The sequence below is a fragment of the Paraburkholderia sp. FT54 genome (assembly GCF_031585635.1).
Taxonomy (GTDB): domain Bacteria; phylum Pseudomonadota; class Gammaproteobacteria; order Burkholderiales; family Burkholderiaceae; genus Paraburkholderia.
On sequence record NZ_CP134196.1, the window covers coordinates 740236 to 968653 of the forward strand.

The window sequence follows — 228418 nt, forward strand, 5'->3', positions numbered from 1 at the left end:
CTTCGGATTGACCCATTGGAAGGCAATTGCTTCGTAGAACTTCATGGGCCGGCGCTCGCCTTTTTTTACCTTCAACTCGCCCGAGGTGCCGATCTTCCACGCGAGATAGAGCAGATAAGCGACGCTCGCGACCTCGAGCACCGTGTACAGCACGGGGAAATGCACGAAGGCTTCGCCCAGACCGATCCCGACCGACAGCATCAACAGCACGACACCGGCGCTGATGCCGGACAGATGCGGCAACGTGCGGCGAAACCCGAAGTTGACTCCCGAGGCCAGCAGCATCGTGTTGTTCGGACCGGGCGTGATGGTGGTGACGAGCGCGAACAGGATGCCGGCGGGCAGCGCGCTGAGACTGAGATAAGACATGGGGAGCTCCGGTGTCATCGAAGGGACATTGGAGCATTCTAGCGAGCGTTTCCAGTACAGCACCGGTACGGTTTGTGAGATGGTGTCCGGTACGGGGTGACGGTGGATTGCGTGCGTGCCGTGGGTGCGGACCGCGAGACGTTGGACCGCCGATAAAGATCACGACCTCGTCGCCCCCATCACGGAACCGGCAAGAGGCTTGCCGCTTTGGCGGCAAGCCAGGCTTCAGCCAATGAGATCGGCACCTGTCGTAAGGACAATCTTTCCAAAGTGTGTGCCGGAATCGATCAGCTCGTGAGCGCCACGAGCGTCGGCAAGCGCAAAGGTCTTGTAGACGACCGGCTTGACCTTGCCGCTCTCGATGTGCGGCCACACCTGCCGCTCCAGTTCGTCGATGATCGCCGCCTTGTCCGCGGATGTACGCGATCGCAATGTCGAGCCCATATGCGTCAGACGTTTCGTCAACATCGGCAAGACGTTGAGGTCCTTCGCCGGCCCCTTGATCACGCCCACCTGGAGGATCCGTCCGTCCATCGCCGCCGCGTCATAGTTTCTGGCCACGTAGTCGCCGGCAATGATGTCGAGGATCACGTCGACGCCTCTTCCATCGGTAAAACGCTTTGTTTCGGCGACGAAATCCTGCTCGCGGTAATCTATCGCGAGGTCTGCGCCCAACGCGAGGCTGGCCTCCCGATGCGCCGGCGAGCCAACTGTCGTGATGATTTTCGCAGCGCCGAACGCCTTCGCCAGCATGGTCGCCGTGGTACCGATACCTGACGCGCCGCCATGGATCAACACCGATTCGCCGGCAGCTAGCTTGCCGCGCTGGAACAGGTTCAGCCAAACCGTCATCAGCGTTTCAGGCATGGCACCGGCTTCCACCAACGTCAGGCCTTTGGGGATATGCATCGTGTTGCAGGCGTGCGCAACGGCATATTCCGCGTAGCCGCCGCCGGGAATCAATGCACACACCAGTTCACCGATCCGGAATTGCGACACGTCGGCGCCGACGGCAACCACTTGACCCGCCACTTCCAGGCCCGGAATGTCCGACGCGCCGGGGGGCGGATCATACAGCCCTTTGCGCTGGAAAACGTCTGGACCGTTCACGGCGGCCGCGTGGATGCGGATCAGAACCTGATCGGCGGCCGGCATCGGCACCGGGCGCGTAGTCGGCACGAGGACCTCCGGACCGCCGGGCTGTTTGATCTCAATGGCCGTCATGGACGACGGCACACGATAAGTTGAAGCAGACATGGATACCACTCCTTCTATAGATGAGGCTCGATTGATCCGGGCGGATCGTTGAACGAGGAACTCTTGCGTTCAGTATAGGCATCGACATTGATGAATAAGTGCAGCAATATTCACGACGTGGCATGCAAATTTGCATCAGGAGGGCCGCACGATGAACTGGGATGACGCACGAGTGTTTCTCGCGGTGGAGCGCGAAAAAACGCTCCGTGGAGCGGCCAGGACGCTCAATCTCGATCAGGCGACGGTCGGCAGACGGATTGCGGCACTGGAGCACGCGCTGCGTGCAACGCTCTTCCTGCGAACCTCCGAGGGTTACGCGTTGACCGCAGCAGGCGAGGCCGCGCTGAGATCAGCGGAGAAAATGGAGCACTCCGCGCACGAACTCGTCAGACGAACTCAAGGCACGGATACACGGCTGGCGGGGGACGTAAGAGTCACCAGCACCGACTCGATCGCGCTCGAATTCCTGCTTCCCGCCATTGAACGCCTGCATGCCGTGCATCCCGAAGTGCGCGTCCTGCTGGACACGTCGACGCGCATGCTGAATCTGGCAAAGCGTGAAGCGGATATCGCGGTCCGCTCAGTCAGGCCGGACAATCCCGATCTCGTGGCGCGGCGTCTGGTTCGCTGGCCCATGGCGCTCTTTGCTTCGAATGCTTATCTCGAGCAGCACGGCAAGCCCGCCGCTGGCTCCGCATTCGCGGGCCACGATCTTGTCGTCTATCAGGGAAACTGGACCGGTAATCGATCACCGACTCTTGCGGGCGAACCGATACACGCGGGGCGCATCGTATCGACCTTCAATTCCAGCCTCATGTTGCGTACCGCCGTGAAGGCCGGCATCGGCATCGGTGAGCTTCCGATACATCTGGCTGAACACGACGGCCTCGTGCAGATATGGCCGGAACCCGCACGTGGGGCGGTCTACGAAGTCTGGCTCGTCACGCATCAAGATCTTCGGCATACCGCGCGTATCGCGGCAATGATTGACGGCATCGTCGCCGCGTTCGAAGATCACACCACCCACACAAAATAGGCACGCACGACTGGCTGCACTTGCTGCTTGTTGCGTTACATCCCCGAGCGGCCGGTCTATGCCGATTTGGGGCTGTTCGACGCCTGCCGCGATCCTCAGGACTGTGAACATTTGGGCGTGTGCCGGCAGGCGTCAAGCAAGCCTGAATGGGAGTGCAGTAGCGATGGAAAGCATCGAGACTCTCGTGATCGGCGCGGGCCAGGCTGGCCTTGCCCTGAGCTGGCATCTGAGCCAGCGCCGCCGCGAACACCTGGTGCTCGAGCGAGCGCGCATCGCCGAGCGCTGGCACTCGCAGCGCTGGGATTCGCTGTACTTCCAGTTCCCGAACTGGAGCATCGAGCTGCCGGGCCACCCACCGTATGCAGGCGGTCCGCCCGACGCCTTCGCGCACCGCAGCGAGGTTTGGGGATTTCTCGAAAGCTACGCGGCAGCGATTCGCGCGCCGATACGTTACAACACGGAGGTCACGGCACTGCGTCGAACCGGTGCGCCACTGGCGAGATTCCGGCTGGTCACGCCGCAGGGCGAGCTGCGGGCGCGCAACGTGGTCGTGGCCACGGGCCCATATCAACGTGGGCGCGTCCCGCTTCTGCACCGGGGCCTGCCCTCCGGGGTCATGCAGATCCACTCCGGCGACTATCGCAATCCACACCAGCTGCCCGAAGGCGCCGTGCTCGTGATCGGCTCGCGCGCGTCGGGATGCCAGATCGCCGACGAACTGATCGAGGCTGGACGGCGCACCTACCTCAGTGTTGGCCGGCACCAACGCGCACCGCGGCGTTATCGGGGCCGCGATGCCTTATGGTGGCGTCGCGAGCTTGGCCTGCTCGACCAGACCGCTGCCGAGGTGCCCCCCGAACACCGCCTGCCTCCACCGTTGGTGACCGGGGTGCACGGCGGATACGACGTGGACCTGCGCCAGTCCGCCGCGCGTGGTTTGTCTCTTCTCGGGCATCTCCAGGACGTCAGTGATGGCCGGTTGCATTTCGGCGACGACCTGGAAGCCACTCTGCGCGGCGGCGATCGAAGCCTGGAAGAGTTCGTGACGAGGATCGACGCGCATGTCGCGCGAACTGGCGGCCTCGACGTTGAGCCAGCCCCCGAGAAGTCCTATGTCCCTGCCCGGACGATCGCTCATTCGCCGACGCTGCTCGATGCGCGCGCGGATCGAATTGGCAGCGTGATCTGGGCGACTGGCTACAGCTTCGACTTCGGTTGGATCGAGCTGCCCGAGGTGTTCGACTCGGCCGGCGCGCCAATCCACAGCCGCGGCATCACTGAAATACCGGGGTTGTACTTTCTTGGCCTGCCGTGGCTGCACAAACGCAAATCGAGTTTCCTCTTCGGCGTCGGGGAGGATGCCGCACATATTGCCGCGGCCATCTCGGACGAGACGATCTAACGATGGCCGGGTGATGCGTCGCCGCCGGGTGGGCCGGCGACGACGGTGCGCGAACGACCATCTACGCGTAAACCCGATTAGGGAATTTGCATAAAATTAAAATATTGACGTTAAATTAACGACGGACTACCTTTACCTCTAATGCGACGGAATACCCGGGGCGCAGCAATCGCGACGAGAGAGTTGCCATGTCACACACCCTGTTTCGACGTTTCCGAGGATTGGTCACTTGCGCCCTGACGGCGGCAGCACTAGTCATGTCAGCGCCCGTCTTTTCGGCTGGCGACACTCTGAGAGTGGCAACCGAGGGCACGTATCCGCCGTGGAGCTTCAAGGATGCGTCCGGCCAGCTTCAGGGCTTCGACGTGGACATTGCGAATGCCCTTTGCGCACAGATGAAGATGAAATGCCAAATCGTTGCGCAGGCATGGGACGGCATCATTCCCGGACTTCAGGCGAATCGATATGACGCAATCGTTGCGTCGATGTCGACGACGCCCGCACGACGCAAGCAGGTTCTGTTCACCAACAAGTACAAGGACACCACGTCCAGCTTTATCGCGGCAAAAGACAGTGGAATAAAGGACGTCTCGCCTGCGGGCCTGAAAGGCAAACGCATCGGCGTTCAACGCGGCGCATCCCAGCACCAGTGGCTGGTGGCCAACGGTTACGACAAGACGGCGTCACTCGTGCTGTATGACGACACCCGTCAGCCGGAACTGGACCTCGTCGCAGGTCGCGTGGACCTCATCATCGGTAACAAAGCGACGTTCTATTCCGACTTCTTCAAGCGACCTGACTCGAAGGACTTCGCCTTCATTGGACCTGAATTCAAAGGCGGCGTACTCGGAGATGGGAACGCAATCGCAGTTCGTCTCGACGACACTGAGCTCTGCAATCGTATTAACGCAGCGCTGGCCGCAATCATGGTGAACGGCACCTACGACCAGATCAGAAAGAAGTATTTCCCTTTCTCTCTGATGTAATGCGGGGACCAGCATGGCTAGCTTCACTCTGAATGGTTATGGCGGACTCATTCTGCTTGGGGCCCTGATGACTCTGCTGGTCGCACTCGCGGCCACAGCGATCGGCTCGGTAATCGGAATTCTGATGGCGGCCGCCAAACTGTCTCCTGTGCGGATTCTCAGGCAGTTCGCCGGCGTGTACACGACCACGATACGAGGCGTGCCGGACCTGCTGGTCATCTTCCTTGTGTACTACGGCGGCAGCGCCACCCTTTCTCATCTCCTGGCGCGGCCGATTGAAATCAATGCGTTCGGCGCGGGTGCCGTGTCGCTCGGGCTGGTGTTTGGCGCCTATGCAACGGAAATCTTCCGCGGCGCAATCCTGGAAGTTCCGCGCGGCCAATTTGAAGCCTCCGCGGCGCTGGGGTTGACGGGCGCCAGGAGCTTTGTCCACGTCATTGCACCTCAAGCGTGGCGCCTCGCGGTACCGGCTTTCGGGAACCAGTTGACTGTCCTGCTGAAAGAGACTGCGCTTGTCTCGCTGGTTGGCCTGGAAGACCTGATGCGACGAACAGGCTTCGCCGTCGAGGCGACAAATCGCCCCTTTTTCTTCTACCTTGTCGCCGGCGTGCTGTACTTTGTCCTCAGCTTCGCCCTGACAAACGTTTTTAGCACGGTGCGTCGCAAGACGTCGACCGCATTGGCGAGGTGAGGCATGTTTGACTTCTCTTTGCTCATTTCGAGTGTTCCGCGTCTGCTAGCGGCCTTGCCCGTCACGCTTGAGTTGTTCGTCGCCATCGTGGCCGTTGGTCTTATTGTGGGTGTGCCCACAGCGCTGGTGGGCTTGAGCTCGTCCAAGGTTCTCAGCGCTAGCGTCAAGTTTTATATCGGCGCATTCCGCGGCACGCCGGCTCTCGTGCAATTGTTCTTTATCTACTACGGATTCGGACAGTTCTCTTTTATTCGACACTCCGTAGTCTGGCCGCTCTTGCGCGACCCGTTTATCTGTGCGGTCATTGCCTTGGGGCTGAATTCGGGCGCGTACACGGCGCGCATTCTGATGGGGGCGCTGTCCGCCGTACCCAAGGGCATCGTGGAAGCTGCCGAGGCACTGGGATTGAGTCGGGTCTCCATACTCAGCCGCGTCAAAGCGCCGATTGCCATTCGTATTGCAATCCCCGCGTACGCGAACGAAACGATTCTGAACCTGAAGGCGACGTCTCTCGCATCGACGGTGACCATCATGGAATTGACGGGAACGTCCAAGCTGCTGGTTAGCGAGACGTATGCGCCCTATGAGATTTTCGTCGGCGCGGGAATGATCTATCTCGCGATGACGTTTTTCCTATCGCACGCGTTCCGGATTCTCGAGGTGAACATTGCACGCAGAACAGGCAAGGACGTCAACGCCGTCAACCCTCGACAGCCTGAACAACCCGCGATGCCGAAGTCTTCGGATTCTGGAGACGCTCACGCAGCCTGATCCTCTCACGACTCATTTTTATAGGTGCGCTCATGCGCCTGAGTCCCTCACGCCAAGTTAATGGAGAAACGCAAATTGCTTCGGTTTCTGACACTCGGACCAAGCGGTAGCAATCACGAGTTTGTGACTGCCCGATACATTCAACATCACGGCCTGGAAGGGCGAGCGTCGATGGCGCTGGTTTTGAGCTTTGACGAAGCAGCACGAATGGTGATTGACGGCGAGGCCGACTATATCGTTCAGGTTGCAGTACATCCTTCGACGGCTGACATTGTCGCGAAGTACCGCAAACAGCTTTTCGTCATCGACGCATTCGTCTCTTCCAGCAAAGACATGGCGGTAGTGACGCGTGTCGACGTCGACACACCCCGAACGCTCGCACTCCAGCCCGCCACGCGCGACTATGTCAACACAGATGGACTCACCCTCATTCCGGAGACGTCGACGGCATCGGTTGCGAATGGACTCCTCTCGGGCAAATACGAGAGCGGTCTGACGTACTCGTCCCTTGCCACCGAAAACCCCACCCGGTTCAGGATCGACGAGCGGATCGGCACAGTCGACGACCCCTGGATCGTCTATGGCAGCGAACGGCTGTCCGACGGGCAGGTTGTGGCCTGGAAGGAAAGCCCGGCGGCTCTGACATTCCACGCCCAGACACTCACGCGGCTCGACACCTGAACCGCACGAAACGCGCAGGATTTTCGCTATGAATACGATACCGAACAACGAACTCGCGATATCTATCAAGGGACTCTCAAAGAGTTTCGGCGAGTTCAATGCACTCAATTCTATTTCGCTAAATGTCCGGCGAGGTGAAAAGATTGTTCTGTGCGGTCCGTCCGGCTCCGGAAAATCGACACTGATTCGCTGCGTGAACCGACTTGAGAGGCATGATTCGGGAGACGTTCAGGTCGACGGAATCGAGCTCACCGACAATGTGAGACACGTACGCAGGGTACGCGCCGATGTCGGCATGGTGTTTCAGCATTTCAATCTGTTCCCGCACATGACCGTGCTGGAAAACTGCACATTGGCTCCCATGCATGTTCGTGGTCTGAAGCGGAAGGAGGCCGAAGTACGAGCGCTTGAAATGCTTGAACGCGTGCGCGTGGCGAGCCATTCCGGGAAATACCCCTCTCAGCTTTCTGGTGGCCAGCAGCAGCGGGTTGCTATCGCAAGAGCGCTTTGCATGTCGCCCACCATCATGCTTCTCGATGAACCGACGTCGGCGCTTGACCCGGAAATGGTGAGGGAGGTTCTCGACACGCTTACGCTACTCGCGCAAGACGGCATGACCATGCTTTGCGTCACCCACGAAATGGGATTTGCAAGAGCGGTGGCCGACCGCATTCTGTTCATGGACCAGGGAGAAATCGTGGAAGACAACGAGCCTGCTCGTTTCTTTGACGCGCCGAGGACTGAGCGAGCGAGACGATTCCTCAGCCAGATGATTCAGAAATGAATACGTCATGTTGACGAGGCGTCAACTCGAACTCCTCGATGGGGTAGAGGCGCTTCGCCCACAGTCAACATGTTCCACGGGTTTTCAGGAGTAAAGCATGGCCACAATCAGATTTGGCACCCTCGGTCCGTCCGGGACGAACCACGAGTATGTGACGCGTCGTTACATTGATTTCCACGGGCTTGAAGCTGAGATCAGGCTCTTCGATAATTTCGACGATGCGCTAGCTGCGTTCGACGCGGACGAAATTGACTATCTGATTCAGTGCGCGGTTCATCCGGATACCCCGCGAGTGATGGGCAGTAACTTCCGCGAGCGGTTCGTGGTCGACACTTTCATCTCGCCGAGTCAGACATTGGCGATTCTCACGCGCAGGGACGTGGGCAAGCCGGAAACTATCTCGCTCGTTTCCCCCGCAACCGATGACTACGCAGACCTCGGCTCGTATTCGCGGCTGATTCCGGCGGTTTCGATTCCGGTGGCTTTTGAACGACTGTTGAAGGGAGAATGCGATTCCGCGCTGGTCTATCGATACTATTTCGATTCGCAACCGGAAACGCTGAGAGTGGATGCCACTATCGGTTCACCCGATGACGCCTGGATTGTATACGGCCGGGAGCGCGTTGGAGCGGGAGAGATTGTCGCCAATCGGGAAAGCGCGGTGGCAAGGCAATTTGCAGAACTTCAGCAGTCGCGACGATAAGCCGTTACGTGCAATAAGCGCCGGTGCGTGAGGGTATGGTCTCTATTTGTTAGCTGTATTCGCGGATGTTGAAGAATACTGCGAGAAACTTGACAGGCACGCTTTCGATTTCTTCCGGACCATGCGCCGCATTCGGGTCGAACAGCAAGCTATCGCCGGGTTTCAGATCGTAGAGTCGATTGGCGTATCGGTATTTCATCTTGCCTTCCAGTACGTGAAGGAACTGAATACCCGTTGTCTGGTGGGTCGACCACGGCTGGGACTTTTCGTCGAGCGTAACGACATACGGCTCCACGGAAAGATTTCCTGACAATACGTGGCCAACGAGCCGATAAATGTGGCCGTACGACGAACCCTCCCTGTCGACAGTCACGCCTTGTCCAGCGGGTACGAACGAGCAGTCGTGGCGTTCACTCTGGTCGACGAAAAAGCGCGACACGGGTTTGCCTAGGGCATTGGCAAGCCGTGTGAGAGTTTCTATCGACGGTGTAGCCGTTCCTTTTTCGATTCTGGAGAGCATCGAATGGGAAATGCCGGCCATTTTCGCGAGGGTGCCCGAAGCAATTCCTGCTGACGTTCGGAAGGCATGAATCTGTGCAGCCAGAGCACGGGACACTTTTTCTACTGCGGGGTCCGGCTGCTTCTCTGCTACCTCGATGCCCGGAGAATCTTCAGCGGGCGGCTGACTCTGAGTTTTTGGCATGGTGCCTTCAGTGAAGGAGCAGTTCAAAGATGACGACTTGCTGTCATTATATGAGGCATTGTTGAGGATGAGTGTCAGGGCAACGGTTTTTTGGCTGCGCCACGCGCGATAGTAAGGAGATTGCCTCGATGCTGATTCGCCCTGTTGCACCGGCCGATGCACATTGCGTTGCGCACCTTGTGGAAGATCTTCTGGCGGAGCTTCACCATGGCGAACCTGAACCCGCGGACCGGGTGTCTATCGCTGAAGCCGTTCTGAGCCATACGAGTCGCAGCTTCGGATATCTGGCGCTAGAAGGTGAGAGTCCGGTGGGCGTCCTTCTCATGACAGAAGGAGTGGCAATATACGCGGGAGGGGCCTTCGGGCAGATTACTGAGTTATATGTCCGACCGGAATGCCGGTGTGGTGGATTAGCCGCGACGCTGGTCCGGGAAGCCGCGAGGTTCGGCAAGGAACGCGGATGGAAGCGACTCGACGTTGGCGCTCCTCGTCAGCCCCGTTGGGCCCGCACGCTTGCGTTCTACCTGTCCGTGGGTTTTGTCGAGGTTGGACCACGATTGCGCCTTGACTTGTGATGTTGTCCGTCAAGCAGATTGACCGCACCGAAACACGAACTTCGCCGAGGTAAAAAAATGAGCAAGATTGAGCGCCTGCGATTGCCCGAAAACGATGAAACGTTCGGCGGCAACAAGATTTTCGATCTTTTTCAGTATTCGCCTGCTGTGTCGGCGAACGGTCTGGTCTTCATTGCAGGGCAGGTCGGGTTGCGAGCGGACGGGAGCATTCCCGTGTCGGCTGAAGAGCAAATTGATTGGGCGTTCAGGCGTGCCGAAGTCATTCTTCGGCACCTCGGTCTCGACTTCACCGACCTCGTTGAACTGGTTTCGTATCACGTGGACGTGGCGTCACAACTCAATGATTTCCGGGCCGTCAAGGAGCGTTACATCCGTTCCGACTTCCCCGCATGGACGATTCTCGGGGTGGCGTCGCTGGCGCGTCCCGAGTTGCTAATCGAAATCAAGATGGTCGCGGCGCTGCGGAAATAACTCAATATCCGTTCGAATGCCGACGAGCAATACCGTGGCCCCTTTGAGGTTCTCGATAGGCCGCTCGCCGAACGCCGAACCGAACCGCCGCAATCAGAAACTGACGAACGCCTGCACGAGCCGGTTGAACGCGCCGGCGTTCGACACATTCATGCCGTGCGACGCGCTGGCGATGGTTTGCCGCTCCGCATAGTCGATCCATTCCGCGAGTTTTTCGACGTTGTTGCGGAACATGCGAGGGCTGCGCTGCCCGTCGATCAGCAACGTCCTGCATTTCACGTCGCGTGCCGTTTCACGGGAATAGGCGGGCAACGGATCGCGGAGCTGCTTGGGCAGCGTGCCCGCGTTGTCGATCGCCATGGTGCGGAACGCAAGCGGGCTCTTGCGCCATGAGCCGGGCACGCTCACCGAATCGACGAAAAGCTCCAGACCCGCGTCGATCTGCTGGCTCTCGATGAGTTCAGCGACGCGCGCACGCAGCACATTAGTCGTGGCCGGCAGTGTCGCGTCCGGCATCCCGTCGATCTGCAACGGACCGCCGGGGTCCGCGAGCGTCAGCGTTTTCACGAGCCGCGGATTTTCGCGCGCGACATGAAACGCCACGCAGCCGCCGCGCGAATGCCCAACGAGATGGACAGGCCCAAGGTCGATCGCCTCGATGAACTCGGCCAGCTCGGCGACATGCGTCTGCCAGCCGAACTCGCCCTGGATGCAGGCCTCGCTCGCCGGCCAGTAGTGGCTCAGGCTCACTGAGATGCAGCGGAAATGCTGGGAGAGCGCCGCGGTTTGCGCATTCCAGTAGCGATAGTCGCAAAGCGACCCGTGCACGAACACGAGCGGCTCGCCTTCTCCGCACTCGACGTACGGCACGCAGATGCCCGATGCGATGGTCGCAAACGACAGTTCGGGTACGGCAAGCACTGAGAGGTCGGTACGGGCGTTCATGGACTGGCTCCTTTGCGGCCACTATGCCCGATGTCGCTATTTTAGAAAAACGCGTAATATTGATCGAATCTATCTACTTTTCTGATACCAGCCAATTGAAAGCTCTCGACCTGGACGTGATGACCATGATCGTCGCCGTCGCGGACACCGGCAATATCAGCCGGGCGGCGGAAGTCGTGCATCGTTCGCAATCGGCGGTGAGCATGCAGATCAAGACGCTCGAGACCGCGCTCGGCAAGCCGCTTTTCGTGCGCAAGCCGAGAAGCGTGGTGCCGACGCAGGACGGCGAAGTCCTGCTGACCTACGCTCGCCGCATGCTCGCATTGCGCGACGAGGCGTGGGCGGCGGTGGTTCGGCCAGACGTCACCGGGCGCGTGAGCATCGGCGTGCCGGACGATTACGCGTCGTCGCTGCTGCCGCCGATCCTCAAGAAGTTTTCGGCGACCTACCCGAAGGTGGAGATTCAGGTTGTCGGTTTGCCGAGCGTCGCACTCGCGCCGATGGTGAAAGATGGTTCGGTCGACCTGGTGTGTGCGACGCGAGTCAAGGGCCTGTCGGGCGAGTTCATTCGTCTCGAGCCGATGGAATGGGCGGCGGCGCCGAGTGCCGATGAGATATGGCGCGAACGGCCGTTGCCGATTGCCGTGTTTTTGCCGGGCAGCGTGGCGCGCGAGAACGCGATTCGCAGCCTCGAGCGGGCCAGGATTGCCTACCGCACCTCGTATGAAAGTCCGAGTCTGCTGGGCCTGCTGTCGATGGCCGAAGCGGGCCTGGCAATCGTGCCGCTCGCGCGATGCGCGGTGCCGGCACACTTCACGCTCCTTGGGCGTGCGCACGGATTGCCCGAGATTCCCGCGCTCGAAATGGTGCTGGCGCGCAGCACGGCATCGAATCGTCCGCCGTGCGATTTTCTGGCGGAGAAGATCGTCTCCGAGTTGCGGCGCTAGTCTTTTCTTGCGATCGCTGTGCCGAATGCGGTCGGACGTCATCGCCGCGTTTTATGGATTGCTCGCGGCGCAACCCCGGTTGCAGATCGCGCGTGAAAGCGCAGTAAATGGGCCGGCCCTCGCAAGAGGGCCGGCACGTGCCCGCGATCAGCTCGGATCAGCGTACTTCAGCGTCCAGCTCAACGTGCGATTGCTGCCTGCCGTCAAGGCGAAAGGATGCGTCGTACAAGTGAAGTTCGAATGCAACTGCCCAATCGGCGTGGTGGACAGCGGATTGGTGACGCCGGCCGCCATCTCGAAGTTAGACAGCGCGCAACCGTCGAAACCCGTGGTGCCATAGCTGGTCGCATTGCTGTTCGCGTACTTGACCGAAAACCCATCGCTATTCGCCGTCGTGTTCTGGAAGTCCGCAAACGACGTGAAATCCGTCTCGACCGCAATGTTGCCGGTCAGCGTTGCGGAGCTCAGCGTATCGGACCGGGTCATCGTGCCATGAGCGAACGTCAACACCGTATGGACCTGCAAGTCGATGTCCGTGGCGTACGTTGCGTTCTTGACGGCTTGCCGGAATTTGGCCGTGTCGAACGACACCACAACCTGGCCGTTGTTTTCCTGGACACTCAGATTCTTGTAGTACGTGACCGGAATGTAGGTTTTGCCGTTATAGGTCACCTGCGGAATCAATAACGCGTAGCCCAGATCCGTTGTTCCGTAGATCAGCTTGTCGGAGAACGGGGTCGGGTAATACGGCGTGTACGAGTTGTAGTCGGGCGCCTGGCTCAAGTTGAGATTGATGACGCGCTTGCCGTCTCGCACTGTGACGAGCGCCGCGCTGTACGGATGAGCCGTATCGCCGGGCAAGTTGTACCAGGTCAACGTGTAATGCGCTCTTGCATCCAGCCACGCTTGCAGGTCAGTGTCGGACATGGGCGCCTTGCTGCCGAACCCCAGTTTGTCCCACCACGCATTCACGTACATGTACTGGTGCAGCAGGCTGAAATTCTCACCCATGACACGAGGTTTGCCGCGATACGTATCGGTGCCGCGGCCTTTCACCCACATATTCACTGACGGCGTGGGCAGTGTCGGGTCGTACCAGAACGTGTCGAAGCGGTAAGCCGCCTTGTAGATGAACGAGTAGGCGACCTGCATCTCCTGCGCGGAGAGTACGCCTGCGTTGGCCGCTGCCGTGAGGACTTCCATGAAGGCCGAATCGCCGTATGGGCCGATGGATCGGCCGTAGTTGAAACCCTGGCCGTCGGCATTGAGTTGCGGAAGAATCAGATCGACCGATTTGCGCAGATACGATTTCAGCTCCGGCGTCAGATTGGCCTCATTGCCCATTTCGAACGTTCGCTCGACCACTTCACCGATCAGGAGCGTGCTGTACCGGTCGAAGCGCGCCTGATCATGGTAAGTGGTGTGGGTATTCGAAGCTTCGTCGGAAAAGCCGCCGGAGGAATCGTTTCGAATGTGGTTGGTGAGCGTGTACAGAAGCGCATCGCGCGCGCCCATCGATGCCACGGTCGGATCGGTTTTCGACGAGAAGCCCGGATTGCTCCACCCGAGTTTTTGTCGCAAGCCCGCAATGCCGTAGGAAACCGCATAGTAGTTTTGAGCGGTATTGAGCGATGCGACGTCGATCGGCACGCCGGCGGCCGGGCATGTATTGGTCTTGCCGCTTGCATCCGCGCCGAACATGTCGCAGAAGGTCAGGCGATTTTGCAGCGTGGTCAGCATGGCGTCGCTGAAGACTTCATTGAGCATGCCGTGCGCTTTGAAATTGTTTAACGCAACCAGGTAGTAGTACTCGCCCCAGGATGTATTCGCATATGTGTAGTCGGTGCCGTGCATCTGCGTCATCATCGCGGTCGTAATTTTCTGGTACGTCGCGAGATAGTCCGCGTATTTCGGATCGCCTTTGGCTTTCATGTCGATCAGTATGTACGACAGGCCAAGTGCCAGCTTACCCGGCAGGAATTTATCCCCCGTGTTGGTATCCAGCACATGAACGGGGCTGCCGTCGCCAAGATCCATCACCACTTGCGTGAAATCAGGCGCTTTCTTGATCAGGTCGAAGAGCGCTCTCATCTGTCCCATCATGGTGATGGGAACGCCGGCACCCGACGGGACGCTCGTATCCGGCGCGCCGTAGACAATTCCGTGAAGAGAGACGGCTGCGCTTTGCGACGGATTGTTCGGGGGGGTGGCCGGATTGCCCGGGCTGTCGTTCATGCTGCCACCGCAAGCGGTGACGAGAAGAGCGGTGAGCGTGCTGAGCGCAAACGCAAACGAGGGTTTTCCTGGTGAAAGCATGTTGTCTCCAGTTTTATTTGATCGATGCCTGATTCACATTTTTAGTCATGTATTACTTGTCTTTTCTTCTCCTTCGATAAGTAAAAGCAAATGCATTTTCATGGGTCGCATTCCACGCCGTTCAAAGCGGGCGGAATCAGGGCGAGTTGTCCCGGCAGCCTCGCCGGCACTGGCAACTGATGTGGGTCTTGATAACGGCGTCAGGCTATAGTCATAAGTCGTCAGACAACAATAAACGAGCACGCCATCTATCAGACACCCGTACCCGTGCGGTCTCCGTTGCGCCGGAATTCGGCACTCATACGTCGACGTAAACGGCATATGTGCAGAATCAGGCAACAGTGAGGCACGCCGCGCAGAGCGTGGCAACGAACCAACCTAGCCGTGAAATATTTTGTAAGTGGTAGGAGATCATATCTCTGGCGAGATGGCAAGTGTCATTTGAAAAGTCTGAAAAGCGCGGCGTGGAGCTTGTCGCTGAAGCCAGCGCTGATAGTTGCCCGCAAAAGTTTTTTCGCGGCTTAACGCAATGGCGAAAATCGTCGGTTGAAGGCGAGGACCAATAGCGAGTCGAATTGGAATGTGCGTTGTTTCGGCAAACCGCGGGTTCGCTTCGAGATGTGGCGGACCGCCCGCAGTTCATTCACATTCGAGAACAATCCTCTCCACGGACGGCCCTTATTCTCAAACGCGCACCTTTCTAGACTGTCGTCACTGAATTACGAACAGGGCTGTTCGTAGCAGACCAAGCGAAGTGTGGAGAGTCATCATCATGAAGTCCCTTATTCAAGCCGTTGTGGTTGCCGTTGCCCTTGCAGCGCCGGTTGCCGTGTTCGCTCAATCGAACTCGCCTGTCACCCGTGCGCAAGTGCGTGCCGAGTTGCTCGAACTCGAACAGGCCGGCTATAACCCCGCCCACGGTGAAGACCCGAACTATCCGGCCGATATTCAGGCTGCTGAAGCGCGGGTGGCGGCGCGGCACGCGGCGACGGGTTTTGGCGGCACTGCGAGCGGCTCGTCGGACGCGGGACGTGTGCCGGTCTCCAGTTCGGATTGGAATGCGATGTACAACCATCCGTGATGAGTGGTGCGGGAATGCGCGAGTTCGCGCGGCATACAGCCGGATCACCGTCATGCTGAACGGGCCGCCGCTTTCACCGGCGTGCATAACGGCGCTACGAATATGCCAGGTTTCAGGCGAATGACGATCCGGCTTTGAGCCTTGCGAGCTATACGCCGGTGTGAGCGGTGTTAAGGCGGCGAGGCACCGCGTGCAGTGAGCCGGTGCCCATGCTCCGCCTTCAAGGCGAGCAGCGGCTAGCCATCACGCGGAAGCGTCAACACTGCATCGAGGCCGCCGCCTGTCCGGTTCCGCAGGATCAGCGTGCCGCCATGCGCGGCCGCGATGCTGCGTGCGATTGTCAGTCCAAGGCCGGTGCCGTTCTTTTTTCCACCGGCGGACGCGTCGAGCCGGAAATACGCTTCGAAGACGCGTTCGAGCATACGTTCATCGGCGATGCCTGGGCCGCGGTCGCTGATCACTACTTGCACGTTGTTTGCGGAATCGTCGACCCGTATCGCGGTTTCGCCGCCGTAACGAATGGCGTTCTCGACAAGGTTCTGCAGGCAGCGTTTCAGATTTCGCGGATATCCAGGCAACGGGCGCAGCGTCCGCCCGTCGACCGTCACTTCATGCCCGGCCTCGCGCGCGTCTTCGGCAATGCTGTCGAGCATCGAGTCGAGATCGATCTCGCGGCGCGCTTCGGTGATTTCGACGCCCTGCACGGCATTGAGTGTCGCGCGGACCATCGCTTCCATTTCATCCAGTTCGCCGCGCAGCCGCTCGCGCCAGACCGGATCGGGCAGCATCTCGCTACGCAGGCGCAGCCGTGTCAGCGGCGAGCGCAGATCGTGCGAGACGGCCGTCAGAAAGCGTGTGCGAGCGGCAATGCCCGCGGTGAGCTGCTCCTGCATCGTGTTGAAGGATTGCGCCGCGGTGCGCACTTCGCGCGGTCCAGTTACCGGAAGCGGCGGGCGATAGATGTTGCGCCCCAGCGCCTCGGCGGCTTTCGCCAGTTCCCGCAACGGCCGCACGGCGAAGCGCACCGCGACGAGCGCAAGCAGAAACACAGCCATCAGGCGAACGAAGTAAATCCGCACCAGATAGTCCAGCACCAGCGACCACGGCTGGGTTTGCATGCCGGCTTGCCCTTCGTTCGCCTGCACGTCGAGCCACGGGCCGCTCGGCACCTTCAGTTGCACATGAAAATCGCCGCTCGGCATGCGTGAATCGAACAGGCTGAGGATGCCTTCGTGATGGCCGGACTCGTCGCGCAAGTGGGCGTCGAGCAGGCGCACCTCGACGGGTTCGCCGAGGCGCCGCGCAATCACGCCGGACAGCAGGTTGCTGACTGTGTGCTGCGCGAGTGATCCGGCCGACGGCTTTGGCGGCGAAACGGCAGCGGGAGCGTCGATCGTCTGCAGCCGGTAACGGGCGTCGCCGAGTTGTTCGACGATCGCACGGCGCGCGCTTTCGTCGGGCGCGTGCTGCAACAGCCTGACCGTGTCGGCAAGGCGGCTCGCGAACAGACGCGCGGGAATTTCGAGCGTGCGATTGTCGTGCGCCTCGAACCAGATCGTGCTGGTGAGCAACTGTCCGCCGAACATGCCGACGACCAGAATCAGCACGAGCCGCCCATACAGCGTATCGGGCCACAGCCGCAGCTTCAGCGGGCGGCGCGGTTCACGCTTCGTGGGTGACATCGGCGACCAGCATATAGCCCTCGTTGCGCACGGTGCGAATCAGCGCCGCGCGCCGCGCCGCGTCTTTCAGATGCTGCCGCAGCCGGCTGATGCACACATCGATCGAGCGGTCGAGCGGCGTGCGTTCCTTGCCGAACACCTGATCGAGCAGAAATTCGCGCGACAGCGGCCGGTTCGGATGGTCGAGCAGTGTGCGGAGCGTGCGATAGTCCGAGCCGCCGAGCGAGACGATCACGCCCTCGGGCGAGAGCATCTGCTTCATGCGCGTGTCGAGCCGCCAGCCGGCGAAACTCACGAACGCACTGGCGTCGGCGCGCGGCGCGGCCGGCATGGCGCGCGTGCGCCGCAGCACCACCTTGATTTTCGCCACCAGTTCACGCGGGTCGAAGGGCTTGGGCAGGTAATCGTCCGCGCCCATTTCGAGGCCGAGAATGCGGTCGAGCAATCCGCCGCGCGCGCTCAGAATGATGATCGGCACGCTGTGCTCGCGCCGCAGTTCGCGCGTGAGGTCGAGGCCGTCTTCGCCGTCCAGCATCAGATCCAGTACCACGAGATCCACCTGCGAGGTCCTGATGATCCGCTCCATCTGCGTGCCGCTGCCGGCCGTGCTCGCCTCGTAGCCCATGTCGCGCAGATAGTCGCGCAGCAACTGGCGGATGTTGGGATCGTCATCGACGATCAGTATGTGGTCCATCGTCAAGCTCTTGGTCTTTGCCTGGGTTCGCCGGAGCGCGCCGGTACGGATAGTGGCCGCGCTGCGGGTCGGCGGGGGGGCGTCCGGCGCGGCTAAAACCGCGCCAACACATTCCATTACAAAACAGCGTGTTTTCAACACATCGCCATTACATTGCGCCGCTAAAGTGGCGCCAAATGGCAATCATTCTCATTCAGTAACTATATCATGTCGATTTTCCGGATCTCTTCGAGCCGCCGTCCTGTTGCGCGGCTCGCCAGCGCCCTGGCGGCTGGCGTGATGTTCGCGCTGGGCCTCGCCGGCGCGAGCGCGAGTGCCAGTGTATTCGCGGCGACGCCCACGGGCACGCCGGCCACGCTGACTTCGCCGGCCGCGGGCACGGTCACCGATCTGGCGGGTCGCACGGTCCGGATTCCCGCCGACCCGCATCGCATCCTGCTCGGCGAAAGCCGTCTGCTGATGGCGGTCGCGCTGCTGGAAGGCAAGGCGCCGCTCGCGCGCATCGTCGGCTGGCAGGGCGATCTGCCGGCCATGGACCCGCAGACCTTCGACGCGTACGCGCAAAGCTTCCCCGGCATCCGGCAGATTCCGCTGATCGGCAAGGCGACCGAAGACAGCATCAGCGACGAAAAAGCGCTGGCGCTGAAGCCCGATCTGGCGATCTTCAGCCTCGGCGGCCACGGTCCGAGCCGCTACAACGCGCTCGTCAAGCAACTGGAAGCGACCGGCACGACGGTGGTGTTCGTCGATTTCCGGCTGCATCCAATGCAGAACACGCTGCCGAGTATCAAGCTCCTTGGCGCCGTGATGCATCGCGAGAAGGAAGCTGATGCTTACGCGCAGTTCTACCAGCAGCATCTCGCGCGCGTGCAAAGCGTGATCGGCGCCATTCCCGAGGCGCAACGGCCGAAGGTCTTTCTCGATCTGCTCGCGGGCGTGTGGGACGCGGGCTGCTGCCACACGGCCGGCAACGGCAACTTCGGCGAGTTCGTGACCGCCGCGGGCGGCCGTAATATTGCCGCCGGACTCGTGCCCGGCGTACTCGGCGACATGAGCATGGAACAGGTGATCGCGGCACGCCCGGATGTCTACATCGCGACGGGCAGCCGCTCCAAGCCGGGGCTCGCGTCGCTGCGCGTGGGCGCGCGCACCAGCGACGGGGATGCGCGCGCCAGTCTCGGCACGCTGGTCGCGCGGCCGGGCTTCGACACCATCAAGGCGATCCACGACGGCCGCGTGCATGGCATTTCGCACAACTACTACGACTCGCCGTACAACATCGTCGCGATCGAGGCGTTCGCGAAGTGGTTCTATCCGCAGCAGTTCAAGGACCTCGACGTGCACGCGACCCAGACGGAGTTGTATCGCCGCTTCCTGGCCGTGCCGCCTGACGGCGCGTACTGGGTCGATGGCACTGGCAGCGCCGCGCCGCTCGCCGCGAAATAGGCGATGGGTTCAATGTCCACACTTCAGAATCCCGCGGCATTGCACGGCGCGAGCGTGCGCCAGTACCGGCGTCTGACGCAGCGGCGCGTGGCGTGGCTGGCGGTGGTCGGCTTCATGATCGTCGGCTCGCTGCTGTTCGACTTGCGCTCGGGCCCGTCGGGACTGCCCATCGCGACGTTGTTGCGCACGGTGTTCGACCACGCGTCGGCCGATCCGGCGACGAGCGTGATCGTCTGGCAGATCCGCCTGCCGTATGCGGTGATGGCGCTGATCGTGGGCGCTTCGCTCGGACTGTCGGGCGCGGAGATGCAGACGATCCTCAACAATCCGCTCGCGAGCCCGTACACGCTCGGCGTGTCGGCGGCCGCGGCGTTCGGCGCCTCGCTTGCGATCGTGCTCGACATCGCGATTCCCGGCGTCTCGCAGACCTGGATCGTCTCGGCCAATGCCTTCGTGTTCGCGCTGTTGTGCGCGCTGGTGCTCGACGGCGTGGCGCGCTGGCGCGGCATGAGCACGGCGGGCGTGGTGCTGATGGGCATCGCGCTCGTGTTCGCTTTTCATGCGCTGGTTTCGCTGATGCAGTTCATTGCCTCGGCCGACGCCTTGCAAGGTCTCGTGTTCTGGACGCTCGGTTCGCTCGCGCGCGCCGACTGGCCCAAGATCGGCGTGCTGAGCGCGGCGCTCGCGCTCGCCTTGCCGCTGTCGATGCGCAATGCGTGGACGCTCACCGCGCTGCGTCTCGGCGAGGACCGCGCGGCCAGCTTCGGCATCGACGTGCGGCGCCTGCGTCTCGGCACGTTGCTGCGCGTGTCGGTGCTATCGGCGCTGGCCGTGTCGTTCGTGGGGACGATCGGCTTCGTCGGGCTGATCGCGCCGCATATCGCGCGCACGCTGTTCGGCGAGGATCACCGTTTCTATCTGCCGGGCAGCACGCTGATCGGCGCGCTGATGCTCTCGCTCGCGTCGATTGCGTCGAAGCTGATCATTCCGGGCGTGCTGATTCCGGTGGGCATCGTCACGGCGCTGGTGGGCATTCCGCTGTTTCTCGGCATCGTGGTGCGCTCGCAGGGAGAGCTCGGATGAGCGGCCTGCACATTCACGATCTGAGCGTCAGCTACGCACGCCGCCAGGTGCTGATCTCACTCGACGCCGGGCCACTGCCGCGCGGACACATCACCGCCTTGCTCGGCCCGAACGGCAGCGGCAAGTCGACCTTGCTGCGCACGCTGGCCGGTCTCACGCCGGCGACGAGCGGCTCGCTGTCGCTGGATGGCGAGACGCTCGCGCTCTCGGCGGCCAGTGCGCGTTCGCATAGCGTGGTCTATCTGCCGCAGGCGTTGCCGGCGGGTGTGCGTTTGCAGGTGCTCGAGTCGGTGCTGGTGGCGTGCCGCGCGACGCGTGGCGCTTCGCTGCACGCGCGCGGCCAGAGTCACGCGGACGACATCGGGCACGCCCATGCGGTGCTGCAACGCCTCGGTATCGACGCGCTCGCCGCCCGTTCGCTCGATGAACTGTCCGGCGGCCAGCGGCAACTCGTCGGCATCGCGCAGGCGCTGGTGCGCGACCCGCAGGTGCTGCTACTCGACGAGCCGCTGTCGGCGCTCGATCTGAATCACCAGTTTCACGTGATGCAGGTATTGCGCGACGTGACGCGCGAGCGCGGCATCGTGACGGTGGTCGTGCTGCACGACATCAATGTCGCCATGCGCGCCTGCGACCGCGCGATGTTGCTGCATGACGGCCGTATCGTGCAATTCGGCGCGCCGCCAGCCGTCGTCACGGCGGCGAGTCTTGCACAGGTTTTCGGTGTTCTCGCGCGAATCGAGCCGTGCTCGCGCGGACACCATCAAGTGCTGATCGACGGTCTCGCCGATCGCACGGGCATCGCCAGCCGATAACCACGCGGCCCAGCCAGCCCACTTCAAACGTCGTCGCACGCGCTCGCGGCTGTCTCGATCTATCAACAGACCAGTAAAACAATGAAAAGGGTTTTTGTGCTTGCCGCGTGCGCGGCGGGGCACGCCGTGGGTCATGCGCCCGTGGCGCACGCGCAGTCGAGCGTGGCGCTGTACGGGGTGATCGACGTGGGCTTGTCCTACGCGGACAACCAGGGCGGCCACGGCAACGTGCAGGCCGGCAGCGGCAACGTGACGGGCAGCCACTGGGGCGTCCGTGGCCGTGAAGATCTCGGCGGCGGCACCGCGGCGATATTCCAGCTCGAAAACGGCTTCAGCGTGATGAACGGCACGCTGCGCCAGGGCGGCCGCCTGTTCGGCTACCAGGCGTATGCGGGCCTCGCGAACGACCGCTTCGGCAGCGTGACGCTCGGCCGACAGTACGATTCCGTGGTGGATTATCTGGCGCCGCTCAGCTTCACCGGACGTCATCCCGGCGGCAACAATCTGTCGGCGCATCCGTACGACAACGACAATCTGAACAACACGTTTCGCGTGAACAATGCGCTAAAGTTCGCCAGCAACGACTATTCCGGACTGCGATTCGGCGCGCTGTACGGCTTCTCGAACGAAGCGGGCAGCTTCGACGATAACCGTCTGTATAGCTTCGGCGCTTCGTATAACGCTGGCCCGTTGAGTCTCGGCGCCGGTTACCTGCAGGCGAACAACGGTGGCGGCACGAACACGAATGGCGCGCTCACGCTTACCGACCGCACGTTCATTGCGGCGCGTCAGCGCACCTGCGGCGCGGGCGTCAACTACACGCTTGGCGCCGCAACGCTCGGCTTTGTGTGGACGCGCACGCAACTCGGCGGCCTCGACACGATCGACGGTGCGAACAGTCTGGGTCTCATGGAGAACGGGCAGGGTGCGGCCTTCAGCAACTACGAGGCAAACGCGAGCTATGCATTGACGTCGGCGTTGACCCTCAATGGCGAATACACGTACACGTCCGGCGCGCTGTCGACGTCGAGCGGATCGCATCATCCGAAGTGGCACGAGGTTTCGCTGCAGGCCGACTACCTGTTGTCGAAGCGCACCGATGTCTATCTGCAGGGCAGCTACGAACACATCAGCGCCGACGGCTCGGGTCTGGCCGCCGACATCAGCGGGCAAAGCGCTTCGTCGAGCAATCAGCAGGTGGTGGTTGCCGCGGGCATGCGGCACCGGTTCTAAGGCATCGGCCGTGACGCGCGGGGGCGCGCCCCGCGTTGAGGACATTGCACGCGGCGCGAAAAGCCGGCCATCTCCGCGTCGCGCGCCGATGGCATGCGCGTTGCGTCAGGCTGAGCGCCATCCCGGCGCTCTTCGCCAGTGAGGTCGTCCGCATGCCCGGTGTCGTGACGCCCCTTTCCACGGCTGGTTGGTATGCCGCTTGCTGCCCGCTGATGTTTTTATCGCAAGCTGTCACATACATGCCTCGAACCCCCGCTACTTGCCAAAGGTGGAGCGCCCGTGAGATCCGGGTACTGCATGAAGTACCGCGCGTGCTGGTCGTCGACGACAACGCCGGCGCCGCCGAAGCTCTCGCCACCTACCTCTCCTACGAAGGCGTGGAAGCCCGTGCCGCCAATGGCTGCGATGAGGCGCTGCGCTGTGTGCGGGACTGGGTGCCGGACGTCGTGGTGCTCGACATCATGATGCCGGAGCGCGACGGCTATGAAACCGCGAGCGCGCTACGCAGCTATCTGCCGACGCAGAGTCTGGGCATCGTCGCGTTCACGTCGCTCGATGAGGATCACGTCAGGGAAACCGGCAAAGCACGTCACAATTTCGACGGTTATTGTCAAAAAGGCACGCCGCCGACGGCGCTGCTTGCGCTGATGCGCAAGCTGTGGCGGGAATAGCAGCGCCGGATCGCGGCGCGTTTGAGTGCTGGAATTTTTGCCGGGCGGTGGCTAGGCTCGCTGGCCGGTCCGCGTTGCGCGCGCGCCGCCTGCGCGGTCGTCGCGCCGCGACGTCAGGACGCCGCCGTCAAGCTGGCTCGCTCACCGCCGGTTCTTCGACGATCTGCTTGAGAATCGCCTCCATCAAGCCCGGGAACCGGGTGTCCAGTTCCGCGCGCCGCAGCGAATTCTGATGCACGGTGCCGGCCACGCGCGTGCGCACGAGGCCCGCCTCACGCAGGATCCGGAAGTGATGGGACACGCTCGATTTCGGACGGCCGCCGTCGAGTTCGCCGCAGGTCGCCTCGTCGACCGACGCGAGGCGCCGCACGATCTCCAGGCGGACCGGGTCGCTCAGGGCATGAAAGAGCCGGCCGAGCGCGAAGTCCTCAGCGGGAGGGTGGTTATAAGTGCGCATCCTGCAAATGATAAAGGTTTCTGCGATACTTCGTTATTCGATTTTCATCGAACTACCGTACAAGCAAGTCCAGAGGAGTTTAGCCTGATGTCCGCATTGTTCCAGCCGTACAAGCTCAAAGACGTTTCCCTGCGCAACCGGATCGCCATTCCGCCGATGTGCCAGTACACCGCTGAAGACGGTCTGATCAACGACTGGCACCGCGTTCACCTCGCCGGTCTGGCGCGCGGCGGCGCGGGGCTGGTGATCGTCGAGGCGACGGCCGTGTCGCCCGAAGGCCGCATCACGCCGGGCTGCGCCGGCATCTGGACCGACGAGCAGGCGCAGGCTTTCGCGCCGGTCGTCGCGGCAATCAAGGCCGCCGGCTCGGTGCCCGGCATCCAGATCGGCCATGCGGGCCGCAAAGCCAGCGCCAACCGTCCGTGGGAAGGCGACGACCACATCGCCGCCGACGACAGCCGCGGCTGGCAAACCATCGCGCCGTCCGCGATCGCGTTCGGCGGCGGTCTGCCCAAGGTGCCGAAAGCCATGACGCTCGACGACATTGCGCGCGTTCGCGAAGATTTCGTCGCCGCCGCCAGGCGTGCGCGCGACGCGGGCTTCGAATGGCTCGAACTGCATTTCGCGCACGGCTATCTCGGCCAGAGCTTCTTCTCGACGCACTCCAACCAACGCGACGACGCGTACGGCGGCAGCCTCGACAACCGCAGCCGCTTCCTGCTCGAAACGCTGGCGGCGGTGCGCAAGGTGTGGCCGGAACATCTGCCGTTGACAGCGCGTTTCGGCGTGATCGAGTACGACGGACGTGACGAGGAAACCCTCGCCGAATCGATCGAACTGGCGAAGAATTTCAAGCGCGAAGGCCTGGACATGCTGAGCGTGAGCGTCGGCTTCTCCACGCCGACGGCGGCGATTCCGTGGGCGCCGGCGTTCCTTGCGCCGATCGCCGAGCGCGTGCGCCGCGAGGCCGGCATTCCGGTTTCGTCGGCGTGGGGTATCGATACGCCGGAACTGGCGGACCTTTCGGTGAAGAACGGTCAACTGGATCTGGTGATGGTCGGCCGCGCGCATCTGGCCGATCCGCACTGGCCGTACCATGCGGCGAAGAAGCTCGGCATCGAGCGTCCCTCGTGGACGTTGCCGGCGCCTTACGCGCATTGGCTGGAACGCTACAAGGTCGCCTAAGCGGCTGAAGCCGCGCGTCAAGTTGTTGCTGGCAATCGGCGTCTCATACGTGTTTGGCGGCAAGACCGAGCTCGATCTCGGCAAGGTCGTGCAAACGCTCGCGCGCGAACTTGGCGTGAAGAAGCTGATCGTGGAAGGCGGTTCGCATGTGAGCGGCGCGTTCGTGAACGCCGGTCTCGTCGATGAAGTGAGTGTGCTGATTTTGCCGTTGGTGGATGGCCGCAGTGAACATCCTTCTTCGTTCGAAGTGGCGATGGAAAAGTGGCGGGCGCCGGCGTATCTGAAGCTCACGTCCGTTGAGAAAAAGGAACACGATTCGGTGTGGCTGCGCTACACGAAGGCTTAAAAGACCAACGGCAGAGTGGGATCGGATTCCACTCTGCCGCGTGCTGTTCATGACTCGCCCGGTTCAGCAAACCGGTCGCGAACTATCAACCTTTGGTGTGCTCCGTCGAGAGCCAGCCGCCGCTTACGCCGATCTCTCCGATCTGTTTGGCCACCGAGTCGCCGAGGCGTTTCGCATCCGCTGAAACGCCGGCGCGTTTGGTTTCGGATACGGCATGCAAGCCGCCACCCACCGCCGCCGAGGTTGCGATACTGCCGGCCGCCGCGCCCACGCCCGCGGTCTCGACCATGCCGGGCGCCTTGCCGCTGTCGGCATTGGCGGTGAAGGTTTGCACGAGACGCGGTGCGCCGCCCGCGGGCTTATACAGAATCTGCACCGAGCTGCTGACCTGGCTCTTGCCCGCACCGAGGCCGATCAGCAGACGGCGGCGGCGATTGCCCGAGTCGATCGTATCGAAGCTGCCTTGCACGAGCAGCACGTTCTGGTCGGCGGGCGCGGGGATGTCCGAGCGGATGGCGCGCAGACCCATCGATTGCAATTGATGCACGATTTCGTCGGCGACCTGTTCGCGGACTTCGGCGGCATCGGCGATCTGTTTTTGTGCAGCGGACGAACCTCCGAGTTGCGTCTTCATTTTCTGCATCATGCCGCTGTCCAGTTTGACCTGGTCCGGATTGGCGTCGAAGGTGTAGACGTAAATGTTGTCCGGGCGCACCTGGACCGGCGCGCTCGCCGCGCTTGCGTCCTTGATGCCGCTGCCGGCACAACCGGTCAGCAGCGCGCTGCAGCAGAACATCGCCACGCAGCCCAAACGGGCGGCTTTGTTTTTGAGGAATTTCACTGAAGTCAACATGTTGATCCTGTCGTCGGCACGCGGTGCCGGAATGTTCGAACGGTTCTCTCGATGATCGGGCAACCGTAGGATCGTTGATCATCGGCGAAGCGTCTCGCACGTGAAGCACCCTTGATCTCATGCGTTCTGTTTCGTACGCACCGGCAGCGAAACGAAGTATGGGCGAGCCGCTTTCCGAACTCCATTCAACAATTATTTCGTCCAATGTCACGGCGTGAAGGGGCGTCGCGCGGAGCTTTCGCGTGCCGCGAAAATTAGCGGACGTGGCTGGAAAAGAGAGGATGCGTGGATGTGGATCGACTGCGCCGGCAAGCGGCGTGAGGTCGTGCAAAGGCGCGTGCGGCGTCGTGCGTGCCGGCCATCAGTTCAAGGCAAGCTTGATGATGCAGCCAAGGACAAAAAGCAGCAGGACGGCGGCAACGGCCATGTTCAGCGGGTAGCGCATTCTTCACCACGGCACCAGTATTGCAGTGCTCATATCCTAATCACCTGACGGAAGATGAAAAGTGGTCAGTGAAGCGGCAATGTGGGAAAGCTAACGAAGCATGCTGAATGGTTGGGCAGCCTGTGCGCGGGAGCGCTTTCAATCGGAGACGTCTGCGCGGAAATTGCCACGTGGTTCAGATGCGGCGTCACGGCGAAGCTTGCGCCGCGACGCCATGGCGAGAATTTACTGCGCCTGATGAGCCGGCGGCGGCATCTCGCCCGGCTCGCCATGCGCCGCCTGGTTCGCGGCGGCGAGGTCTTCCGACAGACTGGCGCGCAACGTCGCGATCGCCTGCTCGGGATTGGCGGGCTTCAACTGCTCGCGAGCCAGTGAGTCATGCACGTAATGGCGCAGCATCGGATCTTGCGTCTTGTTCAGCACGTCGTGATATACGGCGATGATTTCGCCTTGATGTCCGCTCATGGCATACAGACGGCGCAACTGTTCCAGATCGTTGATGACCGCGAACCCCGGACCCATCCGGCCCATCCGGCCATGTGGCGGCGGCTCGTCGCCACGTTGTGGATCGCCGTGCGTGTAAGCGGCCGCGGACGGCGGCGTCTGCTGGGCAGAAGCGGCCGTCGCGGCCAAGGTCAGGGCGGCGCTCAGTGCCGCGCTCAGCATTGTCTTTTTCATGATGTCGCTCCCATCGAAACAGCGCCGGCGCGACAGTGCGCCGGCGCATGGCAACGATAATCGACATGCCGTTTCGTCGGGTTACCGAAGCCGCCTTGTAACTTACCGGGCCTTCCATGCCGCCCAAACCTCCCGGCCGATGTCCGGCAACGCCCGTCGACGGCGCGGCGCGAGCCAGGGTGTGCCCGCTGGCGCATTGTGTCCGGATGGCGCATGATTGAGCGATGTGCCGTCCGACCCCAGAACCAGTGTCTGCGGGACGCGCGGCGCACGCGACGCCACCAGTGCATGCGTCACGGAAACATCACGCGGCGATGCACCGCCGGCGAGTATTCAACCGTTAAGGAGGATTTCGCATGGACCGACCTGACGCCGCCAATCCGTTTGGCGATTTCACCAAAATGCTGGAGCAGTTCAAGCTCCCCGGCTTCGACGTACCCGCCATCATGGAAGCGCGACGCAAGGACATGGAAGCACTGGTTCAGGCGAATCAGACGGCCTTCCAGGGGATGCAGTCGCTTGCGCAGAAGCAGGCCGACATGTTGCGCTCGACCCTGAGCGAATTGCAGTCGCTGACGGGCCAGTTGTCGGCCGGCGGTGCCGCGCCTTCAGGCAAGGCCGCCGAGTTGATCCAGCAGAGTCTGCACAAGTCACTTGCCGATATGCAGCAACTGGCGCAAGCGGCTTATCAGACGCAAGCCGAGTCGTACGCGGTGATCGCAAAACGCGTAGAAGAGAACGTGCAGGAGCTTAAATCGCTTTTGCAGCAGCAGAAAAAATAGCGGGCGCCGACGCGTCGAATCGCTCGAATAGAGGAGACGCGTGACGTTCGAATGGCCGATGCCGTCGGTGACTCTCGAGTCATCCGCGGCATTTTTCATTCTGCCAGTCGCGATCACCTCATTGTTTTCTCTTCACACGAAAAGGGCCTTCAGCCCTTTTATTATCAGAAGAAAACCTCCTTGCACGCAATTTTTTAGCGTCCGCTTACATTTACCGCGTACTCGTACGCGCATGAATTTTTTTCTGCGCGGACCTCGGGGCAGTTTGCTTCGCTGTTCGCATCAAACGAGCCGTGACGCAAAAACGTTCGCTCACGCGCCGCCCCTTGGCGATCCGGTCCTGAAATATCAAACAGGCTCGAACGGTGTCGCGCGGACAAAAGGTTCAAATCGTTCTGCAAACCATTGCCGCGCCTCGCTGCGATGCCTAAAGTTTCGCGCCACCACTCCGTAGACGCATTTACGCAGCTCAACCAGTGTGGGTGCAGCCTCGGCCCCACCGACGAAGCGTGCGCCCTTGGTTCCCGTTCGTGATCGGCTCGACGCCCGGTCACGGGCGTTCCACCTCGAGGGAATTCTCTTGAAACCGATGCTTTATTCCCGCATTGCTCGCGAGATGCTCGGGGCAAGCTGCGCGCTGTCGTTTGCCGCGCACGCGACGCTCGGCCAGAACGTCAGCACCGTCGATGGCGATCAGTCCCGCTTGCGCGCGGTGGCTCACACCGCCACTACGCAAAGCGCGTATTCGGTACACCTGATGACGCTGCCGTCCGGCACGCTGGTGCGCGAGTACGTCGCGGCCAATGGCATCGTGTTCGGTGTCGCATGGGAAGGGCCGACGCTGCCGGATCTGAAATCCGTGCTGGGAGCTTCATTCGACGTGTATGTCGCCGCCACCGCGACGCGCCGTGGTACGCCGCTCGCGGTTTCCAGCAGCGACCTGGTCGTGTACTCCGGAGGACATTTGCGCGCGTTCTCGGGGCATGCCTATCTGCCTCAAGTGGTGCCAGCGGGCGTCGATGTCGGTGTCATCCAATGACGGAGCGGCTCATGCGTCATATGTCTTCGTGCAAGACCTTGCTATGCGCGGCCCTGCTCGCGTTGCTCGTCGGTGCCTGCGGCGGCGGGGGCGGCGGATCCGGCGGTTCGAACAGCGCGGCCGGCGCCAGCAGTTCGACCAGTCCCTCGTCCGGTCCCTCCGTGGGCAATACGTCGCCGTCGTCGCAAGCGCTCGCCACGAACGCGGTGCGCGTGACGGTCGACGCCGGCGTGAGCGATGTGCCGAACATGCCGTTCGTCAGTCTCACGATCTGCACGCCGGGCACGACGCAGTGTCAAACCATCGACCACGTGCTGGTCGATACCGGGTCGTGGGGCGTGCGCCTGTTCGCATCCCAGTTGCCCGCTTCGATGACGCTGCCGCAACAGAAAGACGCCTCGGGCAATCTGGTCGCCGAATGCATGCAGTTCTTCGACGGCTACACGTGGGGCGCGGTCAAGCTCGCCGATTTGCAGATTGCCGGCGAAAAAGCCGCTTCGCTGCCGATCCAGTTAATCGACCCGAATTATGCAACGCTACCCGCCGATTGCGCGGCCCTCGGCGCATCGCGCAACACGCCGGCCACGCTGCAGGCGAACGGCATTCTCGGCATCGGTGTGTTCAAGCACGATTGCGGCGCGAATTGCGCGCAGCAGACGCTGGCCGGCACCTACTACGGCTGTAACGGCACGACATGCGCATCGATTCCGCTCGCCGAAGAACTGCAGGTGGCGAATCCGATTCCGTACTTCGCCACCGACAACAACGGCTCGATATTGAGTTTGCCGCAAGTGTCGGGAGCCGCGCAGTCAGTCACCGGGCAACTGGTGTTCGGCATCGGCACGCAGACCAACAATACGTTGGGCGGTGCGCAGGTGATCGGCGTGAGTCCGTCGAACGGCACGTTCACGACCGTGCAGAACGGCACCACGTATTCGCGCAGTATCCTGGACAGCGGTTCGACCGGCCTGTTCTTCCAGACCAATGCGTTGCCGGTATGCGCGAGTCCGAATAATTCGTACTACTGTCCGGTATCGACCGAGCAACTGAGCGCGATGATTCAGGGCGTGGACGGCACTACGAGCGCGGTGAATTTCAGCGTCGGCAATGCCGCGACGATTGCGCAGACGTATAGCGGCGATTCGGCGCTGCCGCTGCTGGCGGGACCGGCTTTCGTCAAATCCGAGATCTTCGACTGGGGGCTGCCGTTCTTCTACGGCCGCAATGTGTACGCCGCCGTCGAGCAGCAGCCGACACCCGGCGGCACGGGACCTTACGTCGCGTATTGAGTCGAGCGACAGCCGACGATCGCCGGATTTGCCGGATGTGAAAACGGGCCGCGACGGAACATCTTCCGTCGCGGCCCGTCAGTTGACTCGGTCGGGTTGCTTACTTTTTGTCGAGGCTGTTCAGCAACTTCAATACACCTTCGCCGAACGCCTCGGGACGTCCCACGAAGATGCGCTCGACCGCTTTCTCGTCGATCAGGCGCCGGCGCAGTGCCTCGCGTTCGTCGTGCTGTTCGGCGAGCCGGGCGGCGGCACGCACGTATTCATCGACCGAGTGAGTGGTCAGCCATGACGGCAAACCCGCGCGCTCGAAGAGGCCGCTGTCGATATGCTCGAATACTTCACGCCCGCACAGGTTGACGCCGGGCAGGCCCATCGTGAACGAATCGACGATGCCGTTGGTATTGCCGAACGGAAACGGGCTCACGAACATGTCCATCTTGTTGAGGACTTTCAGATACGTCGGATAGCTGAGCGAACCGTACACGTCCACGCACGATTCCGGCAACGTCGCATAAATCGACTTTCTGACGTACGCCAGATCGATGCTTTCGCTCCATGCGGTCATGAAATGGAACTTGACCGGCACGCGAGCGGCGTCAACGATCGCCTTGCACGTTTCAAGGAAGTGCGGATTGATCTTCATCGCGCTGGCGGTCACCGCGACGTTGACGACTGCGCCGCATGCCGGCACGGACGGCACGATCTCAGTGAGCAGCCTGGACGGCACATACGGTTGGCCATCCTTGGGTAGACGCAGCATTTTTTCGCTGAAGCATGTCGGGTCGCCGATGAAATCTTCCTCGACGCTCACATAGTCGATCTGCGCCGCGTGCATCGTGGCGGGATGGCCGAGACCCGCGATCTGCAGCGGCGCCACGCGCAGGTTAGACAGAAAGATCGTGTGCGAGAACATGCCGACGCTCGGCATATAGAGGACGTCCGGTTTCTCGCGTGTCGCGAATTCCTGAATCTGGCGAATGCAGTCGCCGATATATTCCGGATGCTCGAATTCGACGAAGCGGTCGAAAATCGCGCGGCCCGCTTCGTCCACATGCTGCGCCTCGCCGAACGCGACGACCTCGAAATGTTTGCGCGCGGCAAGCATTGTGCGCGAATGGGTGCGATAGATCGTGTGGCCGCCCGTGAACCATTCGAGCACTACGAGCATCACCGGCTTGCGTCCTTTGATCCGCGTACGGCCGACGCCGGCCTCATGGTCGAGCAGCCCGAGCGTGCCGAGCTTGTTGCGGACCAGCTTGTTGATGCTGCGCTTGATTGCGTGTCGCTCGGGCGAGGTCGAGTAACTGCAATGCATGTAGGCGCCGCACACGGCGGAGGTCGGCAAGTCGTCGAGGTCTTCGATGGCGTCGAGCGCGCTCGGCAACCATTTGAGCAGCCGTTCGCGTTTTTCATGTGAGGCGGGCGAAATGTGCACGGCCCCGGCGACGATCGACACGCCGAGGCTCGTGGCGAGTACCGGGTCGCATCGGTGGAGGTCGGCGAAATCAAGGTCGTATTGCGAGCTCGGCGTGTAAAGCACGAGTTGCTTGCGGGTCAATGCGTCGCGCGCGGCTGCGTCGTCGCTGCCGGTTGTGGTTTCGAGGAGCTTGCGTACGATGTGATCGGTCGAGCCGTACGACGTCACGGCGAAAATCATGTTGATCCACGGCCGGCCCCAGAACATGAGGTTCATTTTTTCCGGCGGCAGCGTGTACCCGGATGCGGAAAACAGCGCCGTAAAGCCGTCGGCGATACGTTGCAGGGTGCGTCGCGATTCTTCATGGCTGGGCGAGTCCGGATCGCTGCGGGCAAAGCGTTCGCTGCCGAGCGTGCCGCGTTTTTCGGAAAGCGTTTTGAGCAGCGCGGAGAATTCCTCGTGCGCGGCGTCGTAGTCACGGGACTGGATCTGGGATTCGAAACGATCGAGGGAAAATTCGGTGCTCATGGCTTGGGTCGATGGTGAACGGCATACGTTGTTCCGCATGCGCGTTGTGTTCAATGACAAGGAGGCGGGCGGCGGGGCGTTTGCAACCGTGGCGGGTTGTGACGCTTGTTCGAAGCTCGTCGGGCTGACTGAGGGCGATTTGCGCGTGCTGCGGGTGTCGCCGGCTGGATCCGATTGTCAAAGAATTCGACCGGGCTGCATCTAGGAAGAGTCTTATTTTGAGAAAGGTTTTTGAGATCGATCGTGGCGCGAGACAGTGTGGCGTCTCGACATGACCGTTGGGTGGTCTCCGGCGGACAGACAGGTTTCAGGAAGCGGTTGCCCGGCATGGCGCGGACGGACCGAGGCGGTTGTCGCCGTCGCCGTTGCCGTGCATGGATCCGGAGATCGGGTTTCGCCCGCGCAACTGTTCAGGATGCGCGTGTGCGGGTCTGTCGAGTCATGTCGGTTTTGCGCCGGAGAACCCGGCTAGCGCCGCCGAGCAGCCCGCTTCGCCGGGGCGGCCTGGACGGTGGCGGGTTCCTGCTGCAACGGTGGTTCGGATGCCACGGGTTGCAGCGGTAGGGCGGTCGCGTCGATCGGTGCCCCAACCGCCGCCGCATCCACCGTTTGCCCCATTTCGGGCTGCGCCGCTGGTTCAAGCGGCTGCGCCGGCGCAGCCTGGCCCGGCGGCGTCGCCGCTTCGCGCGGCTGCGACTTGTCGCCGGCCCCTTCGATCACGCGATGCACGAAGCGCAGCTTCTCCACGACCGGCGCAGCCAGCGTGAACGGGTAGCCGTCCGGCATGCCGAGACTGCGGTTCAGGCTGTTCAACGCATAAGTGAGCGGAAACCACCGCTTCATCAGATTCTCGAAGCTCGCGTCTTCCACCGGCGTACGGTCGGTCAGCGTCGGCTCGCTAGGGTCGTCGGGCAGCAGCGCTACGCCGTATGAGGTCGACGTATCCAGCACGTCGACGATTAGCATGTAATGCGCCCAGGTTTCGGCCCAATCCTCCCAGGGATGCATGGTGGCATACGCGCTGATGAACGACGCCTGCCATTCAGCCGGCGCGCCGTCGCGATAGTAGGTCTTCAGCGCCTCGCCGTAGTCGGTGCTTTCGTCGCCGAAGAGTTTGCGGAACGGCTCGAGCCAGCGCGGATTGTCCTCCACCAGTTGGCTAAAGTAGTAGTGGCCCGTCTCGTGCCGGAAATGTCCGAGCAGGGTCCGGTAGGGCTCGCCCATCGCGGTGCGCACTTTCTCGCGATAGGCGTCGTCGGCCTCGGCGATGTTCAGCGTGATGAGCCCGTTATCATGGCCAGTCATGACGCGCGAACCGTCGCCGCCGTCCTCGAGGAATTGGAACGCGAGCCCGTGCTCGGGATCGGCCTGGCGCGACTTCACGTCGAGGCCGAGTTCGGCCAGCGTGTACAGCAGACGGCGTTTGGCCATCTCCAGCCGATACCAGTAGAGCCGGTTGTCCGGCGCGCTCAGATTCGGAATCATGAGGGTCAGCTGGCAGGCGCGGCACAGCACGTCCGGCGAGTCGGCGGGGATCATCCAGTTGCAGACGTTTTCGACGGCATAGTTGTGGCATTGGCGGAACAGTGCGCCCTCGGCGCCCGGATGCAGGCTGCGCCAGCGTTCTTCGCCGGCATCTTCGAACGCGCTGATTTCCGCCAGTTCAGGCACATAGCCGAGCAATGACTCGCAACGTTCGCAGCGAACGTTTTCGTAGAACACAAGGTGCGAGCAATGATTGCAGTGGAAGGTTTTCATCGGTCGAGCCTGGGAGATGGGAGGACAGTCATAGGAGAACACCCGCCGCAATCTTCATGCCGCATTTGCCAGACGTCACTGGTTTAACGCACAGTACGTGCATGATCGTGCACGGGCGTTGCGCCGCTTTGGTGCGCGGACCTGGAAATGGCGTGGAAGGGTGCTGTGTTCGGTCGACCGGACGGTCGGTCACGCGTGGCAAACTTCGAAGCAGGCGGTGATCCGGGCAGTACGGGCAGTTCACTCGGTTTTTTGCACCTGTTCAACTTGCGTTCAACAAACGGCATGAAGCTTGCTTTTTGGCGGGCTGCCATCCTTCGTCCAGGAGTCCGGTGTGTCTATACGCGTCGCGTTGCATCATGTCACACATTACCGTTACGACAGGCTGGTTTCACTGTCGGCCCAGGTCGTGCGTCTCCGGCCTGCGCCGCATTGCCGGACGCCGATTCTCTCGTATTCGATGCGAGTCGAGCCGGCCGGACACTTCATCAACTGGCAGCAGGACGCGTTTGCCAACTATCAGGCCCGGCTCGTTTTCCCCGAGAAGACGCGCGAATTCAAGGTGACCGTCGATCTGGTCGCCGAGATGGCCGTCTATAACCCGTTCGACTTCTTTCTCGAACCCTCGGCCGAGCAATTTCCGTTCGACTATTCGCCCGGCCTCGCGTTGGAACTCGCCCCGTACCGCGTCAAGCGGGCGATGACACCGCGCTTCGCCGAGTTTGTCGGGAGTATCGACCGCACGGCCACCAGTACCGCCGACTTTCTCGTCGCCCTGAATCAACGTTTGCAACGCGAGATCCGTTACCTGATCCGCATGGAGCCGGGCGTGCAGACGCCCGAGGAAACACTCGCGAGCGCCGCGGGCTCGTGCCGCGATTCGGGCTGGCTGCTGGTCGAGACCTTACGGCAGCTGGGGCTGGCGGCGCGCTTCGTGTCCGGTTACTTGCTGCAACTCGCGCCCGACGTCAAATCCATCGACGGCCCCAGCGGCACCGAGGTCGACTTCACCGACCTGCACGCGTGGTGCGAAGTCTACCTGCCGGGCGCCGGCTGGATCGGCCTCGATCCGACCTCCGGGCTGCTGGCGGGCGAAGGGCATATCCCCGTCGCCTGCACGCCCGAGCCGGGCAGCGCGGCGCCGATCTCGGGCGCTGTCGACGAGTCCGAGGTCGAGTTCGAACACACGATGTCGATCGAGCGTGTTCTGGAGACGCCGCGCGTCACCAAGCCGTTCAGCGAAGCGGTGTGGGCCGACGTGCTGAACATGGGCGCGCAGGTCGACCGGCAGCTGCAAGACATGGACGTGCGTTTGACGATGGGCGGCGAGCCGACCTTCGTCTCGGTGCGCGATCGCGATGCGGCCGAATGGAACACCGACGCGCTCGGCCCGACCAAACGCGGCTACGCGGTCGCGCTGATGGACAAGCTGCGCTCGCGCTACGGCGCGAACGGCTTCCTGCATATCGGCCAGGGCAAGTGGTATCCGGGCGAGCAATTGCCGCGCTGGGCGATGTCGCTGTACTGGCGCGCCGACGGCGAGCCCTGCTGGCATGACCCATCGCTGTTCGCGGACGAACGCGAGCCCGGCACCTACACCGCCGCCGACGCGCAACGCTTCCTCGCGCATCTCGCGACCAAACTCTCGCTCGACACGGACTGCATCCAGCCCGGTTTCGAGGACGTCTGGTACTACCTGTGGCGCGAGCGCCGTCTGCCGGTCAACGTCGATCCACTCGACGCACGGCTGGACGATGAACTGGAGCGCGTGCGCCTGCGCCGCGTATTCGACGCGGGCCTGGGCGGCGCGACCGGTTTCGTGCTGCCGCTCGCGCGCGAGCGCGAGGTGCCTGACGAGGCGCCGCAATGGGTCAGCGGCCGCTGGTTTTTCCGCGACGAGCGCATGTTCCTGATTCCGGGCGATTCACCGATGGGTTATCGCTTGCCGCTCGATTCGCTGCCGTGGGTGTCGAAGACCGACTATCCGTACCAGCACGCGCACGATCCGTTTGCGCCACCTGTGCCGTTGCGTTCGGCCGCGCAGTTACGCATGCAATACGACGGCGAGCAGCGCACCATGAGCCCCGCCGATGCGCGGCGCGCGGCGGCGTTGTCGTCTTCGGCGGCGGAGTTGCTGAGCGGCATGCCCGGCGGCGGCGCGCTGGCCTATGCGCGGCAACCCGGCGACCAGGCGGCGCCGGCGCGCGGGCAGTCGTCGAAGGAAACGATCCGCACGGCGATTTGCGTCGAAGCACGCGACCCGAAACGGGCGGCCGGCCCGAAGGCAGAAACGGAGGCATTCGGCAGCGGCCGCAGGCTGCTGCATGTGTTCATGCCGCCGCTCACCGAACTCGACGACTATCTCGATCTGCTCGCGGCGGTCGAGGCGACGGCAACCGAGCTACGCATGCAGGTGGTGCTAGAAGGTTACCCGCCGCCGCGCGACGCGCGCCTGAAAGTGCTGCAAGTCACGCCCGACCCTGGCGTGATCGAGGTGAACATTCATCCTGCGGCGAACTGGGAGCAACTGGTCGATCACACGGAGTATCTGTACCAGTCCGCGGCTGAAAGCTATCTCAGCAGCGAGAAGTTCATGACCGACGGCCGGCACACCGGAACCGGCGGCGGCAATCACTTCGTGCTCGGCGGCGCGACGCCCGCCGACAGCCCGTTCCTGCGCCGTCCCGATCTGCTGGCGAGCCTGATCGCGTACTGGCACAACCATCCGTCGCTGTCGTATCTGTTTTCCGGCCTGTTCATCGGGCCGACCAGCCAGGCGCCGCGTATCGACGAAGCACGCAACGACCAGGTCTACGAGCTCGAAGTGGCGTTCCGTGAATTGCAGCGGCAGATCGACATGCTCGGCGGCCGCGACAGCGCGAGCCTGCCGGCGTGGATGATCGACCGCTCGCTGCGCAATATCCTGATCGACGTGACGGGCAACACGCACCGCGCCGAGTTCTGCATCGACAAACTCTATTCGCCCGATGGTCCAACCGGCCGCCTCGGCCTGCTCGAGTTGCGCGGCTTCGAAATGCCGCCGCACGCGCGCATGAGTCTGGTGCAGCAACTGCTGCTGCGCGCGCTGGTGGCGCGCTTCTGGCAGACGCCGTACACGCAGCGGCTCACGCGCTGGGGCACGGAGCTGCACGACCGCTTTCTGCTCGGCACGTTCGTGAAGATGGATTTCGACGACGTGCTCGGCGAACTGAACCGCGCGGGCTTCGCGTTCGACAGCAGCTGGTTCGCGCCGCACTTCGAATTCCGCTTCCCGCTGGTCGGCGAGACGACGGTGAACGGCGTCTCGCTCACCATCCGCAACGCGCTCGAACCGTGGCACGTGATGGGCGAAGAGGGCTCGCCGGGCGGCACGGTGCGTTATGTGGATTCGTCGGTGGAGCGGCTCGAAGTGCGCGTGCTCGGCCTGAACGACAACCGCCATGTGCTGACCGTCAACGGCGTACCCGTGCCGTTGCAGCCGACCGGCCGCGCCAGCGAATATGTGGCCGGCGTGCGCTTTCGCGCGTGGTCGCAGCCGTCGGCGCTGCATCCGACCATCGGCGTGGATGCGCCGCTCACTTTCGACCTGGTCGACACATGGGCCGGCCGCTCCGTGGGCGGATGCCAGTATCATGTCGCTCATCCGGGCGGGCGCAATTACCAGACCTTCCCGGTCAACGCCTACGAGGCGGAAAGCCGGCGGCGCGCGCGCTTCTTCGCGTCGGGACATACGCCGGGGCCGCTCACGGTCGATGCGCCGCACCGCAGTCTGGAATTTCCGTTCACACTGGACCTGCGCTACTGGTGAAACCAGCACACTCTTAAAACGACACGACCTTGGCCTTTCAATCGACTTTTCCTTTCGAAACGTCCGCGGCGCGCGCGGACGCTTCGTCCCTGTTGCGCCTGCTGCCGGCCCACGAGGGACATTGGGACGAGTTGCGCGACGCCGCGGGCGCGCTGCGCGAACCGTGGCGGCAATTCTTCGAGCGGCTCGGCGAAGACGGCATCGCGCGCCTGGACGATCACCTCGCCTCGGTCGCGCAGCAGATCCGCGACAACGACATCAGCTACAACGTCTACGCGGATAACGGCGAGCCGAGGCCATGGGCACTCGACCTGCTGCCGTTCCTGATCAGCGAGGACGAGTGGGCGCATATCGAGCACGGCGTGACGCAGCGCGCGCATCTGCTCAACGCGATCGTCGCCGATATTTATGGGCCGCAGACCTTATTGCAGCGCGGGCAATTGCCGCCCGCGCTGGTCTACGGCCATCCCGGCTATCTGCGCTCGGTGAAGGGATACACGCCGCCAGGCGGCCAGTTCCTGCAAGTGGTCGCGGTCGATCTGGCGCGCACGCCCAACGGCGACTGGACCGTGATGGCGCATCGCACCGAGGCGCCGTCCGGCCTCGGTTACGCGCTGGAAAACCGCCTGATCGTGTCGACGCTGTTCGCCGATCCGTTCCGTGCCATGCGCGTGAGCCGGCTCGCTCCGACCTACTCGCAACTGATCGCAACGCTCGCCCAGTCGGCGCAGGCCACGATGCAGCACGACAGCGAAGGCGCCGAACATTCGCCGCATATTGCCTTGCTCACGCCAGGGCCGTTCAGCGAAACTTATTTCGAGCACGTGTTTCTGGCGCGCTACCTCGGCGTGACGCTGGTCGAGGGCAAAGACCTGACCGTGCGCGACGACAAGCTCTATCTGAAGACCCTCGCCGGTCTCGAACGCGTGCACGTGGTGCTGCGGCGTCTGGACGATGCGTTCTGCGATCCGGTCGAACTGCGCGCCGATTCGAGCATCGGCGTGCCCGGCTTGTTGCAGGTGATGCGCGCCGGCAATGTGATCGTCTCGAACGTGCCGGGTTCGGGCTTCGTCGAATCGCCGGCGTTGCACGGTTTTCTGCCCGGCATCGCCGAAGTGCTGCTCGACGAAGACCTCGTGTTGCCGAGCGTGGCGACGTGGTGGTGCGGCGAAGAGGCGGCGCGCGATCATGCGTTCGCGCGGCTGGACGAAGCGTTCATCGTGCCGACGTGGCCGGTCACCGGACGCGATGCGCCGCCCGGCGTGGAGCAGGGCCGGCAGCGGTTGTCGACGTGGCGCGAGCGGATCGAAACCATGCCCGACACCTACACGATCCAGCAGGCGCAGCGCTTTTCCTGCACGCCGCGTTACGAGGACGGCACCGTCGGCCGCCGTCCGTCGGTGCTGCGCGTCTACGCGATTGCGGACGTCAACGGCGGCTGGCATGTGATGCCGGGCGGCTTCACGCGCATGGCCGCCGCGCGTCAGGCCACGGTGTCCATGCAGTACGGCGGCAGCAGCGTCGACACGTGGGTGCTGTCGAGCCAGCCGACTTCGACCTTCACGCTGCTGCCTTCGCCGATGCAGCCCGCCGACCTCGCGCGCAAGCACCGCACCGTGTCGAGCCGCGCGGCGGAAAACCTGTTCTGGGCCGGGCGTTACGGCGAACGCGCCGAGAACAACGTGCGGCTGTTGCGCCTGATCCTCGGCTCGCTGGAAGGCAACGACGCCGACGCGATGTTCCCGACCCTGGTCGAACTCGCCATGTATTGCGGGCTCGTGCAGTCCCGCGACATGTTCGCGCCGCATTCGCCGCAAGCTTTCGAGCGTGCGCTGGTCGCCAATCTGAGCGAGAGCGCCGGCGCCGCGAGCATCGGCCAGAACCTGACCTCCCAGGCGCGTTCGAACGGCGAAGTGCGCGGACGTTTGTCGAACGATCATTGGCGCACGATTCTCGCGTCGCGCAACGATTTCCGCGACGCATTGCAGACGTTGATGCCGGCTCCGGGTTACGGCGGCGGTTCATCTTCATCACAAGGCAACGGCAATGGCAATGGCGGCGCGAACGGCCGCGGCGAACGCTACGACCGTTACGATCGCGTCACGTTGATGAATGCGCTCGAACATCTGTCAGTGCAGTTGTCCGCGATCAGCGGCGCGCAAGGCGACCGTATGACACGTGACGAAGCATGGCGTCTGCTGTTCGTGGGCCGTCACATTGAACGCGTGTCGGCGATGACCTCGTTCCTGCGCGTGGTTGCCGACAAAGGTCAGCTTTCGACCCCCGCCGGTTTCGATCTGCTGCTGCAATTGTTCGACAGCACGCTGACGTACCGCTCGCTCTATCCGGGCCGCTTCGAAGTGCCGGCCTTGCTCGACCTGCTGGTCATCGAGCCGACCAATCCGCGCGGCATCTACGGCGTGTATGAGCGCCTGCGTAAAAAGCTCGACGAGATCGCCGTGGCGGCGGGCAGCACGCGGCATCGTCCGTTCGCTGAACTGATGCCGCCTGCCGCGTCGTTGCCGACGCTCGAATCGCTGTGCGCCGTCGACGAGGACGGCGCCTACGCCAATCTGATCGCGGTGTGCGATCAGATTGGCGGATTTGTCGGCGCGGCCGCGCATGAAATCAGCGCGCGCTATTTCAGTCACGCCAGCACGGTCGCCTCGCAGGTGTGGTCATGAAGCACGCGCCGACCGTGCTGTCCGTCTCGCATCGCACGACCTATCGCTACTCCACGTATGTGGAGACCGCGCAGCATCTGGCGACGATCCGGCCGATCGCCTGTTCGTGGCAACGCGTGGTCTCGCATAGCGAAAAGATCGAGCCCGAGCCGTCGTATCTGAATAGCCGTATCGACGCATTCGGCAACGACGTGCTGTATTTCGCGCTGGACGCGCCGCACGAGCGCTTGCAACTCGTCAGCGAAACGACCGTGGCGCTCATGCCGCGCTGGACCGACCTCGATCCGGAGGTGACGCCCGCATGGGACGACGTGGCCGATGCGCTGCGTTTTTGCGTCGGCGGCCAGTTCCGGCCCGAGGCGGAGTTCTGTTTCGCGTCGCCGAATATCGTGCCGCGGCCGTCGCTGCGCGACTATGCCTTGCCAAGTTTTCCGCCCGGCATGCCCGTGGCCGCGGGCGCGATCGATCTGATGCACCGCATTCACGAAGACTTCGCCTACAAGCCTTCCGCGACGATGTTCGATACACCCGCCGAACGCGCCTTCGAATTGAAGAGCGGCGTGTGTCAGGACTTCGCGCAGGTGATGATCGGCTGCTTGCGCTCGCTGGGTTTGCCCGCGCGTTACGTGAGCGGCTATCTGCGCAACGATCCGCCGCCGGGGCAGCCGCGGCTGATCGGCGCGGATGCATCCCACGCGTGGGTCTCGGTGTATTGCCCCGGCAGTGGCTGGATCGATCTCGACCCGACCAATGACGTGCTCGCCGATATGGATCATGTAACGCTCGCCATCGGCCGCGATTACAGCGACGTGTCCTTGCTGCGCGGGATGATTCTCGGCGGCGGCGCGCATCGGGTGGAGGTGGGGGTGACGGTGCTTGCGCTTTAGCCTTGCGGCAAGCCCTTCTGACCGGATGAATGCGCTCGACGTGTCGCGCATTCGTCGCGTCACCTTCTTTTCGCCGCGCTCGGGGAAAACCCTTGTCCTCCATTCCCATTCACCGGGAATCTGATTTTTGAAATCCGGGAACGTTCTGGCATTCTGAGTCCGTGATGGATTGCGGGCGGTGTCATCGTGAATGTGGAACAAGGTGTGACCGGGGCTGAACGGGTGTTGCTCGTGCTGGCGGCGCTCGCCAGTCATGGCAAGGCCATGTCGGTGAAGGATTTGCTCGCCGTCACCGGGCTCGCGCAAAGCACCTTGTACCGGCAGATCGCCTTGCTCAAGCGCTGGGGTTTCGTGGCGGAAAACGCGGGGCATTACGCGCCGGGTCCGATCAGCTTGCAGCTTGCGCTCGGCTTCGACGTGAACTCACTGCTGGTCGAAGCGAGCCGCAGCGAGATGCAGCAACTCGCGCGGGCGTCGCAGGAAAGCATTGGACTGGTGGTCGCCGTCAAGCATCAGGTGATGTGTCTCGAGATGGTCGACAGCCAGCACTCGTTGCGCTGCTCGTTCGAGAAAGGCCGTGCCGTACCGCTCAAGGCGGGCGCGTCGGCGAAATCGTTGCTCGCGTTCATGGCCGACAAGGCGCGCAGCGAAGTACTCGACAGCGTATTCGACAACGACCCCGCCGGCCGCGCCGCGATCGAAGCCGAACTCGAACAGATTCGCGCTCGGGGTTATGCAGTCAGCGACAGCGAAGTCGATCCGGGTGTGTGGGGCGTGAGCGCGCCGATATTTCATCGCAGCGGACGCGGCGCCGGCAGCAGCGCGTCGATCACCCTGATGGCGCCGTCCACGCGCGCCATCGGCCGCGAAAGCCAATTCATCGACGGGACGCTACGTACGGCCCGCGCCATTTCCGAGTATATGCAAACCGATTGACCGAGGCATGCCGTTCGCGGCTTGCCTTCAATCTGGATTCCGAACGAACTGAACAAAACCACAAGGAGCCTACCCCATGAAGCTGCAACGACTGTTGTCCCTTGCCTGCGTCACGTTTGCAGTGACCTGTGCAGGATTCTCCGGCGCCGCGTCGGCCCAAACGCCGGACGTGCTGAACGTGGCCACCGACGCCACTTTCCCGCCGATGGAGTACACCGAGAACGGCGCGCGCACCGGCTTCGACGTCGACGTGATGAATGCGCTCGCCAAGGCGATGGGCAAGCGGGTCCAATGGACGGACATCGACTTCAAAGGCCTGATTCCTGGTTTGATCGCCCATCGTTTCGACGCGGCGATTTCCGGCATCTATATCACCGACGAACGCGCGAAAGTGGTCGACTTCACCGACTCGTATTACGCGGGCGGCCTGGTCGTGCTGGTAAAGAGCAATTCACCGATCAAGTCGGCGGAAGAGCTGAACGGCAAGAAAGTCTCGGTTCAGGTGGGCACGAAGTCAGTGAACTTCTTGCGCGACAATTTCCCGCAGATCAATCGCGTCGAAGTCGAAAAGAATCAGGAAATGTTCGATCTCGTGGGCATTGGCCGCGCCGACGCCGCCGTGACCGGCAAGCCGGCCGCGTATCAACTCGTGAAGACACGCGGCGGTTTCCGCGTCCTCGACAAGCCGCTGACGACCGAAGCCTACGGTATAGCCGTGCGCAAGGACGAGCCGCAACTGAAGGCGGCGTTCAATACCGCGCTCGCCAAGATCAAGGCCGACGGTACCTATGCGGCGATCGTCAAGAAGTGGTTCGGCGCGGCCGCGCAATAATCGGCTGAGCAAACGAAATGGAACTCGATTTTTCGCCGGTCATCGCCGGCTGGCCGGACATCATGCACGGCGCGCTGGTGACGGTCGAAGTGACCGCCGCCTCGCTCGCGTTGAGCTGTGTGCTGGGCCTTCTGATCGGCATTGGCCGGCTCACGCCGCAGCGGCGCGTGGTGTACTACCTGTGCACGGCGTACCTGACGTTCTTCCGTGGCACGCCGTTGCTCGTGCAGCTCTTTCTGCTGTTTTTCGGCTTGCCGCAATTCGGCATTCTGTTGCCGGCTTTTGTGTGCGGTATGCTCGGGCTCGGTTTGTATTCGGCGGCTTATGTCTCGGAGATCGTGCGTGGCGCGATTCAGTCGGTGGATCGCGGGCAGATGGAGGCGGCGCGTTCGATCGGCATGTCGTCGGGACAGGCCATGCGCGCGATCATTTTGCCGCAAGCCATCGTGCGGATGATTCCGCCGCTCGGCAACGAGTTCATCGCGTTGATCAAGAACTCGGCGCTGGTGTCGCTGCTCACCATCGACGATCTGATGCATGAAGGGCAGAAGATTATCAGCGTGTCGTACCGTTCGCTCGAGGTGTATCTGGCCATCGCGCTGGTCTATCTGGTGTTGACGCAGGTGACCAACTACGCGCTGCATCGTGTCGAAAGCCGTTTGCGCGCAGGAGGGATGGTGCAATGAATACCGTGACCAACCTTAATGAACCTATCGTCAGCATTCGCGGGCTCACCAAGTCGTTCGGCTCGCATACGGTGCTCAACGGCATCGATTTCGACATTCAGCCGCAGCAGGTCGTGGTGGTGATCGGGCCGAGCGGCTCAGGCAAGAGTACGTTTCTGCGCTGCTGCAACGGGCTCGAGAAGGCGGAAGGCGGCACGATCGATATTTGCGGCCATCGGCTGGTCGATCAGGGCGAGATGCTCAAGGAGCGGTCGCTGAATGCGCTGCGCACCGAAGTCGGAATGGTGTTTCAGTCGTTCAATCTGTTTCCGCATCTGTCGGTGCTGCATAACATCACCGTTGGCCCGCGCATGTTGCGCGGCGCCAGCAAGGCCGAGGCCGAAGCGGCCGCGCTTGCGTTGCTGGAAAAAGTGGGACTCGCGCACAAGGCGCACGTGATGCCGGCGAGTCTGTCGGGTGGTCAGAAGCAGCGGGTCGCGATTGCACGCGCATTGGCTATGCAGCCACGCGTGATGTTGTTCGACGAGCCGACTTCCGCACTCGATCCCGAACTGGTCGGCGAAGTGCTGCAGGTAATGAAACTGCTCGCGAGCGAAGGCATGACGATGGTGGTCGTCACGCACGAAATGGGTTTCGCGAAAGAAGTCGCCGACGTGGTGGTGGTGATGGACGGCGGCGTGATCGTCGAAGCGGGTCCGCCGGCGGAGATTTTCTCGGCGCCTTCGCAGCCGCGCACGCGCGCTTTCCTGCAGGCGGTGTTGTCGCGCGCATGAGAGTTCCATTCGATGACAAGGTGTGGGCGGGCCGCTCGGACGACGGCGAGCCCGGCGACACGCGGCGTGTTTTCAATCAGGTCGTGTCGTTTGACGGTGCTTCCGGCATTCGCAGCGGGGTGCCTGTGATCGTCGGTTTCGGGTCCGATGAAGGGGTGCGCCGCAATCAAGGCCGCGTCGGCGCGGCGCACGCGCCGAAGGAATTGCGGCGGGCGCTGGCGGGCCTGCCGGCCAAAAGCTCGATGGTGTCGCTCGCCGACGCGGGCGACGTGGTGTGCGACGACGGCGACCTCGAAGGCGCGCAAGCCGAACTGGCAAGCGTGGTCAGCGAGGTTCTCGGCAGCGGTGGCCGGCCATTGGTATTCGGAGGTGGTCATGAGGTTGCGTGGGGGACGTATTGCGGTTTGCGTTCGCATCAGGAGCGGCGTGATGCCTCTGAACCCGCCACGCCTCGCAAACTACTGATCATCAACTTCGACGCGCATTTCGATCTGCGCCAGAAACGTCCCGGAAATTCAGGCACACCGTTCGATCAGATCGCGAACGACTGCGCTGAACGTGGCGTGCCGTTCAACTATGTCTGCTTCGGCATCAACGATCTGGGCAACACGGCTTCGCTGTTCGAGCATGCGCAGCGGCTCGCCGTGCGCTATCTGCTCGACGTCGACATGCAGGAAACGCAACTGGCCCCGCGGTTGCGCGAACTCGATCAGATGCTGGACGAAGTGGACGACGTCTATCTGACCATCGATCTCGACGTGCTTCCTGCTGCCGTCGCGCCGGGTGTCTCGGCGCCCGCGGCGCTGGGCGTGCCGCTGTCCGTGGTCGAGGCGATGGTGCAGCACGTACGTGGCTCGGGCAAGCTGCGCGCGGCGGACATCGCCGAATACAACCCGTCGCTCGATCAGGACAAGCGCACCGCGAGAGCGGCTGCGCGACTGGCTTACCGCTTGCTCTGAGCGCACTTGCCGTGCTTATCGCGCTGAGTTGACGATGGAGCACAACGGCTCGCCGCGTCACGCTGCGAGCCGGTTTCAATTTTCTGCCCTCGTTGCGAGCGGACATGTGTCTTATAGATGTCCGATTTCGCACTGGCCGCTGACCGGTTTTTGCAACACACTGTTCAACGCAGCCAAACTTGACTCTGTGTGTATGCACATATAGACTCCACTCCATGAACCGTCCCATCTCTTACGACGAATGCAACTGCTTCGCGCTGCGCCAGGCGGCGCGGCACGTTACGCAAATCTACGAACGCCACCTCGGTGAAGTAGGCCTGACGGCTGCGCAGTTCACGATTCTCGCCAAGCTCGCGCGCATGCCGAACCTGCCCATGGTGGATCTGGCGGACGCCATGGTGATGGAGCGCACCACGCTGGTCCGCGCGATGAAACCCTTGCAGCGCGACGGACTGGTGGTGGCCGAATCGGCGGAGCATGACGGCCGCACGCTCCTGTTCAGCCTGACGGAGAAGGGAGAAGCCACGTTCGATCAGGCCGCCATCGCCTGGCGCGCCGCGCAAGACGAGTTTGAAAAGAAGTTCGGCCATGCGCGCGCCAAAACGCTGCGCGCCGAACTGTTCAGTATCACCGGCTAGTTGAGGCGCACATGCTCGTTCTGACGAGCATCGGTTCGCCTGTTTGTGTGCATACGCACTCACTAACGAGGAAGTGCAGCAATGGAAGGGCTATTCGACGACGACTGCTTTGCCATCCGTCAGGCCGCGCGTTATGTCTCGCAGATATACGACCGGCACCTGGCGAATGTCGGGCTGACCATTACGCAGTTTTCGCTGCTGGGACGGCTCAAACGCACCGGCCCCATGACGATGAAGCAAATGGCTGAAACCATGCGCATGGAACGCACCACACTGGTCCGCACGATTCAGCCGCTGCGCCGCAACGGCCTGGTGTCGAGCGAGGCGCTCGGCGCGGACGCGCGGGCGCTGACGATCGCGCTCACTGACGCAGGTGAACAGCGTCTCAAGGCAGGGGGTGAACACTGGCGTGCCGCGCAAGCGGAATTCGAGCACCGTTTCGGTGAACGACGCGCGGCCGCATTGCGCGGCGAATTGTTCGCCATCACACGGGATTCAATCTGAAGCCGCGAATACGGCGACGCACGGCCGGCGCAGTCCACGCGCCGTTTTTTTCAACGTAACGAGTGCATACGCACATATCGACACCATGTCCACTACTCCATCGACTATCGCCCCGCCGAGCGCGGCCCAGACCGCCAAACCGGCACGGCGCATTCCCTGGATGCTGCTCGCGGTCATTACAGTGCTCGTCGTGCTGGCGCTCGCGGCGTCGTACTGGTTCTTCATTGGCCGCTTCGTCGAAACGACTGACGATGCGTACGTGGGCGGCGATGTCACCGTGATGGCGCCGAAGGTGAACGGCTTCGTCACGGACGTGCTGGTGCACGACAACCAGTTCGTCCACGCAAACGACGTGCTGATCCGGCTCGATGCGCGCGACTATGACGCGCGGCTTGCGCAGGCCACGGCGGAAGTGCAGAGCGCGCAAGCCGCGGTGACCGAATTGCAGGCGAAGAAATCCTTGCAGCTCGCCACCATCAACGAGCAGGCCGCGGAAGTGCGCGCCTCCGGCGCGGAGTTGACGCGCAGCGCCGCGGACCAGACGCGCTACCGCGAGCTGGTGAAGGACGACGCGGTGTCGAACCAGGTCGTCGAGCGAGCGGATGCCGATCTGACGAAAGCGCACGCGGCGGTCGATCGCAGCAGCGCGGCGTTGATCGCGGCGCAACGTCAGATCGCCGTGCTCGACGCGCAGATCGGCGACGCCGAGGCGCGCATCGCGACGGCGCAAGCCGCCCAGCGCGTCGCGGCACTTAACGTGGAGTACACGACGATTCGCTCGCCGATCGACGGCTATGTCGGCAATCGCACGGCGCGTGTCGGCCTGCTGGCGAACACCGGTGTGTCGCTGCTGACCGTGGTGCCGTCGAGCGGACTCTGGATCGACGCCAACTTCAAGGAAGACCAGTTGAAGAAGATGCGCGTCGGCGACACCGTCGACGTCGATCTCGACGCCTCGAGCACGGGCATTCACGGCGTGGTGGAAAGTCTGGCGCCGGCCACTGGCGCGACCTTCAGTGTGCTACCCGCGGAGAACGCCACCGGCAACTTCACCAAGATCGTGCAGCGAGTGCCGGTGCGCGTGCGGCTGGATGTGCCCAAGGCCATGCAAGGCGTGCTGCGCCCCGGCCTCTCGGCCACGGTGAAAGTGCATGTCGATAGCGGCAATACGCCGGCGCGCGGGTGAACCCATCATGACCCAAGTTCTCGCCAACCCCGCCGAACTGCCGACGCGAATCAAAGTCCTTGCGTTCACATTGATGTGCGTCGGGTTTTTCATGGCGACGCTCGATATTCAGATCGTTGCGTCGTCGCTCAAGGATATCGGCGGCGGCTTGTCCGCGAGCCAGGACGAACTTTCGTGGGTGCAGACGTCGTATCTGATCGCTGAAATTCTGGTGATTCCGATGTCCGGCTGGCTCACTCGCGTGTTCTCGACGCGCTGGGTATTCGCGTTCTCCGCGCTCGGCTTCACGATCACCAGCATGTTGTGCGGCCTCGCGTGGGACATCAACTCGATGATCCTGTTCCGCGGTTTGCAGGGCGCGCTCGGCGCCGCGATGATCCCGACTGTGTTTACCACGGCGTTCGTGCTGTTTCCCGGCAAGGAACGCCTGATAGCGTCCACCACCATCAGCGCGCTTGCCACGCTCGCGCCGACTGTCGGTCCGGTGATCGGCGGCTGGATCACGTCGCAATGGTCGTGGCACTGGCTGTTCTATCTGAACCTGGTGCCGGGTCTGGTCGTCACGCTGATGGTGCCGAAATACGTGCACTTCGACAACGTCGACCTGTCGCTGCTGAAGAAAGGCGATTACCTGGGCATCCTTCTGATGTCCGGCTTTCTCGGTTGCCTCGAATACGTGCTGGAGGAAGGGCCGCGCAAAAACTGGTTCGGCGACGACGTCATCGTGACGTGCGCGTGGATCACGGCGATCTGCGGATTCCTGTTCATCGTGCATGCGTTCACCGCGAAAGAGCCGATCGTCGATTTGCGTGCCTTGGCGATCCGCAACTTCGGCATCGGCAGTCTGCTGTCGTTCATCACCGGGATCGGGATTTTCTGCGCAGTGTTCCTGACGCCGGTGTTTTTATCGCGTGTGCGTGGTTTCGATTCGTTGCAGATCGGCGTGGCGTTGCTGTCAGTCGGCTGTTTTCAATTGGTCGCGATGGTGGCGTATTCGATGGTCGCGCGCTTTATCGACATGCGGATACTGCTGGTGTTCGGCCTCGTGCTGTTCGGCGTCGGCTGTTATCTGTATGTGCCCCTGACCAATCAATGGGGCTGGCAGGAGTTGTTGATCCCGCAGGCGTTGCGCGGCATCGGCCAGCAGTTCTGCATTCCCCCGATTGTCACGATGGCGCTGGGTTCATTGCCGATGTCGAGGCTGCGGTCCGCAAGCGGCCTGTTCAACCTGATGCGTAACCTCGGCGGCGCGATCGGCATTGCCGTGAGCAGCACGATGCTCAACGACCGCTTGAACCTGCACTACGAGCGGCTCGATGAACATCTGAACGTGGGCCGTCCGGTGGTCGAATCGATCTTGCAGCAGCAAGGCGCGCATTTCGCGGCAGTGGGCGGCAACGTGCTGAACGCGGCCAACGCCGGGCTCGGCCAACTGCACGCGCTGCTGATGCGCGAAGCGCTCGTGCTCACGTTCGCCGACACGTTTTACGCACTGTCGCTCTGTTTCGTGGTTGGCCTGCTGAGCGTGCTGTTCTCGCGCCCGTTCGGCAACACCGCACCACCGCCCGATGCCCATTGAGGAATTCAACATGAAACCGATCCTTGTCAAAGTACTGGCGAGCGCCGCCTTGCTGACGCTCGCGGCGTGCGCGGTGCAACCGGAAACGCACGCGGATTTGCCGCAGACCGTGAAGACCGTGGCGCCGGCTGCATGGAATGTCGACGCGCCGCAAGACAGCGTGAGCGCCAACGCGTGGTGGGCGCAATTCGGCGACCCGGTCATGCATCAACTGGTCGAGTCGGTGCTGACCGGCAATCTCGATGTGCAGGCAGCGGTAGAGCGCGTCAGGCAGGCGCAGGATCTGGCGAAGCAAAATCGCGCGGCCCTGCTGCCCGAGCTGAACGCGAGTGCGACCGCCTCGAACTCGCGTCAGAACACGCCGCCGCCGCTCGGCTATGTGCGCCAGGCCGGTATCGGCCTGAGCGCGAGCTGGACGCCCGACGTATTCGGTGGCGAACGTCTCGCCGTGCTGGCGGCGCAGGCCCAGGTGTCGGGACGTCAGTCGGCATTGAATGAGGTGCGCCTCGCGCTCGCGGCGAATACCGCGGCAGCGTATATCGACCTTCGTTGGGCGCAATCGCAGTTGCAGATTCTGAGCGACAACGAGCAGATCCGCGCACGTGCCCTGAAGCTCACGCAGCAGCGTCTGCGCTACGGGCTGTCGACGCAACTCGATGTGGCGCGCGCGCAGAACCAGCTCGAGGATTTGCAGGCGCAGATTCCGCGCGTGCAATCGGCGGTGCAGCATCAGTTGAGTCTGATCGCCGTGTATTCGGGGCGCACACCGGAGAGCGTCGACAGTTTGCTGCTTGCCAATGCACGCGATATTCCGGTGCCCGCGCAAAGCGTGCCGCAGATGCTGCCCTCCGAAGCGCTTTTGCAGCGTCCCGACGTGCGCATCGCATACGCGAGCGTCGAACAGCGCGCGGCGGAAGTGGGCGTGTCGAAAGCGCAGCGCTATCCGCAGTTCCGGCTCAATCTCGCCGACGGCCTGCTGGCCTCGTCCTATCTCGGCTTGCCGACGCTGACCGACAACCTCTTCAGCGCCGCCTTGAACGCGACGAGTCCGATCTTCAACGCGGGCCGCATCACCGCGAATATCGACGAGAGCGAAAGCCGCATGCGCGAATCGCAACTCGGTTTGCAGCAAACCATGCTGCAAGCCCTCAAGGAAATCGAAGACAACCGCAGCGATCTGGTGAGCGGCGCAGTGCAGGTGCAACGTCTTGGCGGCGCGCTCGATGCATCGAATCAGGCGCTGCGTCTGTCGAGCGAGCTGTATAAGGGCGGCGCGTCGAGTTTCCTCGATGTGCTCGCGGCGCAGGAGGCGTATCTGCACGACGCGGAGTCGTTGAACCAGGCCAAACGCGAGCATGCGCTCTCGGCGGTCGCGCTATACCGGTCGCTCGGTGGCGGCTGGGATGTGCCTGACGCGGTCACGGCAGTATCGGCGAACAACTGATGCATGAGCGTGGCCAATGAGGTGTTGAACCAACTGGAGAGAAATGATGGCGAATCAGCGAGAAGTAGTGATCTGCAATCCGGTGAGAACGCCGATCGGCGCATTCGGCGGATCGTTGAAAGAGGTGCCCGCAAGCGAACTCGGCGCGCTCGCGGTGCGTGAGACGTTGCAGCGTAGCGGGCTCGACCCGGCCGCATTGGCGTCGGTCGTGATGGGCAACGTGATTCAGGCCGGCAACAAGATGAATCCGGCGCGCCAGGCGTCGATCGGCGGCGGCGTGCCGGTGGCTGTGCCGGCGTTGACGGTCAATCGCGTGTGCGGTTCGGGCGCGCAGGCGATCGCATCGGCGGCCCAGGAGATCCTGCTGGGTCTCGGCGATGCCGCGGTGGCCGGCGGCATGGAGAACATGGACCGCGCGCCGTATCTGCTCGACGGCGGCCGCTGGGGCTACCGCATGGGCAACGCGCAAATCCACGACAGCCTGTTGCGCGACGGCCTGAACGACGCGTTTTCCGGCGAGCATTCCGGCTGGCACACCGAAGACCTCGTCGCGCAATTCGACATCACGCGCGAAACGCAGGACCGTTGGGCCGCGCGTTCGCAACAGCGATTCAGCGAAGCGCAGGCGCGTGGCGATTTCGACGCCGAACTGGTCGCCGTGGAAATCGCAGGGCGCAAGGGCCCGCAGCATTTCACGCGTGATGAACAGCCGCGTCCCGATACCACGGTGGAAACGCTGGCCAAACTGCGTCCGGCATTTCGCCCCGACGGCACGATCACCGCAGGCAACGCCCCGGGATTGAACAGCGGCGCGGCCGCCATGCTGGTGGCCGAACGTGGCTTCGCGGAAGCACGCGGCATCGCGCAGTTCGCGCGGCTTGCGGCATACGGCGTCGCCGCGGTCGAACCCGGCATGTTCGGCCTCGGTCCCGTGCCGGCCGTGGAGATGGCGTTGGCGCGAGCCGGATGGCAATTGCACGATGTCGAGCGCTTCGAAATCAACGAGGCGTTTGCCGCCGTGCCGATCGCGGTCGCGCGCAGACTCGGCATCGCGGACGAGCTGATCAACGTGCAAGGCGGCGCGATCGCGCATGGCCATCCCATCGGCGCGACGGGCGCCGTGTTGACCACGCGCCTGCTCCATTCAATGCGGCGCGACGGGCTCAAACGCGGCATTGTTACGCTATGCATCGGCGGTGGTCAGGGGATCGCATTGGCATTGGAAATGCTGTGACTTTGAGTCGATAGCAGCAGGGTGCGTCGGCGTGCGAAATACGTCGATGCACCCGCCGCTGCGACTTCGTAAATGCGTGGCGCATCAACCGTGATGCAATCTTCGGCAATAGAACCCCAGCCCATATTTAAAGTTTTTCCTCCCGCATCAGTTTCGTTTAGCATCATTGCCACTTCGGGATCGTGAGCGGCATCGGCGGCTGGTTCGGCCATCCGCAATTGTCGATGCAATCGGTGCTCGGCGCGACGCTCTCGAACCTGATGAGCGTCACGATTGCGTGGCATGTTCATTACGCTGAATTGAATCGGGGATCGCTGCATGAATATGGAACAACTGCTGGAGCGCGCGGGCGTCGCGCGAGAAAAGGCCTATGCGCCTTATTCGAAGTTCAAGGTCGGCGCGGCGCTGCTGACCAAAGATGGACAGGTGTTCGACGGCTGCAACGTCGAGAACGCCTCGTATGGTTTGTGCAATTGCGCAGAACGTACCGCGTTTTTCAGCGCCATTGCAGCGGGCTATCAGCGCGACCAGTTCGCCGCGCTTGCCGTGATCGGCGATACGGACGGCCCGGTCGCGCCGTGCGGCGCGTGCCGCCAGGTGATCATCGAACTGGGCGGCCCTGAATTGCCGATTCGCCTCGGCAATCTGCATGGCGTCACGCGCGACACCACCGCGCGTGAACAATTGCCGGACGCGTTCTATCGATGAGCAGGCACAAGGTCATCTATGACACCGACCCAGGTGTGGACGATGCGATGGCGCTCGTGTTTCAGGCGCTGCATCCGGATATCGAACTGCTTGGCCTGACAAGCGTATTCGGCAACGCGACGATTGAAACGACCACGCGCAATGCGCGCTTTCTCGCCGGACGGTTTGCCGCGGGCGTGCCGGTCGCGCAGGGCGCGGCGGCGCCGCTCAAGTGCGCCGCGCCCGAGCCGCTCGCAGAGATCCACGGCGGCAACGGGCTCGGCAATATCGCGTTGAATACAACGGACGGGGCCGCACTCGACGCGCGCCCCGCGCACCGCTTCATCATCGACACGGTGCGCGCGCATCCGGGCGAAGTGACGCTGCTTGCCGTGGGCCCGCTCACGAATCTCGCCTTGGCGCTCGCCGACGATCCGCAGATCGCCTCGCTCGTCAAGCAGGTGGTCATCATGGGCGGCGCGTTCGGCACGGACGGCGTGCTCGGCAATGTCACGCCCGCGGCGGAAGCCAATATCCTGGGCGACCCGGATGCCGCCGACATCGTGCTCGGCGCGGCGTGGCCGGTTGCGATCGTCGGTCTGGACGTCACGCAGCGCACCATCATGAGCCACGATTATCTGGCGTCGCTGCGCGAGCGCGGCGGCGCGGCCGGTCAGTTCGTGTGGGAAGTGTCGCGGCACTACGAGGCGTTTCACGGGCAGAGCGCGCAGCTTGCGGGCATCTTCGTGCACGATTCGTCGGCGGTGGCCTATGTGCTGGCGCCGCATCTCTATACGACGCGCAGCGGTCCCGTGCGCGTGCTGACCGAGGGCATCGCGGTCGGTCAAACCATCCAGAAGCCTTCGACGATGCCCGTTCCCGCGCCGGCCTGGGACGGCCGGCCCGACTGCAAGGTGTGCATGGAAGTGGATGTGCCGGGCATGCTGGCGCTTTACGAGCGCACCATTTGCGGCACGCTGTGAGAATGACGGTGTCGTATAACTGACGTACAGGCGGCACGGCGCGGATTGATCTGACGTGAGTCGCTGTGCAATGCAACACGCCGGCACGCGGCAATTGTGGCCGGTGCCGATCTTCAATCTTTGCTACATTTCTGCACACGCACCGCATAAGCTGCCCTGAAGCTCTTTCTCATGGGCGCGGCGCGCGTGACCGAAACCTATCAAGAGGCCAAAGATGCGAATTCTAGTAGTAGGGGCGGGCGCCGTAGGCGGCTATTTCGGCGGGCGTCTCGCGGCGGCGGGCCAGGACGTGACCTTTCTCGTGCGGCCCGGCCGCGCGGAAAAGCTCAAGCGCGAAGGACTCGTCATCAGCAGCGTGCGCGGCGATCTCACGCTGCGCGACCCCCAAACGATTCTCGCCGGCGTCAGCGCCGAGCCGTTCGATCTGGTGCTGCTGAGCTGCAAAGCCTACAGTCTCGACGACGCCATCGATTCCTTCGCGCCGCTCGTCGGCGAGTCGACGCTGATTCTGCCGATGCTCAACGGCATGCGCCATATGGACGTGCTCAACGAAAAGTTCGGCGCCGCGCGCGTGCTGGGCGGTCAGTGCGTGATTGCCGCCACGCTCAACGCCGAGCAGCACATCGTGCATCTGAACGACACCCATGCGATCACCTTCGGCGAACAGGCCGGCGGCGCGTCGGAACGCACCCAGGCCATCGCCGAGGCCATGGCGGGCGCGACTTTCGATGCGGTGGTCAGCGACAACATCTTGCTGCGCATGTGGGAGAAGTGGGTATTCCTGGCCACATTGGCGGCAAGCACGTGCTTGATGCGCGGTTCGGTCGGCGATATTCTGGCTGCGCCGGACGGCAAGCGCGTGATCGAGAATCTGCTGGGCGAATGCCGGGCCGTGGCCGAGCACAACGGTTTCACAATGGGCCCGGACTTCGACGCACGCGCCACGCAAACGCTCTTAACGCCTTCGCCGCTCACCGCTTCCATGTTGCGGGATGTGGAAAACCACTCGCATACGGAGGCGGATCACATTCTCGGCGATCTGATTTCGCGCGGCGGCGATGCGCAAAAGGGCGAGCACGGCTTGTCGTTGCTGCGTATTGCCTATAGTCATCTGAAGACGTATGAAGCGAGGCAGGCCCGCACGTCCTGAACGATGCCACGGCACGAGCGTGGACTCAGCGGGCAAGCCATGACAGCCTAACGATCGGAGGTGAAGCATGCCGAGTCCAATTGGATCAGTGCCCGCGCTCAGTGCCGCTTCGGCCACGATCTTCTCGATCGGCATTGTCTTTCTCGGCTACTGGGGCTTGTATGAGCCGACACAGTGGCGAGTCGCCGACGTCTTCGTCTTTGTGTCCGCGATGATCGGTTTCGGTTGCCTCGGGCTCGTGCCGTGGGTCGCGACGAGTCCTGTCGAGCCCGAATCCAGCGACGCCCGGATTCGCATCGCGCGGCATCTGTTTCTCGTCGGCGTGGCGGGAATCTGGCTTGCGGTAGCGATGTCGGTGATTTTCTGAAGCGCCGCCCACGCGCGTTTTTCGTTGAAGCGCAACCCGTCAGCGCCAAGGGCATTTATTTCGCGGCATCCCCCACGCGAATGCAGGCGACGCGTGTCGCATGGGCACCATGCGTGATGGGCTGCGGAATTTCCTTGGCGCAGGCTTCGATCGCGTCCGGGCAGCGCGTGCGAAACGCGCAACCGGAAGGCGGACTGAGCGGCGAGGCAATCTCGCCGCGCAACAGCAGATGACGGCGCGCGCGTTCCACGACCGGATCGGGCACCGGCACGGCCGAGAGCAGCGCACGCGTGTACGGATGACGCGGCGTGCCGTACACCTCGCGCTTGTCGCCGAACTCCATCACACGTCCCAGATACATCACCAGCACGCGGTGGCTGATCGCTTTGACGACGGCCAGATCGTGCGCGACGAACAGCAGCGAGAGCGACAGTTCGCGTTGCAGATCGCGCAGCAGGTTGACGATCTGCGCCTGGATCGACACGTCGAGCGCGGACACCGGCTCGTCGCAGATCACCAGTTGCGGCTCGCCGATCAGCGCGCGCGCAATGCCCACCCGTTGACACTGGCCGCCGGAAAACTCGTGCGGATAGCGGCGCAGATGCTGCGCATTCAGACCGACGCGTTCCAGCATGGTCAGCACACGCCGTTGCACGTCGGCGCGTGCGATGTCCTGACCGTGTGTCATCAAAGGTTCGGCGACGATCTGTTCGATCGTCATGCGCGGGTCGAGCGAGGCGAGCGGGTCCTGGAAAATCATCTGCACGTCGCGGCGCAAACGTGAGGTATCGCGGCGCGCGCCCGGCAGCACGGTTTCGTCGCCGAGCCAGCACACGCTGCCGCTCGCCACCGGCGCGAGTCCGATAATCGCGCGCGCGAGCGTCGACTTGCCGCAACCCGATTCGCCGACGAGCCCCACGGTTTCGCCGCGCCGCACGTTGAACGACACGCCGTCCACCGCGCGCAGCGTCGCTTTGCCGGACCACGGAAAGCCGCCGCGCGGCACGCCGAATTGCACCTTGAGATTGTCGACGCGCAAGAGCGTGGCCGCGTCCTGGTTTTGTCCCGCGAGAGAGGTGGCGTTCATGCGTGTTGTGCCTCGAGAATTTCCGCAACTGGCCGGTGGCACGCGCGCAGCGCGTCGGCGTGATCAGCGGTGGCGGCAAGGGGCGGGCGTGCTTCGCGGCAGCGCTCGGTGCAATATCCGCAGCGCGGCGCGAAGGCGCAGCCCGCGCCGACTTCGCCGGGCAGCGGCGGATTGCCCGGAATGGTTTGCAGCGGACGGTCGTCGTCATCGTCGGTGAGACGCGGCAGCGCGTTCAGCAGGCCGAGCGTGTACGGATGCGTCGGCGCGGCGAACAGCGCGGCCGCGCTCGCCTGCTCGACGGTCTGGCCGGCGTACATCACCATCACGTCGTCGCACAGGCCGGCCACCACGCCCATGTCGTGCGTGATCAGAATGATCGCCGTGCCGCGTTCGCGATTCAGTTCGCGCAGCAGTTCGATGATCTGCGCCTGCACGGTCACGTCGAGCGCGGTGGTGGGTTCGTCGGCGATCAGGATTTCGGGTTCGGACAGCAACGCCATCGCGATCATCACGCGCTGGCGCATGCCGCCGGAAAACTCGTGCGGATACATGCCGATGCGCCGCGCGGCATCGGGAATGCGCACCGATTCGAGCGTTTCGATCGCGCGGCGGCGGGCTTCGCGGCGCGACATCTTGCGATGCAGTTGCAGCGTCTCGGTCATCTGCCGTTCGATCGTCAGGAACGGATTGAGCGAAGTCATCGGGTCCTGAAAGATCATGCCGATGCGGTCGCCGCGAATCTTGTTCAACGTCGCTTCGTTCATGGTCAGCAGGTTTTCGCCGCGATAGGTCGCGGCGCCCGACACCTTGCCGTTGCCGGCCAGCAGACCCAGCAACGCCATCACGGTCTGACTCTTGCCGGAGCCCGATTCGCCGACGATGCCGAGCGTGCGGCCCGCTTCGAGCGAAAACGACACGCCTTGCACCGCGTCGACGGGTGCGCCTTCGCGACGCGTAAAGCGTACGCTGAGGTCTTTGACTTCGAGTAGCGGCATGTCAGCGGTCCTTCGGATCGAATGCGTCGCGCAAACCATCGCCGACGAAATTCACGCAATACAGCGTCACGCACAGCATCACGGCCGGGCACAGCAGCAGCCAGGGCATCGATTCGAGCTTCTGCGCGCCGTCCTGAATCAGCACGCCCCAACTCGTCATCGGTTCCTGCACGCCGAGGCCGAGAAACGACAACACCGATTCCGTCAGCACGATGTTCGGCACCGTCACGCTCGCATACACGACGACCACGCCGAACAGATTCGGCACGATATGACGCGCGATGATCGAACGCGAACTCACGCCGATCGCCTTCGCCGCGTCGATGAATTCGCGCGAGCGCAGCGACAGCGTCTGGCCGCGCACCACGCGCGCCATGTCGAGCCATGAAAACGCGCTGATGGTGAGCACGACCAGATAGAAGGCGCGGCCGAACATCGTCATCATGAGGATGGCGATCAGCATGTAGGGAATCGCGTACATCATGTCGACGATACGCATCATCACCGCGTCCACGCGTCCGCCGAGATAGCCCGCGGTCGCGCCATACGCGACGCCGATCAGCCCCGACACCAGCGTGCCGAGCAGACCGACTTCGAGCGACACGCGCCCGCCTTGCAGCGTGCGCGCGAGCAGATCGCGGCCGAGTTCGTCGGTACCGAACCAGTGCATGTTTTGCAGCGTGGGCGGCAGGCTGATCGCGCTCCAGTCGCTATCGATCGGATTGTTCGGCAGGAACCACGGACCGGCCACGCAGGCGATCACGATCAGCATCAGCACGACGAAGCCGGTAAAAGCGGCGCGGTTGCGCACGAAGCGCCACGCGGCGGTGGCGAGCGGGCCGCGCGAGCGCGGCGCCTTCGCGATGGCCGCGAGCGGGTCGAGCGCCGCGGCAGTCGATTGAATTGAGCGGGGCATGGATCAGTACCGGATGCGCGGATCGAGCCACGCGTACGCGAGGTCGACCAGCAGATTGAACAGCACGGCGACGGCGGTCGTCAGCACGACGAGGCCGAGCACGAGGGTGTAGTCGCGATTGATCGCGCCGTTCACGACCAGTTGGCCGAGGCCCGGCAGCGCGAACACCGATTCGGTGACCACGGCGGCGGTGATCGACGAAATGCAGATCGAGCCAAGCAGCGAGACGACCGGCATCAGCGCGGGTTTCATCGCGTGGCGCAAGACGATCGTGCGGCCCGGCAAACCCTTGGCGCGCGCGGTGCGGATGAAGTTGCCCGACAGCACTTCGATCATGCTGCCGCGCATCACGCGGGCAATCGCGGCGACGTTGATGATGGTGAGCAGCACGATCGGCAGCACGCGATAGCGCCACTCGCCGTCGCCCCAGCCGCCGGCCGGCAGCCAGCCGCGTCCTTCGGAGGTCTTCAGCAGGATCGCGAAGATCCACACGAGTACCGGACCGAGCACGAAGGGCGGCACCACGTTGCCGAGATTGCCGAGCACCATCACGAAGTGATCGACGAAGCGGTCGCGCCGCACCGCGGCCACCGTGCCGAGCGCGACGCCGATCACGAGCGCGATCGGCACCGACACGCCGCCCACGCCGAGGCTGACCGGCAGCGCCTTCCACACGAGATCGTTGACCGACCAGTCGGCGTAGCGGAACGACGGCCCGAGGTCGCCGTGCAGCAGCGAGCCGAGGTAGTGGAGGTACTGCAGCCACAACGGCTCGTCGAGGTGATACTTGGCGTTCAGGTTCGCCAGCACGGCCGCCGAGAGTTGCTTCTCGGTGTCGAACGGGCCGCCCGGGGTGAGATGCAGCAGCAGATAGCACGCGGTGATCACGGCGAGAATCGTCGGGATCGCCCAGAGCGTGCGGCGCAGCGTATAGGCCAGCATGACAGTGCTCCCGCGCTTAGTGCTTGATCAGATACATGTCTTGCGTGGCGCGCTGGTCGAGGTAGTTGGTCGGCTTATAGCCGCCTACGTACGATTTGACCAGCCGGTCGGCCGAATACTGGAAGAGCGATACCACGGGGTAGTCGTTCATGGCCAGATCGTGCGCCTGCGTGAACAGGGCGGTGCGCTTCGCGTCGTCGAGTTGCTGGTTGCCTTCGTCGATCAGCTTGTCGACTTGCGGGTTGCAGTAGTGCTGGTCGTTCTGCACGCTGTTGCAGCGGATCAGATCGAAGAACGAGTTGGCGTCGTTGTAGTCGACGAACCAGCCGTCGCGCGAGGCCTGCACCTTGCCGTCATGGCGTTGCTTGAGCAGCACCTTGTATTCGACGTTTTCGAGCTTGGCGGTCACGCCCAGCTTGGTGCGCCATTCGGACGTGGCGAACAGCGCGACCTTCTTGTGCAGGTCGTTGGTGTTGTAGGTGAGCGTGAACGTCAGCGGCTTGGCGTCCGAATAGCCCGCGGTCTTCAGCAGGTTGCGCGCGTAGTCGATGCGCTTGGGCATCGGCCAGCTCGCCCACTCCGGCGTGAACACGCCCGAGCCTTCGGTGCCCTTGGCGATCAGGCCGTACATGGGCACTTCGCCGTCGGCCGTCAGCCGCTTGGTCAGCAGGTCGCGGTCCAGCACCATCGCCAGCGCCTCGCGTACGCGCTTGTCCTTGAACGCCGGGTCGTCGTTGTTCAGGCTGTAGTAATACGTGGCGATCTGCAGGCCGGTTTTCAGCTCGGAACCGAACTGCTTGCTCACCTGCGCATAGACGCCTGACGGAATTGAGTACGTGTAGTCGAACTGGCCGGCCTGATACATGCGCATTGCCGTTTCGTCGTTTTCTATCGGCAGATAGGTCACTTTCGAAATCACGACCTTGCCGGTATTCCAGTACGTCGGGCTTTTGGTCGCCACGAGGCGGTTGCTCGGCTGCCAGTCGGTCAGCGCATACGGGCCATTGCCCACGAAGTTACCCGGACGGGTCCAGTCGCCGCCGAACTTCGTCACGACCGCGCGATTGACCGGGGTCATCGTCGCCATGGCCGTCAACTGCGGGAAAAACGTGGCAGGCACTTCGGTCGTGACTTCGAGCGTGTACGGGTCGACGGCGCGCACGCCGAGGCTAGTCAGCGGTGCCTTGCCGGCGAGAATCGCCTTGGCGTTCTTCACGAATTCGACCAGCACCGTGTATTTCGAACCCGTCTTCGGATCGAGCACGCGTTGCCACGAGTAGACGAAGTCGGCCGCCGTGACCGGCTGCCCGTTGCTCCAGCGCGCATCGTGGCGCAGCTTGAAAATCCACGTATTCGGCCCGGTGCGCGACCACGACTCGGCGACGCCCGGCACGATCGCGCCGCTCGCATCCATGCGCGTCAGGCCTTCGAACAGGTCGAGCCCGATCGTGTTGCCGGTCCATGATTCGATGTGCGCGGGATCGAGCGATTCGGTTTCGCCCGGCACCTGGCGGGTCATCTCCTGGCTGGCGGCGAGCGTGACGCCCGCGGGCACCATGACGGCGAAAGCGGAAGGGGCGGACGCGAGGACGAGCGCGGTCAGCGCCGTCGTGTAGACGAACGGGTTTTTCATCGGTTGAGATCGCAGGAAAGGTCGAGAGAGAAACGCGCTGGCGCCAGGGCGCCCGTTTAGCTGCGTTGCCCGGGCCAGGGCGGCCCTTGTTGCTCGTGGTGGTGACGCGACATGCAGGATTCCTTACGTTGCGTAATGCAGGCAATCCCTGGCCGGTTCAACCGGATAAGGTGCCCGCTTTTTAGAACAGTCTTGGTGTGCCCACCCAGACGACCACCGACTCGATCCGCGCGGTGTTCACCCAGCTGTGCGGCACCGTCGATTCGTAATGCGCGCTGTCTCCCGCGTGCAACACGAACGTCTTGCCTTCCAGCGTCAACGACACTTCGCCGTCAATCACATAAACAAACTCTTCCCCGGCATGCGTGGTGACTTCGGAGCGCTTTTGCCCGGGCGGCATCCTCACGAGGATCGCTTCGAGCTGACGGCCGCCCGTCAAGTTGGTCAACCGCGCAAACAGATTGGCCGAGTCCGCAAAACCGAAAAACTTCAACTGATCGCCACGACTCACGCAGCGTTCTTCGCTGGGTGTGTCGACGAAATATTGCACTGTGACCCCAAGTGCGTGGGCGATCCCGGCCAACGAAGTGATGGACGGTGACGCGAGACCACGCTCTACCTGCGACAGAAACGGCTTGGAAATCCCCGCCGCCGTTGCTGTGTCATCCAGCGTGCGCTTGAGCCGTTGCCGCAGCGCGCGGATCTTGCTGCCGATTTCTAGTGCCGGATTGCTTTTTTGAATTGTCGTGACCATAGCAGGAGGAAATTAGCCCGTCAAAATTTGTTTGATGTGAGTAAATATGGTTTGATTGCGGCTCCAGGCCGGGCTTCGGGTCTTTTTTACCCCGGTGATGCAGAGACCGCATGTCGAGACAACACTCTATGTTGCCAGAATCGGAACTAATCCCAGCCAATATGACCGTTTATTTCCAGAAACGGTGAACAAACGCGGTAAGCAGCAGTATGCCCAGCGATTGCCGGAGTTATGCAATATGAGTATTAGGAGGATAAAGGTATGACGCAAAACACTATTTTCAGCGTCGGGCGTTGGTGCGGCCAAGAGGTATGGCGTGTAAGAACAGGTAATTGACGCGGGATCAGTGAATTCCCTGAGTGACTCGGGATGCTTCCATTTGCAGAATCAGCCCCGCTTGCGGAAGGGCGCACGCGTGCACACCACACGCGCATCCGGCCGCTGTTTATCATTCCGCCCGCAGCGATCCTGCGCGACGGAACACTGTCCGGCACGTTCCAATCGAACGGCAGCCGGCATAAGGACATGACCATTACTGCCGAATTTTCCCGTCGCGGGTTTTCCGCCCGCCGCCGCGTGGCACGGCCGCTCTCCGCCGGCTTTGGAATCCCCGTTTGTCGCGATGCTTTATCATTGCGTCCGCTCTGCATGCCGGCGTCCAGGCCCGATGTGGCGCAGTGTCTCCCAAGAGGACTTCCCGCGGGGCGTTTTCGCGAGGCTGGCCTCTATCCCGTCCCCCGGTTTATCTGCTGATTTGGCGCGCTGGCGTGCGGATGAGCGCGCTAGCGCCCGCGCTGACGCATCTGCGTTCGCGTCACGGCGCACGCTTCGCCGACTGTCTTTCCAATTTCGTTTCACGCGCCGCGCGGCCAGTTCGCGCGACGCCGCAACCGTTTGAACAAGAGGTACACGATGCATTCATCCAATCCACCCGGTGCGCGCGTCTCGCAGACCCGTTCGTTTTCGACGGTCTTTCTGATCGAGATGTGGGAGCGCTTCGGCTACTACGGCATGGCCGCGCTGCTGGTGCTGTTCATGATCGACAAGCTGCAGTTCACCGACAGCCACGCCACGCTCACGTGGGGCGCATTCACGGCGCTGGTGTACGCGTCGCCGTCGATCGGCGGCTGGATCGGCGACAAGATTCTCGGCGCGCGCCGCACGATGATCTTCGGCGCCGGCGTGCTGTCGGTCGGCTATTTCATGCTGGCGCTGCCCAATGACCAGCTTGCCTATATGTACGCGTCGCTTGGCGTGATCGTGGTGGGCAATGGTCTCTTCAAGGCGAACGCCGCGAATCTCGTGCGCCGCATCTACGAAGGCGACGACGCGCGCATCGACAGCGCGTTCACCATCTACTACATGGCGGTCAACATCGGCTCGACGGCGTCGATGCTCGCCACGCCGTGGATCAAGGACCATTGGGGCTGGCATACGGCCTTCGCCGTCTGCTGCGCGGGGATGCTGCTGTCGGTGCTGAACTACTTCATCATGTTTCGCACGCTCGCGCATATCGGCTCCGCGCCGGACGCCGAACCGGTGCGCTGGAAGCGCGTCGGCGCGGTCGCGCTGGGCGGCCTCGCGCTCGGCGCGGCGACCATGTTCGTGCTGCAGCACAAGGCCATCGCGGTGGCCTGCGTTTATACGGCGGGCGTGGCGATTCTGGCCATCTTCGGCTACATGCTGATGAAGTGCGAACGCTCGGAGCGCTCGGGCCTGGTCGCCGCGCTGATCCTGACCGCGCAGGTGATCCTGTTCTTCGTGTTCTACGTGCAGATGTCGACCTCGCTCACGCTGTTCGCGCTGCGCAACGTCGATCCGCGTTTTATTCTGTTCGGCCAGACGTGGTTCACGTGGAGCGCCGCGCAGTTTCAGGCGCTCAACCCGATCTGGATCATGTTGCTGAGCCCGCTGCTCGCGCTGCTGTACACGAAGCTCGCGAAGAGCGGCAAGGACGTGCCCGTCGCGGTGAAGTACGCATTCGGTTTCGCGGTCGTCGCGGCCGGCTTCTTCGTCTATGCGGCGAGCGGCAATTACGCGGTGAACGGGCGCGTGTCGTCGTGGTTCATGGTGAGTGGCTACGGGCTGTATTCGCTCGGCGAATTGCTGGTGAGCGGGTTGGGTCTCGCGATGATCGCGCGCTACGTGCCGGCGCGCATGAGCGGTTTCATGATGGGCGCGTATTTCGTGGCGACTGGCGTGTCGCAATATCTGGGCAGCGTGGTGGCGAATTTCGCGCAGATGCCGGCTGGCGATATGGATCCGCTCGAATCGTTGCCGCTTTACACCAAGCTGTTTACCGGCCTCGGTTGGCTCGCGGCGGTGGGCGCACTGGTGGCGGTTCTGTTGCTGCCGTTGATGCGCAAGCTGTCGCGCGAACATCAGCGTTGCAGCGATGAGGCGCGTGAGAGCGCGCGGCAAACGGCGGCGTTGAATGGGGTGGTGGCGGAGTAATCTGCTTGATTGGTAAACGCAGCGCGCGCCATGGAGCGCGCGCTGGCAAAACTGGGCCTAAGCATTGTCTCGATTGTAGGGACGAACCTCACTCACGACGACCTCTTTACAAGTCAAACGGATATCGAGACCGACGTTCGGCACAAGATCCAACGCGATCAATCCGCCCGGCGTCTCGGATAACGACATGTCCATAATCGTTGCCTCTTCGAGCATGGCGTTTGCGTCAATCTCCGACGTACGAACGTCCAGGCAATCGAGCACGACGACGTGATCGGGGCGACCCGCAACGGGGGGCGCGCCGTAGCGGTTGTGAAGCACTTCCAGCTGGATATCCACAAGCTCACGCGTGCTGCCGCCCGCCAACGACTGCCCGTCGAGACCTTCGCTTGTTTGCCGGCATCTGCGCATGCAGAAGCTCCGCACGGCAGAATCGTGAAAAGATGGATATGCGCCCAAAATCACGGCAAGCCATGCGCCGTTTTTTGCCAGCTCCCAGCCCCAAGTCTTGTTTGACGTGTCCATCGCTATCCTTTCGCGGGTTGGGCGTTATCTGCAGTTAATCGGTGACATCCGGACATGAGCGTTATCCCGCTTGCCGTCAGCAAAATTATGACCGTGTGCTTCCCCATGACTCTCGTGATATTGGGCGCAAAGGTTGCCCTTTGAATCGAAGTAATCTACGTCGAGACCGTTCGGGTTGATGCGGTATCCGCCCGGTTCGTTGCCCGTTAGCCCAACCCCACGCGCGGCGACCTCTTCTCTGTCGCCATCCGGCGTGTGCGGCGCGTATTCGAAGGGCTGCGCGTCGCTGAACAGCATGCGCGCGCCAGCGCTATGACCGGCCACGTCCTGGTCGCCACCTTCGGCGCCGTCGGTCATTCCAGATACTGCACCCACCACGCCCCGAAGCCCGCTGAGCAGATTACTGTCTTCACGATTTGCAGCCATCGCCCTGCGTGCGGCAGTAAGTGCGGCTTCCTGCGCCCCCGGGTCAAACGGGCCGGACAAGATCGGCTCGCCGTTGAAGGACAGCGGCCGTGAACCGGCCGCCGCGAAGGCCGCCCACTTCTGACCTGCGCCATCGAGTCCGCCACCATTTGCGGGCCATCTCAGTGGCGCCGGTGTTGGACGTGACACCGGGCTTTGCCAGTATCGTTCGCGATTGATGACGGGCACCAGCCGACCGTCCGCCGCGGCCTCACGGAGCATGCGTTGGACCCCGGCGTTATCGGCTGGCAGGTTCCAGTGGGCCACATTCAGGATTTCGCTGAGGAACGTTTGAATCGTGCGTAGGGCCGCGTTTCCGGACAAGGTTCGCAGGTCGCTGTCTGGCCGGAAGTGCCAGTCGAAATCGCGCCGGTCCAACTCAAGCTGTTTAAGTTCCTCGCTCGGCATGAAAGCCTTTCGTTCTCCCGTCGGGCTGCGGTAGTCGTTCACCGGAACAAGTGTGCATTGCCAACCGTTCTTCAGCGGGACCGAGAGCGTATTCCAGTGCGGCATAGGCAAAGGCGGTTCTCTTGATAAAAAAATCAGGAACGGCATGCGGGCGATAGCTTGTACGGTCGCTTCCTTTTTGCGACTGGGCGAAGCGGTACCCGTCCACAATGAGTCGTGGGCTGACGTCCATCGTCACGGAGAGCGTTTCTGCGCGTCAACCGAAGAAGTCGCAATTTCGATTGCGAAACGTCTGCTTATGCCAGCCGGCGGCGGCAGAGGTAAGCTAACGCCTGCAATTGGTCATCCCCAAGCAACCATTTCCCAGCCACCCAAGGTAGCCACCCGGATGGAAATCCATATCGCGGTCGAAGGTCATCACGATCTGTCCGGCCAGATCTATCGTCAGTTGCGCGCGGGCATTCTCGAAGGACGCCTCGCGGGCGGCACGCGTCTGCCGTCCACGCGCGATCTCGCCACGCAGCTAGGCGTGTCGCGCAAGACCACGCTCGACGTGTTCGAACGGCTGCTCTCCGAAGGCTATCTGAGCGCGCGCGGCGGCTCGGGCACCTTCGTCGCCGATGGCCTGGAGCGTCTGCCGGTGGAGCGTTCCGCGCATGAGCGGGCCGCGGAGTCGTCGCGCGAACGGGCCAAGGCGAAGGCCGCCGCGCGCGCCCAGCCGCTGTGGGACGAGATGCCCGAGAGCTTGCCCCTGCCGAAGCCTTCGGTGGCGTCGCCGCAAGACTTCGTCGGCGGCGCGACGGACAAGACGCTATTTCCCTTCGATGTCTGGCGCCGCTGCGTGAATCACGCGTTGCGTGCGCAGGCACGCGGCCCCGGCACCTATCGCGACACGGCCGGCGAACAGGAACTGCGCCTTGCGATCTCGCGCTACCTCGCCTTCAACCGCGCCGTCGCCAGCAACTGGGAAGACGTGATCGTCACGCAAGGCGCGCAGCACGCGCTCGATCTGCTGGCGCGGATCACCTTGCGCGCCGGCGAAGTCGCGGCGATCGAGGATCCCGGCTATACCCCGGCGCATGCGTGCCTGAAGGCCACCGGCGCGCGCGTGGTGCCCGTGCCGGTGGATGCGGAAGGCCTGATCGTCAGCAAGCTGCCGGACAAGGCGCGGCTCGTCTACGTGACGCCCTCGCACCAGTTTCCGCTCGGCATGCCGATGAGTCTCGAGCGCCGCGTCGAATTGCTCGAATGGGCGCAGAAACGCGGCGCGGTGATCATCGAGGACGACTACGACTGCGAATACCGTTTCGAAGGCCGGCCGATGGAGCCGCTGAAAAGTCTCGATCGCGCCGGCCTCGTCGCCTATGTCGGCACGTTTTCCAAAACGATCTTTCCGGAACTGCGAGTCGGCTACGTGGTGCCGCCGGCTTCGCTCTACGGTCCGCTCATCAAGGCGCGGCAGATCGCCGACTGGCACGGCTGCACGCTCACGCAAACGGCGCTCGCGTCGTTCATGCTCAATGGCGAATTCGCCAAGCATCTGCGGCGCATGCACAAGACCTACGCGGCGCGCCGCGCGATGCTGCTCGATCATCTGCATGGCGGTCTCGCGCCCTGGTTCGAACCGATCGTGCCAACGGCCGGCATCCATATGGCGGCGCGTCTGAAAGCGCCGCTGACGGAAGAAGCGGTGGTGAGCGCGGCGCGTGCGGCATCGATCGGCTTGTATGGACTCGCGCCGTTTCATGTGCGTGCGAAGGCGCAGCCGGGCCTGATGTTCGGCTACGGCAATATCGCGGTCGAGCATATCGATGCCGCGCTCACCAAGCTCGCCGGCGTCCTGGCGCGGCTCGCGTAATAGGCCCGCGATTCGCGCGTAAAGATTACTTATAGCTATCGAATACCATACAAATAAGTGTCATAAACGCACCGTATTCTTGCGCCTCTGTAATTGTTTGTAGTGCAAAGCCGGTCCGACGGACCGGCGCGACAACACAACGACCCGGAGGCGGTAAGAATGCGAGTGACCTTGATGGCAGGCAAGCGGCTGCGCGCGCGTGGCGCGATCGGCGCGTTGGGAACCTTGGGTGCGCTGAGCGTAATCGGTATCACCGTTGGCATCACCGCGTGCAGCAGCAGCGTCGACACGCCTGCGCCGCAAGTGGCGAACGGCACGACCGCGACGCTCGCGTTGCTGGAAACCACCGACATCCACACCAACCTGCTGAGCTACGACTACTACAAGCTGGCAGAAGACAAGTCGCTGGGACTCGAGCGCACCGCGACGCTGATCGCGGCGGCGCGCAAGGAATTTCCCAACACCCTGTTGCTCGACGACGGCGACACGATCCAGGGCACCGCGCTCGCTGACTATCAGGCGCAGGTCGCGCCGGTCGATTGCAAGACCACGCTCGGGGTCTACAAGGTCATGAATCTGCTGAAGTACGATGCGGGCACGATCGGCAATCACGAATTCAACTACGGCCTGCCGTTTCTCGCGCAAGTCACCGGCAGCGCGTTCGACGTGCCGAACATGAGTCCGGTCGCGTCGCAGCCGGCCTGCTCGGGGCCGAACTTTCCGCTGGTGCTCTCCAACGTGCTCGGCGCGAAATCGCAGCAGCCGATCTTCAAGCCGTACACGATCCTCGAACGCACGATCACGGCCACGACGCCCGACGGCAAGACCGTCAGCGCGCTGGTGAAGATCGGCGTAATCGGCTTCACGCCGCCCGCCATCATGGCGTGGGATAAACGCTGGCTCGACGGCAACGTCTATACGCAGGGGCTCGTGGAAAGCGCGTCGAAGTACGTGCCGGAAATGAAGGCGAAGGGCGCGCAGATCATCGTGGCGATGTCGCACGGCGGGCTCGACAATTCCACGTATTCGCCGTCGATGGAAAACGGCAGCTACTATCTGTCGAAAGTAGCCGGCATCGACGCGATGCTGATCGGCCACTCGCATCAGGTTTTCCCCGATAAAAACAGCACCGTCGCGCAATTCAACCTGCCGGGCGTCGACAAGGTGAAGGGCACCGTCAACGGCGTGCCGACCGTGATGGCGAATTTCTGGGGCAAGCATCTCGGCGTGATCAAGCTCGCGCTGAACTACACGAACGGCACGTGGACGGTGGATCGCAACGCGAGCACTGCGCAAGCCCGCTCGATCCAGAACGCGGACAACAGCTACGTGGCAGTCGATCCGGCGGTCTCGCAGGCCATCGCCGCCGAACACGCCGCGACCATCAACTACGTGAAAACGCCGATCGGCACGACCGATTTCCGCATGACCACCTACTTCGCCGATGTGGGCGACGTGTCGGCCATCGAGATCGTCAACCAGGCGCAGGCGGCCTACACGCAGGACTACATCAACGCGAATCTGCCGCAGTATGCGGGTATTCCGGTGCTGTCGGTGAGCGCGCCGTTCAAGAGCGGCTTCGGCGGCGGTAACGATTTCACCGACGTCGCGCAAGGTAACGTGGCGATCAACAACGCCGCCGACCTCTACCTGTATCCGAACACGATTTACGCGGTGAAGGTGACCGGCGCCGATCTGAAGGCCTGGCTCGAAACCGCGGCGAAGCGCTTCAACCAGATCAATCCCGCCAACACTGCTGCGCAGGCGCTCGTCAGCACGTATCCCGGCTATAACTTCGACATGATCACGTCGAAGGATTTCAGCTATGAAATCGACGTCACGCAGGCCGTGGGAAGCCGGATTCGCAACCTGAAATATCAGGGCGGGGCGATCTCGGATACGCAGTCGTTCATCGTCGCGACCAACAACTATCGCGCGAGCGGCGGCGGAAATTTCCCGGGGCTCGACGGTAGCAAGACGATTTACGCGTCGCCGGATGCGAGCCGCGACGTGCTGATCTCTTACATCAAGAAAGCGCAGGCCATCAAGGCGGCAAGCAATGGCAGCGATCGTAGCTGGCGCTTCACGAAGGTGGCGACGGCCGGTCCGGTGACCTTCCTGTCGGCGCCGAACCTGACGGCGCTTGCGCAGGCCAACGGCATCGCCAACGTCGCGCAGATTCAGGCCGACGACGGCAGCGGCAAGGGTCTCGCGGTTTACTCTGTGAACCTCAACCAATGAACGCGCGCATTTCGTTGACGCTGGCGGCGGCCCTCGCCATCTGCGTCGGAACGTTCGCCACGGTGGCGGCCACGCGCGTGTCCAGCGTGCAGATCGACGACTGGCAAATGCAGGGTTCGGCGACGCATGCGGCGTGGCCGCTGTGGCAGTTGCGGCTGACCTCGGCGTTCGGCAACGCGGCGGCGCGCGAAGCGCTCGCGGACGTGCTGGTGAGTTCGCCGCAGATCGACGAGCAACGCGAAGGCGTCGAGCTCTATCGCCGGCTTGCGCTCGACGGCGCGCCGCGCGCGCAAGCCACGCTCGGGCACCTGCTGTTGCGCGGGCTGCCCGGAGTCGCGCCTGACTATGTGGAAGCCCGCCGTTGGCTGACGCTGGCGGCATCGCATGATTCGCGCGACGCCCAGGCGGCCTACGATCTCGCGACGCTCTATCGCAACGGCTACGGCGTACCGCGCGACGCCGGCCTGGCGATTCGCTGGCTCGAACAGGCGGCGCAAGCAGGCTTGCCGCTCGCGCAATTCCAGCTCGCCAACGAGTATCGCTTTGGCGCGACACTGCCGCACGACGACGCATTGGCGCTGCAATGGCTCACGCGGGCAGCCAATGCGGAGTTACCCGAAGCCAACCTCGCGCTGGCGATGGCGTATCGCAACGGCGAGCTCGGCATGGCGCGCGACGAGAACGAGTATTGGGCTCACGTGAAGGAAAGCGAACACGATCTCAAACACGTCAGCCCGCAGTAAAAGTGTTCTGACGCTCGCCCGCGATTTTCTGTCGCAGGGCGAAATTAGCCGCCCCCCGCAGCGTTTTTCGCTGCAGGGGGCGTGTTTTTTCCGTCGCATGACAGGTGATGGCGAGCGCGCCAGGACCTGTTTTTTGCGATACGCGAGCGATCCACTGGTCGTCCTCCGTGCAGAAAGTGCCGTTATTCATGCATCGAAATGACTTGTAACGTACGTTACGTGTTGGTGTTGCCAGGCTCGCCGACGCACGTTTACCCGCTAAAACAAGCATCAAAATGTGTTGCGCAGTCTGCGCCGCGCAACAAACCTTCGCTGTTATACATAAAAGAGTCGCGCAAATCCTATTAGCGCTTGTAGAATCCGGCGTTGAAGCGTGCACATACCGTGTGCGCTTCGTGCAATTCACTGACCACAACAGGTAGGAGAAACATGCCGACTTCCGCAAAAAAGGTGGCCAAGAAGGCTGCTGCCCCGGTACCCGCCAAGAAGGTTGCTGCAAAGAAAGTTCCTGCGAAGAAGGCCGTCGCAGCTAAGAAGGTCGCCGTGAAGGCGTCCAGCGCTCCGTCGCCGATCAAGGACACCTTCACGAAGGCCTCGCTGGCTGCACACGTCGCTGAACGCGCCGCTGTGGAACCGAAGACCGCCAAGGCTGTTCTGGCCGCGCTCGAAGACACGATCCTCGGCGCCGTGCATAAGAAGGGTGCTGGCGAATTCACGCTGTCGGGTCTTCTGAAGATCGTCGTGCAAGCTGTGCCGGCGAAGAAGAAGCGCTTCGGCAAAGACCCGTTCTCGGGCGAAGAGCGTTGGTTCCCGGCCAAGCCGGCTAGCGTGCGCATCAAGGCACGTCCGCTGAAGAAGCTGAAAGACGCTGCTGCAGGTTAATCGGGCTTCACGCGTGGCCGCTGTTTTTAACAATGGCTGACGCTTGAGACGCTCCCGGGGAAGCCCCTTGGAGATGATCCGCAGCACACGTTGTCTGAATCCCCGTGGGTGCAAACCCTCGGGGATTTTTTATGCGCATCCGAAGCGTATTGCGAATCCGGGCACCCCAGGGACTTCCTCTGCACGCACCGCGGTGCCGCATATGCACTGTACTAGCGCATCATGGGCCGCCGCAGTACGATGGCAGCGGAGCCATGCCGGCCGGGATGCGCTGTTCGCGTGCATGCAACCTGTTTAGTTCGCGGAAAGCTCAATGGCATAGCGCTTGCTTGATCGATTGTCGAACACCGAATGCGCAGCGCATTCGCCTTCTATCCGACAACAAGAGCGGGGCGTGACATGCGATGCTATGACGAGATGCGTCATCATGACGATGCCGTGCGGCCACACTACGCGCGCTTTGAACGGTGGCTGGTGAAGCAGGGCAACGAGGCGATCGCGCGCAAGCGTGCGGAAGCCGACTTGCTGTTTCGCCGGGTCGGCATCACGTTCGCGGTGAACGGTGACCTCTCCGGCACCGAGCGGCTGATCCCATTCGACCTGATTCCGCGCATCATTCCGCGCGGTGAATGGCAGACGCTGGAGGCCGGTTTGCGCCAGCGGGTGCAGGCGCTCAATCTGTTCATCCACGACGTCTATCACGATCGCAATATTGTGCGCGCCGGTATCGTGCCCGCCGAGCAGGTCTATACCAACGCGCAATACCGGCCTGAAATGCAGGGCGTGAATGTGCCGCTCGGTGTTTACGCGCATATCGCCGGCGTCGACGTGGTGCGCGCGGGCGACGAAGGCGAGTTCTACGTGCTCGAAGACAACCTGCGGGTGCCGTCGGGCGTGTCCTATATGCTCGAAAACCGCAAGATGATGATGCGGCTTTTCCCCGAACTATTCGTGCAGAACCGCATTGCGCCGGTCGCGCATTATCCCGATCTATTGCTCGACACGCTGCGCTCGGTCGCGCCGGAAGGCGTCGACGATCCGGTCGTCGTGGTGCTCACGCCGGGCATGTACAACTCGGCATATTTCGAGCACACCTTCCTCGCGCAGCAGATGGGCGTGGAACTGGTGGAAGGCAAGGATCTGTTCGTCGACGACAACTATGTGTTCATGCGCACCACGCAGGGGCCGAAGCGCGTCGACGTGATCTACCGCCGCGTCGACGACGATTTTCTCGATCCGCTCGCCTTCCGCAACGACTCGGCGCTCGGCGTGCCGGGTCTCTTGACCGCGTATCGCGCCGGCCGCGTGGCGCTCGCGAACGCGATGGGCACCGGCATCGCCGACGACAAATCGATCTACCCGTACGTGCCGGAAATGATCGAGTTTTACCTCGGCGAGAAGCCGATCCTCAATAACGTGCCCACGTTCCAGTGCCGCAAGCCTGACGATCTGGCGTACACGCTCGCGCATCTGCCGGAGCTGGTCGTCAAGGAAGTGCATGGCGCGGGCGGCTACGGCATGCTCGTCGGACCGGCTTCGACGAAAGCCGAAATCGAATCGTTTCGTGAGCGCCTGATCGCGCGTCCGGCGGGGTACATTGCGCAGCCCACGCTGGCGCTCTCCGCGTGTCCGACATTCGTCGAAGCCGGCATCGCGCCGCGCCATATCGACTTGCGTCCGTTCGTGCTGTCCGGCAAGACGGTCACGATGGTCGCCGGTGGACTCACGCGCGTGGCGTTGCAGGAGGGGTCGCTCGTCGTCAATTCGTCGCAGGGAGGCGGGACCAAAGATACGTGGATGGTCGACTGACGCGGTTGCCGATGCGGTTGCCCACGCTTCACGCAACCGCGCCCGCAACCCAACGCGCCGGGGCAGCACGTGATACGCAACACGCGCGCCGCCGGCGCATACGGATAACCAGCGCGAGCCTTTTACCTTCGACGAGGCCTCGCGTCATCAGATACGGAACGCCGTCATGCTAAGCCGAACCGCCGATCACCTTTTCTGGATGGCCCGCTACATGGAGCGCGCGGAGAACACTGCCCGCATGCTCGATATCAACCTGAAGGCGCTGCTGTTGCCGCAGACGCCCGAGCAGGAAGCGCGCGCGCAACGCTCGGTGCTGCGCATCTCCGAACTCGAAACCGCCTTCGCGCAGCGCTACGACGAACCGACCCGCGAACACGTGCTCGATTTCATGGTGGCCGATGCGACCAATCCGTCGAGTATTCATTCGTGTTTGCAGGCGGCGCGCGAAAATGCCCGCGCCGTGCGCGGCACCTTGACGACCGAGTGGTGGGAAACCATCAACGATACGTGGCTCGAATTCAATGAGCGCGCTTCGTCCGGCCAGGCCGCGAGCAATCCGGGCGCGCTGTTCGAATGGGTCAAGTTCCGCTCGCACCTGTCGCGCGGCGTGACGATCGGCACCGCGTTGCAGGACGACGCGTTCTTTTTCACGCAGCTCGGCACCTTTCTCGAACGCGCCGACAACACCGCGCGGATTCTCGACGTGCGCTTTGCCGACGTCGAACCGAATTCGCGCGACGCTGCGCGCCAGCTCGAAGATTTCTACTACTGGACTTCGATTCTGAGTTCGGTCTCGGCGCTGGAAATCTATCGCAAGGTGTATCGCGACGTCGTCACGCCGGCGCGCGTGGTCGAACTGATGATCCTGAATCAGCAGATGCCGCGTTCGCTGCTGGCGTCGCTCGAAGGCGTCTGCGTGAATCTGGCGATGCTGCGCACTTCAGGCTCGAACCAGTGCGAACGGTTCGCCGGCAAGCTGCGCGCCGAACTGGTGTACTCCGACATCCGGCAGATTTTCGAAGCCGGCCTGCACGCCTATCTGACGCAGTTCCTCGCTCGCGTGTTCGAGCTGGGCAATCTGGTTGCGCGTACCTATCTAATGTTGCCAGTCGCCTGACGGAGTTTTTTATGTACCTGACGATCCGCCACGACACGTCCTATCGCTATGAATCGACTGTCCACTATTCGATCCAGCAACTGCGGCTGACGCCGGCGAGCGGTGCCTCGCAGGTCGTGCGGCGCTGGAGCATCGACGCGCCGGGCAAGCTCGATGCGACCTTCGACGCCTACGGCAACGTGCTGCACACGCTGGTCATCAACAAGCCGCATGGCGAGATTCGTCTGCATGTGGCCGGCGAAGTGGACACGATTCCCCTGATCGATGGCCATTTGCCCGACGCCGTCGGCCCGATTCCGCTCGAGCATTTCACCTGCTCGACGCGGCTGACCGAGGCCGATGCCGCCGTCCGCGAGCTGGCTGAATCGGTGCCGAGCCTGACGAGCTCCGCGAATCTGATTGCGCTGTCCGAACAGATCATGCAGCGCGTGAAGTACAACCCGGGCATCACCGAAGTCACCAGCACGGCCGCCCAGGCGCTCGCGCTCGGCAACGGTGTGTGCCAGGACCACGCGCATCTGATGCTCGCGTGCTGTCGCGCGCGCGGCATTCCGGCGCGCTACGTGAGCGGCTATATCGAACCCGGCGAGGTGACGCACGGCGCGAGCCATGCGTGGGTGGACGTGTGGCTCGAAGGCAAGGGCTGGATTTCCATCGACGTCACGCACGCCGCGTTTGCCAGCGAAATCTACTGCCGCCTCGCCGTCGCGCGAGACTATGAAGCAGCCGCTCCGGTGCGCGGCCGGCGTATCGGCGGGCTGGAAGAGCAATTGAAAGTGTCCGTTACGGTCAGCGGGCAACAGTCGCAATAGAGACGCAACGAGGGTCGCCCGCAGAAACAGCTGTGGAGGCGCCAGAGAGCGCCAGTCCGCATATCACCATGCAGAATAGGCCCGCAAAGGCCGATAATCGGGATATAACGGAATAGAGGCGCATGTGCGCCGCATTACAATAGCGCCGTTCAGTTGTTTTTTGCGGGTACCTTTCCTTATGACTTACTGTGTCGCGATGTCCGTCGACGACGGTCTCGTGTTCCTCTCGGACACGCGCACCAATGCGGGCGTCGATCACATCAGCACCGCGCGCAAGATGTCGGTGTTCGAGCAGCCCGGCGAGCGCATGCTCACGCTGCTGGGCGCCGGCAATCTGTCGCTGACTCAGGCGGTGCTGCACGAGTTGTCCGAGCCCACGGATCCTTCCCAACGCACGCTCTGGAGCGCGCCGACCATGGCCGACGCGGCCCGCGTGATCGGCCGCGCGGTGCGTTGCGTGCATCAGCGCGAGGCGGAGGCATTGCAGGAATTCGGCGTCGACTTCAATTGCAGCTTCATTCTGGGCGGGCAGATCGCGGGCAACCGGCCGCGCCTGTTCATGATCTACGCGGCGGGCAATTTCATCGAGGCGTCGGCGGTCAATCCGTATTTCCAGATCGGCGAGGCCAAGTACGGCAAGCCGATCATCGACCGCGTGTTGACGCCGTCCACACCGCTCGACGAAGCCGCCAAGTGCGCGCTGATTTCCATGGACTCGACGCTGCGCTCTAACCTGTCGGTCGGGCTGCCGCTCGATCTGCTGGTCTACCAGAAGGACACGCTGCGTGTCACGCGCTTCGTTTCGATCGATCACGACAACGCGTACTTCGAGATGATTCACCGGACCTGGGGCGAGCGGCTGCGTCAGGTGTTCGGCGAGATTCCCGATCCGGACTGGCAGGAATCGCCGGATGTGCCGTTGTTGCAGCGGGAGCGGGCGCTGGTTCTGCATCGCGCGCCGGTGGGCGCTGATGGCATCGAGCATGAACTCGATGCGAAGCCCGCGCAGACGTTGGCGCAAACGGAGCGGGGCAAGGCGCAGCGGAAATAAGCTGGCAGGGCGGCAAGCGCGCGTTCGCGGGAGGCATTACACCAAGGTCGTCAGGAGCCTGAATCGGGCTCGCTGGCGGCCTTTTTCATTTGGATCGTCCCGGCGAATCGGAGACCTTAGGACGAAAAAAAACCAGCCACAGGCTTTTCACCCGTGGCTGGTCTTCAACTGCGTGTTGCTTCAGCAGTCCGTCAAAGTTCGATTAGAACTTGTGGCGGATGCCCAGGCTGACGATCTCTTGCGAGCTGGAAGCCGAGTTGTAGCTATACGAACCGATTGCTGCGCCTGCATCGACCAGCGTGCCGGCCGACGTGCGTTGCTGGCCGCTTGCGTGCTGATAAGCGCCAACCAGGTAGATGTCCGTGCGCTTCGACAGGTTGTAGTCGCCGCCCAGGGAAACCTGGTGATACGTTGCGCTCGAATCGCCGCTAGCCTTGGTGTAGATGTAGCCTACGCCAACCAGCATGGCCGGCGTTGCCTGGTAACCCAGGTACGCGCCGCCGACGTTGTACTTCTCGGTCGAACCGAAGCCCGAGTTCGCGTCCGGCTTGTACTGTGCGTTGCTGTAACGCAGGTTAGCCGTGAACGGGCCCGCGACATATTGCAGAGCGACCGAAGCGATGCCGATCGACTTGGCCGCGGCGTATGCGCCGTTGACCTGGTTGTCGAACGTGCCGTCCGACGTGCTGCCGTTCCAGCCCACCGAGCCTGCCGCCGTGCGGCTAGCCAGCGTGTTGCCGTTGTCCGCGCGGAAGTAACCGGCAGCGACGCTGAACGGACCCGTTGCGTACGTTGCAGCACCCGACCACGTTTGGCCCGAACCCGTTGCGCCAGCCACGCCGCCCAGAGCGTACATGCCTTCGAACTGGAAGCCGCCCCACACCGGCGAGGTGTACTTGATGGCGTTGTTCGTGCGCGAGGAGTTGTCGTTGTTGTCGACGTCGCCCGGCGTGGTGAACGTGGAACCGAAGTAGTTGTCAGCCGTCAGCGGCTGGACCAGGTCGACCAGCGGATCGTACTGACGACCCAGCGTGACCGTGCCCCATTGATCGCCCGTCAGGCCCACGAACGCTTGACGACCGAACATGCGGCCGCTTTGACCCAGCTTGCCGCTGTTCACGTCAAAGCCGTTTTCCAACTGGAAGATTGCCTTCAGGCCACCGCCCAGATCTTCCGTGCCCTTCAAGCCGAAGCGGTCACCCTGAAGGTTGCCGGCGTACATGGCTACCAGGTTCTTGTTCTGGCCAGAGGCATCTACCGTGTTGTGAACATACTGGATCGATTCGTCGATCAAGCCGTACAGAGTAACGCTGCTTTGAGCATGTGCCACGCCAGTGGCGCCGAGGAGCGCCAGCGAGAGGGTAGACAGTGCGATTCGTTTCATCCATTTCTCCACGCAGATGATTAGTTTATTTGTTGCGGAAAGGAGAATAGCGCACCGGGTCAATCGGCAAGAACTGGAAAAAAAAGAGTGTCTCCAAAAACTGACAACCGCGCAAAGCCTTGTATTTAAAGCGCGTTAACGATTATTTCTGTTTTAGCAACATTTATTCGTTGACTGAGCATTATTGTTGTTTTGATGACAGTGACGACCCAGTATGTGCACTTTCGGCACTGGCTCGAGGGGCGATTTGTAATGAAGTCGTCTAATTTTCCTGGCCCTTCTGTAGCGTTTCTATAAAAACTGAGACAGATGCGGCTTGACGGGCCGCTAGACAGGTTTTCGGCGTTATGAGCAGGAGCAACCATCCAGACTGACGTGTGCAGCGCTCGAAGCCGGCTTGGTTGCACCTTGGGCTTAGTGCTCGCTGTCGTGGGTATGGCGGCGTGCGACCATTGCCGCAGCCAGCCCGGCGGTAGCCGCGAACAGGACCGAAGTCCACGGATGCCGCCTTACGTAGCGGTCGGCCGCAACGGCTTTGCGGCTCGCTTCGACGAGCGTGACGGCGGCGATGCGAGTCGCCTGCGCCTCGGCCAGTACGACAGTACGGCCGACCTTGAGCGCAGTCGCTCGCGCCGAAGGCCTGCTTCTGGATTGCGCCAGGAAAGTTGCTGCCGACGCCGTGCCGGCAAGCGCGCGTGCCTTTGCGTCGCGCATGACGGGTGCGAGCGCGGCGTCGCTCGACGCGGCGCGTCCGTCCATGTGCGGCACGGCATCCGCGGTTACCGTCGATGCCGCCAGCACCGAGGCGAGCTTGGCGCGGCTGCCGGGCGGCGTATCGTCCTGCATGCCCCAGCCTCCGCGCGGATCGTGACTGCGCCCGCGCGCCGCCGAAAATTCCGCGCCGAGCAGCAGCACGGCGGCGGAGAAGTACAGCCACATCAGCAGCACGGCGAGCGAGCCGGCTGCGCCGAACGAGCTGGCCATGCCGGCATGCGCGATATAAAGCGCGAACAGTTTCTTGCCTGCCGAAAACAGCGCGGCTGCGACGATCCCGCCCACGAACGCATCGCGCCAGCGCACCCGGGCGTCCGGCAGAAACTTGAGCAGCCCGGCGAACGCAAACGCCAGCACCAGCAAGCCCACGCCGAGTTGCAGCAGATTGCCGATCACCACATACGGCGAGTTGCCCCACAGCCATTTGCCGATGAAGGTGATGACCGTATCGAGCACCAGCGAAACGATCAGCAGGAACGCGACGCCGAGCACCAGTCCGAACGAGATCAGCCGCACGCGCACCAGCGCGATCACGCTCGACGAGCGCGGCCCGGTATAGGGCCACACTATATTGAGTGCGCTATTGAGCGACGAAAAGGTGGCCGACGCGCCGATTGCCAGCATCGTGAACGAAATGATCGCCGCGACGCCGCCGGCGCTGCCGCTGTGGTGAGCATTTTCGACGATGGTTTGCACGCCCGCGGCGGCTTGGTCGCCCAGCAAGCCGTGAATATGATCGAACAACTCGCCGCGCGCGGCTTCGGCGCCGAAGAACCAGCCGGCCACGGCGATCACCATGACCAGCGTGGGCGCGAGCGAGAACGCGGCGTAGAAGGCGATGCTGGCGGCCATGGCCGCGCAGCGGTCTTCGGCGAACTGTTTGAAGGCGCCAATGGCCCAGTTGGCCTGCTTGCGGGCCACCAGTTGGAGGTTCTCGGCGGAAAGCGTGTCGATGTCCATGGTCGTGTTTCCCAATGGGTACTGGCGCCGCGCGGGCAAGACGAGGTGGCGGGCGCGAGCCGCGGGTGCGTAGGCAGTCTCGCCGCCGTCTTCGCGTCAAAGCCTTTCGCAAACCTTGTGCCTGTCACTATAACAAGCGCGACCGGCGCGTGCGCCGCGCCGTGCCGGCACTGGCCGAACACCTCGGGCCAGGTGTGCCGTTAGAATGCCGAGGGACCTTCATACATTTTGCTCACTATGCACTCGCACGAACTCGTACAGCAGCTGGACGTCATTGCAGCGGAACAATTGGGCGCGCATTTGCCTGCGCACGTCGTCGAGCAGCTGCCGACGCAAGGCGTGACGGTTTTCTCCGTCACCGACGACGCATCGGATACCGCCGCATTCAGCGCGCGCTACGGCTTCGGTCTGGAAGATTGCGCGAACACGATCGTGATCCGCTACAAGAAAGAGGGCGCCGAGCATTATGCGGCGCTGGTCTCGCTGGGTTCGCTGCGGCTCGACATCAACGGCGCGGTGAAGGCGGCGCTCGGCGCGCAGCGGCTTTCGTTCGCCAAGCGCGAGGCGGCCGTGGAGCACAGCGGCATGGAGTTCGGCGGGATCACGGCCTTCGGCTTGCCGGACGACTGGCGAATTCTCGTCGATGCCGCCGTCATGGAGCGGAGCCAGATCGTCATGGGCGCGGGCGTGCGGGCCGCCAAATTGTTGCTGGCGCCCGACGTTTTGCGTCAGTGGCCGCGCTGCGAAGTCGCCTCGCTGACGCTGCCGGCGGAGTGAGGCCCGGCTCGATCCGCATGCGCGAAACTGACCTGAGCGAAAGGGCGCCGCTGCACGCGTGTTTCTTGGTAAGCGGAGCCGGCCGGGTCAGCGCCCAAGTCAGCGCCTGCAACGCCCACACCCTGGTCCAGCGCCCGAAACCGGTCGGCAAAGCCTGAAGTTTTCCGCCGTTCCGCCGTTAATCCAAAGAGTGACGTGAACCGCCGCGGCGTCCGCCGCGAGCGGCGCGTCGACGACAAGCAGAAAGGATACGGAGATGGAACGGTTTCGCCTGAAGGTGCGGCTTTGGCTCGCGCTAGCAGTCATGTGCATGGGTATTCTGGCAATCGGCCTGTGGGGCGCTTTCAAAACACGCGACACCATGATCGCCGACCGTCAGGCCGAGTTGAAGAGCGTGGTCAGCGTCGCGTACAGTGTGCTGGACCGCTATAACGGCATGGTCGCCGCGGGCACTCTGCCGCTCGCCGACGCGCAACGCACGGCGATGGCCGATCTGCGCGCAATGCGCTACGACGGTGCAGGCGGTTATCTCGTGATCGAGGACGCGCATGCCCGCGTGCTGATGCACGGCGTGCGAGCCGACCTCGAAGGCAAGGACATGAGCGGCTTCACCGACCCGCAAGGGCGCCATGTGTTCAAGGACGGCTCCGATCTGGCCCAGCGCGAAGGCGAAGGCTTCATCCACTTGCAGTTTCTGAAGCCGGGCTCCAACGAGATGGCGCCGAAGATCAACTATGTGCGGCTGTACAAGCCGTGGGACTGGACCATCGTCACCGGCGTCTTCACCGACGATATCGATGCCGCGTTTTACACGACGCTCATCCAGTATGTGGGCGCCGCGCTGCTGCTGTGTCTGGTGGTGTCGCTCGTGATCGGCGTGATCCTGCGCAGCATCTTGCGGCAACTCGGCGGCGAGCCGGCGTACGCGGCGCGGATCGCCGCGCGTATCGCCGACGGTGACCTCGACGTGGTCGTGGCGACGAAGGCCGGCGACGAAACCAGCCTGCTCGCCGCGATGCAGCGTATGCAGCAGCGTCTCGCGCACGCGATCATGCAGATTCGCGGCGGCGCGACGCTGATTTCGACCGTGTCCAACGAAATTGCCGCCGGCAATGCGGACCTGTCGCGCCGCACCGAGCAGCAGGCCACCGCGCTCGGCGAAACCGCGTCGAGCATGGAGCAGATCACCGCGACCGTGAAGCAGAACGCCGACAACGCGAAGCAGGCGAGCCAGCTGGCGCACAACGCATCGGAGACGGCGGCGCGCGGCGGCGAAGTGGTCGGCCAGGTGGTCGAGACGATGCGCGGCATTTCGCAGTCGTCGCATCGGATCGGCGACATCATCGGCGTGATCGAGGGCATCGCGTTTCAGACCAACATTCTTGCTTTGAACGCGGCGGTCGAAGCGGCGCGCGCCGGCGAGGAAGGACGCGGCTTCGCGGTGGTGGCGGGCGAAGTGCGCAGTCTCGCGCAGCGCAGCGCGGCGGCCGCGAAGGAGATCAAGACGCTGATCGAAGAGTCCGCGGCGCAGATTGAAGGCGGCTCGCAATACGTGAGCCGTGCCGGCGCAACCATGCAGGAAGTCGTGCAGGCAGTGCGCCGCGTGACGGACATCATGGGCGAGATCAGCGCGGCTTCGGTGGAGCAAAGCTCGGGCATCGAGCAGGTCAACATCGCGGTCGCGAGCATGGATCAGACGACCCAGCAGAACGCGGCGCTGGTGGAAGAAGCGAGCGCGTCAGCGGATGTGCTGAAAGCGCAGACCGGCCAGCTCAGCGCGGCGATTGCCGTGTTCACGCTGCCGGAAGGCCGCTGACCGGCCGCTCACGCCTCGCCGAAGTGGTTTTCCAGACTATCCGCCACGCGCCATAGCGAACCGGGGCGCCGGCAATGTGCGTTTCCAGATTGCAAACCCGGATTCGTCGTCGACGTCTGCTGGAAAGTCGTCATGCCAATGCAATACCGGCGCGGCTCAGCAGGCGCTGGTTGCGTTCGGACAAATTTTTCATGCGTAATTCCTTGCCGGCTTTTCGATAGCGCTCGACCAGGCCTTGCAATGCCGCAAGCGCGGAATGATCGGCCAGCAGCAGATCGCGGCAGTCGACTGTGACGCGCTCGGGATCCTTTGCCGGATCGAAAAGCTCCTGAAAACGCGTGGTCGATGCGAAGAACAGCGTGCCGCGCGGGGCGTAGATTTTGTCGCCGGCGCGATCTTCGACATGCGCGTGAATTTCACGAGCGTGCTGCCACGCGAAATTGAGCGCGGCGATCACGATGCCGCACAGCACCGCGATCGCCAGATCGGAGAACACGGTGATGATGGTGACCGCCACGATCACCAGCGCGTCGTTGCGCGGTACCTTGCCCAGCACCCGCAGCGAGCCCCACGCGAAAGTCTGTTGCGCCACCACGAACATCACGCCGACCAGCGCCGCCAGCGGAATGCGCTCGATCAGCGGCGACAGGAACAGGATGTACATCAGGATCATCACGCCGCTGACGATACCCGACAGGCGCGAGCGGCCGCCTGAATTCAGATTGATCATGGTCTGGCCGATCATGGCGCAGCCGCCCATGCCGCCGAACAGACCCGAGGCGATATTCGCCGCGCCGAGCGCGAGACATTCGCGATTCGGCTGGCCGCGGGTTTCGGTGATTTCGTCTGTCAGGTTGAACGTGAGCAGCGTTTCCAGCAGACCGACGATCGCCATGAGCACCGCGTAGGGCAGCACCACATGCAGCGTGTCCAGGTTCAGCGGGACGCCCGGCATATGCAGAGCCGGGAGGCCGCCCGCGATGTGCGCCAGGTCGCCCAGCGTGCGCGCAGGCACATGCAGCAATTGCGTGAAGAGACCCACGCCGACGATCGCCACCAAAGCGGGCGGCGCCGCGCGCGTGAGCCGTGGCAGCAGATAGACGATCGCCATGGTCAGCGCGACGAGTCCGCACATCATCGGCAGCGCGCTGCCGTGCAGCCATTGTTCGCCTTGCGGCGTAATTTGCTTGAAGTGCGCGAGTTGCGCCATCGCGATGATGATCGCCAGCCCGTTGACAAAACCGAGCATCACCGGATGCGGGACCATGCGGATCAGTTTGCCGAGCCGCAGTGCGCCGAACAGCACCATCAGGATGCCGCTGAGGATCACCGTCGCGAGCAGATACTGCGTACCGTGCTGCACGACGAGCGCCACGATGACCACCGCCATCGAGCCGGCCGCTCCGGAGATCATACCGGGACGTCCGCCGAACAACGCCGTGATGGCGCAGATGAAGAAAGCGCCGTACAGACCCATTAACGGATTGAGGTGGGCGACCAGCGCGAAGGCGATGCATTCCGGCACCAGCGCGAACGACGAGGTCAGTCCGGCGAGGACATTGCTTTTGATGCCGGGCAGCGTGGTGAGCCAGCCGTGAGTGGGACGAGCGGTGTTCATCTTCAACGAGGCGGGAAGTCCGGGCAAACGGCGTGCATGCGAGCGGGACGCGCGGCCGCGGACAGATGAGTGTCCCGGCCTGAGGCGCAACTGTGGCCGGGCAAGATTGCAAAAAGCGTGAATTTTACAGTAGTGCGGTCACGGTGACAGGGAGGCGGGCTGCGCGGCCGCAGCTTCCGCGACGTGCCGGGTGGAGATGCCGCGCAGCCGGCGAGGCGGCTGCGCGGCAACGCGCGTATGCGCTCGGACTCAAATCATCAGACGCGAAACCTTGGTGCCTTCGAGCGACACGCCGGCCATTAAGCCGCCGTTCGTGAGCACGAAGGCTTCGACCGGACTCGTGGCGGTCGACGTGTCGACCGCGCCGTTCGCACCGATCTTCAGCAGGGCGACGGTGGCATCCGCGCCGGCAGCCCAGCCCTGGCTGGTCGTGAATTTGTCGAGCGCCTCTTGCGTCATGAACAGGAAGATGAGGGCCTTGGACTGCGCGCCGATCTGCAAACCGAACGAACCCGCGACGGTGCTGTAGTAACCCGCCGTGCGGCCGGCCACGCGCAGCGCGCCTTCGCCGTACTGGCCGCCGACCCAGAAGCCCGCTGAAATGACATTCGGGAACACCAGAATGCCGCGTGCCTTGGACACCAGTTCACGCGAGCCGGTGACATTCTCATAGAGACGCGACAGTGTGGAATCGACCCCCGCGTTGATGCTGTCGCGCTTGCCGGCGTTGGCCGAAGGCGACGTGCTCGAAGACGGCGACGTCGTCGTGCAGCCGGCGAGGCTGAAACCCGCAGTGGCGAGCGCAGCACTGGTGGTCATGATGAATTGTCGTCTGCGCATGATTGTTTTCCTTTTGCGTGATTGACTTATGAAGGTGGCGTTTTTCGTTGCAAGTTTCTGTTCAAGCGGTAGGGGCGTGACGCCGACAAGCCCGTACGTCAATTGCTAACCAGCACTTAGCGTGCCCGGGCCCGCCGCGCCTCTGTTTTCACGGCGCGCTCAGCCCGCGCCGGCGGGAAAGGCGCGCCGAGCGCTCGCCGTTCCCACGTGTCTATGACTACGCCGACGGCCGGATGTTCTGGTTGTGACGGAACAGGTTGCGTGGATCGTAGCGGTTTTTTACAGCGACGAGCCGTTCGTAGTTCGGCCCGTACGCGTCGGCGACGCGGCCACCTTCTTCCTCCGTCATGAAGTTGACGTAGACGCTGCCCAGCGCGAACGGCGCCGCTGCAGCGAAAAATGCGCGGGCCCAGGCGACGCAGCGCTCGTCGTCGCGCGCATCGTCCCAGCGGCCATGCACGTTCATCGCGTACAGCGTGTCGCGGCTCGAATAGGCGGTGGCTTCGACCGGAACGCGTTGGGTCTGCGCGCCGATCTGCCCGAAGAAAATCTCGCATTGCGGCGATGGCAGGTTGTCGATCGCATTGAGCAGCGCGTCGATGAGGCCGTCCGGGATCTCGCCGAGATTGTGCGATTTCCAATAGTTGCGCGCGCCCGGCGCGAGCAGCGGATCGAACGCCTGTTGCCACATGGCATACGGCATCGGACCAAGATGTTCGCCGACCGGCGTTCCGAAGGCGCGCACGAATTCCACCGCGGACGGGCCGCTTTCGACGGCGCCCGTGTAGCACATCGCGAAGACGATCACCGGCTTGCCGTGTACTTCCGGTGGCAGAAACGGCAATGGCGGCGCGAGCCGCAGCACGGCCCACACGCTCAGTTCCTCCGGCGTGCCGGCGTTGGCCGCGCGGTACTTGAGCAGGGCGTCCCTCGCCTGCTCGATCGGCAGGACGACGAGACCGCCGTACACCAGCGGTCCGACCGGATGCAGGACGAACTCGAATCGCGTGACGACGCCGAAATTGCCGCCGCCTCCGCGGATGGCCCAGAACAGGTCCTCGTGCGAGTCGGCGCTCGCGTGGACCAGTTCGCCTTCAGCGGTGACGACGTCGGCTGACACCAGATTGTCCACGGTCATGCCATATCTGCGGCTCAACCAGCCGAAGCCGCCGCCGAGCGTCAGGCCCGCGACACCGGTGGTCGAGTTGATGCCGAGCGGCGTGGCGAGCCCGAAGGCCTGGGCTTCATGATCGAAATCGCGCAGTGTTGCGCCCGGTTCGACATGCGCGCGACGCGCCGCGGAATCGATCCGCACCGATTTCATCGGCGACAGGTCGAGCACGACCCCGTCGTCACACAATGCGCTGCCGCCGATGTTGTGGCCGCCGCCGCGAATCGCGAGCGGCAGCCCGTTGTCGCGCGCGAAGGCTACGCCGCGGCGCACGTCGGCTACGCCCGCGCAACGCAGGATGAGCGCGGGATGCCGGTCGATCATCGCGTTCCAGATGCTGCGTGCTTCATCGAAGCGCGCGTCGCCGGGCAGCAGAACCTGGCCTCGCATGACGGTTTTCAATTCGTCGACGGCGCTGCTGGACACATGGACCATGGCTCATCTCCTGTGATAGCGGAAGACATTCGCAGAACACTATTCAGCTGACCAAAGCAAATCGGAAGTGTTCTGAAAGGTTGTTTTGCGTCCAGTAAAGGAGCCTCCCTCCTGAAGTCAAACAAGGTAAACCCGTGGTCTTTTACCGATTGCGCGCGAACGCTCGCGCGGCAAGCATCCGCGGGTCGTGCCGCTGGCGATAACTCAGCTCTGCGCCGCGGATGGTGGAAATGCTTCGGAAAAAGATACCGGCAGGAAGTTGGTTGTGTCGCGGCGTGGTGGGTGCGCAGCGACACTTCCCGGTTTGGTTCGCGCGAGCGTGTGGCGCGCGCGAGTGGTGAGCGACCCACTTAGCCTTTGACGAGGCCGCCGTCGACGATCAGGTTCTGGCCGGTCACCGCCCGTGACCACGGCGACAGGAAGAACAGGACGGCGTCCGCGAACTCTGCGGGTGTCGTGACGCGGCGCACCGGCGTGGAGTTCGCGATCAGGTCGAAGACGAACTCTGGCGTGGCCGCGCTCGCGTCGGTGGTGCGCAGCAGTCCGCCCGATACCATGTTCACCGTGATGCCGTCCGGACCGAGGTCGTGGGCAGCGGTGCGCGTGAGCGACAACAGTGCCGCTTTGGCGGCCGTGTAGTCGTGATAGGGAACGACGGGGTTCTGAAACAGATTGGTGCCCACGTTGACGATGCGGCCGAACCCACGCGAACGCATGCCGGTAACGGCTGCCTGAATCGTGTTCAGCGCGCCCTTGAGCGAACCGTCGAGTTGCTGCTGGAAACGCGCCCAGTCGATGGAGTCGATTTTCGGGCGAGCGTCGCCGTCGAACTGGAAGTCGGCCAGCGCGTTGTTGACTACCGACACGATGGGTTGCCCGGTTTGTGCCCGCGCTTTTTCAAACAGGCGCGCGATGGCGTCCGTGTCCGTGACGTCCGCCTCAAGCGGCAGCACACGATCTCCGAATTCGTCTTTCAGTGCGAGCGCCGATGTTTCGCTTTTGCGGTAGTTCACGACCACGCTTGCGCCTTCGCGCACCAGCGCGCGCGTGATCGCCGCGCCGAGTCCGCGCGCGCCGCCCGTGACCAGCACCCATTGTTCGGATAGAAGCATCTGTTTTCCTGGTGTCGATGAAGTTGCGAGGTTCGTATTGTCGCCGATTCAGGATTCGCGCTCGGTCCGTGCGATGGCGCATAGATCGCTAACGGATTCAAAAGGGAGTAGTGATGGGTTTGCGCGGCACTTCGAGTGCGGTACGAGACGCAAGTTCTATATGGCGACGAGGGGGGCGGCCGATCCGATGGTGGAACGCTTTTATTCGCTCGACTTTTTTGCCTTGCCGAGATGCTGAGGCGATTATGGCGCAGAGTAAATAGCCTGAGCTGCGCTGTCTGTGTGATTGCTCTCACTCCTGCCTTGGCAATCTCTTCTGCGTTCGTGTGCACACGTATATGAAGTATTCGAGCGCATCGGCTTGATTCATCTGATGAAGCGCATCAAGGGATTTGTAAATTTAATAATTAGGAATGCGTATATAACGAGGTGAGATTCAACCTCGTTATAAAAGCACTATTTGACGATCTCTCGCAGTTCAGACACGCAATTAATCGTAAACGGTGCAGCGATGTTGCATTGCGTGGGCTAGCGCACGGTCGCTGAATGGCACTCCGCATAACTTCAACGTCCATCAGGCCCAGCTGTGCCGTTTTCAAGAATATGTTCGCGCACAGCCAGTCGTTTCTCTCGAATCACGTTGAATCGGACCGGGGTTTTCCGCCGAGAGATGCCGGACGTCATGCGGTTTTAGCGTGACGTTAGGCGATGACGGCTGGGCGTTGAAGTTTCATTTTTAACGGTGAACAGAGATTCACTTGTTATCAGGGCCGGTCGCTCAAGGCATATAGTTAGGAGAATGAAATGAAAAAACAGAACGGGGACGCGCTGGCGCTGGGGACGCGCCGGGCGGTATTCGCAGTTGCTGTGAGTCTGTACGCGGCGATGGCGGGTGCGCAAACGAATCCGGCGGCGTCCGCCTCGCCGTCGGTCAGTGCGAACAAGATGATGATGGCGCAGGCGCTGCCGATCGATTGCCCGATGTTCGACACGCTTGGCTGCAAGCGGGAAACCAGTGACCTCGTGATACGTGGTGGAACTGGAATCGCCGCGGCGGCGGGGGGGGCGGTATCCGCTGCGGGCTCGCAAAGCGGCGGCAACGGAACTTCGTCGGCAGGAGCGGCGGCCGCGGGCAATGGCGGCGGGAATGGTGTTAGCGGCGGAAGCGGGGCGAGTGGCGGGAACGGCGGGACTAGTTCCAACTCGTCGGGGCTGGGTGCCGGGAGTACGGGTAGCGGCAATGGCGGCGGTGGTAAGGGAGGAACGGGCTCGGGCGGTGGTGGGACTGGCGGTGGTGGGGCTGGCGATGGTGGGGCTGGCGGTGGTGGGGCTGGCGGTGGTGGGGCTGGCGGTGGTGGAACTGGCAGTGGCGGGACGGGTAGCGGCGGAACCGGCACAGGCGGCGACGGCGGTAACGGTGGCGGCACCGGCGGGGATGGCAGTAACAGTGGCGGCGACGGTGGGCATGGCGATGGTGGCCATCATGGAGACGGTGGCCATGGTGACGGTGGTCACGGCGATGGCGGCCATGGAGATGGCGGCCATGGAGATGGTGGCCATGGTGATGGTGGCCATGGTGACGGTGGTCACGGCGATGGCGGCCATGGAGATGGTGGCCATGGTGATGGTGGCCATGGTGACGGTGGTCACGGCGATGGCGGCCATGGAGATGGTGGCCATGGAGATGGTGGCCATGGAGATGGTGGCCATGGTGACGGTGGTCACGGCGATGGCGGCCATGGAGATGGGGGTCACGGTGACAGCGGCCACGGTGATGGTGGCCACGGCGCTAGCGGTCATGGCGATGGCGGCCACGGTGATGGTGGCCATGGCGACGGCGGCCACGGCGATGGCGGCCATGGTGACGGTGGTCAGGGCGATGGCGGCCATGGAGATGGGGGTCACGGTGACAGCGGCCACAGTGATGGTGGCCATGGCGCTAGCGGTCATGGCGATGGCGGCCACGGTGATGGTGGCCATGGCGATGGCGGCCACGGTGATGGTGGCCATGGCGATGGCGGCCACGGTGATGGTGGCCATGGCGATGGCGGCCACGGTGATGGTGGCCATGGCGACGGCGGCCACGGCGATGGCGGCCATGGTGACGGTGGTCACGGCGATGGCGGCCATGGAGATGGGGGTCACGGTGACAGCGGCCACGGTGATGGTGGCCATGGCGCTAGCGGCCATGGCGCTAGCGGTCATGGCGATGGCGGCCACGGTGATGGTGGCCACGGTGATGGTGGTCACGGCAATGGCGGCCATGGAGATGGGGGTCACGGTGACAGCGGCCACGGTGATGGTGGCCACGGTGATGCTGGCCACGGTGATGGTGGCCACGGCGATGGTGGCCACGGCGATGGCGGCCATGGAGATGGCGGCCATGGAGATGGGGGTCACGGTGACAGCGGTCATGGCGACGGCGGCCACGGCGCTAGCGGTCATGGCGATGGTGGCCGCGGTGATGGTGGTCACGGAGATGGCGGCCACGGAGATGGCGGCCATGGTGACGGTGGCCATGGTGACGGTGGCCATGGAGATGGCGGTCACGGTGACAGCGGTCATGGTGACGGCCACGGCGCTAGCGGTCATGGCGATGGTGGCCACGGTGATGGTGGCCATGGTGACGGTGGCCATGGAGATGGCGGTCACGGTGACAGCGGTCATGGTGACGGCGGCCACGGCGCTAGCGGTCATGGCGATGGCGGCCACGGCGATGGCGGCCATGGTGACGGTGGTCACGGCGATGGCGGCCATGGAGATGGGGGTCACGGCGATGGCGGACACGGCGCTGGCGGACATGGCGATGGCGGTCACGGCGATGGTGGCCATGGAGACGGGGGTCACGGTGACAGCGGTCATGGCGACGGCGGCCACGGCGCTAGCGGTCACGGCGATGGTGGCCATGGCCCGGGCGGCCCGGGCCACGGTGGCTCCGGCAACGGCGGCAAGGGCGGCAACGGACCTGGCGCAGGTGGCCCTGGGAACGGTGGCGACGGCGGTAAAGGCGGAAACGGCCCAGGCGCAGGCAACGGAGGCCAAGGCCACGGCGGCGGCTTCGGTGGCGGCTTCGGCTCAGGCCACGGCGGCGGCTTCGGCTCAGGCCATGGCGGTGGCTTCGGCGGTGGCTTTGGCGGCGGCTTCGGCTCGGGGCACGGCGGCGGCCACGGCGGCGGAGGCCACGGCGGCGGCAACGGCGGCAGCCACTAACGGAGCGAAGCTCCCTCATCGGAAGGAGGCCGGGAGACCGGCCTCCCTACCGATGCCAAACGGAGCGAGCGAACGACCACCGTCCGCTCGCTCCCACCATCGACCTCCACGAGCTGCCCGCTCAAAAAACCAGAACGGGTCCCTTATCACACCACCTCGATCACCCTCTCCTGCACCACCAGAAAAACCTTCTCCCCAGCCACGCGACCATCCTCGCGCGCGCCTCCAGTAAAACTCCCAAACGCAGGCAACACGCCGCACGCCATCCCAAACCGGAAACACGGAGCCCGTACCGAATCGTTGCGCGTCGCAATCCGATATACCGGATGCACATGCCCCGCGAGCGCATACGCCCCCTCGACCTTTTGCGGGTGATGACACAATGCCCACGGGCCGAGACGCCAAGGCTCCTGCACATACTCGATGTCGAGCGTCGCCGGCAGCGCGCCCGCATGCCGGTCGTGATTGCCTTCGACCAGCACCACCCGCAGCCCCGCATGCCGCGCGCGCCAGACATGCAGTGCGTCGAGTATCTCCCTGGCATGCGCCTCGCGCGCATGCAGCAGATCGCCGAGAAACACCAGCATGGCCGGTTCAAACTCGGCGATCAGAATATCCAGGCGCATCAGGTTATCGGTGGTCGAACCGATCGGCACCGGAACGCCGCGTGCGCGAAACACCGCGTCCTTGCCGAAATGCGCATCGGCGACGAACAGACAACGCAGCGCCGGATCGAACATCGCACGCAAGCTCGACAGCACGAGAGGCTGCCCGGCGATCTCCACCGGCAACGAAGCCGGCTTCATGTGCGGGCCGCCTTCTCGAGTTCGGCGAGCATCCTTTCGACGCGGTCCGCGAGCTTCTCAGTACTGACCTTTTCCCGCAGGCGTCCGACGATCAACGGAAACGCAAATGGCGTCGGCTTCTTCGGTCGCGTGACGACCAGGCGGCTCGCGTTCATGCGTTCGAGCGCAATGCGAATGCGCCGGGCGTCGAGTTCCTGCAGCAGTACTTCGTCGTCGGCCTGGTTGAGCAGCAGATTGCCGCGGTCGTGATTGCGAAAGATTTCGTAGAAGAGGCCGCTCGACGCCTGCAATTGCCGCGCGCTTTTCTGCTGCCCGGGGTGCCCCTGGAATACCAGTCCCGATACGCGCGCAATCTCGCGAAAGCGCCGCATCGAGAGTTCCGAAGAATTGAGACTGGCGAGAATGTCGTGATCCAGTTCTTCGGACGAGAACAACCCACTTTCGAGTTGCGCAGCCCAGTCGAATGGCTGCGCGGACAACAACTCGAAGCCGTAGTCGTTCATGGAAATGGAAAAAGTGCCGGGCTTTTCGCGTGCGACGCGCCATGCGAGTAACGCACCCAAACCAATATGCGCCGTACGCCCCGCAAACGGATAGCAAAAGAAATGGTGTCCTTCGCGCGATTTCACCAACTCCACCACCAGCACGCCCGGCTCAGGCAAGGCCGACCATTTCTGCTGCAATTCCAGCAGCGGCCGCACGGCCCGCATTTCGGGTTCGTCGTAGATGCCGCCGGCGGCGCGCGCGAGCATCGTCAGCGTGGCGTCGGCGAGTTCGGAGGAAAGCGGCATGCGGCTGCCCGCCCATTGCGGCATGGCTCCACGCGATGACGTCGCGCGCCGTACCCACGCGGTCATATCCTGCACGCGGATCAATTCGAGCGCACGTCCGCCGAAAGTAAAAATATCGCCGGGTTTCAGCCGCGAAATAAACGATTCCTCGATCGCGCCGATCCGTCCTCCCGACAGATAAGCGACATTCAACGTACCGTTCGCGACGATCGTGCCGATGTTGTTGCGATGCCTTCGCACCAGATCCTCGCGCGGCACGCGGTACAGCCCGTCGCTTTCGCGCACCACGCGATGGTAGTCAGGATAGGCGCGCAACGCCGTGCCGCCTCCTTCGACGAAGCCGAGCGCCCAGTCGAACTCCGCCTGCGTCAGTCGCCGGTAGGCATAGGTGCTGCGAATTTCGCCGTACAGTTCACGCGCGTCGAAACCGCCGCCGATCGCCACCGTGACGAGATGCTGCACCAGCACGTCGAACGGTTTCTCAGGCGTTTCGCGGCCTTCTATCTGACGCTTCTCGACGGCCTCGCGCGCGGCGGCGGCTTCGACCAGTTCGAGCGCGTGCGTCGGCACGATCGTGACGCGCGACGGCCGCCCCGGCGCGTGACCCGAACGGCCCGCGCGCTGCATCAATCGCGCGACGCCCTTGGGCGAGCCGATCTGAAACACGCGCTCCACCGGCAGGAAATCGACGCCCAGATCGAGGCTCGATGTACACACAACCACTTTCAGCAAGCCGCTCTTGAGGCCACGCTCGACCCATTCGCGCACTTCCTGATCGAGCGAGCCGTGATGCAGCGCGATCAGCCCTGCCCATTCGGGCCGCGCTTCGAGCAGCGCCTGATACCAGACCTCGCATTGCGAGCGTGTGTTGGTAAACACGAGCGAAGTCTGGGCTTCGCCGATCGCTTCGGCCACGGCGCCGACCTGGCGCATGCCCACATGGCCGCCCCACGGAAACCGCTCGATGGTCTCGGGAATCACCGTATCCACGATCAGTGCTTTAGGCAGCGCGCCATGCACGCTCACGCGTGGTGTCTTCACGGGCGCGAGCAGAACATCGGCGGCGAAGGGCAGATTGCCGAGCGTCGCCGACAATCCCCACACCTGCAATTCAGGCCGCCAATGTGCGAGACGCGCGAGCGCGAGTTGCGTCTGCGTGCCGCGCTTGTTGCCGAGCAACTCATGCCATTCGTCGACGATCGCCAGCCGCACGTGCGCCAGCACGTCGCGAGCATCAGGGCGGGTCAGGATAAGCGATAGGCTTTCGGGCGTCGTGATCAGCGCCGACGGCATGCGCCGGTTCTGCCGCGCGCGTTCCGCGGACGACGTATCGCCGGTGCGCAACCCGACGCTCCACGGCGCGGCGAGTTCCGTCGCCGAACTTTGCAAGGCGCGCGCGGTGTCCGCGGCGAGCGCGCGCATCGGCGTGATCCATAGCACGGTGAGCGGCTCGGGCTGCGTGCGGGGCGCGCGGCCGCGGGTAGTTGGCGTAGCGGCGAAGGCGGCCAGCGCGCCGAACCAGACGGCCCAGGTTTTCCCCGCGCCGGTCGTGGCGTGCAGCAAACCGCTCGCGCCGCGGCCGATTTCCTGCCAGACCTCGCGTTGAAATTCGAATGGCTGCCAACGGCGCGCGTCGAACCACTCGGCGAGTTTCATGGCAAAGGGACGCCGTGCCGCGGTTTCGTCGATGGAAAAAGGCTGCGGCTCGAACGCCGGCTCGCGCGCGTCGAGCCGCGCCTGCTGCTCGCGGCTGCGTGGAATGCGCCGCGGCCGGGGCGCGCGACGCGGCGCCGGCTGAGCAGAAGACGCCGGGGTCGTGGTCTCGTCGGAATCAGCCGGCTCGGTCATCGAAGGCGCTCTTTAGCATCGGATTCGCGTGACGGCGAAAAACTCGAAGGAGGGGATCTTCTATGTGGACCGCTAAACCGTACAGGTGGTTCACCACGCATCTTCGCACTTACACACGGCGTGCCGCTCGTGTTTAAATGCCGAGGCTTCGGCCGCCTATATTCGGGGTTAAACGTAGGCGGGCGCATCGCAATGGTTCATTCATCACGGAGCGCGCGTTGAATCACACACAAGCATTGCTGCCGCAAACCTCATTGCGAATCGCGGCTGCGCAAGCTCAACCGGTGTCCGGTGATGTCACGGCCAACATCGCCTGAACGGTCGAATTGACCGCTCTCACCGCCGACCTCGGCGCAAAACTGGTGGTTTTTCCCGAGAAATTCCTGAGCGGCTACGAACCCGACCTGATCGCCGGCAACACCGCGAAATACGCGTTCGATGCAAACGACGCGCGCCTCGAGCCGATTCGGGACATCTGCCGGCAACGCGCCGGTGCGCCACATGCGATCCGTTACAATGAGGCGCACTACCCACCTGGAGACTCGCTTTGAAATCTATCGTTGCATTGGTCGCAGCAGCTCTTCTGTCATCGACGGCAATGGCCGCCGCGCCCACTACCGAAAAACTGCCTTCCGGCGTAGTGGTTGAACACCTCACGCAGGGCAATGGCGCCCAACCTGCCGCCGACGACGTCGTGAAGGTCAATTACCGTGGCACGCTGGCCAACGGTACCGAGTTCGATAGCTCGGCGAAACACGGCGGCCCGGCCACGTTCCCGCTGAACCGCGTGATTCCCTGCTGGACGCAAGGTGTGCAGAAGATGAAAGTGGGCGGCAAGGCCAAACTGACCTGCCCGGCAGCGACCGCTTACGGCGACCGCGGCGTCGGCGTGATTCCGCCGAACAGCGACCTGACGTTCGAGGTCGAACTGGTGGCTATCGTCAAGTAAGCCAGCGCGACGTGAACCGAGACTAAACCACGCCCCGGATATCGCAGCGGGGCTTTTTCTTTTTTCGGGCACTGCGTCCGCCCACTGTCAGATACTCCCGTGATGAAACGCGAAAACAATGCCGTGCAGGTGGCCACCATCGGATTTACCGGCAAGACGGCTCAGGAATTTTTCGATTTGCTGAAAAACGCGGAGGTGCGCACGGTGCTCGACATCCGCCTGAGCAACACGTCGCAACTTGCGGGCTTTGCGAAGAAACAGGATCTGCCCTTCTTTCTCGACAAGTTGTGCGGCGCCGCTTACGAGGAAATGCCCGACCTGGCGCCGGAGCCCGACTTGTTCAAGCGCTTCAAGGCCAAAGAACTGACGTGGGATGATTTCTCGGCGGCTTACGTCGAGCTGATCGCAAAGCGCCGGGTGGAAAGCAACCTGGACGTCGACCAGTTCCGCTCGGCTTGCCTGCTTTGCAGTGAACATTTACCACACCACTGCCATCGGGCGCTGGCGCTCGAGTACCTGAACTCGCGTTGGAATAGCCGCCTGAAAATCACCCATCTGTCGTAAGCGCCGACTCACCGGGGCGCCTCTGGACAACAGAAGAAGGCCGGATTTCAGTCGGACGGCGCGAAAAGCATCGAGATATAAACGATGGTGGAGACGACGGTAATGCCGACTCCGATGAAAACTTTGGTGCGATTGAATTCCAGCCCGCCGTTAATGGCCACGCAGATCCCGACGACGGACGCCAGGGTGCCGATCGTGGCCAGCAATACATGAAGCTTGCTGCGAATCAGCTTGCGCCGTTCCGGACTTGCGCCTTCTTTCCAGTTGCCAAGTTTCATAGGAAATATCCTTTGAGTTAGCGTGTCCTGCCCGAAGATTTGCACGGGAGAGTCGTGCGGCCCGGTTATGCCCTTTCGCATTACGAATGGTTTCCAATGGCACACAGCATAGCTGAGCCGCCGGACAGTGCAAATAATAAAAACGGGAAAATACGGCGCTTCGTTGTCACAAGTCTATTTAGTGAGCGGCAGGCACGCACTGGACTCGCCGTGAAACAGGGCGGCGAGCGGTTTTTTAAAGTCCTGGCGCGTTCGGTCGTCTACTATCTACTCACGCGCCGACGCGGCATCCGCCTCGCCGCGCAGTCCAGAATTCCCCGTCGTCATTCGTCGCGCGTCAGGAGCGCCTGCCATGAATATCGACTTTCATTATGGTGTCGTCTATATTGCCGCTCGCGTGGCCGGCATGCCGCCCGCCGACGCGATCACCGTGGCACATGCCTGCCAGTATGTCGACGATGCGACGACCGCGGGCATATTGCGCTTCAAGGGCGGCGAGACGTTCGAACGCTTCGCCACCGCGCACAAGTTATTCGACTACGCCACCACGGAGGACGACAAGAACCGGCTGGTGTGGACGCCCTTTCATTTCCTGCCGGCCGCCGAGGGCTCGACATTGCACGAAAAGGCCGTGTGCCGGCCGGACAGCGCCGTGGCGCGCGAAGTGGTGCGGCGCGCGATCCTGCGCCGGGACACCGAGACAGGACTGCACCGGCTGGGGGTGACGCTTCACACGTACGTCGATACATGGGCGCATCAGGGGTTCGCCGGTATCGAAAGTCCGTGGAATCGGGTTCATCTGCTGGAGGCTCAGGACTGTACGCGCAAAGGCTGGTTCGCCAAACTCAGACTCGCCAGCGAGCACCTGATCGAACACATCGAGGAGGATGTGCTGACCGTTGCGCTGCCCGTCGGTCATGGCGCCGCCTTGCATTATCCCGACCAGCCGTGGGCAAAATGGCATTACATCGATGGTAGAAACGAGTTCGTCCAACGCCACAATCTGCCGGAATTCGTGCAGGCGGCTGAGATGGCATGCCGCGCCGTGCGCGCCTATCTGGCGGGGCGGCAAGATTTCGAGAACGTGCCCGGCATGCCGGACGACGTGAGAGACGTGCTCACGAACCTGCTCAATACGAACCGGCTCGAGGACGACAACGAACGCCTGCGGCACATTTGCCGCGTCGTGAAGGCCGGCGGCATTCCGGGTTTGAAGGAGTCGATTCCGGACTATGTGCCTAAAGGTCCCGGTTCCTGGAAGTACCTGGCCACCGGTTTGAAATTCGACGACGACACCGGAGACAAGCCCGAGTGGACGGACGCTTTCGAGAAAAGCGATTACCGGTTATTTCACGACGCGGTCAAGCAGCACCGCTTCGTGACCACGCAGGAGATTCTGCCGACGCACGGATTGCGAATCGCCTGAACGGGGCGCAAGCACCCCGAACCCGGCTTATTCCGCTTTGGCTTGCTGACGTTGCGCGGCCTGTTCTTCCGCATGTTTTTTGGCCATGTGCCGCCCCACCAGGCAGCCGCCGACCGCGCCGACCACCGCGTGGTGTCCGGCATAGTGCCCCGCCACTCCGCCTACGACCGCTCCCTTCATGCAGCCTGCCGCGTTCGCCGTGCCGACCGCTGCTGAAGTGAGCGCCACCGCCGCGAGGGCGGTTCTGATGTAACCAGCTTTCATCTGAAAAGTACCGTTCAATTAGGGTGTTCTAAAGTGGCGCTATTCTGCTTCATTTCAATAGCCGCCCCAGTGCCGTTCCGGCCATTCGTGTTCGCGCCAATGCTCGCGGCGCCATTCGCGTTCCCGCCATTCACGGCGCTCGCGCCACTCGCGTGCGCGCCAGTCGCCATAACCGCCGTAGACAACCGGGACCGCAGCCGGACCACGCGCGACATAAACGGGCGGCGGCGGTGCAGCCACGCCGACTGGAATGCCCACTCCGACGGCCACATCCACGTGTGCCGAGGCAGCCGACGATGCCGCCAACACTGCCAGACCCAATACCGCGCCCATGATCTTCTTGTTCATTTGCCTTCTCCTTGCATATCGAAGTGCGATGCTTCCGATTGCCTCAGGTACGCCCTTGCGGGTTTACAGAGCTTTGCTGCTGAGTACGGTTCGGAGTGTAGAAGGGCGGTCCGGACACAGGTGAAACAGCGCTGCGAGATTGGTAACGCGGGGTTACGGAGGTTCCGGCGCGCGCATTGCATCTCGGGAAATCCGGATCTCGTGGGCGGGCGAATGTATTTTCATAAAAACGGGCGGCACGCAAACGTACTCAAACAGTAAAAAATGTACTGCCGTCCTTTGAATCTTCAAATGCTTGCCTATAGTAGAAGCGACTAATGCCGCGATGCACAGCGGCCGCCTTTCAGGCCGTCGTGTTTACACCGATGTGATCGGCGACCCAACAATTGGAAAGACAATAGAAGAGAAGGGGGATGGCAAAGGAAAAGACGGAAAAAGTGTGGCAACGGAGTAAAGAACCCGAAAAGTTCGTACTCCACCGGATGCATGATCGACTCAAACTCGTGTTTTTATAGTCACGCGATCTGCCTTTCTCGCGTCATTCGTGGCATAGTTCGATCGATTACCACATAAGGAGCAATCAAATGCCCACGTTAGAGCAAATCCAAGCAAAGCTTAAAAAGCTTCAGGCGCAAGCTGACGTCCTTATTGCCAGGAAAGCACAAGTCGCGGTCGACCAGATTCGTGACCTGATGCTCAAGCATGGCCTGACCACCGCGGATATCGAAGCCCAGGCAAAAGCCCGGCGCGCCGCGAGAGGCCTGAATGGCAACGGCAAGGCGAAAGCCGCGAGCTCCGGTAAGGCAATAGCAAAGTACCGCGACCATAAAACCGGCGCGACCTGGACGGGTCATGGCCGCGCGCCGGGCTGGATTGCCGGCGTGAAAGACCGCACGCAGTTCCTGGTTGAAGGCGCGAGCGAATTGAAGTCGGCGGCCAAGGCTATTGTCACCCATGCGAAAGCCAGCAAAGGTCAGCCGAAAGGCGCGCAGCCGCCCAAGTACATCAATCCGAAAACGGGCGCGACCTGGAGCGGCCGCGGCCCGGCGCCGGCATGGCTCGCGTCGGCTAAAGACCGCACCAGATTCCTGATCGATAGCGCTTCGGCAACGGCGGCGGATGCCGGTCACCAGGCCGCAAAGAAAGCCAGCAACGTGAAGTCGGCGGCAACTAGCGGCGTTGTGAGCAAGAAAGCCGCGGCCCGAAAAGTCGTGGCAAAGAAGGCAGGGGCAGCCAAAAAGACGGTTGCAAAGAAAGCCACCGCGGCAACCAGGAAAGTAGCGGCAAAGAAAGGCGCCGCGAAGCCGGCGGCGAAGAAGAGCGTCGCGACCAGGGCGGCCAGGAAAGCGCCGGTCCGCAAGACCGCAGCCAAAAAAGCGATCGCGACGAGTGCCGCGGCAGCACCGCAAGCCGCGCCGGCGCCAGCCAGCGCATGAGCGCAACGGAGTCGTGAAGTAGATGACCAGTTCGCTTGAATCACCCCAGCAGGAAGACCAGGTCGTCCTGCTGGACTCCGTTCCTCATCCGGCGGAAGACGCCGCCGAACCTTTCATCGTTGCGAGTGACCGCCGGGTCATTCTCTCTTATCCGGTTGCGGAATCCGACTTTGAACGGTTCGGACCATTCGATCCCGACGACGACCCATTCTGCGCGGTGCTGTTTCCGGACACGGTATTTCATCGGCTGGGGCCGCCCGGGGATAGCGATCTGGAGATTCATCCACTCGCCTCGCAAGGTCTCACTGCTTACTCGGTTCATGAAGTCATGAATTCGTCGCTTGCCGCCGAGCTTGCGGCGGTTGCATCGACGGGAGCCGCGCAGCGCCATTTCGTCATCACGTTTCAGGCGTCCACGTTCGAATGCGTGGCGTCGGACTATACGGTGGTCGGCGTGTATGGCGCGGGTGAAATAGCCAGCCGCGAAGCATTTTCGCTGGTCAGATAATCAGCTCGAGTAGCAAAGTGCGGGCCTGTCACGGGCACGCGCAATGCGTCCTGCGTTAATCGTAAAAGCCGGGCCGAGGTCCGGCGTGTTCGTCAAACCGCAGGACGCGCAAGCAAAGCGTCCCGCCGACTGGCATTGAGGCCACGCATGCTGACGATTCCGATTACCGCCTTTGTCACGCTCATTATCATATTGGTGATTGCCAATTTATCGAGCGGCGAGAAGAAGATCGAACATAAGATCGAACGTCTCTATGCGAGCGACGATCCGCAATTCGTTCGTTCAATGGGTCTGTTGCTCGGGCCGCCCGTCATCTCCGGCAACCGCTTCGAGATGCTGCTCAACGGCGACGGAATATTTCCTTCCATGCTGGAAGGCATCCGTTGCGCACGTCAAACCATCACGTTTGAAACCTTTATCTATTGGTCCGGCGAAATAGGCGAGCAGATTGCGCAGGCACTCGCGGATAAAGCGCGCGATGGCATCGCGGTACATGTGCTGCTCGATTGGGTCGGCTCGTCGAAAATGGACAAACGCTATCTGGATTTGCTTCGCGATGCCGGCGCGGAAGTGATTCAGTATCACAAGCCCCATTGGACCGGCCTTGGCCGCATGAACGATCGCACACACCGCAAACTGCTGGTGATCGACGGGCATATCGGCTTTACGGGTGGAGTGGGTATTGCGTCGGAGTGGACCGGCCACGCGCAAGATGAAAAGCATTGGCGCGACACGCACTTCCGCGTAGCGGGTCCGGTGGTCGGTCACATGCAGGCCGTCTTCATGGACAACTGGGTCAAGGCAACGGGCAATGTGCTGCACGGTCCCGGCTATTTTCCCCACGTGGAACCCATGGGCGATGGCCTCGCGCATATGTTCAGCAGCTCGCCCTCGGGCGGCAGCGACGACATGCAGTTGATGTATCTGATGGCGATCACGGCGGCCACGCACTCCATTCATCTGGCGAGTGCCTACTTCGTTCCCGACAAGCTGACTATCAACGCGATCGTCGAGGCGGCGAAACGCGGCGTGAAAGTGCAGATCATCATGCCCGGAAAAAAGATCGACACGCATACCGTGCGGGAAGCATCGCGCGCGTGCTGGGGCGATCTGCTCAGAGCAGGCGTGGAAATGTACGAGTATCAGCCGACCATGTTTCACTGCAAATTGCTGATAGTGGACGAATATCTGGTTTCGGTCGGCTCGACCAATTTCGATAACCGTTCGTTCAAGCTCAACGACGAAGCGAATCTGAACATCTACGACCGCGACTTCGCGAAGCAGCAAACCGCCGTTTTCGCCGACGATATAAAAAAGTCGCAACAGATCACGCTCGAAGCATGGATGCATCGGCCGTTCACTGAGAAGCTGATCGAGAAGTTCGTGCCGCTGCTAGACACGCAACTCTGACGAATCTTTTGATCAATGATCCGCGCCAGAGAGATAGGCTTCGGTAGTTGGCAAAGAAGAGGGCGCGCTGCTCTCCGATCCCATAGCCGGCAGCGGTGTGGCGAGAAGCGCTCTTGCGCGTTGATACGCATGAGCGAATCCGCGCAATTCCTGTGTCACCGGACGATCATCCAGCCGGCGTCGCAAAAGCGCTTGCTCGATACTGCGGTCGATCAGCGCGAGTTGACTGTCGATATAGTCGAGGCATAACTGTCGGCAACGCGCGGAAGTACTCGCCACGACCAATAGCGCCGGCACGATCGAAATCGTCAGAAAGCCGCCTTGGGGAATGCGCGCCAAAGCGGCGGGCGAGTCAAACAGGTCTTTGCGCAGCGATTCGAATACGGCGCGGCCCCACACTTCACGTTCTCTTTCGAGCGAGCGGCGGCGGCGCGCCAAAGCGTCCCTCGCGTTCGCGTCTTTTATCTCGCCTGCCGCGATAATTAGCGTGGCGTCCGGAGGTTGACCTTCCTGAATGCAATCGGCGCCAAGGTATGCAGCGCTCTGATTGCGCCCGGCCAGCACCAGATGTTGCAGCTTATCCGGCACGAGCGGATCGAGCGGCACCACTTCGCACGTGACCGGCTTGCCGCTCAGATGGATCGCACAGCGTCCATCATCAGCGAGCGCGGGACAGCGTGCCAGAGAAGGGTAATCGTAGCCCTGCGTCATGATGCTGAAAGTGTCGCCGGCACGATAGAGCAGTGTGTCCGCGATCGAATCGAAAGCAGCGATATCGGTCTCGTCGAGCACGGTTTCGTGCCGGCCGACGCGCACCCGCTCACCCAGGCGCCTGCGCGGCACACGGCCGATCGCAAGGCAGCCGATGAACCGGTCGCGATGCCCGAACAACTCGGGTAAGGACATGGCCGGCGGACTATTGCAGCACTTGCCGCACGCCGTGCACGCGAACGAGAAAGCGTTCACCACGGCCGGCGCACCGAGTCCTGATAGCGCGTCAGAATGAAATGCGCGACGTCGTTCGAATGGTAAGCCGCCACCAGTTGCGCGACCCAAGGCTGAGTGCGGTCGGCGTCGCGCACCGTCAGCACGTTGGCATAGGGCGAGCGAGCATCTTCGAGACCGAGGCTGTCGCGCGCCGGGTAAAGGCCCGCGCGCGCCGCGGCGTCGCTGTCGATCACGGCGAAGGCCACGCTGTTCAGCGTGTCGAACAGACTTGCGTGCTGCACCTGACGGATCTGCAGATTCAACCGGTTGCTCGTGATGTCGGCGAGCGTCGCGTGCAGGCCCGCCGTGTCCTTGAACGTCAGCAGCGTGAAGTTCTGCAGCAGGATCAAGGCGCGCGCCGTGCCTTCAGGGTCGGCGGGGATGGCGATCGTTGCGCCGCGCTGCAACTGGCCGAGGTTCTTCAGTTTGCGCGAGTACAAGGCGATGGGAAACGTCACGGTGGTCGCAACGCTCGACAGCGCGTAGCCATGCTGTTTGCGCTGCGCATCGAAGCGCGGTTCGTCTTCGAAACTCGCCGCATCGATCTGCTTCGCGGCGAGCGCGACATCGATGCGCTCGGGCCGGTCGAATACGACCACATCGAGCGTGAGTCCGCGACTGGTCGCGACGCGGCGCACTTCGTCCATGATCTCGGCGTGCGTGCCCGGACTCACCCCCACCTTGATGACTTGCGAGGCGGCGGCCTGCACGTGCTGAACCATCGAAGCGGCAACCAGCAACACGGCCGCCGCGAATAGCCGTGACTTCATGACGCGTCCCTCCACACCGTGCGAAAACCGATATGCGACGCCGGCAAGTCCGCTTCCTGCTGTTCGCGCGACGCCGCCCGGTAGCGCACGCAATAGTCGCGCGAGCACAGGAACGAGCCGCCTTTGATGACCATCGGCGTGTCATGTTTGCGGCCGAGCGGCGCGACCGCCGCGGTGTCGCCATTGGTGTGGGACTGGTGCGGACCGGTGTAGACATCCTTGGTCCATTCCCATGCATTGCCGATCATGTCGTAGAGCTTGAAATCGTTGGCGGCATAGCAGCCGACGGGCGCGAGACCGACGTGGCCGTCCTCATTCGTATTGAGCACGGGAAACACGCCTTGCCAGTAATTCGCGCTCGGCTTGCCGTGTTCGTCGCGTGGCGCCGTGTCGAGATCCGCGCCTTCGCGGCCCGCTTTGCCCGCGTATTCCCACTCGGCTTCGGTGGGCAGATCGCGGCCTAGCCAGCGCGCGTAGGCCAGCGCGTCGGCTTGCGTGACCATCGTCACGGGCTGATTCATACGGCCTTCGAGCGTGCTGCCGGGTCCGGCCGGATGATTCCACGCGGCGCCTTTGACCCACGTCCACCATGCGAGATCGCGCGCGTTCATCTCGTCGCGGGTCGCCGTGTGAAACACCACGGCGCCGCCTTGACGTTCCGAGTCGCTGACATAGCCGGTCGCCCTGACGAATGCGGTGAATTGGGCATTCGTCACATCGGTCTGATCGATCCAGAAACCGGCGACGCGCGTCTTGCCGTCGCCCGCGGGACGCTCGTCTTCGTAACCGAGCTTGCTGCCGAATACGAAGTCGCCGCCGTGCAGATGCACCATGCCGGCTTTCGGATCGTCGCGCCAGCGCGACGGCAGGCCGGCGTAGCGCTCGCATTGCTGCTCCGAGCCGAGCGCGGCCAGCGGGCGCGACTTGTTGAGGTCGTCGAACGCGCCTTGACTGCCGCCGCTAAAGACCGCCGAGGCGGCCGTCGCGGCGGTGAAAGCGGCGGCGAACGCGGCCGTGGCGATCGCCGCGTAGACGCCGTACAGCGCGGCGTTGCTTTTCAGCTTGAATCTGACGGTCATTGCGTGCTCAGTAGTAACCGCGCGGACGCAACGGCTCGACACCGCCGACGCTGCTCATATAAGTGTTCCACTGCTGCACGAGACCGTCGATCACCGAGGGATTCTGCGTCGCCACGTCCTGCGTTTCGCCACGGTCCGCGCTCATGTCGAACAGTTGCCAGTGACCGTCGACAGGGCCGAGCGGCGGTTCGGTCCACAACGCTTTCCAGCGGCCGTCGGCGCTGCGCAGATAGCCACGGCCGTAGGCTTCGTCGCCGAACGATGCGGTGTGCACCGCACTCGTGGCCTGATCGTTCAGGAGCGGCAGCAGGGACTGTCCGGTGACCGGATACACATAGCGATTGTTGTAAACCACCTTGCCCTTGTTCTGATCGACACCGGTCAGCGTATTGATGAGCGGCGGCGCGGCCTGCGTGGGCGGCGAAATCTGCGCGACGGCGAGGAACGTCGCGGTGTTGTCGGTCACGTGCGTGAAGTCGCGCAGTGTCGGCTTCTGCGCAGTCTGACCCGGCAGATGGACGATCAACGGCGTGGAGACGCCGCCTTCGCCTGAATAGCCCTTGGTCAGACGGAACGGCGTCGCGCTCACTTCGGCCCAACGCAAGCCATATTGCAGACGTTGCGCGTTCTGCTTGCCGTTATCGGTGCCGAGTGCCGAATAGACCGGGTCGGCGGCGTTGGCGGTGTCGGTTGCGGTCGGGTCGGCGCCGGAATCGATCGGCCAGCCTTCCGCGCCGTTATCCGACTGGAACATGATGAAGGTGTTGTCGTACTCGCCGATATCCTTCAGATGCTGGATCAGCAGGCCGATGTTGTGGTCGAGGTTTTCGACCATGCCCGCGTAGATTTCCATATAACGCGCCTGGGCTTTCTTCTCGGCGGGCGAGAGGCTCGCCCACGTTTTGTTCACCGTGCCCGGGCCATAGTCGGTATAGCCTTGCGCCGCACTATGCACGGCGCTCACGTACTTCGCGTTCGCCGTGCCGTTGTTCGCGCTGGCCGCGGTCGCGACGAGTGTTTCCGACGCGCCGCCGTACGGCACGAAGTCGTTCGGGATGATGCCGAGCGCTTTTTGCCGTGCAATGCGCGCGTTGCGGATCGCGTCGTAACCGGCGTCGTATTTGCCGGCGTAGTTGTGCAGATAAGGCTCGGGTACCTGCAGCGGCCAGTGCGGCGACGTGTAGGCCGCGTAGGCGAAGAACGGTTTGCCGTCACCCTTGTTCGAATCGATGTACGAGATCAGGCGCTGCGTGTAGAAGTCGGTCGAATAGAACACGGCGGGGCTGCCGCCCGCGCCGCCAGGTTGTCCTGGTTGACCGGGCTGCACGTATTTGCCGTCTTCGGTGTAGTTCTGCGAGTTCGCCGGTTCGTGGGCGAAATGATTGGTCGCTGCGCCGCCGAGCAGCGCGTAGCTGTGTTCGAAGCCCCATTGGTCAGGCGTTTGTCCGCCACCCGTCGTGCTGCCGACAATGCCCGAGCCTATATGCCATTTGCCCGCCATGTACGTGTGATAACCGCCGTCCTTCAGCAGTTGCGCAACGGAGAGCGCGCGGTCGTTCAGATAGCCCTCGTAACCCGGCAACCCTTTGCGCTCATCGGTCGGCACACCCATGGTGCCTTCGCCGACCAGATGGTGGTCGGTGCCGGAAATCAGCATGGAACGTGTGATCGCGCAGACGGTGCCGGTATGGTGATTCGTCAGGATGCGGCCCGATTGCACCAGCGCGTCGAGGTTGGGTGTGTTGATTTCGCCGCCGAACGCGTGGATGTCGGAATAGCCGAGGTCGTCGGCCATGATGTACAGAATGTTCGGGCGCTTCTGGGCGACGACGGGTGCGGGCGCCGGGCCAGGCAGATTGTCTTCGCCGCAGGATGCGAGCGCGACGACGCTGGCGATGGCGACTCCGATCATGCCAAGGCGAAGAGAAGGGCGGTGCGATCGTTGTGTTGTCATTGTTGTGTTGACCGGATTATGTCGGGCCGCCGATGGTAACAATGACGCCAAAACGCACAAAGATCGATTTCTGCGTTGCTATGTTCGATTGCCGATATAGGCGTTCAACCGTGATGCCGGATATCACGCGCGCGTTGCTTTCGCTCGTCGGCTGATGTGGCTAGTTGCCTGGATCGCGTACCGGCTTGTCCGGATTCGCAAGCGTTTTGTAGGGCAGTTGTGCGGCATGCGGGTTGGCGGTCGTGTCGTCGATTACGCGCTCGACGTCCGCGGTTTTCGCGAGTTCGGCGAGGAAGGTCTGCTTGTCGAAACCGGGCGCGACGCAGCCTTGCACATAGATGAAGCGGCGTTGCAGCGTCAGCCAGAGCGTCGACTGTTCGCGCCAGTGCGTGGCGAAATTGATGTTGGTGAGGCGCCGCTGCACGGCGTCGGCGATTTCCACGTCGTACAGATAGGCGTTCGATAAACGGCAGCGGCCTTCTACCCAGCAACTATTGCCGCGTTCGATCCGGTAATGACTGTCGTCGAGCCATTCCTGCGCGGTTTCGAGCGGTCCCAAAGGCATGGGACAGTCGCCGATCGCTTTGGAAATCTGAAAGAACGGATCGTGGCCGCGATTGACGCGCGCCGGTTCGGCGTGCGCGTGAGCGGCGGCGAAACAGATCAGCAGACTCGCTAGCCGCAATGGAATCGAACGTTTCATCCTCATCAGCTCCAGGTAGCGGGCGTTGAGTAGATTAGACGGAACGACGGCAGTGGTTAGAGTGGATGCAGTGCTGATTATGCGGCGATCGCCGACTGGCGTCAGTCAGGTCTTCAACGGTTCGTGCGCCGGTTCTCGACCGCGAACTTGATCAATTCGGCCTGACCTTCAATATCGAGCTTGCGCTTCAGATTCTGCCGATGGGTTTCCACCGTACGCACGGAGAGATCGTTGCGCTGCGCGATCTGCTTGCTCGACAGGCCTTCCGCGAGCGCGTCGAGAATGTCGCGCTCGCGCGGCGTGAGCCGTTCGACGGGCGACTGCGTCGCCGAGGCCTGAATCAGACGCGCGCCCAGTCCCGCACTGAAAAACTGCTTGCCTTCGAGCACCGCGCCGATCGCCTGGATGATTTCGGTGGCGGGCGAGTCCTTGAGCACGTAGCCGTGTGCGCCAGCGCGCACGGCCTGGGTCACGTACTCGAGATTGTCGTGCATCGACAGCATGAGCACGCGAATCGCCGGGAAGCGCTCGTGAAACATGCCGGCCAGCGCAATGCCGTTCATCCCGTTCATGCCGACATCCATCAGCACCAGATGAGGCTCCGCGCTCGCGGCGAGAGCGAGCGCTTCCTGCGCATTGCCCGCTTCGCCGACCACTTCGAGGTTGCGCACCGCTTCGAGCCGCGCACGCAGACCGTCGCGCACGAGCGGGTGATCGTCGACGAGAATCAGACGGGCAATGTCGGGCGAGGCGTCGTTCATGGTCAGGTTTCCTGCAAGGCCGGCAATGTCGGCTCGGTCGATCCCAGCGGCACGCGTGCGGTGACGAGCGTGTGGCCGGCCTGTGAACTGAGCGACAGCGTGCCGCCCAGCGCTTCGAGCCGTTCGCGCATATTGCGAAGACCCACGCCCGAGCGCCGGCCGACGAACGCATGCGCCACGTCGAAGCCGCGTCCGTTGTCCGCGATGTTCAGCGTGACGGCGTCGTTCGATATTTCCAGCGCGAGCGCCGCGCTCGTCGCCTGCGCATGGCGCACGATATTCGTCAGCGCTTCCTGGGCGATCCGGAACAGCACGGTGTTGACCGCGTCCGGCAAAGCCGCGGCATGGGTGTGGGCGATCTGCGTGAAGCCGATCTCGATGCCCGACTGCTCGCTCAGTTCGCGCGAGAGTTGTTCCAGCGCGGCCGCCACGCCGAGATCGTCCAGCATCGACGGACGCAGCGCGTGAGAAATACGCCGCACTTCGCGCAAGGTATCGCCAAGCCGCGTAAGGCTCGTGGTCAGCGCGGCCTCTGCCGCGGGCACGCGCACTTCGCTGCGCTCGAAGCGCGCCAGCGCGGATTCGAGCAGCAGCTTCACGGAGACCATCATCTGGCTGATCCCGTCGTGCAGTTCGCGCGACAGTCGCGCCCGTTCGTTTTCCTGCGACTCCACCACCTGCTGCGCAAGCCGCTTCAGCTTGGCGTCCGCACTGCGATATTCGGTGACGTTGAGCACGAGCGCGCACAGCGCGATCACGGCGAGTCCCGCCACGGCGATCGCGTCGATCCATTTCATCGTACGATCGATGTTGGCGGCCGCGCCTTCGTCGATATGCGCGAGGGTGCTGTCCACGTCGTCGAGATAGATGCCGGTGCCGATCATCCAGCCCCAGCGCTCCAGCGGCACCACGTAGCCGAGTTTCGACGCCACCTTGCCCGTCGACGGGCGATGCCACAGGTAGCGCACGTAGCCGCCGCCGCGCGAGGCCGCGGCGAGCAGTTGCTGGATCGTCAGCGTGCCGTGTGAGTCGCGCAGTTCGGAGAGATCGCGTCCGACGAGGTCGGGTTCGCGCGGATGCATCAACGAACGGCCGTGCATGTCGTACACGAAGAAGTAGCCGTCCTTGCCGAAGTCCATTTTTTCCAGCACGTCGAGCGCGCGCGTGCGCAGCATGGCGTCGTCGCGCGCATTGTCCTGACCGGCGTTGTAGAGCGGCGCAATCGCGGTGGTGGCGAGCTCGACGTAATGCTTGAGTTCGATTTCCTTGCTGGCCATGTACGCGGCCTGGGTGGTCGCGTGCTGCGTCTCGGCGAGCGCCGTGGCTTCCTGGCGCACTCCGATTTCGATGCTCGCGATGGCGGCAAGAAAGGGCACGATCGCCAGCAGGACAATCTTGGCTTTGAGTTTCATCGTTGAAAAGACGGGCGACTGGCTACGTAGTATTACGTAGCCGGCTTACGTAGTTGCGCGCTTGTGAGGACGCTCACGAAGGCGAATACTACATCCCCGCGGCGTAGTGCGCCTTGAGGGCGTTTGCTCGGCGCGAAACGCACATTCCGGTTCTGCTGACCAATATCAGGTAACCGGTTTCCGCGCGCTGGCCACAAGTCGTGGCGCGCGGTGTCGATAATAGACTTAGGAGAAGATTGTGGAGACCTCCCAACCTGCCGGCCGTTCATGGCTATGGCTAATCCTGCTGATCCCGTACATCGCATTGCTGTGGCTGCCGTTCTATAACGACACCCGTCCGTCGTTCGCCGGCTTTCCGTTCTTCTACTGGTATCAGTTCTTGTGGGTGCCGTTGACCTCGCTACTGATTTACGCCGTGTACCGAGGTGTCAAATGAGCGATACGAATCCTGTCAATCCGGTTGCGATGACCGTCTTTATCGCGTTCTTCGTTCTCGTCACCGTGATCGGTTTCTTTGCCGCGCGCTGGAAACGGGGTGACCTGACGCAATTGCACGAGTGGGGCCTCGGCGGCCGCCAGTTCGGCACGATCATTTCGTGGTTCCTCGTGGGCGGTGACTTCTATACCGCCTATACGGTGATCGCGGTGCCCGCGCTGGTTTATTCGGTGGGCGCGTACGGCTTCTTTGCGTTGCCGTATACGATCATCGTCTATCCGTTCGTGTTCGCGGTGATGCCGAAACTGTGGAAGGTCGCGCACGCGAAAAACCACATCACGGCAGCAGATTACGTGCAAGGCGAGTACGGCGGCAAGTGGTTCCCGGCGGCGGTCGCGATCACCGGCATTGTCGCGACCATGCCGTATATCGCGCTGCAACTGGTGGGCATGCAGGTCGTGATCAAGGGGCTCGGCGTGACCGGCGAAATGCCGCTGATCGTCGCCTTCGTGATTCTCGCGCTGTACACGTATGCGAGCGGCCTGCGCGCGCCGGCGATGATCGCGTTCGTGAAGGACATCATGATCTACATCGTCGTGATCGCGGCGGTGTGGCTGATTCCGGCCAAGCTCGGCGGCTACGCGCATGTGTTCGACGCGGCCGATACGTACTTCAAGGCCAAGGGCGGCGCGACCGGCATCATTCTGAAGCCGACGCAATTCACCGCGTATGCGTCGCTGGCTTTGGGCTCGGCGCTGGCGGCGTTCATGTATCCGCATACGATGACGGCGGTGCTGTCGTCCTCGTCGGCGAATACGGTGCGCAAGAACGCGATTTTCCTGCCGGCGTACACGCTGCTGCTGGGTCTGATCGCGTTGCTCGGCTACATGGCGATTGCGGCCGGCGTGCACGTGAAGTCGGCTTCGGACATGGTGCCGGCGCTGTTCAACACGCTGTTCCCGTCGTGGTTCGTCGGGTTCGCGGCGGCGGCGATTGCGATCAGCGCGCTGGTGCCCGCGGCGATCATGTCGATCGGCGCGGCCAATCTGTTCACGCGCAATTTGTGGCGTCCGCTCGTTTCGCCGAATATCTCGCCTGAAGGCGAGGCTTCCACGGCGAAGATCGTCTCGCTCGTCGTGAAGTTCGGTGCGCTGCTGTTCATCGTGTTCCTGCCGACGCAATACGCGATCGACCTGCAACTGCTGGGCGGCGTGTGGATTCTGCAGATCTTCCCGGCGATCGTGTTCTCGTTGTACACGCGTCGTTTGAATACGCCGGGCCTGTTCATGGGCTGGCTGGCCGGGATCGTGCTCGGAACCGGACTGGCGATTTCGCAAGGCCTCAAGCCGGTGTTCGCCCTGCATTTCGGCGATGCGGTCTATCCGGTGTATATCGGTCTGATCGCGCTGGTGGTCAATATCGCCGTGAGTTTCGCGGTGTCGGTTCTGTCGCCGCGCAGGGTGGTGGCTGCGGCCTGAGCGAACGATGTTGACGTAAAAGAAACGCCGCGGCGCTTGTTTGTCCGCGGCGTTTCTTATTTGGCCCGAGGCGCGGCGCGCGCCGTCAGAACCGCTCCACGTTGAACGGCCGCGGGTCCACTATCGTTGCTTCGCCCGTCATCATCTCGGCGATCAGACGTCCGGTTATCGGACCCAGTGTGAGCCCATGATGCGCATGGCCGAACGCGAACCACAAGCCCGCGTGTTTTGTCGCGGGGCCGATGATCGGCATCATGTCCGGTGTACAAGGACGCCGGCCCATCCAGGGTTCGTCATCCAGACGCTTGCCCAAGGGAAACAGCGTGCGGGCAACCGGCTCGACGGCGGCGAGTTGCGTCGGTGTCTTGGGTGCGTCGAGGTCCGCGATTTCCGCGCCCGTCGTCAAGCGGATGCCGCGCGCCATCGGCGCCAGCAGGTAGCCGCCCTCCGCGTCGAGCACGGGATGATTCAGACGCGCCGTTCCTTGTGGCTCGTAGTGCATGTGGTATCCGCGTTTGACGGCAAGAGGCAAGCGGTAACCCAATCGCGTACTCGCGCGATCCGACCACGGCCCCAATGCGACCACCGCGGATGAAGCCGCAATCGTTCCCGCTTCCGTATCGACCTGCCAGCCATCGCGAAGCGTGTCCGCGTCGCCGATAAAAAACCGTCCGCCCAGTGCTTCGAAATGTCTGGCATATGCGGTGACGAGCGCGTTCGGGTCGCTCACGGAATCGGATGCCGGATAGCGCAGACCGCCCAGCAGAGTTCTGTCGAGATCGGGTTCCATCTGTTGCAGGCGGGCGGCGTCGAGCGCTTCGAACTCGACCTCGTATTCCCGATGCCACTGTTCGGCGAGCCGGGTTTCTGCGTCGCGAGCCGCTTTGGTGCGAAACACCTTCATCCAGCCGATCGGGCGCAAAAGCGCGCTTGCGCCGGCATCGGCGGCGAGCGCGCGGTGCTCGCTCACGCAATGCTCGATCAGCGTCGCGTACGACTTCGCAATGGCGGCGTGTCGCGCCGGATGAGAGTTGCGCCAGTATTGCCACAGAAACGGCGCTGTCTTGAGGATCGCATCGGCATGGTAGCGAACGTCCGGCGACTGATTGAGCCCGTAGCGCAGCAACGTGCCGAGCCCACGAGGAAACGCGTAGGGATAAACGCCTTCGCGCTGGATCAGCCCGGCATTGCCGAACGAGGTCTCGTTACCCGGCAGCTTGCGATCGACCAGCGCCACCTGGCGGCCGCGTTTCTGCAGATGCACGGCGACGCACACGCCGACAATGCCTGCCCCGAGCACAACGGTATCGAATTTCATTCTGCTTATAGGCCTCCGTTTCATTCACTGCGAAGCGGCCGGACATGGTCATCTTGAGGTCTTCGCCCTGCCCGTGGAAGCGCCAGTCGAGCGGCCGGCCGGTCGCGTTCGAAATGTAGTTCATTGCACGCTGATCGTCGAGCGCGCTGACGCTTTCGGGTTCGCCATATTCTTTCAAATATCGCGGCGATGCGCACCCGATCCAGCTGAGTTCCCCGAGCCGCCGCGCGATCAAACTCGAACGCGGAGCAATGGATGCGCGAGAACCTTCTGGCGCGCGAGAGCGCGTCGCTTCAATAAGCGCATACGGGCGGAGCCGCGAACCGAAGGTGCAGGCCGAAGCTGCAGGCCGAATCGGGTGGTCGAATCAGCTGGCCGGAAGGGTCGTCGAGCAGGGCGCCGGTCAAGTAAAATGCGCCTCGCGCGCGGCCCTCGGGTCGACCGGCGGCCGCCCAATTGCCGACAGCGTGTAAACTGGCGACTTTTTTGTCTCCGGTGGTATGTTGCAAGCCTCCCAGCGCACCGCCCTCAGCGGCCCGGCGCTCATTCGCCTACTGGCTCGCCTCGCGGACGTCGATGTTCCCGAATCCAGGCAATCGCTCTCGGACCGGCTCAGCCAATGGCTCGGCTGGACCGACGCCATTGCGCTGTCCTCGGCACTGAACGGCAATCCGCCCGGCGTCGCCGGCGGCGCCGGTGTACGCGTGTTCGGCAGCGCCGAAGAGTCGGAGTACGTCCGCGCGCGCAGTTCGCTGGCGAAGACCATCACGGGCGACAGCGTGTTTGCGGCCCACCGGCGTCGCGGGTCGGCGCATGCGTCGTCCCAGAGTGCGCCGCCGGAGCCGGCAGCCGATTACGCGGTTTTTCGCCAGCGCTATCTCTCCATCCAGCAGTCGATGGAAATGGGGATCGGCAATCTGCGTGGCCGCCTGCGCGGCATGCTGGCCGCCAGAACACCCGACATGGCGCGGCTCGCGGTGGTCGACGCGGTGATGGAGCGCGCGCTGAGCGAGCGCGAGCGCAATCTGCTGGCGTCGGTGCCCGCGTTGCTCGCTGGGCACTTCGAGCGCTTGCGCGTGGCCGAGCAGGCGACGCTCGCCGCCGCCGAGGCCGCGGGCGACACCGCAGGCGCTGCTGCAAGCAACGCAGCGGCGCTCACGCCCGGCGCATGGGTGAACGTGTTCCGCAAGGACATGCAAAGCGTATTGCTTGCCGAACTGGATATTCGTTTACAACCGGTCGAAGGGCTGCTCGCCGCCCTTCGCGCCAGCTAACTGGGACACTATGTCCAGATATCGTATTGATCTCGTTGTGTTTTTGGCAGGTCTGGCGGCCGTGTGCTGGATCGCCGCCGGCTACCTCGGTTCGAACCCGCTGGCGTTGGCTGTCACCTTATCGATCGGCGTCTGCTACGTGGCGGGCGCGCTCGAATTGCACCGCTACAACCAGGCCACCGCCACGCTCACGCACGCCGTCGCGGGGCTGTCCGGGCCGCCGCCGAACCTCGGCGCATGGCTCGAGCCCTTGCATCCGAGCCTGCGCAACGCGGTGCGCCTGCGCGTCGAAGGCGAGCGGGTGGCCTTGCCTGGCCCGGCGTTGACGCCTTACCTGGTCGGCTTGCTGGTGCTGCTGGGCATGCTCGGCACGCTGCTCGGCATGGTGGTGACCTTGCGCGGCACCGGCATGGCGCTGGAAAGCGCGACCGACCTGCAGGCGATCCGTGCCTCGCTGGCCGCGCCGGTCAAGGGTTTGGGCTTTGCGTTCGGCACCTCGATTGCGGGCGTGGCGACCTCCGCCATGCTGGGGCTGCTGTCCGCGCTGTGCCGGCGCGAGCGCCTGCAGGCGGCGCAGATGCTCGACGTGAAGATCGCGACGACCTTGCGCATCTACTCGCAGAGTCATCAGCGCGACGAGGCGTTCAGGCTTCTGCAACGTCAGGCCGAGGTGATGCCCACGCTGGTCGACCGGCTGCAGACGATGATGGCGGCCATCGAACAACAGAGCCTCGCCTTGAACGAGCGGCAGATAGCCAGTCAGGAGGCATTCCACGGCAGGGCCGAGGCCGCTTACACGCGCCTCGCCAGTTCAGTCGAGCAGTCGTTGAAGGAGAGCGTGGCGGACAGCACGCGGGCCGCCGGCGCGGCGCTGCAGCCGGTCATGCAAGCGACGATGGCCGGCCTCGCGCGCGAGACGACGGCGTTGCACGACACCGTCACGCACGCCGTGCAGCGGCAACTGGACGGACTCTCGAGCGGCTTCGAGACGGCCAGCACGACCGTAGCGGACATCTGGAACAGGGCATTGGCGGGACATCAGCGTGCGAGCGAGGAACTGACGCAGCATCTGCGCGCCTCGCTGGATCGCTTCACCGACACTTTCGAGCAGCGCTCGGCCGGTTTGCTGGACGGCGTCTCCGCACGGCTGGAAAGCACGGCGGGCAGCGTGTCGATCGCCTGGAACGAGGCGCTGGCGCGCCAGGAAAGTGTCGGCGAGAAGCTCGCGGCGAGCAACCAGCAGGCCCTGGCGGCGGCCGCCGCGACTTTCGAGCAGCACGCGGCGTCTTTGCTGAGCGGCGTGGGACAGTCGCACGCGGACTTGCAGACCGAGTTGGCCTCGAAGGACGAACAGCGGCTTGCGATCTGGACCGAAGCATTCGGTGCGATGGCGGCGACCTTGAGCAAGGAATGGGAGCAGTCGGGCGCGCAAACCGCGAGCCGTCAGCAGGAAATCTGCGCGACGCTGGCGCAAACCGCGCGCGACATTGCGGCCCAAACACAGACCCACGCGAGCAACACGATTGCCGAAATCGACCGGCTCGTGCAAGCCGCAGCTCAAGCGCCGAAGGCCGCGGCGAACCTGCAAGCCGAATTGGCCTCGCGGGATCAGCAGCGTCTGGCAGCGTGGACCGAAGCGCTTGGCGCCATGGCCACAACGCTGAGCCAGAAGTGGGAACAGGCGGGTGCACACACCGCGAGCCGTCAGCAGGAAATCTGCGAGACGCTGGCGCAAACCGCGCGCGACATCACGGCCCAGACGCAGGCCCACGCCAGCGACACGATCGCCGAAATCGGCCGGCTCGTGCAGGCGGCCTCGGAAGCCCCCAAGGCCGCGGCCGAAGTCGTTGCCGAACTGCGCCAGAAGCTCTCCGACAGCATGGTCCGCGATACCGCGATGCTGCAGGAGCGCAGCCGCTTGCTGGAAACGCTCGAAACCCTGCTCGACGCCGTCAATCATGCGTCCACCGAGCAGCGCACTGCCGTCGACGCGCTCGTCGCCACCTCGGCGGATTTGCTGGAGCGCGTGGGCACGCGCTTCACCGACAAGATCGAACTCGAAACCGGCAAGCTGGGCTCGGTGGCCGCGCAGGTCACCGGCAGCGCCGTCGAAGTGGCGAGCCTCGGCGAAGCGTTCGGCACCGCCGTGCAAGTGTTCGGCGAGTCCAACGACAAGCTGGTCGCGCACCTTCAGCGTATCGAAACCGCGCTCGACAAATCGCTCGCGCGCAGCGACGAACAGCTTGCGTACTACGTGGCGCAGGCGCGGGAAGTCATCGACCTGAGCGTGATGTCGCAGAAGCAGATCGTCGAAGACCTGCAGCAGCTCGCCAGCCGGCGTGCGTCAGCCGGAGCTGAAGCGGCATGAGTGAGGACATCGACGGCGGCGTGGAGCAGGTCGCGCCGATCTGGCCGGTTTTCGGCGACCTGATGTCGGTGCTGCTGGGCGCCTTCGTCCTGATACTCGTGGGCGTGATCGGCGTGCAGCTGGAGCTTTCGAGCAAGCTGGAGCAGGAGGTCAAGCAGCGTCAGCTCGAAACGCAGCGGCGCAAGACGCTGGAACAGGCGCTGGCCGGCCCGCTCGCCGCTGGGCGCGTGACGCTGGTGAATGGGCGCATCGGTATCAGCGGCAATGTGCTGTTTGCGCTGAACTCGGATCAGTTGCAGCCGCAAGGGCGGGATCTGCTGAAGAGTCTGGCCGGGCCGTTGTCCGCGTATCTCGGCGCCAATGACGAGATTCTGATGGTGAGCGGCTTTACCGACGACCAACGTCTGCGCGAAGGCAACCGTCGTTTCGCCGACAACTGGGAGCTGTCGGCGCAGCGCGCGCTGACGGTGACGCGCGCGCTGATCGACAACGGCGTGCCCGCCGCGTCGCTCTTTGCGGCTGCGTTCGGGTCCGGGCAACCCGTGAGTCCCAATGCGGACGAGCAGGGACGCGCGAAAAACCGGCGCGTGGAAATTGCGCCGGTCCCGCGGCCGTCGACTGTAACGGTGAAGCCTCGTGAGTAGCGGCGGCGAGAGCGATCCGGCAAACGTAGCCCGCACGACGCTCGACGCGTGGCGCGAGCGCGGCGCCGATCGTCTGGATCCGGTCCGCTTCCATTTCATCGACGCGCTGGAGCGGCGCGCGGCCGTCCACAGCGGCGAAACGCGACGGATTCTGGACGAGAGGCTAGCTGGGCTGCTCGAAGACTACGCGGGGCGTATCGAACGGGGTGCGTCTTCGGCTGACGACGCGCGTGTCCATGCTGACGAAGAGCCCGCCGCGCATGCAACGCTCAGGAGCCTCGTCGACTCTATCGCGAGCCAGGATCATGTGCCTGTGGCGACAGGTTTGCCGCGCGCCGACGCGTATCCCGAACTGCCCGCGCTCGATTACTTCAGGGAAGTCTGGTCGAAAGTCCGCACCGAGAAGCAACTGCGGCAGTCGCTGGAGCAAGTGCCGGGGAACGCCGGTCCGCTCAATTCGAGCAGCCTCGTGCACCGGGCGCTCTCGCTCATGCGCGAAGTTTCGCCGGGCTACCTCAAGCAGTTTCTGTCCTACGTCGACGCCTTGTCGTGGATGGAACAGATGAACGGCGGCGCCGCGCCCGCGGGTAAGGATGCGCCGCGCGCCGGCAGCGCCGGCAAGGGTGCTCGCGGTAAAGCACGCTAGTGCGACAGGCGCCGGAATGTTCCCGGCGCTTCTTCCCTCATGGCTGACGGCGCTCAGTCGAAATCGAATACATCGAAAATCGAGCGTTTTTTCTTCTGCGTCCGGTAGCCCGTTCGATGATCGTCGTACCCACGGTGGCCGTCGTACGAATGGTCACGCTCCCGGTGCCCGTCGCGGCTTGCGCGGGGGGCGGGCGGTGCGTCGGAATTGGCCGCGTCCTGCGCAATCAGCTTGTCGAGTTCACCGCGATCGAGCCACACGCCCCGGCAGTCGGGACAGTAGTCGATTTCGATCGAGCGGCGCTCGGTCATCAGCAGATCAGTGGTCTTGCAAACAGGGCATTTCATGGTGTCGCTCCTCAAGAGTACAAAGACATCGAACGCTGGAGCGGGCGAGCCGCCCGATCCGGAAACAACCATCACACGCTATCGATCACTGCCCGGTGCTGAGCGTGCGCTTCGATTTCGCGCGCCGCACCAGCATGTTCATCGCCTCGACGAAAGCGGAGAACGCCATCGCCACGTAGATGTAGGCCTTCGGCACGTGTGAGCCGAAGCCTTCAGCGATCAGCGTCATGCCGATCACGAGCAGGAAGCTGAGCGCGAGCGTGACGATGGTCGGGTTGCGATCGATGAAGCGTGACAGCGGGCGCGCAGCGAACAGCATCACGAGGACCGCGCTGATTACCGCGACGAACATGATCGGCGTGTGTTCGGTCATGCCGACAGCGGTGATGATGCTGTCGACCGAAAACACGATATCGAGCAACAGAATTTGGCCGATCGCGGCCGCCACGGTCAACTGGACCGTGCTGCCCAGCTTGTCGTGTTCTTCTTGCGCATGGACCACGTGGTGGTGAATCTCGCGCGTCGCCTTCCAGACGAGGAACAGACCGCCGCCGAGCAGGATCAGGTCGCGCCACGAAAACGCGTGGCCGAAGAGCGTGACGGCAGGCGCGGTCAACTGCGCGATCCAAGCAACCGTGCCGAGCAGGCCGAGCCGCATCACGAGCGCGAGCATGATGCCGATACGCTGCGTGCGCGCGCGTTGCGCTTCCGGCAGCTTGTTGCTGAGGATCGAGATGAAAATCAGGTTGTCGATGCCGAGCACGATTTCCATCACGACCAGCGTGAGCAGCGCGGCCCATGCGGCGGGATCGGCAACGAGTGCGAGCAGAGTGTCCATGGTGTCCGTAGGCGAATGAATGCGGGTGACGTCGGATTAACGCCATGATCGCTGTCTTATCGCTTCGGATAAATCAGTGATACTCTGAGCGACATATCGTTTTTTTCGAAGTGTCACGCCATGCTCAACTACCGTCATCTGTACTATTTCTGGATCGTCGTGAAAGAAGGCGGCTTTGCGCGCGCGGCCGAACGGCTCGACATGGCGGTTCAGACCATCAGCGCGCAGGTGCGTGAGCTGGAGAAATCGATCGGGCGCCAATTGCTGAAACCGGCGGGCCGCGGCGTCACGATGACCGAAGCCGGCGAGACGGCGTTCAGTCGCGCGGAGCAGATTTTTCAGCTCGGCGAGGCGTTGCTCGACGAGATGCGCGAGGCGGGAAGCGAAGGTGTGGCGCGGCTCGCCGTCGGTCTCTCCGACGGCATTTCAAAACTCGCGGCGCACGCATTGCTGGCGCCGGTTCTCGGCACGCCGTCGCTCAGGCTCCTGTGTCATGAGGGCGAGCACGCGCAGTTGCTGTCGGAGCTCGCACTGCATCGGCTCGATCTGGTACTCGCTTGCCAGCCGGCGCCGCACAACGCCGACCTGCGTGTGTTGAGCCAGCGCCTTGCCGGTTCGCCGGTCGATTGGTATGGCCCGACGGAGATCATCCGCAAAGCCGCTCGTGCGCGATTTCCGCAATGCCTCGCGGACGTGCCCGTGCTTCTGCCGACCCGGCACGCCGCCTTGCGCGCACGGCTCGACCGGTGGTTCGAGGCACAGGGCATTCGGCCGCGCATCGTCGGCGAGTTCGAGGACAGCGCACTGATGGCGGTGTTCGCCGCGCGCGGCCTCGGCGTGTTTCCGCTCGCGGAACTTGGCGCAGAGGACCTGTCGCTGCTGCGGGGCCTGCGCTGGCTCGGCCGCGCGGACGGCGTGATCGAGGAAATTCACGCCATTCGGTCCCGTCGCGGGCAACATCATGGTCTCGCTTCTCAGGTGGTGGCCGGCGCGCGCTGATAACCGCGCACGACGCGCGATGGGAGGCCGTGACGGTTGGTGACCGGCGTCAGGTTCGGTCCCCACGCGTTCAATATGGCGGCGAGCAGGCTGATTTCGCCATCGGCCAGATGGTCGTCGGCGACCGCCACGGCAACACATAAGCGAATGACCTTGCGGCGCAACTCAGGATCGTCGATCTCGTCGATCAAGGTCGTGAGCATGGCCGGGTCGAGATGACCCACCGGCGGCGCGGACGACAGATGCGCGACCAGGTGGTCCTCACACAGCGTCTGCACGATCTGCTCGAATTGCGCGGGTGCGAGACCGAGCTCGCCGGCGATGTTCAATCTCTGGAGCACGCGCTCTTCCGAGCTGCACACGTGGCCGTCCGCCGTGAGAGCCAGCGCGACAATGCGTGCAGCGGCTTGCGGGCTGTTACGCGGATAGGTTCGCATGATTTTTTCCTTGCCTGGACGATGTCCGTAGTGAAGATGAGCCCAGTCTGCGATATGTTCGGGATCGGATAAACCTGCTAATTGCGAAGCAAAGGTTCGGAAAAGACGAAGCTTGGCGGGGCGAACCGAAGGCGGTGTCCGGACCGGATGCTCGCCAAGGCTCTCGTCAGTGCGCTCGACGGTTTGCAGCGTTTGATTACATGGTGACGGCTTTCTATGTTGAAAGCTGGCCGTTTCGTCACCCTGCACGAGGGCGTCGAGTGTGTTTCTTCCGACGAATCACCGCCTTTGGGACCAGCCATACATTCCGCGCGCCATGTCCGCCAATCCGCCCAGTCTCCGGCAGCAGATACGTTTCTGTACCAGCAGCGACGGCGTTCGCATCGCCTATGCGAATTCCGGCACGGGTCCAGTGATCGTCAAGGCTGCAAACTGGCTGAGCCATATCGAATTCGATCTCGAGAGCCCTGTCTGGAGTCATGTGGTCGAGGAACTGAGCCGCAATCACACGCTCGTGCGTTATGACCAGCGCGGCTGCGGGTTGTCTGATCGCGACGTCGCGGACATTTCATTCGAAGCCTGGCTGCAGGATCTCGAGGCCGTGATCGACGCGAGCGGCGTCGAACGCTTCACTTTGCTCGGCATATCGCAGGGTGCGTCGATTTCCGTGGCTTATGCGGTGGCGCATCCAGAGCGCGTGAAGCAACTGATACTCTACGGCGGTTATGCGCGCGGCAAGCTCAAGCGGCAGGCGGGCGACGCGATGCGCGACGAGGCCGAGACGCTCGTGAAACTCGCCGAACTCGGCTGGGGGCAGGAGAATCCGGCCTTCCGTCAATTCTTCACGACGCAGTTCATCCCCGGCGGCACACCCGAGCAGCATCGGTGGTTCAACGAACTCGAACGCATGACCACCACGCCGCGCAATGCCGCGCGGATCATGCGGGTTTTCAACGAGATCGACGTGGTCGATCTGCTCGAACAGGTCACGTGCCCGACGCTCGTATTGCACGCGAGCGGCGATGCCCGCGTGCCGTTCGAAGAGAGCCGCCTGCTCGCGGGACAGATTCCCGACGCGCGTTTCGTGCCGCTCGAAAGCGAGAACCATCTGCTGCTCGATACGGAACCCGCCTGGCTGCGTTGGCGCGAAGAAATCAGAAACTTCCTTTCGGCCGACGTCGCCATCGACCCGGTCTTCGCCACGCTCACGCCGCGTGAGCGCGACATTGTCGAATTGATTGCGGGTGGACGCGATAACGCCCAGATTGCCGCGCGGCTCGCACTCAGCGAAAAGACCGTGCGCAATCACATCACGAGCATCTTTGCGAAGCTCGAAGTGGAGAATCGTTCGCAGGCCATCGTGCTTGCCCGCAAGGCGGGTTTCGATTCGCCCGCAGCCTGACGCTCGGGTCTGCCCGGTCATCCGGGACACAGGTCCCCTCGCATCGCATGAATCGGCGCGGTCCCGGCTGGCAGCCGGGACCACCGCCTCATGTGCGCTCCTGCTCCGACACGGAGAATTCGATTCAGACGGTGACCATGCGAAGTCTCGCTGCGCCGCTCGAATCCCATTCCCGTCGAGGAGTAGTGCCATGAATGCTATCCAGGCTGAGTTGCCGTCCCAGCGTTACGCCAGATGTATTGAAGTGTCCCGGCGTATCCGCTGGGACATCGATCGCGACGTGATTCGCGGACGCCGCTTCGACCTCGCGCACAAGTTCCTGCCCGATGGCCTCACGGAAGTCGTACGGTTGCCGTTCCTGAACGAGACCGAACGCCGCCTGATGTCGCAGGTGCAGGGACGCACTTACGCGAACATGTTCCGACTGGTCGAGCGTTTTGTCGGCGCGAAGATGCTCGAAGTCGGCCGCGATCACGCACTGGGTGACCAGATCGCGCTCGAAGCCGTGATGCGTTTCACCGAGGAGGAACTGAAGCATCAGGAACTGTTCCGCCGCATCGAGATACTGGCCGGTGAAGACATGCCGGCGGGTTATCGCTTCTTGCCGCCGACCGATGACGTCGCGAACTTCGTTCTCGGCAAATCGACGTGGGCCATTCTCGCGCTGACTTGCTGCATCGAAATCGTGACGCAAGTGCATTACCGCCAGAGCATGGAAGTCGACGACAGTCTGTCACCGCTGTTCAAGGACGTGTTCCTGTTTCACTGGAAGGAAGAGTCGCAGCACGCGATCATCGACGAACTCGAATGGGGGCGCGACGATGCGAAGCTCGATGCCACGGCACGTAACGCGGCGATTGGCGACCTGATCGAATTGATCGGCGCGGTGGACGGGTTGCTGCAATTGCAGTCCGAGGCTGACGCGGAATACTTTCTTGCCAATGCTGGGCGGATATTCACGGATCACGAACAGGCTCGCGTGAAAGCCGGGATGCTGGATGCGTACCGCTGGCAGTACATCGTGTCGGGTGTCGAAGAACCACGGTTTTCCCGGCTTTTGACGAGCCTTATCGACGAACGCCAGGGCGAGCGGCTGGGTGCGTCGCTCGCTCCGATCGCGCGGCGCAAGTTGAGCAGTGTGATGCTGAATCAGATGTGATGGCCAGAGCTGGTCGTCTGGTCACCGATGAGGCGCCGGTGTCGTCATCATGGTTCATCAACGCCCGCCTGTAAGGAGTTTGATGCCGGCAAAAAAGAGCGTCGATCTGAAGCAGACCGACGCTCAAAGGAAGAACCCACTGTCCACAGGTTCACACACACGGCATCGCCATCAATGCGTCGGCATGGTCTGCATTGCCGGCTGGTTGTCGTTGAGCGCGCTCGTTTGGGCTGCGTGCATGGCAGCCACTTTTCTTTCCGCTTCCTGAATGTCGGCGGGATAGTTACTGTCGTCGCCGCGAGACGGGTCGTATCCGGCGGCTTCCAACTCCTCGAGTTCATGGCGCACGTCGGCGCGCGTGAGCTGATGCGTGGCGGGCGTGGTCGAGGTTTGCGCATAGGCGCCGTTCGATGTCGCCAGAAGGGCGGCGCTTACGACGAATGTGGCGGACAGGGCCCGGACCGTGAGACGGTTCAGCGAGGTCAGTTTCATGTCAATACTCCTCAATGTGCGAGCGCAAGTTCGAACTCGACGTGAGTCGGCATCAGCACGCTCTGAACCGGTAAACCATCGGAGTGGAGTTCTTATTCCCGGCAGAGCGTTGAAAAGAGAGCGGGAATAACCGTGTCGGATTCGGAGTCTTGCAGTTCGTGAAGACACGAATTGGGGGTGATCAAAATGGACATCATCGACATGGCCCGTCAGTCAGGGATGGCGGTTATTCTCGACGCCCGGATCGGCCGCGAGGAATACCACAGTGTGTGCGGTTCGCTGTCAGCGCTGCAGAAATTTGCCGACGCTATTCGCTATACGACGGCGAACCACAGAACGGGCGACAAGCGGCAGGAACGGCCTGCACGTGGTGCCTGAAATGAATCGAACACGTATCGCCGCCTGGAAGCCGCCGTGCCCGGCAGACTTATTCCGAGCCGCCGGGCGCGAACCGCCAGCGTTTTTTCGGCGGCCGCTGAGTTTGTCCGCGCTCAACGTCAGGGAATCGACCGTGCATGCTCTGCTGCGTCGTTTTCAGCTCGTGTCCGGCGTGGTTCTGCTGGTCTATCTTTTTCTGCATCTGGTCAATCATGCGCTGGGGATCTGGTCGCTGGATCTTGCCGGGCGCGGTCTCGTGCTGGCGCTGCGGTTATGGCGCAGCGTGCCTGGAACGGTGCTGCTATATGGCGCGGCGTTACTGCATTTTTCACTGGCGCTGCGAACCATCTACGGACGCCGCCACTGGACGCTGCCGCTGACTGAATGGGTTCGACTTTGGGCGGGACTGAGTCTGCCTCTGCTGCTGATCCGGCATGCCGTGTCCACCCGGCTTGCCTCCTCGCTGTACGGCTTTGAACCGAACTATGAGCGCATTGTGATATCGCTCATCACCAGCGGCACCCAGGGCTTGCAGCTTGCACTACTCGCGCCGGGCTGGCTGCATGGTTGTCTCGGACTGTGGCTGCGCGTGCGCCATCGTGCCATGGCGCGTCGCGCGAAGCCGGCTCTGATCGCGCTGCTTGTTGTATTGCCGTTGCTTTCCGCTGCCGGGTTTATACGAATGAAGCAAACGGTCGTCGCAATCAGTGTCGGGCCATTGCGACCCGATCCGAAACTGGTCGCGCATCAAGTCACGCTCGATGCATGGCGCCACAATATCTTGATGCTATATCTGTGCTTGCTGATAAGCGCGTTCGCGGCGGGTCAAGTACGCAACTGGCTGGAGCGTCGGCGACTTCGGAAAGCGGCGCTCAACGTCTGACTCTCGGAATTCGTGAAAAGCCGATGCGGCTAAGAAGATGCCGCCGAGCTTCAGGTGCAGCGCCAAGGTCTCGCGTCCATCTCTGGCATCGAGGATCGGCGCCAGACATCACATAAGCACGCCGGCGACACTCGACCTGGCAGCGGCCGTCGGCAACTCGAAGCAGAACGTCGTGCCGGTTCCCGCCGTTTCGAGCAGACGTATCTGGCTATGGTGCAATTGCAGCATGCGCTGGACGATCAGCAACCCCAATCCACCGCCCCGATGCGCGCCGCCGGAACTGAATGGGCGTTCGAACAGACCCTCGCGCTGCTCGGGCGGAATGCCGGGGCCCGTGTCGCTGACCGTGATCGACACCTTGCCGTCCTTGTGCGCGAGATCGACTTCGATCGATCCTTCGGCGGGTGTATGGCGAATCGCGTTGTCGAGCAGATTCGTCAGCACGCGCTCGATCATGCCGAGATCAGCGCAAACGTTCGGCAGGCGTGGCGGAATGACCGCGCGCAACTGAATGTGCCGCGCCTCGGCCGGCAATTCGAATTTCTGAAAGACGTCCTGCACCAGATCAACCAGCGAGAACTGTTCGAGCGCGGGTTGCACGTTGCCGTGTTCGAGCCGGGCCAGTTCGAACAAGGCCTGCGCCAGCCGGCCTACCTTGACGCTTTGTGCGAGCGCGATCGCCAGATAGCGTTTGCGCTCCGTTTCGCCGAGCGTGTCGGACTTCAGCGACAGCGTTTCGAGGTAACCGTGCAGCGAGGTCAACGGCGTGCGCAGGTCGTGCGAAATATTGGCGATCAACTCGCGGCGCTGCTGGTCCTGCCGCCTCAACGCGCGCCATTGTTCGCCGATGCGGTTCGCCATCTGCGCGAACGTCGCTTCGAGTACGGCGATTTCGTCGCGCCGTCCGGCCGGCGACGAACGCGGCACGCTCGGCTGGGTGTCGGGCTCGCCCTGCGCATCGAAGCGGCGCATGGCGTCGGTCAGGCGGCGCAGCGGCCGCGTGATGAGGCCGAAGGCGGTCAAACCGGCGAGCAGGCCCAATAGGGCGACCAGCGCCATCGACCACAATGTCGTGCGCAGCACGGAACTGGCCGCCACGCGCGCGGCCAGCGCGTCGTGTTCCTCGCCGAGCAGGACTACGTAGATATAGCCGGACGGCGCCTGTCCGCTCAGTTGCAGCGGCGCGGCGCTGAACACCTTTTTGCCGTCGACGCTGCGCGGATCGTCGCCGAGAATCGGCAGCGGCTCTCCCGCGATGAACTGCCGGATGGGCGCAAGATTCAGCTGTTCACGCTTGACGTGTCCCACGGGCGCGTCGTCGCCCTGAATGCGCCCTTGATTGTCGAGCAGATACACCTCGACGCTCGGATTCACCCTCATGAGCTGGCCGAACAGTTGCCGGACCGCGTCGGGCCGCAAGCCGCTGGCGTCCATCAGCGTGGTGCGGTGAGCGATATGGTCGGCGAGATTGCGCGACAGGCTCTGGATGACTTCCTTTTCGTGCAGATCGCTCGAACGGATTTGCAGGAAGGCCGACGCGCCGCAGCATGCCAGCAGCAGCACGGAGAAAACGAGCGAGAGCCGCTGGGTCAGCGTCAGATTCACGATGCGTCCTTCGGTGCGCCGGCTGGCTCGCCGGGCACGGCGAGCTTGTAGCCGCGTCCCCAGACGGTCAGGATGCGCTCGGGTTGGGCCGGATCGGCCTCGATCTTCGCGCGCAGCCGGTTGATATGAGTGTTGACGGTGTGCTCGTAACCCTCGTGCTGATAGCCCCACACCGCATTGAGCAGGTCCATGCGCGAGAACACTTTGCCGGGATGCCGCGCGAAGTAGTAGAGCAGGTCGAATTCGCGCGGCGTGAGTTCGATCGGCTTGCCGTCGACGGCGGCTTCGCGCGTGAGCGGATCGATCGACAAGCCGGCGACGCGCAGACTGCCGGCTTCGAGTTTCGAGTCTTTCGCCAGCGCGTCGACGCGGCGCAGCAACGCCTTCACGCGCGCCACCAGTTCGAGCACGGAGAACGGTTTGGCGAGATAGTCGTCCGCGCCGAGTTCGAGGCCGAGAATCCGGTGTACTTCGCTCGAACGCGCGCTGGTGATGATGATCGGCGTATAGCGCGTCATCGCGCGGGCGCGCCGGCAGATTTCCAGTCCGTCGACGCCGGGCAGCATCAGATCGAGAATCAGCGCGTCCCAGCCGCCTTGTTCCAGCAGGCGCAACCCTTCATTGCCGTCAGCGCTGTGGACGACTTCATAGCGCTCGTCGCGCAAATGCAGACTCAGCACGTTGGCGATGTCGACGTCGTCTTCGACGATCAGGATGCGCTTCGGATTGTCCATGGTGGGCTAGAGCCGCGGTTCAGGGCGTGTTGAGGAGGAGGGCCGGGGCACGGCCGCCGGGAAAGGCGGCCATGGCGCCATTGTGCAAAATTTCCGGGCAGCGAGTTATCACATTTAATTTAACTTTTCGTGAGGACTTCGACACCGCCGGCGCTCTAGGATGTGGGCACTTTCCGCGGTATCAGGCTTTGGATGAACCGCATGCCGGCTGCCGCCCGGGCCAGCATGCTCACTTTAACCGACCTCAACGAACGTTCGGAACTGACATGTTACTCATCGTTCTCGCCTATCTCGGCGGCGCCCTTACGATTCTCAGCCCGTGCATCCTGCCGGTGCTGCCCTTCGTTTTCGCGCGCGCCGACCAGCCATTCGTGCGCAGCGGGTTGCCCTTGCTCGTTGGCATGGCGCTGACCTTCGCTCTCGTTGCGACGCTCGCCGCCGTGGGCGGCGGCTGGGTCACACAGGCCAACCAGTATGGCCGCTGGGTGGCTATCGCACTGCTCGCGATTTTCGGGCTGACGCTGCTGTTCCCACGCTTCGCCGATCATCTGATGCGGCCGCTCGTCAGCGCCGGCAATCGGCTGTCGAATTTCGCGCAGGCCGACGGCCAGCAGGTCCGCGCGGGTTCGTCGTTTCTGCTTGGCATTGCAACAGGCCTCCTGTGGGCGCCGTGCGCCGGTCCGATTCTCGGTCTCGTGCTGACCGGTGCGGCACTGCGCGGCGCGAGCGTCGGCACGACGTTGCTGCTGGTGGCCTACGCGGCCGGCGCGGCGACTTCGCTGGCGGTGGCGCTGCTGATCGGCGGCAAGGTGTTCACGGCGATGAAACGTTCGCTGGGCGCGGGCGAATGGATTCGCCGCGGCATCGGCGCGTTGATGTTGTGCGGCGTGGCGGCGATCGCACTCGGTTTCGATACCGGCGTGCTCGCTCGCGTCTCGACGGTTGCGACCGGTGGTCTCGAACAGAAGCTCGTCGATAGGCTTTCGCCGAACGCGGCGCCGGGCAAAGCGCCGCTCGCCGGCAATCCGGCCGATGCGTCCGGCGGCGCGATGGCGAGCGCCAACCCCGCGACTCGACCGGCCGTTAGTGCCGATGCGGACTCCGCCGTGACGTCCGGCGGCGCGATGATGCGCACTGCCGCCGACGCGGCGCCGCTGCCGGTCGAAGGCGTGCTGCCCCCGTTGAGCGGCGCGGTCCAATGGCTGAATTCGCCGCCGCTCACGACGCAGGATTTGCGCGGCAAGGTCGTGCTGGTGGATTTCTGGACTTACTCTTGCATCAACTGTCTGCGCTCGCTGCCGTATGTGAAAGCGTGGGCGCAGAAATACAAGGATCAGGGGCTTGTCGTGATCGGCGTGCATGCTCCGGAATTCGCTTTCGAACGCAATATCGACAACGTGAAGAAGGCGACGCACGACCTTGGTGTCGACTATCCCGTCGCGATCGACAACAACTACGCGATCTGGCGCGCGCTGAATAACCAGTACTGGCCCGCGCACTATTTCGTCGATGCGAAAGGGCAGATCCGTTACCACCACTTCGGCGAAGGCGATTACGCGGAATCGGAAAAAGTGATACAGCGACTGCTGACCGAAGCGGGTCACGCGAACGCGTCGAAGGTTGCCATCGGTATTGCAAACGGCGGCGCGCAAGGCGTGCAGGCCGCGGCGGACAACGCCGACATGCAATCGACGGAAACCTATGTCGGTTATCAGCGCGCGGAAAACTTCGCGTCGCCGGGCGGGGAAGTGGCGGACAAGGCGCACACCTATGCCGCGCCGTCGCAACCTGGCGTCAACGACTGGGGTCTCGCCGGTTCATGGAATGTGGGCGCGGAGCACGCCACGCTGGTGGCGGCGTCGGGACGCATCGTGTATCGCTTTCATGCACGCGACCTGCATCTGGTGCTCGGTCCGGGCAAGGACGGCAAGCCGGTGCGGTTTCGCGTGAGCGTCGACGGCGCCGCGCCTGGGGCATCGCACGGCACCGACGTCGCCGCCGATGGCAGCGGCACCGTGACCGGGCAGCGTCTCTATCAACTGTTGCGGCAAACTGGCGAAGTCGGGGATCACACCTTCTCGATCGAGTTTCTGGACCCGGGCGTGCAGGCGTTTGCTTTCACGTTCGGTTGAACCTGCGCGAGCGGGCAACCTCAACTCTCAACTGACCAAAAGGACTGACCATGCGCACGATATCTACCAGCACAGCGTCGCTGCGGAAGCGTTTCTCCGTCACTCGAATCACGGGCCTCGTCATCGTCGCTCTGGGCGTGGCGGCGGCGCAGCACGCCGCGCATTCGGCTGAAGCCGCCACGAAGATTCCTGCTCCCGTACAGGACGAAAAACCCGCCGCTACGCACAGTGAAACGGCGGTGTTCGCGGGCGGCTGCTTTTGGGGCGTGCAAGGCGTGTTCGAACACGTGCGCGGCGTGAAGCAGGTGGCCTCGGGTTACAGCGGTGGCGCGGCGTCTACGGCGCAATACGAAACCGTCAGCGAAGGTGATACGGGGCACGCGGAGTCGGTGCAGATCACTTACGATCCGACGCAGATCACATATGGACGTTTGCTGCAAATATTCTTCTCGGTCGCGCACAATCCCACCGAGTTGGACTACCAGGGTCCCGATCACGGTACGCAATATCGTTCGGCGATTTTTCCGGTGAATGCAGTGCAGCGCGGTATCGCGCAGTCGTATATCGCGCAGCTCGACAACGCCCATGTGTTTTCAGCGAAAGTCGTGACGCGCGTGGAGGACTTCAAGGGCTTCTATCCGGCGGAGAGCTACCACCAGAATTTCCTCGCGTTGCATCCGGACTACCCATACATCGCGATCAACGATCTGCCGAAGGTCACTGACCTGAAGCGGATGTTCCCGGATCTGTATCGCAACGATCCGGTGTTGTTTGCGACGACGGCGCGGTAGGACGTGAGCCCACGCGCCGTGGTCCCGGCTGGCCGCGGCGCCTTAGGACGCATTCGCCGGAAGCGGGCATGACCCGACGGGCGCACGGGCCGCACGTCCTGGATGATGCGACCGTCGTCCAGCCGGATATAACGATTCGCTGCGCTGAAACAGCGAGCGTCGTGCGAAATCACGATCAACGTTGCCTTGGCCGGTTCACAGATCGGTCGTGGTGAACAAAGCCGTCGCGAACCGACACCTTATGCGCTATTTCGAGGCGTTCGAAATAGGTTTGCGCCACGCCTTCAACGTGCAATGGCGCTGTTTCGGCGGATGTGTTGCCGACGCAGATGCTGGGCCGACCTTGGTCGGTCGCGGCGATATTCGACTCTATACGGAACGCCGGTGTAGTTCGTCATGCGAAATAAATACGCGATATATTGAGCCTTGATTTTCAGTTCCTCAAGTTTCCTGAATCGATCTGCATATCTGATTAAAGACGATGCGACACTAATTCTGCATTTACACACAGAATAGCTGCCTTCTTTCGGGCGAGGCGGTTGGTAACGGGGCAGGCTATTTGTATTGCTAATATAAAAATTGCGCGAACATCGCTTGCCCCGAAAAATGACCACCAATCAGCTGACAAATAAAACATTTACATTTCTTCGCTCGTCATGAGGCGGAAATTTTCTGCTCGCTCGTGTTTGGAAAAGATCCGGGCGAATCTCGTTGAAATTTTTCGTAATTATCACCTATCGCCCTTGAATCGGCCACGTTACGCGGATGAAACGTTTATAATTCGTCTGCCTAAAACTTCTGTAACTAATACCGCAACTGTGCGCGTTCTGTAACAGTTACGTTGAGGCTTGCTGCGGTGCGGTAGGTTGATTTTTCCAAGGCGAAGCGGGGTTGGAAAGAGGCGCAGTTCGCTTCGAATTCGACGCATCCAGATCTTTCGCTGCCGTTGGATCGCGCGAAGCAAATCCGCTGGTCAAAGGCTTTTTCGGTTCCGAACCCGACTCGCGAGGTGATGCTTACCTCGATCGCTGTCGAGTCGACGGGTTCATGTCAATAGTGGACTGTCAACGGTGAACGAAAAGAAATTGGGTTGATTATTCGTCATCCTAAATTTCAAGATTGCAGTTGCTGGTCCGAAATTTGTATGTCCAACATGAGGTGCGCAAGCCTGTCAGCGCGAGCCTCGCCCGATGTTCGAGTCGCGTCAGCGGCATGCATTAGCCCCCTGTGATGTTTTCCCGGTCATGCGACCGGCGGGACGTTTCATTCTGGCGTCGACTGAATTTTTCACTCAATCGGTGCGCACGGTCTGATGCTGGTGCACGTTGCGCCCGATGATCGATCTCGAAGATTCCGATGTAGTCATTGGAAGCGATCGTTGAATGTGTGCCATGCAGCAGAATAGTAAGGATAACGTAATAAATAGATGTTTGCCTGAATCCGAGAGAAATTTCGATTACGCCGCTGTTCGGCGAAAGTCGACATGCGAGCGGACTGCAAGTGCGTCCGCCACCGGATAGCGGCACATCAAAGCTTCAGCTTCATCAGCAATGAACGCGGTCAGCGCGTTCTCAGGTTCACCTCTCTCTGGACTCAATAACGTCAAGGCGGGACGACTGATCGATCTTGCTGATTTCTCGGGGACAACCTGTTTTTAGCGAACCATACGGACAATGACGAGATACTTGAAACTATTGGGCGTTGCATCAGCAACAGTGTTGGCATCGTTTGCTGCGGAAAGCGCGCAGGCTCAGGCAAGCACCATCACGGTCTCAGGGCAGCAATACAAGTTGTGCGCGCAGGAGAATGGCAAGTGCTCGTTCCTCGGAACGGGCTCGGTGGTGTTCGGTGCGGTTCCGCCCACCTCGCCGTCGGTGATGTTGACCGCGCCGCGTACGTTCAGCAACGGCGTCGGCTGCTATGTCGGCGCAGTTTCACAGTCGGACCCCGCGTACGGCTATGGCAAGTCTTGCTGGGTTAGAGCGGTCGCAGCAACGCCCACTCCAGCCCCGACGCCGACGCCGACCCCAACGCCGACTCCGACTCCGACTCCGACTCCGACGCCGAGTCCGGCTCCGACTCCCACGCCGACTCCGACTCCGACTCCGACTCCCGCGCCGGCTCCGTCTCCGTCTCCGTCTCCGTCTCCGACGCCGAGCGTCTCGACCATGTCGTGCGGCACGCCGACGCAAACGGCCGGCGGAACCGCGAACGGCGTGATCAGCGCCGACACGCCCACCACCGATGGCCTGCGCGTATTCCAGAACAACGCCTCGTTCAAGCTGGCGATTACGACCAACGCACCGAACGCGGACACCGTCGTCTGGTCCGTAGCGGATTCGAACGGCGCGATCAAGACGCAAGGAAGTTTCGCAGTCAAGGCCGGCGCGCAAACCAGCACGATTCCGTGTACGTCGACGTGGTCCGGCTATGGCGCACTCACCGCCACCCTGCGTTCGAACGGCGGCACGTTGCCGAGAAGCGGCACGCGTCCCGTCGGCATCGCGACATTCGGCGTGTTGCCGAATCTCAGTTCAGTACTGGGCACGGTGACGTATGCTCACCAGGATCAGCATCGCTTCGGCATGCAGGGCTTCAACGGCAACATCGCTGCGCTGCACGCTCTGGGCATCTCGTGGACGATCGACGACCGTCAGGTATCGGCGATGGAACCCAACGGTCCCAACACGTATACGCCGAACGTGAACGACCTCGATCCGTTCTACAAGGCCAATCCTGATCAGATGCGTATCGTGCGTCTCGACGGACTGCCGGCGTGGGATTCGAAAACCGGCCAGTTCAACGACAGCTACTATGCGCCGTCGAACATGCCTGAGTTCCAGACCTTCATGAGCAAGGTCGGCACCGATACGAGTTTGATCCGGGCTGCCAACTATCCGAATCAGCAGAAGAACTACTACCAGGTAACGTGGGAACCGAGCCTCGGCTGGGCGGATAGCGACGCGAACTTCGTCGCCATGTACAAGGCGGCTTATCAGGGCATTCACTCGACTGATCCGAATGCAGTCGTGATGGGCACCGGCAATCCGTTCGCCGCGAATTGCGATACCTGTACGACGGGTTATCTGCAGAAGTTCGGCGCACTCGGTCTGTGGAATTACATCGATGCAGTCGCAACGCACGGCTACTGGAATGCGGGTACATACCCGGCCCATCCGCCTGAATTGCAGGATTCCGATCCGAGTCCGGCGAACCAGGCCAACGCGCTCGACAACCAGATGGCGCAGCTGCGCTCGGTCATGCAGGCGGGCAAGCCGAACATGAAGCTCTTCTTCACGGAAGCCGGCGTGAGCTACGATCCGGGTCTGAGCTACGGTCCGAATGTGCCGTCGCAGAACCAGTTGTTCGCGCATGCGGCGGTCGGCGTGCGGGCGCACATCATCGTGCTTGGCGGCGGTGCGCAGGTCACGACCCTGTTCTACGGTCCTGACTATCCGGGCGAAGTGGGATACGGCTCGTTCTTCGACCTGAACGACGCAAACGGTGCGTTCGGTGCGACGAACCTTTCGCCGAAGCCTGAAGCGATGGCCTTCGCAACGATGACGCGTGTTCTCGACGGTACGAACACGCTGGGTCGGATCAAGAGCGCTCCCGCCGGAGTCTTCGCGTATGGGTTCCAGCAACTGGGTAACGGTAAGGTCGTGACCGCGGCGTGGACGCACAGCAATGCGCAGTGGCCGGCGAGCAACGGCACGTATAGCCAGACCTATTCGACCAGCTATTCGCTCCAGGTCGACAACGCTGGCACGTCGGGCAATGTGACGAAGATCGATGGCTATGGCAATGTCAGCACGGTTGCCTACACCAACGGCCAGGTCGCACTGACCCTTACCGAGGTGCCGCAGTACATCGTGTCGAACAACGCCACGGTTGCCAAGAGCAATGCGACTGTCCCGCTCGGTTACACGGGCCAGTAAGCGGCCCAATACGCGCGCCAACAAACAGTCCAACAAGCGCTGAAAGTGATCGATGCGCCGCCGATGTCCATGGCGGCGCGTCGATCATGCATCACGGTCAGATCGGTGACGGCACCCTGTAGCAATTGCGTGCCGACGTCGATCGCAACCACGAAGTCCGCCCGCGCTCGCGGCGCGTGAACACGCAGAGAGCGGCCCGCGCTGCAACCTTCTCTATCCCGCGTAGCGCCTGCTACCGCGCGCGCAAAACCTCCGCACTCTTATTTGCAAAGAACGCAACGCCGGGACCGTGCATCGCGTACTGGCTCTTGATGACCCGCATATCGTGCGGTACGACATCGCGTAGCTACGCTTGCCCATGTGCCAGTCACCAACTCAGGTTCCGTTTGCAACGCGTCGCGAGACTTCGCGGGGGCACGTGGATCGTCGCGCTGCGTGAGGGTCAACGGGAACCGAGGCCGGATTCGCGCGACCCGCGAATCCCGGGGCATGGCATATTGGTGGACGGAGTCACAAACAGGAGCACACCATGCGAATCCAGACCTCTTTCCTCTTCGATCTCGACGGAACGCTGGTCGACAGCGTCTACCAGCACGTACTGGCCTGGAAAGAAGCGCTCGACAGCGAAGGCATTCCATTGTCGGTCTGGCGAATTCACCGCAAGATCGGCATGAGCGGCGGGCTCTTTACCAATCAGCTTCTGCGGGAAACGCATGGTGAGATCAGCGCCGAGCGGGTCGAGCGTCTTCGTCATGCCCACGCCGCGGCTTACCAACGATTACGCGCGCAGGTGTGTCCGCTGCCGGGCGCGCGCGCCTTGCTCGACGCGCTGACGCAAGCCGGAACGCCTTGGGCCGTGGCGACCAGCGGCCGCATGGAGACGGCAGCGCTCAATCTGGAGGCGTTGGGTGTCGATCCGGCGAAGGCGGTTGTCGTGACGCGCGACGACGTCAAATATGCCAAGCCGGACCCGGATCTGTTCATCGCCGCGGCCGGGCGGCTCGGCGTGCCCGTCGAAACCACGGTCGTGGTCGGCGACAGCATCTGGGACATGCTCGCGGCGCGGCGGTGTCGTGCGCTGGGTGTGGGCTTGCTGTCGGGCGGCTACGGCACGGAGGAACTGGAGCGCTCGGGCGCGCTGCGGGTCTACGACGATCCCGCCGATCTGCTGGAGCATCTGGACGAGGTCGCGTCGCGGCCGTAAAGGCGGCGGCTGTCTATCGCGGATTGCCCCGACCGCCTAAGCGCTGCCGTCGATCACGGCGGCGACTTCGCACCATCGACGTCAAGGCCCTGTACTATATTGTTCAGCGGAAAACCGTCTTGGCGACCGGCGTGAGAGAATCCTGCACATAAGTAGATCCGAGGCGCGCCGGAATGTTCCATATGCGAACATGCGGGAACCGGAAGCGGCAAATGATGGCGCTGCCACACGGCGAATGGCCGAGGCACCGGCCCCCACATGCTCGGGGCCGCCGCGCCACAAGTTGTCGTGCGGGCTTGCCGTGTCGTAAGGCTGGCGGTCTGCCGCGGTTGTCCTCCAGCGGGGGCGTGACGAACCACGTGAAAATATGAACAATTTTATCCGACCACCTGTTCTCTATCCGTCGACGGTTGTCTTCGTGGATGACAACGACAGCTACCTCGACGCCCTGCGGCGTTTCTTTCCGGATACCGCCACCAATCTGTTTTTCACGCGGCCGCAAACCGCGCTTGCCTTCATCCGCCAGCATGCTCGCGAGAATTCGCTGGAGTTCGCGCCGGCGTCGGCATGTGTGAGCGAGACAGGATTTGAACGCTACATGGAAACCGCGGCGGAAAGGGATATTCTGGCCCGCGGTTCCCGTTTCGCCGAAGTGGCGGCGGTGGTCGTGGATTTCGACATGCCGGGCATGAACGGCGTCGAGTTCCTCTCGTCCATCTCCCATCTGCGTTGCGCGAAAGTGCTGCTGACCGGGGTCGCGGACGAAACCGTCGCGGTCAAAGCCTTCAATGCGGGAATCGTCGATTTATACTTGAGAAAGACTGATACCGACTCCGCCAACCGGTTGGCCCATTTCCTGAAGGATGCCAAAACCAGGCATTGCTCGGAAGGCGGCTGGCTGGCGTTGGGCGAAAACGGCATGACGTATTGCGACCTGCGAACGCGCAAAGTCATCGACGAACTGGTGGCCGCGAACGGTATTGTCGAGTATTACTGGCGCCCGGAACAGGACGCCATTCTGATGTTCGACCGCGCCGGCAACCCGAGCGTTTTCGTCGCGTGGGCTGAGAACGACTGGATCTCCCAAGGCGAGATCGTTGCGGACGAGGACGGCCCGGCCGAACTCCTGAGGCAAATGGCGGTGCGCGAGGTGATGCCGATATTCTGGCCGAACCTGGCCTATCGCTCCGGTATGACTGTCAGAACGCTGGAGCCGCGCACCATTCCGGGCTGGGATGACGTTTTCTATTGCTGGGCCCCGATCGACAAGGCCGATGTGGGCCTGGACCTGCTGACGTTCGCGCAATGGCGGAATGAGCGGAAACGCTAAAGTTCGCCGACACGTTGAGCCACATGTACGCCATTCCGACTGCCTGCGTGTCCGCGATGTTCGTGGTGTTCGGCCTCTACGTACTGGTTACGCAAGGGGCGACGCGCCTATTCACGCCGTTCATCCTGATGTGCGTCGCGACCTTTGCCTGGCAAGGCGCATGGACGCTGCTGTTCCAGACAGATAATCCGCAGACGGCGGACCTGCTGGTCAGGTGCGGCTATCTCTTCATTCTCTTTCTGCCGACAACGTTCTATCACTTCGTGACGGAAGTGGCGGCTCAGCGCCGTGAGCGGCCGGTATTGCTCGCGTCGTACGGACTGTGTTTCGTCCTCGCGATACTGCTGCCCGGCAATGAAGTGGTGGCCGGCTATCAGCACTTCTTCTTCGGCTACTATCCGGTTGCCGGGCCGCTGCATCCCTTGCACGTGGTGCAGACCGTGTTGCTGGCCGGCCGCAGCGGACAGCTTCTGCTCGCCGCGCGTCAGAAGGCGGAGGGCGACGCACGCCGGCGCCTCGATCTATGTCTGGCGAGCCTTTGCCTGTATTCGTTTGCCGCAGTGGATTACGCAGTCAACTACGGCTTCGGGTTCTATCCGCCGGGCGTCCTGTTCATCGGTCTCAGTCTGGGGCTGCTGGCGATCACCATCGTCCGCTATCACCTGATTCATCCATACGCCGTGGCGGCCACCATCGCGCACGAGATTTCGACGCCGCTCGCCACCATCGGCATGCACGCCGACGAAATCGCCAGTGTATGGAGTCATGTGTTCAAGGGCTACCGGACAGCCGTCACGCACGGGCTGTATGACGATCACGACGACTCCGGACAATCCGAGCGCATCGGCCAGCTTGCGACGGCGATCCGGCGCGAAGTATCCGGTACCAGCGCGATGGTGGAAATGGCGCTCGCGTCTTTCACGCTCGATCGTCTGGACCGAGGCGGCTTCAGCCGGCATTCCGTGCGGCAATGCGTGACGTCGGCGCTGGAGCGCTATCCGTTCAACGGCAACGAGCGTGAGCGTGTCACGGTGGTGCCCATCGACCTCGGCATGTCTTTTTCGGGCTCGGATACGGTCGTGGTTTTCGTGCTGTTCAACCTGCTGAAAAACGCGTTGCACGCCATTCGCGTGGGCGGCGACGGCGAGATCACGATCAGTGCCGTTCAGGATCAGGATTTCTGCGTGCTGCAATTTCGCGACACCGGGCCGGGCATCGCGCCCGACGTCCTGCCTTATATCTTCGACGCCTTCTTCACGACCAAACGGCACGGCACCGGCGCGGGCATGGGGCTCGCATTCTGCCGTCGCGCGACGGAGCTGCTGGGCGGCAGTATCGAGTGCAGTTCGATACGAGGCATCCACACGACCTTCACCGTGCGGTTGCCGGCGCCGGACACACCCGCCGATCGCGCACTGCGCAAGACGCCTGCGCGTTCGCCGCGCCGGCGTCAGAGCTAACGGATCGCAAGTCGTCACTGTTGCGATTGACCATCGGGTGGTTCAAGCATGTCCACGCCCACCGGCCTTCGTTTTCGCGGGCAAGCCGATTACGCGGCCGGCAAACGCGGCGGGCGGGAGCGCGGCATGCGCCTCGGCCAACGCCCGCAGGTGCGCCGCGACATCCGGTTCGAACGCGGCGGCGCGCGGGCCGCGCGTATCCACGTGCAGTAGCATTTGCTCGCCCGCTGCCACCGGTTCGTCGCCATCGTCGGCAAACATCTCGAGGTAGAGATGCAGCCGCTTCGCATCGTGCCCGAGCACCCGCATGTCGACGCGCACCTGCGCGCCTTCCTTGATCTCATGCAGATAGTTGATATGCGCTTCGAGCGTGTAGATCGAGCGTCGGCGTTCTTTACGCACGGCGTCCGGCAAACCGATCAGGTCGATCAGGGCGTCGGTCGCGAAGCTGAAAATCAGCATATAGAACGCGTCGCGCAAATGGCCGTTGTAATCGACCCATTCGGCGCGCACCGTATCGCGATAGCTGGGCAGGGCAGTGGGTTGCGGCATTGGCAATCGTCTCCGTCATTCGTATCCAAGGCGCGCTCGCCGCGCGCGGGGCCGTGCGACGGGTTCGTCCGTCAGCTTCGGCGCTAGCAGTTTAGTTCAGGCAAGTCCATGCAGAGCCCACGCCATACCGTGAGGCCGCTGAAGCGCCAACTCTGGTCGATGGGAAACGGGAAACGGGAAACGGGCAACGGGCAACGGGCAACGGGCGATGGGCGATGGGCGATGGGCGGCCGAAATGCGGGCGAACCGCCATCGCCGCCGGGGCGAAACCTAACGTCCGCGCCTACTTATCCCATTAGTCGCAACAGTGAATTCGCTGATCTGGGGTTTACCCTAGATGGGTTGACTCCTAGACTGCCTCCATACGCTGCAGACACGCTTCCGCAGCATGGCAAAAACAATCTCTGGAGGTAGTCATCATGAAATCGCTGATCGAAGCTGCTGTTATCGCCGTTCTCATTTCCGCTCCGCTCGCCGCCTTTGCTCAATCGAATCAGCCTGTTACGCGCGCTCAAGTCCGCGCCGAACTGGTTCAACTGGAAAAAGCGGGCTATAACCCGGGCACCGCTAATGACCTGGACTACCCGGCCGACATTCAGGCTGCTGAAGCTCGCGTCGCCGCACAAAAGAGCGCCGCTCAGACTAGCGGTTATGGTTCGGCCACGAATGGCTCGTCGCAGGCAGGTGGACGCTCGGACACGACGAACAGTTCGTACTCGGCTCCGGTTGTTACCTACGGTCGTTGATCGATCGAGTAGTGTGTAGCAGTTGTAATAGCGCGCTGGGTTGCCCGCCATGCCCGCGGTGGCATTTCCAGCGCCTACGAAACGGCCTGACGCGTGCATAGTCCGACCTTGTGGTCATACACGTGATTACTCACCTCGATGGAGTCGATAGAACGTTCGGTCGTTGAGAACGATGGGAAGCCGCAGCGCGACCATCGCCAGGACGGTTTACTTTTGACCGAGGCGTGCGAGAGCGAGTCGGGGCGGGCAAGCTCCCGAAAATGCGTCTGGCGACGATCCGCTATCTCGCGACACAACTTGCTTTACGCAGTAGTCCCCAGCTATTGCGGTAAATGTAGACACCACCTGCATGTCTCTCGCGCCGTCACTCATCCTTTTCCGCGCATCTGATCGCACAAAAGGCGCATCGTGAATAACGTCGCCCTGATAGAACGCAGGAAAGAGGTCGAGTTGACGCTGGGCGTCCTCTGGATCGATACCGTCTTTCAGCACCGCACTTGTGAACCCGGTACGCTCCATCTGAATCAACTGGTCGACAAGCACATCGCCCGTTGCCCGCAAGTCGCCTCTGAACCCCAGACGGCGGCGCAGCAGATACGCCTGGCTGTAAGCCCTTCCGTCGGTGAAATGTGGAAAGTGCAGTTCGACCCGCGCAGCCGAGGCGATTGCATCTTTTTGCTCGATCGGATCCTCGTCGTTTGCCAGAGAGACAACCTTCCGGGACGGAGCCGATGCATGCTCGGGCAAAGTGAGAAGCCTGATACGTGTCGCGCCCTTCATGCCGTTTTCTCCATCAGCGTGCGCACGCGATCCGCGGCCGTCCTGAACGGTTCAATGCCTGTCCGTCGAACCGTTTCGACGAAGGACTCGCGCCTCTCGCCAACCGTCGCTCGAATGTCGAGATAAGCGGACAGCAGCGCGTCGATGACCTCGGGCACCTCAATGGCGGAAAACGACGGGCCGATGACCTTGCCCGCTTGCGCGCGACCACTGGCGGTCGAGCCGTCCGAGCCGCCTAACGTCACCTGGTACCACTCCTTGCCGTCCTTGTCGACACCAAGGATGCCAATATGCCCGCTATGGTGATGGCCGCACGAATTGATGCAACCGCTGATATGAAGGTCGATTTCACCGATGTCGTTGAGTTCGTCCAGATCCTGATAGCGTTCGGTAATGGCCTGTGCAATTGGAATCGAGCGGGCATTGGCGAGCGCACAGAAATCGCCACCCGGGCAGGCAATCATGTCCGTCAGCAAATTCACGTTGGCGCTCGCCAGCCCTGCCTCGCGCGCGGCTTTCCAAAGCGGCAGAAGGTCGTTGACGTGCACCCAGGGCAGCACGACATTCTGCGTGTGGGTGACACGCGCTTCGCCCGCGGAGAACCGCTCGGCCAGGTCGGCCACGTGGTCGAGCTGCTGCGCTGACGCGTCTCCTGGCGCTTGCAGGAGGCGTTTGAACGAGAGTGTGACAATCCGCAAGTACGGGTTCTTATGCGGCGACACATTGCGCTGGAGCCAGCGTTCGAATTGCGGCGTTTCAACGGCCGCGGCGTTCGACGTTACCATGGCTTCAAGATCGATCGACGCATTCACAAAAGGCGTGTGTGGCAGAGCGAAACACGCGCTGACGCGTTCGAGCTCGGGCAGCGGAATAGTGTGAGGGCCGCCGTCGTGTTCGACGATCTGGCGGAACTCTTCCTCGACGCCGTCGATGTAACGTTGACCTTCTGCCTTCACCAGGATCTTGATGCGCGCTTTGTACTTGTTGTCGCGGCGTCCGTACTGGTTGTAGACGCGCACCACCGCTTCGATGTAGTTCATGATGTGCTGCCAGGGCAGGAACTCGCGCAGCACGGTGCCGATAACGGGAGTGCGGCCCATCCCGCCGCCAACCGTGACGCGAAATCCCAGTTCACCCGCCTCGTTACGCAGCAGACGAAGACCGACGTCATGCCAGTCCGTCGCGGCGCGGTCTTCGCTCGCACCGGTGATCGCTATCTTGAACTTGCGCGGCAAAAAGGCGAACTCGGGATGGAGTGTCGTCCACTGCCGCATGATTTCGGCAAACGGGCGCGGGTCGGCAATTTCGTCAGGCGCGACGCCCGCGCGTTCATCACAGGAAATGTTGCGAATGCAGTTGCCGCTCGTCTGAATGCCGTGCATGTCGACGCTTGCGAGCAAGTCCATCACGTCGGCGGCCTTCGAGAGCGGAATCCAGTTGAACTGGACGTTGGTGCGCGTCGTGAAATGCGCGTGGTTCGTGGGCAAGCGGACGGTGCCGAGCTTGCGCTGTGCTTCGCTGGCCAGCCGGTAGACCTCGGCCTCCGGCTCATCGTATTCGCGCGCAATCCGGGCGAGCATGCGCAACTGCCTGCTCGACAACTCTCCGTATGGGATCGCCACGCGCAGCATCGGCGCATGCCGTTGCACATACCATCCGTTCTGAAGACGCAGTGGACGAAAGTCGTCCTCACTCAGCCTGCCGGACTGCCAGCGTTCGAGCTGGTCGCGAAACTGCGCGGCGCGGCTGCGCACGAATGATTTGTCAAACTCGGTGTATTGATACATGGTCCGGTGTGACTGCCGCCCTACATGGCGCATGTCTGGCTGAGCGTCGGTTTCGTTGGAAGGGGCCGTGGCTGCATCGGCGTTGGCACATGCCGTGCCCGCTCAGAAAGCTTCTGGCGAACAACCTGGTGCTGGGACGCGCGATGCTCCAATGAGACCCGGCGTCATGAGTCCAAGCCTCGTCAATGACGAACGATAGAGGCAATGGTGGTCGCTGGAAAGCAGCAGATGCTGTTGAAAACACGCTAGCAGATGGTGAGCGAACCAGCGGCCGGGCGTGCCGGCGGTCGCGGGAAACTGCTGCGTCGGAATTGATCGCAACTGCTACTGTTTTGGATGGCCCGACGGGCTCACACTATCGCGTGAGATACAACAACCCTGCCTTGAAGGTGATGCCATGAACCTCTTGAAGATGACGCGAATCGTGCTGTGGAGTTTTCTCGGCGTCCGTCGCGGCGCCTCGCACCAGGCCGACATCGCGGGCGTCAAGCTGCCTCTGTTGCCGCTAGTCGCGATCGGCCTTGCCGCCGGATTCGGTGCGACGCTGTTTGCACTCGCGAGGCTGGCGGTCAGCGTGGCGCATTGACTGTTGCCGCGCGCTCGCGGGAACAGCGCGGCCGGCGCGGTGAACGCCGCTTATCGGCTCGCCTGATCGAGCAGCGAGCTCAGCGTGCGAACCGCGTTTTCCGTGATATCGCTCCACGGATGACCGAAGTTCAACCGGATATGGTTCCGGAATTCGTGTCGCGCGGAGAAAATCGGACCCGGCGCAATGCTGATGCCGCTCTCTATCGCAAGGCGGTGCAGCTGCATCGCGTCGACGTGCGACGGTAGCCGGAGCCACAGAAAATAGCCGCCAGACGGCAGCGTCCAATGCGAATCGCCCGGCATGCAGCGGCGCAGCGCAGTGTCCATCGAAGCGAGCTGACTGCGCAGCGCGCCGCGCAGTTTCCGCAGATGCTTGTCGTACCCGCCGTGCTGAAGATAGTCCGCTATGGCTGCCTGGGCGGGAATGCTGGCCGATAACGTGGTCATCAATTTCAGGCGTTGAACCTTCTCGGCGAAACGTCCCGCGGCTACCCATCCAATGCGGTATCCTGGCGCGAGCGTCTTTGAAAATGAACTGCAGTGCATCACCAGCCCCTTGGTGTCGAAGGCCATCGCGGGCAGCGGGTAGTTCGTCGCATGATGCAGTTCGCCGTACACGTCATCTTCGATAAGCGGCACCTCATGCAGGGCGAGAAGTTCGACGAGCGCTTTCTTCTTTTCCCGCGACATCGCCGCGCCGGTCGGATTCTGATAGTTGGTCATGAACCAGCATGCCCGGACAGGATGCTTGTCGAGCGCATCGGAGAGCGCCTGCAAATCGATGCCCGAAACAGGATCGACTGGAATCTCCACCGCCCGCAGATCGAGGCGCTCGATCGCCTGCAGGGCTGCATAGAATCCGGGCGACTCGATCGCGACCACGTCGCCTGGGCGCGTCACGGCCATCAAACACAGGTTCAGTGCTTCCAGCGCGCCATTGGTGACGACGAGTTGCTCCATCGGTTGAGCAACGCCCATCCCCATGTAGCGCAACGAAATCTGCCGACGCAATGGCTCATTGCCGGGCGGAAGATCGACGACGGTGCTCCACGGACTGATCAACCGGCTCGAATGTCCGAGCGACCTGGCAAGGCGCTGAAGGGGAAACAGTTGCGGCGACGGAAAAGCCGAGCCGAACGGAACCACGTTGGGATGCTTCGCGGCTTCGAGTACCGAGAAGACAAGGTCGCTGATCTCGACCTTGGCGGATTCCAGCGCGACCTGAGGGCGGGGCGCCGGTTGCTGCTTGAGCGCGGCGCCCGGCGCCACATAGTAGCCAGAGCGTTCGCGTGCTCGAATCAAGCCCCACTCTTCGAGAAGGTAATAGGCGCGAAACACCGTGGACTGGCTGACGCCGTGCTGCGTGGTGAGATGCCGCAAAGACGGCATGCGGGAGCCGACCGGACGGCTGCCCGAGCGGATTTCATCGGCCATGGTGTTGGCCAGCATTTCGAAGCGTTTCATTTAACGGTTGTTATTCGGCTGCGTGCGCGGCGGTCAACTGCCGCAATTGTGCCAGCAGTTCAACGACAGAACCTGGCGGAATAGGGAACCGTTTTCGTTCCCAGCCCGCGTCTGTTTGCGCCGAGCCAATAAAAAACGGCCACGTCAGACATGCCGACGTGGCCGTTACGCGCTTCAAGCCGGGTGCTCAGATCCCGCCGACGCACATGTACTTGATGACCACGTAATCGTCGATGCCGTAATGCGAGCCTTCGCGGCCCAGGCCCGATTGCTTGACGCCGCCGAACGGCGCGACTTCGTTCGAGATGAGGCCCGTGTTGATGCCGACCATGCCGTATTCGAGCGCTTCGGCGACACGCCACACGCGGCCGATATCGCGGCTATAGAAGTACGACGCGAGGCCGAACTCGGTGTCATTGGCGAGGCGGATCACTTCCTCGTCCGACGAGAAGCGGAACAGCGGCGCGAGCGGCCCGAAGGTTTCGTCGCGCGCGACCTTCATGGCCGGCGTGACATCCGCGAGCACGGTCGGCTCGAAGAAGCCGTGGCCGAGCGCATGACGCTTGCCGCCGGTGACGATGCGCGCGCCTTTGGCGAGCGCGTCTTCGATATGCGACTCCACTTTGAGCACGGCCGCTTCGTTGATCAGCGGACCTTGCGTGACGCCGTCTTCCGTGCCGCGGCCAACCTTGAGTTGTTCGACGGCGACGCGCAGTTTCCCGGCGAACGCGTCGTAGACCTTGTCGTGCACATAGAAACGGTTCGTGCACACGCAGGTCTGGCCGCTATTGCGATACTTCGAGGCAATCGCGCCGGCCACCGCGGCGTCCAGATCCGCGTCGTCGAATACGATGAACGGCGCGTTGCCGCCGAGTTCGAGCGACACCTTCTTGACCGTCGGCGCGCACTGCGCCATGAGCAAACGGCCGACCGGCGTCGAGCCGGTGAACGACAGCTTGCGCACGATCGGATTGCCCGTCATTTCCGCGCCGATGGTTTTCGGCTCGCCGGTCACGACGTTGAACACGCCGCGCGGCACGCCGGCGCGTTCGGCCAGCACAGCGAGCGCGAGCGCGGAGAGCGGCGTGGCTTCAGCCGGTTTGACGATGATCGGGCAGCCCGCCGCGAGCGCCGGACCGACCTTGCGGGTGATCATGGCAGCCGGGAAATTCCACGGCGTGATGGCCGCGCAAACGCCGATCGGCTCTTTCGTCACAACGATGCGCTTGTCGCTGGCCGGCGTCGGGATCGTGTCGCCGTTCACGCGCTTGCCTTCTTCCGCGAACCATTCGAGAAACGAAGCCGCGTACTGGATTTCGCCCTTGGCTTCGGCGAGCGGCTTGCCCTGTTCCATGGTGAGGATCTTCGCCAGATCGTCGGCGTTTTCCATCATCAGGTCATGCCATTTGCGCAGGATCGCGGCGCGCTGCTTCGCGGTCGTGGCACGCCATGCGGGCCACGCGGCGTTGGCCGTGTCGATGGCGCGGCGGGTTTCCGCCGTGCCCATGCGCGGCACCGTCGCGATCGTTTCACCCGTGGCCGGGTTCTTCACTTCGAAAGTCGTGCCGTCGTCGGCGCCTTGCCATTCGCCCGCGATGTAGGCGTGGCCTTTCAGCAGCGACGGGTCTTTCAAGCTCAACGTGGTCATGTGAGGTTCCTTAAGCCGTGACGGCGACGCTGTCCTTGATCACGTCTTCGAGGATCGCCATGGCTTCGTCGAAGACCGCGTCCTGAATCGTGAGCGGGAACAGGAAGCGCACCACGTTCGAATACACGCCGCACACGAGCAGCAGCAAGCCGCGTTCGAGCGCGCGCGTCTGCACGCGCTTGGTGAACTCCGCATCCGGCTCCGTGCCGCCTGCCTTGCAGAACTCGACGGCGACCATGCCGCCGGGGCCGCGCACATCGGCGATTTGCGGCACGTCGCTTTGCAGCGCGATCAGTTTGGCCTTGACGCGGTCACCCAGCACCGTGGCGCGCTCGCAGAGCTTCTCTTCGTCGATGATATCGAGCACCGCGTGCGCGGCGGCGACCGCCAACGGATTGCCGGCATACGTGCCGCCGAGGCCGCCGGGCGCCGCGGCGTCCATCACGTCCGCACGGCCGATTACGCCCGACAGCGGCATGCCGCCGGCGAGACTCTTGGCGACCGTCATCAGATCGGGCACCACGTCGTAGTGATGCATGGCGAACAGCTTGCCGGTGCGCGCAAAGCCCGTTTGCACTTCGTCGGCGATCAGCAGAATGCCGTGCTCGTTGCACAGCTTGCGCAGCGCGCGCACGAATTCGGCCGGCGCCGGATAGAAGCCGCCTTCGCCCTGAACCGGTTCGAAGATGATCGCGGCCACGCGTTTCGGATCGATGTCGGCCTTGAACAGGAATTCGATGGCCTTCAGCGAGTCTGCCGTGGTCACGCCGTGCAGCGGATTCGGGAACGGCGCATGGAACACGTCCGACGGGAACGGGCCAAAGCCGATCTTGTACGGCGCGACCTTGCCGGTCAGCGCCATGCCCATCAGCGTGCGGCCGTGGAAACCGCCGGTGAAGGCGATCACGCCCGGACGGCCGGTGGCGGCGCGGGCGATCTTGATCGCGTTTTCGACGGCTTCGGCGCCGGTCGTAAAGAACGCGGTTTTCTTCGGATGGTCGCCGGGCGCACGCTCGTTGAGCTTCTCAGCCAGTTCGACATACGACGCGTACGGCACGATCTGATACGCCGTGTGGGTGAAGTGATCAAGCTGGTCGCGGATCGCCGCGAGGATCTTCGGATGGCGGTGGCCCGTGTTGCACACGGCGATACCAGCCGCGAAGTCGATGAAACGGCGCCCCTCGACGTCCCACAGTTCCGCGTTTTCAGCGCGCTCGGCGTAGAAATCGCACATCACCCCGACGCCGCGCGGCGTGGCTGCGTCTTTACGGCTCTTCAGTTCGGCGTTCTTCATGGTCATCTCCTTCGCTCCTCGGTTTTTGCGGACGCCGCGCCCACAGCGCAGCACATGCAGCGACTATAATGAGATTTGGCTCTTAACTTCAGAGCCATTTCAATAAAAATGTAGGAGCCAATCATGCGCGCGAGCGTTTTGTCCGACTGGCTGGCCCAGCGCCTCGACCGCGGCAACGGTCAGCCGATCTATCGCCAGCTGCACCGGCTGTTGCAGCAGGCGATCCTGTCGCGCGAATTGCCGCCGGGCAGCAAGGTGCCGTCGTCGCGTTTGCTGGCGCAGGAGTTGGGCATTGGGCGCAATACCGTCACGCAGGTCTACGAGCAACTCGTGCTCGAAGGCTACGTGAGTTCGGCGACCGGGCGCGGCACGTTCGTCGCCGACAGCGCCCCGGACGAGATCGTCGGCGTGCCGGATGCCGAGGCGCCCGCCGCGCGTCCCGAGCCGGCGCCGCTGCAGGCGCGGCGCGCGCTGTCCACGCGCGGCGCGCGGCTGATCGCGGGCGCGGGTGTGTCCAAGCGGCAGTGGGGCGCGTTCATGCCCGGCGTGCCGGACGTCACCAAGTTTCCGGCGCGCGTCTGGAGCCGCCTGCACAACAAGTATTGGCGCCGGCTGCGCCCGGATCTGCTGACGTATGCGCCGGGCGGCGGGCTGGCGGCGCTGCGGCACGCGCTGGCCGACTATCTGCGCACCTCGCGTTCGGTGCGCTGCACGCCGGAGCAGATCATCATCACGACCGGGATTCACCAGTCGGTCGACCTTGCCGTGCGCCTGCTGTCCGATCCGGGCGACGTGATCTGGACCGAAGACCCGTGCTATTGGGGCGTGCGCAGCGTGCTGCACGTGTCCGGCCTCGAATCGCGACCGATCCCCGTCGACGAGGAAGGCATCAATCCTTCCACCGACGACCTCGCGCAGCCGCCGAAGCTGATGCTCGTCACGCCGTCGCACCAATATCCCCTCGGCATGGTGATGAGTCTCGCGCGGCGGCGCATGTTGCTCGAATACGCGCGGCAGAACCAGTGCTGGATCATCGAGGACGACTACGACAGCGAATACCGTTACGGCAGCCGGCCGCTCGCGTCGCTGCAGGGTCTGGACACCTCGGGGCAGGTGATCTACGTGGGCAGCTTCGGCAAGACGCTGTTTCCGGGTTTGCGCATCGGCTATCTCGTCGTGCCGGAGGCGTTGGCGGAGAGCTTTGCCACCGCGAGCGCGGAGTTGTATCGCGAGGGGCAGTTGCTGCAGCAGGCGATGCTCGCGGAGTTCATCGCCGAAGGGCATTTCACGTCGCATATCCGCAAGATGCGCACGCTCTACGGCCAGCGCCGCCAGGCGCTGCTCGACGCCGCCGCGCATCGTTATGGGGACGCGTTGCCGGCGGTGGGCGGCGACGCGGGTCTGCATCTGGTCATGCAGTTGCCAGATGGCAGCGACGACCGGCTGGTGGCGGCCGCCGCGCTGGAGCGCAATATCGTCGTACGGCCTTTATCGGGGTATTACGCGCAACCGTTGCTGGCGCCATCGGGCTTGCTGATCGGCTACGCATGCGTGCCGGATGAGGAGATCGCGCCGGCTTTCAACACGCTCGCCGATGCAATCGATGCGACGTTGCCGGAGTTCGCGTGAGGGTGGGTCTCAGATCCGTATCAACACCGCGCCCAGCGTCACCAGCGCGCACGCAACGATACGCCGCGTGGTCAGCTTCTCACGCATGAACAGCCAGCCGATCAGCACCGCGAAGATCGAGCTCAGTTCGCGCAGCGCGGAGAGCAGCGCCAGCAAAACGACTAAGGTTTCCATCGAAGACCAGGGAGGAAAAGCGAAGGCCTGGGTGCGGGCCGCGAGCCCGTGATTATTCCAGCGGAACGCCGGAATAGAGGAGTGGACGACTCGATCGCAGGGGTTTTATCTGGAAAACTGCGGCGATTTGTGGCGTCGAAAATACGCTGCCAGGATGGGAGGGGCCCGGCGCATGCAGGTTGTGACCGTCAGTGCAACGGCGCGCGGCGGAAAGCTGGGAAGCCGTGCTTCGCCAAACTTCCCGCCGTGCGATCAGACCGGCAACTTCAGGTCACGCGCTCGCGCAGCCACGCGGACGCGAGATCGATCACCGTCACGACCACGATGACCATGATCATCACCGCGGCGGTTTGCGCATAGTTGAACGAGCGGATTGCTTCGTACAACACCACGCCGATACCGCCCGCGCCGACCATGCCGACCACCATCGCCGAGCGTACGTTCGATTCGAAGCGATACAACGCGTACGAGATCCACAACGGCAGCACTTGCGGCAGCACGCCGTAAATGATTTCGTCGAGACTCGTTGCGCCGGTGGCGCGCACGCCTTCGGCGGGACGCGGATCGATGGCCTCGACTGCTTCGGCGAACAGCTTGGCGAGCACGCCGGTGGTGTGCACCCACAGCGCCAGCACGCCGGCAAAAGGACCGAGGCCTACCGCGACGATGAACAGCATGGCAAAGACCATTTCATTGATCGCGCGGCATGCATCCATGACGCGGCGCATGGGCTGCACGACCCACATCGGCGCCATGTTGTGGGCGGACATGAGTCCGCACGGCACCGCGCACACGAGCGAGAGCGCACTGCCCCACACCGCCACCGAGAGCGTCACGTACATCTCGTGCAGATAGCTGCGCCATTCGGTGAAGTCAGGTGGGAAGAAGTCCTTGGCGAACTGGCCCATGTTGCCGGAGTCGCTCAGCAGATCCAGCGGACGCATGTCCGCGCCGTGCCATGCGCCGCCCAATACCGCAAGCACCGCAACCCAGCCGAGCAGCGACAGCCAGCTGCGCTTGCCGGCGACAGGCGCGGGATGGCTTGCCGCCCGGGCGCCCAGCGCTTCGCTCGCCCGCGCTGGCGACGTGATCAGATCGACCGTATTCATTGCTTCGATTGCGCGGTGTTCAGCGCGCTCAGCTTCGCGTCGAGCGCGGCCAACTGGGTCTTGCGGTCGTCATCGGAGAGATGCGCGTCGCTCTCGATCTTCTGCTTCTGCTGGAACAGGGCGATCTGACGAATCGGCAGCAACTGCGCATCCGACGACGCCGCAAAGCCGCTGTATCCGCTAATCGCCGCCATCACTGCTTTTTCGTGCGGATCGGTCTTCGCGTAGTTCACGAAGAAGTTGCGCAGCTTGTCCTTGGTGGCTTGCGGCAGATCCTTGCGCCACACCAGCGGATCCGACGGAATCAGCGGCGACTTCCACAGAACCCGCACTTGCGCGAACTTGTCCGGGTGTTCCTTCTTCAGCGTGTCGAGCATCTCGGTGTTGTTGGTCGCGATGTCGATCTTGTTGTTCACCACAGCCAGCAGATTCGCTTCGTGGCTCGACGGGAGCATGGACTTGAACGAAGTATTGACCGGCGTGTTGTGCTTGGCGAACAGGTAGTAGCCGGGAACCAGCGTGCCTGAGGTGGAGTTCGGATCGCCGAAACCGAGCGTGACGTCCTTGGTGTTCTTGAACACGTCGTCGAGCGTCTTGAAGCGGCTGTTCACGTTCGTGATCAGCACCGAGTAGTAACCTCCTTCGCCGTTCGCGTTCTGGATCTTCGCGAACACTTCGCCTTGCGCGCGGTCCACCGCCTCGATCGCCGACGCATTGCCGAAATAGCCGACCTGTACCTTGTTAAAGCGCATGCCTTCGATAATGCCGGCGTAGTCCGTCGCGAAGAACGCCTTGACGTTCAGGCCGGTTTGCTTGTTCAAGTCCTGAATCAGCGGTTCCCAGCGCTGTTTCAGCACGGACGACGAATCGGTCGAAATGATGCCGAGGTTGAGGTCCTCGGCTTGCGCGGAGGCGACGCCGGCAAAGGCGGCCGCGCCGACGGCGAGCGTGATCAACGTACGCAGGAATTTCATTGCTTGAGATCCGGTTGAGTTAACAGAATGGATGAGCGCGCTCAGTTCGAGTGCGCGGGATTGAGAGCGAACGCATAGCGCGCGGAGGCTGGCGCGGTGTCCTGAAGCGCAGGGCTGCCGGCGGGGTTTTTAGCCTCGATAGGGTCCGTGCCCTGGGCGGTTTCATTGAGCAATTCGCGGGCGTCGTCGCCGTAGAGTTTCTTCAGCAGGTCCGGCGTGAGCGCGGCGGAGGGGCCGTCGTAGACCACCTTGCCGCGGCGCAGTGCGATCGTGCGCGGGCAGTACTGCATTGCGATGTCAACCTGATGCAGCGACACCAGGACCGTGAGTTGATGCTCGATGTTCAGCGCGCGCAGCATGTCCATCACGCGGCGCGACGACTCAGGGTCGAGCGAGGCGATCGGTTCATCGGCGAGCACGATGCGCGCGCGCTGCACCAGCGCACGGGCGAGCGCCGCGCGTTGCTGCTGGCCGCCGGAGAGATTGGCGGCGCGTTCGCGCGCATGTTCGCCGATGCCGACTTCGTTGAGCGCGGCCATCGACAGCTCGCGCTCCGCGCGCGGAAAGCGGCCGCTGAGACGGCGCCACAACGGCAGCCGCGCGAGTGCGCCGATCAGCACATTGCTTTCGACGGAGAGGCGGTTCACCAGATTGAATTGCTGGAACACGAAGCCGATATCGCGGCGAATGCTGCGCACTTCCCGCACGATGCGGCCGTTCTGCTGAATTGGCCGGCCCAGAATCGCGATCTGCGACGGCTGCGCATCCGCAGCCGTGAAGCCCGCGATATGGCGCAGCAGCGTCGACTTGCCCGAGCCCGAGGCGCCGATCAACGCAACCATTTCGCCCGGCTCGACGCGCAGATCGATTTCGTCCAGCGCCTTGCGGCCGTTGCTGAACGTCTTGCTCAAGCGTTCGATACGAATTGCTTCCCGAATTGCTTCCATGAGTATCCCTTGATGCATCCGGCCGTTGCCGGCATGTGTGGGGCTCATTCTAGGAAGCGTCTGTGACGGTTCAGTGAAGGCATCGCAACGTCTAGACGACTATATCTTCTCGTGTCTTTTTCAAGTCGGCGGAAAGACAAATTGGCGTTATTCGTTCGCATGGAAAATGACATGCGTGTGACATGATCCGCATTGGCGCGCGCTGCTTCAGCATGATGGCTCACGGCCAGGCTATATTGCGTCAATCAGTGTGCCGTCCCCATTAACCTTGCAATTGCCTGCGACATCGTCATGCAGCCTCTGAGCTTCCTTCCCGACAGTTTTGCGGAGTACGAAGATCTCAGGACGATCCTCGAGCAGGGCAGCGCGAGCTTCGCGATCCGCACCGTTTGCGAGACGACGGTGCGCGGCCGGCAATTCGCCGTCCATACCGCGAGCATCGGTTCCACCGACCCGCAAGCGCCGGCAATCGGCTTTTTCGGCGGCATTCACGGGCTCGAGCGGATCGGCTCGCAACTCGTGCTGGACTACATGCGCGCGCTGCTTGCGCGACTCGAATGGGACGAACTGCTGGTGCGCCAATTGCAATCCATTCGTCTGATCTTTATGCCGATCGTCAATCCGGGTGGCATGTGGGCCGCCACGCGCGCCAACCCCAACGGCGTCGACCTGATGCGCAACGCGCCGCAGAACGCCGACGAACGCGTGCCGCTGCTGGCCGGCGGCCAGCGCGTGGGCGCCTGGCTGCCGTGGTATCGCGGGCGTGAGGGTGCGCCGATGGAACCCGAAGCCTCCGCACTGCTGCGCGTGGTCGAGACCGAACTGGCCGCGCGGCCGCTGAGCATCGCGCTCGATTGCCACTCGGGCTATGGCTGGAGCGACAGCATCTGGTTTCCCTACGCGCGCACCCGCAAAGTGATGCCGCATTTGCCGGAGATGTACGTGCTGAAGACCATGTTCGAACGCGCGCATCCTCACCATGGCTACGCATTCGAACCGCAGAGCCATCAATATCTGTTGCACGGCGATCTGTGGGACTTTGCCTATGACCGCGCGCCCGCTCCCAACGTGTTTCTGCCGATGACCCTCGAACTCGGCTCCTGGCTGTGGATCAAGAAGAATCCGCGCCAGTTGTTTTCGCGTCAGGGCATGTTCAATCCGGTGAAGGCGCATCGCACTGCGCGCGTGCTGCGACGTCACGCGAACCTGCTCGACTTTCTGGCGCGCGCGGCCTTTTCGTCGCAACGCTGGCTGCCGCAAGGCAATCGTCGCGAGCAATTGCTGCAAAGCGCGATCGACCATTGGTATAAACCGGAAAGCGTATGAGCACGTGGATCCTGCTGCGCGGACTCACGCGCGAAATCCGCCACTGGGGTCGCTTGCCCCGCTTGCTGCATGGAGCGGTGAATGAAGCGGCCCATCAGATGGGTGCGCCTGGCCGTCTGCTGCAGATCGATCTGCCGGGCAACGGTGAGTTCGCGCAGTTGCGCGCGCCGTCGAACGTCGCCGACATGGTCGGCTTCGTGCGCAATGCTGCTCTGCAAAGCGGCCTGCCGGGTCCATATTGCGTGCTGGCGATGTCGCTCGGCGGCATGGTGGCGACGGACTGGGCGCAACGGCATCCCTACGAGATCGAACGGCTGGTGCTGATCAACACCAGCATGCGGCCCTTCAGCCAGATGCAGGAGCGCTTGCGTCCCTCTGCGTGGGCAGGCCTGCTGGGCGTGGCCGCGCGCTGGCGCGACGCGCCGCGCGCGGAACACGGCATTCATCGGCTGACGTGCAACAACGTGGAGACGCTGGGCGACGATCTCGACAGATGGAGCCGGATTCGCCGCAGCGCGCCCGTGAGCCGGGGCAATGCGCTACGGCAACTGTTGGCAGCGGCGCGCTTTACTGCGGGCGAAGCGAGACCGGAATGCCCGTTGCTGGTTCTTTCCTCGCGCGCCGACAAACTGGTCGATCCAGTGTGCTCGGCAAAGCTCGCGGCGGCGTGGGGCGCCTTGCATTGCGAGCATCCGTGGGCCGGTCACGACCTGCCGCACGACGACCCGGCGTGGACCAGCGAACAGGTCCGCGCCTGGCTCGCGCAGGAGCACGCGGTGCCGGGAGCCCTGCTTTAGACAGCCAGGCGTGCCGTGGCGGCGCATTCGGCGGCAGCGGGTATAACCTAAGTGCGGTCGTCCGTCGAATGCCGGTCGGCAGGTGCATAATTCCCCTTCAGACGATGCATGCGAATCAAGCGAGTATCCAGCGATACCCGCCATTGCCGCCCAGCGGGGGGAGTTGATCATGCAAGCAAAGAACGAAGAAGCCGTCACGCACTTGCTGAACGATGTCGTCGAATTTGCGCGAGGGCGCCTGCCTGAGCCAACCTTCAAGATCGTCGAGATCTTTCTGCGGCACTACTACGATTTCGTCGACGCCGACGATCTGCAAAGCCGCTCGATTGCCGATCTCTACGGCGCGGCGCTCGCGCACTGGCAAACGGCGCAGCGCTTCGTACCCGGCGCCGAACGGCTGCGCGTCTATAACCCGATTCTCGAACAGCACGGCTGGCACTCCGATCACACGGTGATCGAGATCGTCAATGACGACATGCCGTTTCTGGTCGATTCCGTCTCGATGGCGGTCAACCGTCAGGGCCTCGCGCTGCATTCCGTCGTGCACCCGGTGTTTCGCATCTGGCGCGCGCCCGACGGCAGTATCGCGCGGTTGGTCCAGGGCGCTGAAGAAGCCACCGATACGCGTTCGCAGTTGACCTCGTTCATCCACTTCGAAGTGGACCGTTGCGGCGATGCCGCAAAACTCGACGCGCTGCGCGACGAAATCGCCAAGGTGTTGCGCGACGTGCGCGCGGCCGTCGAAGACTGGCCGAAGATCGTCGAACTCGCGCGCGTCACGATCAAAGGCATGAAAGCCGGCGAGGGCGGACCGGAAGGTCTGGAAGCCCGCGCGTTTCTCGAATGGATGGTGGCCGATCATTTCACTTTTCTCGGCCAGCGCGATTACGAACTGGTGCAGCACGATATCGGCTACGGTCTGCGCGCGGTGCCCGATTCGGGGCTCGGCATTCTGCGCGATGCATTGCGGGCCGCCGGTGCCGCCGAGATCACACCCTTGCCGCCGGCCGCAGCCGAGATCATTACCGGTTCGTCGCCGATCTTTCTGACCAAGGCCAATTCACGCGCCACCGTGCACCGGCCAGGCTATCTGGATTATGTCGGCATCAAGCTGACCGGCCCTGACGGCAAGGTGACCGGCGAGCGGCGTTTCATCGGTCTCTATACGTCCACGGCGTATTTCGTGTCGGCCGCGGAGATTCCGATCGTGCGTCGTAAATGCGCGAATATCGTGAGACGAGCCGGTTTCCTGCCGAAAGGTCATCTCGCGAAATCGCTGGTCACGGTGCTCGAAACCTATCCGCGCGACGAGCTCTTTCAGGCCGAAGAGAATCAGCTCTACGATATCGCGCTAGGCGTGCTGCGTTTGCAGGAGCATCAGCGCACCCGGCTGTTCGTACGGCGCGACCGTTTCGATCGCTTCGTGTCGTGCCTCGTGTTCGTGCCGCGCGACAAGTACAACACCGATCTGCGCCGGCGCATCGCCAATCTGCTGGCCGATGCGTTCAACGGCGAGAATGTCGAATTCACGCCGCTGCTGTCGGAGTCGACGCTGGCGCGCATTCACTTCGTCGTGCATGCAAAGCCGGGCGGCATGCCCAACGTCGATACACGCGAGCTGGAAGCGCGGCTCGTGCAGGTCGCACGCCGCTGGCAGGACGATCTCGCCGATGCACTACTCGATGCCTTCGGCGAAGAGCAGGGCAACCGTCTGCTGCAACACTACGGCGATTCGTTTCCCGCCGGCTATCGCGACGATTATCCTGCTCGCACGGCGGTGCGCGATATCGAACTGATCGAACGCGTGCAAGGCAGCGAGCGGCTCGCCATGAACCTGTACCGCCCGATCGAATCGGGCCCGCGCGCGTTCCGCTTCAAGGTGTATCGCGCGGGTTTGCCGATCGCCTTGTCGCGCAGTTTGCCGATGCTCGAACATCTCGGCGTGCGTGTCGATGAAGAGCGGCCCTATCTGATCGAGGCGCTCGGCGCGACGCCCGCGTGGATTCACGACTTCGGCCTCGAACTCGCGGACGACGCCGAGTTCGACATCGAGCGCGTGAAGGATCTCTTCGAAGAAGCGTTCGAACAGGTGTGGACCGGCGCGATTGAAAGCGACGACTTCAATCGCCTCGTGTTGCGCGCGCAATTGAATGCGCGCGAGGTGACGATCCTGCGCGCGTACGCCAAGTATTTGCGGCAAGTGGGCTCGACCTTCAGCGACGCGTATATCGAACGCGCGGTGACCGGCAATCCGGCGATTGCGCGCATGCTGGTGGAGTTGTTCATCGCCCGTTTCGATCCGGTATTGGGTGAGACGCGCGAGGCGCGCGTCGACGGCTGGCTGCGCACGATCGACAGCGCGCTCGACCAGGTACCGAATCTCGACGAGGACCGCATACTGCGGCAATTTCTCGGCGTCATCAAAGCGACCAAGCGGACGAACTACTATCGCTTCGATGCCGAGGGACATCCGAAACCGTATCTGTCCTTCAAGTTCGATCCCGCGCAGGTGCCCGGCTTGCCCGAGCCGAAACCGATGTTCGAAATCTGGGTGTACTCGCCGCGCGTGGAAGGCGTGCATTTGCGTGGCGGACGCGTGGCGCGCGGCGGGCTGCGCTGGTCCGATCGGCGCGAGGACTTCCGCACGGAAGTGTTGGGCCTGATGAAGGCGCAGATGGTGAAGAACGTGGTGATCGTGCCGGTCGGTTCGAAAGGCGGCTTCGTCGTGAAGAATCCGCCGCCGCAAACCGAACGCGACGCGTGGATGCGCGAGGGCGTTGCCTGCTATCAAACCTTCCTGCGCGGCCTGCTCGACGTGACCGACAATCTCGCCGGCACGACCATCGTGCCGCCGCCCGACGTGGTGCGCCACGATCCCGACGATCCCTATCTGGTGGTCGCCGCCGACAAAGGCACCGCCACGTTCTCCGACTACGCGAACGCAATCTCGCAGTCGTACGGTTTCTGGCTCGACGACGCGTTTGCCTCGGGCGGCTCGGTCGGTTACGACCACAAGAAAATGGCCATCACCGCGCGCGGTGCGTGGGAGTCGGTCAAGCGGCACTTCCGCGAAATGGGCGTGGATACGCAGACCGTGGACTTCACGGTGGTCGGCGTGGGCGATATGTCGGGCGACGTGTTCGGCAACGGCATGCTGCTGTCGCCGCATATCAGGCTGGTGGCCGCGTTCGATCATCGACATATCTTTCTCGATCCGAATCCCGATCCGGCGGTCAGTCTTGCCGAGCGCGGGCGTCTGTTCATTCTCGACCGTTCGAGTTGGGCCGACTACGATCCTTCGCTGATCTCGGCCGGCGGCGGCGTGTTTCCGCGTAGCGCCAAGACAATTCCGCTCTCGCCGGCGGTGCAGTCGGTGCTCGGCATCAGCGCGCCGGCGCTCGCGCCCGCTGAGTTGATGCGCGCGATTTTGCAGGCGCCAGTCGATCTGCTGTACAACGGCGGCATCGGCACGTATGTGAAGGCGAGCCGCGAAACGCATCTGCAGGTTGGCGACCGCGCCAACGACGCGATCCGCGTCAACGGCGCCGATCTGCATTGCAAGGTCGTGGCCGAAGGCGGCAATCTCGGTCTCACGCAGCTCGGGCGTATCGAGTTCGCGCAGCGCGGCGGCCGTATCAATACCGATGCGATCGACAACTCCGCGGGGGTCGACTGTTCGGACCACGAGGTCAACATCAAGATTCTGCTGGGACTGGTCGTTTCCGACGGCGAAATGACGGAGAAGCAGCGCAACGCGCTGCTCGCCGAAATGACCGACGAAGTCGGCTTGCTTGTGCTACAGGACAACTACTATCAGACGCAGGCGCTGTCGATTGCGGGCCGCTACGGTGTCGAACTGCTCGACGCGGAAGCGCGCCTGATGCGCTACCTCGAGCGTGCGGGGCGCCTGAATCGCGTGATCGAGTTTCTGCCGACCGATGAAGAAGTCGCCGAACGGCAGGCCGCCAAACAAGGGCTCACCACGCCGGAGCGGGCCGTGCTGCTCGCCTACAGCAAGATGTGGCTGTACGACGCGCTGCTCGAATCGTCGATGCCGGAAGACCCGCTGGTCAGCCACATGCTGGTCGAATATTTCCCTAAGCCGTTGCGGCAGCGCTTCAGCGAGCCGATGCAACGCCATCCGCTGCGCCGCGAAATTCTTGCCACGCATCTGACCAATGCATTAGTGAATCGCGTGGGTTGCGAATTCGTGCATCGGCTGATGGAAGAAACCGACGCGCAGCCTGGCGACATCGTGCGGGCCATCATCATGGCGCGCGACGTGTTCAATCTCGACGACGTCTGGCGCAGTATCGACGCGCTCGACAACCGCGTCGCCGACGACATCCAGGCGCGCATGTTCGTCGAAGTCGCGCGGCTCGTCGAGCGATCCGCGTTGTGGTTCCTGCGGCAATTGCAAGCGGGCGCGGTCAGCGACCGCGATGTGGCCGGCCTGCTCGCGCGTTGCCGCGACGCGGCGCAACGCCTTGCTCCGCAATGGCCTGTGCTGTTGCCGAGCGCCGATCTCGAAGCGCTCTCGGAGCGGCAACGTGTGTTCGCGGACGCCGGCGTGGATAGCGAACTGGCGGTGCGGGTCGCAGGCGGCGAAATCTCCGCCGCGCTGCTCGATATCGCCGAAGTGGCGGCGACTTCCGGGCGCAGTCTCGAACTGGTGGCCGGTGTCTATTTCGCGCTCGGCACGTTGCTGAATTCAAGCTGGATCAGCGAGCGCGCGGCCGCGTTGCCGGCGCCCACGCACTGGGACATGCTGGCGCGCGCGACAGCGGTGGCCGACATCGCGCGCCTTAAACGCGCGTTGACGACGAGCGCATTGGCCGACGCCGACGAAGCATCCACGCCCGAGGCGCTGGTCGAGGCATGGCGTGAGAAGCGCACCGCGCAACTGGAACGCTATGCGCGCCTGCTGGCCGATCTGCGTGCCACCGGCGGTGCGAGCCTGTCGATGCTGCTGGTGATCGTGCGTGAAATGGCGGCGCTCGAAAGAGCATAAGCTGGCGCAGGCAAGGGAAGGCGAATGCGGTAGAGCGCAAGCAGGGGCGCGGTGCAAACAACACCCAGGTTGGACGCATGCCGCCCGGCATGGCCATAATACGGCTGTTGCCCACTGCAAGCTCTTTGCAAACTCACGGACGCCTTCCACGACGATGAAAGAAGAATCGCCGAAAGCCATTTTCTATGCGCTTGCCGCCAACCTCGGCATCGCCATCTGCAAGTTCGCGGCTGCCGCGTTTACCGGTTCCGGCTCGATGTTCGCCGAAGCCATCCACTCGACCGCCGACTGCGGCAATCAACTGCTGTTGCTATTCGGTCTGCGTGAAGCGCGCAAGCCGGCGAGCCCGCTGCATCCCATGGGCGGCGGGCGCGAGATCAACTTCTATTCGCTGCTGGTCGCGCTTCTGCTGTTCTTTGTGGGCGGCGCGTTCTCGGTGTATGAGGGCGTGCATCGTCTGTTCGTGCGCGAGCCGTTGCAGTATGCGTATGTGGCGCTGGCGGTGCTCGGCGTGTCGGTGGTGCTCGAGGCGCTTTCCTTGTGGGGCGCCGTCAAGGAAATCCGCAAGACGCATCCCGACAAAAGCATGTGGCGCTGGTTTCGGGAGACGCGCGAATCCGAACTGCTGGTGGTAGCGGGCGAGGATATCGCCGCGCTGGCGGGCCTCGCAATGGCCTTCGTGGCCGTGCTGCTCACCATGGTGACCGGCAATCCTGTCTATGACGCGCTGGGGTCCATCGGCGTCGGCGTGCTGCTGATGCTGATTGCGTGGCTGGTGGCGCGTGAAGTGAAGTCGATGATCGTCGGCGAATCGGCGAGCCCCGAAGTGCGGCGCGCCATCGAGGCGCATCTGCGCGGACGCACCGAGATTCGCAGCATCGTCAACATGATCACGCTGCAATGGGGCCGTCATGTGGTGGTGGCCGTGCAGGCGGAAATGATCGACTACGCGAGCGGCCGCGCGATGGTCGACGCGATCAACGTGATCGAGGCGGACTTGCAGGCCACCTTCCCGCAAGTCCGTTGGGTGTTTTTCGAACCGGAGGTGCCGCGCGTTTGAGCGGCACGTGTGCCGCTTACTGGAAGCCGGTCACCGCGTGCGGCACATACAGTTCTTCAAGCTGGCGGATTTCATCCGCGCTCAGATTCAAAGAGAGCGCGGCCACCGCATCGTCGAGATGATGCAGTTTCGTCGCACCGACGATCGGGGCGGTGATCGGCTTCTTCTGCAACACCCACGCGAGTGCCACTTGCGCACGCGGCACGCCGCGCTCTTTGGCGATCTGGCTGAGCCGTTCGACGATCCGCCGGTCCGCGTCTTCCGTCTGCGCGTACAGCGTGCGGCCGAATTCATCGGTCTCGGAGCGCGCGCTTTCGGTGCTCCAGTCGCGCGTCAGGCGGCCGCGCGCGAGCGGGCTCCACGGAATCACGCCGATACCTTCGCTTTCGCACAGCGGCAGCATCTCGCGCTCTTCCTCGCGATATAGCAGATTCACGTAGTTCTGCATCGTCACGAAGCGCGTCCAGCCGTTCTTCTCGGCCACGTGCAGCGCTTTGGCGAACTGCCAGGCATACATGGACGATGCGCCGATGTAGCGCGCCTTGCCGGCTTTCACGACATCGTGCAGCGCTTCCATGGTTTCTTCGATCGGTGTGCCGTAGTCCCAGCGATGGATCTGGTAGAGGTCCACGTAGTCCGTGCCGAGGCGTCGGAGGCTGTGGTCGATCTCCGCCATGATCGCCTTGCGCGACAGGCCGGCGCCATTCGGGCCTGGATGCATGCGGCTATTCACCTTGGTGGCCAGCACGATCTCGTCGCGCTTCGCAAAGTCCTTGAGCGCGCGGCCGACGATTTCTTCGCTGGTGCCGTCGGAATAGACGTTCGCCGTGTCGAAGAAGTTGATGCCGTGATCGAGCGCCTGTTTGATGAAGGGGCGCGCCGCTTCATCGTCTAGCGACCAGGGATGCGTGCCGCGAGACGGCACGCCGTAGCTCATGCAACCGAGACAAAGGCGCGATACATCGAGGCCGGTACGGCCGAGTTTCACATAGTCCATCGTGGTGCTCCTGTTGTGAAGTGCACAAAGGCAGTGCGCTGGGGACTATCGATTATAAGAAAACGCCGAAGAGTGCGTGCTGAACCGATTCGCATGTTTTGGCGGGGTCCGTCCAGAAAAGGTCGATCGATATTGCATCGTGTAGTGGCAAATAATTTCTTCGCACCTATACTTCTTTCGGCTTGAAAGCAGCACTTTCTCCCAACCTGCATCACAAGCAAAAAAGGAAGATCACGATGCTGACTCGCTCACTCGGCGCCATCTGCGCCATGACCCTCGCGGCCTGCGCCGCCTTTTCGTCCGGACCGGCCAGTGCGGACGACCACGACGGTTTCTCGCATGACGGCGGCGGCTCGCACGGGCAGCCCGTCAAGGTGATGATCATTTCGATGTTCGGGCCGGAAGGGCAGGTATGGCTCGACAATCTCGGACCCTGGCGCGAGATTGCGGTGGACGGCTTGTCGCCCGATTACCCGACAGTCCATTGCAACAAGCAGGACGTGTGTGTGATGACCACCGGCATGGGGCATAGCAACGCTGCGGCGTCGATCATGGCGCTGACGTTCTCGCCACGTTTCGATTTGCGCAATACGTACTTCATGGTGGCGGGGATTGCCGGCATCGATCCTCAGCAGGGCACCGTGGGCTCCGCCGCGTGGGCGAAATATCTGGTCGACTTCGGGATTCAGTGGGAGATCGACGGGCGCGAGATTCCGCCGGGCTGGGACACGGGCTACCTTGGCATCAACACCACGAGTCCTTCGGCCAAACCTCCGCTCGACTACCGCACCGAAGTGTTCCAGTTGAACCCCCGGCTCGCGCATACGGCGTTTGTCTTGTCTCACCACGTGACGCTTTCCGATAGCCCGCAGGCTCAGGCTGCACGGGCGAAATACTCTTACGCGCCAGCCAATCAGGCGCCGGCCGTCATTCAGTGCGATACGCTGGCTGGCGATACGTGGTGGTCAGGTACGCTCCTCGGCCAGAGAGCGCGCGACTGGACCAGGATTCTGACCGATGGAAAAGGCGTCTACTGCACCACGCAGCAGGAAGATAACGCCACTTACGAGGCGCTCAAGCGAGCGGCTTCGGTACATAAGGTGGATTTGAATCGCGTTGCCGTGTTGCGCGCGGGCTCCGATTTCGACCGGCCCTACGATGGGCAGACGAGTGCGGACAACCTGCTGAACTATGCCGCGCAAGGCGGCTTTACGATCGCTATCAAGAACCTGTTTCTCGCGGGCAATCCGCTCGTGCAGGATATCTCCACACATTGGAGCGAATGGCGCGACGGCGTACCGCGGCGCTAGGTCCCTGCAAATACGTGTGTGCCCGCGAACCGGGTCCGCGGGCACTTGCTGCTACCTTCGACATTTAGTGTTGTGGCGCGCGGTACGGCGTCCACACGGGGGTGTCGGTATCCCAATGATCGAGTTCTGAAGGTGTCATGATGTGCTCCTTTGTGAAGAGTGCATGAATTGCGCCGCAATGATCATTTATTCTGGAAGCCGAATCATTGCGGCAAGTTATTCTTACTGGCCGTTGGCCACGCGCGTGACGTTGCCGCTCGTACCTTCCTGCAGGGCGATGCGTTCGGCCTGGGTTTGACCGATCAGGCCTTTGTTCGGATACGTCGTGCGATTCAGCGCGGGCAGCGAGCCGTCGCGATAGGCCGCAACCAGTTCCGCCTTCACTTCATCACGCGTCTTTGCGCTGGCGGTCGGGGTCGGCAGCGTTTCATAAGTGCCGGCGCGGCCAATGCCGCCGCCGCTGCTTTGTGCAAACACCGGTGCGCTCACGAGCAGCGAAAGAGCCAGACCTGCTAAGAGATTGCGTTTCATGATTCACTCCTGTCGATTCGTTTGCAGCACGAGCGGCGCTGCGACAGGGTGAAATGTAGACTTTGAGGCAGTGCGGATAAATCGCACTTTCGCGAAATGAATTGTCGCAATTCCAGAACAATCGGGCAAACGCCGCGCGAAACGCCTTGCTGGCGTTGTCGCAAATGACAACCGCGGCATTAGAGCCGCGGTTGGAATTCATTGTTCCATATTTTGCGCTTCAACAACTCACGCGAATTACGCGACCCATTCCGTTATCACCGGAGTGTCGAGCATAGGAGCCGACTCGCGTTCTTCGAAAGTGCGCTTCGTGCACATTGCGTCGAGACTGCCGCGTCCGCTCAATAACGGACAGCGGTCGAACAGCTCCGCGATCCAGTCTACGAAAACGCGGACTTTAGGCGACAGATGCCGGCTGTGCGGATAGACTGCGGAAATCGGCATCGGCAAAGGCTTCAGCTCCGGCAGCACTTCCACCAGCTGGCCCGAACGCAGATGCGGCAGCACCATGAAGAGCGCCGGCTGAATCAGGCCGAAGCCTTCCAACCCGCAGGTCACGTAGGCGTCCGCGTCGTTCACCGACACAATGCCCTTCATTTTTACTTCGACTTCTTTGCCATCAACCATGAAGGCCCAATCGAGCGTGCGACCCGTGCGGCTCGAAAAGTAATTGACTGCTTTGTGATTCTCCAGATCTTCGAGCGAAGTCGGCATCCCCGCGCGTTCGATGTAATCGGGAGCGGCGCAGGTCACGCCTTCGAACAAACCGATACGACGCGCCACCAGAGAAGAATCCTGTAGCGCGCCGACCCGCACCACGCAATCCACGCCTTCCTGCAACAGATCCACCGGCCGGTCCGTCAGGCCGAGTTGCAGGTCGATATCCGGATAGCGCGTGTGGAATTCACACAGCGAAGGAATCACCAGCAAGCGGCCGATCGACCCCGGCATGTCAATGCGCAGTTTGCCGTGCGGCTTTTTATTGCCGCTCTGAAAACTCGCCTCTGTCTCTTCTACGTCCGCGAGGATGCGCACGCAGCGCTCGTAGTACGCCGCGCCGTCCGGTGTGAGCGACAGACGCCGCGTGGTCCGATGCATCAGACGCGTGCCGAGGAACGCTTCGAGGTTCTGAATAATCGTGGTAACCGATGCGCGCGGCAGGTCGAGCGTTTCCGCTGCGCGGGTAAAGCTGTTGGTGTCGACGACACGCGTGAACACTTGCATGGCCTGAAGCCGGTCCATTGCAGACCTCCAATAGGGGCTGGCGCACTGAGCAGGAAAGGACTCCACCGCGAATCCGCAGACAATCGCATTCGATTGTTCAGGGGCGCCGAATTGTGTTGCCGGATTATAGGCATTTATTTAGGAGTCTGCCGAACCCACAATTCGCACCATTGAAGTTCTATGCGCATTGCGCGGCTCGACATGGAAGCATTTAAACCGCCGTACTCCTTTGTGCCCACCGGCAGCGGCCCGGCGGAGGCCGACAGCACGGCCCTCGAAGTCACTGACGTGCAGATCGAAGGGCACGCGCAGGACATCACGTTGCGTCTGTACCGGCAGGCAAACAAAACCGCACTGCCAGTACTGCTTTATTTCCACGGTGGCGGATTTACGAAGGGCTCGATCGATCAGGCCGACTTTGCTTCGCGTTATTTCGCGGAACACTTACCGGCTTTGGTGGTGTCGGTCGGATACTCGCTGGCGCCCCGGTTTCCGTTTCCCGCCGCGCCTGAAGACGCGCACCGCGCGGCGCTGTGGGTGCAAACGCGAGCGCGTGCGTTCGGCGGCAATAGCAAGAAGGTGGGTGTAGCCGGCCACGATGCAGGCGGGCAACTGGCCAATTGCCTTGCGTTCATCGCGCGTGACCGCGGCGACGTGCGTATTTCAGCGCAGGCGCTGTTCGGGCCAATGCTCGATCCGAGCCTCACGCGTCTGGGCGACGAAAAGCGCCTCGGCTCTGACATCACGGCGAAAGAGTGCGCGGCGTGTTATCGCGCGTATCTGCCGCAAGCGTCGCAGCGCATGCATCCGTATGCCGCGCCGCTCGAATCGTCGCGTCTGGCGGGCCTGCCGGCCACGCTGATCGCGACGGCGCAAAACGACGTGCTGCATGTGGAAGCGGAGAAATACGCCAGCAGTCTGATCGACGCCGGTGTGCTGACTCAGGTGGTCCGCTATCCGAGCATCTCGCATGCCGCGTTGGCGGATCATCCGCCCGCTTTGCAGGAAGCGGTGCGATTTTTTCAGTGGCGCTTCGATGCGCGCGCCCATCGGTGAAACAGAAATAAGTACAACTTTAATCAACGATCTCGGGAGCTTGACATGACTATCCTTCCTCTTTCTCGTCGCCGTGTGGCGATTGCCGCACTTGCCGTCATCGTCGTGGCCGGGCTGGGCACGTTCGGCGCGATTCGCGTGGACGCGAGCTCGCCCGCCGCGCCGACCATCGTGCCCGAAGTCGATGTGGCCACTGTGGTGCAAAAAACGATCACTGACTGGCAGAGCTACTCGGGCCGCCTCGAAGCCGTCGAAAAGGTGGACGTGCGTTCGCAGGTGCCGGGCACCATCGTGTCCGTCAACTTCAAGGACGGTGCGCTCGTGAAGAAAGGCGACACGCTGTTCGTGATCGATCCGCGTCCGTATGCGGCCGAAGTCGATCGCGCCGAAGCGCAACTCGCCGCCGCGCAGGCGCGTACGGGTTACACGCAAAGCGATTGGGAGCGCGCGCAGCGCCTGATCGCGGACAACGCGATCGCCAAGCGTGACTACGACGAGAAGCAGAACGCCGCACGCGAAGCGAGCGCCAACCTGAAGGCCGCGCAGGCCGCCGTCGAAACTGCCCGCATCAATCTCGGCTATACGAAGATTGTCGCGCCGGTTTCGGGCCGCGTGTCGCGCGCCGAAATCACGGTGGGCAACGTCATCTCGGCGGGCGCGACTGCTGCGCCGCTCACCACGCTGGTATCGGTGTCGCCGATCTACGCATCGTTCGACGCGGACGAACAAACCTACCTGCAATACCTGAGCCGCGCCAAAGACGGCAGCAAAGTGCCGGTGGAACTCGGCCTCGCGGACGAAAGCGGCTATTCGCGCAGCGGCGTGATCGAGTCGGTGGACAACCGGCTCGACACGTCGTCGGGCACGATCCGCGTGCGCGCGCGCTTCGATAACCAGGACGGGGCGCTGATTCCCGGCTTGTATGCGCGGGTGAAAGTCGGCGGCAGCGAACCGCATCCGGCGCTGTTGATTGACGACGCCGCGGTAGGCACCGACCAGGACAAGAAATTCGTGCTGGTGGTCGATCAGGGCAATCACGTCGTGTATCGCTCGATCGACGTGGGCGGCATGCAGGGCAATCTGCGCGTGGTGAAGGGCGGCTTGAAAGCGACCGACCGGATCGTCGTGAACGGGATCCAGCGCGTGCGTCCGGGTGACGCGGTGCGTGCGCATATGGTGCCGATGACCACCGATGACGATCCGAACAGCGCGCCGCTCGCGCAGAAGCAGACGCCAACGCAACCGCAGGCGCAATCGCAGGCGCAAACGCAAACGCGCGCGAAAGCGGACAAGAATTCGTGAGCCTTGCGCGCCGCGGCCTGACGGCGCGGCGCATGCTCCAACGTTGAGAGCTTCCCATGAACATATCCAAATTCTTCATCGATCGGCCGATCTTTGCCGGCGTGCTGTCGGTACTGATCCTGCTGGCGGGCATTATTTCGCTCTTCAAGCTGCCGATCTCGGAGTATCCGGAAGTCGTACCGCCTTCGGTGGTGGTGCACGCGCAGTATCCCGGTGCGAATCCGAAGGTGATCGCCGAAGCGGTCGCTTCGCCGCTCGAAGAGCAGATCAACGGCGTCGAGAACATGCTGTACATGCAGTCGCAAGCGAATAGCGACGGCAATCTCACGCTCACGGTGACCTTCAAGCTCGGCACCAATCCGGACCTCGCGACGCAACTCGTGCAGAACCGCGTCAACCAGGCGCTGCCGCGTCTGCCGGAAGACGTGCAGCGCCTCGGCGTCACGACGATCAAAAGCTCGCCCACGCTGACCATGGTGGTGCATTTGATCTCGCCGAACAATCGCTACGACATGACGTATCTGCGCAATTACGCGCTCCTGAACGTCAAGGACCGGCTAGCGCGGATTCAGGGCGTCGGCGAAGTGCAGTTGTGGGGTTCGGGCGACTACGCGATGCGCGTGTGGCTCGATCCGCAGAAAGTGTCGCAACGCGGCTTGACGGCGACCGAAGTGGTCAACGCGATCCGTGAGCAGAACATTCAGGTGGCAGCCGGTGTGATCGGCGCATCGCCTTCGGTGCCGGGCACGCAATTGCAGTTGTCGGTGAATGCGCGTGGCCGTCTGAGGACCGAGGGCGAATTCGGCGACATCATCGTCAAGACCACGCCGGACGGTGGCGTGACCTACCTGAAAGATATCGCGCGGATCGAACTCGCGGCCTCGGAATACGGCCTGCGTTCGCTGCTCGACAACAAGCCGGCGGTGGCACTCGCCATCAACCAGGCGCCGGGTGCGAACTCGCTGGCGATTTCCGATCAGGTGCGCTCCGCGATGAAGGAACTCGCGGAAGACATGCCGGCGGGTGTCGAATACAAGATCGTCTACGACCCGACGCAGTTCGTGCGTTCGAGTATCGAGGCGGTCGTGCATACGCTGCTCGAAGCGATTGCGCTGGTGGTGCTCGTCGTGATCGTGTTCCTGCAAACGTGGCGCGCGTCGATTATTCCGTTGATCGCGGTGCCGGTGTCGATTGTCGGGACGTTCTCGCTGCTGCTCGCGTTTGGCTTCTCGATCAACGCGTTGTCGTTGTTCGGCATGGTGCTCGCCATCGGGATCGTGGTGGACGATGCGATCGTGGTGGTGGAGAACGTCGAGCGGAACATCGAAAACGGGCTCAGTGCGCGCGACGCGACCTATAAGGCGATGCAGGAAGTGAGCGGGCCGATTATCGCTATCGCGTTGACACTCGTCGCCGTGTTCGTGCCGCTCGCGTTCATGACCGGTTTGACGGGGCAGTTCTACAAGCAGTTTGCAATGACCATCGCGATCTCGACGGTGATCTCGGCGTTCAACTCGCTGACCTTGTCGCCGGCGCTGTCCGCGATGCTGTTGCGCAGCCATGGCGCGAAAGAAGACTTCCTGACGCGTGTGATGAATCGCCTGCTGGGTGGGTTCTTCAAGCGCTTCAACAAGGTCTTTCATCGCGGTTCGACGGAATATGGCCGTGGCGTGACCGGCGTGCTGCGCCGTAAAGGCGCGATGCTGGCGGTGTACGCGATCCTGCTGGGCGCGACCGTGCTGATCTCGCGTGTAGTGCCGGGCGGCTTCGTGCCGGCGCAGGACAAGGAGTACCTGATTGCCTTCGCGCAGTTGCCGAACGGTGCGTCGCTGGATCGCACGGAGAAAGTGATTCGTGACATGAGCTCGATCGCGCTGAAGCAGCCGGGCGTGGAGAGCGCGGTGGCGTTCCCGGGTTTGTCGGTGAACGGTTTCACGAATAGCTCCAGCGCGGGCATCGTGTTCGTTACGCTCAAGCCCTTCAAGGATCGCGGCAACAAGAAGCTCTCGGCCGGTGCGATTGCCGGTGCGCTGAACCAGCAATACGGTGCGATCAAGGATTCGTTCGTCGCGGTGTTCCCGCCGCCACCCGTGCTCGGTCTCGGCACGCTCGGCGGCTTCAAGATGCAGTTGGAGGATCACGGCGCGCTCGGTTACGCGGAGTTGAATAAGGCCGCGGAGGCGTTCGTGAAGAAGGCCGCGCAAACGCCTGAACTCGGCCCGACTTTCTCGAGCTATCAGATCAACGTGCCGCAACTGAATGTGGATCTCGATCGTGTGAAGGCCAAGCAACTCGGCGTGCCGGTCACGGACGTGTTCAACACGATGCAGATCTATCTCGGCTCACTGTATGTGAACGACTTCAACCGCTTCGGCCGCGTGTATCAAGTGCGGGTGCAGGCGGACGCGCCGTTCCGTCAACGCGCCGACGACATCCTGCAACTGAAGACGCGCAACGCCGCGGGCGACATGGTGCCGCTGTCGTCGCTGGTGACGGTGACGCCGACCTTCGGTCCGGAAATGGTGGTGCGTTACAACGGCTATACGGCTGCCGACATCAACGGTGGGCCGGCGCCGGGCTTCTCGTCGGGACAGGCGCAAGCCGCGGCCGAACGCGTGGCGGCGGAAGTCTTGCCGCATGGTGTGAAGCTCGAGTGGACCGACCTGACGTATCAGCAGATTCTGGCCGGCAATGCAGGCTTGTGGGTGTTCCCGATCAGCGTGCTGCTGGTGTTCCTCGTGCTCGCCGCACTGTATGAAAGTCTGACGCTGCCGCTCGCGGTGATCCTGATTGTGCCGATGAGCGTGTTGTCCGCACTGACCGGCGTGTGGCTCACGGGTGGCGACAACAACATCTTCACGCAGATCGGTTTGATGGTGCTGGTGGGCTTGTCGGCGAAGAACGCGATTCTGATCGTCGAGTTCGCTCGCGAACTGGAGCATGACGGGCATACGCCGCTGTCGGCGGCGATCGAGGCGAGCCGCTTGCGTCTGCGGCCGATTCTGATGACGTCGATCGCATTCATCATGGGCGTGGTGCCGCTGGTGCTGTCGAGCGGAGCCGGTTCGGAGATGCGTCATGCAATGGGTATCGCGGTGTTCTTCGGCATGCTCGGCGTCACGCTGTTCGGTCTGATGCTGACCCCTGTGTTCTATGTGGTGCTGCGTACGCTGGCGGGTGGCACGATTCACGTCGCGCAGAAAGATTCGCCGCACTATGGCGCGCCGGTGACGGACGCTTGAGGAGAAAACAATAATGAAACGCTTTGAATCTTTGAGCGGGTGGGGCCGGGCGGCTGCCAGCGGTTTGCTGGTCGCGTTGCTCGCCGCCTGCTCCGTGGAGCCTACGTATAAGCGCCCTGAAGTGGATGCGCCGGCTGCGTTCAAGGAAACGCCCACGGCGTCGGCTACATCGGCTACATCGGCGCCGGACAGCGGCGCGTGGAAGCAGGCGCAGCCCGCCGACGACGCGCATCGCGGCGAATGGTGGACGATTTTCGGCGATGCGCAGCTCAACGCGCTGGAGGAGCAGGCGGCTGCGGCCAATCAGGACCTGAAGGCGGCCGCGGCGCGCGTGCAGCAAGCGCGTGCGGTGACGCAGGCAGCGAAGTCGGACTGGTTCCCGAAGCTGGACGCGGGCTTCGGCCCCACGCGCCAGCGTGCTTCGGCGGCGTCGCAATTTCAGCCGGATAGCGCGGGTGGCACCACCGGCACGATCTGGCGCGCGCAAACCACCGTGTCGTACGAAGCGGATCTGTTCGGGCGGGTTGGTTCGAACGTCAACGCGTCGCGGGCGGACGAGCAGCAAAGCGAAGCGTTGTTCCGTTCGGTGCAGTTGTCCTTGCAGGCGGACGTCGCGCAGAACTACTTCCAGTTGCGCGAGCTCGATACGGATCAGGACCTGTACCGTCGTACCGTCGCATTGCGCGAGGACACGCTGAAGCTGGTCGAGCGGCGTTTCAAGGAAGGCGATATCGGCGAACTGGATGTATCGCAGGCTCGCAACGAACTCGCGAGCGCGCGTGCCGACGCGGTGGGCGTGGCGCGTCAGCGCGCGGCGTCGGAACATAGCCTGGCGATTCTGCTTGGCAAACCGCCGGCGGATTTCTCGTTCGCGGAAGCGCCGCTCGCGCCGGTGACGGTGCGTGTGCCGCCGGGTCTGCCTTCGGCGTTGCTTGAACGCCGGCCGGATATTTCGGCGGCGGAGCGGGCGATGCAGGCGGCGAATGCGCGTGTCGGCCTCGCGAAGTCGGCCTTCTTCCCGAAGCTCGATATCACCGGCGCGGCTGGCTTCGAATCGGCGACACTCGGCGATCTGTTCAAGTGGTCGAGCCGTGCGTTCATTCTCGGACCGTTTGCCGGCACGGCGTTGACGCTGCCTTTGTTCGACGGTGGCCGCCGCAAGGCGAACCTCGCGCAAGCCCGTTCGAAATATGACGAGGACGTGGCGCAGTATCGTCAGCAGGTGCTGGTGGCGTTCCGTGAGGTGGAAGACAACCTCGCCGATTTGCGTTTGCTCGACGATCAGATGCGCGAGCAGAACGATGCGGTCCAGGCATCGCAACGGGCGGCGCATCTGTCGCGCACGCAGTACACGGAGGGCGCTGTCAGCTATCTGGATGTGATCGACGGCGAGCGGCAGGTGCTGACTTCGCAACTGCAGGCGAGCCATCTGTCCGGTACGCAAGCGGTGGCGACGGTTAATCTGATTCGCGCGTTGGGCGGTGGTTGGGGCGATCTGAAGGCGTCGGATACGGCGGTGGGGGCGGTTGCGCCGGGGTCGGGTCCGGTGGTTGCCGCGTCCGTGCAGCAGGTGGCGAAGCGGTAAGTTTTCGAACAAGGGGCAGCGGTAGATGCCGGGTCGCGCGCAAGCGTGGCCCGGCGTTTTTTGCCCAAATCATTTTTCCCGCTTTCCTTCCGAAAATCCCTTCGTAGACCGCCGTTTTGCCGCCCACTATGATGAGTCGCACCTCATCTGGAGAGAGGCGATGACCTGTCCGACCTTCCGCTGTCCACGCTGATTCAGTTGTGCGTCCTGTCGCTGCCACGCGCGGTTTAACCCGCGCGTTGCGGACTTCCGTTGCCCGATCTGTCCGGCAAGTCTGATTGTGCCTCGAAGGAAGTGCCTTCGTAGACGCTTCAGCGCATGCCGCTGGATCGGTTCGCCTCGAATCAAATCACGCCCGAAACTCACGAGTTCACCATGCGCATTTTTCTATCCTCCGTGCAGCGCCTTTTCCACACACCAACAGTTTCGCTCATCAGCGCGTTCGGTCTCGCGTTCGCGTTGCAGGCCGCGCCCGCATCGGCAGCCGACTCGCCCACGCTGAAAATCGGCACCGCGACCAGTCCGCAAATCGAAGCGCTCAAAATCGCCGCGCGCGAAGCAAAAGAGCAGGGCCTCGACGTGAAGATCATCGAGTTCACCGACTGGAACACGCCGAATGCGGCGCTCGCCAACAAGGACATCGACGTCAACTACTTCCAGCACATTCCGTTTCTCGAGAATGCGAAGAAGCAAGGCGGTTATAACTTCGTCGCGATCGCGCCGGGCACGATCATGAAGATCGGCCTGTATTCGAAGAAGATCAAACGCTTCGACGAACTGAAAGACGGCGCCACGGTGGCGATCGCCAACGATCCGGTCAACGGCGGCCGCGGCCTGTTATTGCTGCAACGCGCCGGTCTCATCAAGCTCAAGCCGGGCATCGACTATCGCGCGACGACACTCGACATCATCGACAACCCGAAGCATCTGAAGATCGTAAAGCTCGAGGCCTCGCAACTGGCGCGTTCGCTCGACGACGTCGATCTGGCACAGGGCTACCCGAGTTTCATCAAGCTCGCCGGCACCACCGATCCGAATAGCGCGCTGCTGTTCGACGGCCTGGAAAACAAGAACTACGCGATTCAATGGGTCGTACGTCCGGAAAGCGCGAACGATTCGCGTATCCGCAAGTTCATCGCAATCTATCAGCATTCACCGGCCGTGCGCGCCGCGCTCGATAAAGCCTTCGGCAATCTCTACGCCGTCGCCTGGTAGCCCGCGCGGTCAGCTGAAACCGGAAAGCCAAAGGAGTTGCACGATGGCGAAGAAAAAAATCCTGCTGAACGCGTTCAACATGAATGCGGTTGGCCATATCAATCACGGCTTGTGGACGCATCCGCGCGACCGTTCGGCGCATTACACCGACCTCGATTACTGGACGAGCCTTGCGCAAACGCTGGAGCGCGGCAAGTTCGACGGCATCTTTCTCGCGGACATCGTCGGCGTGTACGACGTTTATCAGGGCGGCCCGCAGACGTCCTTGCGCGAGTCGGTGCAGATTCCGATCAACGATCCGTCGCTGATCGTGCCCGCGATGGCGCACGTGACCGGACATATCGGCTTCGGCGTCACGTCGAATCTGACTTACGAGCCGCCGTATCTGTTCGCGCGGCGCATGTCGACGCTCGATCATCTGACCAAAGGCCGCGTGGGCTGGAACATCGTGACCGGTTATCTGGACAGCGCGGCGCGCGGCATGGGGCTCGCGCAGCAGATCAGCCACGACGACCGCTACGACCGCGCGGACGATTACATGGACGTGGTCTACAAGTTGTGGGAACAGAGCTGGGAGGACGACGCGGTGGTGCGTGACCGTGCGGCGCGCATCTTCTCGCATCCCGACAAGGTGCACCGCGTGAAGCACGACGGTCCCTACTATTCGATCGATGCCATTCATCTCAGCGAGCCCTCGCCGCAACGCACGCCCGTGTTGTACCAGGCGGGCTCGTCGAGCCGTGGCGTCGATTTCGCGGCGCGTCACGCGGAATGCGTGTTCGTCGGTGGCCAGAACAAGCAGCTGACGCGCTCGATCGTCGACGACATCCGCGCGCGCGCGGTGAGCTTCGGCCGTGCGCCGGAGGACATCAAGATCTTCGCGGGCATCACCGTAATAGTCGGCGAAACAGAACGGGCAGCGCAGGAAAAATTCGAGGAATACCGCCGTTATGCGAGCGCCGAAGGCGGCATCGCGCATTTCTCCAGCTCGACCGGCATCGACTTTTCGCAGTACGAGTTGGACGAACCGATCTCCTATGTGAAGACCGAGTCGATGCAATCGGCCGTCGAAGCGATTTCGAAGAAGAGTGTGAGCGGCGTGTGGACCAAACGCAAAGTACTCGAACAGATGACGCTTGGCGGCCGCGCAAAACCGGTGGTCGGCTCGCCGCAGCAGATCGCGGACGAACTGGTGTCCTGGATCGAGGAAGCGGGCGTCGACGGCTTCAATCTGACGCGCACGGTGATGCCGGAATCGTTCGAAGACTTTGTGAACCTGGTGGTGCCGGAATTGCAGAATCGCGGCGTCTACAAGGAGGATTACGATCCCGCGCCGACGCTGCGCGAGAAACTGTTCGGCGGTGGGCGTGCCCGTCTGCCCGACGCGCATGCCGGCGCACAGCATCGCCGCTGGGCGCGAGCCGCCGCGGCGGTCACCGTGGAAGCGTGAGAGAGGAGCGAAACCATGGCCAATCTTTTTGATGTGCCGCAATTCATTGAAGACGCGCCGTCTCTCGCCGTCAATCCCGGCTCGCATGAAACGGCGGCACAAGCCGCTGTGATATTTGACGACGTCGGCAAAGTGTTCTCCAATGCACGCGGCGTGTCGACCGCGGCGCTCGTCAACGTCACGCTGAAGGTGGCGCGGGGCGAGGTGTTCGGCATTATCGGCCGCAGCGGGGCAGGCAAGTCGACGCTATTGCGACTTGTCAACGGTCTGGAAAGACCGAGTTCAGGCGCGGTGCGCGTGAATGGCGTGAGTGTCGGTGAACTCGACGAGCGCGGACTCGTGACTTTGCGCCGACGCATTGGCATGGTGTTTCAGCACTTCAATCTGCTTTCCGCGAAGACGGTCCGCGAGAACATTGCGTTGCCGCTGAAAATTGCCGGTGTGCCGAAAGCCGCTATCGATAGGAAAGTCGATGCGCTGCTGGAGTTGGTGGGATTGTCCGCCAAACGCGACGCTTATCCGGCGAGCTTGTCCGGTGGCCAGAAACAGCGCGTCGGCATTGCGCGCGCGTTGGTCACCGATCCGGACATTCTGCTTTGCGACGAGGCCACCTCCGCACTTGATCCGGAAACGACGCAAGCCATTCTCGCGCTGCTGCGCGATATCAACCAGCGCCTGAACCTGACCATCGTCCTGATCACGCATGAAATGCAGGTGATCCGCGAGGTCTGCGATACGGTTGCGGTGATCGAGCGCGGCGAGGTGGTGGAGACCGGCCCCGTGTGGCATGTGTTCGGCGATCCGCAACATGACGCGACGCGCGCGTTGTTGCGCACCTTGGTGCATGACTTGCCAGTGGACCTCGCGCAACGGGTCAAGCCGCTGCGCGACATCGCGCATGCGGATGCACAGATTCTGCTGGACGTGCGTTTTACCGGCGTCGATGCACGTGAGCCCGATCTCGGCGGCCTTGCGTCGGCGTTGAGTATCGATGGCGGGCACGTGAGTTTCGTGCACGGCGGCATCGACCGGATCCAGGGCCATGCGCAAGGGCGTCTGGTGGTGTCGGCGCAAGTGCGTGCGAACGCGGGCAACGCCGTGGAAAAACAGATCGCGACACTCCTCGAAGGCGCGCGTCGCTATGCCAACCATGTCGAGGTATTGGGCTATGTCTGAGTTGTGGCTTTCCGAACTCGCCGATGCAATTCGCGACACCATCGTCATGGTCGGCGTATCCGCATTCTTCGCGGCGCTAGTCGGCATTCCGTTAGCGCTGGTGCTGGTCACGACGACACGCGGGGGCATCTTCGAGAAGCGGGCGGTGAACAGCACGCTCGGTGCGCTCGTCAACGCGTTCCGCTCCACGCCCTTCATCATTCTGCTGGTCGCGTTGCTGCCGCTCACGCGTTTGCTGATCGGCACGACGATCGGCGTATGGGCCGCGATCGTGCCGCTCAGCATCGCGGCGATTCCGTTTTTTGCGCGCGTGGCCGAAGTGAGCTTGCGTGAAGTGGACCGCGGTTTGATCGAAGCCGCGCAGGCCATGGGCGCGCAACGCCGGCATATCATCTGGCATGTGCTCCTGCCCGAGGCGCTGCCGGGCATTCTCGGCGGCTTCACGATTACCGTGGTGGCGATGATCGGTTCCTCGGCGATGGCGGGCGCGGTCGGTGCGGGCGGCCTTGGCGATCTGGCCATCCGCTACGGCTATCAGCGTTTCGATACGACCGTGATGGTGACGGTGATCGTGCTGCTGATCGCGATCGTCACGGCGGTGCAGTTCGTCGGCGACCGGTTCGTGCGGCGGCTCGCGCAACGAGCGTGAACCCGCGTCATCGCGTTTATCGCTTAACGTGCAGCAGCTATTCGCATGAAGAATAGCGGCGCCTGTTTGCGGCTCTCGCATCACCGCCTATCATGCTAGCTACGGCATTCCACGCCGAAAGCGTTGCGCTTGCGGCCGCTCGCCGAATCACTCTTTACGTGGAAATTGCATGAACGATCCTCGTCATGCCGATGCGTTGCAAACGCCTCAGGCATTCGCCGCGCCCGGGGTGCGCGATCTCGCGGGTTTGCTCGACGCGTTGCGCGCGACCGCCGCACAGCGCGATCTGGATGGCGGCCACGCCGCGCAGGAGAAACAATGGATCGCCGACGTGGGACTGCTCACGCTCGCGGTGCCGCGCGAATTCGGCGGGCTCGGCGCGCGTTGGCCCGACATCTACGAGACGATCCGCAAGATCGCGCAGGTGGACAGCGCGCTCGCGCATCTGTTGGGCTTCACCTGCTTGCAGGTAGTCAGCGTCAATGTATGGGGCAATCCGGAACAACGTGCCCGCTATCTGCGCGGCACAGTCGAAGGACGATGGTGGTGGGGCAACGCCGTCAATCCGCTCGACACGCGACTCGTTGCAAGCGCAACCGGCGACGGCGGCTATCTGCTCGATGGCCAGAAGGGCTTTTGCTCCGGCACGCGCGGCTCGCAGATGATGACGGTATCCGGGCACGATCCGCTCAGCGGCCAACCGGTGTTCGGCGTGGTGCCGACCACGCGCGAAGGTATCACCGTTCACGAGGACTGGAACCCGATTGGCCAGCGGCAGACCGACAGCGGCAGCGTGTCCTTCGTGCGCGTCAGGGTCGAACCGCACGAAGTGATGGTGCGGCCCGACACGCCGCACGCGAGTTTGCGCACGCTGATTTCGCAGCAGGTGCTGACCAATCTGTTCGTGGGCATCGCACAAGGCGCGCTCGACGAAGCGCGCGCCTACGTCACGCGGCACGGCAAGGCGTGGATCTATTCCGGCGTCGACAAGGCCACCGACGATCCTTACCTGATCCAGCGTTTCGGCGAGATGCGCCTGCAGGCGGTGAGCGCCGAAGCGCTGGCCACCCGTGCGGCGTGGCTGCTTGAGGACGCGTGGCAGCAGGGTCCGGCGCTTTCCGCGGAAACGCGCGCGCAGGTTGCGCTCGCCACGTCGGAGGCGAAGATCGTCGCGCACCGCGCCGCGCTCGACGTCAGCGAAAAACTGTTCGACGCCTGTGGCGCCCGTGCGACACACGCACCGCTCGCGCTCGATCGTTTCTGGCGTAACGCCCGCGTGCATACGCTGCATGATCCGCTCGACTATCGCGTGCGCGACGTCGGGCGATACGCGCTCACCGGCGCACTGCCCGAGGTTTCTTTGTACACTTGAGGCGGTTTGCGGCGGCCCGCACGGTGCGCCGCGTTTTATCCCCTTCAAGAGATTCCCGGATTGCAGTTCAAATTACCGACCACGGCAACGGCGCCGTTTTGCCCATCCGAGGTGCAAGGCTCGGTGGCCGTCTCGCAAGGCGCCCCTTTCTGGAAAAAGATCCTGCAATTCGCGGGGCCCGGCCTGCTGATCTCGATCGGCTATATGGACCCGGGCAACTGGGCCACCGACATCGAAGCCGGCTCGCGCTATGGCTACAGCCTGTTGTTCGTTGTCATGCTGTCGAGTCTCGCGGCGATGGCGCTGCAATGCCTGAGCATGCGCCTCGGCATCGCGACCGGGCGCGATCTCGCGGAGTTGTCGAGAGATCGTTATTCTCCGGCTGTGGCGCGCTTTCAGTGGCTGCTCGCGGAACTGTCGATCGTAGCCTGCGATCTGGCCGAAGTGCTGGGCGGCGCGCTCGCCTTTCATCTGCTATTCAAATGCTCGCTGACCACCGGCGTGCTGCTGACCGCATTCGACACGTTGATCGTGCTCGGCCTGAAAGGCAAGAATTTCCGCGATCTCGAAGCGATCATGCTCGGGCTGATCGCAACCATCGGCGTGGGATACATCATCGAGCTCGCGCTGGTGCAGCCGCATTGGCCGTCGGTCGCGCAGGGACTGATCCCGTCGTGGCAGGCATTGAGCTCGCGCGAACCCATGTATCTGGCGATCGGCATTCTCGGCGCGACGGTGATGCCGCATAACCTCTATCTGCATTCGTCGATCGTGCAGACGCGGGCGGTAAAGCGTGACTCCGCCAGCATCAGATCGGCGATCGGCATGTCGCGCCTCGATACGATCGTGTCGCTGGTGCTCGCGCTGCTGATCAACATGGCGATCCTGATTCTCGCCGCCGCAGCGTTCCATGCCACCGGCCACAATCAGGTCACCGAAATCGAAGACGCCTACAAGCTGCTTGCGCCCGTCGTCGGCACCGGTTTCGCGGCGGTGTTGTTCGCCGTGACCTTGCTCGCCTCGGGACAAAGCTCGACCTTCACCGGCACGGTGGCGGGGCAGGTCATCATGGAGGGCTTTCTGAAGCTGAAAATTCCGTGCTGGCAGCGGCGCTTCATTACGCGGGCACTCGCCTTGATCCCCGCGCTGATCGGCGTGCAGATGATGGGTAACGGCGCGGTCGGCAAACTGCTGGTCGCCAGCCAGGTCGTGTTGAGCCTGCAATTGCCGTTTGCCCTTTATCCGTTGATCCGCATGACCAGTGATCGTTCGTTGATGGGCGAATTCGCCAACACGCTGCTGACGCGGTTCGTCGCGTGGACGCTTTTCGTGGTGATCAGCGCGGCGAATCTGTGGCTGGTGGTGCAGACGGTGGGATTGGCTGGCTGAAGCGGCCCTTTGCCGCGTGCTGTGTGTCGACGCCGACCGCCGGCGCGAATGGGACGAAAAAAAAGTCCGCGCGGAGGCGGACTTTCTAATCAAGACTTCGGTTCGATTCGGGCTGGACCTGCCCTCATCGATGCGATCACGCTGCTTGCGCGATCTGCGCTGCTTCGAGCGCTTCCTGGCGGGCCGCCGCGGCTTTCTTCGTCTTGCCGGCACGCGACGGCGGCTGGCACGCGCCGCACACCACGTTATGCTGCAGGTCGTGTTTGTGTGCCACGAACTTGCCGGTGCAACGGCAGCATTTGGTCAATTGCAGAATGTCGGCGTCGAAGAAACGGACCAGCGTCCACGCACGCGTCAAATCCAGCACCGGTTCGGTTTCGCTGTGCTGGCAGTGTTCCAGATACAGCCGATATCCTTTGGTCAGCGCATCCAGATGCGAGCAACGCGCTTCGTTCTTCAGGAACAGGTATGTGTTGTAAAACAACGACGCGTGGATGTTCGCCAGCCACGTCATATACCAGTCCGCCGAGAACGGCAGCATGCCCTTCGGCGGCGATACGCCCTTGACCTCACGATACAGGCGGATCATGCGGTCGCGCGAGAGCGTCAATTCACTCTCGAGCACCTGCATGCGCGCGCCCAGCTCGATCAGCGCAATGGCGCGGAATACTTCCTGTGCGTCTTCCGTCAGGCTACGCTTGAGCATCGCAGTCACCTCGATTAAGCGAACTGTTCAGCCGGCTGGCCTGCAAGCAGGATCGCCGCATGAGTCGGTGCAACTGCGGTGTGCTTCGTCGTTTGCGTCAACGCCGACAACATCGAGTGGTCGTTGAAGCGGAAGAAGCACAAAAGCTGATCGGAAGCGGCCAGCTTGACGATCTGCGCGAGCGACAGCCCAGCAAGCAAATCAGCCAGTTCCGACGACAGTCCCAGCCGGAACATGCCGACCGGTTTGTCCTCACGCAACATACGTTGCGCGAGCATGATGTAAGACAAGTTAATCTCGCGGATTGAATCCAGCGTCTCGCTGCTACGGTCCATTTTCTGTGTTTTCCGAAGCCCCGAATTACTATGTCGGCATTTTTTGCCGTTATGTCTTTTGTGCCTCGCCGGAAACGTTGTCCTCCGGCTACGTGTCACCACCTGATACAGACAGCGACCTTTTGATACATCGCGTTACATTTCGTAACAGCTTGGGTCGAATTGTATGAAGGGCAAAACAAGAAATCAATCCCTTCTCAAAAAAATATCTCAAAAAGATACATCAATTTTCGGTAACTCTTTCACGGTCCTGTAATAGACGATGCTTAGCAGATTTTCCGCTATCGGGGATTTTTGTCTGATCCATGGAAACCCTTGTATCGCGGGACTTCCGCTTGTTTGGCCGGGAAAATGTCGCGGGCTGTCCGCTGATCGGTAATTCCCGTCCGACTCGGAAAGGAAACAGAAAGCGAGCGCAATATAGAGTAATAAATACCGGCTTTGGGCGCCGCTATGGGGACAAACCAGATGTGTAACAGATTGGTACGGCCCCGGTTACAAACGAGGCCGTATTTGTAACTTCCTGCGTGACGTCTAGCAGCCGGTGGAGCGAACGCGTTCGACCTCGAGACCGAACGCCGGCCGCAGTCGCGTGCCCAGCACGTTCCCGGCGAAGGCAGCGACCAGCCAAAGCCAGCCGTGCAAGCTGCCTGACACGATCCCGCTGAAGTAGGCACCGATGTTACAACCGTAGGCCAGGCGGGCTCCGTAGCCCAGCATCAGGCCGCCGACCACCGCCGCGATCAGCGAGCGAGCCGGCACTTTCCACACTGGCGCGTAACGTCCGGCCAGCGCCGCGGCCGCCATCGCACCGAGCACGATGCCGATATCCATCACCGAAGTCACGTCATGTGTAACGGGGGCGGCGAGGGATCCCGCGTTGGCATGGGCGGCCCAATAGGGCCAATCGGCCACATCGATTCCGAGCGCGGCAAAGAGTTTGGCGCCCCAAAGCGCGAACGCCGACGTCACGCCCCACGGGCGCCCGGAGAGCGCCAGTGTCGCGAAGTTGAGCAGAACCAGCGCAATCGCGCCGACGAACAGCGGCCACGGGCCGTGCAGCCATGGCGACGTATGCGGCTGGCGCGGCGGCTCATTGACCAGTTGACCATGGCGGCGCCGTTCGACCAGAACGGTCAGTGCCGCGATGGCCGCGAAAACGATCAGGTTCAGCACGATGGCCCAGCCGGCGCCGAGCGTGGTCAACATCGACAGCGGTTTGAGCGACGGCAATGCGGTCCAGAACGGCATGTGCGCGGTCGCAACGACCGAACCCACCACGAACGCCGCCAACGTGACGATCATGCGGGTGCTGCCGCCACCCACGGTGTACAGCGTGCCGGACGCGCAGCCGCCGCCCAGTTGCATGCCGATGCCGAACATGAAGGCCCCGACCAGCACGGACGTGCCCGCCGGCGCGACCAGCCCGACTACCGGGCGGCCGAACAGCGTGCCGGCCTGGAGCGCCGGGAAAAACAGCAACACGCCGAGCGCGAGCATCAGCATCTGGGCGCGCAGGCCGGCGCCGCGGCCGTCGGCGATAAAAACCCGCCACGCCGAAGTGAAGCCGAATGCCGCGTGATAAAGCGACATGCCGAGCAGGGCGCCGACAAGATAGAGCGCCGCCTGGCGGCCACTGACGGTCTGCGCCAGATAAACGGCGCCGAGCGCGATCAGAACGAGCGCGGCGCCGAGCGGTTTCGGATTGATATCGAAACGGCGTGGCGCGCGCGGAAGCGAAGCGGAGAGGTCGGACATGAGTGAGTTGACTGACAAGCGACGGGTCGAAGGCCGCCCGAGGGCGAATGGAGGGCCGTTTTCGGGGCGGGCGTAGCGGAAAGGCAGTGGAAAAGAGGTGGAGGAAAAAGATAGCACGGATCGGCTGCTAAGGCAGGGCGGTCGAATAGGGCGGCAGGGACGGGGTCTTTGGTGTCCGTTGTTATCGGCGTGTGGGCTGCGTGACGTTGAGCAGCCGGCAGCGGGCCTGTCAGACAACCGGCCGCCGTGGCGCCACTATCTATTTCTATTGGATAAACAGGGCCATCAGATCCGCATCATGAAACACACCGCCGACATTCAACGCGCCGACCTCGCAGCCGTATTTTCGAAAGCCGAACGACTCATGCAGTCTTCTCGCGGTTTCGTTACGGCTGCCGACCAGCAACTGGATTTGCCGCAGACCGGACACGCGCGAGGCCCGCGCCAGCAATTCGTCGAGCAACGCGCGCCCGATGCCACGGCCCGCGGCTTCCGGCGCGACATACATGCCGATCACTGCAGCTTTGTGCCGCTGCTTGTCGCCTGGGTTGCGGATCAGTCCAACCACGCCGATCAACGGCGCTCCGGCCGATGCGTACGCGCCGAGCAAAAAATCGCCTTCAGCCGCATGCAAGCCCTTCAGCATTGCATCGTGTTGTGACACGCCTTTGGCGAGCGCTTCCTCGTAACTCTGGCCGAACGAATCCGGATGCGCCCTCAGTCCACGCAGGCGAAGCTTGAAGTAGTCGTCACGATCGTCGGGACCGAGCTGGCGGACGAGTACGGCGTTGTCGTTCAAGTGCATCTCTCCGCGTAAATCCAACGAATGAAACGACAAGTGCTCGATGCACGAGTGTGCCGCGCCTTCTACAGTCAGGCCACGGTTAGCGTGCCGCCTCCGCGCGTTGGTTCTCGCTGAATTCGCGCAACGCCGCCGCGGTTTGCTGATCGGCGGGAAAGAACGCTTCGATGGCGAGCTCTGAGAGCGTCACGTCGACCGGTGTGCCAAATACCGTGGTCGTGCTGAAAAACGACAGCACGCCGATCGGCGTGCGCAGCCGCAACGGCACTGCGATCTGATTGACGGCGCCGTTCTCGTGTTCGGCCGCCTCGGCGCCCGGCGGTGCCGGATACGCGGCCAGTTCCTCGCGCAGCGCGCTCAGCGTGTCGTCGCCGCTTACGTCGATTTGCCGCTGCAGGCGAGCGAGTATGTGCTCGCGCCAGGCATGCCAATTGACTATCGACGCCGCGATACCTTCCGGATGCAAGCTCAGGCGCAGCGCATTGACCGGCGGCTTCAGCAGTTCCGGACTGGCGCCGGTCAGGAGAGGCGCGAGCGCGTTGTTCGCGGCAATGATGGTCCAGTGCCGGTCGATGGCGAGTGCCGGGTACGGCTCGTGTCCCTTCAGCACCAACTCGACGGCCTCGCGCGCGGCGGCCAACTGCGGATCCGATAGCGGGCGCTCACGGAACAGCGGCGCATAACCTGCTGCGACCAGCAGTGCATTGCGTGCGCGCAGCGGCACGTCGAGCCGTTCGGCAAGATGCATGACCATTTCCCGGCTCGGTACCGCGCGACCTGATTCGACGAAGCTCAAATGCCGGGTCGAAATATCGGCTTCAGCGGCAAGCAGCAACTGGCTCATTCTTCGCCGCTGGCGCCATTCGCGCAGCAGATCGCCGACTGTGCGGCTGGCCGCCGGCACATGCGACGGGACGGTTTGCGCAAGAGAGAGTGTGTTCATGCCACCGATGATAGCCAAACCGCGCGAGCGATCCATTACCTGAGAGGTAATGGAATACCCCGGAATACCCCGGAATACCCCCGGCCACGCCTACGAATCCCCGGAAACACGCCCGACAGCGCAGCCAATCCAACGTACCGGCCTGCGTAGCCGGCAGACCAGGAAACGCGACTCACGCCGCCGCCACGCCTTCCGGCACCGCGTTGAGTTTGACGCCGAGCGCGCGCAGCAGCTTGAACACTGTGTCCATGCGCGGTTTGGAACCGGGCGCGAGGGTCTTGTAGAGGCTTTCGCGCCCGAGTCCGGCGTCTGCCGCAACCTTGGCGATACCGCGCGCTTTGGCGATGTCGGCGATTGCAGCGAGCAGGACGTCGGCGTCGCCTTCTTCGAGCGCGGCGTTGAGATACTCAGCGATCACTTCCTCGCTGTCGAGGTAGTGTGACGCGTCGAACCGTGCGGTTTTGATCTTGCTCATGACAGTTCCTCTTTGATTGCTTCCCACATTGTTTTGGCATGCTTGATATCGGCCGGCTGGGTGGACTTGTCGCCACCGCAGAGCAGCAGATACACCATACGCCCTTCACGCGCGAAGTAGACCCGATAGCCCGGGCCGCAGTCGATGCGCATTTCGGATACACCGTCTTCCAGCAATTTCACGTCGCCGAAATGCCCGCGTTCCGCACGCCGGATCCGCACGAGTATCTTTGCCCTCGCCCGTAAGTCCGCGAGCCGTGCAAGCCATGCGTCGAATTCCTCGGTGCGGTTGACCTCGTACACAGGTGGTGAACCGATCTGCTGAGAATTGTATCCTTGTGGATACGGTCTTGCAAGTGTGAAAACCATATTGAAAAGCGCCCCCGTGTCCGTGTCGGTTGAGTACGTCATATGCCGCGCGCCGGCGCCGCGCGGCCGCCATTTGGCACACGAGGTTAGCGCTTGCCGCCACGGCTGACGACTCGGCCGGATGGCCAATCCGGCGAACAACGAAGCGCGCGAATGCTTACCTCTCACGTAATCGACACACCGCGCCCAAGCCGTCAATCTTCACTGCGAGCCCGCCGTACAGAACGTGTCTGTCGAGCGTAGTGCTCAGTCATGCCAATGAAGGAGTCTTGAGATGAACGCGCATACCGATCTGATCGACCGTTATTTCGACGCATGGAATGAAACCGATGGCACGCGCCGTCGCGAGTTGATCGCCGCGACATGGAGCGTCGACGCCGACTATCGCGACCCGCTGCTGGCAGGCGCGGGCCGCGACGGCATCGACGCGATGATCCGCGCGGTGCACGAGCGCTTCCCGCATCACACGTTTCGTCGTACGGGCCAGGTCGACGGCTTTGCCGACCGGCTGCGCTTCTCGTGGGAACTGACCACGCCCGCGGGCGACGCGATCGTTAAGGGATCCGACTTCGGCGTGGTCGATCCACATGGACGCTTGCAGGCCGTTACCGGCTTCCTCGACCAGGTGCCGGACGGCGCCTGAGCACCGCCTCTTTGACGGAGACAATCATGCACGAGCCCGCTGTCGCCACGGCGCCCCAAACGGCTATCGCATTTGCGCGCCTGTCGGGCGCCGTCGACGCGCTGTCGAGCGCCATCGCCGGCTTCGCGCTGCTCGCCGGCGCGCGCGCCTTCATGTTCATCGCGCTGCTGGGCTGGCGCGAGCCGGTGTTGGGCGGCGCGGGTTTCGTGCTGCTGGCGTTGGTCGGCTGGCTGCGCTGGCAGTGCGGCGGCGCCGCGATTTTGCCAGCGATGTGCAACGTCCGGCCGACGACCGGCTGCGGCAACGCAGCGTGCAGCCGCCGCGAACTTCCCCCGACAGATGCACGCGACGTTGCTTGCTACAATCGTCCGCTGGAATGCGATGCGAAGCGCACACACGCTTTCGTCGAGCCGGGCACCTGCCGCTTCAGCCCGACTCGAACGCGGGCGTGAACGGAACGCTTCGCGCCACCCGATAACCAACGTCCAAACCCCGGCGGTCAGCCGCCAACCGGACCATAAGGAGACACCGTGCTGAAGAATCTGGACCCTCTGCTGAACGCCGACATATTGCATGCGCTACGCGCGATGGGCCATGGCGACGAACTCGTCATTTGCGACGCCAATTTTCCCGGCGACTCGGTGGCGCGCGAGAGCGTGCTGGGCAAAGTGCTGCGGCTCGACGGCGTGAGCGCGCCGCGGGCGATTCGCGCGGTGCTGTCGGTGATGCCGCTGGACACGTTCATCGAGCATCCCGCGTCGCGCATGGAAGTGGTGGGCGAGCCGCACACGATTCCGGCCGTGCAACGCGAGGCACAAGTCGAGGTCAACGCCGCGGAAGGGCGCGACGTGCCGTTTGCGTCAATCGAGCGGTTTGCGTTTTATGAACGCGCGCGCAAAGCGTATTGCGTGATCGCGACCGGCGAAGCGCGCGGCTATGGTTGCTTCGTCTTCACGAAGGGCGTTCTGCTCGCGCCGGACGCGCCTCAGTCGTAACTTCCTCAGTTCCATTGCGGTGCGAAGCCATGAGAGCGCATCGTGGCGGCCGCCGCACGCGAAGCTCGCGCACGTGCTAACTTTTCGTCTGGCCGTTGTCGGCGGACCGGCCTGATCCGCCACGGCGCATCGCCTCACTTCACGGTGACGAAAACCATGAGCTTCTCGATAGACAGTCTCGATCATCTCGTTCTGAACGTCGCGGAGGTGGAAGTCAGCGCGGCGTGGTATGCGCGCATGCTCGGCATGCGGCGCACCGAGTTCCAGTCGCGCACCGGCATGCGGGTAGCGATGACCTACGGCAATCAGAAGATCAATCTGCGTCCTGCGACGGCCGACACCGTCGCGTGGTTCACTGGCCGCGAGCCGATACCCGGCAGCGCCGATCTGTGTTTTGTCACGACCACGAGCCCGGCCGATGTCAAGGCGCATTGGCTCGCTCAAGGCGTCGAAATCGAGGCCGGACCGGTGGAGCGCGACGGCGCGCGCGGCAGGATGACCTCGGTGTATTGCCGCGATCCGGACGGCAATCTGATCGAAGTCGCGACGTATCCTCAAGCATGACCACAGCGGCGATCCGTCCGCGGCATGCAAGGCGCGGCCGATAACGAGCGGCCCGCCCGGACACCTTTTCCTTCCCGATATGCGGTGCGTCTCGCGCCGCTGACCCTGGCCCGAGCTTGGAAAAGGCGGGCAATGCACATATTCTCAGGTGCAAAGCGGGGAACTGCGGCCGCGTAGCCGGGTCTGCTGCTTATTCATTTACAGGAGCCCCTCATGTCGCGTCCCGTCGATTCCAGCGTTATCCTCATCGCACGTATCGCGCTTGCCGTGCTGTTCCTGTGGGGCGGTGTGATGAAACTGCTGGGCTATGCGGGCTTTGTCGGCTACCTGCATGCGAAGGGCGTGCCGTTCGTACAGATCGCCGCGCCGGTTGCAACGGCAGTCGAGGCGCTCGGCGGTCTGTTGCTGATCGTCGGCTTCAAGGTGCGTCCGCTCGCGCTCATCCTGGCGGTGTACACGGTGGCGGCGGCGGTGCTGGGCCACGATTTCTGGAATGTCACCGACGCCGCCTTGCAACGCGACACGGTGATCCATTTCTGGAAGAACATCGGCATTGCCGGTGGTTTCCTGCTGCTGTTCGTGACCGGCGCGGGCCGCATCAGTATCGACGGTGCACGAGCGCCGCGCGGCGGACTCGGTCTTTGATGCGGCGGTTGAGGTAGTCTGTGTGAGTCGCTTTCGATTCTGGCTGTAACCAAGGGAGCAAATAATGATTCAAAGTTTTGAGCAAACCATTGGCGGCAAGGTCACGCAGTTGTGTGCGAGTCTTGGTGAAGGGCCTACGCCGCATCGAGTGATTATCAGTCTGGCCGATTCGGCGAAGACGCTGGTGGTTCTGGATGCGTCCGGGCTCATCAGCACGATCAAGGCCGAGATCGAGGAACCGGAAAAGCTAATCGCCGACGCCATCACGAAGGCGCAAAACGAAGGGCTGATCGAGCGCGCCATCGACACCGGCACGATCCAGGAAGCGTCGCTATAAGCTTTAACGGTTTGGCGTCGTAGCCTGCTACCGGTGGACTACACAGGTAAAACCCCCGCCATGCGCAAGCATCGCGGGGGCGATTTTTTGCGCGAACGATACAGGGCGGGTCCACGCTCAGCGCGATTCGCCGACCCGTTCGCGGCCCGCATGACGATGAGCCGAATCAGATGACTGCGGCTGTGGATGCACGAGGCAGCTCAGCACGCCGCCGATCACGAGCAAACCGACGGATACGGCGGTCGACGCCCGCATGCCCGGGACGATCTGCGCGGCGGCCGCGCCGCTCGCCAGTGCACCGAAGGCCGCCACGCCAACCGCGCCCCCTGCCTGCCGCGCCGTATTCAAGACGGCGGAAGCCGTGCCGGCGCGTACCGCGTTCGTCGAGGCCAGCACGGCGGTGGTCATCGCGGGGACCGCCAGGCCCATGCCAGACGGAATCAGAAGGAACGGCAGCAGCAGGCCGATGAGCGGCGTGCTGGCGTCGACGAAATGCAGCAGGCCGTAGCCGAGCCCGGCCGTGATCGCGCCCGCGATCATCGGCAAGCGTACGCCGAAGCGGCCGACCACCCAGCCGCTCGCCACATTCGACAGCAGAAAGCCGCCCGTCAACGGCAGGAAGGCGAGACCCGCCTGCAACGGCGTATAGCCACGCACACGCTGCAAATACAGGCTCAGCACGAACACCATGCCGTAATAGGTCAGATTCACGCAGATGCCGAACAGCACCGCGACGCTGAAGGAGCGCTTGCTGAAGAGTGAGAGCGGCAGCATTGGCGCCGCGACGCGCGACTCCACCACGATAAAGGCGCCCGCTGCGATCAGCGCAAGCACGAAGCCGCCGGCCACGAGCGGGTGACCGAGCCCCAGCGGCCGCCATTCGATCACGGCGGCGACGAACGCGGTCAGCGCGACGACGGCAAGACACTGGCCGCTCAGATCGATGCGACATGGATTCGTGTCACGCTCGGTGGCTGACGCCGATTGCCGACCTTGACGCGGCGTCGTGGCCTCGGGCTGCGGCACCCATAGCAAGGTCGCCAGAAAGCCGGCGGCGCAGATCGGCAGATTGACGAGAAAGATGCTGCGCCAGCCGAACGCCGCGATCAGCAGGCCGCCGGCCACCGGCCCCGCCGCGATCGCAATCGCGCCCGCCGCGGTCCACAGCCCGACTGCGCGCGCCCGCAGCTTGGGATCGTGTCCGTACGACTGATTGAGCAGCGCCAGCGAGTTCGGCAGCATGGCGGCGGCGCCGACGCCTTGCAGCGCGCGCGCCGCAACCAGCATGGTGGCGTCGAGGGCGAGGCCGCAGGCGAGCGACGCCAGCGCGAACAGCACGATGCCGGCCGCATACAGGCGCCGCGCGCCGAAGCGGTCGCCGAGCGCGCCGGCGGACAGCATCAGTACGGCGAAGGCGAGCGTGTAAGCATCGACGACCCATTGCAGGCCCGTGACATTCGCATGCAGATCCGCGCCGATTCTCGGCAACGCGATATTGACGATGGTCACGTCGAGTTGCGTGACGACGAAGCCGACACTGACCGTCGCGAGAACACGGCCGAGTGCGGACGAGCGGGGGAAATTCGAGGAGTTCATGCGACACATCGTAGATCCGATGCAGCGCACCATGTTTCGGAGCGGCGTGAAGTGTGGATGTCGCCGCACGTGCGGCGTGCGTCGAAGCCGACGCGAACAAAAACGGCGCGCCGTATGGCGCGCCGTCGTTGCGAGGCGGAAGCCGCCGATCAGAGCTTGTGCGGCGCGTCCTTGATGAACAACGTGGTCAATGCCCCGAGAATGCAGATCGCGCCGACGTACATCGGCGCGGCCATCGGGTTGGACTTCATCATGAGCGACACGGCGACCGGCGTGAGGCCGCCGAACACGGCGTACGCCACGTTGTACGAGAACGAAATACCCGAGAAGCGCACCACCGGCGGGAACGCCTTGACCATCACGAATGGAATCGCGCCGATCACGCCGACGAACAGGCCCGCCACCGCGTACAGCGGCACCAGCGTGGAGGTGTCGACGGCGAGCTGCTGGAACATCACGTAGTACGTCGCCGCCAGCGCGAGGCCGCCGATGAAAATCGTGCGGCCCGCGCCAATGCGGCCGGCAATCGAGCCCGCCATCACGCAGCCGATCGTCAGGCACAGCGTCGCCACGCAGTTCGCCAGCAATGCGGTGGCCGGCGCGATGTGGAACTGCTTTTGCAGCAGCGTCGGCGTCATCAGGATGACCACGACGATCGCGGCCGAGAGCATCCACGTGAGCAGCATCGAGACGATCACGGCGCGGCCGTGGTCGCGCAGCACGGCCTTGAGCGGCACTTCGGCGGCAATCGCCTTGCGCTGCTTGAGTTCGGCGAACACCGGCGTCTCATGCAGCCAGCGGCGCAGGTAGACCGAGAACATGCCGAACACGCCGCCCACCAGGAACGGAATGCGCCACGCGTACGCGGAGATTTCCGCCGGCGCGAAGTTGCGGTTCACCGCCGAGGCGATCAGCGAGCCGAGCAGGATGCCCGCCGTGAGGCCGGCTGTCAGCGTGCCGCACGCATAGCCGATGTGCCGCTGCGGCACGTGCTCCGAGACGAACACCCATGCGCCCGGCACCTCGCCGCCGACCGCCGCGCCTTGCATCACGCGGAACAGGAGCAGCAGGACCGGCGCCAGTACGCCGATGCTCGTGTAGGTCGGCAGCAGGCCCATCATCAGCGTGGGCACGGACATCAGCAGCACGCTCAGCGTAAACATCCGCTTGCGGCCGAACAGGTCGCCGAAATGCGCCATGATGATGCCGCCGAGCGGCCGCGCCAGATAACCCGCAGCGAAGATGCCAAAGGTCTGCACCTGACGCAGCCAGTCCGGCATGGCTGCCGGGAAGAATAGCTGGCCTATCGCCGGCGCAAAGAACACGAAAATGATGAAGTCGTAGAACTCCAGCGCCCCGCCGAGGGCGGCGAGTCCGAGCGTCTTGTAATCGCTGCGCCCAAGAGGGCGTGGGGTGACAGCCTGCGCTCCACCCAGATTTGTCGCTTGCATTGCTTGTGTCTTGTTTTGAATTGGGAGCCACACGTAGCGCGTGGAACTACGGCGGTCGTCGGGCGAGAAGTGTGGCAAGCGCTGGGTAGAGCACGGGACACCGCGCACCGGCCCGGGTAGGGCAAGCGCGATGACGACTGGGGCCAGGCGAGGATTTTACAGGATGGAAGCCAAACACTTCGGGAAGTGCTTAATTGGATTGGAAAAAGTTCCCCGAATGTGTTTCTTCAGTAGCAATGCAGACGGCGCCTTAAGATCTGTCGCAAGCGTAGGGAGGAATGTGATGCGGCGCTGTCAGCGAGGTTCGATTCATATGTAAATTAGGATTGCTCCTATGGGATGGAACGGGCCCGCCTCTGAGAATCGCGTCCGAGCTATCAGTTAAGAGTTATCCCATGCGTATTGCCATTCTTCAGCGTGACCTGGTCATGCGTCAGTCGATCGAAAAGGTCTTGACGAACGCCAGCCATACCTGCACGGCCTTCGACGACGGCCTGAGCATGTCGAGAACGCTCGCGCGCTCCACCGTGGATCTGCTCGTGCTCGACTGGCAGGGCCTGCGCCTTTCCGGCACCGAGGTTTTGCGCGCGGCGCGCGCGGTGGGCGGCGATCGTCTGCCGGTCATGTTCGCATCGACGGACACGGCGGAGGAAAACATCGTGCGCGCGTTTGTCGCCGGCGCGGACGACTATGTGGCGTTGCCGCTGCGCGCAGCCGAGTTCCGCGAGCGGGTCGCGGCGCTGCTGCGGCGGGCGTATCCGGACCGGTCCAGCACCGCGAGTTTCGACGTCGGGCCGTACCACTTCGATACGCACCGTCAGCTCGTCATGCTGCGCGGCCAGCCGGTCCAGCTATCCGGCACCCAGTATCGGCTGGCGTCGCTGTTCTTCTCCAATATTGGCCGCGTGATGTCGCGCGATCACATCTTCGCGATGGTTTGGGGCCGCGAGTTCCGCGAATTTACCCGCACGATCGACAGTCACGTCTCGCGGCTGCGTCTTTTGCTCGAGATCGAGCCGCAAAACGGATTCCGGCTGCAACCGGTTTATAAAAGCGGCTACAGGCTGCTGCATCTGCGCCAAGGCCAATCCGCCGATGTCGGTGCCGATGCCGACGTCCACAGGCAGGCGGCCTGAGCTCAAGAAGCCGAGTCAGATCAAATCCGCGGCAGCGCCGGCCGCGTTTCCAGCGCCTTGCGAATCAATGCTTCGACGGCCATGCGTTCGTCGCCTGCCAGCGGCAGACGGGGCGGGCGCACCGGCTCAGTGCCCAATCCGACGATAGTCTCGGCAAGCTTGATGTTCTGCACCAGCTTCGCCGACACGTCGAGGGCGAGCAGCGGCGCAAACCAGCGGTAGATCGCTCGCGCTTCCTCCAGGCGTCCCGCCTTCAGCAACTTGTAGATCACCACCGTCTCACGCGGGAACGCGCATACGAGACCGGCCACCCAGCCATGCGCGCCCATCAGCATCGCTTCCATCGCGAGATTGTCGACCCCGCAGAGAATCGCGAAACGGTCACCGACCGCGTTGATCAGATCGGTCACGCGCCGCACGTCGCCGCATGATTCCTTGATCGCGACGATCTTCTGCTCGTCGGCGATTTCCGCGAACATGTCGGGCGTCATGTCGACGCCGTAGGCAAGCGGGTTGTTGTAGATCATCAGCGGCAGCGCGCTCGCGTCGGCGACGCTGCGGAAATGGTGCAAAGTCTCGCGGCGGTCCGACAGGTAACGCAGCCCCGGCAGCACCATGTAGCCGGCCGCGCCATGACGGCCGCCGGCTTCGGCCTGCCGGCAGGCGTCGAGCGTGCTGTTTTCGGCGATCGTCAACAGGACCGGCACGCGGCCGCGCGAAGCCTCCACGGCGATGTCGAGCACTTGCAGCTTCTCATCCAGCGAGAGCGTGGACGCTTCGCCCAGCGATCCGCACACGATGATGCCGTCCACTCCCGCGTCGATCTGCGCCTCGATATTCTTGCCGGTCCACGCTCGATCTATGCTGAAATCCGCATGGAATTTGGTGGTGACTGCGGGCAATACGCCTTCCCAGATATGCGCCACGACTGCTCTCCTGAGTGTGATGTGTTCAAGCGCAGTGTAAGCAGGGAAAATCTTGCCGTCTTGCGTGAACCGCGCGTGGCGGATGACGATTTCGGCATAGTCGCTTTGCCTGGAGAGTCGCCGGATCAAGGCGGTTGGCTCATTTCGAGATAAAGCGCGAGCTGCATTGAGAGCGCGTGACTGGCACGGCGTCATGCGCTCCGGGCCACGCCCGTTGGGCATCTGCGGACGCATGCGGTCCGGGATCCGCGAGTAACCCGCAGCCGTCGCGTCATCGCATAGCTATGCCAAAATCGTCACAATCCACGCGCACGCGCACCAAGACTCGAGCGCCCGCCGTTTCTACCATGAGCATCATGAAAACCTTGGACATCATCGACTCGCACACAGGCGGTGAACCGACCCGCCTTGTGGTGTCGGGCGGCCCGGATCTCGGCGGCGGCACATTGGCGCAACGGCTCGACGTGTTCCGCACGCAGTTCGACGACTGGCGCGCGGGCATCGTCACCGAACCGCGCGGCTCGGACGTGGTAGTGGGCGCATTGCTCTGCGAGCCGGACGACCCTACGTGCACGGCCGGCGTGATCTTTTTCAACAACGTCGGCTATCTCGGCATGTGCGGGCACGGCACGATCGGTCTCGTCGTCTCGCTGGCGCACCTGGGACGGATCGGCCCGGGGCGTCACCGGATCGAGACGCCGGTCGGCATTGTCGAAGCCACGCTCAACGAGGACGGCAGCGTCGCCGTGCGCAACGTGCCGGCCTATCGCTATCGGGAATCCGTGCGGGTGGACGTGCCGGGCTACGGCGTGTTGACCGGCGACATCGGCTGGGGCGGCAACTGGTTTTTTCTCGTCGCCGACCATGGGCGCACGCTGGAGTCAGCGCGGATCGGCGAATTGACGGCGTTCAGCGAGGCGATTCGCGACGCGCTGATCGCGCAAGGCATCACCGGCGCGGATGGCGCCTTGATCGACCACATCGAACTCTTCGGCCCCGGTTCGCGCGACGGCATCGACAGCCGCAGCTTCGTGCTCTGTCCCGGCAGTGCGTACGACCGCTCGCCATGCGGCACCGGGACGAGCGCCAAGCTGGCCTGTCTCGCGGCCGGTGGCAAGCTGGCCGAGGGCGCGGTGTGGCGGCAGGAGAGCATTATCGGCAGCGTGTTCGACGCGAGCTACCGCCATGCCGGCGACGGGGTCCACGTGATTCCCACCATTACCGGTCACGCGTACGTCACGGCAGAAGCGCGCCTGTGCTTCGACGAGCGCGATCCCTTCGCCTGGGGCATCCGCACGGCATGACAGCGGACGCGTTGATCGTCGGGGCGGGCATTGTCGGCGCGGCGTGCGCGGCGGAACTGGCGGCGCTCGGCATGCGGGTCGAGGTGCTCGACGCGCAGGGCGTCGGCGGCGGCGCGACGGCGGCGGGCATGGGGCACATCGTCGTGATGAACGACTCGCCGGCGGAATTCACGCTCAGCCGCTATTCACGAGATTTGTGGTTGGAACTCGCGCCGCAACTGCGTCCGCGCGACGCGTTCGCGCGCTGCGGCACGCTCTGGGTCGCAGCCGACGAAGAGGAGTGGCAAGCCGCCCGCGCCATGCATGGCGCGTTCGAGGCTCGCGGGATTGCCGCGCAACTGCTGGACGCGTCCGTGTTGCGAGCTTGCGAGCCGGCGCTGGACGCGTCGCTGGCGGGCGGGTTGCGGATCGAGCACGACAGCATCGTGTACGCGCCGACCGTCGCCGCATGGCTGCTGACGCAATCGCCGGCCGCTGCGAAGATCCACGTGCGATTGGGCACGACGGTGACGTCGGTCGACGCGAGCGGCGTGACGCTCGCGGACGGAGAGCGCGTCGGCGCGGCGCACGTCATCGTGGCCAATGGTCTGGGTGCGCGGCAGCTGGTGCCGCCGCTGCCCTTGCGGCCGAAGAAAGGCCACCTGCTGATCACAGACCGTTATCCCGGCCTGATCCGCCATCAGTTGCTCGAACTCGGCTACGTCCGGAGCGCGCATCACGCGGCCGGCACCTCCGTGGCGTTCAATGCGCAGCCGCGGCCCACAGGACAATTGCTGATCGGCTCCTCGCGTCAGTTCGACACCGTCGATCCCGCCGTCGACATGCCCGTGCTCGCGCAAATGCTGCAACGCGCCGCGCGCTATCTGCCGGTGCTGCCGACGCTCAATGGCATTCGCGCGTGGACCGGATTTCGCGCAGCCTCGCCCGACGGACTGCCGCTGATCGGTCCGGCCGGCGATTTCGCGCCGGGCGTGTGGCTCGCCGTGGGTCACGAGGGTTTGGGCGTGACGACCTCGCTCGCTACCGCGAAGCTCCTTGCCGCGCAGATCGTGGCGAGTGCCGCGCTGATCGACGTCGAGCCTTATCTGCCAGTGCGTTTTGCGCAAAAGGCGATGCATGCATAGCGCGAGCGCGACGACACGCGTCAGCTTGACGATCGACGGCCACGGTATCGACGTTGATGCCGGTACGACCGTGGCCGCGGCACTCGTGTTAGCGGGCGTTCGCAGTACGCGGATCTCGCTGAGCGGCCAGCCTCGCGCGGCGCTGTGCGGTATGGGCGTGTGCGAGGAATGCCGCGTGACGATCGACGGCCGGGCACATGCGCTGGCGTGCCAGACTTTGTGCCGGGACGGTCAGATCGTTCTTACCTGCAATGCGGCGGGCACGCCACGAGAGGCAGCGGCTACGCGATGAACCAGCACTTCGACATCGTCATCGTCGGAGCCGGTCCTGCCGGCTTGAACGCCGCCCGCGCGGCCGCGTGCGGGGGCGCGTCAGTTGCGCTGCTCGACGACAACCCGCGCGCCGGCGGTCAGATCTGGCGTCAGGGTCCGGGCCATGTCCCGCAAGCGCCGCTGCACAACCTGCTCACTGCAATAAACGGGCGGAGCACCATCACACACTGGCCGTCGACTCGCGTGGTCGCGCCGCTTGATTCCCGCGGGTTGTTGCTCGAATCGGCGGAGCGCGGCGGTGCGGTCGTTACGTACGAGCGCCTGATCCTTGCTGCCGGTGCGCGCGAACGGCTCCTGCCGTTCGCCGGCTGGACCTTGCCGGGCGTGACCGGCGCGGGCGCGCTGCAGGCGCTGGTCAAAGGCGGCATGCCGGTGCGTGGCGAGCGGATCGTGCTTGCCGGCAGCGGTCCTTTGCTGATCGCGGCGCTTGCCACTGCGCGCGCGGCCGGGGCACGGGTGATGGCGGTGGTGGAGCAGGCTTCGGCGTTCGACGTCGCGCGCTTCGGCGTGTCGCTGCTGGCCGCGCCCGCGAAGTTGCGGCAAGCCTTCGGCATGACGCATGGTTTCGCCGGGACGCACTACTGGACCAGCAGTGTCGTTGAAGCTGCGCACGGCGAAGGCCGCGTCGAGCGCGTCACGATCAGGCGCGGCCGCAACGGCACGAGCGTCGCACTCGACTGCGAGCGCGTGGCCTGCGGCTATGGACTCGTACCGAACGTCACCCTGGCCCAGGGGCTCGGCTGCGCAATCGGCAAAGCGGGCGAGATCGTCGTCGATGGCGAGCAGCGTACGTCGGTGGAGGGCGTTTTCGCGGCGGGCGAGTGCACTGGCGTCGCGGCGCCGAACTGGCTGGCGTGGAAGGGGAGATTGCCGGCCTCTTTGCAAGCGGTAGCGCCACCGCGGATCACGTCGCGCTCAACGCCCAGCGCGCGCGATGGCAGCGGTTCGCGAGGCGCGTCGACACCACCTTCGCCTTGCGGGACGCCGCGCGCACGCCGCCCGCCGATGCCACGCTACTGTGCCGCTGCGAGGACGTGAGCATCGGCGAGGTGCGCGCTTTTTCGGACTGGCGCGAGGCCAGGCTGCACACCCGCTGCGGCATGGGCGCCTGCCAGGGAAGAATCTGCGGCGCAGCGGCGAATCTGTACTTTGGCTGGCGGGCCGCCGCGCCGCGTCCGCCTTTCAGTCCGGCGCAAATCGGCACGTTGATGGCGGCGGGAACCGAGCCGCCGCCGGCTGAATGACCCGTTCGTCCCCGTTCCGCGGGATATTGTTGGAGGTGGCGCGGCCCTATAATCGACCGCATGTGCCAGGCGCCTTGGGGCCAAACTCGAAGCCCCGAGCGTCGGTCGGCAACCGGCAACCGGCAACAGATCAACAGAGCAACAGAGCAACAGAGCAACAGAGCAGCAGAGCAACCGTAGCACCCAACGCCGCAACGACGAACGCTCCCCGAATGCCCCTATCAACGCACGCATCCACGGGACCCGCACGATGAACACGCTGGCTCATCCTGTAGAACCGGACGATGCAACGCTGTCCGGCATGCTGTCCCACTTCCGGCTGCTCGAACCGGTGTTCGACGCCATGCCGGACGTCGTGTTCTTCGTCAAGGACGCTCAGGCGCGCTATGCACTGGTCAACCGCACGCTCGCGTCCCGCTGCGGTTACAAGGAAAAGGCCGCGCTGCTCGGCCGGACCGCCGAGGATGTGTTCCCGCGCCGCTTCGGGCGCATCTACACGGCGCAGGACAAGGCGATCATCAACGTCGGCAACCAGATGATCGACCAGTTGGAACTGCATCTGTATCCCGGCCGCCAGCCGGGCTGGTGTCTGACCTGCAAGCAGCCGCTGCGCGATCCCGCCGGCAAGGTGGTCGGCCTCGCCGGCATTTCCCGCGATCTGAAAGCGGATGAAAGCAGTCATCCGGCCTACAGCCGCCTCGCCGCGGTCGTGCAGTCGATCCAGGAAAATTACGTCCAGCCTTTGAATCTGAAGCAGCTCGCGTCCATGGCGGATATGTCGGTCGCGCAACTGGAGCGCTATTTTCACAAAGTGTTTCATCTGACGCCGCGCCAGGTGTTGCTGAAAACCCGGCTGGACGCCGCCACGGCGCTGCTGGTTTCACACGACAAAGTCACCGACGTCGCCGCGCTGTGCGGCTACACCGACCACAGCGCGTTCACGCGGCAATTCAAGGCGACCGTCGGCGTCACGCCGACCGAATACCGCATGCTGCTGCACGGCACTTCGCGGAGCTGAAGCGCCGCACATGGCTCGTCGCAAGCATCACTACTACGTCTACGTCGTCGCGCTGGACGACAAGGTCTGGAACGCGGCGCGCTTTCGCCGCGCGAATCCGGACTACCGGTTCGACAGGCCTTGCGTGTATGTGGGAATGACGGGACTGGACCCGGATCTGCGCTTCGACCGGCATAAGGCCGGCATTCAGGCCAATCGCTACGTGCGCGACTACGGCTTACGTCTCGTGCCTGAACTGTACGAAGTGTTCAATCCCATGCCTTATCGCGGCGCACAGGATATGGAAGTGGAATTGGCGATTGGACTGCGTGAAGCAGGGTACGGCGTGTGGCAGGCATGAGTCGCAAGGTTCGGCTACGGCGCGTTACTTGATGCCGAGGCCGCGCAGCACGGCATTACCTTCAGGCGTCAGACGGATATGCGAAGCGCCGGCGTCGCCGGAAACCGTCTCGATCAGGCCGGCTTCGTGAAGCTGCGGAATCTCGGGTTTCGCGAACGCGTCGATCGGCGCATGCAGCAACAGCAGCAGCGTTGCCAGCTCGTGGTGGCTCAGCAGGCGGCGCAGCATGGTGGGCCGTTTGGCCGGCGCCGGCGAGTCGTTCGTGTTGGGATCGGGCTGGTTCATGGTTCGCACCTTGCACGGGATAGTGTCGGGTGGATGATGCGGACGAAGACTTAAACGATTCTTAAGACACATTGTCCTGTAACACCATGACACGAAGATTGCGCCGGACCAGTTAACCGATTCTCACACGGACGCTTCGTTCCCCCGCAAACCTTTACGGGGCGCAGGTTTTGCCTGCTGACTCGATCCACAGGTTGCTCACGTGGCGCTTGCCCGCATAGAAACGGTAAGTGGTGGCGCCGTTGTCGCTACGCACCTTGACGATATTCGAATCGCCGAAGTCGAGCATCTGGCCTTGCGGGATCGCCGTGGACTTGAACGCGGCGTCGTGGCTGCTGGCCACTTGCGTGAGGCACGAGACCACGTCGTTGACGGAGCGCTGCGTGGTGGTGTCCGTGACGGGCTCGCCGGCATCCGGATTCTTCTGGAAGTACGCGCAAGCGCTGAGGAGCAGGGGCACTGACAGAACTACGGCAAACTTCTTCATATCTCTCCTGGCGTTACATTCGGCTGAAGATACGCGCGCTGCGCGCACATGCCGCAGCCGCGCGGCATCGGCCGCGAAATCAGGCGCCATTATATCGGTGCGGCGCGGCTACCCCAGCCGACGCCGCACACGCCGTGCCCGATCCGGTGCGATTCGGCGGATGAGCGGGCGAAGGCCCACCACGGCCGGCGGGCTATTTGCGCCGCTGCGCCTGCGCGGCGAGCCGCACGGCGGCGTTGGCCGCGCCATAGCCGTCGTAACCGCCGCGCCGCTCGACGATCTCCATGAAAAACCGCTGGTCGAGCTGTTCCGTGTAAGTGTGGAAAAATTCGCCGCCGCGCTCGTCGCGGTCGTACAGGATGTTATTGGCGCGCAGCGCTTCGAGCATCTCGTCCGGCAGTGCGTAGCGGGCGGCGAGATCCTCGTAGTAATTGCGCGGAATGCGCAGCACCGGCAAGCCGTCGGCGACGAACTCGGGAATCGCGCTGAAAATGTCGCTGGTGCTGAAGGCGACGTGATTCAGACCCGAGCCGTGATAGGTGTGCAGCGCCTCGGCCACCGCCGTGTGATGGTCCACGGAGGCGTTCAGCGCGATGCGCACCGAACCGTCGCCGCTGCGCAGCGCGCGGCTGCGCACGAGGCCGTACGGATCGGGCACCAGCACGCCGGGTTCGGCCTGAAACCCGAAGGCCGTGCGCAGAAACAGTACCCACGTATCCAGCGAATTCGCCGGCACCGACAGGCACACATGGTCGATGCGGCTAAGCGGCCCCACTTCGGTCGGGCCGTTGACGTCGGTAAGGACGAAATCGGCCTCGAACAAGGTGGGCTGATTCGGCGTTTCGTCGACGAAATAGTTCAGGCTGCTGTCCGGCGCCTGCACGGCGGGCAGCACGCGCTCGTTCGGGCCGATCTGCCCGGAGAACGGCGCGTAGCCGAAGCCGGCGGCGCGCTCGAACGCCTGATTGGCGTCGTCCACGCGAAACGCCGATGCGCACAGCGACAAGCCATGTTGCTGGAAAAACGCGTTGGCGAACGAATCCGGCTCGGCGTTCAGTACGATCGAGGCCGCGCCGTGCTGATACAGCGTGACTTCCTTCGAACGATGCCGGCCCGCCTCGCGAAAGCGCAGTTTGCCGAGCCAGTCGACGAGTTGCGCGCGCGTCGCGTGGTCGACCGCGAATTCGAGAAACTGATAGCCGACGTGCGCGGGCGCCGCGGGCGAGCGGTAGAGGTCGCCAACCGGTTGCCGCGTGCTTTCGAGCAGCGCGCGGGTCTGTTCCTCGAGGAACAGCAGCGAGCGATGGCCGTCCGCCGCCGTGATGGTGGTGGGGGCGGCGCGAAAGCCGTCGTTGAAAATTTCCAGCGAAAGCGGCCCGCTGTAGCCCGTTTTCACGACTTGCGCCGTGAAACCGGCCAGATCGAAATCGCCCTGGCCCGGGAAGCAGCGATAGTGGCGGCTCCATTCGAGCACGTCCATGGCGAGCTTCGGCGCGTCGGCGATCTGCACGAAGGCGATGCGCTCGCCCGGAATGTCGGCGATCGGGTCCACCGTGTCGTCGAGCGATAGCGTGTGAAAGCTGTCGAGCACGAGCCCGAGATTGGGGTGATTCACGGCGTTGACGAGCTTCCACGCGTGCCGGTAGGTCTTGACGTGCTTGCCCCAGGCGAGCGCTTCATAGCCCGCGATCACGCCGGCCGCCTCGGCCGCACGGGCCAGCGCGCCGAGCTGGTCGGTCATCAGCGAGTCATCGCCGATGGTGTCGGGCGAAACGTTGCTGCACACCAGAATGCGGTCCGTGCCCAGTTCATGCATCACGTCGAACTTGCGCTTCGCGCGGTCGAGATTGCGTTCGAGGCGCTCCGGGCTGACCCCGTCGAAATCGCGAAACGGCTGAAACAGCATGATTTTCAGCCCGAGATCTTCGGCGATGCGCCGCACGTCGGCGGGCGAGCCGTCGAAATACAGCAAATCGTTCTCGAAGATCTCGACGCCTTCGAAGCCCGCCGCCTGGATCGCGGTCAGCTTCTCGACGAGGGTTCCGCTGATCGACACGGTGGCAATCGAACGTTGCATGGACGGCTCCTGCAAAAACAATCAAACGGCTGTTGGACAAGGCGCGCAATGAGCGGCGCGCGTCGCGTGCATGACCAGCCGACGGACATGCTGCAATGCGGAAAGTGGGCCAGTTCGTTACACGCGTCAGCAAGACGCAGGCCACAATCGCCCACATTAGCGGAAGTTTTCGACAGTCTATACAAACTAACTAGATGGTACAAATTCGTACAAACCCCGAATGACGGCGACGCCTAATGCGCGCACACTTCGCTCACGTTGCAAAAGCACCGCGGTTGCCGTAGCTGGCTTCATGCCTTACTTCGCAGGAGTGGTTGTCATGGGTTTTGCGTCAGTACTGGTTCTCAATGGACCGAACCTCAATCTGCTCGGCACGCGCGAGCCGACCATCTACGGCTCGGAAACGCTCGACGACGTCGCGAAACTTTGCCGCGATGCGGGAGAGCGCCTGAATCTCGTGGTCGACTTCTGCCAGTCGAACGCTGAGCATCAACTGATCGACTGGCTGCATGCGGCACGCACCAAGGTCGACGGCATCGTGATCAATCCGGCGGCTTACACGCATACCTCGGTCGCCATCGCAGACGCGCTCTCGGCAATCGAAAAGCCGGTCATCGAAGTGCATATTTCAAACGTGCATCGCCGCGAGGCGTTCCGGCATCACTCATACGTGTCGGCCGTGGCGGACGCGATCATCATCGGTTGCGGCACGCAAGGCTATGTACTGGCTTTGGAGCGGATGGCGACCATTCTTAAGCATAGGGCGGCGAAATGAACGTACAAGCGAACGTGCAAGCGAACTCACAGGCAACACCTCATTCCTATCTGGTCGGCCTGATCGGCGCGGGTATCGGCGGATCGTTGACGCCCGCGATGCACGAGGAAGAGGGCAGCAAGCTCGGCCTGCACTATGTGTACCGGCGCATCGATCTGGAGGCGCTGAAACTCGACGTTGCCGCGCTACCCGATCTGCTCATGGCCGCCGAACGCATGGGCTTCAACGGCCTGAACATCACCTATCCGTGCAAGCAGGCCGTGATTCCGCTGCTCGACGAACTCTCCGACGACGCGCGCGCACTCGGCGCGGTCAACACGGTCCTGTTCAAGGACGGCAAACGCATCGGCCACAACACGGATTGGTCCGGTTTCGCGCGTGCGTTCCAGCGCGGCTTGCCGGACGTGTCGCTGGAGCGCGTTGTGCAACTGGGCGCGGGCGGCGCCGGCGCGGCAGTCGCGCACGCCGCGCTGAACATGGGCGCGAAATCGCTCACGCTATTCGATGTGGATGCCACACGCGCCGCGTCGCTTGCCGAGGAATTGCAGAAGCGTTTTCCGGCCGCCACCGTCAGCGCCGGAAGTTCGCTCGGTGAATCGCTCGCTGCCGCCAACGGCCTGATTCACGCCACGCCCACCGGAATGGCGAAATTGCCCGGCTTGCCGTTGCCGGTCGAATTGCTGCACCGCGATCTGTGGGTCGCGGACATCGTCTACTTCCCGATCCGCACTGCGCTTTTGCAGGCGGCCGAAGCGCTCGGCTGCCGCACGCTGAGCGGTGGCGGCATGGCGGTGTATCAGGCGGTCGACGCCATGCGCATTTTCACCGGTCTCGAACCGGACGCTGAACGCGTCTACACCCATTTTCAGTCATTGTTGCAACGCTAACCGGCAGCGTGCCGACCGGTAACAACCAGATCGAGGAGACGCACACCCCATGCAGCAACCGATTCAATCCACTCCCGCCGATACCGCCGCGCCGCGAGGCGTCGCGGTGAGCACCGCGCGCCGCTCGAAAGCCCGCTTTCAGATTCTGGCGCTGCTCGCGGTCGGGACGATGATCAATTATCTCGACCGCACGGTGCTCGGCATCGCGGCGCCGCAGTTGACCAAGGAACTCGGCGTCAATGCCGCGCTGATGGGGCTGCTGTTCTCCGTGTTTTCGTGGAGCTATGTGGCCGCGCAGATTCCGGGCGGCCTGTTTCTCGACCGCTTCGGCAGCAAGGTGACGTATTTTCTGTCGATGACCTTCTGGTCCCTGTGCACACTCGCGCAAGGGCTGGTGCACGGCATCGGCGCGCTGTTCGCGTTCCGCCTCGGCCTCGGCGTCTCGGAAGCGCCGTGCTTTCCGACCAACAGCCGCGTGGTGGCCACCTGGTTCCCGCAGAGCGAACGCGCCATGGCGACTGGCACGTACACGGTCGGCGAATATATCGGCCTCGCGTTTTTCAGCCCGTTCCTGTTCATGCTGATGGGCGCGTTCGGCTGGCGTTCGCTGTTCTATGTGGTGGGCGGCGTGGGCCTCGTGTTCGGCGTGATCTGGTGGATGTTCTATCGCGAGCCGCGCGATCATCCGTCGGCGAATCAGGCGGAGCTCGACTATATCGAAGCGGGCGGCGGTCTCACGCATCGGAAGAAGGATGCTGGGGCGGCGGCCAGCAAGGTCGCATCGGCGGCATCGACGGCATCGACGAAGGGCGGCTTCGAATGGCGCACCATCGGGCGTCTGCTCAAGCATCGTCAATTGACGGGCATTTGCCTCGGCCAGTTCGCCGGCAACTCGACGCTGGTGTTTTTCCTCACCTGGTTCCCGACGTATCTCGCCACCGAACGCCATATGGCGTGGCTGAAGATCGGCTTCTTCGCGATCATGCCGTTCATTGCCGCGTCGATCGGCGTGATGTTCGGCGGCTTCTTCTCCGACTGGCTGCTGCGCCGCGGCAAGTCACCGAACGTGGCGCGCAAGCTGCCGATCATCGCCGGCCTGCTGCTCGCGTCGACCATCATTCTCGCCAACTATGTCGAGAGCAACGTGCTGGTGATCGCCATTCTTTCCGTGGCGTTTTTCGCGCAGGGCATGGCCGCACTCGGCTGGACGCTGGTGTCCGACATCGCGCCGGACGGCCTGCTCGGCGTGACTGGCGGCATCTTCAACTTCGCGGCCAATCTGGCCGGCATCGTGACGCCGCTGGTGGTGGGTTTCATCGTCGCGGCAACCGGCTCGTTCGTCGGCGCGCTGGTGTTCATCGGCGCGATCGCGCTGGTCGGGGCGCTGTCGTACATCTTCATCGTCGGCGATATCAAGCGGATCGTGCTGGTGGATTAAGCGCCTTCCTCGAGCCGGACGAAAAAAAAACGGGACGCGGCGCGTCCCGTTTTTACTTTGAGGCTCGATTGCCTCAATCGTCCTTGCGCACGAACCGCAGCACGGCATCGACGATCATCGCGCGATGCCGGGCCCGCAACCGCGGATGCGACGGATCACGGCCGAACGCCGTGCCGAAAGTATGGCGATTGCCGACGCGGTGAAAGCACAGCGAACTGATCAGCAGATGCAGATCGATGGGATCGATGTCGCTGCGGAACTGTCCAGCCGCGATGCCGCGCGCCAGCAGATCCTCAATCGTATGAATCACGGTGACGTTGCGGCCTTTGAACGTCTTGACCTGCTCGACGTATTTCGCGCCGTGAATATTCTCGATGGTCACGAGCCGCACGAAATCGCGCTGACGGTCGTGATAGTCGAACGTAAACTCGACCAGCGCGCGCATCCCCTCGATCGGATCGAGTTCGCTGACGTGCAGATCCTGTTCGAGCGCGCGAATGTCTCCATACACCTTTTCCAGCACCGCCTGGTACAACCCTTCCTTGCTGCCGAAGTAGTAGTACAGCATGCGCTTGGTGGTGTTCGTGCGCTCCGCGATCGCGTCGACGCGCGCGCCCGTCAGTCCCATCGCGGAGAACTCCTGGGTCGCGACCTCGAGGATGTTGCGCTTAGTCTGTTCGGGATCGTACTTGCGCCGGGCGTCGGTACGCGGACTGTCGGACGGGATGCCGTTGGTATCAGGCTCGGCGGCCTTGCTTCCCTTTTTCATTGTGTATTCGAGCGGCAGTGACGGCGCATTCTAGCATGGCGAAATAGGCCTCTGGAGCGGGTCCCGGGCATGAGCGGCCGCGTATCGATCGACGTCAAACCGCAGGCCGGCGGCGCGCGGCGAGCGCGTCGCGTGTCTGCATGGCGGTGTAGGTCAGTTGCGCGGCCGCCAAACCCAGCGCGCCGTAAGCGGGCGTCAGCCCGAAGGACGCAAATGCTTCGGGCACCGGACGCTCGCCGGCAATCGCCGCCGCCAGCAGTTCGCCGGATACGGTGGTCGGCGCCATGCCGTGTCCGCCGAAGCCGACCGCGTACCAGACGCCGTCCGCACTGCGACCGATTTGCGGCATCTTGTGCCGCGCATAGCTCATCAGCCCGCCCCATGCGTACTCGATGCGCACGTCGTGCAATTGCGGGTAGACCTTCAGCAGATCGCGTCGCAACAGGCGCGCGATCACCTCCGGCGCGCGGTCGCGCACCGAGATGCGGCCGCCCCACAGAATGCGCGTGTCGGGCAGCGGCCGATAATAGTCGAAGGCGAAGCGGGTGTCGTAGACGGCGGCGCGCGTGTCGATCGCGTCTTGCAGACGTGAGCCGAGCGGTTCGGTCGCCATCACGTAGGTGGCGATCGGCAGCACCGCGCGTTCGACCAATGGGTAGACGCGGCGCGCGTAGCCGCCGCCCGCCATCACCACGTGTTGCGCGTCGAGCGCGCCGTGCTGCGTGTGCACCACGAAGCCGTCGCCATCGCGCTGCAGACGCACGACCGGCGAATCCTCGTGGATCTGCACGCCGGCATGCGCCGCGGCGTTAGCCACGCCGAGGACGTACTTGAGCGGATGAAAGTGGAACGCGTTGCGCTCGAACAGACCACCGTGGTAGCGGCGCGTTTTCAGTTGCGCAGCGAGCTGCTCCGGCGCGACCGGTTCCCACTCGACGCCGAACGAATCGCGCATCAGGCGCCGCTGCGATTCGAGCCGCGCCGGTTCGTCGAACCAGTTGGCGAGGATCACGCCGGCGTCGGTGGCGTCGCAGTCGATGCGATAGCGCGCGATGCGCTTCCTCATCAGATCGACGGCGTCGGTAGTCAGCGTATAGAGTTCGCGGGCGCGCGCGGCGCCGAGGGTGTTGAGCAGGTCGGCGCAATCGAGGCTGTAGCCGCCGAACACGAACCCGCCGTTGCGCCCGGACGCGCCGAAACCCACCTGCCGGGCTTCGAGCACCGTGACGTCGGCGACGCCCCGCTCGGCAAGTCGCAACGCCGTGGACAATCCCGCGAGGCCGCCGCCGATGACGCAGACATTGGCGCTACGCCGGCCAGCCAGCGGCGCATAGGCGGACGAACGGGTGACAGTGGCTTCGTAAAAGCTTTGCATACGGCTAGGGTAGCGGCAATCGCGCGCTCGCGTCCAGCCATCGCGCGATCCCTGTGTCAAAGGGCGGATGAAGCAAAGGCCGGCATCCGCGTCCAGCGAATGCCGGTCTTCGCCGGCGGATCATGAAACGCCTAGGACACCGGCAGCAGCTTGCCGGTGAACACCACCGGACCGCTCGGCGCATTGTGATCAGGCGAGCCGCCCGGCGCTTCGATCGATACCGCGAGCGCCGCGTAATCCTCCGGCTTCTGCTGGCCGGCCGTGACCTTGCCGTTCGCGCTGTCAGGCAGCATGCCGAGGGAGACCGGACGGCCGCTCGCCGGAATGCCCCACAGTTCCATCGCCCGGCCCGCGGGCAAATCGACCTTGCCGAGCGGTTGCACCGTCATGGTGGAATGCGCTTCGTCCCACGCGACCAGCATGACCGGATGCGCGTCCTTGTTGTTCAGCACGGCGACATGCGACACCGCCGTTTCGGGTTGCTGAGCAACGGTCGGCGCGGTGACGGGCGGCGTGGTTGACGGCATGAGCGAGCGCACGGCGACCACCACGGCGAGCGCGGCGAGGCCCGTGACGCCGATTGCCCAGCCGCGCCAGAACGCGAGGTTCTCGAAGATGCCGCGCGACGGCCGCGCGGGTGTTTCCACCACAGCGCGAGGACGTGCCACCTCGCGCGCGGCGGCGGGGCCGAGACGCCGTTCGATGGCGTCCCATACGGCGGCAGGCGGCATGCGCGGCCCGGCGAGTTCGGCCATCGGCGAGATGCGCCGCTGCCATTCGTCGACGGCCCGGCGGATCGACGCGTCGCGGTCCGCATAGCGTTCGAAGCGGCGCCGTGCGCCGCCGCGCAGCGTGCCGAGCACGTATTCGGCGGCCAACAGATCGACTAGCTGAGGATAGCGATTGAGATTCATCACTCGCCTCCCAGGCAGGTCTTCAGCTTGGCGAGGCCGCGCCTGATCCATGACTTGATGGTGCCGAGCGGCACGGTCAGCATTTCGGCGATCTCGCTATGGCTTTGATCGCGCAAGTACGCGAGGGCCACCGCCTGGCGCTGCGCCGGTTCCAGCTGCTGCATGCAGCCGGCCAGCAAACGGGCCTGCAGGCTGACCGCGCTCAGCGCTTCGGGATCCGGATCACCGCTTGCCACGAGATCGTCCAACGCATCGCTCCATTCCGTTTCCTGGGCGTTGACTCGCCGCAGGTGGTCGAGAGCACGATTGCGGACGATCGCCGACATCCACGTCATTGGAGCGGACAGCGCGCGGCGATAGTCGCCGGCAAAGCGCCAGATATTGACGAAGCTGTCCTGCAAGACTTCCTCGGCCCACTCGTGCCTGCTCAATATACGGAGCGCGAGGCCGAACAGTTTCGGGGCGGCGAGATCATAAAGCTCGCGCAATGCCGCGGCGTCCTGTCTGGCGACACGTTCGAGCAGCTCGGCGAGCATGTCCGGCGTCAGTTCACGAGGATTGGCGGTCATGGAAGGAGATAGGGTGAGCTTGCGCGCCTATGGTACTCAACTTCTCCGCTCTCTTGTATGGGGGTTTTTTTTCGTCGGACTGCATCCGATGAGGCGAGGTCTGCGTATGTGGCAGCAGAGCCCGGCCCTGCGTGTGCTTGCGTCATGACGATATGGCGCGCCGCGTACTCGCTTGCCGGGCAGTTCGGACACGGGGTGCGTGTGTAGTGAGACGAGGCCCGGACCGGAATGGGCTTGCTGGTTCAGTTGACGCGTCGATGCTTTCCCGACGCGCTTTAGTGGCCCCAGCGCAGCACCAGCGGATCGAGCCGCCGCGCGACCTTCAACAGTCCTTCGCGCGTGGCCGGATGCATCTGCGGCAACGGATGCCGTACCGCGTCCGAGCGGATCACGCCGCCTTCCTTCATCAGCGCCTTGCACGAGGCGAGGCCGCCCTGGCGATTTTCGTAGTTGATCAACGGCAGCCATTGCTGATAGTGCGCGGCGGCTGCCTCGGTGTCGCCGGCCGCGTAGGCGTCGATGATCAGACGGATGCCGTCGGCGTAGCCGCCGCCTGTCATCGAACCGGTTGCGCCCGCGTCCAGGTCGGCCATCAGCGTGATCGCCTCTTCGCCGTCCCACGGACCCGCGATGGCATCGCCGCCCAGTTCGATGAGCTCGCGCAGCTTGTTCGCCGCCTGCGCCACTTCGATCTTGAAGTACGAGACGTTGTCGATCTCGCGCGCCATGCGGGCGAGAAACGGCGCGGACAACGGCGTGCCGCTGACCGGCGCATCCTGAATCATGATCGGAATGCCGATCGCGTCGGACACGGTGCGGTAGAACTCGTAGATGCCGCGTTCGCCGATGCGGATCGTCGCGCCGTGATACGGCGGCATGACCATGACCATCGCTGCGCCCGCGGCCTGCGCGCTACGGCTGCGCTCGGCGCACTGGTATGAACTGAAATGCGTGGTCGTGACGATCACCGGCACGCGGCCCGCGACGTGGTCGAGCACCACGTGCATCAGCGTATTGCGCTCGTCGTCGGAGAGGGCGAACTGTTCGGAGAAGTTCGCCAGAATGCACAGCCCGTTCGAACCCGCGTCGATCATGAAATCGATGCAGCGTTTCTGGCCTTCGAGGTCGAGACGGCCGGCGTCGTCGAAGATGGTCGGCGCGACGGGGAACACGCCGCGCAATGCAGCAGGATGGGATGACTGGGGCATGGTGATATGTGTTTTCGTGGGCGTTGGAATGTCTCCTTTGCCGACTATACGGCGCTGAGCACGGCAGGTATATTGAATTGTTTCCATCTTGTGATCGCTTTTGCGACTCACCCCGCATGAAAGACACCCTGAACGTCCTGCTGTCGAAACTGCGCATGAAGCAACTGCAATTGCTGATCGCGCTCGACGACCTGAAGTCGCTGCACAAAGCCGCCGGCGCGATGTCGATGACACAGTCGGCCGCCAGCAAAGCGTTGCAGGAACTGGAGTCGATGCTCGACGCACCGCTTTTCGAGCGCTCGAAAAGCGGCATGATCCCGAACCAGCTCGGCCACTGCGTGATCCGCTACGCGCGCCTCGTGACGACCGATCTCACCGCGCTTTGCCAGGACGTCGCCGAGATACGTTCCGGGCGTGGCGGGCGTCTTGCGATCGGCGCAATCATGGGGGCGATTCCGGAGTGCGTCGTGCCGGCGCTGAATCAACTGCATGCGGGCCAGCCGAATCTGTCCGTCGAAGTGGTGGAAGACACCAGCGCGCGCATGCTGCAGCAACTCGACGACGGCCGGCTCGATCTGGTGATCGGCCGCGCCGCGGTGGCGGCCGATCCGTCGAAATATCACTATCGTCCGCTAGGCGACGAGCCGCTCTCGGTGGTGGTGGGCTACGGCCATCCGCCGTTGCCGAAGAAAGAGGTGAAACTGCGCGATCTGGCCGGCCACCGTTGGGTGATGTATCCGTCGCATATGCCGCTGCATGCGCTGCTCGAGCGTGAGATGGATCTGGCCGGTCTGGAAATGCCGGATAACCCGGTTTCGACGGCCTCGACGTTCGTGACGGTCGCGCTCCTGCAAAGCAGTCACAACCTGGTTTCCTTATTGCCGACGGCGATCGCCGTCTTGTTCGTCCGGCAAAAGATGTTGCGGCTCGTGCCGGTGAAGCTCAAGTCGCCTTCGCAAACTTTCGGTATCGTGACGCGCAAGGGCGGTGTGCTGTCGCCACCGGCGGAACAGTTCATCGAATTGCTGCGCGCGCAGCCGGAGGAGCCGACGCAAGCACGGCGGGCTGAACACGCGGCACGGAAGCAAAAAACCGCCTGAAACGGCGGTTTTTCATCACGCGAAAGACTTTCAATATCGCATGGCAACCGGCGCCGCGCCATGCTTCGCAAAAGGGTGTTGTAGCCGCGACACTGTCGGGTAAATCCGAACCGATTGCGAGTCCGCATTCCGCGCTACACTGCTCCGAAGGTGCGCCGGGCCAGAAGAAACCGGCGCCCGCTCGGGGAGAGCACCATGAATCGGCCGCTGGTTCGGTTACCGTTTCGCGCGACGGGTACGACGTCTGTCCGCAAGTGGGTCAAATGGGCGCTGGTCGCGGCATTTTTGCTCGCGCTGGCATTGACGGTACGTTTTTGCCAGAACGAGATCGAAACCTCGCGATTGCAGGCGCACTATCTCTCCGAATTGACTCGCGACGTGGGCTTTTCCGTCGCCGACGGTGCCAGTCATTCCATCCGTTTTCCAGAAGCCGACAAAGGCCCTTACGACAGTCGTCTGGGCTACGCATTGCTGCCGTCCATCCAGCAGCGCTTACTGCAACGCGGTTTCGAAATCACCTCCCAGGCGCGCGATTCCGAGCGGATGCTGTCGCTGGCGGATAACGGCCTCTTCTTGCCGTACGAAGAAAAAGATCGGGCGGGCTTGCAACTCTTCGACGGCACCGGCGCGCCGCTCTTCGCCGCGCAGTTTCCCGGGCGCGTGTATGACGACTTCGACGCGATTCCGCCGCTGGTCGTGAATTCGCTGCTGTTTATCGAAGACCGCTATCTGCTCGATCCGAACCAGCCGAACCGCAACCCGGCAATCGATTGGGGGCGCTTCAGCCGTGCTCTCGCCGATCAGGGCGTGCGCGTATTCAATCACCATCAGTCGCAGCCCGGCGGCAGCACGCTCGCCACGCAGATCGAAAAATTCCGTCACTCGGCGGGCGGCCGCACGGCGACGCCGCCGGAGAAATTGCGGCAGATCGCATCGGCTTCGGTGCGCGCCTATCTGAACGGCCCGCAAACCATGCCGGCGCGCCAACAGATCGTGGTCCACTATCTCAACTCGGTGCCGCTGGCCGCGCAGCCGGGCATCGGCGAAATCAACGGCATCGGCGACGGTCTCGCCGCCTGGTATGGCCGCGATTTCAACGACGTCAACCGCATCCTGAGCGCGCCGTCGACCGAACAGAATCTGCCGGAGCAGGGCGTGGCGTTCCGCCAGGTGCTCTCGCTGATGATCGCGCAACGCGCGCCGTCGTATTTCCTGCATCACGGCTACAAGGAACTCGAACGGCTGACCGACAGTTATCTGCGGCTGCTGGCGAACGGCGGCATTGTTTCGATTCCGTTGCGCGACGCCGCGCTGTCCGCGGTGGTCGATTTGCACCGCGCGCCCGTGAAAACGGCCAGTGCGGATTCCTTCGTGTCGCGCAAGGCGGTGACGTCCATGCGTTCGCATCTGCTGGCCGCGCTCGGCATTCCGAGTTTTTACGAACTCGACCGCCTCGACCTGCAGGCGAAGGGCACGCTCAACAACGCGGTTCAGCAGGCCGTGAGCGACCGGCTCGCCGCCGCCGCCACGCGCGACGGCGCGAAAGCCGCGGGTCTGGTCGGCTTCGAAATGCTGCGCGCGTCCGACGATCCGTCGAGAATCGCCTATAGCTTCACGCTGTTCGAGCGGCGCGACGGCGCCAACCTCGTGCGGGTGCAAACCGACAGCGTCAACCAGCCGTTCGACATCAACTCCGGTGCTCGCCTGAATCTCGGATCGACCGCGAAACTGCGCACCGTGGTGACGTATTTGCAGATCGTCTCCGACCTGCACAAGCGTTATGCACCGCTGGGCACAACGGAGCTGAAAGCCGTCAAGCCCGATCCGAACGACCAGCTCACGCGCTGGGCGCTCGACTATCTCGCGCACACTTCGGACCGCTCGCTGCAAGCCATGCTCGACGCGGCCGTGGAGCGCAAATACTCGGCCAGTCCTGGTGAAACCTTCTACACGGGCGGCGGCGCGCAAACCTTCAACAATTTCGAATCCGACGACAACGGCCGCATCCTGACCGTGCACCGCGCATTCCAGCATTCGGTGAATCTGGTGTTCGTGCGGCTGATGCGCGACATCGTCCATTACGAAATGGTGCAGACTACCGGGCCGTCGTCACAATGGCTGGGCGATCCTGAGACGCGCAAGATGTATCTGACGCGTTTCGCCGATCAGGAAAGCCGCGTGTACATGAATCGTTTCTACACGAAGTACCACGGCAAGACGCCCGATCAGGCGCTGGCGCTATTGCTGCTGGGCGTGCGTAAATCGCCGCCCAAAGTGGCGACGGTGTTGCGCAGCGTAGCGCCTGACGAGTCGAATGCGTGGTTCAACGCGAAGATGCGCGCCGCGCTGAAAAACACGCCCGCCGCTTCCGTGCTGGATGACGAGGATCTGGCGAACCTGTATGCCAAATACGCAATCGACCGCTTCAATCTGAACGATCGCGGCTACATCTCGAGCGTGCATCCGCTCGAACTGTGGACGCTCAACTATCTGCGCGAGCATCCCGATGCCACGCTCGCGCAGATCCAGAGCGCGAGCCGCGACGTGCGGCTGTCCACGTATTCGTGGCTCTTCAAGACGCGCTATCACGCGACGCAAGACCGCCGCATCAAACGGATGGTCGAACTGCGCGCGTACGATGCGATCGGCAAATCGTGGCAGGCGCTCGGTTATCCGTTCGCGACGCTCACGCCTTCGTATGCAGCGGCTATCGGCGCGTCAGGCGACCGGCCGGCCGCGCTCGCCCAACTGATCGGCGTGATCGCCAACAACGGCAACAAGGTGCCGACCGAAAGCCTCACGCAACTCGACTTCGCGAAAGACACGCCTTACGAAACGCATTTCCAGCGCGCGGCGATGGCGCCGCAGCAGCAGTTGTCGCCGGAAATCGCCGGTGTGGTGAAAGTGCTGTTGCGTGATGTGGTGACGGGCGGTACGGCAAGGCGTCTCGCGCAAGGCATGACGTTCCCCAACGGCCAGACGCTCGAGGTGTACGGCAAGACCGGAACCGGCGATCAGCGCTTCAATGTCTTTGCCAAAGGCGCGCGGCTGATCGAGTCGCGCAAGGTGAACCGCAGCGCCACTTTTGTGTTTGCGATGGGCGACCGGTTCTACGGCACGTTGACCGCGTGGGTGCATGAACCGTATGCCTCGCATTACGAGTTCACGAGCGCGCTGTCGGTGCAGTTGTTGAAGTCGCTCGCGCCGGTGCTGCAGCCCTTGCTGGACAATCCGCCTGCGAAGACGGCTTCCGTCGCCAAGGTCGCCGCGCAATGAGTATGGGGTGAAGCGTGGCGGTGTTGATCGAGATGCATCACACCGGCCGCGCTTAATACACTGTCTCCGCCGCCGGTTTCAGGAACAGCTCATGGACCGGCGCGAAATGCGCGTAGAGCGGCAGAATCGCGCCGCCCATTGCACGCGCATCGGCGCCTATGGCGCCTTCCAACAATTGCGGACGCACCATGCCTTCCCATTCGAAGCGATCGAGCACGCGCTCGGTGCGGCGAATGATTTCCCGCACCAGTTGCCGGTCGAGTTCGCCGTCGATCACAATCGCCTCGAGATCGAGCAGGGCGGCCGCATTGGTCAGCGCGTTGGCGATCGCGGGGCACGCGCTGTCGAGCCATTGCTCCGTGTGTCGCCACATCTCCGGCAACAACGCGCGATGATCGTGCGCGGCCGCGGGCGGTGCGCCCGCATCGCTCAAGAGCTTTTCGAGCACGAAGCCCGACGCCGCGTGCAGTAACTGGCGCGCGGGTTTGCGCGGGCCGCCTTCGCGCAACGGAATCGAGCCGACCGCGCCCGCGTTGTCGTGCGGGCCGCCATGCAAACGGCCGTCGATCACGAGCCCGCCGCCGATAAACGTGCCGACGAACAGATACAGAAAGTTGTGGATGCCGCGGCCCTGGCCCATCACGAGTTCGGCGGCGCAGGCGGCCGTGGTGTCTTTGGCGAACTCGACGGGCAGGCCCGTCATGGTCGCGATGCGCGAGCGCAGATCGATCTCGTGCCACGCTTCGAGCGCATCGGGCGGTGCGCCGAGAAAGTCGCGCCAGCCGCCGAGCCACAAGGGCGCCGCGACGCCTACGCCGACCACCTGGCTGGCCTTCGCGCCGAGCATCTGATTCACGCGCGCGAGTTTGCTTTCGAGCGCGGGAAACAGCGTGCGCGGATCAGGATAGGCGTACTCGAAAACGTCGCGGTGCACCACGTGGCCGGCGAAATCCATGGCCAGCACGTCGAGACTGCGGCGTCCCACCTTGACGCCGATGGTGTACGCGCCTTGTGCGCGCAACGCGATCGGCACCGACGGCTGGCCGATCCTGCCGCGCACGCGAGCCTGCTTTTCGAGCAGGCCGTCGTCGATGAGACGCTCGACGATCATCGACACCGTCTGCATCGAAAGACGCGTGAGACGGCCCACGTCGGCTTTCGGCAGCGGCCCATGCAAGCGGATCGCCTGCAACACGATGCGCTCGTTGAACTGCCGCATGCCGACCTGATTCGAGCCGACCGTGCGTTTGAGGGGCGAGCGGGTGCTGGTGGTTTCCATGGCGAGTGCCCGCTCAGCAGGATGCACGCATCATGCGATTGCCTTGACGTCTGCTTCCTTGGCGCCCGTCATGATCGCCACGGCTTCCGACATGTGGATGTCTTTCCTGTTCACGAGCGCGGCGCGCCGGCCGAGTCGCTGGATATGGATGCGGTCCGCGATCTCGAACACGTGCGGCATGTTGTGGCTGATGAGGATCACCGGCAAGCCGCGATCGCGCACGCGCCGGATCAGTTCCAGCACCATGTTGCCTTCCTTCACGCCGAGCGCGGCGGTGGGTTCGTCGAGAATCACCACGTGCCGGGCGAACGCCGCGCTGCGTGCCACGGCCACGCCCTGGCGCTGGCCGCCCGAGAGCGTTTCTACGGCCTGACGCATCGAGCGGATGCCGATCTGCAGGTCCTTCATATGCGCGGTCGCTTCGTCCAGCATGCGGCGCTTGTCGATCATCTTGAAGATCGAGCCGCGCCAGCCGGGTTTCAGCAACTCGCGCGCGAGGAACAGGTTTTCGGCGATGCTCATGGCCGGCGCCACCGCGAGTTCCTGGTACACCGTTTCGATGCCTTGCGCGCGGGCATCCAGCGGGCTGCGGAATTTGACCGGCTTGCCGTCGAGGAGAATCTCGCCTTCGTCCGGCACCGTGGCGCCGGAAAGGGCCTTGATCAACGACGATTTACCCGCGCCGTTATCGCCGATCACGGCCATGATCTCGCCGGGCAGCACTTCGAAGTCGCAACCGTCGAGCGCGGTCACATTGCCATAGCGTTTGATGAGACCGCGCGCCTGCAGAACGGGCATCGCGGTGGAAGCGGAAATAGGTGTCGACATGACGGGCTCCTGTCGGCCCGAGTTAGCGCTTCAGCGCTTACTCGGGCCCCATGCACGATAGTGCGGTTGTGTATTTAACCGCGACGATGGGAAAGTTTGTCCGCGGCCACCGCGAGAATCACCAGCATGCCGGTGATCAACACCTGGTAGACCGAAGAGACGCCGATCAGAGTCAACCCATTGCGGAACACGCCGACGATCAACGCGCCGAGCAGCGTGCCGACAATCGAGCCGCGTCCGCCGAACAGACTCGTGCCGCCGAGCACGACCGCGGTAATACTGTCGAGATTTTCGGTTTGCCCCGCCTGCGGATCGCCCACGCCGGTGCGCGACACGGACAACAGCGCGGCAATGCCGTAGATCGCGCCGGCCAGCGAATACACGGTCAGCAGGATTTTCTGCGACGACAGGCCCATCAGGCGCGCGGCCTCGGGGTTGTTGCCGAGCGCGTACAAGTGCCGGCCCGGCACGGTATCGCGCAACACGAACCATGTGGCCAGATACATCAGCAGGGTGAGCACGGTGCCGTAGGTGACATCCGCGGGGCCGAGCTTGAACGTGTTGCCGAAGAACATGATTGCGTCCGGCAGATTCGACACGCTCTCGGCGTTCGAATAGATCTGCGTGAGCGCGAACGCGATATTCAGCGTACCCAACGTGACGATGAAGGCCGGCAGTTTGATGCGCGTGATCAGCACGCCATTGAGCGCGCCGAACAGTGTGCTTGCGCCAACCCCGCACAGAATCGCGAGGGCCGGCGGCACACCGAGCGTGACCGCGAATTTGGTCATGATGATCGAGCCGAACGCCATCACCATGCCGCACGACAGATCGATGCCGCCGGTCAGCACGATCAGCGTCTGGCCGATGGCGATGACGGCGACCACCATGGTTTGCTGCAGGATCAGCGAGAGGTTCTGGAACGACAGGAAGCGGTTGCTCTGCGAAATAAAGAAGCCGCACGCCAGCACCAGTGCGATGAATGGCCCGACTTCGGCAAGCGATGGCATGCGCTCGGCAAACGAACGCGAGTGCCCGACGGGCGTGGAAGGAGTCGACATGATGGATGACCTCGATGCATGAGCGTGGCGTTCTGGCCACGCGGTAAATCCGATGGCGGCCCGGCGAAGCGGGCCGCTCTACTCAGTACGTGTTACTTGTTGCCCCAGCAGTTGTCGAGGCCGAATTTGGTGTCCTTGCTGTCGATGCCGGACATCGCTTTGTCGGTGATCAACGTGACGCCGGTGTCCTGATAGCCGGAGACCTTCTTGCCGGTCTTCGCGTAGTCGACGCCGGCCGTCACGCCGAGCGAGGCCATCTTCAGCGGATACTGCTGCGAGGTCGCGGCGATGGCGCCGGCCTTGACGTTGCGCACGCCTTCGCAGCCGCCGTCGATCGAGACGATCATCACGCTCTTGTCCTTGCCCGCCGCCTTGAGCGCGCGGTAAGCGCCCGCCGCGGCCGGTTCGTTGATCGTGTAGACGACGTTGATGTCGGGCGACTTCTGCAAGCAGTTTTCCATCGCCGTCTGGCCCTTGGCCTGATCGCCGCGCGTGTCCTGGCTGCAGACCACCGAGGGATCGCCTTCCTTCACGCCGAAGCCTTCCAGGAAGCCGTTATGACGCAGCACGCCGACCGAGACGCCGGGCGCGAGATCGAGCGTGGCGATCTTCGCGGGCTTGCCGTTCAGCGCGGCTTTCGCGTATTTGCCGATCAACACGCCGGCCTTGAAGTTGTCGGTGGCGAAGAGGGCGTCGGTGGCGTCCTGCGGGTCGGTCGGCGTGTCGAGCGCGACCACCATCACGCCGGCCGCGCGGGCTTTCCTGATGCTCGGCACGATCGCCTTGGTGTCGCTCGGCGTGATCAGAATCGCTTTCGCGCCGGCCGTCATCATGTTTTCGATGGCGGTGACCTGGCTCGCATTGTCGCCGTCGAACTTGCCGGCGGCGGTGATCAGCTTCGCGCCGTCTTTCGAGGCGGCCGCTTCCGCGCCCTGTTTCATCTTCACGAAGAAGGGGTTGGTGTCGGTCTTGGTGATGAGGCCGACGACAGGCTGGTCAGCCGCCTGGCTCGCGCTCGCACACCATACCGCCGATGCCGCGACGCACATCGACACGATTTTCCTCGCGACAGGAAGCCTGCTGGAATTCAGATTCATGGGACGCTCCTCCGGTTTTTGGCAACGACGTTGTGGACTGCTGGCGGCTGTCTGCGCGAACGCTGCGCGCCGACAACCTGGTTTGCGGCCTGATGCTCGGTGACGGCGGTTCGAAACGGCCTGGGCTCGACTCCGTTCGTGCTGCCTAAATCACTTTGGTTGATTTAGTACAGCAGGCGCATCGGCCCGCGTCAAGGAAATGATCGGAACGGAAAGTGAGGCGCGAAAACTTGCCGGCAGGCCGCGCGCCATACGTGGCAAGGCTTCGACGGCGTAGTGCGGATCGATATCGAGCCTTCGGGCTTGGGGAAAGTCCTGGCCTGAGTGAAAGCAAATTGAAGGCTAACTGGGCTTTTCTCGACGGTAAATGGCTCGCACCGCGACGGTATTCAGCGAACACTGAAGCACGTTCATCATGATGTTCGTGGCGAATCGGCATAGTGCGCGGCGCGAGTGCTTGCCGGGAAGGCGGCGTGCGCGAATGAAGGATTCGCTACGTAACCTCCGCGATGCTGTCACGGCCACATCACCGCGAACGCGGCGCGCCGGTGGATGCCCGCACGACCAGTTCGGGCGGCGAGGCAATCCGCATCGGCACGCTGGCGCCGCCGCGCCCCGCCTGTCCATACGACGACTCGATCAACTCGCGCAACAGCGACACGGCGAGCCCGGCGACTTCGACTGTCGGCACGGCGACCGTCGTCAATGCGGGGCGCGATTCGCGTGCGAGCTGGATGTCGGTGATGCCGATCACGGACAGGTCCGCCGGCACATTCAGTCCGAGGTCGGCGGCGGCGTGCATTGCGCCGAGCGCGGGCAGGTCGTTGGTGGCGAAGATCGCGGTGAGCTTCGGATCGCTTTCCAGCAGCGCGCGTGCCGCGGCATAGCCGCCTTGTATCGTATCGGCCGCGTGCTTCACGCGGCCCTTCGGCACGCCCGCGGCGCGCAGCGCATCGACGAAACCTTCGTAGCGGGCCGCGTGAATGCCTGACGCTTTGCTGCCGACGATCGCGCCGATCCGCCGGTGGCCGAGCTCCAGCAAATGCGCGCCGGCCAGCTCGCCGGCGCGCCGGAAATCGACCGCGACGCACGGCAGCCCAGGCGGCTCGTCAGGCCGCTCCCACATGCACAGCACGACCGGCGTGCCGCGCGATTCGGTCGTGTGAAGATCGGCGAAATCCAGGTTCGCATTCGTCACGAGCACGCCTTCGGAAAGCGTGCCGGCAATCTGGTCGAGATACGCGCGGCCGGTCAGCGGATCTTCGTTCGTATTGCAGATGATCACGAAATGGCCGCTGGTGCGCGCCGCGCGTTCGACGGCAAGCGCGAACTCCGGATAGAACGGGTTGGCGATACTCGACACCATCAGGGCGAGCGTCGGCGCGCGGCCTTCGGCAAGGGCGCGAGCGGCGAGATGCGGACGGTAGCCGAGCGTTTCGACGGCGTCGAGCACGCGTTGCCGCGTGCTCGCGCCGACCCGGCCGCGATTGCGCAGCACGTTGGACACCGTCGCCGGAGTGACCCCGGCATGACGCGCGACTTCGCTGAGTGTGGGCATGATGTTATCAATATTTGGGATGGCTGCCCGGCATTTGCGTCGCGAGCCGAGGCGCGGCACCATCTGTCGCACAGACAAAACGATATCGGAGACAGGCAAGGCCCAACGATCGCAACCGATCGATTTTTTTCGGCCCTGCTGATTAAGCGCTTAATCTCCGACTTCGAGCCGATTAAATCACGGAGTCGATGCGATGGCGAGCATTTCGTTAAGAGGCGTGCAGAAAGCGTACGGCGACGGCGCGCTGGTGATCCGCGACGTGGATCTCGAGATCGGCGAGAACGAGTTCTGCGTGTTCCTCGGTCCGTCCGGCTGCGGCAAATCTACCTTGCTGCGCATGATCGCCGGCCTCGAAGACGTCAGCGACGGCGACCTCTCGATCGGCGGACAACTCATGAACGACGTGCCGGCCGCGCAACGCGGTGTGGCGATGGTGTTTCAGAGCTATGCGTTGTTTCCGCATATGAGCGTGTTCGAGAACATGGCGTTCGGCCTGAAGCTTGCTAAAACCCCCAAGGATGAAGTCGATCGCAAGGTGCGGGAAGCCGCGCGCATCCTGCAACTGGAGGCGTTGCTCGAGCGCAAGCCCAAGGCGTTGTCGGGCGGCCAGCGGCAGCGGGTGGCGATCGGCCGCGCCATCGTGCGCGAGCCGGGCGTGTTTCTGTTCGACGAGCCGCTCTCCAATCTCGATGCCACGCTGCGTGGCCAGACACGTATCGAGATCGCCCGGCTGCACAAGCAGTTCGCCAAGGCCAGCGTCGTCTACGTGACGCACGACCAGATCGAAGCGATGACGCTCGCCGACAAGATCGTATTGCTGCATGCCGGCAAGGACACCGAACGTTACGGCAGCATCGCGCAGATCGGCGCGCCGCTCGAGTTGTACCACCGTCCGAAGAGCCGTTTCGTCGCCGGTTTCATCGGCTCGCCGCGCATGAATTTTCTGCCGGGACGGGTGGCCTCGGTCGATGCGCAAGGCGTGACCATCACGCTGGATCACACGGAAGAAAGCGTGCGGGTGCCGGTGAACGGCGCGGGTTTGCAAACCTCGCAAACGGTCACGCTCGGCGTGCGACCTGAACACCTGGAATTTGTCGATGCGTCCCGCGTCACGTCAGACGACGCCGTGCTGACGCGCACCGTGTCGCTCGTCGAACAACTCGGCGAACACAGTTACGTGCACCTCGATCAGCCCGGCGGCGCCGCGCTGATCGCCAAAGCGCCGGGCAATACACGCCTCGCGCCCGGTGAGCGCGCGAGCTTGCGCGTGCCCCGACCCGCTTGCCATTTGTTTACCGAAGACGGCTTTGCCGCCGCTTCGCTCGAATCCGTCGAACACTACGCATAGAGGACATTCGGATGCGCCTTGGAGTCTGTTATTACCCGGAACACTGGCCCGAGTCGATGTGGGAAGACGACGCTCGCCGAATGAAAGCCCTCGGCATCGAACAGGTGCGGATCGCCGAATTTGCCTGGAGCCGGATCGAGCCGACGCCGGGCGAATACGATTGGGGCTGGCTCGATCGCTCGATCGATGTGCTGGGCGCGGCCGGCCTGCAAGTGGTGATGTGCACGCCGACAGCGACGCCGCCCAAGTGGCTGATCGACCGCCATCCCGACATTCTGCCGATCGGCGCGGACGGCCGTCCGCGTGCGTTCGGCTCACGGCGCCATTATGACTTTTCGTCACCGTCGTACTTCGCCGCGTCGCAGAAGATTTGCACGGCGGTGGCCGGGCGCTACGGCAAGCATCCCGCGGTCGCCTACTGGCAAACCGACAATGAGTTCGGCTGCCACCACACGGTGGTCAGTTATTCGCCGGCGGCGGTGGGACGCTTTCGCGAGTGGCTCAAAGCGCGCTACCACACCATCGAAGCATTGAACCGCGCATGGGGCACCGTGTTCTGGAGCATGGAGTACCGCAGCTTCGACGAGATCGACGCGCCGGTGGCGACCGTGACTGAAGCGCATCCTTCGCATCGCCTCGATTACCGGCGTTTCGCGTCCGACGAGGTGGCGCGCTATAACCGCATGCAGGTCGAGATCATCCGCGCCCATTCGCCGGGGCGGCCGGTTGCGCACAACTTCATGCAACTCTTCACCGAGTTCGATCACTACAAGCTTGCCGCCGATCTCGATGTAGCGACGTGGGACAGCTATCCGCTCGGCGCGCTCGAAGAGCAATGGTTTGCGCCGGAGGTGAAAGCGCGCTGGCTGCGCAGCGGGCATCCTGACTTCGCGTCGTTCAATCACGACGTCTATCGCGGCATGTCGAAGCTGCCGTTCTGGGTGATGGAGCAGCAGCCGGGTCCGGTGAACTGGGCGCTATGGAATCCGGCGCCGCTGCCGGGCATGGTGCGGCTGTGGAGTTGGGAAGCGTTCGCGCACGGCGCGGGCTGCGTATCGTATTTTCGCTGGCGTCAGGCGCCGTTCGCGCAGGAACAGATGCATGCGGGACTGAACATGCCCGATAACCGGCTCGACGTGGGCGGCAACGAAGCGGCGCAAGTCGCCGGTGAGATTCGCACGGTGCTCGCCGCGAATGCCGACGCCAATGGCGCGATTCGTTCGAAAGTCGCGCTCGTCTACGACTACGAGGCGAAGTGGCTGTTCGAGATTCATCCGCAGGGAGCGGACTTCCACTATCCGCGCTTCGCCTTCGAGTACTACTCGGCGCTGCGCGCGCTCGGCCTCGACGTGGATATCGTGCCGGTGGACGCGCCGCTGGATGGCTACAGCCTGATCGTCGTGCCGCCGCTGCCGGTGGTGCCCGCTGATTTCGCGGAGCGTCTTGCAAACGCAGGTGCGCAGGTCGTGCTCGGTCCGCGCACGGGTTCGAAGACCGCGGATTTGCAGATTCCCGTGAACCTGCCGCCTGGTGCGCTGGCCTCGGTGTTGCCGCTGCGCGTGTGGCGTGTCGAATCGATGCGGCCGAACGTGACCGAAGCGGTGCGCCTGTCGGACGACGCCAGCACGAGTGAAGCACACGGCTTCGCTCGCCACTGGCGTGATTTCATCGAAAGCGAAGCGGCGGATTCGCTCGACGTGCGCGCGCGATTCGCGGACGGCCATCCCGCGTATGTTCAAGGCGGCGCGTTCCACTACCTCGCGAGTCTGTTCGACGATGCACTGACGGTGCGCTTGTTTGCGCGGATCGCGCAAGAAGCCGGTGTGGCAACGACACCGCTCGGCGATAGCGTTCGCGTGAGCCGCCGCGGCGCGCTGACCTATGTGTTCAACTACGGTGACAAGACACACACGCTCACCGACATAGCCGGCGATGCCTTCGTGATCGGCTCCCACGCAATCGAACCGCAGGGCGTGGCCGTCTTTCGAGCGCAATAGTGGTCTGATGCGCCGACGCGGTGTCCGACGAAATTCCATGCAGCAACGACAACGACGCAAAATCAAGGAATCAAGGAGACAGGCAACATGAAACTGAAACCACGCAAGATTCTATTGGCACTCGCGCTGGCCGGCGCGGCTTTGGCAACGTCAGCCGTCAGCACGGCCCAGGCGGGCACGCTCACCGCCAATATCGCGTTCAAGGGTGCGAGCCAGCGCGCGGTCTGGCAGTCGGTCATCGACGACTTCAAGAAGGCGCATCCCGGCATCGACGTGAAGGTCTCGTTCGTCGACGAAGAAGCCTACAAGGTGCAACTGCCCGGCTGGCTGACGACAGTCGCGCCCGATATCGTCAACTGGCACGACGGCGAACGCATGGCCTATTACGCGCAGCGCGGCCTGTTCGAAGACCTGAGCGGCGACTGGGCGAAGAACGGCTGGAACGACATGTATGCGTCGACCAGGGAAGCGTCGTCGTATAAGGGCAAGCAGTACGCCGCACCGACGGTTTACTACTCGTGGGGTATGTTCTACCGCAAGGACCTGTTCCAGAAGGTCGGCATTAATGGCGAGCCGAAAATGTGGGATCAGTTTCTCGAAGACTGCAAGAAGTTGAAGGCCGCAGGCATCACGCCGATTGCCGTAGCGGGCCGCGACTCATGGACACTCGCGGGTTGGTTCGATTACCTCGACTTGCGTTTGAACGGCAATGCGTTTCATCAGAAGCTGATGGCGGGCGAGATTGCGTACACCGATCCACGCGTGAAGAAGGTCTACACGACGTGGAAGCAATTGATCGACGCGGGCTATTTCATCGACAACTCGCTCTCCTACGATCTCGATTCGGTGCAGCCGTTCCTGTTCCAGGGCAAGGCCGCGATGATGCTGATGGGCACGTTCATCACCGCTGGTTTTCCGCCGAACGTGAAGCCGGAAATGGGCTACTTCCAGTTCCCGATCATCGACGCGAAAGTGCCGACCGCCGAAGACGGTCCGGTCGAGTCGCTGCATATTCCGTCGAAGGCAAAGAACAAGGCGGATGCGCACACGTTCCTTGCGTTCGTCGAGACACCGGAAATCGGCGCGAAACTGGCGGCCGGGCTCGGCTCGCTGTCGGCTAACAGCAAGTCGCCGGAACCGGAAGATCCGATCTCCAGGATAGGCTTCCAGATTCTTGCGAACACCAAGGGCGGCATCGCGCAGTTCTATGATCGCGACATGACCAAGGAAATGGCGGACGAAGGCATGAAGGGGATGCAGCAGTTCATCTCCGACCCAACGAAGCTCGACGACGTGCTCGCGCAACTCGAGCAGACGCGCAAGCGGATCTACAAGAAGTGAGCGGTGGCGGCCGCGAGGCCGCCTTCCGTTGCATTTCCGATCTGGAGAGAACGATCGTGTCGCATTCCGTCACCCGTCACACTGTCGGCGGTCCTGCCGAACCCGGCGGCCCGGGCTTGCCCACGCCGGGCGGTGCCTTGCGCGGCGGCAAACCCGGCGCTGTACGGCGCCGCCGTCCGTCGCCCACTGCGCGCCGGCAGCGGCGCGCCGCTTTTCTGTTCCTCGCGCCGGCCTGCGTGATGGTGGCCATCTACGTGGTGTGGCCGATCCTGTCGACCATCCGCCTGAGCTTTTTCAACTGGGACGGAATGAGCGAGCCGTCGTTCGTCGGCCTCGCGAACTACGTGGAGTTGTTCCATGCGCAGACCTTCTACACGGCGCTCAAGAACAACCTCATCTGGCTATTGCTGTTCCTGCTCGCTCCGCCCATGGGACTCGCCGTGGCGTTGTATCTGAATCAGGCGGTGGCCGGCATCCGTATCGTCAAATCGCTTTTTTTCGCACCGTTCGTGCTGTCGGGCGTGGTGGTCGGTTTGATCTTCTCGTGGTTTTACGACCCGACTTTCGGTCTGCTCGCCAAGGTTCTCGGCCACGGCGTGCCGGTGCTCGGCGACCCGCGCTATGCGACCTTGGGAATCGTGTTCGCGGCGCTGTGGCCGCAAACCGCCTATTGCATGATTCTCTACCTGACCGGCCTGACGTCGCTGAACGCCGAACAGATCGAGGCCGCGCGCATGGAAGGCGCGCGCGGCTGGTCGATGCTGTGGCATGTGATTCTGCCGCAACTGCGGCCGACCACCTTCATGGCGATCGTCGTGACCATCATCGGCGCACTGCGCAGTTTCGATCTGATCTCGGTGATGACGAGCGGCGGCCCGTTCGAAAGCTCGACCGTGCTCGCGTATTACATGTACGACCAGGCGATCAAGTACTACCGGATCGGCTATTCGGCGGCGGTGGCAGTTGTGCTGTTCGCCATCATGCTGGTGTACATCGTTTATCACTTGCGGCGGATGCTGCGCACCGAGCAATAAGGAGCCGATCATGTTTCCGATTCCCATCGACAAATGGAAGCCGGCCACTCGCCGCATGTACAAACTCACGTTGCCGGTCGCGCTCCTGATCTGGCTGCTGCCGATGATCGCCGTGCTGGTCACGTCCGTGCGTTCGACCGAAGAGTTGAGCGAGGGCAACTATTGGGGATGGCCGAAGCATTTCGCGATGTTCGACAACTACCGCGAGGCGCTGACCACATCGCCGATGTTGCATTACTTCTGGAACAGCGTATTGATCACGGTGCCTGCCGTAGTGGGCTCGATTGCATTGGCGGCGATGGCCGGCTTCGCGCTGGCGATCTACCGGTTCCGCGGCAATTCAACCTTGTTCGCGACGTTCGTGGCGGGGAATTTCGTCCCGGTGCAGGTATTGATGATTCCGGTGCGGGATTTGTCGTTGCAACTCGGTCTGTTCAATTCCGTCAGCGCGCTGATTCTGTTTCATGTGTCGTTTCAGACGGGATTTTGCGCGCTGTTTCTGCGCAACTTCATCAAACAGTTGCCGTTCGAACTGGTCGAGGCGGCGCGCATCGAGGGCGCGAATGAGTGGACGGTGTTCTTCAAGATCGTGTTGCCGTTGATCCGCCCGGCGCTCGCGGCATTGGCGATTCTCGTGTTCACGTTTGTCTGGAACGACTACTTCTGGGCACTATGTCTGACGCAAGGCGACGACGCCGCGCCGATTACCGTGGGCGTGGCCGCATTGAAAGGGCAGTGGACCACGGCGTGGAATCTTGTTTCGGCGGGATCGATTCTCGCGGCATTGCCCTCAGTAGCGATGTTCTTTGCGATGCAGAAGCATTTTGTCGCCGGCTTGACGTTCGGGGCGACGAAGGGTTGAGGCGATTGTGTGTTGTGTCGAGAAGGGTTGCCCGCGAAAGCGGGCTTTTTTTTGTGCTGAAACTGCTGCTAGCTGCGTTGCCTCGCGAGAGGTGCGGATGGCAGGAGTGCAGTCAGTTCAGTAAGTTGCTGCGAGAGGTGACAGGGCGTCGGCGGGGGCTGGAGTCTTGATCTGGGCCGGGCGGCGGTGCCACAGGCCGAGATCGCTTTCATCTTCGCCGACGGCCGGCGCGTGCGCGGCCACGTACACCGGACCCACTACGTTCGGGTGCACGCCGGCTTCGGTGATGACCGAGCCGCCGTAGCTGTGAGCCACGAGGATCGTCGGGCCGTTCTGCTGATCGAGAACGCGCTTGATCGCGGCGACGTCGTCATCGAGCGAGGTCAGCGGTTCCTGCACGATGGTGACGTGATAAACGTCTTTGGTCAGTCGGTCATAGACCGGTCTCCAGCCCGAACCGTCCACCCATGCGCCGTGGACAAGAACAATGTTGTGGACCGGCGCGTTCAGCGGTTTGGCGTCTTGCACGATCGCGGCCGTGGATGCAAAAAGGGCGGCTGACAACGACAAGGCCGTGGCGACGAGCGGCAAAACTTTCATGACAAACTCCGGCTTATTGAGTTAGGAATTTTTCTGGAGAAACATTATTAAAAACTTGTAGAAAATAGGAATCCTGTCGATATGAAGGGCGAAACAGGATTCCCGATACGCGTCATTCAGTTGCCAAAGTAAACGTTGCAGAAGCTGACGGGGCCGACGCAACTGGAGTCCGTCGATGCGTGCGTGCGCATGCCGGACGAAGAACTCCCGTTCTGCGTCACGCCGCCGTACGACGACTGCGTCGTTTGCGGCGCGTTTTGCGCGGCGACCTTCGCTTCAGCGGCCTGGATCGAGGCCGGGTAATTAGCGTCTTCCGCAAGCGAGGGGTGGTAGCCCGCCTGTTCGAGGCGCACCAGGTCGGCGCGCACTTCGGCACGTGTGACGGGGGCATTGGATTGTGCGAAGCTCAGAACGGGAGCGGTCAGTGCGCCAGCGGCGAGAGCGAAACAAACAAGAGCTTTTTTCATGATAAAAATTCCTTCGTAATGCGATGAGAGGGGCAACGATTGCCGGGAAAGTGTGCTGCTTTAGCTGCCGAAGTACGGGGTGCAGAAACCTGCGGGGCCGACACACTGCTGCGTGCTCGTGTGCATATGTTCCTTCGCCGAGGCCTGGGTAGCGAAACCTGCCGAAGCGAGGACGATCAGCGAGAGAATGATGGAAAGTTTGCTTTTCATTTGGATGCCTAACTAGTAAAAGATTGAAGATGCCTTGTGAATTAAATGAGGCTACGTCTTTGCCCGTTCATCAACATGACCCGCTTGCAATGAGAGCAGCGCGTACATGCTTATTTGGTCACCTACCGTGCAGCGTTCGTCGCTGTCTTGTAGGGGCGAACACATGGGATTTCCGCTTATTCCAAAAATTTTCCGCGATTGTGGTGAAAAATTTGATTCTTACATTTGCCTGAACGTCGCGGCACGGCAACGTCTGGAATTTTGTCAGGGAACGACGTTGCCAGAAAAAAGCAGTACTGCGCCAAGCCTTATCCAGTAAGGCTCCCAAACGTTTGCGCCGTTAAGTCTGAGGATTACGTTTACTAAAGCTTTGCGTTTTGCCTTTTCGGGGGAATCAATCTTGAATCACCAACGATCGCCATGGTCGCGTACAGCGGCTCCGGGCGAAGTCATCTATTCCGAAGGCTTCGCGGGCGACGCCGTCGTCTACGTCATTGCAGATGGCAAAGTCGAAATCTCCACGCAGTGCGACGAGAAGAAAGTGATTCTCGCCACGCTAGGCAAAGGCGAGTTTTTCGGCGAGGCGGCCTTGTTGCCGCCCGAACCACGGGCGCACACCGCGAAGGCACTAAGCTTCTGCCAATTGACCGTCATTGCGGCGAACGTGGTGGAGGATGAACTCGAGCGCGTCTCGCCGTTGCTCCGCCATATCGTACGCACGCTGATCCGGCGGGTGAAAAAAAAGGACGATATCCTCGCCACTAATACGCACGCTGACTTCCTGCCGGGCGTCCTGTCGTATGCGCATGTTCTTGCCTTGATGGCGGGTGGAGAGAACGCCGACAGACCGGACGGCCGCATGCGCCGCGGGCAAGGCGAGGAATTCTCGGTGCCTTTGCCTGATGTGATCAGGAAGTGCCATGCGATTGCCGGACATTCGCGTCCGCATGTGCTGGCCATGCTCAAACGGATGGAGAAACTCAATCTCGTCTCGCTCGAACCCGGCCGGTCCGATCGTCTGAGCAATACGTCGGCGCGCTATTCGGCGCAGGACGGCGCCATGAGCCGGCAGCTGGTCACGTTCGATCCGGTGCGGATCACCGAGCGTGCCCAACAGGTGGCGGACCACGATCTCGATCTGTCCATCAGCAGCGAGCTGGAACTGATCGAGCTTGACGACCTGGAAGCCTTGATCGGTGTCGAGAAGAAGGTGATTCTCAACAAGTTGTCTCACGCGGAGATCGCGGAAGACATCTTTGCGTTTCGCAAGACCAAGGTGTTGAACTATGTCGAAGAAAAGGGCATCAGCTATTTCTCGCGCCGCAATACTCGCGGTCCGGACGACCTGAAGTCGCTCGACGATCTGGAGTTCGTCGACCAGCGAACGTTGTTCGAAGCGGTGAGTGCGTTCGACACATACGACCTCGCGAAGCTGCTTTCCGCCGTGACAGGTCAGCCGATCGCCGAACGCCTGCTCTCGGTGATGACCGAGGCGAGAAAGAAAGAGGTCTCGTGGGTGATGCGTCGTGAGATCAACATCGATCCGCTCGAAATTGCCGAGATCGAAGAACGCTTCCTCGAAACCGTGCGCGCGATCAAAGCTCCGACGGCCGCGGCCGCGCCGCTTTCCAATCTGGATGCCTGACGCGCAACACGCAAACGGCCGGCAGCGTCGACTTCGAGCTTCGAAAGCGCGGGCGGCCATTCGAGAGGACGTATGGATCTTTTGACGCTTTTTGGCGCGGTGTTCGGCGTAACGGCGATCGTCGCTGGCTTCTCGCTCGAGGGCGGCCACTTTACTTCGCTGTTTCAACTGGAGGCATTCGTCATCGTTCTCGGCGGTACTTTCGGTGCGGTGATGATTCAGAACACCTGGGCGAGGTTTTACGACGGCATCAAGCAACTGCGCCTGGCTTTTGTGAAGGCGCGACAGGTCGATCGCGAGAGCCTGTCCGTCCTGCTCGAGTGGGGCGATCAGGCGAAGTTGAACGGCATGCTCGTGTTCGAGTCGATCGAGGCGGGCGGCATCAATCCATTCGCCAAGCGAGGTTTGGAGTTGCTGGCAAACGGCGTATCGACAGCCGTGCTGGAAGACGCCTTGCAGCGCGAACTGGATGCCTACGAGCGCAATCACATGGCGGCCGCGCGGATCTGGCAACAGGCGGGCGGTTACGCGCCGACGTTCGGCATTCTGGGCGCGGTACTCGGTCTGATTCAGGTGACCGGCCATATGCTCGAGCCCGCGCAACTCGGGCAAGGCATCGCGGTGGCTTTCGTCGCGACGCTATACGGTCTTGCGCTGGCAAATCTGGTCTTTTTGCCTTTGTACGGAAAGATCAGGGCGCAGGTGGACAGCGAATTGCGCTTCAAACGGTTATATCTCGACGGCTTGCTCGCGATCTCGCGCAAGGAGTCGCCTCACACCATCGAAACACGGCTCGCGGGCGACGTGAGGGAAAGATCAGCCGAATTGCTGGGCTAGCGGGTTCCGGTCGTGCGGATAACAAGCGGGTCGGGACCCATCACACGTAACTTCGGACGCAGGCGTTTCGAGTATGAACACCTCCTCGGGTAAGAAGCGCCTCACGGCGGACAAGACCGGCTATGATGCCGGCGACGAAGGCGAGGAGCAGTCCGGTCGCTGGCGGATTTCTTACGCGGACCTCATCACCACGTTGATGGTGTTGTTCCTTGCGCTCTATGTGCTGCAGCTGGCAAAAACGAGGGAGCTTGAAATCAAGGCACTGGAGCGTCACGTGGTGACGGAGGCGACGTTCGCTACGCCAGATGCTTCGAAGATGCGGCTTCTTTCGCTGTTGGAGCCGCTCAAGGACAATCGCCAGATTACGATTTCGAACGCGGCTCACGGCGTGGAAATCGCCATCAACGCAAAAATTCTGTTCAACTCCGGCGACGCGCGTTTGTTGCCTGAATCATTCGGTGTGTTGAATCAGATTGCCGGCGTGCTGCGTGACCGATCGAAGAACAACATCCTCGTCGAAGGGCACACGGACAGTTTGCCTATCTCAACGGCGAAATACGAATCCAATTGGGAGCTGTCTTCTGCACGGGCAGGGGCGGTGGTTCGCTTCTTCGCGGACAAAGGCATCGAAGCGCACCGAATGGCCGCGATCGGCCGGGCCGACAATTTCCCCTTGATCATCGGCGACGACGCGGCTGCGCGCGCCGCGAATCGGCGCGTGACCATTCTCGTCGAGTACTGAATTGCCGCGGTGGAGAATGGGCTAACGCGCGCTTCGCTGCACATGCGGAGCGCCTCGCGCGCTCCTCGCGACGTCGTCGCTAAACCGCTA

The 228418-nt window shown here is 63.0% G+C and carries 204 protein-coding genes and 3 pseudogenes (1 of these 207 cut by a window edge); 120 read left to right on the top strand and 87 right to left on the bottom strand.

The window, feature by feature from the left end:
• Positions 1 to 369 carry the 5' portion of a LysE family translocator gene (locus RI103_RS22810; RefSeq protein WP_310817790.1) on the bottom strand. 255 nt of this gene lie to the left of the window's left edge, so 369 of the gene's 624 nt are visible here — the first part of the coding sequence; it begins with the start codon at positions 367 to 369; its stop codon lies beyond the left edge, outside the window.
• Between the two features lie 225 nt (positions 370 to 594).
• Positions 595 to 1626 carry an NAD(P)H-quinone oxidoreductase gene (locus RI103_RS22815; protein ID WP_310817792.1) on the bottom strand — a complete coding sequence of 344 codons (1032 nt, stop codon included), beginning with the start codon at positions 1624 to 1626 and terminating at the stop codon, positions 595 to 597.
• 151 nt (positions 1627 to 1777) lie between these two features.
• Between RI103_RS22815 and RI103_RS22820 the strand changes: the two genes are divergently transcribed.
• From RI103_RS22820 to RI103_RS22855, 8 genes are all read left to right on the top strand, one after another.
• Complete coding sequence (locus RI103_RS22820) at positions 1778 to 2662, top strand: LysR family transcriptional regulator (protein ID WP_310817793.1); 885 nt, start codon at positions 1778 to 1780, stop codon at positions 2660 to 2662.
• Positions 2663 to 2825: 163 nt separating this feature from the next.
• Positions 2826 to 4064 carry an NAD(P)-binding domain-containing protein gene (locus RI103_RS22825; RefSeq protein WP_310817794.1) on the top strand — a complete coding sequence of 413 codons (1239 nt, stop codon included), beginning with the start codon at positions 2826 to 2828 and terminating at the stop codon, positions 4062 to 4064.
• A gap of 188 nt (positions 4065 to 4252) precedes the next feature.
• Positions 4253 to 5050: a transporter substrate-binding domain-containing protein gene (locus tag RI103_RS22830; protein ID WP_310817795.1), complete on the top strand. Its 798-nt coding sequence runs from the start codon at positions 4253 to 4255 to the stop codon at positions 5048 to 5050.
• Between the two features lie 13 nt (positions 5051 to 5063).
• Positions 5064 to 5741 carry an ABC transporter permease subunit gene (locus tag RI103_RS22835; protein ID WP_310817796.1) on the top strand — a complete coding sequence of 226 codons (678 nt, stop codon included), beginning with the start codon at positions 5064 to 5066 and terminating at the stop codon, positions 5739 to 5741.
• 3 nt (positions 5742 to 5744) lie between these two features.
• The gene (locus tag RI103_RS22840; RefSeq protein ID WP_310817797.1) at positions 5745 to 6512 is read left to right on the top strand and encodes an ABC transporter permease subunit; all 768 of its coding nucleotides are present in this window, start codon (positions 5745 to 5747) and stop codon (positions 6510 to 6512) included.
• A 171-nt stretch (positions 6513 to 6683) separates the two neighbouring features.
• A complete protein-coding gene (locus RI103_RS22845) occupies positions 6684 to 7193 on the top strand; it encodes a hypothetical protein (RefSeq protein ID WP_310817798.1) in 510 nt (169 codons plus the stop codon).
• 28 nt (positions 7194 to 7221) lie between these two features.
• Positions 7222 to 7977, top strand: a complete 756-nt coding sequence (locus RI103_RS22850; protein WP_310817799.1) for an amino acid ABC transporter ATP-binding protein — start codon at positions 7222 to 7224, stop codon at positions 7975 to 7977.
• A 97-nt stretch (positions 7978 to 8074) separates the two neighbouring features.
• Positions 8075 to 8680, top strand: coding sequence for a hypothetical protein (locus RI103_RS22855; protein WP_310817800.1), 606 nt, complete (start codon positions 8075 to 8077; stop codon positions 8678 to 8680).
• 49 nt (positions 8681 to 8729) lie between these two features.
• Here the strand turns inward: RI103_RS22855 and RI103_RS22860 are convergent, their stop codons facing one another.
• Complete coding sequence (locus tag RI103_RS22860) at positions 8730 to 9533, bottom strand: XRE family transcriptional regulator (RefSeq protein ID WP_310817801.1); 804 nt, start codon at positions 9531 to 9533, stop codon at positions 8730 to 8732.
• Between RI103_RS22860 and RI103_RS22865 the strand changes: the two genes are divergently transcribed.
• Both RI103_RS22865 and RI103_RS22870 read left to right on the top strand, forming a co-directional pair.
• Positions 9512 to 9958 carry a GNAT family N-acetyltransferase gene (locus tag RI103_RS22865; protein WP_310817802.1) on the top strand — a complete coding sequence of 149 codons (447 nt, stop codon included), beginning with the start codon at positions 9512 to 9514 and terminating at the stop codon, positions 9956 to 9958. The genes RI103_RS22860 and RI103_RS22865 overlap by 22 nt on opposite strands.
• Before the next feature lie 18 nt (positions 9959 to 9976).
• A complete protein-coding gene (locus tag RI103_RS22870) occupies positions 9977 to 10429 on the top strand; it encodes a RidA family protein (RefSeq protein WP_310817803.1) in 453 nt (150 codons plus the stop codon).
• Between the two features lie 93 nt (positions 10430 to 10522).
• On the opposite strand, the gene RI103_RS22875 is transcribed toward RI103_RS22870, so the two are convergent.
• Positions 10523 to 11374, bottom strand: coding sequence for an alpha/beta hydrolase (locus RI103_RS22875; protein ID WP_310817804.1), 852 nt, complete (start codon positions 11372 to 11374; stop codon positions 10523 to 10525).
• Positions 11375 to 11499: 125 nt separating this feature from the next.
• Here RI103_RS22875 and RI103_RS22880 point away from each other — a divergent pair, with 125 nt between their 5' ends.
• The gene (locus RI103_RS22880) at positions 11500 to 12321 is read left to right on the top strand and encodes a LysR substrate-binding domain-containing protein (protein WP_310818545.1); all 822 of its coding nucleotides are present in this window, start codon (positions 11500 to 11502) and stop codon (positions 12319 to 12321) included.
• A 147-nt stretch (positions 12322 to 12468) separates the two neighbouring features.
• On the opposite strand, the gene RI103_RS22885 is transcribed toward RI103_RS22880, so the two are convergent.
• Complete coding sequence (locus tag RI103_RS22885; protein ID WP_310817805.1) at positions 12469 to 14637, bottom strand: hypothetical protein; 2169 nt, start codon at positions 14635 to 14637, stop codon at positions 12469 to 12471.
• Between the two features lie 772 nt (positions 14638 to 15409).
• Between RI103_RS22885 and RI103_RS22890 the strand changes: the two genes are divergently transcribed.
• Positions 15410 to 15718, top strand: coding sequence for a DUF4148 domain-containing protein (locus tag RI103_RS22890; RefSeq protein ID WP_310817806.1), 309 nt, complete (start codon positions 15410 to 15412; stop codon positions 15716 to 15718).
• A 236-nt stretch (positions 15719 to 15954) separates the two neighbouring features.
• Here the strand turns inward: RI103_RS22890 and RI103_RS22895 are convergent, their stop codons facing one another.
• Together RI103_RS22895 and RI103_RS22900 are read right to left on the bottom strand one after the other, a co-directional pair.
• Entirely contained in the window at positions 15955 to 17400 is a 1446-nt protein-coding gene (locus RI103_RS22895) for an ATP-binding protein (protein WP_310817807.1), read from the bottom strand.
• Positions 17381 to 18094 (bottom strand): response regulator transcription factor, encoded by a 714-nt coding sequence (locus RI103_RS22900; RefSeq protein WP_310817808.1) that lies wholly within the window; start codon positions 18092 to 18094, stop codon positions 17381 to 17383. The genes RI103_RS22895 and RI103_RS22900 overlap by 20 nt, the downstream gene beginning before the upstream one ends.
• Positions 18095 to 18301: 207 nt before the next feature.
• On the opposite strand from RI103_RS22900, the gene RI103_RS22905 reads away from it, so the two are divergent.
• The 5 genes from RI103_RS22905 (at position 18302) to RI103_RS22925 (ending at position 23342) form a co-directional block, all read left to right on the top strand.
• Positions 18302 to 19540 carry an ABC transporter substrate-binding protein gene (locus tag RI103_RS22905; protein WP_310817809.1) on the top strand — a complete coding sequence of 413 codons (1239 nt, stop codon included), beginning with the start codon at positions 18302 to 18304 and terminating at the stop codon, positions 19538 to 19540.
• Positions 19541 to 19552: 12 nt separating this feature from the next.
• A complete protein-coding gene (locus RI103_RS22910; protein WP_310817810.1) occupies positions 19553 to 20623 on the top strand; it encodes an iron ABC transporter permease in 1071 nt (356 codons plus the stop codon).
• On the top strand, positions 20620 to 21438 hold the full coding sequence (locus RI103_RS22915) for an ABC transporter ATP-binding protein (RefSeq protein WP_310817811.1): 819 nt from the start codon (positions 20620 to 20622) through the stop codon (positions 21436 to 21438). The genes RI103_RS22910 and RI103_RS22915 overlap by 4 nt, the downstream gene beginning before the upstream one ends.
• An 81-nt stretch (positions 21439 to 21519) precedes the next feature.
• The gene (locus RI103_RS22920) at positions 21520 to 22671 is read left to right on the top strand and encodes a porin (protein ID WP_310817812.1); all 1152 of its coding nucleotides are present in this window, start codon (positions 21520 to 21522) and stop codon (positions 22669 to 22671) included.
• A gap of 239 nt (positions 22672 to 22910) precedes the next feature.
• The gene (locus RI103_RS22925) at positions 22911 to 23342 is read left to right on the top strand and encodes a response regulator (RefSeq protein ID WP_310818546.1); all 432 of its coding nucleotides are present in this window, start codon (positions 22911 to 22913) and stop codon (positions 23340 to 23342) included.
• Positions 23343 to 23469: 127 nt separating this feature from the next.
• On the opposite strand, the gene RI103_RS22930 is transcribed toward RI103_RS22925, so the two are convergent.
• A complete protein-coding gene (locus RI103_RS22930) occupies positions 23470 to 23799 on the bottom strand; it encodes a helix-turn-helix domain-containing protein (protein WP_310817813.1) in 330 nt (109 codons plus the stop codon).
• An 87-nt stretch (positions 23800 to 23886) separates the two neighbouring features.
• Between RI103_RS22930 and RI103_RS22935 the strand changes: the two genes are divergently transcribed.
• Together RI103_RS22935 and RI103_RS22940 are read left to right on the top strand one after the other, a co-directional pair.
• Positions 23887 to 24984, top strand: coding sequence for an NADH:flavin oxidoreductase/NADH oxidase (locus RI103_RS22935; RefSeq protein WP_310817814.1), 1098 nt, complete (start codon positions 23887 to 23889; stop codon positions 24982 to 24984).
• A 22-nt stretch (positions 24985 to 25006) separates the two neighbouring features.
• A complete protein-coding gene (locus RI103_RS22940) occupies positions 25007 to 25330 on the top strand; it encodes a dihydrofolate reductase family protein (RefSeq protein ID WP_310817815.1) in 324 nt (107 codons plus the stop codon).
• An 85-nt stretch (positions 25331 to 25415) separates the two neighbouring features.
• Here the strand turns inward: RI103_RS22940 and RI103_RS22945 are convergent, their stop codons facing one another.
• Positions 25416 to 26183 carry a DUF4410 domain-containing protein gene (locus RI103_RS22945; RefSeq protein ID WP_310817816.1) on the bottom strand — a complete coding sequence of 256 codons (768 nt, stop codon included), beginning with the start codon at positions 26181 to 26183 and terminating at the stop codon, positions 25416 to 25418.
• 289 nt (positions 26184 to 26472) lie between these two features.
• Here RI103_RS22945 and RI103_RS22950 point away from each other — a divergent pair, with 289 nt between their 5' ends.
• Positions 26473 to 26676 (top strand): hypothetical protein, encoded by a 204-nt coding sequence (locus RI103_RS22950; RefSeq protein ID WP_310817817.1) that lies wholly within the window; start codon positions 26473 to 26475, stop codon positions 26674 to 26676.
• Positions 26677 to 26853: 177 nt separating this feature from the next.
• On the opposite strand, the gene RI103_RS22955 is transcribed toward RI103_RS22950, so the two are convergent.
• Positions 26854 to 27306 carry a hypothetical protein gene (locus RI103_RS22955; protein ID WP_310817818.1) on the bottom strand — a complete coding sequence of 151 codons (453 nt, stop codon included), beginning with the start codon at positions 27304 to 27306 and terminating at the stop codon, positions 26854 to 26856.
• 356 nt (positions 27307 to 27662) lie between these two features.
• Between RI103_RS22955 and RI103_RS22960 the strand changes: the two genes are divergently transcribed.
• From RI103_RS22960 to RI103_RS22970, 3 genes are all read left to right on the top strand, one after another.
• Entirely contained in the window at positions 27663 to 28088 is a 426-nt protein-coding gene (locus RI103_RS22960; RefSeq protein WP_132377920.1) for a phasin family protein, read from the top strand.
• Positions 28089 to 28677: 589 nt separating this feature from the next.
• Complete coding sequence (locus tag RI103_RS22965; protein ID WP_310818547.1) at positions 28678 to 29127, top strand: DUF2844 domain-containing protein; 450 nt, start codon at positions 28678 to 28680, stop codon at positions 29125 to 29127.
• A gap of 11 nt (positions 29128 to 29138) precedes the next feature.
• Positions 29139 to 30416 carry a DUF3443 domain-containing protein gene (locus tag RI103_RS22970; RefSeq protein WP_310817819.1) on the top strand — a complete coding sequence of 426 codons (1278 nt, stop codon included), beginning with the start codon at positions 29139 to 29141 and terminating at the stop codon, positions 30414 to 30416.
• A 100-nt stretch (positions 30417 to 30516) separates the two neighbouring features.
• Here the strand turns inward: RI103_RS22970 and RI103_RS22975 are convergent, their stop codons facing one another.
• Positions 30517 to 32364 carry an adhesin gene (locus RI103_RS22975; protein ID WP_310817820.1) on the bottom strand — a complete coding sequence of 616 codons (1848 nt, stop codon included), beginning with the start codon at positions 32362 to 32364 and terminating at the stop codon, positions 30517 to 30519.
• A 468-nt stretch (positions 32365 to 32832) separates the two neighbouring features.
• Complete coding sequence (locus RI103_RS22980) at positions 32833 to 34122, bottom strand: putative zinc-binding metallopeptidase (RefSeq protein ID WP_310817821.1); 1290 nt, start codon at positions 34120 to 34122, stop codon at positions 32833 to 32835.
• Between the two features lie 334 nt (positions 34123 to 34456).
• Here RI103_RS22980 and RI103_RS22985 point away from each other — a divergent pair, with 334 nt between their 5' ends.
• The 14 genes from RI103_RS22985 to RI103_RS23050 all read left to right on the top strand — a co-directional run bounded on the left by RI103_RS22985 (position 34457) and on the right by RI103_RS23050 (position 52272).
• Entirely contained in the window at positions 34457 to 37930 is a 3474-nt protein-coding gene (locus RI103_RS22985) for a transglutaminase family protein (protein ID WP_310817822.1), read from the top strand.
• A 29-nt stretch (positions 37931 to 37959) separates the two neighbouring features.
• Positions 37960 to 40614, top strand: coding sequence for a circularly permuted type 2 ATP-grasp protein (locus tag RI103_RS22990; RefSeq protein ID WP_310817823.1), 2655 nt, complete (start codon positions 37960 to 37962; stop codon positions 40612 to 40614).
• Positions 40611 to 41501 carry a transglutaminase family protein gene (locus tag RI103_RS22995; protein WP_310817824.1) on the top strand — a complete coding sequence of 297 codons (891 nt, stop codon included), beginning with the start codon at positions 40611 to 40613 and terminating at the stop codon, positions 41499 to 41501. The genes RI103_RS22990 and RI103_RS22995 overlap by 4 nt, the downstream gene beginning before the upstream one ends.
• A gap of 186 nt (positions 41502 to 41687) precedes the next feature.
• Positions 41688 to 42437, top strand: coding sequence for an IclR family transcriptional regulator (locus tag RI103_RS23000; protein WP_310817825.1), 750 nt, complete (start codon positions 41688 to 41690; stop codon positions 42435 to 42437).
• Between the two features lie 76 nt (positions 42438 to 42513).
• Positions 42514 to 43269 carry a transporter substrate-binding domain-containing protein gene (locus RI103_RS23005; protein WP_310817826.1) on the top strand — a complete coding sequence of 252 codons (756 nt, stop codon included), beginning with the start codon at positions 42514 to 42516 and terminating at the stop codon, positions 43267 to 43269.
• Positions 43270 to 43286: 17 nt separating this feature from the next.
• Complete coding sequence (locus RI103_RS23010; protein ID WP_310817827.1) at positions 43287 to 43955, top strand: amino acid ABC transporter permease; 669 nt, start codon at positions 43287 to 43289, stop codon at positions 43953 to 43955.
• The gene (locus tag RI103_RS23015; protein ID WP_310817828.1) at positions 43952 to 44728 is read left to right on the top strand and encodes an amino acid ABC transporter ATP-binding protein; all 777 of its coding nucleotides are present in this window, start codon (positions 43952 to 43954) and stop codon (positions 44726 to 44728) included. The genes RI103_RS23010 and RI103_RS23015 overlap by 4 nt, the downstream gene beginning before the upstream one ends.
• Positions 44725 to 45687, top strand: a complete 963-nt coding sequence (gene hutG, locus RI103_RS23020) for a formimidoylglutamase (protein WP_310817829.1) — start codon at positions 44725 to 44727, stop codon at positions 45685 to 45687. The genes RI103_RS23015 and hutG overlap by 4 nt, the downstream gene beginning before the upstream one ends.
• Before the next feature lie 215 nt (positions 45688 to 45902).
• Complete coding sequence (locus tag RI103_RS23025) at positions 45903 to 46325, top strand: MarR family transcriptional regulator (protein ID WP_310817830.1); 423 nt, start codon at positions 45903 to 45905, stop codon at positions 46323 to 46325.
• 81 nt (positions 46326 to 46406) lie between these two features.
• Positions 46407 to 46829: a MarR family winged helix-turn-helix transcriptional regulator gene (locus tag RI103_RS23030; protein WP_310817831.1), complete on the top strand. Its 423-nt coding sequence runs from the start codon at positions 46407 to 46409 to the stop codon at positions 46827 to 46829.
• 85 nt (positions 46830 to 46914) lie between these two features.
• Positions 46915 to 48015: an HlyD family secretion protein gene (locus tag RI103_RS23035; RefSeq protein ID WP_310817833.1), complete on the top strand. Its 1101-nt coding sequence runs from the start codon at positions 46915 to 46917 to the stop codon at positions 48013 to 48015.
• 7 nt (positions 48016 to 48022) lie between these two features.
• Entirely contained in the window at positions 48023 to 49594 is a 1572-nt protein-coding gene (locus tag RI103_RS23040; RefSeq protein ID WP_310817834.1) for a DHA2 family efflux MFS transporter permease subunit, read from the top strand.
• Between the two features lie 10 nt (positions 49595 to 49604).
• Positions 49605 to 51038, top strand: coding sequence for an efflux transporter outer membrane subunit (locus RI103_RS23045; RefSeq protein WP_310817836.1), 1434 nt, complete (start codon positions 49605 to 49607; stop codon positions 51036 to 51038).
• Positions 51039 to 51084: 46 nt separating this feature from the next.
• Complete coding sequence (locus tag RI103_RS23050) at positions 51085 to 52272, top strand: thiolase family protein (RefSeq protein ID WP_310818548.1); 1188 nt, start codon at positions 51085 to 51087, stop codon at positions 52270 to 52272.
• Here RI103_RS23050 and RI103_RS23055 read toward each other — a convergent pair.
• Positions 52239 to 52592: a hypothetical protein gene (locus tag RI103_RS23055; RefSeq protein ID WP_310817838.1), complete on the bottom strand. Its 354-nt coding sequence runs from the start codon at positions 52590 to 52592 to the stop codon at positions 52239 to 52241. The genes RI103_RS23050 and RI103_RS23055 overlap by 34 nt on opposite strands.
• Between RI103_RS23055 and RI103_RS23060 the strand changes: the two genes are divergently transcribed.
• The 4 genes from RI103_RS23060 to RI103_RS23075 all read left to right on the top strand — a co-directional run bounded on the left by RI103_RS23060 (position 52591) and on the right by RI103_RS23075 (position 55459).
• Entirely contained in the window at positions 52591 to 52980 is a 390-nt protein-coding gene (locus RI103_RS23060) for a cytidine deaminase (RefSeq protein WP_310817840.1), read from the top strand. The two genes, RI103_RS23055 and RI103_RS23060, sit on opposite strands and share 2 nt — an antisense overlap.
• On the top strand, positions 52977 to 53942 hold the full coding sequence (locus RI103_RS23065; RefSeq protein ID WP_310817842.1) for a nucleoside hydrolase: 966 nt from the start codon (positions 52977 to 52979) through the stop codon (positions 53940 to 53942). The genes RI103_RS23060 and RI103_RS23065 overlap by 4 nt, the downstream gene beginning before the upstream one ends.
• Positions 53943 to 54156: 214 nt before the next feature.
• Positions 54157 to 55092, top strand: a complete 936-nt coding sequence (gene panE, locus RI103_RS23070; protein WP_310817844.1) for a 2-dehydropantoate 2-reductase — start codon at positions 54157 to 54159, stop codon at positions 55090 to 55092.
• A gap of 67 nt (positions 55093 to 55159) precedes the next feature.
• Complete coding sequence (locus RI103_RS23075; RefSeq protein ID WP_310817845.1) at positions 55160 to 55459, top strand: hypothetical protein; 300 nt, start codon at positions 55160 to 55162, stop codon at positions 55457 to 55459.
• A 55-nt stretch (positions 55460 to 55514) separates the two neighbouring features.
• On the opposite strand, the gene RI103_RS23080 is transcribed toward RI103_RS23075, so the two are convergent.
• The 6 genes from RI103_RS23080 to RI103_RS23105 all read right to left on the bottom strand — a co-directional run bounded on the left by RI103_RS23080 (position 55515) and on the right by RI103_RS23105 (position 61786).
• Complete coding sequence (locus tag RI103_RS23080) at positions 55515 to 56546, bottom strand: oligopeptide/dipeptide ABC transporter ATP-binding protein (protein WP_310817846.1); 1032 nt, start codon at positions 56544 to 56546, stop codon at positions 55515 to 55517.
• Entirely contained in the window at positions 56543 to 57541 is a 999-nt protein-coding gene (locus tag RI103_RS23085) for an oligopeptide/dipeptide ABC transporter ATP-binding protein (RefSeq protein WP_310817848.1), read from the bottom strand. Before RI103_RS23085 ends, RI103_RS23080 begins: the two co-directional genes overlap by 4 nt.
• Before the next feature lies 1 nt (position 57542).
• The gene (locus RI103_RS23090; RefSeq protein ID WP_310817849.1) at positions 57543 to 58457 is read right to left on the bottom strand and encodes an ABC transporter permease subunit; all 915 of its coding nucleotides are present in this window, start codon (positions 58455 to 58457) and stop codon (positions 57543 to 57545) included.
• 3 nt (positions 58458 to 58460) lie between these two features.
• Positions 58461 to 59399: an ABC transporter permease subunit gene (locus RI103_RS23095; RefSeq protein WP_310817850.1), complete on the bottom strand. Its 939-nt coding sequence runs from the start codon at positions 59397 to 59399 to the stop codon at positions 58461 to 58463.
• A gap of 16 nt (positions 59400 to 59415) precedes the next feature.
• On the bottom strand, positions 59416 to 61032 hold the full coding sequence (locus RI103_RS23100; RefSeq protein ID WP_310817852.1) for a peptide ABC transporter substrate-binding protein: 1617 nt from the start codon (positions 61030 to 61032) through the stop codon (positions 59416 to 59418).
• Positions 61033 to 61213: 181 nt separating this feature from the next.
• On the bottom strand, positions 61214 to 61786 hold the full coding sequence (locus RI103_RS23105; protein ID WP_012426331.1) for a cupin domain-containing protein: 573 nt from the start codon (positions 61784 to 61786) through the stop codon (positions 61214 to 61216).
• Between the two features lie 912 nt (positions 61787 to 62698).
• On the opposite strand from RI103_RS23105, the gene RI103_RS23110 reads away from it, so the two are divergent.
• A complete protein-coding gene (locus RI103_RS23110) occupies positions 62699 to 64240 on the top strand; it encodes an oligopeptide:H+ symporter (protein ID WP_310817854.1) in 1542 nt (513 codons plus the stop codon).
• Between the two features lie 57 nt (positions 64241 to 64297).
• Here RI103_RS23110 and RI103_RS23115 read toward each other — a convergent pair whose 3' ends face one another.
• Both RI103_RS23115 and RI103_RS23120 read right to left on the bottom strand, forming a co-directional pair.
• Positions 64298 to 64765, bottom strand: a complete 468-nt coding sequence (locus RI103_RS23115; protein ID WP_310817856.1) for a hypothetical protein — start codon at positions 64763 to 64765, stop codon at positions 64298 to 64300.
• A 24-nt stretch (positions 64766 to 64789) separates the two neighbouring features.
• The gene (locus RI103_RS23120) at positions 64790 to 65785 is read right to left on the bottom strand and encodes a hypothetical protein (protein ID WP_310817857.1); all 996 of its coding nucleotides are present in this window, start codon (positions 65783 to 65785) and stop codon (positions 64790 to 64792) included.
• Positions 65786 to 66026: 241 nt separating this feature from the next.
• On the opposite strand from RI103_RS23120, the gene RI103_RS23125 reads away from it, so the two are divergent.
• The 3 genes from RI103_RS23125 (at position 66027) to RI103_RS23135 (ending at position 70480) form a co-directional block, all read left to right on the top strand.
• Positions 66027 to 67496: a PLP-dependent aminotransferase family protein gene (locus RI103_RS23125; protein ID WP_310817858.1), complete on the top strand. Its 1470-nt coding sequence runs from the start codon at positions 66027 to 66029 to the stop codon at positions 67494 to 67496.
• Between the two features lie 159 nt (positions 67497 to 67655).
• Entirely contained in the window at positions 67656 to 69737 is a 2082-nt protein-coding gene (locus RI103_RS23130) for a bifunctional 2',3'-cyclic-nucleotide 2'-phosphodiesterase/3'-nucleotidase (protein ID WP_310817860.1), read from the top strand.
• Positions 69734 to 70480 carry a tetratricopeptide repeat protein gene (locus RI103_RS23135; protein ID WP_310817861.1) on the top strand — a complete coding sequence of 249 codons (747 nt, stop codon included), beginning with the start codon at positions 69734 to 69736 and terminating at the stop codon, positions 70478 to 70480. Before RI103_RS23130 ends, RI103_RS23135 begins: the two co-directional genes overlap by 4 nt.
• On the opposite strand, the gene RI103_RS23140 is transcribed toward RI103_RS23135, so the two are convergent.
• Positions 70467 to 70670 (bottom strand): hypothetical protein, encoded by a 204-nt coding sequence (locus RI103_RS23140; protein ID WP_310817863.1) that lies wholly within the window; start codon positions 70668 to 70670, stop codon positions 70467 to 70469. The genes RI103_RS23135 and RI103_RS23140 overlap by 14 nt on opposite strands.
• Positions 70671 to 70909: 239 nt before the next feature.
• Between RI103_RS23140 and RI103_RS23145 the strand changes: the two genes are divergently transcribed.
• The 5 genes from RI103_RS23145 to RI103_RS23165 all read left to right on the top strand — a co-directional run bounded on the left by RI103_RS23145 (position 70910) and on the right by RI103_RS23165 (position 76151).
• A complete protein-coding gene (locus tag RI103_RS23145; RefSeq protein WP_035559188.1) occupies positions 70910 to 71362 on the top strand; it encodes an HU family DNA-binding protein in 453 nt (150 codons plus the stop codon).
• Positions 71363 to 71761: 399 nt separating this feature from the next.
• Complete coding sequence (locus tag RI103_RS23150) at positions 71762 to 73171, top strand: circularly permuted type 2 ATP-grasp protein (RefSeq protein WP_012426335.1); 1410 nt, start codon at positions 71762 to 71764, stop codon at positions 73169 to 73171.
• Between the two features lie 166 nt (positions 73172 to 73337).
• Complete coding sequence (locus RI103_RS23155; RefSeq protein WP_310817865.1) at positions 73338 to 74288, top strand: alpha-E domain-containing protein; 951 nt, start codon at positions 73338 to 73340, stop codon at positions 74286 to 74288.
• An 11-nt stretch (positions 74289 to 74299) separates the two neighbouring features.
• Positions 74300 to 75100 carry a transglutaminase family protein gene (locus tag RI103_RS23160; RefSeq protein WP_310817867.1) on the top strand — a complete coding sequence of 267 codons (801 nt, stop codon included), beginning with the start codon at positions 74300 to 74302 and terminating at the stop codon, positions 75098 to 75100.
• 178 nt (positions 75101 to 75278) lie between these two features.
• On the top strand, positions 75279 to 76151 hold the full coding sequence (locus RI103_RS23165; RefSeq protein ID WP_310817868.1) for a proteasome-type protease: 873 nt from the start codon (positions 75279 to 75281) through the stop codon (positions 76149 to 76151).
• Between the two features lie 202 nt (positions 76152 to 76353).
• On the opposite strand, the gene RI103_RS23170 is transcribed toward RI103_RS23165, so the two are convergent.
• Positions 76354 to 77535 (bottom strand): porin, encoded by a 1182-nt coding sequence (locus RI103_RS23170; protein ID WP_310817870.1) that lies wholly within the window; start codon positions 77533 to 77535, stop codon positions 76354 to 76356.
• Positions 77536 to 77949: 414 nt separating this feature from the next.
• Positions 77950 to 79269 (bottom strand): YihY/virulence factor BrkB family protein, encoded by a 1320-nt coding sequence (locus RI103_RS23175; RefSeq protein ID WP_310817872.1) that lies wholly within the window; start codon positions 79267 to 79269, stop codon positions 77950 to 77952.
• A 237-nt stretch (positions 79270 to 79506) separates the two neighbouring features.
• Between RI103_RS23175 and RI103_RS23180 the strand changes: the two genes are divergently transcribed.
• Positions 79507 to 80046, top strand: a complete 540-nt coding sequence (locus tag RI103_RS23180; RefSeq protein ID WP_310818549.1) for a YbaK/EbsC family protein — start codon at positions 79507 to 79509, stop codon at positions 80044 to 80046.
• A 256-nt stretch (positions 80047 to 80302) separates the two neighbouring features.
• Positions 80303 to 81862: a methyl-accepting chemotaxis protein gene (locus RI103_RS23185; RefSeq protein WP_310817873.1), complete on the top strand. Its 1560-nt coding sequence runs from the start codon at positions 80303 to 80305 to the stop codon at positions 81860 to 81862.
• A 130-nt stretch (positions 81863 to 81992) separates the two neighbouring features.
• Here the strand turns inward: RI103_RS23185 and RI103_RS23190 are convergent, their stop codons facing one another.
• From RI103_RS23190 to RI103_RS23220, 7 genes are all read right to left on the bottom strand, one after another.
• On the bottom strand, positions 81993 to 83480 hold the full coding sequence (locus tag RI103_RS23190; RefSeq protein WP_310817874.1) for a SulP family inorganic anion transporter: 1488 nt from the start codon (positions 83478 to 83480) through the stop codon (positions 81993 to 81995).
• Positions 83481 to 83729: 249 nt separating this feature from the next.
• Positions 83730 to 84320, bottom strand: a complete 591-nt coding sequence (locus RI103_RS23195) for a YSC84-related protein (protein WP_310817876.1) — start codon at positions 84318 to 84320, stop codon at positions 83730 to 83732.
• A gap of 217 nt (positions 84321 to 84537) precedes the next feature.
• On the bottom strand, positions 84538 to 85926 hold the full coding sequence (locus RI103_RS23200) for an FAD-binding oxidoreductase (protein ID WP_310817877.1): 1389 nt from the start codon (positions 85924 to 85926) through the stop codon (positions 84538 to 84540).
• A 350-nt stretch (positions 85927 to 86276) separates the two neighbouring features.
• A complete protein-coding gene (locus RI103_RS23205; protein WP_310817878.1) occupies positions 86277 to 87038 on the bottom strand; it encodes a 3-oxoacyl-ACP reductase in 762 nt (253 codons plus the stop codon).
• 690 nt (positions 87039 to 87728) lie between these two features.
• The gene (locus RI103_RS23210; RefSeq protein ID WP_310817879.1) at positions 87729 to 90086 is read right to left on the bottom strand and encodes a hypothetical protein; all 2358 of its coding nucleotides are present in this window, start codon (positions 90084 to 90086) and stop codon (positions 87729 to 87731) included.
• Between the two features lie 308 nt (positions 90087 to 90394).
• A complete protein-coding gene (gene pdeM / locus RI103_RS23215; protein ID WP_310817880.1) occupies positions 90395 to 91054 on the bottom strand; it encodes a ligase-associated DNA damage response endonuclease PdeM in 660 nt (219 codons plus the stop codon).
• Positions 91051 to 93693, bottom strand: a complete 2643-nt coding sequence (locus RI103_RS23220) for a ligase-associated DNA damage response DEXH box helicase (RefSeq protein ID WP_310817881.1) — start codon at positions 93691 to 93693, stop codon at positions 91051 to 91053. Before RI103_RS23220 ends, pdeM begins: the two co-directional genes overlap by 4 nt.
• Before the next feature lie 326 nt (positions 93694 to 94019).
• On the opposite strand from RI103_RS23220, the gene RI103_RS23225 reads away from it, so the two are divergent.
• From RI103_RS23225 to RI103_RS23235, 3 genes are all read left to right on the top strand, one after another.
• On the top strand, positions 94020 to 94244 hold the full coding sequence (locus tag RI103_RS23225) for a hypothetical protein (RefSeq protein ID WP_310817883.1): 225 nt from the start codon (positions 94020 to 94022) through the stop codon (positions 94242 to 94244).
• A complete protein-coding gene (locus tag RI103_RS23230; RefSeq protein WP_409077021.1) occupies positions 94241 to 94642 on the top strand; it encodes an FKBP-type peptidyl-prolyl cis-trans isomerase in 402 nt (133 codons plus the stop codon). Before RI103_RS23225 ends, RI103_RS23230 begins: the two co-directional genes overlap by 4 nt.
• Positions 94643 to 94744: 102 nt before the next feature.
• On the top strand, positions 94745 to 95206 hold the full coding sequence (locus RI103_RS23235) for a DUF488 domain-containing protein (RefSeq protein ID WP_310818551.1): 462 nt from the start codon (positions 94745 to 94747) through the stop codon (positions 95204 to 95206).
• 47 nt (positions 95207 to 95253) lie between these two features.
• On the opposite strand, the gene RI103_RS23240 is transcribed toward RI103_RS23235, so the two are convergent.
• Complete coding sequence (locus RI103_RS23240) at positions 95254 to 95484, bottom strand: hypothetical protein (protein WP_310817885.1); 231 nt, start codon at positions 95482 to 95484, stop codon at positions 95254 to 95256.
• 352 nt (positions 95485 to 95836) lie between these two features.
• Here RI103_RS23240 and RI103_RS23245 point away from each other — a divergent pair, with 352 nt between their 5' ends.
• Complete coding sequence (locus RI103_RS23245) at positions 95837 to 96910, top strand: DUF6765 family protein (RefSeq protein WP_310817886.1); 1074 nt, start codon at positions 95837 to 95839, stop codon at positions 96908 to 96910.
• Positions 96911 to 96937: 27 nt separating this feature from the next.
• On the opposite strand, the gene RI103_RS23250 is transcribed toward RI103_RS23245, so the two are convergent.
• Both RI103_RS23250 and RI103_RS23255 read right to left on the bottom strand, forming a co-directional pair.
• On the bottom strand, positions 96938 to 97174 hold the full coding sequence (locus RI103_RS23250) for a hypothetical protein (RefSeq protein WP_310817888.1): 237 nt from the start codon (positions 97172 to 97174) through the stop codon (positions 96938 to 96940).
• A 54-nt stretch (positions 97175 to 97228) separates the two neighbouring features.
• Positions 97229 to 97522 (bottom strand): hypothetical protein, encoded by a 294-nt coding sequence (locus RI103_RS23255; RefSeq protein ID WP_310817890.1) that lies wholly within the window; start codon positions 97520 to 97522, stop codon positions 97229 to 97231.
• Positions 97523 to 98106: 584 nt separating this feature from the next.
• On the opposite strand from RI103_RS23255, the gene RI103_RS23260 reads away from it, so the two are divergent.
• The 3 genes from RI103_RS23260 (at position 98107) to cls (ending at position 100876) form a co-directional block, all read left to right on the top strand.
• Positions 98107 to 98958, top strand: coding sequence for an H-NS family nucleoid-associated regulatory protein (locus RI103_RS23260; RefSeq protein ID WP_310817891.1), 852 nt, complete (start codon positions 98107 to 98109; stop codon positions 98956 to 98958).
• Positions 98959 to 98980: 22 nt separating this feature from the next.
• Complete coding sequence (locus RI103_RS23265) at positions 98981 to 99466, top strand: hypothetical protein (protein ID WP_310817892.1); 486 nt, start codon at positions 98981 to 98983, stop codon at positions 99464 to 99466.
• A gap of 147 nt (positions 99467 to 99613) precedes the next feature.
• Complete coding sequence (cls, locus tag RI103_RS23270) at positions 99614 to 100876, top strand: cardiolipin synthase (RefSeq protein WP_310817893.1); 1263 nt, start codon at positions 99614 to 99616, stop codon at positions 100874 to 100876.
• A gap of 12 nt (positions 100877 to 100888) precedes the next feature.
• Here the strand turns inward: cls and RI103_RS23275 are convergent, their stop codons facing one another.
• The 7 genes from RI103_RS23275 to RI103_RS23305 form a co-directional block, all read right to left on the bottom strand.
• Positions 100889 to 101845 (bottom strand): hypothetical protein, encoded by a 957-nt coding sequence (locus RI103_RS23275; protein WP_310817894.1) that lies wholly within the window; start codon positions 101843 to 101845, stop codon positions 100889 to 100891.
• Positions 101839 to 102633: a MetQ/NlpA family lipoprotein gene (locus tag RI103_RS23280; protein ID WP_409077022.1), complete on the bottom strand. Its 795-nt coding sequence runs from the start codon at positions 102631 to 102633 to the stop codon at positions 101839 to 101841. Before RI103_RS23280 ends, RI103_RS23275 begins: the two co-directional genes overlap by 7 nt.
• Positions 102630 to 103712: a formylglycine-generating enzyme family protein gene (locus RI103_RS23285; protein ID WP_310817895.1), complete on the bottom strand. Its 1083-nt coding sequence runs from the start codon at positions 103710 to 103712 to the stop codon at positions 102630 to 102632. Before RI103_RS23285 ends, RI103_RS23280 begins: the two co-directional genes overlap by 4 nt.
• Positions 103713 to 103719: 7 nt before the next feature.
• Positions 103720 to 105666, bottom strand: coding sequence for an arylsulfatase (locus tag RI103_RS23290; RefSeq protein ID WP_310817897.1), 1947 nt, complete (start codon positions 105664 to 105666; stop codon positions 103720 to 103722).
• 160 nt (positions 105667 to 105826) lie between these two features.
• Positions 105827 to 106369: a hypothetical protein gene (locus tag RI103_RS23295; protein WP_310817898.1), complete on the bottom strand. Its 543-nt coding sequence runs from the start codon at positions 106367 to 106369 to the stop codon at positions 105827 to 105829.
• Positions 106370 to 106482: 113 nt separating this feature from the next.
• Complete coding sequence (locus tag RI103_RS23300; RefSeq protein WP_310817899.1) at positions 106483 to 107130, bottom strand: response regulator transcription factor; 648 nt, start codon at positions 107128 to 107130, stop codon at positions 106483 to 106485.
• A 2-nt stretch (positions 107131 to 107132) separates the two neighbouring features.
• Entirely contained in the window at positions 107133 to 108542 is a 1410-nt protein-coding gene (locus tag RI103_RS23305) for a cache domain-containing protein (RefSeq protein ID WP_310817901.1), read from the bottom strand.
• A gap of 238 nt (positions 108543 to 108780) precedes the next feature.
• Here RI103_RS23305 and RI103_RS23310 point away from each other — a divergent pair, with 238 nt between their 5' ends.
• A complete protein-coding gene (locus RI103_RS23310) occupies positions 108781 to 108978 on the top strand; it encodes a DUF3311 domain-containing protein (RefSeq protein ID WP_310817902.1) in 198 nt (65 codons plus the stop codon).
• Positions 108975 to 110456 carry a monocarboxylate uptake permease MctP gene (gene mctP / locus RI103_RS23315; protein ID WP_310817904.1) on the top strand — a complete coding sequence of 494 codons (1482 nt, stop codon included), beginning with the start codon at positions 108975 to 108977 and terminating at the stop codon, positions 110454 to 110456. The genes RI103_RS23310 and mctP overlap by 4 nt, the downstream gene beginning before the upstream one ends.
• 85 nt (positions 110457 to 110541) lie before the next feature.
• On the opposite strand, the gene RI103_RS23320 is transcribed toward mctP, so the two are convergent.
• Positions 110542 to 111774: an FAD-binding oxidoreductase gene (locus RI103_RS23320; RefSeq protein ID WP_310817905.1), complete on the bottom strand. Its 1233-nt coding sequence runs from the start codon at positions 111772 to 111774 to the stop codon at positions 110542 to 110544.
• A 500-nt stretch (positions 111775 to 112274) separates the two neighbouring features.
• Here RI103_RS23320 and RI103_RS23325 point away from each other — a divergent pair, with 500 nt between their 5' ends.
• Genes RI103_RS23325 through RI103_RS23340 form a run of 4 tightly spaced genes read left to right on the top strand, consistent with a single transcriptional unit; the run spans position 112275 to position 116706 of the window.
• The gene (locus tag RI103_RS23325; protein ID WP_310817906.1) at positions 112275 to 113048 is read left to right on the top strand and encodes a DUF3348 domain-containing protein; all 774 of its coding nucleotides are present in this window, start codon (positions 112275 to 112277) and stop codon (positions 113046 to 113048) included.
• A gap of 10 nt (positions 113049 to 113058) precedes the next feature.
• Entirely contained in the window at positions 113059 to 115416 is a 2358-nt protein-coding gene (locus RI103_RS23330; protein ID WP_310817907.1) for a DUF802 domain-containing protein, read from the top strand.
• Complete coding sequence (locus RI103_RS23335; RefSeq protein WP_310817909.1) at positions 115413 to 116060, top strand: OmpA family protein; 648 nt, start codon at positions 115413 to 115415, stop codon at positions 116058 to 116060. Before RI103_RS23330 ends, RI103_RS23335 begins: the two co-directional genes overlap by 4 nt.
• Positions 116053 to 116706: a DUF2894 domain-containing protein gene (locus RI103_RS23340; RefSeq protein WP_310817910.1), complete on the top strand. Its 654-nt coding sequence runs from the start codon at positions 116053 to 116055 to the stop codon at positions 116704 to 116706. Before RI103_RS23335 ends, RI103_RS23340 begins: the two co-directional genes overlap by 8 nt.
• Before the next feature lie 53 nt (positions 116707 to 116759).
• Here RI103_RS23340 and RI103_RS23345 read toward each other — a convergent pair whose 3' ends face one another.
• Both RI103_RS23345 and RI103_RS23350 read right to left on the bottom strand, forming a co-directional pair.
• A complete protein-coding gene (locus RI103_RS23345) occupies positions 116760 to 117053 on the bottom strand; it encodes a zf-TFIIB domain-containing protein (RefSeq protein ID WP_310817912.1) in 294 nt (97 codons plus the stop codon).
• An 85-nt stretch (positions 117054 to 117138) separates the two neighbouring features.
• Positions 117139 to 117891, bottom strand: a complete 753-nt coding sequence (locus RI103_RS23350; protein WP_310817913.1) for a TerC family protein — start codon at positions 117889 to 117891, stop codon at positions 117139 to 117141.
• Positions 117892 to 118011: 120 nt separating this feature from the next.
• Here RI103_RS23350 and RI103_RS23355 point away from each other — a divergent pair, with 120 nt between their 5' ends.
• Entirely contained in the window at positions 118012 to 118890 is an 879-nt protein-coding gene (locus RI103_RS23355) for a LysR family transcriptional regulator (protein ID WP_310817914.1), read from the top strand.
• Here the strand turns inward: RI103_RS23355 and RI103_RS23360 are convergent.
• Entirely contained in the window at positions 118866 to 119327 is a 462-nt protein-coding gene (locus tag RI103_RS23360) for a tellurite resistance TerB family protein (RefSeq protein WP_310817915.1), read from the bottom strand. The genes RI103_RS23355 and RI103_RS23360 overlap by 25 nt on opposite strands.
• A 316-nt stretch (positions 119328 to 119643) precedes the next feature.
• On the opposite strand from RI103_RS23360, the gene RI103_RS23365 reads away from it, so the two are divergent.
• Both RI103_RS23365 and RI103_RS23370 read left to right on the top strand, forming a co-directional pair.
• Positions 119644 to 120729: an alpha/beta fold hydrolase gene (locus RI103_RS23365; RefSeq protein ID WP_310818553.1), complete on the top strand. Its 1086-nt coding sequence runs from the start codon at positions 119644 to 119646 to the stop codon at positions 120727 to 120729.
• A gap of 190 nt (positions 120730 to 120919) precedes the next feature.
• Positions 120920 to 121888: a hypothetical protein gene (locus RI103_RS23370; protein ID WP_310817917.1), complete on the top strand. Its 969-nt coding sequence runs from the start codon at positions 120920 to 120922 to the stop codon at positions 121886 to 121888.
• Positions 121889 to 122059: 171 nt separating this feature from the next.
• On the opposite strand, the gene RI103_RS23375 is transcribed toward RI103_RS23370, so the two are convergent.
• Positions 122060 to 122380 carry a DUF4148 domain-containing protein gene (locus RI103_RS23375; protein WP_310817919.1) on the bottom strand — a complete coding sequence of 107 codons (321 nt, stop codon included), beginning with the start codon at positions 122378 to 122380 and terminating at the stop codon, positions 122060 to 122062.
• Positions 122381 to 122566: 186 nt separating this feature from the next.
• Between RI103_RS23375 and RI103_RS23380 the strand changes: the two genes are divergently transcribed.
• Positions 122567 to 122758, top strand: a complete 192-nt coding sequence (locus RI103_RS23380) for a hypothetical protein (protein WP_310817921.1) — start codon at positions 122567 to 122569, stop codon at positions 122756 to 122758.
• Between the two features lie 133 nt (positions 122759 to 122891).
• The gene (locus RI103_RS23385) at positions 122892 to 123641 is read left to right on the top strand and encodes a hypothetical protein (RefSeq protein WP_310817922.1); all 750 of its coding nucleotides are present in this window, start codon (positions 122892 to 122894) and stop codon (positions 123639 to 123641) included.
• Between the two features lie 108 nt (positions 123642 to 123749).
• Here the strand turns inward: RI103_RS23385 and RI103_RS23390 are convergent, their stop codons facing one another.
• Positions 123750 to 125246, bottom strand: a complete 1497-nt coding sequence (locus tag RI103_RS23390) for a HAMP domain-containing sensor histidine kinase (protein ID WP_310817924.1) — start codon at positions 125244 to 125246, stop codon at positions 123750 to 123752.
• On the bottom strand, positions 125243 to 125980 hold the full coding sequence (locus RI103_RS23395) for a response regulator transcription factor (RefSeq protein WP_310817925.1): 738 nt from the start codon (positions 125978 to 125980) through the stop codon (positions 125243 to 125245). The genes RI103_RS23390 and RI103_RS23395 overlap by 4 nt, the downstream gene beginning before the upstream one ends.
• 266 nt (positions 125981 to 126246) lie before the next feature.
• Here RI103_RS23395 and RI103_RS23400 point away from each other — a divergent pair, with 266 nt between their 5' ends.
• From RI103_RS23400 to RI103_RS23425, 6 genes are all read left to right on the top strand, one after another.
• Entirely contained in the window at positions 126247 to 128112 is a 1866-nt protein-coding gene (locus RI103_RS23400; protein ID WP_310817926.1) for a cytochrome c biogenesis protein DipZ, read from the top strand.
• A gap of 50 nt (positions 128113 to 128162) precedes the next feature.
• Positions 128163 to 128903 carry a peptide-methionine (S)-S-oxide reductase MsrA gene (gene msrA, locus RI103_RS23405; RefSeq protein WP_310817927.1) on the top strand — a complete coding sequence of 247 codons (741 nt, stop codon included), beginning with the start codon at positions 128163 to 128165 and terminating at the stop codon, positions 128901 to 128903.
• A 1673-nt stretch (positions 128904 to 130576) separates the two neighbouring features.
• The gene (locus RI103_RS23410; protein ID WP_310817928.1) at positions 130577 to 132841 is read left to right on the top strand and encodes a hypothetical protein; all 2265 of its coding nucleotides are present in this window, start codon (positions 130577 to 130579) and stop codon (positions 132839 to 132841) included.
• Positions 132842 to 133370: 529 nt separating this feature from the next.
• On the top strand, positions 133371 to 134045 hold the full coding sequence (locus tag RI103_RS23415) for an HAD family hydrolase (RefSeq protein WP_310817930.1): 675 nt from the start codon (positions 133371 to 133373) through the stop codon (positions 134043 to 134045).
• A gap of 367 nt (positions 134046 to 134412) precedes the next feature.
• Entirely contained in the window at positions 134413 to 135375 is a 963-nt protein-coding gene (locus tag RI103_RS23420) for a response regulator (RefSeq protein ID WP_310817931.1), read from the top strand.
• 23 nt (positions 135376 to 135398) lie between these two features.
• Positions 135399 to 136835: an ATP-binding protein gene (locus RI103_RS23425; RefSeq protein ID WP_310817933.1), complete on the top strand. Its 1437-nt coding sequence runs from the start codon at positions 135399 to 135401 to the stop codon at positions 136833 to 136835.
• Between the two features lie 42 nt (positions 136836 to 136877).
• Here the strand turns inward: RI103_RS23425 and RI103_RS23430 are convergent, their stop codons facing one another.
• A complete protein-coding gene (locus RI103_RS23430) occupies positions 136878 to 137387 on the bottom strand; it encodes a thioesterase family protein (protein ID WP_310817935.1) in 510 nt (169 codons plus the stop codon).
• A 419-nt stretch (positions 137388 to 137806) separates the two neighbouring features.
• On the opposite strand from RI103_RS23430, the gene RI103_RS23435 reads away from it, so the two are divergent.
• Positions 137807 to 138133, top strand: coding sequence for a DUF4148 domain-containing protein (locus tag RI103_RS23435; RefSeq protein WP_310817937.1), 327 nt, complete (start codon positions 137807 to 137809; stop codon positions 138131 to 138133).
• Positions 138134 to 138517: 384 nt separating this feature from the next.
• Here the strand turns inward: RI103_RS23435 and RI103_RS23440 are convergent.
• Both RI103_RS23440 and RI103_RS23445 read right to left on the bottom strand, forming a co-directional pair.
• A pseudogene (locus tag RI103_RS23440) lies at positions 138518 to 138913 on the bottom strand (DUF934 domain-containing protein); the annotation flags it as partial.
• Positions 138910 to 140700: a nitrite/sulfite reductase gene (locus tag RI103_RS23445; RefSeq protein WP_310817939.1), complete on the bottom strand. Its 1791-nt coding sequence runs from the start codon at positions 140698 to 140700 to the stop codon at positions 138910 to 138912. The pseudogene RI103_RS23440 and the gene RI103_RS23445, both read right to left, overlap by 4 nt.
• 397 nt (positions 140701 to 141097) lie before the next feature.
• Between RI103_RS23445 and RI103_RS23450 the strand changes: the two genes are divergently transcribed.
• Positions 141098 to 141286, top strand: a complete 189-nt coding sequence (locus tag RI103_RS23450) for a DUF2970 domain-containing protein (protein ID WP_310817941.1) — start codon at positions 141098 to 141100, stop codon at positions 141284 to 141286.
• Between the two features lie 50 nt (positions 141287 to 141336).
• Here RI103_RS23450 and RI103_RS23455 read toward each other — a convergent pair whose 3' ends face one another.
• The 3 genes from RI103_RS23455 to RI103_RS23465 form a co-directional block, all read right to left on the bottom strand.
• A complete protein-coding gene (locus tag RI103_RS23455; protein WP_310817942.1) occupies positions 141337 to 142752 on the bottom strand; it encodes a PLP-dependent aminotransferase family protein in 1416 nt (471 codons plus the stop codon).
• 187 nt (positions 142753 to 142939) lie between these two features.
• Positions 142940 to 144400 (bottom strand): NADP-dependent succinate-semialdehyde dehydrogenase, encoded by a 1461-nt coding sequence (gene gabD / locus RI103_RS23460; RefSeq protein ID WP_310817944.1) that lies wholly within the window; start codon positions 144398 to 144400, stop codon positions 142940 to 142942.
• Positions 144401 to 144410: 10 nt separating this feature from the next.
• Positions 144411 to 145694, bottom strand: coding sequence for a 4-aminobutyrate--2-oxoglutarate transaminase (locus RI103_RS23465; RefSeq protein ID WP_310817946.1), 1284 nt, complete (start codon positions 145692 to 145694; stop codon positions 144411 to 144413).
• 123 nt (positions 145695 to 145817) lie between these two features.
• On the opposite strand from RI103_RS23465, the gene RI103_RS23470 reads away from it, so the two are divergent.
• Entirely contained in the window at positions 145818 to 147323 is a 1506-nt protein-coding gene (locus RI103_RS23470; RefSeq protein WP_310817948.1) for a PLP-dependent aminotransferase family protein, read from the top strand.
• Between the two features lie 9 nt (positions 147324 to 147332).
• On the opposite strand, the pseudogene RI103_RS23475 reads toward RI103_RS23470, so the two are convergent.
• The 4 genes and pseudogenes from RI103_RS23475 to phnC form a co-directional block, all read right to left on the bottom strand.
• Positions 147333 to 147476: pseudogene (locus tag RI103_RS23475) on the bottom strand (EamA family transporter); the annotation flags it as partial.
• Positions 147477 to 147763: 287 nt separating this feature from the next.
• Positions 147764 to 148606, bottom strand: coding sequence for a phosphonate ABC transporter, permease protein PhnE (phnE, locus tag RI103_RS23480; RefSeq protein WP_310817949.1), 843 nt, complete (start codon positions 148604 to 148606; stop codon positions 147764 to 147766).
• A complete protein-coding gene (gene phnD / locus RI103_RS23485) occupies positions 148603 to 149580 on the bottom strand; it encodes a phosphonate ABC transporter substrate-binding protein (RefSeq protein WP_310817951.1) in 978 nt (325 codons plus the stop codon). Before phnD ends, phnE begins: the two co-directional genes overlap by 4 nt.
• A 41-nt stretch (positions 149581 to 149621) precedes the next feature.
• Positions 149622 to 150527 (bottom strand): phosphonate ABC transporter ATP-binding protein, encoded by a 906-nt coding sequence (phnC, locus tag RI103_RS23490; RefSeq protein ID WP_310817952.1) that lies wholly within the window; start codon positions 150525 to 150527, stop codon positions 149622 to 149624.
• Positions 150528 to 150818: 291 nt separating this feature from the next.
• Here phnC and RI103_RS23495 point away from each other — a divergent pair, with 291 nt between their 5' ends.
• The 4 genes from RI103_RS23495 to RI103_RS23510 all read left to right on the top strand — a co-directional run bounded on the left by RI103_RS23495 (position 150819) and on the right by RI103_RS23510 (position 158721).
• Positions 150819 to 151853: a M14 family zinc carboxypeptidase gene (locus RI103_RS23495; protein ID WP_310817954.1), complete on the top strand. Its 1035-nt coding sequence runs from the start codon at positions 150819 to 150821 to the stop codon at positions 151851 to 151853.
• The gene (locus RI103_RS23500; RefSeq protein WP_310817955.1) at positions 151850 to 152650 is read left to right on the top strand and encodes an alpha/beta hydrolase; all 801 of its coding nucleotides are present in this window, start codon (positions 151850 to 151852) and stop codon (positions 152648 to 152650) included. The genes RI103_RS23495 and RI103_RS23500 overlap by 4 nt, the downstream gene beginning before the upstream one ends.
• A gap of 169 nt (positions 152651 to 152819) precedes the next feature.
• The gene (locus tag RI103_RS23505) at positions 152820 to 157661 is read left to right on the top strand and encodes an NAD-glutamate dehydrogenase (protein ID WP_310817957.1); all 4842 of its coding nucleotides are present in this window, start codon (positions 152820 to 152822) and stop codon (positions 157659 to 157661) included.
• A gap of 154 nt (positions 157662 to 157815) precedes the next feature.
• Positions 157816 to 158721 carry a cation diffusion facilitator family transporter gene (locus RI103_RS23510; protein WP_310817960.1) on the top strand — a complete coding sequence of 302 codons (906 nt, stop codon included), beginning with the start codon at positions 157816 to 157818 and terminating at the stop codon, positions 158719 to 158721.
• A 16-nt stretch (positions 158722 to 158737) separates the two neighbouring features.
• On the opposite strand, the gene RI103_RS23515 is transcribed toward RI103_RS23510, so the two are convergent.
• Entirely contained in the window at positions 158738 to 159718 is a 981-nt protein-coding gene (locus tag RI103_RS23515; RefSeq protein ID WP_310817961.1) for an aldo/keto reductase, read from the bottom strand.
• A 236-nt stretch (positions 159719 to 159954) separates the two neighbouring features.
• Between RI103_RS23515 and RI103_RS23520 the strand changes: the two genes are divergently transcribed.
• Entirely contained in the window at positions 159955 to 161028 is a 1074-nt protein-coding gene (locus tag RI103_RS23520; protein ID WP_310817963.1) for a purine nucleoside permease, read from the top strand.
• A gap of 222 nt (positions 161029 to 161250) precedes the next feature.
• On the opposite strand, the gene RI103_RS23525 is transcribed toward RI103_RS23520, so the two are convergent.
• Together RI103_RS23525 and RI103_RS23530 are read right to left on the bottom strand one after the other, a co-directional pair.
• Positions 161251 to 161559: a DUF4148 domain-containing protein gene (locus tag RI103_RS23525; RefSeq protein ID WP_310817964.1), complete on the bottom strand. Its 309-nt coding sequence runs from the start codon at positions 161557 to 161559 to the stop codon at positions 161251 to 161253.
• Positions 161560 to 161796: 237 nt separating this feature from the next.
• Positions 161797 to 162801 (bottom strand): LysR family transcriptional regulator, encoded by a 1005-nt coding sequence (locus tag RI103_RS23530; RefSeq protein ID WP_310817966.1) that lies wholly within the window; start codon positions 162799 to 162801, stop codon positions 161797 to 161799.
• Between the two features lie 183 nt (positions 162802 to 162984).
• Between RI103_RS23530 and RI103_RS23535 the strand changes: the two genes are divergently transcribed.
• The 10 genes from RI103_RS23535 to RI103_RS23580 all read left to right on the top strand — a co-directional run bounded on the left by RI103_RS23535 (position 162985) and on the right by RI103_RS23580 (position 177219).
• Complete coding sequence (locus tag RI103_RS23535) at positions 162985 to 163839, top strand: alpha/beta hydrolase (protein WP_310817967.1); 855 nt, start codon at positions 162985 to 162987, stop codon at positions 163837 to 163839.
• Positions 163840 to 163884: 45 nt separating this feature from the next.
• Positions 163885 to 165141 carry an efflux RND transporter periplasmic adaptor subunit gene (locus RI103_RS23540; RefSeq protein ID WP_310817968.1) on the top strand — a complete coding sequence of 419 codons (1257 nt, stop codon included), beginning with the start codon at positions 163885 to 163887 and terminating at the stop codon, positions 165139 to 165141.
• Positions 165142 to 165197: 56 nt separating this feature from the next.
• Positions 165198 to 168383, top strand: coding sequence for an efflux RND transporter permease subunit (locus RI103_RS23545; protein ID WP_310817970.1), 3186 nt, complete (start codon positions 165198 to 165200; stop codon positions 168381 to 168383).
• A gap of 13 nt (positions 168384 to 168396) precedes the next feature.
• Entirely contained in the window at positions 168397 to 169968 is a 1572-nt protein-coding gene (locus RI103_RS23550; RefSeq protein WP_310817971.1) for an efflux transporter outer membrane subunit, read from the top strand.
• 375 nt (positions 169969 to 170343) lie between these two features.
• The gene (locus RI103_RS23555) at positions 170344 to 171183 is read left to right on the top strand and encodes a MetQ/NlpA family ABC transporter substrate-binding protein (RefSeq protein ID WP_310817973.1); all 840 of its coding nucleotides are present in this window, start codon (positions 170344 to 170346) and stop codon (positions 171181 to 171183) included.
• Positions 171184 to 171226: 43 nt separating this feature from the next.
• Positions 171227 to 172633 carry an LLM class flavin-dependent oxidoreductase gene (locus RI103_RS23560; protein ID WP_310817974.1) on the top strand — a complete coding sequence of 469 codons (1407 nt, stop codon included), beginning with the start codon at positions 171227 to 171229 and terminating at the stop codon, positions 172631 to 172633.
• A gap of 15 nt (positions 172634 to 172648) precedes the next feature.
• On the top strand, positions 172649 to 173809 hold the full coding sequence (locus RI103_RS23565) for an ATP-binding cassette domain-containing protein (protein WP_310817976.1): 1161 nt from the start codon (positions 172649 to 172651) through the stop codon (positions 173807 to 173809).
• Positions 173802 to 174458 carry a methionine ABC transporter permease gene (locus RI103_RS23570; RefSeq protein ID WP_310817977.1) on the top strand — a complete coding sequence of 219 codons (657 nt, stop codon included), beginning with the start codon at positions 173802 to 173804 and terminating at the stop codon, positions 174456 to 174458. Before RI103_RS23565 ends, RI103_RS23570 begins: the two co-directional genes overlap by 8 nt.
• Positions 174459 to 174627: 169 nt before the next feature.
• Entirely contained in the window at positions 174628 to 175830 is a 1203-nt protein-coding gene (locus RI103_RS23575) for an acyl-CoA dehydrogenase family protein (protein ID WP_310817978.1), read from the top strand.
• 60 nt (positions 175831 to 175890) lie between these two features.
• Entirely contained in the window at positions 175891 to 177219 is a 1329-nt protein-coding gene (locus RI103_RS23580; RefSeq protein ID WP_310817980.1) for an Nramp family divalent metal transporter, read from the top strand.
• A gap of 136 nt (positions 177220 to 177355) precedes the next feature.
• Here RI103_RS23580 and flhC read toward each other — a convergent pair whose 3' ends face one another.
• The 7 genes from flhC to RI103_RS23615 form a co-directional block, all read right to left on the bottom strand.
• On the bottom strand, positions 177356 to 177925 hold the full coding sequence (flhC, locus tag RI103_RS23585) for a flagellar transcriptional regulator FlhC (protein WP_007177883.1): 570 nt from the start codon (positions 177923 to 177925) through the stop codon (positions 177356 to 177358).
• Positions 177926 to 177939: 14 nt separating this feature from the next.
• Complete coding sequence (flhD, locus tag RI103_RS23590) at positions 177940 to 178260, bottom strand: flagellar transcriptional regulator FlhD (RefSeq protein WP_007177882.1); 321 nt, start codon at positions 178258 to 178260, stop codon at positions 177940 to 177942.
• A gap of 534 nt (positions 178261 to 178794) precedes the next feature.
• Complete coding sequence (locus RI103_RS23595) at positions 178795 to 180018, bottom strand: YeeE/YedE family protein (RefSeq protein ID WP_310817982.1); 1224 nt, start codon at positions 180016 to 180018, stop codon at positions 178795 to 178797.
• 265 nt (positions 180019 to 180283) lie between these two features.
• Positions 180284 to 180823 (bottom strand): GNAT family N-acetyltransferase, encoded by a 540-nt coding sequence (locus tag RI103_RS23600; protein ID WP_310817984.1) that lies wholly within the window; start codon positions 180821 to 180823, stop codon positions 180284 to 180286.
• Between the two features lie 79 nt (positions 180824 to 180902).
• Positions 180903 to 181799 (bottom strand): helix-turn-helix domain-containing protein, encoded by an 897-nt coding sequence (locus RI103_RS23605; RefSeq protein ID WP_409077023.1) that lies wholly within the window; start codon positions 181797 to 181799, stop codon positions 180903 to 180905.
• Positions 181800 to 181935: 136 nt separating this feature from the next.
• Positions 181936 to 182238 (bottom strand): addiction module antidote protein, encoded by a 303-nt coding sequence (locus RI103_RS23610; protein WP_310817988.1) that lies wholly within the window; start codon positions 182236 to 182238, stop codon positions 181936 to 181938.
• Complete coding sequence (locus RI103_RS23615; RefSeq protein WP_310818554.1) at positions 182235 to 182606, bottom strand: type II toxin-antitoxin system RelE/ParE family toxin; 372 nt, start codon at positions 182604 to 182606, stop codon at positions 182235 to 182237. Before RI103_RS23615 ends, RI103_RS23610 begins: the two co-directional genes overlap by 4 nt.
• A gap of 274 nt (positions 182607 to 182880) precedes the next feature.
• On the opposite strand from RI103_RS23615, the gene RI103_RS23620 reads away from it, so the two are divergent.
• The 6 genes from RI103_RS23620 to RI103_RS23645 all read left to right on the top strand — a co-directional run bounded on the left by RI103_RS23620 (position 182881) and on the right by RI103_RS23645 (position 185790).
• Positions 182881 to 183249 carry a nuclear transport factor 2 family protein gene (locus RI103_RS23620; protein WP_310817989.1) on the top strand — a complete coding sequence of 123 codons (369 nt, stop codon included), beginning with the start codon at positions 182881 to 182883 and terminating at the stop codon, positions 183247 to 183249.
• A gap of 26 nt (positions 183250 to 183275) precedes the next feature.
• Positions 183276 to 183701 carry a hypothetical protein gene (locus tag RI103_RS39710; RefSeq protein WP_409077024.1) on the top strand — a complete coding sequence of 142 codons (426 nt, stop codon included), beginning with the start codon at positions 183276 to 183278 and terminating at the stop codon, positions 183699 to 183701.
• A gap of 78 nt (positions 183702 to 183779) precedes the next feature.
• A complete protein-coding gene (locus RI103_RS23630) occupies positions 183780 to 184244 on the top strand; it encodes an RbsD/FucU domain-containing protein (protein WP_310817990.1) in 465 nt (154 codons plus the stop codon).
• A 156-nt stretch (positions 184245 to 184400) separates the two neighbouring features.
• Complete coding sequence (locus tag RI103_RS23635; protein ID WP_310817992.1) at positions 184401 to 184808, top strand: VOC family protein; 408 nt, start codon at positions 184401 to 184403, stop codon at positions 184806 to 184808.
• Positions 184809 to 185021: 213 nt separating this feature from the next.
• Positions 185022 to 185453: a DoxX family protein gene (locus tag RI103_RS23640; RefSeq protein WP_310817993.1), complete on the top strand. Its 432-nt coding sequence runs from the start codon at positions 185022 to 185024 to the stop codon at positions 185451 to 185453.
• Between the two features lie 64 nt (positions 185454 to 185517).
• A complete protein-coding gene (locus RI103_RS23645) occupies positions 185518 to 185790 on the top strand; it encodes a hypothetical protein (protein ID WP_144140691.1) in 273 nt (90 codons plus the stop codon).
• 117 nt (positions 185791 to 185907) lie between these two features.
• On the opposite strand, the gene RI103_RS23650 is transcribed toward RI103_RS23645, so the two are convergent.
• Entirely contained in the window at positions 185908 to 187395 is a 1488-nt protein-coding gene (locus RI103_RS23650) for an MFS transporter (RefSeq protein ID WP_409077025.1), read from the bottom strand.
• A gap of 140 nt (positions 187396 to 187535) precedes the next feature.
• Positions 187536 to 188837 carry an MFS transporter gene (locus RI103_RS23655; RefSeq protein ID WP_310817996.1) on the bottom strand — a complete coding sequence of 434 codons (1302 nt, stop codon included), beginning with the start codon at positions 188835 to 188837 and terminating at the stop codon, positions 187536 to 187538.
• 395 nt (positions 188838 to 189232) lie between these two features.
• On the opposite strand from RI103_RS23655, the gene RI103_RS23660 reads away from it, so the two are divergent.
• Positions 189233 to 189973: a response regulator transcription factor gene (locus RI103_RS23660; RefSeq protein WP_310817997.1), complete on the top strand. Its 741-nt coding sequence runs from the start codon at positions 189233 to 189235 to the stop codon at positions 189971 to 189973.
• 20 nt (positions 189974 to 189993) lie between these two features.
• Here the strand turns inward: RI103_RS23660 and RI103_RS23665 are convergent, their stop codons facing one another.
• Complete coding sequence (locus RI103_RS23665; RefSeq protein ID WP_310817998.1) at positions 189994 to 190899, bottom strand: dihydrodipicolinate synthase family protein; 906 nt, start codon at positions 190897 to 190899, stop codon at positions 189994 to 189996.
• A gap of 347 nt (positions 190900 to 191246) precedes the next feature.
• Here RI103_RS23665 and RI103_RS23670 point away from each other — a divergent pair, with 347 nt between their 5' ends.
• The 6 genes and pseudogenes from RI103_RS23670 (at position 191247) to RI103_RS23695 (ending at position 196262) form a co-directional block, all read left to right on the top strand.
• Positions 191247 to 192203, top strand: a complete 957-nt coding sequence (locus RI103_RS23670; protein ID WP_310818000.1) for a 4-hydroxyproline epimerase — start codon at positions 191247 to 191249, stop codon at positions 192201 to 192203.
• Positions 192200 to 193327, top strand: coding sequence for an FAD-dependent oxidoreductase (locus RI103_RS23675; protein ID WP_310818001.1), 1128 nt, complete (start codon positions 192200 to 192202; stop codon positions 193325 to 193327). Before RI103_RS23670 ends, RI103_RS23675 begins: the two co-directional genes overlap by 4 nt.
• Positions 193320 to 193619 (top strand): (2Fe-2S)-binding protein, encoded by a 300-nt coding sequence (locus tag RI103_RS23680; RefSeq protein WP_310818002.1) that lies wholly within the window; start codon positions 193320 to 193322, stop codon positions 193617 to 193619. Before RI103_RS23675 ends, RI103_RS23680 begins: the two co-directional genes overlap by 8 nt.
• Positions 193616 to 194904 (top strand): annotated as a pseudogene (locus RI103_RS23685) (FAD-dependent oxidoreductase). Before RI103_RS23680 ends, RI103_RS23685 begins: the two are co-directional and overlap by 4 nt.
• Before the next feature lie 250 nt (positions 194905 to 195154).
• Positions 195155 to 195922, top strand: a complete 768-nt coding sequence (locus RI103_RS23690) for an AraC family transcriptional regulator (protein ID WP_310818003.1) — start codon at positions 195155 to 195157, stop codon at positions 195920 to 195922.
• A 10-nt stretch (positions 195923 to 195932) separates the two neighbouring features.
• Complete coding sequence (locus RI103_RS23695; RefSeq protein ID WP_310818004.1) at positions 195933 to 196262, top strand: hypothetical protein; 330 nt, start codon at positions 195933 to 195935, stop codon at positions 196260 to 196262.
• A gap of 24 nt (positions 196263 to 196286) precedes the next feature.
• Here RI103_RS23695 and RI103_RS23700 read toward each other — a convergent pair whose 3' ends face one another.
• The 3 genes from RI103_RS23700 to RI103_RS23710 form a co-directional block, all read right to left on the bottom strand.
• Positions 196287 to 196547, bottom strand: a complete 261-nt coding sequence (locus RI103_RS23700) for a hypothetical protein (protein WP_310818005.1) — start codon at positions 196545 to 196547, stop codon at positions 196287 to 196289.
• Positions 196548 to 196701: 154 nt separating this feature from the next.
• Positions 196702 to 197034, bottom strand: coding sequence for a hypothetical protein (locus tag RI103_RS23705; protein WP_310818006.1), 333 nt, complete (start codon positions 197032 to 197034; stop codon positions 196702 to 196704).
• Between the two features lie 193 nt (positions 197035 to 197227).
• Complete coding sequence (locus tag RI103_RS23710; RefSeq protein ID WP_310818007.1) at positions 197228 to 199111, bottom strand: TIM barrel protein; 1884 nt, start codon at positions 199109 to 199111, stop codon at positions 197228 to 197230.
• A gap of 319 nt (positions 199112 to 199430) precedes the next feature.
• Between RI103_RS23710 and aroQ the strand changes: the two genes are divergently transcribed.
• Genes aroQ through RI103_RS23725 form a run of 3 tightly spaced genes read left to right on the top strand, consistent with a single transcriptional unit; the run spans position 199431 to position 202211 of the window.
• A complete protein-coding gene (gene aroQ / locus RI103_RS23715; protein WP_310818009.1) occupies positions 199431 to 199886 on the top strand; it encodes a type II 3-dehydroquinate dehydratase in 456 nt (151 codons plus the stop codon).
• Positions 199883 to 200773 (top strand): shikimate dehydrogenase, encoded by an 891-nt coding sequence (locus RI103_RS23720; RefSeq protein ID WP_310818011.1) that lies wholly within the window; start codon positions 199883 to 199885, stop codon positions 200771 to 200773. The genes aroQ and RI103_RS23720 overlap by 4 nt, the downstream gene beginning before the upstream one ends.
• Positions 200774 to 200822: 49 nt before the next feature.
• Entirely contained in the window at positions 200823 to 202211 is a 1389-nt protein-coding gene (locus RI103_RS23725; protein ID WP_310818012.1) for an MFS transporter, read from the top strand.
• Positions 202212 to 202284: 73 nt separating this feature from the next.
• On the opposite strand, the gene RI103_RS23730 is transcribed toward RI103_RS23725, so the two are convergent.
• The 5 genes from RI103_RS23730 to RI103_RS23750 form a co-directional block, all read right to left on the bottom strand.
• Positions 202285 to 202980, bottom strand: a complete 696-nt coding sequence (locus RI103_RS23730; protein ID WP_310818013.1) for a TetR/AcrR family transcriptional regulator — start codon at positions 202978 to 202980, stop codon at positions 202285 to 202287.
• A 94-nt stretch (positions 202981 to 203074) separates the two neighbouring features.
• Positions 203075 to 204355: an FAD-binding oxidoreductase gene (locus RI103_RS23735; RefSeq protein WP_310818014.1), complete on the bottom strand. Its 1281-nt coding sequence runs from the start codon at positions 204353 to 204355 to the stop codon at positions 203075 to 203077.
• Positions 204356 to 204486: 131 nt separating this feature from the next.
• The gene (locus tag RI103_RS23740) at positions 204487 to 205269 is read right to left on the bottom strand and encodes an anti-sigma factor domain-containing protein (RefSeq protein ID WP_310818016.1); all 783 of its coding nucleotides are present in this window, start codon (positions 205267 to 205269) and stop codon (positions 204487 to 204489) included.
• On the bottom strand, positions 205269 to 205838 hold the full coding sequence (locus tag RI103_RS23745; protein ID WP_310818017.1) for a sigma-70 family RNA polymerase sigma factor: 570 nt from the start codon (positions 205836 to 205838) through the stop codon (positions 205269 to 205271). The genes RI103_RS23740 and RI103_RS23745 overlap by 1 nt, the downstream gene beginning before the upstream one ends.
• 275 nt (positions 205839 to 206113) lie before the next feature.
• Positions 206114 to 207046 (bottom strand): dihydrodipicolinate synthase family protein, encoded by a 933-nt coding sequence (locus RI103_RS23750; RefSeq protein ID WP_310818018.1) that lies wholly within the window; start codon positions 207044 to 207046, stop codon positions 206114 to 206116.
• 116 nt (positions 207047 to 207162) lie between these two features.
• Between RI103_RS23750 and RI103_RS23755 the strand changes: the two genes are divergently transcribed.
• Positions 207163 to 208146: a LysR family transcriptional regulator gene (locus RI103_RS23755; RefSeq protein WP_310818020.1), complete on the top strand. Its 984-nt coding sequence runs from the start codon at positions 207163 to 207165 to the stop codon at positions 208144 to 208146.
• A gap of 195 nt (positions 208147 to 208341) precedes the next feature.
• Complete coding sequence (locus tag RI103_RS23760) at positions 208342 to 211422, top strand: transglycosylase domain-containing protein (protein ID WP_310818021.1); 3081 nt, start codon at positions 208342 to 208344, stop codon at positions 211420 to 211422.
• Between the two features lie 52 nt (positions 211423 to 211474).
• On the opposite strand, the gene RI103_RS23765 is transcribed toward RI103_RS23760, so the two are convergent.
• From RI103_RS23765 to RI103_RS23785, 5 genes are all read right to left on the bottom strand, one after another.
• Positions 211475 to 212701 (bottom strand): ROK family transcriptional regulator, encoded by a 1227-nt coding sequence (locus tag RI103_RS23765; RefSeq protein ID WP_310818022.1) that lies wholly within the window; start codon positions 212699 to 212701, stop codon positions 211475 to 211477.
• Between the two features lie 30 nt (positions 212702 to 212731).
• Positions 212732 to 213529, bottom strand: a complete 798-nt coding sequence (locus RI103_RS23770) for an ATP-binding cassette domain-containing protein (RefSeq protein ID WP_310818023.1) — start codon at positions 213527 to 213529, stop codon at positions 212732 to 212734.
• Positions 213530 to 213603: 74 nt separating this feature from the next.
• Positions 213604 to 214590, bottom strand: a complete 987-nt coding sequence (locus tag RI103_RS23775; protein WP_310818024.1) for an ABC transporter permease — start codon at positions 214588 to 214590, stop codon at positions 213604 to 213606.
• Between the two features lie 92 nt (positions 214591 to 214682).
• Complete coding sequence (locus tag RI103_RS23780) at positions 214683 to 215687, bottom strand: sugar ABC transporter substrate-binding protein (RefSeq protein ID WP_310818025.1); 1005 nt, start codon at positions 215685 to 215687, stop codon at positions 214683 to 214685.
• Positions 215688 to 216213: 526 nt separating this feature from the next.
• The gene (locus RI103_RS23785) at positions 216214 to 217245 is read right to left on the bottom strand and encodes a LacI family DNA-binding transcriptional regulator (protein WP_310818026.1); all 1032 of its coding nucleotides are present in this window, start codon (positions 217243 to 217245) and stop codon (positions 216214 to 216216) included.
• A 193-nt stretch (positions 217246 to 217438) separates the two neighbouring features.
• On the opposite strand from RI103_RS23785, the gene RI103_RS23790 reads away from it, so the two are divergent.
• The 5 genes from RI103_RS23790 (at position 217439) to RI103_RS23810 (ending at position 223827) form a co-directional block, all read left to right on the top strand.
• On the top strand, positions 217439 to 218593 hold the full coding sequence (locus RI103_RS23790; protein ID WP_310818027.1) for a sn-glycerol-3-phosphate ABC transporter ATP-binding protein UgpC: 1155 nt from the start codon (positions 217439 to 217441) through the stop codon (positions 218591 to 218593).
• Positions 218594 to 218604: 11 nt separating this feature from the next.
• Positions 218605 to 220590, top strand: coding sequence for a beta-galactosidase (locus RI103_RS23795; RefSeq protein WP_310818029.1), 1986 nt, complete (start codon positions 218605 to 218607; stop codon positions 220588 to 220590).
• An 87-nt stretch (positions 220591 to 220677) separates the two neighbouring features.
• Entirely contained in the window at positions 220678 to 221931 is a 1254-nt protein-coding gene (locus RI103_RS23800) for an extracellular solute-binding protein (protein ID WP_310818030.1), read from the top strand.
• A 56-nt stretch (positions 221932 to 221987) separates the two neighbouring features.
• Positions 221988 to 222965, top strand: coding sequence for a sugar ABC transporter permease (locus tag RI103_RS23805; protein ID WP_310818031.1), 978 nt, complete (start codon positions 221988 to 221990; stop codon positions 222963 to 222965).
• Positions 222966 to 222975: 10 nt separating this feature from the next.
• Positions 222976 to 223827, top strand: coding sequence for a carbohydrate ABC transporter permease (locus tag RI103_RS23810; protein ID WP_310818032.1), 852 nt, complete (start codon positions 222976 to 222978; stop codon positions 223825 to 223827).
• Positions 223828 to 223944: 117 nt separating this feature from the next.
• On the opposite strand, the gene RI103_RS23815 is transcribed toward RI103_RS23810, so the two are convergent.
• The 3 genes from RI103_RS23815 to RI103_RS23825 all read right to left on the bottom strand — a co-directional run bounded on the left by RI103_RS23815 (position 223945) and on the right by RI103_RS23825 (position 225104).
• Positions 223945 to 224427, bottom strand: a complete 483-nt coding sequence (locus tag RI103_RS23815; RefSeq protein WP_310818033.1) for an alpha/beta hydrolase — start codon at positions 224425 to 224427, stop codon at positions 223945 to 223947.
• 116 nt (positions 224428 to 224543) lie between these two features.
• A complete protein-coding gene (locus RI103_RS23820) occupies positions 224544 to 224894 on the bottom strand; it encodes a DUF4148 domain-containing protein (RefSeq protein WP_310818035.1) in 351 nt (116 codons plus the stop codon).
• Positions 224895 to 224954: 60 nt separating this feature from the next.
• Positions 224955 to 225104, bottom strand: coding sequence for a hypothetical protein (locus RI103_RS23825; protein WP_310818037.1), 150 nt, complete (start codon positions 225102 to 225104; stop codon positions 224955 to 224957).
• A gap of 400 nt (positions 225105 to 225504) precedes the next feature.
• Here RI103_RS23825 and RI103_RS23830 point away from each other — a divergent pair, with 400 nt between their 5' ends.
• The 3 genes from RI103_RS23830 (at position 225505) to RI103_RS23840 (ending at position 228328) form a co-directional block, all read left to right on the top strand.
• On the top strand, positions 225505 to 226749 hold the full coding sequence (locus RI103_RS23830; RefSeq protein ID WP_310818039.1) for a Crp/Fnr family transcriptional regulator: 1245 nt from the start codon (positions 225505 to 225507) through the stop codon (positions 226747 to 226749).
• A 72-nt stretch (positions 226750 to 226821) separates the two neighbouring features.
• A complete protein-coding gene (locus RI103_RS23835; RefSeq protein ID WP_310818040.1) occupies positions 226822 to 227586 on the top strand; it encodes a flagellar motor protein in 765 nt (254 codons plus the stop codon).
• A gap of 73 nt (positions 227587 to 227659) precedes the next feature.
• The gene (locus RI103_RS23840) at positions 227660 to 228328 is read left to right on the top strand and encodes an OmpA family protein (RefSeq protein WP_310818041.1); all 669 of its coding nucleotides are present in this window, start codon (positions 227660 to 227662) and stop codon (positions 228326 to 228328) included.
• Positions 228329 to 228418 lie beyond the last annotated feature (90 nt).

Excerpts from the sequence above, each read along its gene's own strand:
- RI103_RS23190 (WP_310817874.1), bottom strand. The coding sequence starts at position 83,480 with ATGAACACCGCTCGTCCCACTCACGGCTGGCTCACCACGCTGCCCGGC.
- RI103_RS23465 (WP_310817946.1), bottom strand. The coding sequence starts at position 145,694 with ATGAAGAACGCCGAACTGAAGAGCCGTAAAGACGCAGCCACGCCGCGC.
- RI103_RS23170 (WP_310817870.1), bottom strand. The coding sequence starts at position 77,535 with ATGAAACGAATCGCACTGTCTACCCTCTCGCTGGCGCTCCTCGGCGCC.
- RI103_RS22975 (WP_310817820.1), bottom strand. The coding sequence starts at position 32,364 with ATGAGCACCGAATTTTCCCTCGATCGTTTCGAATCCCAGATCCAGTCC.
- RI103_RS23655 (WP_310817996.1), bottom strand. The coding sequence starts at position 188,837 with ATGCAAGCGACAAATCTGGGTGGAGCGCAGGCTGTCACCCCACGCCCT.
- RI103_RS22880 (WP_310818545.1), top strand. The coding sequence starts at position 11,500 with ATGATCGTCGCCGTCGCGGACACCGGCAATATCAGCCGGGCGGCGGAA.
- RI103_RS22905 (WP_310817809.1), top strand. The coding sequence starts at position 18,302 with ATGTCGATTTTCCGGATCTCTTCGAGCCGCCGTCCTGTTGCGCGGCTC.
- RI103_RS22945 (WP_310817816.1), bottom strand. The coding sequence starts at position 26,183 with ATGTTGACTTCAGTGAAATTCCTCAAAAACAAAGCCGCCCGTTTGGGC.
- RI103_RS23550 (WP_310817971.1), top strand. The coding sequence starts at position 168,397 with ATGAAACGCTTTGAATCTTTGAGCGGGTGGGGCCGGGCGGCTGCCAGC.
- RI103_RS23095 (WP_310817850.1), bottom strand. The coding sequence starts at position 59,399 with ATGCTGGCCTATACGCTGCGCCGCACGCTCTGGGCGATCCCGACGATT.
- RI103_RS23785 (WP_310818026.1), bottom strand. The coding sequence starts at position 217,245 with ATGCCCACACTCAGCGAAGTCGCGCGTCATGCCGGGGTCACTCCGGCG.
- RI103_RS23120 (WP_310817857.1), bottom strand. The coding sequence starts at position 65,785 with ATGCCGTTCCTGATTTTTTTATCAAGAGAACCGCCTTTGCCTATGCCG.
- RI103_RS23035 (WP_310817833.1), top strand. The coding sequence starts at position 46,915 with ATGTCCACTACTCCATCGACTATCGCCCCGCCGAGCGCGGCCCAGACC.
- RI103_RS23600 (WP_310817984.1), bottom strand. The coding sequence starts at position 180,823 with ATGCACTTGAACGACAACGCCGTACTCGTCCGCCAGCTCGGTCCCGAC.
- RI103_RS23515 (WP_310817961.1), bottom strand. The coding sequence starts at position 159,718 with ATGGACTATGTGAAACTCGGCCGTACCGGCCTCGATGTATCGCGCCTT.
- RI103_RS23235 (WP_310818551.1), top strand. The coding sequence starts at position 94,745 with ATGAAACGCGAAAACAATGCCGTGCAGGTGGCCACCATCGGATTTACC.
- RI103_RS22855 (WP_310817800.1), top strand. The coding sequence starts at position 8,075 with ATGGCCACAATCAGATTTGGCACCCTCGGTCCGTCCGGGACGAACCAC.
- RI103_RS23650 (WP_409077025.1), bottom strand. The coding sequence starts at position 187,395 with ATGTGTCGCATGAACTCCTCGAATTTCCCCCGCTCGTCCGCACTCGGC.
- RI103_RS23470 (WP_310817948.1), top strand. The coding sequence starts at position 145,818 with ATGCGCGCGAGCGTTTTGTCCGACTGGCTGGCCCAGCGCCTCGACCGC.
- RI103_RS22915 (WP_310817811.1), top strand. The coding sequence starts at position 20,620 with ATGAGCGGCCTGCACATTCACGATCTGAGCGTCAGCTACGCACGCCGC.
- RI103_RS23595 (WP_310817982.1), bottom strand. The coding sequence starts at position 180,018 with ATGTCCGACCTCTCCGCTTCGCTTCCGCGCGCGCCACGCCGTTTCGAT.
- RI103_RS23740 (WP_310818016.1), bottom strand. The coding sequence starts at position 205,269 with ATGAATCTCAATCGCTATCCTCAGCTAGTCGATCTGTTGGCCGCCGAA.
- RI103_RS23305 (WP_310817901.1), bottom strand. The coding sequence starts at position 108,542 with ATGAAACTCAAAGCCAAGATTGTCCTGCTGGCGATCGTGCCCTTTCTT.
- RI103_RS23565 (WP_310817976.1), top strand. The coding sequence starts at position 172,649 with ATGGCCAATCTTTTTGATGTGCCGCAATTCATTGAAGACGCGCCGTCT.
- RI103_RS22865 (WP_310817802.1), top strand. The coding sequence starts at position 9,512 with ATGCTGATTCGCCCTGTTGCACCGGCCGATGCACATTGCGTTGCGCAC.
- RI103_RS23610 (WP_310817988.1), bottom strand. The coding sequence starts at position 182,238 with ATGAGCAAGATCAAAACCGCACGGTTCGACGCGTCACACTACCTCGAC.
- RI103_RS23030 (WP_310817831.1), top strand. The coding sequence starts at position 46,407 with ATGGAAGGGCTATTCGACGACGACTGCTTTGCCATCCGTCAGGCCGCG.
- msrA (WP_310817927.1), top strand. The coding sequence starts at position 128,163 with ATGCGCACGATATCTACCAGCACAGCGTCGCTGCGGAAGCGTTTCTCC.
- RI103_RS22875 (WP_310817804.1), bottom strand. The coding sequence starts at position 11,374 with ATGAACGCCCGTACCGACCTCTCAGTGCTTGCCGTACCCGAACTGTCG.
- RI103_RS23520 (WP_310817963.1), top strand. The coding sequence starts at position 159,955 with ATGCTGACTCGCTCACTCGGCGCCATCTGCGCCATGACCCTCGCGGCC.
- RI103_RS23750 (WP_310818018.1), bottom strand. The coding sequence starts at position 207,046 with ATGCCCCAGTCATCCCATCCTGCTGCATTGCGCGGCGTGTTCCCCGTC.
- RI103_RS23500 (WP_310817955.1), top strand. The coding sequence starts at position 151,850 with ATGAGCACGTGGATCCTGCTGCGCGGACTCACGCGCGAAATCCGCCAC.
- RI103_RS23725 (WP_310818012.1), top strand. The coding sequence starts at position 200,823 with ATGCAGCAACCGATTCAATCCACTCCCGCCGATACCGCCGCGCCGCGA.
- RI103_RS23815 (WP_310818033.1), bottom strand. The coding sequence starts at position 224,427 with ATGAAAGTTTTGCCGCTCGTCGCCACGGCCTTGTCGTTGTCAGCCGCC.
- RI103_RS23545 (WP_310817970.1), top strand. The coding sequence starts at position 165,198 with ATGAACATATCCAAATTCTTCATCGATCGGCCGATCTTTGCCGGCGTG.
- RI103_RS23420 (WP_310817931.1), top strand. The coding sequence starts at position 134,413 with ATGAACAATTTTATCCGACCACCTGTTCTCTATCCGTCGACGGTTGTC.
- RI103_RS23320 (WP_310817905.1), bottom strand. The coding sequence starts at position 111,774 with ATGAAATTCGATACCGTTGTGCTCGGGGCAGGCATTGTCGGCGTGTGC.
- RI103_RS23755 (WP_310818020.1), top strand. The coding sequence starts at position 207,163 with ATGAAAGACACCCTGAACGTCCTGCTGTCGAAACTGCGCATGAAGCAA.
- RI103_RS23255 (WP_310817890.1), bottom strand. The coding sequence starts at position 97,522 with ATGAACAAGAAGATCATGGGCGCGGTATTGGGTCTGGCAGTGTTGGCG.
- RI103_RS23825 (WP_310818037.1), bottom strand. The coding sequence starts at position 225,104 with ATGAAAAGCAAACTTTCCATCATTCTCTCGCTGATCGTCCTCGCTTCG.
- RI103_RS23205 (WP_310817878.1), bottom strand. The coding sequence starts at position 87,038 with ATGCTTCTATCCGAACAATGGGTGCTGGTCACGGGCGGCGCGCGCGGA.
- RI103_RS23050 (WP_310818548.1), top strand. The coding sequence starts at position 51,085 with ATGGCGAATCAGCGAGAAGTAGTGATCTGCAATCCGGTGAGAACGCCG.
- RI103_RS23040 (WP_310817834.1), top strand. The coding sequence starts at position 48,023 with ATGACCCAAGTTCTCGCCAACCCCGCCGAACTGCCGACGCGAATCAAA.
- RI103_RS23220 (WP_310817881.1), bottom strand. The coding sequence starts at position 93,693 with ATGACCGAGCCGGCTGATTCCGACGAGACCACGACCCCGGCGTCTTCT.
- RI103_RS22965 (WP_310818547.1), top strand. The coding sequence starts at position 28,678 with ATGCTTTATTCCCGCATTGCTCGCGAGATGCTCGGGGCAAGCTGCGCG.
- RI103_RS23195 (WP_310817876.1), bottom strand. The coding sequence starts at position 84,320 with ATGCGCAGACGACAATTCATCATGACCACCAGTGCTGCGCTCGCCACT.
- RI103_RS23775 (WP_310818024.1), bottom strand. The coding sequence starts at position 214,590 with ATGTCGACTCCTTCCACGCCCGTCGGGCACTCGCGTTCGTTTGCCGAG.
- RI103_RS23060 (WP_310817840.1), top strand. The coding sequence starts at position 52,591 with ATGAATATGGAACAACTGCTGGAGCGCGCGGGCGTCGCGCGAGAAAAG.
- RI103_RS23765 (WP_310818022.1), bottom strand. The coding sequence starts at position 212,701 with ATGGAAACCACCAGCACCCGCTCGCCCCTCAAACGCACGGTCGGCTCG.
- RI103_RS23615 (WP_310818554.1), bottom strand. The coding sequence starts at position 182,606 with ATGGTTTTCACACTTGCAAGACCGTATCCACAAGGATACAATTCTCAG.
- RI103_RS23640 (WP_310817993.1), top strand. The coding sequence starts at position 185,022 with ATGTCGCGTCCCGTCGATTCCAGCGTTATCCTCATCGCACGTATCGCG.
- RI103_RS23355 (WP_310817914.1), top strand. The coding sequence starts at position 118,012 with ATGCTCAACTACCGTCATCTGTACTATTTCTGGATCGTCGTGAAAGAA.
- RI103_RS23840 (WP_310818041.1), top strand. The coding sequence starts at position 227,660 with ATGAACACCTCCTCGGGTAAGAAGCGCCTCACGGCGGACAAGACCGGC.
- phnC (WP_310817952.1), bottom strand. The coding sequence starts at position 150,527 with ATGGAAGCAATTCGGGAAGCAATTCGTATCGAACGCTTGAGCAAGACG.
- RI103_RS22815 (WP_310817792.1), bottom strand. The coding sequence starts at position 1,626 with ATGTCTGCTTCAACTTATCGTGTGCCGTCGTCCATGACGGCCATTGAG.
- RI103_RS23745 (WP_310818017.1), bottom strand. The coding sequence starts at position 205,838 with ATGACCGCCAATCCTCGTGAACTGACGCCGGACATGCTCGCCGAGCTG.
- RI103_RS22850 (WP_310817799.1), top strand. The coding sequence starts at position 7,222 with ATGAATACGATACCGAACAACGAACTCGCGATATCTATCAAGGGACTC.
- RI103_RS23800 (WP_310818030.1), top strand. The coding sequence starts at position 220,678 with ATGAAACTGAAACCACGCAAGATTCTATTGGCACTCGCGCTGGCCGGC.
- mctP (WP_310817904.1), top strand. The coding sequence starts at position 108,975 with ATGAGCGATACGAATCCTGTCAATCCGGTTGCGATGACCGTCTTTATC.
- RI103_RS23530 (WP_310817966.1), bottom strand. The coding sequence starts at position 162,801 with ATGGACCGGCTTCAGGCCATGCAAGTGTTCACGCGTGTCGTCGACACC.
- RI103_RS23635 (WP_310817992.1), top strand. The coding sequence starts at position 184,401 with ATGAGCTTCTCGATAGACAGTCTCGATCATCTCGTTCTGAACGTCGCG.
- RI103_RS23380 (WP_310817921.1), top strand. The coding sequence starts at position 122,567 with ATGGACATCATCGACATGGCCCGTCAGTCAGGGATGGCGGTTATTCTC.
- RI103_RS22960 (WP_132377920.1), top strand. The coding sequence starts at position 27,663 with ATGGACCGACCTGACGCCGCCAATCCGTTTGGCGATTTCACCAAAATG.
- RI103_RS23115 (WP_310817856.1), bottom strand. The coding sequence starts at position 64,765 with ATGGACACGTCAAACAAGACTTGGGGCTGGGAGCTGGCAAAAAACGGC.
- flhC (WP_007177883.1), bottom strand. The coding sequence starts at position 177,925 with ATGCTCAAGCGTAGCCTGACGGAAGACGCACAGGAAGTATTCCGCGCC.
- RI103_RS23335 (WP_310817909.1), top strand. The coding sequence starts at position 115,413 with ATGAGTGAGGACATCGACGGCGGCGTGGAGCAGGTCGCGCCGATCTGG.
- RI103_RS23795 (WP_310818029.1), top strand. The coding sequence starts at position 218,605 with ATGCGCCTTGGAGTCTGTTATTACCCGGAACACTGGCCCGAGTCGATG.
- RI103_RS23560 (WP_310817974.1), top strand. The coding sequence starts at position 171,227 with ATGGCGAAGAAAAAAATCCTGCTGAACGCGTTCAACATGAATGCGGTT.
- RI103_RS23710 (WP_310818007.1), bottom strand. The coding sequence starts at position 199,111 with ATGCAACGTTCGATTGCCACCGTGTCGATCAGCGGAACCCTCGTCGAG.
- RI103_RS23700 (WP_310818005.1), bottom strand. The coding sequence starts at position 196,547 with ATGAACCAGCCCGATCCCAACACGAACGACTCGCCGGCGCCGGCCAAA.
- RI103_RS23140 (WP_310817863.1), bottom strand. The coding sequence starts at position 70,670 with ATGAATAACGGCACTTTCTGCACGGAGGACGACCAGTGGATCGCTCGC.
- RI103_RS23100 (WP_310817852.1), bottom strand. The coding sequence starts at position 61,032 with ATGAAAAACCCGTTCGTCTACACGACGGCGCTGACCGCGCTCGTCCTC.
- RI103_RS23705 (WP_310818006.1), bottom strand. The coding sequence starts at position 197,034 with ATGAAGAAGTTTGCCGTAGTTCTGTCAGTGCCCCTGCTCCTCAGCGCT.
- RI103_RS23065 (WP_310817842.1), top strand. The coding sequence starts at position 52,977 with ATGAGCAGGCACAAGGTCATCTATGACACCGACCCAGGTGTGGACGAT.
- RI103_RS22930 (WP_310817813.1), bottom strand. The coding sequence starts at position 23,799 with ATGCGCACTTATAACCACCCTCCCGCTGAGGACTTCGCGCTCGGCCGG.
- RI103_RS22900 (WP_310817808.1), bottom strand. The coding sequence starts at position 18,094 with ATGGACCACATACTGATCGTCGATGACGATCCCAACATCCGCCAGTTG.
- RI103_RS23250 (WP_310817888.1), bottom strand. The coding sequence starts at position 97,174 with ATGAAAGCTGGTTACATCAGAACCGCCCTCGCGGCGGTGGCGCTCACT.
- RI103_RS22830 (WP_310817795.1), top strand. The coding sequence starts at position 4,253 with ATGTCACACACCCTGTTTCGACGTTTCCGAGGATTGGTCACTTGCGCC.
- RI103_RS23525 (WP_310817964.1), bottom strand. The coding sequence starts at position 161,559 with ATGAAACGCAATCTCTTAGCAGGTCTGGCTCTTTCGCTGCTCGTGAGC.
- RI103_RS23430 (WP_310817935.1), bottom strand. The coding sequence starts at position 137,387 with ATGCCGCAACCCACTGCCCTGCCCAGCTATCGCGATACGGTGCGCGCC.
- RI103_RS22825 (WP_310817794.1), top strand. The coding sequence starts at position 2,826 with ATGGAAAGCATCGAGACTCTCGTGATCGGCGCGGGCCAGGCTGGCCTT.
- RI103_RS23330 (WP_310817907.1), top strand. The coding sequence starts at position 113,059 with ATGTCCAGATATCGTATTGATCTCGTTGTGTTTTTGGCAGGTCTGGCG.
- RI103_RS23200 (WP_310817877.1), bottom strand. The coding sequence starts at position 85,926 with ATGGTCCATGTGTCCAGCAGCGCCGTCGACGAATTGAAAACCGTCATG.
- RI103_RS23675 (WP_310818001.1), top strand. The coding sequence starts at position 192,200 with ATGACAGCGGACGCGTTGATCGTCGGGGCGGGCATTGTCGGCGCGGCG.
- phnE (WP_310817949.1), bottom strand. The coding sequence starts at position 148,606 with ATGAATACGGTCGATCTGATCACGTCGCCAGCGCGGGCGAGCGAAGCG.
- RI103_RS23770 (WP_310818023.1), bottom strand. The coding sequence starts at position 213,529 with ATGTCGACACCTATTTCCGCTTCCACCGCGATGCCCGTTCTGCAGGCG.
- cls (WP_310817893.1), top strand. The coding sequence starts at position 99,614 with ATGCTGACGATTCCGATTACCGCCTTTGTCACGCTCATTATCATATTG.
- RI103_RS23660 (WP_310817997.1), top strand. The coding sequence starts at position 189,233 with ATGCGTATTGCCATTCTTCAGCGTGACCTGGTCATGCGTCAGTCGATC.
- RI103_RS23395 (WP_310817925.1), bottom strand. The coding sequence starts at position 125,980 with ATGGACAATCCGAAGCGCATCCTGATCGTCGAAGACGACGTCGACATC.
- flhD (WP_007177882.1), bottom strand. The coding sequence starts at position 178,260 with ATGGACCGTAGCAGCGAGACGCTGGATTCAATCCGCGAGATTAACTTG.
- RI103_RS23735 (WP_310818014.1), bottom strand. The coding sequence starts at position 204,355 with ATGCAAAGCTTTTACGAAGCCACTGTCACCCGTTCGTCCGCCTATGCG.
- RI103_RS23400 (WP_310817926.1), top strand. The coding sequence starts at position 126,247 with ATGTTACTCATCGTTCTCGCCTATCTCGGCGGCGCCCTTACGATTCTC.
- RI103_RS23575 (WP_310817978.1), top strand. The coding sequence starts at position 174,628 with ATGAACGATCCTCGTCATGCCGATGCGTTGCAAACGCCTCAGGCATTC.
- RI103_RS23005 (WP_310817826.1), top strand. The coding sequence starts at position 42,514 with ATGAAGCTGCAACGACTGTTGTCCCTTGCCTGCGTCACGTTTGCAGTG.
- RI103_RS23085 (WP_310817848.1), bottom strand. The coding sequence starts at position 57,541 with ATGCCGCTACTCGAAGTCAAAGACCTCAGCGTACGCTTTACGCGTCGC.
- RI103_RS22970 (WP_310817819.1), top strand. The coding sequence starts at position 29,139 with ATGCGTCATATGTCTTCGTGCAAGACCTTGCTATGCGCGGCCCTGCTC.
- aroQ (WP_310818009.1), top strand. The coding sequence starts at position 199,431 with ATGGGTTTTGCGTCAGTACTGGTTCTCAATGGACCGAACCTCAATCTG.
- RI103_RS23540 (WP_310817968.1), top strand. The coding sequence starts at position 163,885 with ATGACTATCCTTCCTCTTTCTCGTCGCCGTGTGGCGATTGCCGCACTT.
- RI103_RS23505 (WP_310817957.1), top strand. The coding sequence starts at position 152,820 with ATGCAAGCAAAGAACGAAGAAGCCGTCACGCACTTGCTGAACGATGTC.
- hutG (WP_310817829.1), top strand. The coding sequence starts at position 44,725 with ATGAGAGTTCCATTCGATGACAAGGTGTGGGCGGGCCGCTCGGACGAC.
- RI103_RS22885 (WP_310817805.1), bottom strand. The coding sequence starts at position 14,637 with ATGCTTTCACCAGGAAAACCCTCGTTTGCGTTTGCGCTCAGCACGCTC.
- RI103_RS23835 (WP_310818040.1), top strand. The coding sequence starts at position 226,822 with ATGGATCTTTTGACGCTTTTTGGCGCGGTGTTCGGCGTAACGGCGATC.
- RI103_RS22840 (WP_310817797.1), top strand. The coding sequence starts at position 5,745 with ATGTTTGACTTCTCTTTGCTCATTTCGAGTGTTCCGCGTCTGCTAGCG.
- RI103_RS23080 (WP_310817846.1), bottom strand. The coding sequence starts at position 56,546 with ATGAACGCCACCTCTCTCGCGGGACAAAACCAGGACGCGGCCACGCTC.
- RI103_RS23690 (WP_310818003.1), top strand. The coding sequence starts at position 195,155 with ATGAACACGCTGGCTCATCCTGTAGAACCGGACGATGCAACGCTGTCC.
- RI103_RS23175 (WP_310817872.1), bottom strand. The coding sequence starts at position 79,269 with ATGGACATCGACACGCTTTCCGCCGAGAACCTCCAACTGGTGGCCCGC.
- RI103_RS23185 (WP_310817873.1), top strand. The coding sequence starts at position 80,303 with ATGGAACGGTTTCGCCTGAAGGTGCGGCTTTGGCTCGCGCTAGCAGTC.
- RI103_RS23300 (WP_310817899.1), bottom strand. The coding sequence starts at position 107,130 with ATGAACGACGCCTCGCCCGACATTGCCCGTCTGATTCTCGTCGACGAT.
- RI103_RS23365 (WP_310818553.1), top strand. The coding sequence starts at position 119,644 with ATGTCCGCCAATCCGCCCAGTCTCCGGCAGCAGATACGTTTCTGTACC.
- RI103_RS23495 (WP_310817954.1), top strand. The coding sequence starts at position 150,819 with ATGCAGCCTCTGAGCTTCCTTCCCGACAGTTTTGCGGAGTACGAAGAT.
- RI103_RS23055 (WP_310817838.1), bottom strand. The coding sequence starts at position 52,592 with ATGCAGCGATCCCCGATTCAATTCAGCGTAATGAACATGCCACGCAAT.
- RI103_RS23510 (WP_310817960.1), top strand. The coding sequence starts at position 157,816 with ATGAAAGAAGAATCGCCGAAAGCCATTTTCTATGCGCTTGCCGCCAAC.
- RI103_RS23370 (WP_310817917.1), top strand. The coding sequence starts at position 120,920 with ATGAATGCTATCCAGGCTGAGTTGCCGTCCCAGCGTTACGCCAGATGT.
- RI103_RS23075 (WP_310817845.1), top strand. The coding sequence starts at position 55,160 with ATGCCGAGTCCAATTGGATCAGTGCCCGCGCTCAGTGCCGCTTCGGCC.
- pdeM (WP_310817880.1), bottom strand. The coding sequence starts at position 91,054 with ATGAAGCCGGCTTCGTTGCCGGTGGAGATCGCCGGGCAGCCTCTCGTG.
- RI103_RS23135 (WP_310817861.1), top strand. The coding sequence starts at position 69,734 with ATGAACGCGCGCATTTCGTTGACGCTGGCGGCGGCCCTCGCCATCTGC.
- RI103_RS23325 (WP_310817906.1), top strand. The coding sequence starts at position 112,275 with ATGTTGCAAGCCTCCCAGCGCACCGCCCTCAGCGGCCCGGCGCTCATT.
- RI103_RS23360 (WP_310817915.1), bottom strand. The coding sequence starts at position 119,327 with ATGCGAACCTATCCGCGTAACAGCCCGCAAGCCGCTGCACGCATTGTC.
- RI103_RS23645 (WP_144140691.1), top strand. The coding sequence starts at position 185,518 with ATGATTCAAAGTTTTGAGCAAACCATTGGCGGCAAGGTCACGCAGTTG.
- RI103_RS23015 (WP_310817828.1), top strand. The coding sequence starts at position 43,952 with ATGAATACCGTGACCAACCTTAATGAACCTATCGTCAGCATTCGCGGG.
- RI103_RS23415 (WP_310817930.1), top strand. The coding sequence starts at position 133,371 with ATGCGAATCCAGACCTCTTTCCTCTTCGATCTCGACGGAACGCTGGTC.
- RI103_RS22845 (WP_310817798.1), top strand. The coding sequence starts at position 6,684 with ATGGCGCTGGTTTTGAGCTTTGACGAAGCAGCACGAATGGTGATTGAC.
- RI103_RS23445 (WP_310817939.1), bottom strand. The coding sequence starts at position 140,700 with ATGTATCAATACACCGAGTTTGACAAATCATTCGTGCGCAGCCGCGCC.
- RI103_RS22925 (WP_310818546.1), top strand. The coding sequence starts at position 22,911 with ATGCCTCGAACCCCCGCTACTTGCCAAAGGTGGAGCGCCCGTGAGATC.
- RI103_RS22955 (WP_310817818.1), bottom strand. The coding sequence starts at position 27,306 with ATGAAAAAGACAATGCTGAGCGCGGCACTGAGCGCCGCCCTGACCTTG.
- RI103_RS23450 (WP_310817941.1), top strand. The coding sequence starts at position 141,098 with ATGAACCTCTTGAAGATGACGCGAATCGTGCTGTGGAGTTTTCTCGGC.
- RI103_RS23345 (WP_310817912.1), bottom strand. The coding sequence starts at position 117,053 with ATGAAATGCCCTGTTTGCAAGACCACTGATCTGCTGATGACCGAGCGC.
- RI103_RS23535 (WP_310817967.1), top strand. The coding sequence starts at position 162,985 with ATGGAAGCATTTAAACCGCCGTACTCCTTTGTGCCCACCGGCAGCGGC.
- RI103_RS23180 (WP_310818549.1), top strand. The coding sequence starts at position 79,507 with ATGCACTCGCACGAACTCGTACAGCAGCTGGACGTCATTGCAGCGGAA.
- RI103_RS23810 (WP_310818032.1), top strand. The coding sequence starts at position 222,976 with ATGTTTCCGATTCCCATCGACAAATGGAAGCCGGCCACTCGCCGCATG.
- RI103_RS23150 (WP_012426335.1), top strand. The coding sequence starts at position 71,762 with ATGCGATGCTATGACGAGATGCGTCATCATGACGATGCCGTGCGGCCA.
- RI103_RS23820 (WP_310818035.1), bottom strand. The coding sequence starts at position 224,894 with ATGAAAAAAGCTCTTGTTTGTTTCGCTCTCGCCGCTGGCGCACTGACC.
- RI103_RS23280 (WP_409077022.1), bottom strand. The coding sequence starts at position 102,633 with ATGAAGTCACGGCTATTCGCGGCGGCCGTGTTGCTGGTTGCCGCTTCG.
- RI103_RS22895 (WP_310817807.1), bottom strand. The coding sequence starts at position 17,400 with ATGTCACCCACGAAGCGTGAACCGCGCCGCCCGCTGAAGCTGCGGCTG.
- RI103_RS23670 (WP_310818000.1), top strand. The coding sequence starts at position 191,247 with ATGAGCATCATGAAAACCTTGGACATCATCGACTCGCACACAGGCGGT.
- phnD (WP_310817951.1), bottom strand. The coding sequence starts at position 149,580 with ATGAAATTCCTGCGTACGTTGATCACGCTCGCCGTCGGCGCGGCCGCC.
- RI103_RS23790 (WP_310818027.1), top strand. The coding sequence starts at position 217,439 with ATGGCGAGCATTTCGTTAAGAGGCGTGCAGAAAGCGTACGGCGACGGC.
- RI103_RS22890 (WP_310817806.1), top strand. The coding sequence starts at position 15,410 with ATGAAGTCCCTTATTCAAGCCGTTGTGGTTGCCGTTGCCCTTGCAGCG.
- RI103_RS23105 (WP_012426331.1), bottom strand. The coding sequence starts at position 61,786 with ATGGTCACGACAATTCAAAAAAGCAATCCGGCACTAGAAATCGGCAGC.
- RI103_RS23265 (WP_310817892.1), top strand. The coding sequence starts at position 98,981 with ATGACCAGTTCGCTTGAATCACCCCAGCAGGAAGACCAGGTCGTCCTG.
- RI103_RS23110 (WP_310817854.1), top strand. The coding sequence starts at position 62,699 with ATGCATTCATCCAATCCACCCGGTGCGCGCGTCTCGCAGACCCGTTCG.
- RI103_RS23130 (WP_310817860.1), top strand. The coding sequence starts at position 67,656 with ATGCGAGTGACCTTGATGGCAGGCAAGCGGCTGCGCGCGCGTGGCGCG.
- RI103_RS23425 (WP_310817933.1), top strand. The coding sequence starts at position 135,399 with ATGTACGCCATTCCGACTGCCTGCGTGTCCGCGATGTTCGTGGTGTTC.
- RI103_RS23010 (WP_310817827.1), top strand. The coding sequence starts at position 43,287 with ATGGAACTCGATTTTTCGCCGGTCATCGCCGGCTGGCCGGACATCATG.
- gabD (WP_310817944.1), bottom strand. The coding sequence starts at position 144,400 with ATGACCACGTTGAGCTTGAAAGACCCGTCGCTGCTGAAAGGCCACGCC.
- RI103_RS23145 (WP_035559188.1), top strand. The coding sequence starts at position 70,910 with ATGCCGACTTCCGCAAAAAAGGTGGCCAAGAAGGCTGCTGCCCCGGTA.
- RI103_RS23160 (WP_310817867.1), top strand. The coding sequence starts at position 74,300 with ATGTACCTGACGATCCGCCACGACACGTCCTATCGCTATGAATCGACT.
- RI103_RS23730 (WP_310818013.1), bottom strand. The coding sequence starts at position 202,980 with ATGAAAAAGGGAAGCAAGGCCGCCGAGCCTGATACCAACGGCATCCCG.
- RI103_RS23025 (WP_310817830.1), top strand. The coding sequence starts at position 45,903 with ATGAACCGTCCCATCTCTTACGACGAATGCAACTGCTTCGCGCTGCGC.
- RI103_RS23375 (WP_310817919.1), bottom strand. The coding sequence starts at position 122,380 with ATGAAACTGACCTCGCTGAACCGTCTCACGGTCCGGGCCCTGTCCGCC.
- RI103_RS23695 (WP_310818004.1), top strand. The coding sequence starts at position 195,933 with ATGGCTCGTCGCAAGCATCACTACTACGTCTACGTCGTCGCGCTGGAC.
- RI103_RS22835 (WP_310817796.1), top strand. The coding sequence starts at position 5,064 with ATGGCTAGCTTCACTCTGAATGGTTATGGCGGACTCATTCTGCTTGGG.
- RI103_RS23760 (WP_310818021.1), top strand. The coding sequence starts at position 208,342 with ATGAATCGGCCGCTGGTTCGGTTACCGTTTCGCGCGACGGGTACGACG.
- RI103_RS22820 (WP_310817793.1), top strand. The coding sequence starts at position 1,778 with ATGAACTGGGATGACGCACGAGTGTTTCTCGCGGTGGAGCGCGAAAAA.
- RI103_RS23155 (WP_310817865.1), top strand. The coding sequence starts at position 73,338 with ATGCTAAGCCGAACCGCCGATCACCTTTTCTGGATGGCCCGCTACATG.
- RI103_RS23680 (WP_310818002.1), top strand. The coding sequence starts at position 193,320 with ATGCATAGCGCGAGCGCGACGACACGCGTCAGCTTGACGATCGACGGC.
- RI103_RS22950 (WP_310817817.1), top strand. The coding sequence starts at position 26,473 with ATGTGGATCGACTGCGCCGGCAAGCGGCGTGAGGTCGTGCAAAGGCGC.
- panE (WP_310817844.1), top strand. The coding sequence starts at position 54,157 with ATGCGAATTCTAGTAGTAGGGGCGGGCGCCGTAGGCGGCTATTTCGGC.
- RI103_RS23045 (WP_310817836.1), top strand. The coding sequence starts at position 49,605 with ATGAAACCGATCCTTGTCAAAGTACTGGCGAGCGCCGCCTTGCTGACG.
- RI103_RS23090 (WP_310817849.1), bottom strand. The coding sequence starts at position 58,457 with ATGCCCCGCTCAATTCAATCGACTGCCGCGGCGCTCGACCCGCTCGCG.
- RI103_RS22980 (WP_310817821.1), bottom strand. The coding sequence starts at position 34,122 with ATGAAAACCTTCCACTGCAATCATTGCTCGCACCTTGTGTTCTACGAA.
- RI103_RS22920 (WP_310817812.1), top strand. The coding sequence starts at position 21,520 with ATGAAAAGGGTTTTTGTGCTTGCCGCGTGCGCGGCGGGGCACGCCGTG.
- RI103_RS23260 (WP_310817891.1), top strand. The coding sequence starts at position 98,107 with ATGCCCACGTTAGAGCAAATCCAAGCAAAGCTTAAAAAGCTTCAGGCG.
- RI103_RS23435 (WP_310817937.1), top strand. The coding sequence starts at position 137,807 with ATGAAATCGCTGATCGAAGCTGCTGTTATCGCCGTTCTCATTTCCGCT.
- RI103_RS23240 (WP_310817885.1), bottom strand. The coding sequence starts at position 95,484 with ATGAAACTTGGCAACTGGAAAGAAGGCGCAAGTCCGGAACGGCGCAAG.
- RI103_RS23285 (WP_310817895.1), bottom strand. The coding sequence starts at position 103,712 with ATGACCGTCAGATTCAAGCTGAAAAGCAACGCCGCGCTGTACGGCGTC.
- RI103_RS22935 (WP_310817814.1), top strand. The coding sequence starts at position 23,887 with ATGTCCGCATTGTTCCAGCCGTACAAGCTCAAAGACGTTTCCCTGCGC.
- RI103_RS22995 (WP_310817824.1), top strand. The coding sequence starts at position 40,611 with ATGAAGCACGCGCCGACCGTGCTGTCCGTCTCGCATCGCACGACCTAT.
- RI103_RS23350 (WP_310817913.1), bottom strand. The coding sequence starts at position 117,891 with ATGGACACTCTGCTCGCACTCGTTGCCGATCCCGCCGCATGGGCCGCG.
- RI103_RS23620 (WP_310817989.1), top strand. The coding sequence starts at position 182,881 with ATGAACGCGCATACCGATCTGATCGACCGTTATTTCGACGCATGGAAT.
- RI103_RS23605 (WP_409077023.1), bottom strand. The coding sequence starts at position 181,799 with ATGGATCGCTCGCGCGGTTTGGCTATCATCGGTGGCATGAACACACTC.
- RI103_RS23245 (WP_310817886.1), top strand. The coding sequence starts at position 95,837 with ATGAATATCGACTTTCATTATGGTGTCGTCTATATTGCCGCTCGCGTG.
- RI103_RS23290 (WP_310817897.1), bottom strand. The coding sequence starts at position 105,666 with ATGACAACACAACGATCGCACCGCCCTTCTCTTCGCCTTGGCATGATC.
- RI103_RS23165 (WP_310817868.1), top strand. The coding sequence starts at position 75,279 with ATGACTTACTGTGTCGCGATGTCCGTCGACGACGGTCTCGTGTTCCTC.
- RI103_RS23125 (WP_310817858.1), top strand. The coding sequence starts at position 66,027 with ATGGAAATCCATATCGCGGTCGAAGGTCATCACGATCTGTCCGGCCAG.
- RI103_RS23720 (WP_310818011.1), top strand. The coding sequence starts at position 199,883 with ATGAACGTACAAGCGAACGTGCAAGCGAACTCACAGGCAACACCTCAT.
- RI103_RS23570 (WP_310817977.1), top strand. The coding sequence starts at position 173,802 with ATGTCTGAGTTGTGGCTTTCCGAACTCGCCGATGCAATTCGCGACACC.
- RI103_RS23455 (WP_310817942.1), bottom strand. The coding sequence starts at position 142,752 with ATGAAACGCTTCGAAATGCTGGCCAACACCATGGCCGATGAAATCCGC.
- RI103_RS23555 (WP_310817973.1), top strand. The coding sequence starts at position 170,344 with ATGCGCATTTTTCTATCCTCCGTGCAGCGCCTTTTCCACACACCAACA.
- RI103_RS23410 (WP_310817928.1), top strand. The coding sequence starts at position 130,577 with ATGACGAGATACTTGAAACTATTGGGCGTTGCATCAGCAACAGTGTTG.
- RI103_RS22910 (WP_310817810.1), top strand. The coding sequence starts at position 19,553 with ATGTCCACACTTCAGAATCCCGCGGCATTGCACGGCGCGAGCGTGCGC.
- RI103_RS23295 (WP_310817898.1), bottom strand. The coding sequence starts at position 106,369 with ATGAAACGTTCGATTCCATTGCGGCTAGCGAGTCTGCTGATCTGTTTC.
- RI103_RS39710 (WP_409077024.1), top strand. The coding sequence starts at position 183,276 with ATGCACGAGCCCGCTGTCGCCACGGCGCCCCAAACGGCTATCGCATTT.
- RI103_RS23780 (WP_310818025.1), bottom strand. The coding sequence starts at position 215,687 with ATGAATCTGAATTCCAGCAGGCTTCCTGTCGCGAGGAAAATCGTGTCG.